The organism is Burkholderia sp. BCC1998, from assembly GCF_905339875.1.
GTDB lineage: Bacteria > Pseudomonadota > Gammaproteobacteria > Burkholderiales > Burkholderiaceae > Burkholderia.
Genome location: NZ_CAJPHE010000018.1, coordinates 1 through 175,277, shown reverse-complemented (window position 1 = coordinate 175,277; position 175,277 = coordinate 1). Strand labels below are relative to the sequence as shown.

Sequence of the window (175,277 nt, the reverse complement as noted above, 5' to 3'; positions counted from 1 at the left end):
GCCACCTCGTTCATCGTGCGCAGCAGGTCGCGCGACGTCGCGAAAATTTCGCGCGACGTCGCACCGATTTCAGTCGTCGTCGCCGCGGTTTCGTTCGCGGTCGCCTGCTGCTCGCGCGACGTCGCCGCGATTTCGGCGACCGACGTCGTCACCTGCAGCGACGACTGCTGCGCGCGCGCGACCAGTTCGGTCAGCTCGTCGGCCATCCGGTTGAAGCCCGTCTCGAGCGTGCCGAATTCATCGCGGCGGCGCAGGTCGAGGCGGCGCGTCAGGTTCCCGGTACGCATCACGTCGTGCACCTCGACGAGCCGCGTCATCGGCACGGTGACGGAACGGTACAGCCCGTAGCCCAGCCCCAGCGCGGACAGCAGCACGATCGCCAGCGCGGTCGCGAGCACGACCTCGGTGTCCTGCACGGATTCGCGGATCAGCTTCGCGGACTGGTCGGCGAACTTGCGGTTCTCCTGCACCAGGATATTCGCGTTGCGCACGACCTCGGCCCATGAAGGCTGCACCTTCGCATAGGCGGCGACGGCCTCTTCGCGCGACACGCGGCTCTTCTGCACCGCGTCGTTCAGCAGCGGCAGGTAGCGGTCGAAGGCCCCTCGAAACGTCGCGAAGCGCTGGCGGTCGTCATCGCGGAACGTCGTGTTCTGGTAGTCGACCGACAACGACTCGACCTCCTTGAGCGCCTCGCCGATCTTCGCGAAATCGCGCTGCACGAGTTCGGGATCGGTGTCGACGAACGTCGCCTGCTGCAGCGCCGTGAACGATTCGTTGACCGCGCCGCGCAGCGACGCCGCGAGATAGACGCCGGGCAGCGAATCGCGTTCGATGCTGACGGCTTCGCTGTTGATCGCGCGCAGGCGCTCGTAGGACACGCCGGCCATCACCAGCATCAGCACGAACAGCACGCCGAAGCTGATCAGGATACGGTTGCCGAGCGTCAGCCGGGCGGCGCCGCTCGTCGTGTGCAGGCTTTCATTGGTCGCGCGGGGCGTCACGGTGGCCATGTTCGTTATGGGCTTTCTAGAATCAGCGTTGAAAAAATCCGCGCCCGCCTGCGCGCCGGACGGCGCGCCACGAGCGCATCGGGGTCTGCGGGCAACGCGGCACCGGCGGGCCGCGCCGCGAAATCATCGCTCCGCTTGTGCCGGCAGCCGAAGCGCGACCATGAAGCCGCGCGCCGTATTGCGCATCAGGATCTGGCCGCGATGCCGCGCGGCCGTCGCGCGAACGAACGCAAGCCCGAGGCCGAAGCCGCCGCGCGCCGCGCCATGCGCGGATTCGAGCCGCACGAACGACTCGGTCGCGGCCGTGCGCTGCTCGGGCGCGATGCCGGAGCCGGCGTCCTCGACGCCGATCAGCCAGGCACCGTCGTCGTCGCTCAGCGTGCAATGCACGTCCGTACCGGCCGGGCCGTACTTCAGCGCGTTGTCGATCAGGTTGGCGACCGCGCGCGTGAGCATCATGCGGTCGCCCATCGTCACGCACTCGGTGCCGGGCACGTGGGCAACGACCCGGCTGCCGAATCCGGCCGCCTTCTCCCACAGCTGGTCGACCGCGTCGAGCACGATCTCGTTGAGGCTCAGGACCTCGTGCGCGCGGCGTTCCGACTGCGCGCGGGTCAGGTGGATGAAGCCGTCGGCGAGCGCGAGCGCGCGCCGGGCGTGGCCGGCAATGCGCTCCATGATCGCCGGCATGTCGCCGTGCTCGGTCCGGTAGACCTCGAGCAGCGCGAGAATCGAGGTCTGCGGCGAGCGCATGTCGTGCGACAGGAAATCCAGCGCTTCGTCGCGCTGCCGTGACATCAGGTACGAATTCGAGTGATAGCGGATGCGCGCGGTCAGCTCCATCGCGTCCGGGAGCTTCACGAGATAGTCGTTCGCGCCGGCGATGAACGCCTCGCGCTTGACGATCGGCTCTTCCTTCGCCGACAGCACGATGATCGGCACGCGTGCGGTGTCGGCGTTCGCGCGCCACGCGCGAACGAGGTCGAGGCCGTCGATGTCCGGCATCACGAGATCCTGCAGGATGACCGTCGGCTTCACGTCGCGCGCGACCGCCATCGCCCGGTGTGCGTCGGTGCACACATGCAGGTCGATATCGTGCTCGCTGCGCAGCGCGCGACGGATCACCTCGCCGACGAACGGCTGATCGTCGACGAGCAGAACCGATAGCCCCGATTCGAGACAATCCGGCGCATTTTCACCGCTGGATTCTTTCATAAATACCGTTTCAAACGCCAAATCTCCAATTGATTCTTTCATAGGAGTTGTTTATCCGACTTGGACGCCATCTTAAAACATGGCGGCAGAGAAATCCGCCTGTGTTGCCGATCTGGCCTGTCGGCATTGCCTCGCGGGGATCCGAACGCCGAATTCACCCCGACGACGGTCGCATTACCTCCGCGCGCTTTCTCTCAATAAAGATAACCGGCTGATTCTAAATGAAATTAGAACACAGCATCTATCTCCTTCCGGTTTAGTTTTGCCAAATATGGTGAGAGAGCGGAATTCAGATAAATCAGATCATTTCCTGGCGCGAAAGACGACAACGTTTGCGAAGCCGCCGCCATGAGGTTTGCATACGCTGCAAGGCCGCCCGTCGAACGGATCGGGACCGGATTTCGATGCGACAGAATGGGGAAGGTGGAGAGGAGAAAAGCGCGCGCCGCAACCGGATCGGCCGCGACGCGGCACGCATCGAACGCCGCCGGCCGGCGCCGGTGGCGCAGCAAGGCGGCCGTGCGCTCACGCCCGGCCGTGCGGCCGGTTACCCGCGCGCGTGCTGCGCGGACACTTCCTGCAGGTCGAGATCGCGCTCGACCATGTGCAGCATCTCGTCGTGAATGCGGCCCGTACGATGCAGGCGCAGCAGCTCCGCGCGCCCGGCCTTGATCGCGGCCAGCACGACGTCGTAGTGCGCGACGCGGACCTCCGCCGGATATTCGGGCTCGTTCTTCGCCCGCTCGGTCAGCTCCGCACGATACGTGTATTGCTCCAGCAGGCGCGGGTGAATCACGTTGCCGCTGTCGTCGCGCACCAGCGGCTGGATCGCCGCGAGCTGCGCTGCCTCGATATGCGCCCACGTCTGCGGCTCGGTCAGGTGATGCGCGGCGCGCTCTTCGCGTTGCGGCAGGCGCAGCAGCCGGATCAGCGGGCCGATGGTCGTGCCCTGCAGCAGCACGGTGACGAGGATCACCGCGAACGACGCGACCAGGATCACGTCGCGGCCCGGCAGCGCCTCCGGCAACGACAGCGCGATCGCCAGCGTCACGACCCCGCGCATGCCGGCCCAGCTCATGACCGTCGCGGCCTTCCAGTCGGGCGCGCCGCCGCGCCGCACGATCCCGCGCACCGGCCACTTCAGCACCTCGACGGCATAGATCCACACGAAGCGGGATACGATCACGGCCGCCAGCACCGCGAGCACGGCCGGCATCATCGTGGCGAGCACCTGCTCGAAGCCGCCGAGCCGGTGGATCGCGCCGCGCAGCGACAGCCCGATCAGCACGAACACCAGCGCTTCGAGCAGGAACACGATGACCTGCCAGAACGCGGTGCCGCGCGTGCGCACGGCCGCCGAGAACACCTCGTGCTGATGCCAGCCGACGATCATGCCGGTCGTGACCGTCGCGATCACGCCCGACACCTCGGCCATCTCGCCCGCGATGTATGCGATCCAGCCGGCGATCACCGCGACGGTGACCACCAGGTAGTCGTCGTCGAGCAGCTTCAGGAACCACACGACGAGCTTGCCGACCAGGAAGCCGACCACGACGCCGCCGAGCCCGAGTTCCGCGAAACGCACGACCGCGTGCTCGAGGCTGAACGCGCCCGTCAGCGCGGCGGCGACCGCGAAGCGGAACAGCACCAGGCCCGCCGCGTCGTTCAGCAGGCTCTCCCCTTCGAGCAGCACCATCAGACGGCGCGGCAGCGCGACGCGTTCGAGCACCGCCTTCGCGGCCACCGCATCGGGCGGCGACACGATCGCGCCAAGCGCAAAGCACGCGGCCCACGGCAGCGACGGCACGACCCAGTGCACGGCGAAGCCGACCGCGAACGTCGTGAACACCACCGCGCCGATCGCGAGCAGCAGGATGCCGCCCACATTGCGCTTGAACTCTTCCCACACGGTGAAATACGCGCCGTCCATCAGCAGCGGCGGCAGGAACACGAGCAGCACGAGCTCCGGATCGAGGTTGATCGGCGGCAGGCCGGGAATGAACGCGATGCCGATGCCGCCGATCAGCAGCGCGGCCGCTGGCGGTAATCGCAACCGCTTGGCGATGTATTCGAGCGCAACGATCGCGAGGAATGACAACAGAACCAGCTTGAATGCCGAGACGGGGGACATGAATCGACCTCGTGAGGAATGAATGCGCACGCCAGCCGGTGTCGTACCCCGGTTGGCCATTTCGCGCGATTACATCACGATGCGATGCGTGCAGTCGAGCGCGTTCGGCCGGCGCGGTACGCGCTGCCGCGACGATGGCGCACGGCGGACATCGCCGCGATCCGTCGGTGTGCGCCGAAACGAAAACGGCACGCGGGCCGGCGCGATGCGCCCGCCCGCGTGCCGTCATGCGGCGCCCGTCGCGGCTAGCGGCGCCGCACGACCATCAGGCGCGGCTCGGTCATGTCCTCGATCGCGTAGCGGATCCCTTCGCGGCCGAGCCCCGAATCCTTCACGCCGCCATACGGCATGTTGTCGACGCGGAACGACGGCACGTCGTTGATCACGACGCCGCCCACCTCCAGCTCGTCCCATGCGCGCTGCGCATGCGCGAGCGAATCGGTGAACACGCCCGCCTGCAACCCGAAGTCGCTGTCGTTGACGCGCGCGAGCGCATCGTCGAAGCGCTCGAACTTCTCGAGGATCGCGACCGGACCGAATGCCTCCTTCCGGTAGAGGTCCTGTTCGCGGCCGACGTTTTCCAGCAGCGTCGCCTCGAACATCGCGCCGTCGACCTTGCCGCCCGCGACGATCTTCGCGCCCGCCGCGACGGCCGCATCCATCCAGCCCGACAGGCGGCGCGATTCGGATTCCGAGATCATCGGGCCGACGAACGTCGACGGATCCTTAGGATCGCCCATCTTCAGCGAACGCGTCTTCGCGACCAGCTTGTCGCGCAGCGCGTCGTACAGGTCCGCATGCACGAGGATCCGCTGCACGCCGATACAGCTCTGGCCCGACTGGTAATACGCGCCGAACGCGAGACGCTCGACCACGTAGTCGAGCTGGTCGCGCTGGTCCGCGTCGACGATCGCCGCCGCGTTGCCGCCGAGCTCCAGCACGACTTTCTTCTTGCCGGCCTTCTCCTTCAGCGCCCAGCCCACGGCGGGCGAGCCCGTAAACGACAGCAGCCTGAAGCGCTCGTCGGTCGTGAACAGGTCCGCGCCGTCGCGATGCGCGGGCAACACCGAGAATGCGCCCTTCGGCAGGTCGGTTTCGGCGAGCACCTCGCCGATGATCAGCGCGCCGATCGGCGTGCGGCTCGCGGGTTTCAGCACGAACGGACAGCCAGCGGCCAGCGCCGGTGCGACCTTGTGCGCGGCGAGGTTCAACGGGAAGTTGAACGGCGAGATGAACGAGCACGGGCCGATCGGCACACGCCGCGTATAGCCGGTGTAGCCTTGCGCGCGGGCCGAGATCTCGAGGTTGATCACTTCGCCGTCGATGCGCACCGACTCCTCGGACGCGACGCGGAACGTATCGATCAGCCGCGTCACTTCGCCCTTCGAATCGTTGATCGGCTTGCCGGCCTCGATGCACAACGCCTCGGCCAGCTCGTCGAAGCGCTCGCGAAAGCGCGCGACACAGTGGTCGAGCACCGCCTGCCGCTTGTAGGCCGGCAACTCGCGCATCGGCTTCGTGGCGTCGACCGCCGCACCGATGGCCGCATCGATCGCCTTCGCGTCGGCCAGCGCGACGCGTGTCGCGACCTTGCCGCTGAACTTGTCGGTGACTTCGAGATCGGTGTTCGCGTAGACGGCCTCGTTGGCCAGATAGTACGGATAGGTATCCTTCAGCATGGAACGCTCCTTCCGGTGAACGGCGGATTCAGAGTTGCGCCGACAGGCGCTTGATTTCGCGGTTGAGCACGCGCTCGTTGTCCGAATAGTCGATCGGCACGTCGATCACGTGCACGCCCGGCGTCGCGAAGCAGTCGCGCAGCAGCGGCCCGAGATCGTCGGCCGCTTCGACGCGATGCCCGTGCGCGCCGTAGCTCTGCGCATACGACACGAAATCGGGGTTCTTCAGCGTCATCGCGAAATCGGGGAAGTTCATGTTTTCCTGCTTCCAGCGGATCATCCCGAACGCATCGTCGCGCAGGATCATCACGACGATGTCGAGCTTCAGCCGCACGGCCGTTTCGAGTTCCTGCGAATTCATCATGAAGCCGCCGTCGCCGCAGACGGCGATCACCTTGCGCTGCGGATGCACGATCTTCGTCGCGATCGCCGACGGCAGGCCGGCGCCCATCGACGCGAGCGCGTTGTCGAGCAGCAGCGAGTTCGGTTCGTGCGCGCGCCAGTAGCGCGCGAACCAGATCTTGTACATCCCGTTGTCGAGACAGACGATCCCGTCGACCGGCAGCGCGTTGTACAGGTCGTTCACGATCCGCACCGGGTACATCGGGAAGCGCGGATCGTGCTGGCCCTTCTCGAGGTGCGCGTCGAAATGCGCCTTGATCATCTTGAAGCGCTCGAAATCCCAGTGCGATTGCGGCGTCACCGCTTCCTTCATCTGCCACACCGCGTTCGCGATGTCGCCGACCACTTCGATCTGCGGGAAGTAGACGGGATCGACCTGCGCGCCGAGGAAGTTCACGTGGATCACGGTCTTGTCGTCCGTGCGCATGAAGAACGGCGGCTTCTCGATCACGTCGTGGCCGACGTTGATGATGCAGTCCGCATGCTCGATCGCGCGATGCACGAAGTCGCCGTCGGACAGCGTCGCGTTGCCGAGCCACAGCGGATGCGTTTCGTCGATCACGCCCTTGCCCATCTGCGTCGTGAAGAACGGGATGCCCGTCTTGTCGACGAATTCGAGCAGCATCTTGCAGGTCGTCTTGCGATTGCCGCCCGCGCCGATCATCAGCAGCGGGTGACGCGCGGCCTGGATCGCGTCGACCGCGTGCGCGACCGCCTTCTCCTCCGCCACCGGCCGCCGGCTGTAGCTGCGCGGAATCGGCTTGCCGTCGCCCTCCTCGTGCGCGATGTCTTCCGGCAGTTCGAGGTGCGCGGCGCCCGGACGCTCCTCCTCCGCGCGGCGGAACGCCTCGCGCACCGCCGACGGAATGTTGCCGATCGACACGATCTGCCGCGTGAACTTCGTGAGCGGCTGCATCATGTCGACGACGTCGACGATCTGGAAGTGGCCCTGCTTGCTGGACTTGATCGGCTTCTGCCCGGTGATCATCAGCATCGGCATGCCGCCGAGCTGCGCATACGCGGCGGCCGTCACGAAGTTGGTCGCGCCCGGCCCGAGCGTCGCGAGACACACGCCGGTGCGGCCCGTCAGGCGACCGTAGGTGGCGGCCATGAACCCGGCCGCCTGCTCGTGCCGGGTCAGCACGAGCTTGATCTTCGAGCGCCGCAGCGATTCGAGCAGATCGAGGTTTTCCTCGCCGGGAATGCCGAACACGTACTCGACGCCTTCGGCTTCCAGCGCCTTCACGAACAGATCCGATGCTTTCATGGGGGACTCTCGGTTGATGCCGCCTGCCCGGCCTACGGGCGCGCGACGTTCAGAACGCGCGCCGGCCTACGGCACGCGGACGCTTTACCTACTGGACACAAACCACGGCACTGCCCGCCGTGCGGAGCAACGTGTGCAACGCACGACGGCGCCTCCCTGGGCGGGAGGACAAACGGATTCACCCGCGCGCGGCAAGCACGCGCGGGCGGCAAGCACGCGCGGGCGGCAAGGACGTTTTTGATTGTAGACGGATTCGCGGAATTCCGACTTCGGCCGAATGGCCGGGTCCGGCCGCGCGAAAGGGTCGGCCTGACGGCCAATTCGACCTCAAGCGGCGCGCGCGGCCCTATCGTTGGGGGCAAGCCAATTTCATTCATCGAACCTGTGAACCATGGTTGACATACCGAAATCCATGCCCTACAGTGCCCCTACGTTCAGTATCCGGACCACCGATGTCTTCGACGCGTGGTTTGCCGGCCTGCAGGATCGCGTCGCCAGGCGGCGCATCCAGGCCCGCATCGACCGCCTGTCGATGGGCAATCCGGGCGACTGGAAATCCGCCGGCTCGCCCGTCGTCGAAATGCGTATCGACCACGGCCCCGGTTATCGCGTCTACTACGTCAGGCGCGGAACGATATGGGTGATCCTGCTCTGCGGCGGCGACAAGTCGACGCAACAGGCGGACATCCGCGCCGCCCACGCGATGCTCGAGCGGCTCGATCTGGAGTAACCGATGGACAAGATCAAGACCCGGCCGTGGGATTCGGCCGAACACCTGAAGACCGACGACGACATGGCCGACTACTTCGAGGCCTGCCTGCAGGAAGCCGGCGACGACCCGGCCTTCATCGCGCATGCGCTCGGCGTGATCGCCCGCGCGCGCGGCATGTCGCAGGTCGCGCGCGACGCGGGCCTGTCGCGCGAAGGGCTGTACAAGGCGCTGTCGCACGACGGCAATCCGAGCTTCGGCACGATCCTGAAGGTGATCAAGGCGCTCGGCCTGCAACTGCACGGTGCGAAGGCGCACGCGTGACGCGGCGGCACACGATGCCGCGCCACATGCTCGACGCTCGGGGCCGCATCAATGCAGCCACCCCGCCGCCCAGCGCGGCACCAGCGACACCAGATACAGCCCGAGCCCGATCAGCCCGCCGACCAGCGTACCGTTGATGCGGATGTACTGCAGGTCCTTGCCGATGTTCAGCTCGATCTGCCGCGACATCTCGCGCGCATCCCAGTTGCGCACCGTGTCGCGGATGTGACGCATCAGGAAATCCGCGAAATCCGGCGCCATCTCGTGCACGGCCTTCTCGATGTGCTCGTTCAGCGACGCGCGCAGCGCCGGGCTCTCCGCGAGCCGCGCGCCGAGCCAGCCGCCGAGCGTCGCGGCCTGCCGGTGCAGCGTCGAATCGGGCCGTGCGAGATCGGCCTTCAGCCATGCGCGCAACTGGTCCCACAGATCGCGCACGTAGTCGTTGAACGCATCACCATCGCGGATGTAGCGCTTGATCTCGTCGCCCTTCGCGATGAACGCCGGGTCGTGCTTCAGCCGCTCGGTCAGCCGCACGACCGTGCGGTCGAAGCGCTGCCGCAGCTCGTGTTCGGGATCGGCCGCCACGCCCTCGAGCACGCGGCTCACCGCGCTCGCGAGCATGCGCGCGCCGTTCTCGCCGAACCACTGCGTCGGCATGATCTTCTCGATCTTCGGGTATTGCGTCTTCAGCCATTCGACGATGAAGCCCGCGATCACCTCGCGGTTCTCCTCCTTGTCGAGCACGTCGACCACCTGTTCGATCGCATCGTCGAGCAGCGCCTGGTGGCGGCCGTCCTTCGTCAGCGTGTCGAGGATCGCGCCGGCCGACTGCGACAGGTCGATCCGGTCGATCACCGCACGGAACGCGTCGTGGACGAACGACTGGATCCGCGCGTCGTCGGTCATGTCGAGCGCGAAGCTCATCAGCTTCGTCACGTAGCCGCCGAGCGCGTCGGTGTTCGCGGGCTCGCCGAGCCATGCGCCGAGCTTCTGTGCGGGATCGTGCTGGCGGATCTGCGCGGCGAGCGCGTCGGGGCCGAGGAATTTCTCGCGCACGAACACCGCGAGGTTGTCGGCGATCTTGTCCTTGTTCTTCGGGATGATTTCGGTGTGGCGCGACACGAACGGGATCGGCACGCGGCGGAACAGCGCGACGACCGCGAACCAGTCGGCGAGCGCGCCGACCATCGCAGCCTCGGCCACCGCCTTGAAGCCGTCGACCCACGGGCCGCGCGGCAGCAGGATCGTCGTGACGAATACCGCGACGGCGGCCAGCAGCAGCCATAGCGCGCGGCGCTTGCTGCGTTTCAGTTCGAGGGCTTTGTCTGTCGTCATGGGCGACCGGTGCAACGGCAATGCCGCTAATATGCACCGATCGCCGGCCCGCGACAAACCCGTGCGCATCGCGCGCGCCGGGAATGTTGTCCCGAACGGGTTTCCTGCTGCGTTCAAGCGATCCGACGCGAACACGGCCGCCCCGGCCACGTTCGCGCGTTGCCTCAGAGAAACGTCTTCAGGTTCACCGCCGGATCGGCAAGCTTCTCCGGATCGGGCACGGCCCCCGCCGCAATCAACCGCCTCGACGCGCCGATGTCGCGCCCCAGGTTCGCCGCGGCCACCGCGACGATCTTCCCGTCGTCGCCCAGCCCGAACACCGTGAACGGCCCGCTCGCGGGATCGCCGCGCACGACGGTCGTCCGTTCGCTGCCGAACAGCCCGAGCATCTGCAGGTTGCAGTCGTACTGATCGGACCACAGCCACGGCAGCTCGGCATAGGTTTCGTCCGCGCCGAGCAGGTTCGCGGCCGCGACGGCCGGCTGGTTTTCCGCGACCTGCCACGACTCGATCCGCACGTGACGCCCGAGCAGCGGATTGAAATGCATCGTCACCTCGCCGGCGGCGAAGATCGCGCGATCGGCCGTCCGGCATCCCGCATCGACACGGATCCCGTTGTCGACCTCGAGGCCGGCCGCCTGCGCGAGCTCGACATTGGGCACGACGCCGATCCCGACGACCACGATATCGGCCGGCACGTCGCCGCGATCGGTCTCGACGATCGCACCGCCGCCCGGGGCGCGGCGAATCGCGCGCGGCAGCGTCGCCATCTGGAAAAGCACGCCGCGCGCGTCATGCAGTTGCCGCGCATACGCGCCGACGACTTCCGGCAACGCACGCTGCAGCAGGCGCGCAGCCGGGTCGATCACCGTCACGTCGCAACCGAGCTGGCGCGCCGCGGCCGCCACTTCGAGGCCGATGAAGCCGCCGCCGAGCACCGCCACGCGACGCCCCGGCGCGAGCTGCGCGCGCAACGCACGCGCGTCGGCCACGGTGCGCACGTAATGCGGGACGACGCCTTCGTCGACCGGCCCGCCGAACGCACGCACGCGCGAACCGGTCGCGAGCACGAGCCGCGTGTACGGCACCGTCGCATCGTTATCGAGCCGTACACGCTGCGCGGCGCGGTCGATCGCGTCGACGCGCGAGCCGAGCCGCAACTCGATGCGCTGCGTGTCGTACCACGCGGCGTCGCGGATGAACGCGCGCTGCTCGCCGCCGTCCGTCAGCAGCGCGTCCTTCGACAGCGCGGGCCGATCGTACGGCAGCTCGCGCTCCGCGCCGATCATCACGATGCGTGCGTCGGCGTCGCGCGCGCGCAGCGCCTCGGCCGTGCGCCGCGCGGCGTGGCCGGCGCCGACGATCACGAACGGGTCAGCCGACATTGACTTCCACCTGCCCGTCGACGATCCGGATCGGATAGGTCCGCACCGGCTCGGTGATCGGCGCGCATTTCGGCGCACCCGTGCGAATGTCGATCAGCCCCTGGTGCAGCGGGCATTCGACGCAGCCGTCTTCCACATAGCCTTCGGACAAGCGCGCGTGACCATGCGAACAGAGGTCATGCATCGCGAACAGTTCGTCGCCGATCCGGAACACCGCGATCGGCTTCTGGCCGGCGACGCGCGCCGCCGGTTCGTCTTCGGAGAATTCGTCGAATGTGCCCAGCGGGTGCCATTCGGCGAGCGTTGCTTCGGTCATGTCGTTTCCTTGGCTGTCGGATCGGTCAGATCGGGGTGGCGAGCAGCGTCTGCACGCGCGACGTGTCGTAGATCACGCGCTTGGTCTTGTAGCGCAGCCCGTCGGGCGTGCGCACGACCGTGTCGTAATACTTGCCGGCCTGGTACACGTTCGATTCGCCGTTGCTGCGCGTCTGCACGACCACGTAGTTGCTCTCGGTGTCGATCTCGCCGTCGCGTTCGGCGACGACCGTGAGGCCCGACGTCATGTGCCGGTACGTGTGCTCTTCGAAGATGTTCGCGTGCCGCAGCGACACCACGCGGTCGCGCAGCATCCGCTGGTTCGTGCAGTGGACGATCCCGACCGGCAGCCCGAGATCCGCGTTCTCCTTCGGCACGATCTCGTACGTGCAGTCCTCGGTGAACATTTCCGGCCAGCGTTCGAGCCGGTCGTTGTCGAGGTGGCCGATGTAGCGGTTCTGGAGCATGTAAATCTCGAACCACGTCTTCATGTCTTCCGTCAGGTTTTCCATCGTTCCGCGCTCCCGCTTCAATAGCCCATCAGCTTCTGATAACCGACCCAGAACTTGCGGATCAGGCTTTCGGTGATCACCGTGTCCTGCTGGTCCGGATTGCCGCGCGACATCTCGATCACCGACGTCGCATCGGCGTCGCGCACCGTGCCGCGCTGCACGAGTTCGGTCGCCTCCGTGTCCTCCATCGAGATGTAGCCGGCCGGCCCGACGAGGTTCGCCTGCTTGATGCGCAGCGCGCGCAGCTCGGGCGTGTCGTCCGCGTAGCCGAAGAAGTGGAAGATCAGCTCGAAGTTGTCCGGCCCCTTCGGCAGGATCTGGCGCGCGACCAGCGTATTGTGGATCTGCTGGATCACGAGCTGCGGGAAGATCGGCTGGATGTGGTTCGTGCAGTCCTCGTCGTATTCCGACACGAGATCGAGGATCGACTCGTCTTCGAGATGGAAACCCTCGTCGAACGAGCGGATGTTCTGCTGTTTGTATGCGGCCGACGTGTCGTCGCCCGTCTTCGTCACCGTGATGATGCTGTGCAGCCCGTGGTTCGCATCCGGAATCGAGCGCGCCTTCATCCCGACGCGGAAGATGTTGAAGGTCGTATGGAACAGGTGCAGCATGCTCGCGTGATACGGATCCTTCACGTTCTCCATGTACAGCTTCCAGTTCGACTTCGAATACTGGCGCGTGCAGCCGAGATACTCGATCGGCTTGTGGAAGATCCGGTCGATCCACGGACGCATCTGCTCGCCCAGGTATTCGGGCAGCGGCGCTACGTCGTCGCTGAAGGTCGCGAACACGAGCCCGCGATAGCTGTCGACGCGCAGCTTGCGCAGCCCGTGCTGCTTCGGGTCGAAGTCGGCCGGCATCCCGGTCATCCCCTTCTGGCCGCGCCGGAACGGCACGCCGAGCAGGTTGCCCTGGTTGTCGAAGCTCCACTGGTGGTAGACGCACGTGTGCGAGCTCGCGTTGCCGCGCGACTTGCGGCAGACCTGCGCGCCGCGGTGCGCGCAGCGGTTCACCCACGCGGACAGCGTGCCGTCCTCGGTGCGCGTGACGACGACCGGCGTATCGCCGACGAACGTGCTCTTGAAGTCGCCGGCGTTCGGGATTTCCGCTTCCAGCGCGACGAAATTCCAGGTCGGCCCGCGGAAGATGCGTTCCTGCTCGCGATCGTAGACCGCGCGCGAGCTGAACACCTTGTACGGCACGCGCGAACCGTCTTCGTGCGGAAAGCGCACATCGGACGCGTCGTCACGCGCGGCGAATACGACGGGCGATTCTGTCTGCTCCATGTCGGACTCCTTGTGGTTCCGGTTCGTTGATTCCATGGAGTCGATTTTTGAAAAGCTAATATTCGGCGTCTATCCGGAAAGTGCGATTGCGGCGGCGCAATATCCACTTTCGGCGGATTTCTGCGCTAGCATGGCGACACACGCGACCCGGCGCACGATCGCGACCCATTCGTCGGATCGAAGCGCGCGTCCACACCAAGGCCGATGCCCATGTCCCCAACGTCGTTCGAGCCGCTTGCGCTGCGCGCGCACCGGCTGTTCGAATCCCGCGATCTCGACGAGACCCGCGAGCGGATCTCGCGCGTGATGCAGCCGCACGCGCTGCTGCCGAGCGGGCGCGTGCAAGGCGCATCGCATATGGATTTCGTCCGGCTCGGCGGGCTCGGGATCGGCACCATCGCGTTCGGCGATGCGATGCGCGTGCAGGTCGACGCCGTCGACGGCTATTACCTGCTCATGTTCTGCCTGTCCGGGCAGGCGGAAGTCCATGCGATGGGGCGCCGGCTCGGCGTCGACGGGCAGACGGGCGTGCTGTGCGCGCCCGGCGAGCGCTTCGACGCGGTGCTCTCCGCCGACTGCGAGCAATTCGTGCTGCGCATCGATGCCGCGACCGTCGGCTCGCTGACCGGCGATCCGCGCGCGATGCTCGACCCCGTGCTGCACATCAGCGATGCCGCGCTCGCCGCATGGCGCCAGCAGCTGATGCTCGTCGCCCGCTCGCCCGAACTGCTCGAACGCGCGAATGCCAACCCGCGCGTCGCGTCGCAGCTCGAACACCTGCTGATCGATCTGCTGATAGAAGGCCACCCGCCGTCGGTACCGAGCGCGCGCCTCGATCCCGCGCCGGGCTTCGTGCGGCGCGCGCAGGAGTTCGTGAACGCGCATTACGCGCAGCCGCTGCAGCTCGCCGATATCGTCCAGGCCGCCAACGTGCCGGAGCGGACGCTGCGCGACGCCTTCCTGCAGTTCCGCGGGATGAGCCCGATGCAATACCTGCGCGCGACGCGGCTCGAACATGCGCGGGAATTGCTGCGCGGGTCGGCGTCCGAGCGACGGATCGCCGATATCGCACTCGATTGCGGATTCACGCACCTCGGGCGGTTCGCGATCGCGTACCGGGAGAAGTTCGGCGAATCGCCGTCGGAGACGCTCGACGGGAAGCGATAGGCGGGTGCCGGGCTTGTCGGGGTCGGTTGCCTTGCTGCCTTGGCCCTTGCTGTCCTGCGCCTTGCCTCCTTGCCTCCTTGCCTCCTTGCCTCCTTGCCTCCTTGCCTCCTTGCCTCCTTGCCTCCTTGCCTCCTTGCCGACTGCCGGCCTGATCGGGCTGATCGGGCTGATCGGGCTGATCGGGCTGATCGGGCTGATCGGGCTGATCGGGCTGATCGGGCTGATCGGCTCGCCGCGCGCCTGCATCTACGGCAAATGACATCGCATCGCGATGCCCTCTCCGCATTCGGCGTAGCGTGGCGAAATCGACCGTTAGTTGCAATTGATACGGAAACGATCGGCCCTACGCCGCCGGCGCGATCATCGCCCGCGCGATCGCGCAGAACGCGGTCGTCGCGGCGCTTTCGCCGTGCAGCCGGCGGCTCATGATGATCGGCGACGTCGCCGTGGGTTCCGGCAGCCGCCGGTAGACGACGCCCTTCACGCGCACGCCTTCCACGCTTTCCGGCACCAGCGACACGCCCACCTGCGCGGCGACGAGCCCGAGCGCCGTCTGCAGTTCGCGCACCTCGTGCACGGCCGTGGGCACGAGCGCGCCGTCGCGCAGCGCGGACAACTGCTGGTCCGCGAAGCTCGGCCGCGGCGTGCTCGGATAGACGATCAGCGTCTCGTTCGCGATGTCCGCGAGCGTCAGCGGCCGGTCCGGATCGGCGAGCGGATGCCCGACCGGCAGCGCCGCGATCAGCTTTTCCTCGATCAGCGCCTCGCGCACGAGCTGGTCGTCGTCGAAGCGCAGGCGGCCGAACCCGACATCGATCCGCCCGCCCTTCAGCGCGCCGAGTTGCTCGAGCGTGAACATTTCGATCAACGACAGCTCGACGTCCGGCTGCGCCTCGCGAAACGCGCGGATCACGTCCGGCAGCGCGCCATAGAGCGTCGACGGCACGAAGCCGATCACGATCCGCTCCGACAATTGCGCGAGCCGCCGCGTCAGCGGGCCGAGCTCGTCGGCCTGTTCGACGACCCGCGTCGCCTGCGCATAGAACACGCGGCCCGCGTCGGTCAGTTTCAGCGGCCGCGCGCCGCGCTCGAACAGCGGCAGCCCGACCTCGTCCTCGATCGCCTGGAGCTGGCGGCTCAGCGGCGGCTGCGTCATGTGCAGCCGCTCCGCGGCCCGCGTGATGTTCATTTCCTCCGCGACGGCGATGAAGTAGCGGAGCTGGCGCAATTCCATTTCATGCCTCAAAGGTATGGAAGTAGTCGGAAAGAGTGTTGGACGACGCCGGGCGGGAATTCCTACCATGTGCACCAACAGGAGGAATCGCATGATAGCAACTGCCGCCACCATCGAACGCATCGACACGCTGCTCGTCGACGTGCCGACGATTCGGCCCCACAAACTGTCGGTCGCGACGATGAATTGCCAGACCCTCGTGCTGGTCCGCGTTCGATGCACGGACGGTATCGAAGGCGTCGGCGAGGCGACCACGATCGGCGGGCTCGCGTATGGCGAGGAGAGCCCCGAGAGCATCAAGGTCAACATCGACACCTACTTCGCGCCGCTGCTGCAAGGCATGGACGCGACGCGTCCGGGCGCTGCGATGGCGCGTGCGCGCAAGCTGTTCCAGGGCAACCGGTTCGCGAAGTGCGCGCTCGAAACCGCGCTGTTCGATGCGCAGGCGCGCCGCCTCGGCGTGCCGCTGTCCGAGTTGTTCGGCGGCCGCACGACCGACGCGGTCGACGTCGCGTGGACGCTCGCGAGCGGCGACACGCAGCGCGACATCGCGGAAGCCGAGGCGATGCTCGACGCACGCCGCCATCGCGCATTCAAGCTGAAGATCGGCTCGAACGCGGTCGACGACGACGTCGCGCACGTGATCGCGATCAAGCGCGCGCTCGGCGAGCGCGGCGACGTGCGCGTCGACGTGAACCAGGCCTGGACCGAAACCGACGCGATCCGCGCCGGCGCACGACTCGCGGACGCCGGCGTGAGCCTCGTCGAGCAGCCGATCGCCGCAACCAATCGCGCGGGGCTGAAACGCCTCACGCAGCTCGCGCACATTCCGATCATGGCCGACGAAGCGCTGCACGGTCCCGTCGATGCGTTCGCGCTCGCGCAGGACCGCACGGCCGACGTGTTCGCGGTGAAGATCGCGCAGTCGGGCGGCCTGCTCGGCGCGGCGAGCGTCGCATCGATCGCGTCGGCGGCCGGCATCGACCTGTACGGCGGCACGATGCTCGAAGGCGCGGCCGGCACGATGGCGTCCGCGCAGCTGTTCAGCACGTTCGGCTCGCTGAAATGGGGCACCGAGCTGTTCGGCCCGCTGCTGCTCACCGAGGAAATCCTCGTCGAGCCGCTGCGCTACCAGGATTTCAAGCTGCACCTGCCGGCCGCGCCCGGCCTCGGCATCACCTTCGACTGGGCCCGCATCGAACGGATGCGACGCAACGCCCGCTGATCCCGCACGACACGACAACCGAAACCGGAGACACAGATGAACAAGCAAGCCATCGACGCCCTGCTGAAGACCTTCGACGACGCCGCGGAAAAGCCCGGCAATCCGCGCGTGCGCGCGATCGTCAACCGGATCGTGAAGGACCTCTGCTACACGATCGAGGATTTCGACGTGCAGCCGAGCGAGTTCTGGACCGCGCTCAACTACCTGAACGAAGCCGGCCGTGAATTCGGGCTGATCGCCGCGGGCCTCGGCCTCGAGCGCTTCCTCGACGTGCGGATGGACGAGGCCGAGGAGAAGGCCGGCTTCCACGGCGGCACGCCGCGCACGATCGAAGGGCCGCTGTATGTCGCGGGCGCACCGGAATCGGTCGGCCATGCGCGTCTCGACGACGGCACCGATCCGGGCCAGACGCTGATCATGCGCGGCCAGGTGCTCGGTCAGGACGGCACGCCGCTCGCGAATGCGCTCGTCGAGGTATGGCACGCGAACCATCTGGGCAACTACTCGTACTTCGATCAGTCGCAGCCGGCGTTCAACCTGCGCCGCTCGATCCGCACCGATGCCGAGGGCCGCTACAGCTTCCGCAGCGTGCTGCCGGTCGGCTACAGCGTGCCGCCGGGCAGCAAGACCGAGCAACTGCTCGACCAGCTCGGCCGCCACGGCCATCGTCCGGCGCACATCCACTTCTTCGTTTCCGCGGACGGATATCGTAAGCTGACGACGCAGATCAACATCGAAGGCGATCCGCATATCTGGGACGACTTCGCATTCGCGACCCGCGAAGGGCTGATCCCGAAGATCAGGCAGGCCGAGGGCGCGGAAGGCAAGCCGTATGGCGTCGACGGGCAGTTCGCGCTGATCGACTTCGATTTCTCGCTGCTCAAGGACAAGCAGGACGTGCCGGCGAGCGAAGTCGAACGGGTGCGGGCGCAGGCCTGAGCGGCCGTCCCGTTCGGCGAATCGACAACGCAAGGAGCGCAGGATGCTGTTTCATGTGGAAATGACCGTCCGCCTGCCGGCGGACATGGATCCGGTCAAGGCGGCCACGCTGAAGGCCGAAGAGAAGGCGATGTGCCAGCGGCTGATGAACGAAGGCGTCTGGCGGCATCTGTGGCGGATCGCGGGGAAGTATGCGAACGTCAGTATTTTCGACGTCGAGAGCGTGCAGCAGCTGCACGACCTGTTGAGTCAGCTGCCGTTGTTTCCGTATATGGAGATGGAAGTGCGGGCGCTGTGCCGGCATCCTTCTTCGGTGCGGGAGGATGATCGGTAAGCAGTGAATGTGAAGCGCGGCGTTATCGAACGGCCGCGCGAAGCACGCCCCGGGCGGCCGGCGATTTTCTCGCCGGCCGCCCGTGACGTTTTGCACAGCCGCCGGTTCAGGTGGCGCCCCGCGTCACGACGATACAGTGACGATCACCGCTCGCTCGCCAGATGCGCCGCGAACCCGACCGTCCCCGGCGCGATTTCCGCCTTCAGCGTCAGCGCCGGAATGTCGTAGTCGCCCGCGTTCTGTCGCCGGAACGGAATCGGCTGCGCGCTCCACAGTTCGTCGAGACGCTTGCCGAGCGCCGCACGCGTTTCGTCGAAGCGCCCGTCGTCCATCCGGTGCGTCTGGTAAATCACGAACGGCGGCAGCACGTCGAACCCCGGGTAATACAGAATCCCGTGCTGGATCGGGAACAGCACGTCGTCGATCGGCCCGTTGATGCCGCGTGCGCTGTAATGCGACTCCCAGCCGCCCGTCGTGACGATCACCATCGCCCGTTTGCCCGCCAGCGAACCTTCGCCGTAACGGTCGCCCCAGTGCAGGTCGGAATGCTCGCCGACGCCGTACGCGAAGCCGTACGCATACACCCGCTCGACCCAGCCCTTCATGATCGCCGGCATCGAGAACCACCACAGCGGAAACTGCAGGATCACCGCGTCGGCCCACTTCAGCTTGTCCTGCTCGCGCGCGATGTCGTCGCGCTGCGTGCCCGTCTCGAACGCGCGCTTCGAATCGCGTGCGGGATCGAAGCGCGCATCGGGCGCACGGTCGGTCACGTCATCCGCGTCGAACGCGGCCTTCCAGTTCATCGCATACAGATCGGTCACCTGCACGGCATGGCCTGCCGCTTCGAGATGCTCGACCGCGAAATCCCGCAACGCACCGTTCAGCGAGCGCGGTTCGGGATGGGCGTAGACGATCAGCACGTTCATGTTCACTGCTCCGTTGATGGAATGACTGCAGGATGCTGCCGCCAAAGGTATATTGGAAATGAATTCCTGATATTCCAGGTATAGCCATGAACAATCTCAGACGACTGGATCTGAACCTGCTGGTCACGCTCGACGTGCTGCTCGCCGAGCACAACGTCACGCGGGCGGCCGAGAAACTGAACATGTCGCAGCCGTCAGTCAGCGTGCAGCTGCAGAAACTGCGCGACCTGTTCGGTGATCCGCTGTTGCTGCCGGGGCCGCGCGGAATGCGGCCGACCGCGCGCGCGGAAACGCTGCGCGAGCCGCTGCGAGATGCGCTCGAAGCAGTCGAACGCGCGGTGCTGACGGCCACGCCGTTCGATCCGGCAACCGCGACGAACACGTGGCACGTGGCCGCAACCGACTACGGCGAATCGACGATCGTGCTGCCCGCGCTGAACACGCTGCGCTCGGCTGCGCCCGCGACGCGCGTCGCCGTCGTCGAACTCGTGCCGCCGCGCATCGAGCAGGACGCCGAGCGCAACGGTATCGACCTGGCCTTCCACACGACAGACGGTTCGCCGGAAGGGATGCGTCGCCTGCCGCTGTTCGTCGAACGTTACGTGCTCGTCGGCCGCGCCGGTCATCCGAAACTGAAGCGCCGCCCGACGCTCGCGCAGTTCGGCGCGCTGGAACACGTGATCGTGTCGCCCGACGGCGGCGGCTTCTTTGGCGTGACGGACGAAGCGCTCGCCAAAGCCGGCGCCACGCGGCGCGTGGTGCTGTCGGTGCCGCATTTCCTGTTCGTGATGACGGCCGTCGCCAGCACGGACCTCGTCGCGATGCTGCCCGAGCGGCTGGTGCGCAATACGCCCGCATTGCGCGTCGTGGAGGCGCCGGTCGAGGTGCCCGGCTACGAGATGTCGATGCTGTGGCACGAACGCGTGCATCGCGATCCGGCGCATCGATGGTTGCGGGAGACGATCGCCGCGTCGGTGTAGATCGCCAGACGGGCGGTCGGCGCAGTGAGGCCACCGCGAGGTTCCGAGACATGACGTGCGCAGCGCGATGCAGCGAAGAGCACGGAGCAGAAACGCGCTTCTGACTAATGCGGCTTCATGCGTCGGCCGCCTTCGCCGGTCGCTCACCCGAAGCCGGTCGCCGCACGAACACAATCATTCAGCACTTGAAACCGCCTCGAACACTGTATATATTTACAGTGCTTTTGTACCATTTGACCCTAATTCCGTCACCCATGACGGACGGACTTTTGTGAGGCGACCATGTTCCAGTCATCCGCATTCGATCCCGAGCAACCCGGCTTCAACCCCGTCCACTTCGAGCGTGCCGCGCGGCAAGCGGTCGTCGATCTTCAGCGTGTCGTCGGCGGCCCCGCACAGCGGGCGCTCGGCTTGCGGCGCCGCAGCCATCCGGCCGCCGTCCGCACGATGAGCTGGCAGGCGCTGCTGAATGTCGAGGAGCTGGCGTTCTCGAACACCGGCTTCCTGAACCGTAACGATCCGATGGTCGTCGACGCCTTCATTCGGCTGCGCGACAGCCGGATGGTCGCCGCGGACGTCGAGGAAGCCGTCGACTGGAAGCGCGACGACGACGATCTGCCCGCCGTCTATCTGATCGTCAAGGCGATGCTGGAAGCGGAAGAGCGCGAGACACAACGCGTCGAGATGGAGTGACGGCGGCGCCTCGCGGCCGTACCGTTACAGCCGCGCCGCGAGCCGCGAACCCTGATCGATCGCCCGCTTCGCATCGAGCTCGGCCGCCAGTTCCGCGCCGCCGATCAGATGCACGGAGCGTCCGGCCGCCTGCAGCGGCGCGAACAGCGCGCGCTGCGGCTCCTGCCCCGTGCACAGCACGATCGTGTCGGCTTCGATCAGTTCGTGATCGGTGCGCTGCTCGCCGTACGACACGTGCAGCCCGCGCGCATCGATCAGTTCGTAGTTCACGCCGCCGATCATCTTCACCTGCTTCATCTTCAGCGTCGCGCGGTGAATCCAGCCGGTCGTCTTGCCGAGCCCCTTGCCGAGCGGCGCGGCCTTGCGCTGCAGCAGCGTCACTTCGCGAGCGGGCGCCGCGACCTGCGCGCGCGTCACGCCGCCGCGCGTCGCGGCCGGATCGGTCACGCCCCACTCCGCTTTCCACTCTTCCAGATCGAGCGTCGGCGACTCGCCGTCCTGCACCAGATATTCGGCGACATCGAAGCCGATGCCGCCCGCGCCGACCACCGCGACACGCCGGCCGACCGGCTGCCTGCCGGCGAGCACGTCGATATAGCTGAGCACGTTCGGCCCGTCCTGGCCGGGAATCTTCGGGTCGCGCGGCGCCACGCCGGTCGCGAGCACGATCTCGTCGTAACCACCCGCGATCAGGTCGCTCGCGTCGACGCGGCGGTTCAGGTGCAGGTTCACGCCGGTCAGCTCGACCTGCCGGCCGAAATAACGCAGCGCTTCGTCGAACTCCTCCTTGCCCGGAATCCGCTTCGCCATGTTGAACTGGCCGCCGATCTCCGCTGCCGCGTCGAACAGGTCGACGTGGTGGCCGCGCTGCGCGAGCACGGTCGAGCATGCAAGCCCGGCCGGCCCGGCGCCGACCACCGCGATGCGCTTCGGCTGCTGCACGCGCGTATAGATCAGCTCGGTCTCGTGGCAGGCGCGCGGGTTCAGCAGGCACGACGCGATCTTGTTCCTGAACGCGTGGTCGAGACACGCCTGATTGCAGCCGATGCAGGTGTTGATCTCGTCGGCGCGGCCCTGCGCAGCCTTGACGACGAACTCGGCATCCGCGAGCAGCGGACGCGCCATCGACACCATGTCCGCGCACCCGTCCGCGAGAATCTGCTCGGCCACTTCGGGCCGGTTGATCCGGTTGGTCGTCACGAGCGGAATGCCGACCTCGCCCTTCATCTTCTTCGTCACCCACGCGAACGCGCCGCGCGGCACCGACGTCGCGATCGTCGGCACGCGTGCCTCGTGCCAGCCGATCCCGGTGTTGATGATGGTCGCGCCCGCGCGCTCGACGGCCTTCGCGAGCTGCACGGTCTCGCTCCAGTCGCTGCCGTCGGGAATCAGGTCGAGCATCGACAGCCGGTAGATCAGGATGAAGTCGCGCCCGACCGCTTCGCGCGTGCGCTCGATGATCTCGATCGGCAGGCGGATCCGGTTCTCGTACGAACCGCCCCACTGGTCGGTGCGCTTGTTCGTATGCATCGAGATGAACTGGTTGATCAGATAGCCCTCGGAGCCCATGATCTCGACGCCGTCGTAACCGGCCTCGCGCGCGAGCTGCGCGCAGCGGACGAATGCACGAATCTGCCGCTCGACGCCGCGCGCGCCGAGTTCACGCGGCGCGAACGGCGAAATCGGCGACTTGATCTTCGACGGCGCGACCGCGAACGGGTGGTAGCCGTAGCGGCCGGTATGCAGGATCTGCAGCGCGATCTTGCCGTCGTCCGCATGCACGGCGTCGGTGATCACGCGATGGCGCCGCGCGCCGGCCGACGTCATCAGCGTGCCGCCGAACGGCTTGGTCCAGCCGGCCACGTTCGGCGCGAAGCCGCCGGTCACGATCAGGCCGACGCCGCCGCGCGCGCGTTCGGCGAAATAGTCGGCGAGCCGCGGCAGCGTCTTGCGGCTGTCCTCGAGGCCCGTATGCATCGACCCCATCAGCACGCGATTCTTCAACGTGGTGAAGCCGAGGTCGAGCGGCGCGAGCAGATGGGGAAAGGAGGTCGTCATGATGATCCTGCCGGTAAGCGATGCGTGTCATCGTAGGCCGCGCGCCGCCTTGAACGTGAGGGGGCAAACAGCCATAATGCTTGTCATTTCCGGCCAAATCGACATGACCTCCCCGTCTCGCAAGGATCACCTCGGGCTACGCCGGCCGACGATTCCGGTCGCCTATACGCGCCTGCTGCTGCAGGCGCTGGCCGCACGCGGCGTCGACCTGGCCGCGGTGCGCGCGGGCACCGGCCTGCGCGATGCGGTGTTGGCCGAACCGGACGCGCGCGTCGCGCCGTCGCAATGGGGCCGCCTCGTGCTCAACGCGATCGAGATCGGCGGCGATCCGGGCATCGGGCTGGCGTTCGGGCTGCTGCTGAAGCCGACCGTGCACGGCTTCCTCGGCTATGCGACGCTGACCGCGCGGGACATCCGGGAAGCGCTGGTCGTCACGCAGCGCTACTTCCGGATGCGCAACCGCCAATATCGGCTGACCTACGCGGAGGACGCGCACGGCGCGACGCTCGAACTGCACGGCGTGCAGGCGAGCCCCGTGCTGCAGCATCACGTGATGTTCGAGTTCGTGCTGACGGGGCTCGCGCAGAACATCTCGCAGTGGTCCGGACGCGCGTCGCCGCCGATCGTGCTGCGCTTCACGTGGCCCGAGCCCGGTTATTTCGCGCGTTATCGCGACCAGTTGCCGCCGGTCGAATTCGGCTGCGCGGCGAACGCGCTGTGGATCGCGCACGACGTGCTCGACTGGCCGCTGCCGCTCGCCGACGAAGTCGCGCACCGGCAGGCGCTGGTGCAGGTCGAGCGCGAGTATGCGCAGGTACGCCAGGAGGAAGGCGATCTCGTCGAGCGCGTGCGCGCGGAACTGGCGCGAACGGCCGGCGACTATTCGAGCCCGGAGGCGCTCGCCGACGCGCTGCTCGTGTCGACGCGTACGTTGCGGCGCCGGCTCGAGGACGCCGGGTCGAGCTATCGGCAACTGCTCGACGAAGCGCGGTTTCGCGACGCGAAGCAATTGCTCTGCGCGTCGGACCTCGACCTGAAGACGATCGCCGAGCGGCTGCAGTTCACCGACCCGGCGAATTTCACGCGCGCATTCCGGCGCTGGGCCGGGCAGACGCCGAGTGCGTATCGGGAAGCTGCGGCGGGAACCGCGCACGAATAACGGGAAAACGTGGGTGGCACCATACCGCCATACGCGTGGCCCCCATTTCATTTTCATCGGTATGATGAATGCCACGCCAACGCGATACGGGCCGACGCCCGCTTCCACCCATGTCCAGTCACACCACCGTGATCGAGTCGACGATCGACCGTATCGATACGAACCTGGTCCGTATCGCGGTCGACAACAAGAAGGTGCCGATTTATCGCGTGACGATGCAGGACGCCTGCTACTTCCTTTGCGCCGACGATATCGACGCCGACGCGTTCAAGCAGGTCGATCTGTTGAAACCCGGGATGGCGGTGCGCGCGTGCGTTTTCGACGACCATGGTCGTCGCCGAATCGCGTGGATCACCAGCAACGATCTGACGATTCAGCCCTACGACGCGCTCGCGCAAAAGGAACGTAATCTGTCGCTGCTCACATGGGCGTCGTGCGTGTTCGCGCTGAGCCTGCTGGTCGGTAGCGCCGCGTTCAAATCCGGCTGGGCGCTCGTCCTCGCCCTGACCATGTTCGTCAGCATCATCAGCATGCTGGGCACGCTGCTCTCGATCGCCGGCTTGTCCGAACTGGTGTTCCGGCCGCAACGGCGCGAAGCCCAGGAAAAGTGGCAATGCCAGCCGCGCCGGGTCACATTCGAACGGAGCAACGTATGACCGATCGTTCCATGCGAATCGCGTCCGGCTGCGTGACGTCCGTCAGTCAGAAGACGATCAGTACGAAGGTCTGGAGCAACAACCTCGGCTGGACCACGCAAAGCATCGAGGAGATCGAGCTTCGACTCGACGCTTTCGATGCGCCGCTGACGCTCCGGACCGGCGCGACACGCGACCTGTTCGTCGTTGCGGGCGACCGGCTGGATGTCGCGTATGCCGCGTGGCGCGATAATCTCGCAATCTGCGGCATCCGCAACGTGACTGACGGTTCGATCTATCTCGTTCGTCTCGCACGCGTCGCCAGCGCCCGAACCGATGTCATCGTGACGATCGGCGTTCTGATCACCGTCGCGTTCGCCATCGGTATCATGTCCGCGCTACAAGGCAGCACGGACGGCATGCTCGACATCTTTGCGTGGTTTGGCGGAACCGCGCTCGGCTTCCTCGCGCTAAGCACCATCCTGCGTTCGGTGTTCGGCGTGATTGCCTGGCCCGAAATCCGACGGCTCAATCAGCCCGGCGGCAGACGCGAGATGAATGCGGCAAAAAACGCGCTGTCGCTCAAGGCGGCAGATGCGCCGCACATCCGCTTCCTCTGAGCCGACGAGCGCGCGATGCGTCAACCGTCGACGAAGATCCACGCGCCGCCGTCGCCCTCACCCGCCTCGATCCGCACGTCGCCCGTCGCGGCGACGATCGCGTCGTACACGTCGTCCGTCACGCACACCACCGGCACCGCGATCGCATACAGCTCGGCGGCGACGATCGCGCCGATCGAGATGATCAGGTCGCGCTCCTTCAGCACGATCCCGACCGGCCCCGTGCCGTTGCGCACCGCTTCCGCGAGCACGCTGCTGCTCGAACTCGAGCCCTTCGCGTGCGGCATCACCATGATCCGGCCGGCGAGGCTCGCGCCCGCCTGCGGATGCCCGCGATCGACGATCCGCCCCGCCCCCGAGTCGTAGCCGCCCCAGAAGCTGAGCGGCTTGTCGAGCACGATCGTCTTCGCGCATGCGCTGCCCGGCACGAGCGTGTCGCCCGTCAATTTCCCGATCGTTGCATCAGTCATCGAATCGCACCTTTCCTTCGAACGCGGAACGCACGCATTCGCGCATGCTGCCGTACGCCACCGTGACGCCGATGTTCGCGGGCGCATACGACGCCCACTTCCCCGAGTTGGTCATCACCAGGCCCGACAGCTGTTTCATGACCGGCGTGATGTACGTGCAGGTATCGACGACGATCTGGATGCCGCGCGCGTCGAACTTGCCGGCGAGCCCGAGCTCGCCCAGCTCCCACAGGATGAAGCGGCTCGTGTTCACGTAGAAATCGCACTTCGGCCGGCCGTCGAACTGATCGAGCAGCGCGTCGAGCGTGCGGAACTCGGCCAGCGAGAAGTGCGGCGTGCCGAGCGCGACCGCGACGAGCGCATCGCCGGCCGCGCCGTGGTTCAGCGTGCGGCGGATCTCGTCGAGATCGGCCATCGCGACATCGACCGTGCGCTGCGCCGCCCGCCCGTGCAACGCGGCGTCGAGCGTCGGCGCCTCGGGCGTGACGCCCACCGCATGGAACAGCGCAACCGCCCCGCTCGATGCGGCAGCCGCGCCGAGCGCCTTGAGTTCGTCTTCGGTGGTGTCCGCGGGTAGCCCGACGATCGCCGGCACGGTCGCGCCGGCGATCCGGCCGATCAGAAGCCCAAGCGCCGCGAAATAGATGTCGCGCGAGGGCCGGTTGCCGAAGTCCGGCGCGTTGAACACGATCCGCGCCGCGCGATTCGCTTCGACGTGCAGCCCCGCATACGGCGCGCGCCCGGTGATCGCGGCGGCCAGATCGAGAAAGTCGCCATAACGGCTGGTGCGCGCACCGAGCACCGAATTGGCGAACACGATCGCATTGGATTCCGCCCACGCGATCTGCTCGCCCAGGCGCGGACGATTCTTCAGCTGATACGGCGCACACGTGAAGCTCGATTCGCAGCCGAGCTGCAGATGCGCATCCATCAGGCGCTGCGCGTCGCGCTGGATCGCGCGGTCGCCGTGATACAGCTCGGGATGGATAAGGTCGAGCGACCCGACGTTCAAAGTGGTCGGCACCGCGACCCGCGCGCCGGTGTCGACGAAATACTCGACGAAGTCGAGGCTGGTCCGGCCGTGGTAAAGACAGCCGTCGATATGCGCGGACGTGATGTCGATCAGGTGCGGCGCCGACATGACCTCGGCCGTGCGCGCGACGATCCGCATCGCGCGCGCAACGCCGTCGCCGAATGCGCCGCGCAACATCGCGTCGTCGCGTTCGCTCAACTGCAGCATGGGGGGCTCCTCGTGTCTCGTCCGGTGGATCCGGATCGCTTTTGTCATACTACCGCGCGTCGCGCCTAGCGCTGCGCCGTCAGGCTGAACAACTCGTCGCGCAACGCCTGGGCGCGGCCCTGGCCGAATTGCGTCTCGAATTCGTCCTGCGCGGCTTGCCACGCGACCTTCGCCTGCGCGTAGGTGCGCTCGCCGAGCTTCGTCAGGCTGAGCGCATGCGCGCGAGCGTCATGCTCGGACGCGGCCGCGGCGACGAAGCCGTCGCGCTGCAGCGGCTTCAGCGCGCGCAACAGCGTCGTGCGGTCCATCACCAGCCGGTCGGCGAGTTCGCTCATCAACAGGCCGGGCCGGCGCGACAGGTTCGCCATGATCGAGAACTGCGCGGCCGTGACGCCGACCGGGGCCAGATGCCGCTCGTAGAGTTGCGTGACGAAGCGCGCCGCCTGACGCAGCGCGAGGCAATTGCAGGCCTGGGCCATCTGGATGTCGTTCATGACCGGCAATTTAAATGTGCATATGCATAAAGTCAATGTACACTCGGCCGTAACAAGGGCCGGCGCCGGCCGCGCGCATCCGGCGCCGCGCCATCGCTTCGAGGAGACGGACATGGACTACATCGACAAGCTGCGGATCTTCCGGTCGGTGGTGGAAATGCGCAGCTTCACGCGCGCGGCCGACATGCACGGCCTCGCGCGGCCGGTCGTGTCGCGGGCGGTCGCGGATCTGGAAGCGCGCTTCGGCAGCCGCCTGCTGCACCGGACCACGCGCCAGGTCTCGCTGACCGAAACCGCCGAGCGCATCTACGAGCGATGCGCGGCGGTGCTCGACGAACTCGACTCGCTGGAAGCGCAGGCGCAGTCGTACACGCGCGAGCCCGAGGGACTGCTGCGGCTCGTCGCGCACACGACGGCCGCGCTGAACCGGCTCGTACCGCTGATCGCCGGTTTCAAGGCCGCGCATCCGAAGGTGCGGCTCGACGTCACGCTGACCGAGCGTCCGGTCGACCTCGTCGGCGAAGGCTACGACATCGGCATCGTCGTGCCGTACATGCTGACGAGCGAGACGACCGTCGTGCGGCTGATCGAACGCATTCCGGTGGTGATCGTCGCGACGCCCGCCTACCTGCGCGCGCATCCGCGTCCCGAAACGCCGGCCGAGCTCGCCGGCCACATGTTCGTGCCGATGTCGCCGTCGCTGCGCCGGCCCGCGCTGTCGTTCCGCGTCGACGGCGACACGCTGACCGTGCCGTTGAGCTTCGACGTCTCGTCGAACAGCCCCGTCTTCAACCGCGAAATGGTGATGCACGACTTCGGCATCGGCGTGGTGCCGAGAGCGCTCGTCGAAGCCGAACTCGCGTCGGGCGCGCTCGTGCAGTTGCTCGAAGGCGCCGATCTCGTCGACGCGTTCGTGGAAATCAAGCTCGCCTACGCGAACCGCGCGCTGCTGCCCGCGAAGGTCAAGGCGTTCATCGACTACACGGCCGCGTACTACGACCGCGAAGGCTCGATTGTTCCGGCCGCGGCCTGATCCGGCGCGCAAACGCCCCTTTCCACCACCGATTGGTACAGCCACGGCACCAATCTGATCCTGTCTCGCCGCTCGCTTCGCATCGCGTGGGCACCTAATATGTGCACATGCACAAGTCCACGCTTATCGATGACGATTGCTTCGCGGTCCGGCAAGCCGCCCGGCGAATCTCGCAGTTCTACGAGCGCTACCTGTCGCGGGCGGGCGTCACGCCGTCGCAGTACAGCATTCTCGCGCTGCTGCGGGAGCGTCCGGGCTTGACGATGGCGACGCTGTCGGCCGTGCTGGTGATCGAGCGCACCGCGCTGTTGCGCGCGCTGAAGCCGCTGGTCGGCGCGGCGCTGGTCACGGGCCGGCTCGAGCCGCGTTGCCGGCGCCAGACGTTCGCGCTGACCGCGCACGGCGAAACGAAGATCGCCGACGCGCATGTGCACTGGCTCGCCGCGCAGGAAGCGTTCGAGCAGCGGTTCGGGCCGGCGCAGGCGGCCCGCCTCAGAGACGAATTGTTCCGGATCACGCACAACCTGCCGGAACGCTGACTTCCCCGATCGGCGACGCGTCGTCGGTCGTTTCAATAAGTGCATATACATAGGTGAATCGATGGAAACGACCCAAGCCGCTGCCTCCCGCGAGGCAGCCACAACCGACCGGCCGGCAAAGCAGCGCCGCGTGCCGTGGATGCGGATCGCGGTGGCCGCCGTCGTCGTCGCGGTCGCGGCCGCGGCGCTCGACTGGCTGTTCGTGCTGCGTTTCCAGGAGAGCACCGACGATGCGTATGTCGGCGGCGACGTGACGGTGCTCGCACCGAAGGTGAACGGTTTCGTCGACAAGATCCTCGTGACCGACAACCAGCGCGTGAAGGCCGGCGACGTGCTCGTGCAGCTCGATGCGCGCGACTACGATGCGAAGCTCGCGCAGGCGAGCGCGGAAGTCGACAGCGCGCGCTCCGCGGTGGCCGAACTCGAAGCGAAGCAGCAACTTCAATACGCGGTAATCGGCCAGCATGCGGCGGACCGGAATGCGTCGTCGGCCGAGCTCACGCGCGCGTCGTCCGATCGCGTGCGCTACCGCGAGCTCGTGAAATCCGATGCGGTATCGAACCAGATCGTCGAGCGCGCGGACGCCGATTACTCGAAGGCGGATGCGGCCGTCGCACGCAGCGACGCCGCGCTGCTCGCGTCGAAGCGGCAGCTCGACGTGCTCGGCGCGCAGCTCGCCGATGCGCGGGCCCGCGTGAACACGGCACTCGCCGCGCAACGCGTCGCGGCGCTGAACGTCGAGTACACGACGATCCGCTCGCCGGTCGACGGTTACGTCGGCAACCGCACGGGCCGCGTCGGGATGCTCGCGAACGTCGGCGTGCCGCTGCTGACGGTCGTGCCCGCGGCCGGGCTGTGGATCGACGCGAACTTCAAGGAAGACCAGCTGCGCAAGATGCGCTCAGGCGATCGCGTCGATGTCACGCTCGATGCGTCGAGCACGCGCCTCCACGGCCGCGTCGACAGCCTGGCGCCCGCGACCGGCGCGACCTTCAGCGTGCTGCCGCCCGAGAACGCGACCGGCAACTTCACGAAGATCGTCCAGCGCGTGCCGGTGCGCGTGCATCTCGATCCGCAGCCGGGCATCGAGCACGTGCTGCGCCCCGGTCTCTCCGCGGTCGTGACCGTGCATACCGACCACGCGAACTGAACGGGAGCCTGCGATGACCACTGCGATTTCCGGCGACCCCGCGTCGCAACCGACCAGGCAGCGCGTCTTCGCGTTCGCGCTGATGTGCGTCGGCTTCTTCATGGCGACGCTCGACATCCAGATCGTCGCGTCGTCGCTGCGCGACATCGGCGGCGGGCTCTCCGCGAGCCAGGACGAGCTGTCGTGGGTGCAGACGGCCTACCTGATCGCCGAGATCATCGTGATCCCGATGTCGGGCTGGCTGTCGAAGGTGATGTCGACGCGCTGGCTGTTCACCGCGTCGGCCGTCGGCTTCACGATCACGAGCATGCTGTGCGGGCTCGCGTGGGACATCAACTCGATGATCCTGTTCCGCGGAATGCAGGGTGCGCTCGGCGCCGCGATGATCCCGACCGTGTTCACGACCGCGTTCGTGCTGTTCCCGGGCAAGCAGCGGCTGATCGCGTCGACGACGATCGGCGCGCTCGCGTCGCTCGCGCCGGCGATCGGGCCGGTGATCGGCGGCTGGATCACCGATCAATGGTCGTGGCACTGGCTGTTCTACCTGAACCTCGTGCCGGGCATCGCGGTGGCCGCGCTCGTGCCGCGCTACGTGCACATCGACGCACCGGACCTGAGCCTCGTCAAGCGCGGCGACTATCTCGGCATCGTGCTGATGTCGGGCTTCCTCGGCTGCCTCGAATACGTGCTCGAGGAAGGCCCGCGCAAGAACTGGTTCGGCGATCACGTGATCGTGTTCTGCGCGTGGATCTCCGCCATCTGCGGCTTCCTGTTCATCGTGCACGCCCTGACCGCGGAAGACCCGATCGTCGACCTGCGCGCGCTCGCCGTGCGCAACTTCGGGATCGGCAGCCTGCTGTCGTTCGTGACCGGTATCGGGATCTTCGTCACCGTGTTCCTGACGCCGCTGTTTCTCGCGCAGGTGCGGGCGTTCAGTTCGCTGCAGATCGGCATCGCGCTGCTGTCGGTCGGCGCGTTCCAGCTGCTCGCGCTCTGCGCGTATGCATTCGCCGCGCGCTACTTCAGCATGCGCGCGCTGCTCGTGTTCGGGCTGATCTGCTTCGGCCTCGGCTGCTACCTGTACACGCCGATCACGCACGACTGGGGCTGGCGGGAACTGCTGCTGCCGCAGGCGCTGCGCGGCATCGGCCAGCAGTTCAGCGTGCCGCCGATCGTGACGATGGCGTTGGGTTCGCTGCCGCAGTCGCGGCTGAAATCGGCGAGCGGCCTGTTCAACCTGATGCGCAACCTCGGCGGCGCGATCGGCATCGCGGTGAGCGCGACGATGCTCAACGACCGGCTGAACTTCCACTACCTGCGCCTGAACGAGCATGTGAGCGCCGGCGAGCCGCAAGTCGCGTCGCTGCTCGACCGCCAGGCCGCGTACTGGACCTCGGTGGCCGGCAACACGCTGGATACCGCGCAGGCCGGCCTCGCGAACCTGCACCGCCTGATCTATCGGGAAGCGCTGACGCTCACCTACGCGGATGCGTACTACGCGCTGTCGCTGTGCTTCGTGGTCGCGCTGGTCGCCGTCGCGTTTTCCCGTCCCATCACCCTCAACGCGCCGCCGCCGGACGCGCACTGAAGCCAAGGTCGTCATCATGAAAAAGCTACTCGTCGCGCTGGCCGTCAGCGCCTTCGCCGCAGGGTGTGCGGTGCAGCCCGCGCAGCATCCCGCGCTGCACGATTCCGTCCAGTCGCTCGCGCCGGCCGCGTGGGACACCGACGTGCCGCGCGCCGACATCGACGCCGCCGCGTGGTGGGCGCAGTTCAACGACCCCGTGCTCGACCGGCTGATCGCGACCGTGCTCGACGGCAACCTCGATCTGCAGGCCGCCGCCGAACGCGTGAAGCAGGCGCAGGCGCTGACCGTGCAGAAGCGCGCGGTGCTGCTGCCGGAACTCGACGCGACCGCGCATGCGGCCGACGAGCGCAAGAACACGCCGCCGCCGCTCGGCTACGTGCGACAGGCCGGTGCGGGGCTCGCGCTGAGCTGGTCGCCGGACGTGTTCGGCGGCGAACGGCTCGACCTGCTGGCCGCGCAGGCCGAGCTGGTCGGGCAAAAGCATGCGGAAGACGCGATGCGGCTCGCGCTCGCGGCCGATGCGGCCTCGGCCTATGTCGACCTGCGCTGGGCGCAGCAGGAACTGAAGATCCTGCAGGACAACGCGGCGATCCGCCGGCATGCGCTCGAACTCACGCGCAAGCGGCAGGCGTTCGGGCTGTCGACGGAACTCGACGTCACGCGCGCGCAGAACCAGCTCGATGCGCTCGAAGCGCGGATTCCGCCGACGCAGGCGCAGATCGCGCATCAGCTCAACCTGATCGCCGTGTATTCGGGCCGCACGCCCGAATCGGTCGACCGGCTCGTGCTCGCGCAGGCCGGCGCGATTCCGGCGCCGCCGGCCGGGTCGCCCGCCACGCTGCCGTCGCAGGCGCTGCTGCGCCGGCCCGACGTGCTAACCGCCTACGCGCAGGTCGAGCGGCGCGCGGCACAGGTCGGTGTCGCGAAGGCCGAACGGTATCCGAAGTTCTCGCTGAACCTGACGGACGGGATTCTGGCCGCGTCGTATCTCGGCTTGCCGACGCTGACCGACAACCTGTTCAGCGCGGCGCTGAGCGCGACGAGCCCGATCTTCAACGCGGGACGGATTACCGCCGATATCTCGCAGAGCGAAAGCCGGATGCGCGAGTCTGAACTCGGGTTGCGGCAGACGATGCTGCAGGCGTTGCGCGAGGTCGAGGATGCGCGCGCGAACCTCGTCAGCAGCGATGAAGCGACGCAGCGGCTCGGCAGCGCGCTCGCGGCTTCGGACAAGGCGCTCGGGCTGGCGAACCAGCTCTACAAGGGCGGCGCGACGGATTTTCTGGACGTGCTGTCGGCGCAGGAGGTATATCTGCGGGATTCGGACGCGCTCAACCAGCTCAGGCGCGAGCATGCGCTGGCGGCGGTCGCGTTGTATCGCTCGCTCGGGGGCGGGTGGAGCAGGAATGATGCGGCCGGTGGGCCCGAGGTGGAAGCCGTGGCGAAGAACTAGGCGCGATCACGATACGGCGCCGGCCTCGACACGTGCCGGGGCCCCGCTCTTCAGCCGCACGATCCCGGGCATTCGACCGACAACGCGATCAAGCAAGCCGCCAACCACGCGATTGCGAATTCGCGTATGCCGGAGGACGAGGTCATCCCGCGTCGGGCCAACGGTAACCGATCACTTCGTTCAGCGGGTACGCAAGCTCGCGTACCTCTTCAAGCTGATTGCCGCCGAACAGATGCACGTGCTCGTCGTCATGGCTCAAGTAGAACCCGACATGCCCTTTCCAGCTCGCGGGATCGTCGCGCGTCAGGATCGCGATGCAGCCGTAGACCGGGCTGTCCAGCGGACGGCCCCATTCGAGCCACGAACGCGCGAGCGCCGACCCGGTGCCGCGAATGCCCGCGTGCGTCATGCACCAGTTGACGAACGAAGAGCACCAGGAAATCTTGTCGTCGTAGCCGACCAGATTCGTCCGGTTGTTGTACTCGACGATGCGCGGGTTCACGCTGCCGGGCGGATGGCGGCGGATGCCGAGTTCGGCCAGGGCGACGGCCATCCACGGCGGATCGGCGGCGTCCGGGTTGCGCTCAGGATTTGCTCGGGTCACGTCGTTCTCGGGCGAGTGTGATGTGCGTGCAATCTTCGCACGGATGCGGAGGTCGGCACCACCGTTCGGTCAGCCCAGGCCTCTCATGTACGCCACCCACTTCGACGCCGGGATAGCGTCATGCGCCACCGGCGTCGAAAAGAAAATCCGGTAACCCGAATCGAGCGCGCGGCTCCAGTCGGGAGGTACAGAATTGATCGCACGCGAGGTTCGGGCGCGCATTGTTGCGCGCCCGGGCGACTCATATGCGTCGGGTATCCGGTCCCACGGCGCTGCCTTTAACCGCGCGTATCGACCCAGTTGCGTGCCCAGCGTTCCGAGTGCCGCAATGCCTGCGCTTCACTCGCGAAGTAATCGAGCGAATAGAACCGGTAGCGGCCTTCGACAGACGCGCTATCGATGCGCTCGAGCAGCAGGTTGGCTGAAAAACTGCCATCGGGCAAACGATGCGCCGAGGGCCGGACGGCATAGCCGTTGTATTGATGATTTTGTGTGTTTTGCATTTTTAATTTTAATAATGTTCGACTGCGCGCGTGCCGTGCGAAATGTGCACGGATGCGCCGATCCAACGCCATTGCGAGCTGAACCCGAAGCAGTCGGAAAGCGAAAATACGGCGCTGCGGCCGGAGGGGGAACGAAGTGCAGCGAGGTGTATGGCGCCTGGTCGGCGGCTCAAGGAGCAGACGCAGCCGGGAACGAGCGCGCCAACTTTACGAGACCAAGCTCCGTGCTGATGTCGCTGCGGCCCGGCGCCCATTGTTGGAGGCCGGGCCCTTCAGACTTTACAGCGGCTTGATGTTGGCCGCTTGCAGACCCTTCGGGCCTTGCTTCGTCTCGAAGCTCACTTTCTGGTTTTCGGCCAGCGTCTTGAAGCCGTCGGCACGAATTTCCGAGAAATGAGCGAACAGGTCGTCGCCGCCGTTGTCCGGCGTGATGAAGCCAAAGCCTTTGCTGTCGTTGAACCACTTGACGATACCGGTATCCATGAAGATTCCTTGAGAAAAAATGAAGATCTGCCCTGCTGGAGAGCGCGTGAAGCATCAAGGAGGGAGAGGACAACGAATACCGCTGAGGAGAGCGAGCAATTGATGAACAGCAATCGGACTTCTTGGACTTCGACGCACACACTAACCGCCGGGCAGATGCGCGTCAACGGCTAACTTGTAACTGTTTAACCTCGCGACCCGCTGTTCGGGCGAAGCGATGCGGCCCTGACTGACGGCGCGCGTGGCCTGGCCGGGCGCGCGTTGCACATGAGTCTCCGCACGAACGGGCCGATCGGCAACGATTTTCCCGCCTTCCGGTTTCCGTTCGATCCGCCCGTATCGTGTCGACAGCCTCCTCCGATTCCCTGCGCCCATGACGTCGTCGTGCTCGCCGGAAATCCGCTCGACGATATCGGCCTCGTCGCGGGAGAAGGCGAACGTGTCGCGTACGTGCTGCAGCGGGGCAAGATCGTGAAGGCCCGGGCGTCGGCCTTGCGCTGACCGCCTGCGCGGGCCGGCCGGCAATCGTCGGCCGGTCCCGCCCGTCACTCGACCGTCACCGATTTCGCCAGGTTCCTCGGCTTGTCGATATCCGCGCCGCGCAGGCACGCGGCATGATACGCGAGCAACTGCAGCGGCACGACGTGCAAGATCGGCGACAGCAGGCCGTAGTAATCCGGCATCCTCATCACCGACACGCCTTCGCTGTCGTCGATCCGCGTATCGGCATCGGCGAACACGTACAGCTGACCGCCCCGCGCCCGCACTTCCTGCATGTTCGACTTGAGCTTCTCGAGCAGCGCGTCGTTCGGCGCGATCGTCGCGACCGGCATCGCGTGCGTCACCAGCGCGAGCGGGCCGTGCTTCAGCTCGCCGGCCGGATACGCTTCCGCGTGGATATACGAAATCTCCTTCAGCTTCAGCGCCCCTTCGAGCGCGATCGGGTAATGCAGCCCGCGCCCGAGAAACAGCGCATTCTCGTGCCGCGAGAATTCCGCGGCCCAGCGCTCGATCTGCGGCTCCAGCGCGAGCACGTCGTCGAGCGCGCCCGGCAGCCGCCGCAGCTGCGTCGCATAGCGCGCGAGCTGCGCATCGTCGACGTAGCCGCGCAACCGGCCGAGCGTCACCGCGAGAATGAACAGCGCGACGAGCTGGGTGGTAAACGCCTTGGTCGACGCGACGCCGATTTCCGGGCCGGCGCGCGTCAGGAACCGCAGGCTCGTCTGCCGCATCATCGCGCTGGTGGGCACGTTGCAGATCGCGAGCGTATCGATATGCCCGAGCGCCTGCGCATACTTGAGCGCGGCGAGCGTGTCGGCGGTCTCGCCGGATTGCGACACGCTGACCACGAGCGTATTCGGCAACGCGAGCGCGTCGCTGTAACGGTATTCGCTCGCGATCTCGACCTGCGCCGGCAGGCGCGCGATCGTCTCGAGCCAGCGGCGCGCGGTCAGGCCGGAATAGTGACTCGTGCCGCACGCGAGGATCAGCACGTTGTCGATCTGCTCGAACGCGCGCGCGGCATCCGGGCCGAACGCCGCCGGATCGAACAGCCCCGCATCGGGGATGGTCGCGGCCACGGCCCGTGGCTGCTCGAAGATCTCCTTCTGCATGAAATGCCGGTATGGCCCGAGCTCGACCGCGCCTTGCGTCGACGAGACGGTCTGGATCGGACGATCGACCGGCGTGCCGCCGCGTTCGAGAATGCGCACGCCGCCCGGCGTCAACTCGACGATGTCGCCTTCCTCGAGAAAGATGAAGCGGTCGGTGATGCCGGCGAGTGCGAGCGCGTCGGACGCGAGGAAACATTCGTCGTCCTTCAGGCCGACGACGAGCGGCGAGCCGACCCGCGCGCCGATCAGCCGCTGCGGCTCGTGCTTGCTGAACACCGCGATCGCGTATGCGCCGTGCAGCTGCGACGTCGCATCGCGTACCGCGGCGAGCAGGTCGCCGCGATACTTGCTGTGGATCAGGTGCGCGACGACCTCGGTGTCGGTCTGGCCGTCGAACTGGTAATGCTCGTCGGACAGTTGCCTGCGCAACGTCTCGTGATTCTCGATGATGCCGTTGTGCACGAGCGCGATTTCGTCGCGCGAGAAGATCGGATGCGCGTTGCAGGTGGCGGGCGCGCCGTGCGTTGCCCACCGGGTGTGCGCGATGCCGGTGCTGCCGGACAGCCCGGCGCTGCGCACGTGCGCGTCGAGATCGGCGACGCGCGACACACTGCGTTCGCGACGCGCCTGGCCGTCGACGACGGTCGCCACGCCGCATGAATCGTAGCCGCGATACTCGAGGCGGCGCAAACCTTCGATCAGAACCGGAACGATGTTCCGTTGCGCGACCGCGCCGACGATGCCACACATGACACGTCTCCTTCCCCGGTTTCCGTTGATCGACCGTGCGCTGCTGTATCAGCGCGATCCGGTCACCGTTGTCTTAGCCGTCGTGAACCCGCATGGGCGGGTGCGAGCGGGTCTGCATCGGCGTAATGGCCGGCACACTCCATCGCGTCGGCAAACGGCCGCGATGCGCGGTCAAGCGCGGCCTGCACGCCGCCCGCCCGGCACGTGTCGTCGCGCCTGGCGGGTTCGTCGTATCGGTATCCCCGCCCTTCCGTCGTCGCTCGAACTCGGACGGGCACGCCTGTCCTCCTGAACAAAGCAAGCGGTGAGCCATGGATCGCCTTGCCCCGTGATGCAATGGCCTGCGGGTACCCGATCGACGGGCTCGCGGCACGGATCGCGTGTTTTTGATTCACCGGTGAATCAGGGTTCACCTCCCCCCTAGCGGGATCTTCCGCCTTCAGTGAACCGAAACGTCGCGCGCCACCCTTTCTCGAAGTCGACCGCTGCAGGCTGTCGTTGCAGGGCTCTTGTCCGGCAACGCCCCGTGCGCGGCGCGGCACACGTCGACCAACCGCCTTGCGGATATGGCCGGCCGGCTCCGGACGGTCGTTACAGATACGCAACGTTTCGCATCGTCTGGTGCGGACGATGCACGCGCCGCGATGCGTGAGGGCCATCCTTCGCACGGAGGCAATGCGTGGCAGCCGACGACGTTCCCCACGTTGCCCGGACAAAACTCGCATGTCGAAACGCTCCGAGGCGCGTGACACGGCGCATGCGGTTCGATCGGCAGCCAGCGCGTGACGCAAGTCGCCATCCGTCGCATGACGTGACCGGCTCGATCGCGCGAACGGTCGGATTTTCACCCCCATCGCGGCACGGCGCCGCAATCGCGCTCGTAGCAATTGTGAAACGTTCCCTGGCATTCCACCGGTGCGGCGCGAAGCGGGGCCGGCCACAGGGCCACTGGTTTGAATATTGCTCTATCGGAAGGAGGAACGGGTGCGGGCGCGCAGCGACGTGGAAACGTACGCAGCCAGACCGGCAGACATGGCGATCGACACAGCGAGAAATGCTCATGACGTGATTGACGAGGTGCAACGGGACGGTCGTAGTTCAACGATTGCGTGGCGCAGACCACGCGGACAAAAACGGCGCGCTCGCCCCGCAATACCGCTGCATGTCGCGCGACTGGCGCCGATACATGCGGAGACGGGACGGGTGGCCTGCAACCATGCCTGGCGCCAGCCGCCGGATCTTCCGGCGCGAAGATGCTCAACGAGGACATCGATGAAAAAGATCTTGCTTGTGTTCGGAACTCGACCGGAAGCCATCAAGATGGCGCCGCTCGTCCGCGCGCTGAAGGCGCGCAAGGATGTCGATGCCCGCGTATGCGTGACCGCCCAGCATCGGGAAATGCTGGATCAGGTCCTCACGTTGTTCGACATCAAGCCCGACTACGATCTCAATCTGATGCGTCAGAGCCAGACGCTGACCGACGTGACGACCGGCATTCTTCAGGCGATCGGGACCGTCTTCGACGACTTGCGTCCGGACGTCGTGCTGGTGCACGGCGACACGACGACGACGCTGGCCGTCAGTATCGCGGCGTTCTACCGCTATCTGCCGGTCGGGCACGTGGAAGCGGGCCTGCGCAGCGGCGACATCTGGTCGCCGTGGCCGGAGGAATTGAATCGCCGCGTGACCGATGCGGTGTCGTCATGGCATTTCGCGCCGACCGGCCAGGCGCGCGACAACCTGTTCAGCGAAGGCGTGCCGGTGGGTGCGGTCGTGATGACGGGCAACACCGTGATCGATGCGCTGCACGACGTCAAGCGCATGCTCGACCACGATAGCGCGCTCCACGACAAGGTCGCCGCACACTTTCCGTTTCTCGAAGCGTCGCGCCGCGTCGTGCTGATCACCGGCCATCGCCGCGAGAGTTTCGGCGAACCGTTCCGGCATTTCTGCGAGGCGCTCTGCACGCTCGCGAAGCGCTATCCCGATGCGCAGTTCGTCTATCCGCTGCACTTGAATCCGAACGTGCGCGAGCCGGCGCGCGCGCTGCTCGGCAGCGTACCGAACATCTACCTGATCGAACCCCAGGAATATCTTTCGTTCATATTCCTGATGTCACGCTCGCACTTCATCATCACCGATTCGGGCGGCATCCAGGAGGAAGGGCCGGCACTCGGCAAGCCGGTGCTCGTCACGCGCGAGACGACCGAGCGTCCCGAAGCGATCCACGCCGGCACCGCGCGGCTCGTCGGCACGGACCAGGAGCGGATCGTCTGGGAGGCGTCGCGGCTGTTCGACAGCGACAGCGCGTATGAGGAAATGGCGCGCGCGAGCAATCCGTATGGCGACGGCCATGCGAGCGAGCGGATCGTTCATGCGCTGATGCACGCGCCCGGGGCGACCGCAAAGGCGACGAGCTTTTCGATGGGCGCCGCGGAGATGCCGTTCAACCCGCTCACCCTGGGGTTGCAGGCGTTGCGCTCGCGTTGAAGTCGCTCGCCGGACGGCATGCCGACGGTCGGCGACGCGTGACGTCGCCGACCGTCAATCGTCGCACGCGAACCTCCGTCCAGCGCCGTCGAATCGCGCCGTGCGATGGACGGCTGCGACCCGTCTCCGCCGCCCGCTATCCCGCTAGCGGACCACGGCATCGGCCATCGATTGCGCCTGCGCGACCAGCCGCGGATAAATCCGCTGGCCCCCCACCTGTTTGGCGAAACACGCCTGCCGCGCGTTCTCCGGCACGCGCGCCGCGTCGCACGCCGCGATCGGGCGCAGCGTCACGCCCCGCCACAGGATATAGACGCGTTGGCCCTGCCGGACCGACACGGCCAGCGTGTTCGGCCCGTCCGGCACGCCGTCCTGGCTTTCGCCCAGCAGCCACGCCTTCACCACGCCGTCGGCCGGCTGCCGCTTGACGGGCAACTCGGCGAAGCGAAACGCCGCGGCGTCGTCGCTGAATACGTGCGTGTAAAGCGTTTCGTTGCCGAACATCGCGGCGACGTCGTCGGTCGGCTTGATGCCGGCGTCCGCCGTGCTCGCCCAGGCTTTCAGCAGCGGAACGGTCGTCACGACGAGATGCGTCTTGCCGTCGTCCGACTTGAAGGACAACCCGTCCGGCCCCGGCGGCATCCCGTCGACGGGGCCGACGCTCTGCACCGTGCCCTCGGCCTGCGCGACGAACCCTCGCGCCCTGACCGTGCCAATTAGTTTGGCGAGCCGCGCGTTCACGTCGGCCGTGTACTGCCGGTCGAGGCCCGCCCGATCCTCCATCCGGGCCGCCACCACCGCCGCCGCGGCCTGCTTCCGATAGGCAAGATACGCATCCGCCGGCGATGCGATCACCTTCGCCCCGACCGCGGCGAACACCGCCGCGACCACCACCGCCCCCACCCCGATCTTCAGTCTTGAAATGCGCTTCATTTTTATGACGTCACCGATTCCCGCGCCGACAGCGAAAACGGCTACCGTATCCCCACGGCAGCCGTCCCCCAGAAACGCGTTCATTCTAACGTCGCGCGGACGCTATTCATCTACCTTGAACGCCGATACCAGGCGCGTCAGATCCGCCGCCTGCTGCTTCAGGCTCTCCGCGGCCGCCGCGCTCTCCTCGACCAGCGCCGCGTTCTGCTGTGTCATCTGATCGAGCGACTGCACCGCATCGCCGATCTGGTCGATGCCCGCGCTCTGCTCCAGGCTCGCCTCGGCGATCTCGCTCATCATCGCGCTGACGCCCTGCACCTGCGACACGACATCGCGCATCACCTTGCCGGCCTCGCCGACGAGCCGCGACCCGGTGCTCACCGTCCCCGCACTGTGCTCGATCAGCGCCTTGATCTCCTTCGCCGCCTGCGCGCTGCGCTGCGCGAGGTTCCGCACTTCCGCCGCGACGACCGCGAACCCGCGCCCCTGCTCGCCGGCGCGGGCGGCCTCGACCGCCGCATTCAGCGCGAGGATGTTGGTCTGGAACGAGATGCCGTCGATCATCACGATGATCTCGGCGATCCGCCGCGACGCATCGCTGATCTGCTCCATCGTCGTCACGACTTCGCCCACGACCTGCCCGCCGCGCGTCGCCGTGTCGGCGGCGCCGGTGATCAGCTGCGCGGCCGTCGTCGCGGTTTCGGTGTTGTTGCGCACGACCGCCGTGATCTCCTCCATCGACGAAGCCGTCCGCTCGAGGTTGCCCGACTGCCCTTCGGTGCGTTCGCTGAGGTCGGCATTGCCCGACGCGATCTGCGCGGACCCGGTCGCAATCGACGCGGACGCCGCGCGGATCCGGTGGACGAGCGTCGACAACGACGATACGAAACGGTTGAACGCGTCCGACAGCTGGCCGATCTCGTCCTGGCTTTCGACCGTCATCCGGCGCGTCAGGTCGCCCTGGCCGCTCGCGATGTCCGACAGCAGCGTCGCCGCGCGGCGGATCGGCGCGGCGATCGCGCGCCCGACCAGCCAGATCACGACCAGCGCGACACCGAGGCCCGCGATCGCGGCGACGAGCGCCGCGCTGCGAATCGCACGCGTAACCGGCCCGAGCAGTTCGGCCTGCGGCACTTCGACGACCACGTACGCATTCAGCTCCGGAACGAACGATGTCGCGATGAAGCGCGCACCGCCGTCGCCGTCGTAGCTCAGCGTCGCATACGGCTTGCCGGCCAGCAGCGTCGACGATGCGTCGCCAGGCAGGCCCGGTTCGTCCTTCAGGAAGTGCTTGCCGTCGATCAGCGACGCATCGCGATGCATCATGATCGCGCCGTCCGGCCGTACGAGGTACGCAAACCCGGTATTGCCGATCCGGTATGCGGCGATCCCCCTCGCGAGCGCGTCGACGGACAGGCTCATGCCGGTCGCACCGATCGGCGTGCCGTCCAGCTCCACCCGGCTGTTGATGAACATCATGTAGCCGCCGGCCGTGACCTCGCGGTCCATGTTCACCTCGTAGGCCTTGCCCGACGCGAGGAAATCCGTCAGCCATCGATCCTGGTCGGTGACCTTCCGCTGCAGGCCGGCTTCGTTGTAGTAGTTGCCGCTCTTCACCGACACCCACTGCACGGACGCCGCCTTCTGCTCGTCCTTCACGTTCTTCGCGAGCTGAATCCAGCTGCGCGTGCCGGCATCGGGCTCGCCGTCGGCCTCCCATTGCAGCAGGAACGCATCGCGCGCAAGGAGGCGCGACGCGGCAATCGGCCCGGCCATCTGCCGCTGCACGTCGGCGCGGATGCCGCTCACGGCCGTCGGCAGCTCCTCGCGGACGACGCGATCGCGCACGGCGTTGCCGATCAGACGGACGCTCAACCCGCTCGAAATCGCGACGAACACGAGCAGGCAACTCGTCATGCTGAGAATCAGCTTGTTCTGAATGGACAGCTTGCGCCAGAAATGCATGGGGAACCCTCGATAACCGCTCGGTCTGAGCCAGCCTGGGTTATCGGCAGGCACGCGCGGAATCGCATCGCCGGGTTCACATGTTCGTCATCCGAGATCCGATATGTCGTCGACGGGCGGCCGTCGCGTGCCCGTCGAGGTTCGCGCGCTCAATACGCGACGAAGATCGTCACCCGCCTGTTGCGCGCCCGCGCGGCCGCATCGTCGCCCGCGACGAGCGGCTGCGTATCGGCCCGCCCGATCGCGGCGAGCCGGTGCGGCGCGACGCCGCGATCGGCCAGATAGCGCACGACGCTGCCCGCCCGCGCGGACGACAGCTCCCAGTTCGACTCGTATTTCGCGTTCGCGATCGGCACGCTGTCGGTATGCCCTTCGACGAGGATGTCGCCGCTCGCATGCGCGCTCAGCGCCTGCGCGATCTGGCTCAGCACCGGTGTCGCGTCCGGCAGCAAGCGCGCATCGCCGACGTTGAACAGGATCTTCGCGTCGATGCCGATCTCGATGCCGTGCGGCGCGCGCACGAGCGAGATGCGGCCGGCCGTCTTCAGCGCGTCGAGCGATGCGAGCCACGCGGGCATGCGCCCGGTCGCTGCGTCGGGCGCGCTTGCCGTCCCGCCGTCATGCCGAGCTAGCGTCTGATAACGCGCATCGAGCGCGTTGTATTTCGCGAGCTGCAGCACGTACAGCGCGAGAAACAGCACCATCAGCGTCGTGACGAGATCCGCGTAGGAAATCAGCCAGCGCCCGGACTGCGTGCCTTCGGCCTCATCGTCGTCGCGCCCGGCCGCGGCCGAACCCACACGCGCGCCGTCAGTTCGAGCCGTCATGTCGAAGCTCCCGGTGCGTCATGCGAGCGACTCCGCCGCGCGGCCGCGCACGTCGCCGGTCAGCCGCGTCTCGATCGTGTGAGGCGACTCCTTGCGCGAGATCGCGAGCAAGCCGTCGAGATACAGCTTGCGGAACCGCAGCTCGCTGTCGATCTGCGCGCGCAGCTTGCCGTAGAGCGGCAGGAACACGAGGTTCGCGAATGCGAGGCCGTAGAGCGTCGCGATGAACGCGACCGCGATGCCCGGCCCGAGCTGCGCCGGTTCGAGAATATGGCTCGTCACCTGCACCAGGCCGAGCACCGAGCCGAGAATGCCGAACGTCGGCGCATAACCGCCGGCCTGGTGCCAGACGCGCGCGGCCGCGAGGCGGCTGCGCTCGTAGGCGTCGAGCTCGCGCTGCAGCGCGTCCTCGAGCACCGCGGTCGACACGCCGTTCGCGAGCAGTTCGAGCCCGCGCCGCGCGAACGGATGGATGCCGCTCACGTCCATCGATTCGAAGGCGAGCAGCCCGTCGAGCTTCGCGCGATCGCCCCACTCCAGCAGGTCGGTCAGGTGCTTGCGATCGACTTCCTGCGCGCGCACGAACGCGAGCCGCAGCTGCTTCACCGCATCGAAGAATCGTGCCCACGTATTCTGGATCATCACCGCGCCGAGCGTGCCGCCGAGCACGATCACGAGCGCTTCGAACTGGAACAACATCGAAAAATGTCCGCCTTCCAGCGCGAAGCCGAACACGATCGCCACGCCGCCGAGCAGCACGCCGGCCAGGGTCAACAGGTCCATGAATGTCTCCGTCGGGTGGGCGTCACGCGGCGGATGAAGCCGGCGGCGCGGAGGCCGCCGGCGCCTTGGCCGCGCGCACGGCATCGAGCACGCGCCGCTCGATCTCCTCGATCTCGATCGGGTCGAGCTTGAGCTCGCGGCGCATCACCCACGACACCTCGTTGCGCCGCGCTTCCGTCATCACCGAGAACAGCTTGTCGGCCACCGCGCGATCGTCGAGGCTTGCGATCAGCTTCGCGAGATCGTACGTGTCGAATGCGCTGATCACGTCGAACAGCGTGCGCTGGTCGACCCCCACGAGATCCTCGAGCGCGCGCACGTCGCCGCCGGCGCGCGGGCTGCGCCGCGAGAAATACGCGACGCCTTTCTGCCCGACGTAACCGAGCACCTTCGACTTGCGGAACGCGAACACCTCGTCGGCGATCTCGCCGTGCGACAGCTTGTTGAGCAGCAGCTTCCGGTCGACGCCGATCAGCGCTTCGAGATCGGCGAGCTCGATCAGCTCCAGCTCGCTGTTGATCGACACGTCGAGATCGTGATCGGCAACCTGCTGCGCGCGATCGACCACGCGCGCCGCATCGAACGTGACGGTCTGGCGCGCATCCGACGACGCGGGGTAATCGGCCGCGCCGCCGGCATGGTCGCCCTGCGCGGCTTCGATCGTGACGAGATTGAGCTTCTCCATGCGGCGCAGCATCGCAAGCACGTGCGGGCGCGAATGGCCGGCAATCGCACGGCACCGGCGGATCACCTCCGCGAGCGGCACCGACACCTCCGCATGTGCCTGCATCGGCCGCCGCGACCACGCGTCGTCGGAGCCGCGCGCGTCGGCGCCCGCCATCAGCGACAGCACGTGCGCATACGACAGCACGCCCGGCATGAAGTCGGCATGCGTATAGGTCGCGAGCTGGTCGTCCTTGCGCTTCACGCGCCGGATCATCGTGCGCACGATGTGGCGAAGCAGCGCCGACACGTGCTCGATTTCCTCGTCGATCGTCGCGGCCGGCACGACCGTGAGTTGGCAGAACGACAGTGCCTTCGCGGTATGCGCGCGCGGCTCGGCGGCGAGCAGCGCCGATTCGCCGAAGAACTCGCCGCGCCCGAGCGTCGCGACGACGACGCGCTTGTCGTCGCAGCGCGTCGACAGCTCGACCTTGCCGTCGGCGATCAGAAAGATGACGGGCTCGCCGGCGAAGCCCTCCGAGTAGATGATCTCGCCGGGCGCGGCCGTACGCGTCCACGATTGCTGACGATTCATGTTGGTTCCCCTGCAGCGCTGGTTGTTGCGGACTGCGCGTCGCATGTCACATGCATGCGATCGGCAGTCATCCCCGTGCCCGTTTAACGTCATCGGCGCCGGCATCCTTTAGCGAAATCCTGCGCGTTACCGACGAAAATCAACGTGAAACGTTTGCGGATTGCCGGCATCGTCAGCAGATTCTTCGATGCGTGCGCATTCGTGCGCGCCGGCCGCAAGCGGATCACCGCACGGCCATCGCGAACGCTGCGGTCGATCGTGAGCCCGGGGGTGTTGACGATGTCGATGTCGATGTCGATGTCGATGTCGATGTCGATGTCGATGTCGATGCCGAAGCCGAAGCCGAATCGCAGCGCGTATACCCGAATGCGCCGCCTACCCCGCTCGTCAGGAGATTCCCGTCGCGCCGGCCGTACCGACGCCCGCGTCCAAACGTTTCGGGATGCTGCATTTTTCGACCGCGGAGCAATTTCCATTCCGCGACATCCGCCCCTTTATTGCGCATATCATCCGATAATTACCTTTTATTTTCGTCTAAAATCGCGCTTCTTCTTACCTTAGGATGGATGCGAAGTTTTGATTAAACTGACGAAAACTATCTCGCGCACGGCCATTGCCGCATGCGTTGCCTATGCCGGGCTGATGCCCTTGTCCCAATCCGCCAACGCCCAGGTCGAACCGCTGAAGAATCCGGTCTACGGCGTCACGCTCGATGACCTGACGAAACTGGATGCGATCATCGCGTCGCTGCAGAACCTGCCGTACCGACCGACGGTGCGCGTCGTGTTCGATCCGGGCACGTCGGCCGCCGACTACTACGCACCGCTGCTGCGCCTGCACTCGGTCGCATACGTGATGGGCGAAGTCTACGATTCGTACTATTTCCCGACGGATATCGCGACGTACAAGGCGCGCACGCAGGAACTGGTGTCGCAGCTGAAGAACACGGTCGACGTATGGGAAATCGCCAACGAAATCAACGGCGAATGGCTGCGCAACGATCCGAGCGGCACGAACACCGTGGTCAATTCGGAAGAGCAGCAGATCGGCCAGATGGTCGCCGCGGCCAACACGATCGTCAAATCGAACGGCGGCAAGACCGCGATCACGCTGTACTACAACGACGACAGCAAGGGCACCAACTGCTGGGCGAAGCCGCAGGATTACTGGAAGACGTGGCCGACCGCGTTCCTGCCGGCGACGGTTCGCCAGCAGGCCGACTACGCGCTGTTCAGCTACTACCCGTACCAGGATTGCCCGGGGCTGAATCCGTCGTGGAAAAACGACTTCGCGGCGCTGGAAAGCATCTTCCCGAACGCGAAGGTCGGCTTCGGCGAAATCGGCGTGTCGGATATCTCGGCGCCGGCGTCGGTGCAGCAGAACCTGATCAAGACGTATTACCCGATGGTCAACAGCATGACCGATCCGCGCTTCATCGGCGGGTTCTTCTGGTGGACCTACGTCGAGCAGATGATCCCGTATTCGACGAGCTCCTACTTCCAGCTGCTGCGTCAAACGATCATCACGCTCAAATCGCCCAGCTGATCGGCCTCACCATCGAGTCGCCCAATCGTCAGCGCAGTCGCTCAGAACCACAATGTCGCGCGTACCACGAGACCACGTGCGCGTGCCGCTGACGTCAACCCGAACCGGTATTGCACCGTCACGTCGAGATAGCTCGCCGGCGCGCTATACCTGCCTTCGCGAAACCAGTACCTGAACTGGACCCCCGGCCCCGCACCGATTGCCGTCTTGTCCGGCTGACGGTTGTCGTGATCGCCCGCCACCGCGGCGTGCGGGTAGACGGTCAGCCGGTCGCTGATCATTGGCAAGCGCCACGTGTGCCCGTAACGCAACTCCGAATAGATGATGTAACGCCCGGCATTGATGAAGTACGCACCTTCTACATAGGCCTGCCAGCTGCGCCAGCTCGGTTCGGTGACCCGCAGGTCGGTGCCTGCCTCCGACGAGTAGCCGAGGCGCATCAGCCAGTCCGTCATCGACAGGCTGCCGATATGGAACAACCGCTCGGCGGTCACCACCACGTTCTGATCGGGTATCGGCTTGTAGCGCACGCCCACCGACCCCTGCACGGTCGGCATGCCGGTCACGTTGCCCGTGCCGTCATAGGCCGTGCCGTATCCGCGCACGAAGAACTGGAGAATGCGGCCGTTCCGATAGCCGATCTTCGGCGGCTGCCAGTATGCCTCGATACCCGGCTGCAGCACGCTGATCGTGCCTTGCGGGCCGAATGCGGCCGACTGGTATGGCGCGCTCAGCACGAAACCCCAGGTGCGCTCGAGTTGTTCGACTTCCCGCCGATAGCCGAACTTGCGCTGCGCGTCGAACGCATGTTCGTTTTCGTCGGCGTCGAGACTCTGCTCGAACATCTGGACGGACTGTTCGTTCAATCCGATCCGCTTGGCCGCATAACCGGCATCCGCGTAGTTCATCGCGTTGCCGGCGCCACCGGCGAAACCTTCCTGAAATGCGTCGAGCGCCTCGCGATCCTTGTGCTCGCGCAGGAGATCATAGGCGTGCTGCAAGGTCCGTTGCGCGGTATCGTCCACCGGCACCTCGGGCGGCTGATCGGCTTGCCGCGCCTGTGCCACGATCGACGCGGCCATGTTCCGCTCGGCATCGGTCGATGCGTCGCCGGCCGCCAGCTCGGCCACGCGCAGCGCGCTGTCGTGGTCGCCCGCCTGCAAGCTCATCTGCGCGATACGCAACCGAATCACGGCCGATTTTTCATCGGCCAGCGGCGCTAGTGCGACGCCGGCCTCGTGCGGACGCTTCGCCGCGAGCGCGCTGTCCGACCACGCGAGGCGCAAGTTGCGCTGCTGCTCCTTGCTCCAGTTTCCAGTCGCGACGGCCGCCGCGAAATCGCTGCACGCGACGTCGTAGCGCATCTGCCGCTGCGCCAGATAGCCATGCTGCGCCAGTACCGCCGCGCTTTTCGGAAAACGAACGCTCAGCGATTCCAGCAGCGCGTCCGCTTCGTCGACTTTCCCTTCGCGCCGGTACACATCCACGAGCAACAGCCCGAGTTGTTCGCTTCCCGGCTGAATCCTGAGGGCGCGCAACGCATACGCTTCCGCGCGGGGCAGGTCGCCTGCGTTGATCGCCTTGTAGGCGCCATCGGCGAGCCGATAGGCTTTGGGGTTGAGCTGCAGGGCGGCGGATGCCGGCGCCTGCCAGGCGAGCGACATGGCAACGGCCAGCGCGCTCAACCGTGCGCAGCGCTTGAGGCCGGCCGCGATCCGACGTGTCGAGCGCTTCATGCCTGTTCTCCCGACGGCTTTTTCACCGGCACAGCCTGCTGCGTCGCGTCGTCGCCATCGCGCAGCCGCGCGATTTCGACGAAGCGCGAATGCCGGCCGAGTTCGGCGGCGATCTCCGCATCACAGGCAATGAAATAGGCGACGTTCGTTCGGGCGCCGCGCCGCACGACGTCCTGTTCGTCCTGCGTGAGCGGCCGCCCGACCGCGACGTTCAGCGTCCCGTCGGCGGCGGTCGAAAACGGAACGGCACGATACGCGTACTGCAGCTCGAATGCCAGCGAGTCCGCGAAGTGGCCCACCGCGACGTTGCCCAGGCTCACCCGCGGCAGATCCGCCTGCTCGGCGATCGCATCCGCCAGCGATTCGGTGGACAACGCACTGCCTTCGAGCAACAGTTCACCCAGCCGCTTGCCGCATGTCAGTTGCCGCTCGAGGCCGTCCTCCAGTTGCGCCAGGGAAACCACGCCCCAGCCGACCAGGATCTCGCCGATCTTGCGGCGCGCCTTCCCGAGTTCCTCGTTGGACAGGTATGTGTGACTGGTCTTGTCCCATGCGATCGGCCTGCCGCTCACCAGGTGGCCGACATAGATGCGCCACGCGCGACTCACCGCGCAGAAATTGATCAGGTTGTTGACGAACATCCTCGGGATCGAGAGCAGCCCCTGAAGCAGGCCGTTCAGCTTGCTGACGAAGTAGAAGCGCTGTCCGGCACGGGCGAACAGCATGAGGGTGTTGACCCACAGCAGCGGCGTGACCCAGGCACCGGCCGTCACCAGTTGAGCGCTGGCGGGAATGACGTGACCGGCCTTCTGAAGCGCGGAAAGCAACACGAAGTTGAGCAGCACGCCATAGGCAATCACCGAAAACAGCGACGTCACGATGCCCTTGCGATCGTGGAAGAACATGTAGCGGGTGAGGAAGTCGCCCTTCCAGCCGAGTTGCTCCCAGCCTTGAAACGCGATGCCGAGAATCCAGCGCGCGCGCTGCCGGTAGGCGGTGCGGAATGTCTTGGGAAAGTATTCGCGCGTGGCCAGCAGGTTTCGACCGGCGGCACCGTCCTTCGCGCGCTTGCCGCCGGCATCGCGCACGATGTCCGAAAGCGGCGTGCGGGCAAAGGTTTCCTTCATGCCGAGGTCTCTCAACCGGAAGCTGAAGTCATAGTCCTCGGTCAGCGAACGCGTGTTGAACGGGCCGCCGTCGCGCGCCTTCATCGCGGCTTCGATCGCACGCCGGCTGTAGCACGACGCAACACCCGCGCCCGGCACGACTCCGGTCAAGCGTGCGCGCACCGGCACGTCCTTCTGATGCGTTTCGCTGAAATCGTCGAGATAGCAGCCGGCGACGAACTCGTTCCATTTCCGGGGCAACGACAGCACCGGAAGCTGGACCAGATCGCTCTCCGCCACCGCATGGTTGAGGTACTTGAGTTCGACCGGATGAATGACATCTTCGCAGTCGTGCATGACGACGCCCGCGAACTGAATATGATGGACAGCTTCGTAACGCAGGATCGCCTCGAGAATCCAGTTGAGGCAGTCCGCCTTGCAGGTCGGCCCGTCGTTCATGACCGTGGCACGCGTCACCCTGCCCGGATACCGGCGGACCATCCGTTCGACTTCCGCCGTGGTTTCGGCGTCGTTGTGATAGGTGCCGACGAAGATGACATACCGCTCGTACTCGATGGTCGCCAGCGTGTTTTCGATCATCTTGGCGATCACGTCGTACTCTTTCCATGCCGGCACCATGAGTGCCAGATGACGCTCTTCCAGCGCGCGCAGCATGCCGATGTCGACGGTCTGCGATTTCTCGCGACGCAGGATGCGCCCGATTTCGAATGACCAGTAACAGCCATCCAGCGTCAGGTCATCCAGCGTGCTGACCAGGATGACGAGGGCGGTCACAATGGCGACAAGGTTGAGTGCATATAAATACGCACTCCATATCATATTATCCATTACCTTTCCGCGATTTTCGTCCGTCTGTATTTCTTCCTTCGTACGAACGGAAGACGAAACCGCCCCGTCCCCGTCGACCCCGTCACGTCCACTCCTGCGGCTAACGCCACATCCGTTCTCGTCGTTCTCAAAAGACTCGAGGCTGCCTGGAGCGCTATTGATACGACCACGCAACATCACCAAAAATGCAACGTGTTCAGTAGATGACTTTTGACAGCCGGTTTCCCCGCTTGCTTGCGTTCGTCCCTGCGTGCGCCGGCGCTTGCAGCGGCCCCCGATCCAGCGCTACGCAGTGCGCCCCATACACCGTCTCTTTTCGATAACAGCGCTTCAAGCAAGTCGTGCGCCATCGTCCACCACCCTTGCGCCTTCCGGGTACCGGGCGTGTGCCGCGCACGATCGGCGAATCGAAACCAAGCCAAATGTTTCAGTGCTGAAACATGCGAACCGGCGTTCCGAATATGAGACGTTTGGCAGGTTCTCTACCCGCGCCCCCGATCATCGCGACTGGAGCGCGTCACGCGATTCCGTCGATCCTGGACGGACGGATCGACGATGAAACCGAAAATCCGGTGCTCCGGTCGCCGTTGGATGGATGCGCCGCCGGCTCGGTTGCCGCGTTGCCGTGGGCGAAACGAAGCACGCAACCGGTTTCACCTGAATCGCTCAAACAGACGTTACGCGTTCGTCGGACCCAATTTCCGAAACCAGTCGCGTTGCATGCGTGAAACGTTTATCGAGACAATTTCGGACCGTCTCGATGCGCCGATTTTGGCGTCCCGGCCCGGTGTCCATTTGCGGCGGATGGTACAGAACTAGCTTGAAAGCCAACTGTCCGGTTTCGTTTCATTAACCGGGGTATTAAACGAAAAAAAATAACGACATAACACCCGATTCTAAATCGGCAATGGGGCGTGCTCGTTTCGTTAACGAGAATCCAATTTGCATATCAAAGGATGAAAATCATGCCCTTGCATCGCAATCGATTTTTTCGAATCGGGTTGAGCACCGTTGGGCTACTCCTTGCATTGAGTCCCGCGCTCGTCATCACCAGCGCGGTTCAGCATGCGAGTGCGCAGCAGACGAACCAGTCGTCCGGCGGCAAGATCAAGCCGCCGCCATTGCCAAACGGTTCTGCCCAAGTCAACGTGAAACCCGGCATGTCCGATGAGGATTGGGAAAAGGCGTACAAGGAGACCGGACGCCCCAAGTTCGACCTGAAGTCCGTCAAGAAAGCCAATGGCAACGTGGAACGTGACTAGGGAGAAACGGCCATGAAAAAGATCTTGATCGTCATCGCCCTGCTTGCCGGACTCGCGCAAATGACCTTGCCGGGCACGGCGCACGCGCAGGCCACCACTGCACATACGCTCGTGCTGTACGACAACCCGCCCAACGTCCCGTATTCGAAGCTCGGCCTGATGTACAGCATCATGCTGAGGAACCTGCTCGGCCACTTCAATACGACGGTCGACATGGTGCCGATACAGAACTACACACCCGGGATGATCGGGAGCCACGACGCCACGTTCTATGTCGGCGATTACTACGACAATCCGATTCCGGCCGCTTTCATGAGCGACGTCATGACCGCCACGAAGACCGTGGTCTGGTTCAAGTACAACCTGTGGCAACTCGCCTGGAACACCGCCTACACGTTCAACCAGACCTACGGGTTCAGTTTCCTCGGCCTGGCCGGAATGAACGCGACGCCGTCGTCGAGCAATCCGAATCCCGGCTTCTACGATACGGTCACGTACAAGAACTTGTCGTTGGTCAAGTACTACACGTATGACGCATCGACCGGCACCGTCAACGCGGACCCGGATGTCGGCCTGACCCAGGTGCTCGACACCACGAAGGCGCAGGTGCTCGTCACCATCAAGAACAGCCAGAGCGGCGCGACCACGCCTTATATCGTTCGCTCCGGCAAGCTCTGGTACTTCGCGGACATGCCGTTCTCGTACATCGGGCCGACGGACCGCTACCTGGTGATCTGCGACATCCTGCACGACATCCTGCAGACCAATGCACCGGTGAATCATCGTGCGCTCGTCCGCCTCGAGGATCTTGACCCATTCACGACGACGAGTTCGATGAAACAGCTGTCGGATTATCTGTACTCGAAGAAGATCAAGTTCACGATGGCGACCATTCCGCTGTACACCGATCCGAACGGGTATTACAACGGCGGCGTGCCGCAGACGATTCACCTCGCGCAGGCGACGGGCCTCAAGAGCGGGTTGAACTACGCGCTCCTGCACGGCGGCTCGATCGTGATGCACGGCTACACCCACCAGTACAATTCGACACCGAATCTTCTGAACGCGGTCAGCGGCAGCGACTACGAGTTCTGGTATGCGGTGCAGAATCGTCCGGTCGACGAGGACTCCGTGCAATGGGCGAAAGGCAGAATGGCCGACGGATTGCTCGAGTTCACGCTCAATGGCTACAAGGTGGTCGGTTGGGCCGCGCCGCAGTACCAGGTGTCGCCGAAGGCAGCGACGGCCACCGCGCAGACGTTCCCGACCACATTCCAGCGGGCCGTCTACTACACCGCGACCAATCCGCAAATCGGGACCGGCGCGCCCAACCAGGACTTTTCGGCCGGGCAGTTTTTCCCGTACATCATCAACTCCGATTACTACGGTCAGCGAATCATTCCGGAGAACCTTGGCAGCCTTCAGTACAACATCTGCAATATCGACCCGTTCTCGTGCATCACGTACACGTGGCAGCAACTCGTCACCAACGCGCGATACGGTCTGGCGGTGCGAGACGGCTTTGCATCGTTCTTCTTCCATCCGTTCTGGCTCGAACCCGAGCTGGGCTTGCCGGCGTTCCAGGACTTCCAGAGTCTCATAACCGGCATCACGAATCTCGGCTACACATGGGCGGACGGCACGACGGCCAAGTGACGCGAGCCGGTGGAAGCCTCGTGCGACCCGCAGCAGCAAGGCGGGTCGCACGTTTGCATGTGATCGGCTACGATGTCGCGCAGGAATGCTTCCGGGGAGGCCGCGATGCTCACGTACGCCATCCCGGCCTTGCGCGGGATTCGACTGCGTCTGGGCCGGTTCCGACACGCAGGCCGGCGACGCCGGCACGCGCACGCGCCGGGTTCGTCCCGCGCGGCGATGCTCGCGGCCGTCGGTGCATCGCTCGCCGTGGCCGCGTGCAGCTGGACGGCGCATGACGTGCATGCCGACGGAATCGTCTGGCAGGTGGACAACGCGACGACGAATCCCGTCGGAAACTGGCAGATGCTCGGCGTACATGATCTGTTGATCCAGTGGAGCGTCGTCGACGATACCGCGTACGTGCCCGACGCCGGCATCCGTCCCGCGGCACACCTTCCCGACTGGGGGCGCATCGGCCGCGAACCCTGGGCCAGAAACGTCATCCTGGGCCTCGCCGGTTACCAGGATGAAAAGCGAGCACGCACCCATCTGTCGACACTCTCGGACCAGTCCCTGGCGGTAGCGCGCACGCACGTTCCGCTGAATGTCACCGGCTACTACTTCCCGGTCGAAATCGACCCGACCTGGCAGGACGCGCCAAAGCTGGCCGATATCCTGAAGCGACTGCCGCGCCCGCTGTGGGTGAGCGTCTACGACCAGACCAATATCGGCGGGAAGGCGCTGGCGGACTGGCTCGTGTCGTGGCTGCCGTCGGACGTCGGGGTGTTCTTCCAGGACGGCTGCGGCGTGTATGCGCGCGAACCCTACGTCGCGCGCGCCTATGTCGACGAGCTGACCTCGCGCCTCGGAAAGCAACGTGTGCGGGTAATCGCGGAGGCCTTCCGGCCCGCCGAGCACGGGGGATTCCGGTCGGCCAGCGCCGACGAATTGAGCAGGCAGCTGACAACCTACCGGGGCTATCAAGTCTATCTGTTCGATGGCCCGCACTATGTGTCGGACAACCTCACACGCGAACTCCTCACGCGTCCGGCCAAGCCACCCGCGGCCGAGCCGGCCAAAACGAGTCCCTGATCCTGCTGCGCCGTGCTGCAATGCGGGGAGCGAGCCTCAGAGTGCCCGGCAACAGGTAAGCAACGCCCCGCCGAAACGGCGGGGCGCGATGCCCGACAGATGCTGCGCGGGCAATGCACGAGCAGGACGCGCGCGGCCGCATCGACGATTCGTTTCGATGCACGTGCCGGTCATCCGGTTGAACGCGCGAAGGTGCGTTGCAGGTCAGAACTCCATGTCGAGTTCGTCGATGTCTTCGTGCTCCGCCTTCGCGGCATCGATCCACTCCGCCACGAACGGATGCGCGAGCATGCGCATGCAGTACTCGGCGATATCGGGTTCGAGTTTCACGTCGTACGTCAGGAATCGCGTGACGACCGGCGCGTACATCGCATCGGCGATGCCGATCTGCTCGCCGAACAGCCAGGGGCCGCCATACGCGGCCAGACACGCGCGCCAGATCGTCACGATGCGCTCGATGTCGTGCTGCGCACGCGACCAGATCCGGAAGCCGGGAAAATGCGCACGCAGGTTCATCGGCAGCGCGGAGCGCAGCGCACTGAAACCGGAATGCATCTCGCCGCAGATCGACCGGCAATGCGCGCGCGCATGCCGGTCGTCGGGCAGCAGCCGCGCCTGCGGCCGGATTTCGTTCAGGTATTCGGCGATCGCGAGCGTGTCCCATACCGTGCTGCCGTCGTGCGTCAGGCACGGCACGAGAATCGACGGCGACAGCAGCAGCAGTTCCGCGCGCGATGCCGCATCGATCGGCACGCTGATCGTCTCGAACGCGAGGCCGCTCAGCTTCGCGAGCAGCCAGCCGCGCATCGACCACGACGAGTAATTGCGGCTGCTGATGGTCAACGTCGTCTGTCCGGTAACGTCCATGTCGCTCCCCTGCTGATTGCCGTTCGTACCCCTGCACCGAAAGCACGCACCGCGCCGTGCGAAGCGCACCACGCCTGTGCGAAGCATTCGCCGAAGTGGCGCAGCGCGCTGCCCGGGGCAGCGACACATCGAGTACGCCGAGCCTCGTTGGCAACGGCGGCGCATCGCATTCGGTCGTCGGGCCCCACGCGCCGCATGCATCGCCGCATGAGGCGCCGCGCGCGTCGCCACGCGTATCGCCGCATTCGCAAACCCCGTGCAACGCGCGTGCCAGCCGCACGCTGGCATACGGCTTGCCTCGCTCGACGTAACGCGACGCAACGAACGACGGCCATGAACCTGCTTGCCTATCCCTTCTACCAATGGTCTGCCGAATGCCTGCGTCCGGCGCGCGCATGGGCGGCCGCCACGCGCGCGACGATGTCGCTGTGGCCGCCCGCCGCGTCGACCCCGACGGGCCGCATGGTCGACGCGCTGTGCGAACTGCTCGAATGCTGCGCGTTCTCGCACCGGCGTCCGGCGTTCGGCATCGCGTCGACCGTCGTCGACGGCGAAGTGGTGCCGATCGTCGAGGAAGCCGCGGCGGCCACGCCGTTCGGCACGCTGCTGCATTTCCGCAAGGCGCGGCCGGTGGCGCGCCAGCCTCGCGTGCTGATCGTCGCGCCGATGTCCGGGCATTTCGCGACGCTGCTGCGCGGCACGGTCAGCACGATGCTGCCCGATCACGACGTGTACATCACCGACTGGCACAACCCGCGCGACATCCCGCTCGCGGCCGGGCGCTTCGGCTTCGACGAATACGTCGGGCACGTGATCGATTTCATTCGCCAGATCGGCCCGGATGCGCACGTGCTCGCGATCTGCCAGCCGACCGTCGCCGCACTCTCGGCGGTCGCGCTGATGGCCGCCGCCGGCGATCCCGCCCAACCCGCGAGCCTGACGTTGATGGCGGGGCCGATCGACTGCCGCGTGAATCCGACGAAGGTCAACGCGCTCGCCACGAGCCGGCCGATCGAATGGTTCGCGCGCAACCTGATCAGCGTGGTGCCGGCCGGCTTCGTCGGGGCGCAGCGCTGCGTGTATCCGGGCTTCGTGCAGGTCGGCGCGTTCATGTCGATGAATCCCGACCGCCATGCGGCGTCGTTTGCCGACCTGTACTACGAACGCGCGAAAGGCGACCCCGCGAAGGCCGACACGCTGCGCCACTTCTACGACGAATACTTCGCGACGGCCGACCTCACCGCGGAGTTCTACCTGGAGACGGTCGAGAAAGTGTTCCAGCAATACGCGCTCGCGCGCGGCGAGCTGACGGTCGGCGACCGGCTGGTGGAACCGGCCGCGATCCATCGCACCGCGCTGTTGACGATCGAGGGGGAGAAGGACGACATCTGCGCCGTGGGCCAGACGGTAGCCGCGCAGGAGCTGTGTTCGGGTTTGCCGCCGTACCTGAAAACGCACCACGTGCAGACGGGCGCGGGCCATTACGGCGTGTTCAACGGCGGCCGCTGGGAAACGCAGATCTATCCGATCGTGCGCGCGACGATCCACGACAACGAGCCGTACGATCGCACCGCCGCTACGGACGGCAGCGCGAGCGGCGCGCACTACGTGACGCTGCGGGCGTTGCTCGACGCGCGCGCGGCCGGTCGCGACGCGACGGCGGCCGCGGCGCCATCCGATCACGTGCACTGAGCCCGCGCGGGATGGCAACGCTCGGTGCGGCACACCGGCGTTGCGCTCGAACCGCCCCGCCCTCACGGCGGGGCGCGGTGCCGGGCAGTGCGCGAGCGGCAACGCTCGCGCGTTCCGCCGGTGTTACGAACAGGCCTTGCCGTGCGACGCGTGGTAGCCCTTCGCCTTCGCATCGGCTTCCGACATGTAGCTGCCGTGCTTCGTCTTGCCGTAGTACTTGTCGGTCGAGCAATGGTAGACCTTCGTGCTGTCGTTGGCCCACACCTTGCCCGCGCCGCCGCCGGGTGCCGCCGCGGCGGTCGTCGCGGGCGCGCTCTTCGCCGGGGCGGCGCCGGATGCGGCGGAAGCGACAGCCGCGCTCGCGGGGGCCGCGGCCGGTGCGCTCGCCGCGGCTGCCGACGCTGCGCCATACCACGTCTTCACGCCCTTGTGGCCGGCGCACGCGCCCTTCTTCGACGCGCCCGAGTAGAACGAGCCGTCCTTGCACAGCCCGGTCGTACCGGCCGGCGCGCTGGCCGGAACCTGTGCGAACGCACCGATCGACACACCCATGCCCGCGACGAGCGCGGCGATCAACATCGTCTTTTTCATAATCCTCTCCTGATTTGCCTGAACGGGAAAAGCGTCCCGACGCTTTGCCGGGAATAACGCGTCGCGGGTCAACGGACCCAGCGGCACACGCGGTGATGGTGGTGATCGAAATGGCACACGCGGTGCGAATGGGCTTCGGCCAGCGCCGGCACGAGGGTGGCACAGGCGACGGCCGTCACGGTCAGGATCTTCGCGATGCGGGTCATGGACATTCTCCTGGGTAGGCCAGCCGGTGGTCCGGCTGTTACGTCCTTAACGCCGGTCGCCGACGCGCCGTGCACCGCACCTGCATCGAATTGACGATCTTTGACACGGTGTAACGAAACATCACGCGAAGCTGACAAATTGCTGCCTGTCTTTTCGATTTCCTTACGCGGCAAATGCTTCGGATATCGAATGACCCGGTCAGAACCCGAAGCCCGGACAGGATCCATAAAAAAACCGCCCGAAGGCGGTCTTTCTTGGTCACGCGGATGCCTCGCATCCGATGCGACGGACGGCTACGCGCCCGCGTCGCCCCACGGCGTCGGCGCCGGCACCGCGCATGGCCCTTCGACGTCGATCGACTTGAAATCGGCCGGCCCGACGATCTCCAGGTACTCCATGTCGGGCGAGTAGTCGAACAGGTAGTGCACGATTCCCGGCGCCTGGTGCACGCAGTCGCCGGCGCTCACCAGCGTCTCGCGCTCGCCGTACATGAAGCGCGCCCAGCCCTTCAGCATCATCACGATGTGGAACTCGGCCTCGTGACGGTGCCAGCCGGTGCCCGCCGCCGGTGCATGATTCGCCCTGACGAGTTGCGCGACGACCTTGCCGTTCGTCGCGGCCGCGATGCCGAGATCGCGATACAGGAAGAAGTCGCGCAGGCCTTCGCCTTGATATGCGGTGTCCTGCGGCTTCACGTGGGAAAACGCGGTAGGGGTCGGCGTGCTCATCGCGGCGCTCCTCGATCGAAAGAGTCGTCCGAAACAAGCATTTAGCGTTCCAGGCTGCGGCGGCCCCCGCTTATTTGAGCCGCCCCGACAGGAACTGCCCGAGCCGCTCGCTCTTCGGGTTCACGAGAATCTCCCGCGGATCGCCCTCTTCCTCGATCTTCCCCTGATGCAGGAAGATCACGTGGTTCGACACGTTGCGCGCGAAACCCATCTCGTGCGTGACGACGACCATCGTGCGGCCTTCCTCGGCGAGCTTCTGCATCACCTTCAGCACTTCGCCGACGAGTTCCGGATCGAGCGCCGACGTCGGCTCGTCGAACAGCATCACTTCGGGCTCCATCGCGAGCGCACGCGCGATCGCGACACGCTGCTGCTGGCCGCCCGACAGGTGCGACGGATACATGCCTTCGACGCGCGGCGCGAGCCCGACCTTCTCCAGATACTTGCGTGCCCGCGCAACGGCCTCTTCCTTGCCGATCCCCAGCACGGCCATCGGTGCCTCGATCACGTTCTCGAGCACCGTCATGTGCGACCACAGGTTGAAGTGCTGGAACACCATCGACAGCTTCGTGCGCATCCGCTGCAGCTGCTTCTGGTCGGCCACGCGCAGCGCGCCGTTACGGTCGCGCGCGGTCTGGATCGGCTCGCTGCCGATCGTGATCTGCCCCGAGCATGGCTGCTCGAGGAAGTTGATGCAGCGCAGGAACGTGCTCTTGCCGGAGCCGCTCGAGCCGATGATGCTGATCACGTCGCCGGCCTTCGCCTTCATCGATACGCCCTTCAACACCTCGTTGTCGCCGAACTTCTTGTGCAGGTTGTCAACGGTGAGCTTGTACATGCTTGGTCCTTCCTTGCGAATGCATTAGTGGCTGCGCGGCGAGAGGTACGCGAGCCAGCGCGTCTCGAGCTTGCGGAACGCCCAGATGAGCGTGAACACGACGATGGCGTACAGCACGGCGGCGATGCCGTAGGCCTGGAACGACATGTACGTCGCGGAGTTGACGTCGCGCGTGACCTTCAGGATGTCGGGCACGGTCGCGGTGAACGCGAGGGTCGTCGCGTGCAGCATCAGGATCACTTCGTTGCTGTAGCTCGGCAGCGAGCGGCGCAGCGCGGACGGCAGGATGATGCGCGTATAGAGCTTGAAGCGTGACATCCCGTAGGCCATCCCGGCCTCGATCTCGCCGGCCGACGTGGCCTTGATCGCACCCGCGAAGATCTCGGTCGCATACGCGCATTCGTTCAGCACGAACGCGAGCAGCGTGCAGTTCATCGCGTTGCGGAAGAACGTGTCGAGCAGCACGTGGTTGTGCACGACCTGCAGGCTGTAGATGCCGGTGTAGCACATCAGCAGCTGTACGTAGAGCGGCGTGCCGCGGAACACGTACGTATAGAGCCACACGGGGCCCGAGATCCAGCGGTTCGACGACGCGCGCGCGATCGCGAGCGGCACGGCGAGCGCGAAGCCGAACGCGATCGACACGACCAGCAGCCACAGCGTGATCGCGAGGCCGCTGAAGCGGTAACCGTCGGTATAGAGATAGCTTTGCCAGTACTGGCTGACGAGTTCGATCACAGTGCAAGCCTCCGGACGCCGACGGAATAACGCTTCTCCAGGTGGTGCAGCACGACGTTCGACATCGTCGTGATCGCGAGGTAGATCGCGCCGGCCGCGAGCGTGAAGAAGAAGAAATCGAGCGTGCTCTTGCCGGCGTCCTGCGACGCCTTCACGACATCGGCGAGGCCGATGATCGACACCAGCGCGGTGGCCTTCACGAGCACCTGCCAGTTGTTGCCGATGCCCGGCAGCGCGAAGCGCATCATCTGCGGGAACAGGATGCGGTGGAACACGCGCCAGCCGCTCATCCCGTATGCGAAGCCCGCTTCGAGCTGGCCGCGCGGCACCGCGAGGAATGCGCCGCGGAACGTCTCGGTGAAGTACGCGCCGTAGATGAAGCCGAGCGTCACGACGCCGGCCACGAACGGGTCGATGTCGATCTGGTCCCAGCCGAGCAGGTCGGTCGCGTCGTTCAGCAGGATCTGGATCCCGTAGAACAGCAGCAGCATCAGCACGAGATCGGGTACCGCGCGGATCAGCGTCGTGTAGAACGTGCCGACCGACTTGAGCACGCGGTTGGTCGAGAGTTTCGCTGCCGCGCCCGCGAGGCCCAGTATCAGCGACGCGGCAAGCGACAGCACCGCGAGCTTCACGGTCTCGACCGTGCCGGCCCACAACAGCGGGCCAAATCCTTGGAAGATCATATAAGGGATCCAGAACGATGTGGCTGGATTGTCAATAGCCATTAACCGCGCATCAAACGAGTTCTGCGCACTACCTGATGCCGTCTGCTCATCAAGCCAGAGGCATCACGCGAAGCGGGCGGCGCGCGCCACGGCCGGTGCGCGCCGCGAAGGCGTCAGCCGCCGTACACGTCGAATGCGAAGTACTTCTTCTCGAGCTTCTTGTAGGTGCCGTCCTTGATCATGTCGGCGATCGCATGGTCGATCTTCGCCTTCAGGTCGGCGTCGTCCTTGCGCAGGCCGATGCCGGCGCCGTTGCCGAGCGTCTTCGGATCGTCGATGTCCTTGCCGGCGAATTCGAAGCTCGCGCCGCGCGGTGTCTTCAGGAAGCCGATATCGGCCTGCACCGCGTCCTGCAGCGCGGCGTCGAGGCGGCCGGACATCAGGTCCTGGTACACGCCGTCCTGGTTCTGGTAAGGCACGACCTGCACGCCCTTCGGCGCCCAGTAGGCCTTCGCGTAGGTTTCCTGGATCGTGCCCTGCTCGACGCCGACCGACTTGCCCTTCAGCGATTCGGCCGTCGGCTGCAGGTTCGCGCCCTTCTTCGCGACGAGGCGCGTCGGCGTGTTGAACAGCTTGTCGGAGAACGCGATCTGCTCGGCACGCGCCGGCGTCATCGACATCGACGACAGCACGCCGTCGAACTTCTTCGCCTTCAGCGCCGGGATCATCCCGTCGAAGTCGTTCTCGATCCACACGCACTTCGCCTTCAGGCGCGCGCAGATCTCGTTGCCGAGATCGACGTCGAAGCCGACGACCTTGCCGCTTGCATCCTTCGATTCGAACGGCGGATAGCTGGCGTCGACGCCGAACCGGATCGTCGACCAATCCTTGGCGTGGGCACCGACCGCGAGGCAGGCAAGGGCAATACTGAGCGCGAGTTTCTTCATGGCGTTCCTGTCATAGGCGAACTGGGCACGGGTCCCGTCGGGCGTCGCCGCCGCGAACCCTTCCAACCGGGAGGTCATCCGTCAGACGACTCTCCAAGTTGTACATACAACTTTGCCTTTTTCAGGTCACTGCCAGCAATCCGTGTTTATCTCTAATTGTCGGCGGATTGTTTACATGAGCGAATTTTCCTTATATTTCAATTCGCTACACCTTACATGAAGCTGAACCCCTGGTTTCGGTGCGGATCCGGCCCATCGTCGCCGCCCATGCATTTGTCTATACTTTTCGTTTGCCGGGCTCGCCGGCGCGGCGGCCGCGGCCCGTACGGCCTCGCGGGCCCTTGGCCGGCGCGCCGGACGCGGGCCGGAATAACCCGAATCCCGGGCCCACAGTCGGGCCCGCGCGGCGTCGAACCCGGTACACTCCGCCCGGACACCGCACGAAGGCCCGCGCGCGACGGCACGCGGCCGCCGTCTCTCGAACAGCAATGCAATGACCACACCGATCTATCAGGAAATCAAGGACTTCATCCTCGCGCGCATTCATGCGGGCGAGTGGGCGGAAGGCGACCAGGTGCCGTCGGAAAACGAGCTCGCGCGCGAATTCAACGTCGCGCGAATGACGGTCAACCGCGCGCTGCGCGAACTGACGGCCGAGCAGGTGCTCACGCGCACGCGCGGCTCGGGCACGTATGTCGCGTCGCCGAAATACGAATCGACGCTGGTGGCGATCCGCAGCATCTCGGACGAAGTCGCCGCGCGCGGCCATGGGTATCGCGCGCAGGTGCTGGAGGTCGGCGCGGCCATCGCCGACGCGAAGCTTGCCGACGAGCTGCGGCTCGACGCCGGCAGCCCGATCTTCCATTCACGCGTGCTGCACTTCGAGAACGACACGCCGGTGCAGCTCGAGGAACGCTGGGTCAATCCGTCCTGCGCGCCCGAATACGCACTGCAGGACTTCACGACGACGACGCCGAACCAGTACCTCACGCGCGTCGCGCCGCTGCAGCGGGTCGAATACCGGATCGAGGCCGCGATGCCCGATGCGCAAACGCGCCGCCACCTGACGATGGACGAGCGCGAACCCTGCCTGCTGCTGCATCGGCGCACGTGGTCGCAGGGGATGGTCGCGTCGGTAGCCAACCTGTGGCACCCGGGCAGCCGCTACCGGTTCACCGGGCATTTCTGAAGCGGCGCCGGCGCGTTCACCGCATGCCGGGCCGCCCCCAGCGCTCGATCGCGCCGACCGCCCGCCGCACCCCGTCCTCCCGTGCGATCCGCGCACCGAGTCCGGCGGCGCGCGCCTGCGTGTCGGCACGCGCCGCGAACGCGATCGCGCGTGCGAGCGCGGCGGCGTCCACGCGCCGGCCCGCCACCGGCGCATCGGCCACACCGAGCCGTTGCAGCCGGTTCGCCCAGAAGAACTGATCGCCCGCGAACGGCACGACGACCGACGGAATGCCCGCCCGCGCGGCCGAATGCGTGGTACCCGATCCGCCGTGGTGGATCGCCATCGATACATGCGGAAACAACCGGTCGTGCGGCGTCTCGCCGATCACGCACACGTGCGCCGGCAGCATCGACGCATCGATGCCGCTCCAGCCCGGATGGAACAGCGCGCGCCGGCCGTCGAGCGCCTGCAGCAGCGCGCCGACCATCGCGGCGCGATCGAACCCGGCCATGCTGCCGAAGCCGATGTACACGGGCGGATCGCCCGCGCCGAGAAAGGTCGCCAGCGCGGGCGGCGGCGTCCACGCCGGCGCGTCGGCGTGCCACTGACCGCAGGCCTGCACGTGTGACGGCCAGTCGGCCGGATCGGACAGCAGCACGGGCGACACGCCGTACAGCATCGGATGATCGGTCCAGACGTGCCGGCGCGCCGGCAGGCCGCACACGCTGGCGCGCGCTGCATTGGTCGCGTTCCTGAACGCGTGCCACAGCAGCGCGTTCACGAGCCGGTGGCTCGCGCGATTCAGCCAGCGCGGCACCTTGCCGGGCGGCAGGAACGGCGACGCGAATGCCGCGGTCGGCGTGATCGGAATCATCCCCGTGCCGATCGCCGGCACGCCGCGATACTCGGCGACCGACAGCCCGACGAACGACGCCAGCCCCGACACCAGGATCGCATCGCAACCGGCCGACGCGGCCGCGACTTCGCGCATCCATGCCGCCGTGTTCGCATTCGCGATCGCCGCGAGCGCCTTCGACGTGTCGTTGAAGCCGCCGCGCCCGCGCACCGCGTCCGACAACGCGCCATCCGGCGCGATCGCCGCGCGGATATCGCCGGACAACGGCGCGCACGGCACCCCGAGCGCGGCGGCCGAACCGAGCGTCGCGGCGTCGGCCAGCAACCGGACCTCGTGGCCCGCATCCAGCAGCGCACGGCCGAGCGCCGCGAGCGGACGCGTGTCGCCTTCGGTGCCGTAAGTGACGATGACGAGCTTCATGCGTGGACTCCCCCTGCACGATGCAGGCGAGTGGATTCGTAAAAATGCACGTCGTATACTAATGCAATTCGTGCACTTTCATTCGACACCGAACCATGCCGACGACGACCGACGATCCGGGCCGCCGCGCACGCAAGCGCATCCAGATGCTCGCGCATCTCGCCGACACCGGCGCCCGCCTGTTCGACGTGCATGGCTACGATGCCGTGACGATGGAGCAGATCGCCGCGCAGGCCGATGTCGCGAAACGAACGCTGTACAACCACTTTCCGACGAAGGAAGCCGTGCTCGCGCACTGGCTCGAAGGCGAACTCGCGCGCGACCTCGCGCACCTGCAGCGCGACGTCGCACGACGGAAGACCTTCGCGTCGCGGATCGCCTGCGTGCTCGACGCGTCGGCCGCGTGGTGCGAGCAGCACCCGGTGTACCTGCTCGCGTACCTGCGGCATCGGTTCCTGAGCATCGGCGTGACGGAAGCGGAAAGCGGGAAGGACGACGGCAGCGACATCGCGCTCGTGTGGCAGCAGCTGATCGCGGCCGGACAGCAGGCGGGCGAACTGGACCCGGCGCTGGCGGCCGACCAGCTCGCCACGTGGTTCCATCATCTGTATCTCGCGGCGATGCTGCGCTGGCTGACCGTGCCGGGGTTATCGCTGAAGCGGGAATTCCGGTCGGTCGCGAAGCTGTTCGTCGAAGGCGCGCAAGCGAAAGGCTGAGCGGCCGCCGAGGCGACGCTCGGGCAGGAAGGTGCGTGCGCATCGAACGTGCACGGCGCGCCGACGCAATTCACGCGCACGCCGGGCGCGCCGCGCGCTGGGCTCCTAGCAGGAACACCATCCGGAATCGCTGCTGCCCGGCAACGCGGGCGACACGCAACCGGCCGACGCGTCGCGCTCCGCGAGCGAAGACCGCTGCACGCGTCGCGCGATGCGCCGGGATTTTTACAACGCATGCACGCACGGGATGCCAAATCTTCCGCGCAGCAGTATGCTGATGTCGTACGGCCCCGCACGATGCCTCGGGCAATCCCTTAGTCCGCACGTCGTCGCGCCGCCGTCGCGACCGCAATCATGCGTTTGCAAGGAGGGCTTCGTGATGGCTACCATGCATCAGCACTTCCACCTCGAACTACGGCACGCCACGGCGCCGACGTATTTCATCAGCTACCTGTTTCCCGCCTTGCTGTTCGTCTACGAACTGCTGCGCGTCGGCCAATGGATCCGCGATCACGGGATGCAATTCGCCGCGTTCAAGCAGATGGGTTACGAGTACCTGCTGATGCTGCTGTTCGTCGGGCTGCAGATCGTCGTCGAGGCGATCTTCCTGCTCGGCGCCGCGATGCGCCGCGACAATCGCGACTTCGAACACCGGTTGCCGAACGTGGTCCTCGGCATCGGCTGCTCGATCGCGATTCTCGCGCTCGATCTCGCGATCCAGCTGTCGTTCTGAGCGCCGGCGGGCTCGGCCCGCCGGTCGCATCGCGCGCCTGCGCCCGGCCGTTCAGGCGAGCGCGCCGCGCAGGAACGTCGCCACGGCCGCGAGTACGTCGCCGCTCCGCTCGCGATGCGGCATGTGTCCGCATCCGTCGAGCAGCAGGAACGACGACGGCCCGGCGACGCGCGCGGCGATCCGCTTCGGATGCACGTCCGACCCGTATTCGTCCTGCTCGCCGTGAATCGCGAGCGTCGCGCAGCGCACGCGCGGCAGCGCGTCGTCGAGACTCCAGTCGCGAAACGCCGGCGACAGCCACGTGCCGACCCACGCACGCAACACCCATTCGGCCTTGTCGCCGTGATAGCGCACGAGCCGCTCGAGCTGGCCGGGCGCGTCGAACTGCTGCCCCGCCTCGCGAATGCCGTCGAGCGTGCGATCCTCGACGAACGCCTGCGCGGCGACCGTCACCAGCGCGCGGCAACGCGCGGGATACGCGGCCGCGCATCCGACCGCCATGCCGCCGCCGACGCTGTGCCCGAACGCCACGAACGCATCGATGCCGAACCGCTCGAGCAGCGCGCGGAAGCCCTGATCGGCCTCGTCGCGCACGAACGTCGTGCCGAGCTGTCCCGGATGGCGGTCGGACCGACCGAAGCCCAGCCGGTCGTATGCAATCACGTCGCGTTGCGTGGCGCGCGCGAGTTGCGCGGGGAAGTCGCGCCAAAGTTCGACACAGCCGAGCGAATCGTGCAGCAGCACGATCGGCGCGGCCGGCATAGGCGCGGCCGGCATAGGCGCGGCCTGCACAGGCGCGGCCGGCCCGGTCGCGGCCGTCGCCTGCGCGGGCACACCGCGCCAGCGCTTCGCGAAGAGACGCCCTTGCGGCGTCTCGACCCAGGTCTCCTCGGTCTCGATTTCAGTCATGTGCATGTCATCGTCTGCATGAAGGCGGCCGCACGCGGGCGGACCGCAGAATGCCGACGATGGTGGCCCGCCGACGCGCGCGGCGTCAAGCAAGCCCCCACCGCCCGCGCGCTCATTCGGGCTGCGGCGGCAGATACTCCATCTGCGACTCGTCGTACAGCCGGTAGATCAGCGCCTGCATCGCGCGGATGTCCTCCGATTCGTCGAGCATCCGCATGCTCATGATGATCGGCGACACGAGTTTCGGATCGTCGAGCGGCTTGTAGCTGATGTCGTCGCGCTTCAGCCCGTACACGCTGTGCGGCACGACCGACACGCCCTCGCCCATCGCGACGAGCCCGAGCGCGATCTGCAGTTCGCGCGTCTCGTAGATCTTGCGCGGCTGCAGCGCGCGATCGTGGAATGCCGCGAGCACCTGGTCCGCATAGCTCGGCCGCGGCGCCTTCGGGAAGATGATCAGCGTGTCGTTCACGAGATCGTGCAGCGACAGCACGGGTTTCGCGCCGTCGAGCACGTGACCGACCGGCAGCGCGACGATCATCCGCTCCTCGCGCAGCACGACGCGCCGCACGCTCGGGTCCTCGTGACGGATGCGCCCGAAGCCCACGTCGATGCGCCCTTCCTTCAGCGCCTTGATCTGGTCCATCGTCGACATCTCGTGCAGGCTCAGCTCGACGGCCGGATACTCGCTGCGAAAGCGCCGGATGATCTTCGGCAGCATCCCGTACAGCGTCGAGCCGACGAAGCCGACCGACATGCTGCGCTCGATCTTGCCGACCCGCTTCGTCATCGATTCGAGCTCGGTCGTCTGCGCGAGCAGCTGCACCGCGTGCGAATAGAAGAACCGCCCCGCGTCGGTCAGCTTCAGCGGCCGCGCGTTGCGCTCGAACAGCGGCACGCCGAGCGCGTCCTCGAGCTGCTGGATCTGCCGGCTGAGCGGCGGCTGCGCGATGTGCAGGCGCTCGGCCGCGCGCGTGAAATTCCGCTCCTCGGCAACCGCGACGAAGTAGCGGAGGTGTCTCAACTCCATGTTCGAACCCTCCCGGACAGGCCACGGACGTTCATTCGGCCCCGCGCGCACACGTGCCGCGCCGGTCGCCTCGCGAGCACCTGCTCCCGATGCCATGACGATACCTCAGCCCGCGCCGATACCGGCGCGAGCCGCGCCGCGCCCGCCCTCGCGGGCGGCGCACCGCGCAAAGCCGCAAAGCAAAACGGGAAGCCGCCAGGCTTCCCGTTGCTTCATCGACGCCGCGTCGCGGCAGCGTCCCGACCGCGCGTCATGCCTCGGTCGCGTACAGCGCATCGCGCTGCGCGTCGCTCAGCGAGTCGAGCGGCACGTCCGGCAGCCGATAGCAGATCATCGTGCCGTACAGCTCGGCCAGGCAGTTGCTGCCGGCGTCGAGCGCGTAGCCGTCCTCGCCGTCCGGCGCCGGCGGATACACTTCGCGCCACGCATTGATCGCGGCTTCGATTCGCACGATGGAAACGGGTCCGGCCTTCCGCTCGGCGGGTGATGCGCTCATGGATTCCTCTGGATTGCGCGCTCCGCGGGCCGGGCCGGCCGCGGCGGAACGATGGAAACGCCGGGCGCCGCCGGCCGCCGCAACAGGCGCGCGCCGGATGCCCGATCCGCGCCGCGCTCGTCGCGCCGGCCGGGCCGTGGCCCGGTAGGGTCGGGAAATATAACCGGCTTTGACCCCGTGCAGCGCAAAGCCGACAAAAAAAGCGGGTTCGGCGCCGGCTGGAACGGTATCGGGAACGATGCACGCATCGGCTATTGACGTCGGCGGCACACCGCGTCGCCCCGGACGTCCCAACGAAAAACGGGAAGCCCGCGGGCTTCCCGTTTTCATCGCGCACCACGCGGCCGGTGGCCGCACCGGCATCAGCCGACGGTTTCGCGGTTCTCCACGCGCTGCAGCTGCGCGCTGCGGTTCGCGGCCGCCCACGGCGCGATCTCCATGTCCTCGTAGCGCACGAAGCGGCTCTTGTTCAGGAGCCGGTAGCCGAGCCACACGACGAGGAACAGCGGAATGCCGACGTAGGTCGCGGCCACGCCCGCCCAGTCGATCCGGTTCGCGAGAAACGCCTGGTAGTCCTGGCCGAGCGCGATCACGAGACACAGCACGAACGCGAACAGCGGGCCGAACGGAAACCACTTCGACTGGTACGGCAGCTGGTCGACCGCGTAGCCCTGCTTCACGTAGCCCTTGCGGAACCGGTAGTGGCTGATCGCGATGCCGAGCCACGCGATGAAACCCGTCATCCCCGACGTGTTCAGCAGCCACAGGTACACCGTCTTGTCGCCGTACAGCGACGTGAAGAAGCACAGCGCACCGACGGCGGTCGTCGCGTACAGCGCGTTGCGCGGCACGCCGCCCGGCGACAGCTTCGCGAACAGCTTCGGCGCACGGCCTTCCGTCGCGAGGTTGTAGAGCATCCGGGTCGACGCGTACATGCCCGAGTTGCCGGCCGACAGCACGGCCGTCAGGATCACCGCGTTCATCACGCCGGCCGCGAACGCGAGGCCCGCGTGGCGGAACACGAGCGTAAACGGGCTCACGCCGATGTCGGTCACGTCGCTCTTCAGCAGGTTCGGGTCGGTGTATGGAATCAGCACGCCGATCACGAAGATCGCCAGCACGTAGAACAGCAGGATCCGCCAGAACACCTGACGCACCGCGCGCGGGATCGTCGTGCGCGGGTTCTCCGATTCGCCGGCCGCGACGCCGATCAGCTCGGTGCCCTGGAACGAGAAGCCCGCGATCATCGCGACGCCCATCAGCGCCGGCAGGCCGCCCGCGAACGGCGCATCGCCGATCGTCAGGTTGCCCCAGCCGTTGCCCGGCGCGCCCTTCAGAATGCCGAAGATCATCAGCAGGCCGACGCCGATGAACGCGACCACGGTGACGACCTTGATCAGCGCGAACCAGTATTCGGCTTCCCCGAAGCCGCGCACGGTCAGCGCGTTGAGCAGGAACATCACGCCGAGGAACGCGGCGCTCCACCAGACGCCCGGCACGTCCGGGAACCAGTAGTGCATCACGAGCTGCGCGGCGACCAGCTCGACCGCGATCGTCACGGCCCAGTTGTACCAGTAGTTCCAGCCGAGCGCGAAGCCGAAGCCTTCGTCGACGTATTTCGCGCCGTAGGTCGCGAACGAGCCCGACACCGGCATGAACGCGGCCATTTCGCCGAGGCTCGTCATCAGGAAGTAGACCATCAGGCCGATCAGCATGTACGCGACCATCGCGCCGCCGGGGCCGGCCTGCGAGATCGACGCGCCGGACGCGACGAACAGGCCCGTGCCGATCGAGCCGCCGATGGCGATCATCGTCAGATGGCGCGCCTTCAGCGCGCGATGAAGCTTGGGTGGGTTCGCGGACGAACCGGGTTGGTCGGAATTCGGAATTGCGGACATAAACGAGACGAACGTTGAGCGGGCCGGCATCCGGGGCCGGCGCATGCGGGGTCGGGGCGCGTCGCGCCGCCTGCTGCGATGCACTTCGATGCGGCCCCGATACGCATTGCGCGCCGGGCGCCAGCGGCGAAGCGCGGATTCTACCTGATTCGCCGTCGGGACCGCTCGGGTCAGGACGCCCCGGCGCCGCATGCCGACGCGGGGTGAGCCTCGACGGTGCACCTCCCCGCCCGATACGCAATTGCGCCGGCGCAATAGCCCGATCCTGTATTAAAACGACAAAATCGATCGATATGCCCTAATAATCAGACAAAATACCGGCTACCCATAATCGCGATTCAAATCGAAACGAACGCCCGGATCACGGTAATGATGCGTAATCGTTCCGAATCGGATTGGCGCATGCATGTTTTGCATCCAGCGGCGAATTTCGGGAATTCGCGAGATAATGCCGACTAATGCGAATTAATCAGAGCGCGGAATCGTCGACGACGCACATATCCGCCGCCTGCCCCGAGGATGATGCCACCCACGCCGCTCGCTACGCTGCGCCGTCATACCGCGACGGCCGTGGCACGCATACTGTCGCCCCGCGGCGTGCTCGTCGCCGGCGTCGTGCTGCTGCTGTTCAGCTGGGGACTCTCGGCGTCGCTTTTAATCGAGGCACGCCACGACGCATACGACCATGCGGTCGAAAATGCGCGCAACCTGATGCTGCTGATCGAGCGCGATATTTCCCGCAATATCGAACTGTATGATCTTTCGCTGCAAAACGTCGTCGACGGGCTCGCCGATCCGGAACTGACGGCATTGCCGCCGCGCCAGCGTCACCGGCTGCTGTTCGACCGCGCCGCGACCGGCGCGTATCTCGGCGCCATTTTCGTAATGGATCCGCACGGCAATATCGTGATCGATTCGGCCGCATCGCCGCCGCGACAAGGCAATTTCGCCGACCGCGAGTATTTCACCGTGCATCGCGACCGGCTCGTGCAGGGCCTCTATATCAGCCGGCCCTATGCGTCCCGGCTGCGCGGCGGCGCGCTGACGATCGCGCTCAGCCGCCGGATCACGCTGGCCGACGGCCGCTTCGGCGGAATCGTCGTCGGCACGCTCAACATCGGCTACTTCCGCGCGCTGCTCGACGGGCTCGCGGTCGGCCAGCACGGCAGCGCGGCGATCGTCGAGGACAACGGCGCGCTCGTCTCGCGCCTGCCGTACGATCCGCGCGTGGTCGGCCTCGACCTCCACCACTCCCCGCTCTTCATCAAGGCGCAGCGCAGCAGCGAAGGCGTGTTGACGGGCGTGGGCGCGATCGACGACGTGCGGCGCATCTACGTCTACAAGCATCTCGCGCATCTGCCGCTGATCGTCGACGTCGCGCCCGCCGAGATCGACATCTACGCGCCGTGGCGCCATCGCGCGATCTGGACCGCCGTGCTGATGGGCCTGTTTACCGTGTTCATCCTGGGGGGCTCGCTCGCGCTGTCGCGCGAACTCGAGCGCCGGCAGGTCACCAAGTTGAATCTGTACCGGCTCGCGCATACCGATTCGCTGACCGGGCTCGACAACCGCGGCACGTTCGATGCCGTGCTCGCGAAGGAGGCGCAGCGCGCGTCGCGCAGCGGCCGGCCGCTGTCGGTGCTGTTCGTCGACGTCGATCATTTCAAGGCGTTCAACGACTACTACGGCCACCTCGCCGGCGACGACGTGCTGCGCCGCGTCGCGCAATCCGCGTCGCGCTGCCTGCGCCGCGACAGCGACCACGTCGCGCGCTACGGCGGCGAGGAATTCGTCGTCACGCTGCCCGACACCGACGCGCAGGGCGCGGCGACCGTCGCCGAAGCGATCCGCCGTGCGATCGCCGGGCTCGACATCGCGCACGTCCGCAGCCCGTACGGGCACGTCACGGCGAGCATCGGCGCCGCGACCAGCGCCGGCGGGCGCGTCAACGCCGCGACGCTGCTGCGGCAGGCCGACGCGGCGCTGTACCACGCGAAGTCCGGCGGCCGCAATCGCGTGTCGAACGCCGAGGTGAATACGGCCGACGCGTGACGCGGCGGCCGGCGGCACCCGCGCCGCGCTGCCGTGGACAGCCCGCGCGCGTTCCGCTAGCGTTACGTCAGCCGCACGTGCGGCGCCGGCCCGCCCGCGCCGCACGCGCATTCCGGCCATCCCGCCGGCCACCCCCGCTCCGTCATGACCGCCCAGCTCCCTGCCCGATTCCCGCCGCTCCTGCGCCACGCGCTCCGTCCCCTGCTGGACCCGTACCGCCGCTACCGGCACGCGAAGCTGATCCATGCGGCGCGCGTCGCGCTCGCGATCCTCGTGTCGATCGCCTTGTCCACCGGGCTGCGCGTGCCGCACGGCGAATGGTCGACGATCGCCGTGCTGATCGTCGTCGGCGGGCTGCAGCACCACGGCAACATCCGCAAGAAGGCGGCCGAGCGCGCGCTCGGCACGTCGATCGGCGCGCTCGCGGGGCTCGGGCTGATCCTGCTCTACTCCGTCCTGCACGCGCCGCTCGCGATCTACCTGCTGATGGCGATCGCGTGCGGGCTCTGCGCGTATCACGCGATCGGCAAGGCCGGCTACATCGCGCTGCTGTCGGCGATCACGATGGTGATCGTCGCCGGCCACGGCGACAACGAGATCGTCGACGGCCTGTGGCGTGCGGTGAACGTGCTGACCGGCATCGCGATCGCGCTGGCGTTCTCGTTCGCGCTGCCGCTCTATGCGACCTACTCGTGGCGCTACAAGCTCGCCGACGCGCTGCGCGCGTGCGCGGCCGTGCATGCGCGGCTCGCGGGCGACCGCCACGTGAGCGACGACGCGCACCTGAAGGAAATGGCCGCGCTGAGCGCGCTGCTGGTGCAGCTGCGCTCGCTGATGCCGTCGGTGTCGAAGGAATGCGACATCCCGGTCACGCAGCTCGAGGCGATCCAGCGCGGCCTGCGCCTGTGCATCGGCTACCTGGAGATCCTGTCGAGCACGGTGCCGGCCCGCGACGACCTCGCCGCGCGCGAATACATGCGCATCGAGATGAAGGCGATGAACCGGCGCATCCGCGACACGCTCGTCGGCGCGAGCCGCGCGCTCAAGTTCGGCACGCCGAGCCGGCTCGCACCGCGCCGCCGGCCGGCCGAGCCGCCGCACGACGCCCCGCCGGCGCAGTTGTCGGGCTACGTGTCGATCACGGCCAAGCTGGCCGGCGAAGTGGATCAGTTGCGCGAGAAACTGCTCGATACCGCGCAGGCGTGGAATATCTGAACCTGGAGCTTTGACGATTCGAAGGCCGGCGGACGCCGGGCGCCGGGCGCCTCAGGGAATCTTTCATTAGCCTGTCACAAAGGTCGCCCGGCATCCCTGAGCGCGGATGCCGCGCCGGCCGACCGATCTGGCCCCGCCGATCGGGCGTGCGCGCCGGCGCGCCTTCGCCAGTTTCGACCGCCGTCCGAGGCCGTTTCGCGCCGGATTCTCCGGCCGGTTAACCGCCCGTCAGGCCCGTCGCGACAGGCCCGAAGACGTATTGGCGCGAAAATCAGGTCTTGCCCCAACTTCCCGGACAGCCGATACTCGCATATTCCGCGAAATACGATCCCACCGGCTTCAATCCACGGTAATTCCTATGAGCACGATTCTCGAAAGCCTCCCGACCGGCCAGAAGGTCGGTATCGCCTTCTCCGGCGGCCTGGACACCAGCGCCGCGCTGCACTGGATGAAACTGAAGGGCGCCGTCCCGTACGCATACACGGCGAACCTCGGCCAGCCCGACGAAGACGATTACGACGCGATCCCGAAACGCGCGATCGAATACGGCGCAGCCGGCGCCCGCCTGATCGACTGCCGCGCGCAGCTCGTCGCCGAAGGCATCGCCGCGCTGCAAAGCGGCGCGTTCCACATCACGACCGCGGGCGTCACGTACTTCAACACGACGCCGATCGGCCGCGCCGTGACGGGCACGATGCTCGTCGCCGCGATGAAGGAAGACGGCGTCAACATCTGGGGCGACGGCAGCACGTACAAGGGCAACGACATCGAGCGTTTCTACCGCTACGGCCTGCTCGTGAACCCGGATCTGAAGATCTACAAGCCGTGGCTCGACCAGACGTTCATCGACGAACTCGGCGGCCGTGCCGAAATGTCCGAATTCATGAACCAGGCCGGCTTCGCATACAAGATGTCGGCCGAGAAGGCGTATTCGACCGACTCGAACCTGCTCGGCGCGACGCACGAAGCGAAGGACCTCGAAAGCCTCGAAAGCGGCATCAAGATCGTGAACCCGATCATGGGCGTCGCGTTCTGGCGTGACGACGTGAAGATCGCCGCCGAGGAAGTGACGGTGCGCTTCGAAGCCGGCCAGCCGGTCGCGCTGAACGGCGTCGAGTTCAAGGACCAGGTCGAGCTGCTGCTCGAAGCGAACCGCATCGGCGGCCGCCACGGCCTCGGCATGAGCGACCAGATCGAGAACCGCATCATCGAGGCGAAGAGCCGCGGCATCTACGAAGCCCCGGGCCTCGCGCTGCTGTACATCGCATACGAGCGTCTCGTCACCGGCATCCACAACGAAGACACGATCGAGCAGTACCGCGAGAACGGCCGCCGTCTCGGCCGCCTGCTGTACCAGGGCCGCTGGTTCGACCCGCAAGCGATCATGCTGCGCGAAACGGCGCAGCGCTGGGTCGCGCGCGCGATCACCGGCGAAGTGAAGATCGAACTGCGCCGCGGCAACGACTACTCGATCCTGAGCACGAAGTCGCCGAACCTCACGTATCAGCCGGAACGCCTGTCGATGGAGAAGGTGGCGTCGACGTTCTCGCCGCGCGACCGGATCGGCCAGCTGACGATGCGCAACCTCGACATCACCGATACGCGCGACAAGCTGCGCGTGTATTCGCAAGTCGGCCTGCTGACGCCGGGTGAAGCGTCGGCGCTGCCGCAGATCAAGGGCGACGACAAGTAAGTCGCTTCGTTCGACACCGGGGCGCGTAGCCGATACGCGCTTCGGCCGGGCAGGCCGCATGTGCATCGGTGCATGCGCGGCCTGCTGCTTTCCCCTCCGCTGCTCCGCTTCCTGCTTCCCCCTTCCTGCTTTCCTTCCGCTATCGCATCACGCCGCATCACGCCACGTAATGGGCGAATGCCTCGTTCACGCGACCGCCGGCACCGAAGCGGAATACCTCGACCGCACCGCGTCCGTTTGCGCCGCGATAGTAAATGGCGACGCTATCCACGCCCGCCAGCACCGCAATGAACTCGAACCGCAGGTCCGGAATGAGTTCCAGCGCCTTTGCCCAGTACGCGCGCACCGCGTCCTTGCCGCGCAGGCATCCGCTCGGCTCGCCCGCGATCCGCACGATCATCGGCGAATGCATGACGAAGGCATCGTCGTAGTGGGACAGGATGCGGTCGAGATCGTGCGCGTTCCATGCGTCGATCCAGTCCTGCGCGAAGTGCCGCGCGAATGCGTCGGTGATCGGTTCCATCCGGCTCGTCGTCTCCGTATCGGGCGCGGCGGGAATGCCGTCCCGTGCGCTCGAGTGTAGCAGCGGCCGCACGGCGCCCGTGCACGCGCCGCGTCCGGCAGGCCCCGCCGTCAATGATGATGCCGCACCCCCGCCACGACCTGCTCGCGCGCCCCCTTGCGGCTCAGCATGAGCGTGACGACCGCCGACACCGCGAGCGTGCCCGCCACCACGTACAGCCCGGCCGCATACCCGCCCGTCACGTGCTTGAGCCAGCCGATCGCGAACGGCCCGACGAAGCCGCCGAGGTTGCCGATCGAGTTGATCATCGCGATCCCCGCGGCCGCGCCGGCGCCGGACAGGAACGCGCTCGGCATCGCCCACAGCGGCGCCTTCGCGGCGCTGATCCCGATGTTGACGACGACCAGCGCGAGCACGGTCAGGAGCGCGGTGCTCGCCTGCCCCGCGAACACGAAGCCGATGCACGCGAGCACGCACGGAATCACGACGTGCCACGTGCGTTCGCCGGTGCGATCCGAATGCCGTGCCCAGCCGATCATCGCGACGACCGCGGCGATGCTCGGGATGCCGGTCAGCAGGCCCGTCTGCCACGCGGTGAAGCCGAACTGCCTGACCATCAGCGGCGCCCACAGGCCGAGCGTATAGAGCCCCGCCGACGTGCCGAAGTAGATCAGCGCGAGCGCCAGCACGCGCGGGTCGCGCAGCGCCTGCCACGCGCCGGCCGTGTGCCCGGCATGCGCGTGCCGCGCGTCGGCCTCGGACTTCAGCTTCGCGACCAGCCAGTCGCGCTCGTCCGGCCGCAGCCACGCGGCCTTCGACGGCGCATCGGTCAGGCACTTCAGCACGACGAAGCCGAGCAGGACCGCGGGCAGCGCCTCGACGATGTACAGCATCTGCCAGTCGGCGAGCCCGAACATCGGCGGCATCTGCATGATCGCGCCCGACAGCGGCGAGCCGATCGCGGTCGAGATCGGCGCGGCCGCCATGAACCACGCGGCCGCCACCGCGCGCTGCTTCGCGGGAAACCACAGGCTCAGGTACAGGATGATGCCGGGGAAGAAGCCGGCTTCCGCGATGCCGAGCAGGAAGCGCAGCACGTAGAAGCTCGTCGGCCCGGCTGCGAACGCGGACACCGCCGACACGATGCCCCACGTGATCATCACGCGCGCGATCCAGATGCGTGCGCCGACGCGATGGAGAATCAGGTTGCTCGGCACTTCGAACAGAAAGTAGCCGATGAAGAACAGGCCGCCGCCGAGTCCGAACGCGGTCGGCGACAGGCCGATCGCCTTGTTCATCGTCATCGCCGCGAAGCCGACGTTGACGCGATCGAGAAAGCTGACGAAGTAAAGCAGCATCACGAACGGAATGATGCGCCACATCAGTTTCCGCGCGACGCGGGTTTCCAGATCCGCTTGCATGTGTCTCCTCCTTCGAGGTCGAGTCGCGCGCTGTCCCCGCGGGCTCGGTGGGTACCGCCGGCATTACGACGAAGCGTGCGCGCCGGCACCCGGCTCGCGTCGAATGCGCGAGTCGCGGGCAAAAAATCCGGGGGGCGGCGAACGGAAGGCGACCGGCTGCGCTTGCGGCCGTCGCCGTTCTCGTCGCCGTTCTCGTTACTGTCAGGCGGCGACCGCCGCGTGCGCGACGCGCTCGCAGACGGCGGCCGTCACCTGCGCGGTCGTCGCGCTGCCGCCGAGGTCGCGCGTATGCAGCGACGGATCGGCCGTCACGGCCTCGATCGCCTGCATCACGCGCGCGGCCGCTGCCGTCTCGCCGAGATGCTCGAGCAGCATCACGACCGACCAGAACGTGCCGACCGGATTCGCGAGGCCCCGGCCCATGATGTCGAACGCGGAGCCGTGGATCGGCTCGAACATCGACGGATAGCGGCGCTCGGGATCGATGTTGCCGGTCGGCGCGATGCCGAGGCTGCCCGCGAGCGCGGCCGCGAGATCGCTGAGGATGTCCGCGTGCAGGTTGGTCGCGACGATCGTGTCGAGCGACGCCGGGCGGTTCACCATGCGCGCGGTCGCGGCGTCGACGAGTTCCTTGTCCCACGTGACGTCGGGGAATTCCTGCGCGACCTGCTTCGCGATCTCGTCCCACATCACCATCGCGTGACGCTGCGCGTTGCTCTTCGTGATGACGGTCAGCAGCTTGCGCGGACGCGACTGCGCGAGCCGGAACGCGAAGCGCATGATGCGTTCGACGCCGGCACGCGTGAGGATCGACACGTCGGTCGCCGCCTCGATCGGATGCCCCTGGTGCACGCGGCCGCCGACACCCGCGTATTCGCCCTCCGAGTTCTCGCGCACGATCACCCAGTTCAGGTCGGCCGGCCCGCAGCGCTTCAGCGGCGCGTCGATGCCGGGCAGGATGCGCGTCGGCCGCACGTTCGCATACTGGTCGAAGCCCTGGCAGATCTTCAGGCGCAGGCCCCACAGCGTCACGTGGTCGGGCACGTCGGGGTCGCCCGCCGAGCCGAACAGGATCGCGTCCTTGCCGCGCAGCGCGTCGAGGCCGTCGGCCGGCATCATCGCGCCGTGCTGGCGGTAGTAATCGGCGCCCCAGTCGAAATCCTCGAACTCGAAGGCAAAGCGGTCGCTGCCGCGGGCCAGCGCTTCCAGCACCTGCTTGGCCGCAGGCACCACTTCCTTGCCGATGCCGTCGCCGGGAATGGTCGCGATACGGTAGGTCTTCATGCTGACATCCTCGATTGATCGTGAGCGTGAATGCACTTTACCGAACTGGAAGTGCAGAAACCGGGGCTATACTCAAAGCATCTTTAACTTCAATTCATGAATTCCGTCATGGCGGATACCGTCCAGCCGGCCGATCTCGGCTTCTTCTCGACGCTGGCCGCGGCGGGCAGCCTGAGCGCGGCCGCGCGCGAGCTCGGGCTGACCGCGGCGGCCGTCAGCAAGCGGCTCACGCAGATGGAGCGGCGCGCGGGCGTGACGCTCGTCAACCGCACGACGCGGCGCATGATGCTGACGCCCGAGGGCGACGTGTATCTCGACTACGCGCGCCGGATCCTCGATCAGATGGACGAACTGGGCGAACTGCTCGGCAGCGCGCGGCAGCGGCCGAAGGGGCTGCTGCGCGTGAACGCGACGCTCGGTTTCGGGCGCAGCCACGTCGGCCCGGCGATCTCGCGCTTCGTCGCGCGTTTTCCGGAGGTGTCGGTGCAGTTGCAACTGTCGGTGATGCCGCCGCCGCTCACCGACGACGCGTTCGACGTGTGCATCCGCTTCGGCGAGCCGCCCGATACGCGCGTCGTCGCGCGACGGCTCGCGCCGAACCGCCGGCTGCTGTGCGCGGCGCCCGCGTATCTCGCGCGGCACGGCACGCCGGGCACGCCGCACGAGCTGACGCGGCACAACTGCATCGGCATCCGGCAAGGCGACGAAGGCTACGGGATCTGGCGGCTGGCGATCGGACGCGGCGCGGCGCGCAACACGGAAGCCGTGCGGATCAACGGCAATCTGACGACGAACGACGGCGAGATCGCGGTGAAGTGGGCGCTCGACGGGCACGGCATCCTGATGCGCGCCGAGTGGGATATCCGCGACTATCTGGCCGACGGGCGCCTCGTCGTCGTGCTGCCCGACTACGAAACGCCGGGCGCGGATATCTACGCGGTGTATGCGCAGCGGCATCAGATGTCCGCGCGGATACGGGCGTTCGTGGATTTTCTGGCGGGGGAGCTGGGTGGGTGACGGGAGGCGGGCGCCAATGCACGCGAACGTATCAGGATCGCGGCGCGACCGTTCGACTGATTGAGTCTGACGATGCACCGTCTGGCGGAATGCCAGTATTTTGGCGAACCGGCCCACAAATCGCCAGAATATTGGCACATCCGGACGCGCGCCCCGCTGTCACGCCGCGGCCGCCAGCCTCCCGTCTGGCTCGCACGCAGCGATCGCCGTCGCCGCCATCTGCCGCAGCGCTGCCCCAGGCACGCTCACACCGGCCCGCTCCTGCGCGGCATCCTCGAAACGCTCCGCGACCCAGTCGACGAACGCGCGCACGCCCGGCGACACGTGCCGGCGCTTCGCATAGACGGCCGACACGGAAACCGCGCCCGGCCGCCACCGCGGCAGCACTTCCTGCAACTGTCCCGCGTCGATCAGCGGCTGCGCGATGACGCGCGGCGGCTGGATCAACCCGAGGCCATGCACGCCGCAAGCCAGGTACGCCTGCTCGTCATCGACGCTGACGATGCCGTCGAGCCGGATCTTGCGCACCGCGCCGTCGATCGCGAATTCGAGTTCGGCGGTGCGCTGGGCCGACGCGAACGCGCCGTTGACCGTTCGATGCCCGGCGAGCGCATCGAGCGAACGCGGCACGCCGCAGCGCTCGAGATACGCGGGGCTCGCGCAGGTCACGCGCTCGAGTGCGCCGAGTGGGCGCGCAACCAGCGACGAATCGGGCAGCGCGCCCAGCCGGATGCTGCAGTCGACCGCATCGCCGATCAGGTCGGCCGCGCGTCCGGACACGCCCAGCATCAGCACGAGTTCCGGATGGCGCGCATGGAACGCGCCAAGCGCCGGCAGCACGATCGCGTCCGCCACCGCTCCCGGCAACTCGACGCGCAGCGGCCCGCTCGGATGCCGCGCCGCGTTGCGCAGGCTCGCTTCGAGTTCGTCGACGTCCGCGGTGATGCGCTGGCACCGCCGGTAATACGCGTCGCCTTCCGGCGTCGCCCGCAGCGCGCGCGTCGTGCGCACCAGCAACGGCATGCCGAGCGCCGCCTCGAGTTCCTGCACGGTGCGCGTCGCGGTCGCGCGCGAAATGCCGAGCGAGTGCGCCGCGCGCGTAAAGCTGTTCATCTCGACGATGCGCGTGAAGATGCGCATCGCGCGAATCGGATTGTCCACCGGAAACTCCCGCGGAATACGGCATCACGCCTCGCGCGCGAACGCGACGCGGCGCATGCCTGTCAGTGAGCGAGCCGCGCCGCCGGCGCGGCGACCGGTTCAGTCGCGCGTGGCCGCGGCCGCGCGGGCCGGCGCGGCCAGCAGCTGCCGTGCCAGCGCGAGCGCCTCGTCACGATTCGCCGCCGCGTTCAACGGATAACCCCAGACCTTCTCGAACGCGGCCGAGAACGCATCGAGCGCAGCGCGCCGCTGCGCGTCGGGCTCGACCGCGATCATCGCGGGAATCCATTCGCGCGATTGCGCGCGATTCGCCTTGCTCCATTTCGCGAGCTGCTTGCGCATCTCGTGATCCTGCGCATCGCGATCGTTGCCGGACGGGGCATCGTCGGTCAGGAACACGAAACGTTCGCGGCGCGCGAGCAACGCGTCGAGCTCGGCCAGCAAGTGCGCGGGATCGCTCGATGGCGAACGCGCGTAACGCAACCACACCAACGGGAATTCAGTCGTGACGATCTGCATGTCGGCCTCCAGATGAGAATGATTCTCATGTTAGAGATCGACGCCCGTCCCGTCATTTCTCGTGCCGGCCAACCGCTTGTTCGATCCGGCCAAGCGCGAGCGTGCCGACCTGGCACGGCACGGCTCAGCACGGCACGGTCAACGCTGCCGGTCGGTCAGGTATTGGGTCGGCGACTTGCCGGTCGCCTTGCGGAACATCGTCACGAAGCTGCTCGCGCTCTCGTAGCCGAGGTCGATCGCGATCTGGTGCACGCGGCGGCCCGCCGTCAGCATCCGCAGCGACAGCGCGACGTGCAGCCGCCGGCGCCAGTCGCCGAGGCTCATGCCGAGTTCCTTCGCGGCGAGCCGCGTGAGGCTGCGCTCGCTGACGCCCGCGCGGCGCGCGAGTTCGGGCAGCGGCGACTTGTCGGCCGGGTCGTCGAGCAGGTGATCGATCAGCCTGCGCAGCCGGCGGTCGGCCGGCATCGGCAGATACAGGTCCTCGACCGGCGCCGCGACGAGTTCGTCGAGCAGCGTCGCCATCAGCCGCCCCTGCGGACCGTCGACGTCGTACAGGCTCGGGAAGCTCGCGGCCTTCAGCAGCAGTTCGCGCAACAGCGGCGACATGCCCAGCGTGCAGCAGCGCGCCGGCAGGCCGGGCGCCGCATCGGGCTCGACCAGCACCGCGTAGAACGTCGCGCCGGCCGAACCGCGCGCCGAATGCGTGACGCCGCCCGGAATCCACACCGTGCATTGCGGCGGCGCACTCCACACGCCGCCGTCGATCTCGCAATAGATGACGCCGCTCAGCGTGTACAGCAGTTGCGCCTGCCGATGGCTGTGCCGTTCGAGCCGCCATTCGGGCTCGACGACCGAGCCGCCGAACACGACGAGCGGACGCGGCACGTGATAGACGTCGGCGTCGGCAGCGGGGTCGGTAACGGGTGGCAGGTCGCGCATGGAGCGATGGTGTCGAAAGCGGCCGGACGGCGTGCCCGCGCGGCCTTTCGTGCTTATACCAGAAAGGCGCCGGCGCGGCCGCGCGGTTCCCGGCCGGCATCGGCAGACGCGCACCGATCCGAATACAATGCGTCGATCCCCCGCCGCCTCGCCAACCTTGCCGGAGCCGCCATGTTCGACCTGACCACGCTGGCCACCTTCACCGCCGTCGTCCTGGGCCTGTTCCTGATCCCGGGCCCCGCCGTGCTGCTCGTGCTGAGCCGCACCGTGCAGGGCGGCCGCAAGACCGGCATCCTGACCGGCCTCGGCGTCGCGAGCGGCGACTTCGTGCATACGCTGTTTGCCGCCGTCGGGCTGTCGGCGCTGCTGATGACGTCGGCGCTCGCGTTCAACGTCGTGAAGCTGGTCGGCGCGGCTTACCTCATCTACCTCGGCGTGCGCGCGCTGCTCGACGGGCCGTCCGATCCGTCGCTGCCGAAGGTGCCGCCCGTCACGCCGCTGACGGCGTACCTGCAGGCGATTCCCGCCGAAGTGCTGAACCCGAAGACCGCGCTGTTCTTCCTCGCGTTCATGCCGCAGTTCGTGCATCCGGAACGCGGCTCGACGTTCGTGCAGTTCGCGGTGCTCGGCCTGATCTTCGTCGTGCTCAGCTCGCTCTATACGACGCTGATCGCATGCTCGATCCGTCCGCTCGGCCGCGTCGTGAAGCGGCTTGCGTGGCTCACGCGCTGGCAGGGAAAAATCATCGGCTCGATCTTCATCGCGCTCGGGCTGCGCGTCGCGGTGCAGCAGCGCTGACGCGGGTTTCGCGTGACGTCCGACGCGGCGGCTGCCGGCGAAATCCTCTATACCGATCCGCGTCTCGTCGCGGTCTACGACCGGTTCAACGCGGGGGACCGCGACTTCGCGTTCTACGCATCGCGCCTCGGCACCGCGCGGCAACGGATTCTCGATCTCGGCTGCGGCACCGGCACGTTCGCGCGTCGGCTTGCGGCGGCCGGACACGACGTCGTCGCGATCGACCCCGCACCCGCGATGATCGACCATGCGCGACGCCAGCCGGGCGCCGGCGCGGTGCGCTGGCTCGCGTGCGATCTCGGCGGCCTGCCGCCCGGCGCGCCGTTCGATGCCGTCGTGATGACCGGGCACGCGTTCCAGTGCCTGCTGACCGACGCGGAGATCGATGCGACGCTGTGCGGCGCGCGGCGCGTGCTGGCCGACGGCGGGCGCTTCCTGTTCGAGACCCGCAATCCGCGTGTCGAGCCGTGGCTCGGCTGGACTCCGGCGGCGTCGGCCACCCGCATCGATTCACCCGAATTCGGCAGCGTCGAACTCCACCATGCGGTGACCGCGGTCGACGGTCCGATCGTGTCGTTCGACACGGTCTACCGGTTTCATCGCGACGATACGCAAGTGAAGAACGCGAGCCGGCCGCGCTTCATCGCGCAACCCGACCTGCAGGCGCGTGTCGCGGCCGCCGGCTTCTCGTCCGCCGACTGGTGCGGAGACTGGAACGGTGCGCCGTTCGACGACGCGGCCAGTGCGGAGATCATCGCGATCTGCCGCGCATGAATGGTGAAACATCGTTCACGCGCGGCTACCGCGCAGCGAGCATCCGCGAATCGAGCCTGACCCGGTCGCGTCGTACCCCGATTCGGCCAACGCACGTCGGCCGGCAGCCAGTGAAGAAAACGACAAGAATAGACGGAAGCATCATGCTTTGAAGAGCTTGCGCCGCACGACTGAAGGGGCGATCGAAGGTGAAGCAAATGAGTAACGATGATTTTCAGGTGATGGAACTGGCGAACGGCAAGCCGGTGAAAATGTGGACACAAGGCGTCGCGGTCGAGGACGACGCGCGCACGCAATTGCGCAACACCGCGCAGATGCCGTTCATCTTCAAGCACGTCGCGGTGATGCCGGACGTCCACCTCGGCAAGGGCTCGACGATCGGCAGCGTGATCCCGACGAAGGGCGCGATCATCCCGGCCGCGGTCGGCGTCGACATCGGCTGCGGGATGATGGCCGCGCGCACGACGCTCACGGCAGCGGACCTGCCGGACGCACTCGGCGGGCTGCGCAGCGCGATCGAACGCGCGGTGCCGCACGGCCGCGCGCCGGGGCGCCGCGATCCCGGCGCATGGGGCGATCGCGCGCCGGCCGCCGTGACCGAGTCGTGGAAATCGCTGCTGCCGGGCTTTCAGCGGATCGTCGGCAAGTATCCGAAGCTGGAGAAGACGAACCACTACGCGCATCTGGGCACGCTCGGCACGGGCAACCACTTCATCGAGGTGTGCATCGACGAAGCGGATCGCGTGTGGTTCATGCTGCACAGCGGCTCGCGCGGCGTCGGCAACGCGATCGGCAGCCTGTTCATCGAACTCGCGCAGGCCGACATGCGGCAGCACATCGCGAACCTGCCGGATCGCAACCTCGCGTATTTCACCGAGGGCAGCCGGCACTTCGACGATTACGTCGAAGCGGTGGGCTGGGCGCAGGACTACGCGCGCCGCAACCGGCAGGCGATGATGGACGCGGTGATCGGCGCGGCGCGCGGCGTGATCGCGAAACCGTTCGCGGTCGACGAGCACGCGGTGAACTGCCACCACAACTACGTGCAGCGCGAACGCCACTTCGGCGAGGACGTGCTCGTCACGCGCAAGGGAGCCGTATCCGCGCAGAAGGGACAGCTCGGCATCATTCCGGGTTCGATGGGCGCGAAGAGCTTCATCGTGCGCGGGCTCGGCAATCCGGAGAGCTTCTGTTCGTGCAGCCACGGCGCCGGCCGCGCGATGAGCCGGACCGAAGCGAAGCGCCGCTTCACGGTCGACGACCAGGTCAAGGCGACGCGCGGCGTCGAATGCCGGAAGGACGCGGGTGTCGTCGACGAAATTCCGATGGCCTACAAGGACATCGATGCGGTGATGGCGGCGCAGCGCAGCCTCGTCGAAGTGGTGCACACGCTGCGTCAGGTGGTGTGCGTGAAAGGATAGCGCGGCGCGCGGCCGAAGGCCGGGCGGCCGCGCTCGATGAAAGATCCGTGGACGCGACCGTATCGCACGTCCGGTGCGGCCGACGACCGCGGTGATGCGCCACCTTCAAGTCACGCGCCGACGATCGAGATCGAAAACCCGTCCCAGCCCTTCAGCCCGACCGTCTGCAAGGCGGTCGTCGTGAGGTTCGGCTCGGCGACGATCCGCGCGAACCCGTCGCGCACGCCGACGACGTCCGGCTCACGGTTGTCCGGATCGGCCACGCGCCCGCCCCGCACGACGTTGTCGACGACGATCACCGTGCCGGGCCGCGACAGTTTCAGCGCGGCGTCCAGATAAGCGGCGTTGTTGTCCTTGTCCGCGTCGATGAAGATGAAGTCGAACGGCGCCTCGCCCGCATCGACGAGCCGCGCGAGGCTGTCCTTCGCGCTGCCGACCACCACCGACACGACATCCGCGAACCCGGCGCGCGCGATGTTCCGCGTCGCGACCTTCGCGTGATCGGGGTTCAGTTCGAGCGTCACGAGCCGGCCGTCCGGCGGCAACGCGCGCGCGAGCCAGATCGTGCTGTAGCCGCCGAGCGTGCCGACTTCGAGGATGCGCCGTGCGCCGCGAATCGTCGCGAGCAGCTGCAGCAGCTTGCCCTGGTTCGGCGCGACGTTGATCGCGGGCAACCCGGCCGCGTCGCTCGCCGCGAGCGCGGCGTCGAGCGCGTCGTCGGTCGGCACGAGCGTCGCGGAGAAATACGCATCCACCTTGTTCCACTGATCCTGGTCCATCGCGCACCCTTCATCCGAGGAAAAACCCATTCTATGCGCGGCGGCCCCATAAGCAACAAACCATTCGTTCTAAGGACGGCAGCACACCTGCTCCTATAATCGCTCGACCACGACAACAACAGATGGAGCACTCATGACCGATCAGGCCTCTTCGAACTGGCGCCTCGAAACCATCGCCGTGCACGGCGGCTATCGACCCGACCCGACCACGCGCGCGGTCGCGGTGCCGATCTACCAGACCGTTGCGTACGCATTCGACGACACGCAGCACGGCGCAGACCTGTTCGACCTGAAGGTCCAGGGCAACATCTACACGCGGATCATGAACCCGACGACCGACGTGCTCGAACAGCGGATCGCCGCGCTCGAGGGCGGCATCGGCGCGCTGGCGCTGGCGTCGGGCCAGGCGGCCATCACGTACGCGATCCAGACGATCGCGGAAGCCGGCGACAACATCGTGTCCGCCAGTTCGCTGTACGGCGGCACCTACAACCTGTTCGCGCATACGCTGCCGCAATACGGCATCACGACGCGCTTCGCCGATCCGCGCGACCCCGCGTCGTTCGAGCCGCTGATCGACGCGCGCACGAAGGCGATCTTCGCGGAATCGGTCGGCAATCCGCTCGGCAACGTGACCGACATCGCCGCGCTCGCGGAAGTCGCGCATCGCCACGGTATCCCGCTGATCGTCGACAACACTGTGCCGTCGCCGTACCTGCTGCGTCCGTTCGAACACGGCGCGGACATCGTCGTGCACTCGCTGACGAAGTATCTCGGCGGCCACGGCACGAGCCTCGGCGGCGCGATCGTCGATTCGGGCAAGTTCCCGTGGGCGCAGCACGCGGACCGCTTCAAGCGGCTCAACGAGCCCGACGTCAGCTATCACGGTGTCGTCTACACCGAAGCGTTCGGGCCGGCCGCGTATATTGGCCGCGCGCGCGTCGTGCCGCTGCGCAACATGGGCGCGGCGATCTCGCCGTTCAACGCGTTCCAGATCCTGCAAGGCATCGAGACGCTCGCGCTGCGCATCGAGCGCATCAGCGACAACGCGCTGAAGATCGCGCAGCATCTCGCGCGCCATGAACACGTCGAATGGGTGAACTACGCGGGGCTGCCCGATCACCCGGATCATGCGCTCGTCGCGCGCTACCTGTCGGGCCGCGCGCCCGGCATCCTGACGTTCGGCGTGAAGGGCGGACGCGACGGCGGCGCGAAGTTCCAGGATGCGCTGAAGCTGTTCACGCGGCTCGTCAACATCGGCGACACGAAGTCGCTCGCGACGCATCCGGCCTCGACGACGCACCGCCAGCTGTCGCCGGCCGAGCTCGCGAAGGCCGGCGTGAAGGAGGAAACGGTACGGCTGTCGATCGGCATCGAGCACATCGACGACCTGCTCGCCGACCTCGACCAGGCGCTCGCGCAGCTGTGAGCCGAAGCGGGCGTGCCGACACGCCCGCTTCAAGGTGTTCAATCCCCGGTCGATGCCTGGGGGTCGCAACACCCGCATCGGCGCCTACGGCTACGCGAGGGATCGTCAATCTCGGGCTGCGCCATTGCTTCTGATCGGAATATCGACCGCACACCGATACGCGCGTGACGAAAACTTCATCTTCCGATCAGGTTCGCGATGGATCGCGTCGCATACCATCGAATGCGTGACGGGTGATGCCCGTTGCGAACCACGCAAGCGTATCGCTGTCGCACGGCACGATCACGCGTTGGGCCCGGACACTGCGAGTGCCGGGCCTTTTTTCTTCTTTGCGGAATTCCGTGGACGTGGCTTACCGATCCGGTTCGGCCAACCGCACGTTCGCGAAGCAGCCATCTATCCGGTGCGGGATCGTTCAAAGCGATACGAACCGCGACGACCCCCGTGCATCCATTGGATTACTATGAGCGTCGCTTGGGGTTCCACGCCTTGTGTACGAACTCGAGACGGTTGCCGTCGAGGTCGGCGACGTTGGCGGCGTAGTAGCCGGGGGCGAAGTAGGTACGATCCGCCGGTCTTCCCTCATCGATGCCGCCGGCCTTGATTGCGGCTGCGTAGGCAGCGTCGACGAGTTCGTTCGTATCGCAGACGATCCCCAGGTAAAGCCCGGTCTCGCCTGGCTGACGTTTGCGTAGCCAGATGCTTGATCCAACCCCCTCTCGCTTGCCGTACACATCGTCGCCGATGCCGTAGAGATCGGGGACGCTCGCCGGGCCATTCGCGGAGTCGTAGTTGCCGAATACGCTCCAGCCGAGTGGCTTCAAGGCTTCGGAGTAGAAGATCAGCGACTTCTCGATGTCGGTGACTGAGATGTAAACGTGATCGATCATTTGCCCGCCTTCGACGTGGATGGGTGCTGTTCGTGCATAACTATAGTCGACAGCCGCGCATGTGGCGCGGGGATATGACTGCATCGAGGCGTGACGTTGCGCTTCGGGAACAGGCACGGATGCGTGTTCACGTAGAAGTTCGGATTGCCGCATCGATGCCCCGCATGGTCGATCTGTTCGCCGGGCATCAGGCCGGTGGGCACCGCATCGCGCACGGCCTTCGGCGCGGACGATCCGACGGTTCCGGCTTCGGCCGTCGGCAGGCGACATGCTCCGCTTCCCGCTCATCGCATGCATGACCCGAACATGACGATTGCATCACGTCGGCCGGGCCCGCACGTCACGCCCCTCGGCCCCGCAATCTGACGCATTTGTCATCTGCCGATCACGGTCACGCTCGGCGGCTTTCGCATACTGGGCTCATGGATCGCCACCCGGCGGCCTCATCAAGGAGAGCTCCATGAAAACGGCAAGACTCGCAGCCCTGTTCGTCACCGCCACGCTGTCGCTCGGCGTCGCCTCGCAAGCCGCCTTCGCGCAAACGCACACTCAAACGCAGGGCAAGACCCGCGCGGAAGTCATCGACGAACTCAAGCAGGCGCAGCACGACGGCGTGGTGCCGACGAGCAAGACGCAGTACCCGCCGACCAGCGAGATCATCGCGCGCAACAAGGAACTTCACGGGATCTCGGTGCATGCCGGCGAGAAGTCGCCCCAGGCCGACAATCACGACAGCCTCGCGACGCGTTGATGCGAGTCAGGCGTGGGTGCTGCCCGGCGATCGCCGGCGGCGTGCCGCGCGCCGCCGGATCGCGGCGAACGTGCGGCCGCGCCGTGCAGTGCGATCGCGGCACCGCAGAGGGTGAAGCTCGGGCAGACGACACTGCCGGCTCGACAGTGTCCGCAACGCAATTTTACAAGCTGCCCCGCTTCGCACGCCGGCGTTGCACCAGCCAGTCGAGCAACTGCCGTCCGTCGCGTTCGCCGAACCATCGCGCATGCCCGATCAGATAACCGTCGTACGCAACATCGACGATATCCGGTGCATTGACGATGCAGCCGAAATACGCGACTTCCGACAGCGCGAATTCGGTATGCACGATCGGCAGCATCGCAACCAGCGCCGCATACGCGTCGTCGCTCAGCGGTTCGAGCGATTCGTAGCCGTCGAGCAGCGCGCCGATCTGTTCATGCTCGACGCGACGTGCATCGGCCGGCGCCAACCAGTCGATCGCATTGCGTTCGATCGCGAGCGCGAGATCCATGACGGCACACGTGCGATCCGACAGGCCGAAATCGAGCACGGTCCGCACCTGCGCGCCGGGCGCGGCGTCCGTCCACAGCAGATTCGACGCATGCCAGTCGCCGTGTGTCCACAGCGGCGCCAGCGCGGGCAGCAGCGGCACGAGGCGCGCGTGATACGGACCGATCGCGTCCGCGACATCGCCGCGCCAGTCGCGCGTGCCGAGCGCGCGCACCAGCAGCGGCTGCGCATCGACCCAGCGTTCGAGCGCACCGGGAAGATCGGCGGACGACAGCACCCGGAAACTCGACAGCAGCGTGCGCACGGGCCGCGCCGGCGCATCGTAGCCGGCCGACGCGCGATGCAGTTCGGCCAGCGCGCGGCCTGCCGCGTACGCATGCGAAGGATGCGTGAACGGCTGCCACGACATCACGCCGCGATACGCGTCCACACCTGGCGCCACCACGTGCACTTCATAGGTCCAGTCGCCGGATGCGAACGCGGTCGCGCCGTCGCGACCGGCGAGCACGTCCGCGACCGGCACACCGCGATCGCGCAGATGCGCGATGAAGCGATGCTCCTCCTCGAGCCCGGCGACGTCGCGCAGGCTCGCGTGATGACGCTTGACGAACAGCGCGCGCGCGTCGGTCGTGTGCACCAGCACCGCCGCGGAGAACGGCCGCGGGCTGTGCCACGTAAGCCGCGCCGGCGCGCCGACGCCATCGATCCGCGCAAGCACGCCCGCGACTTCGTCGTGCGTCATCAGCGGCCAGTCGCGTTCGGCCTGCTCGCCGGCGACGCCGAATTGCGGCGGCGCGACGTCCCGCATGTCGGCGACGTCACGCGATGCAGGCGCGTCCGGCTCGAGTGGAAATGACATGAACGACGTCGCTCCGTAGTTGAATCAGCCCTTGAATCAGCCCGCCGGGCTCGCCGTCGCGCGCAGCGCGTTCGCCGTCCGGCTCCAGTCGCGCCAGCCGACGACGGCGAGCGCGATGAACAGCGCGTAAAGTCCGGCCGTCAGATACAGCGCCTTGAACACGAACATCCCGACGTACACGACGTTCACGACGATCCACAGCCCCCACGACGCGATGTAGCGCCGCGCGGTCCAGTATTGCGCGACGAGGCTGAACGCGGTCAGCGACGCATCGACGAACGGCAGCGCCGCATCGGTCCAGCGCGCCATCATCCCGCCGAGCAGCGCGCTGCCGACGACGGCCGCGATCAGGTCCGGCAGCATCTGCCGCGGCCGCACGCCGGTGACGGGCGCGACGTCGCCTTGCGGCGCAGCGCCGCCGCCCGCCTCGAGCGTACGCTGCGCGATCCAGCGGCGCCAGCCGTACACCTGCAGCACCGCGAACGCGCCCTGCAGCAGCATGTCGGAATACAGCTTCGCGTCGAAGAAGATCCAGCCGTACAGCGCGACCGACGCGAGCCCGACCGGCCAGCACAGCATGCGCCGCTTCGCGGTCAGCCAGATCGCGAGCGCGCTGACGATCACGCCGGCGATTTCGAGTGGGGACATCGTCTGTGCTCTCCTGGTTGGCTGCCGGGGCCGCGCATCACGCGGCCGGGTCCGGACGATCAGAAATCATAGGTCAACGACACGCGCGCGGTGCGCGGCGCGCCGGGGAACAGGTACGCGTCGCCCTGCTGCTCGCCCGCATCGCGCCAGTAGAACTTGTTGAACAGGTTGTCCACCGACACGCGCAGCACCGTGCGATGGCCCGCGATCTTCGTCGTATAGCGCGCGCCGAGATTGAACACGAACCACGACGGCACGCGCGCGGTGCCCTCTTCGTTCGCGTTGCGCGCCGCGCTGTACTCGACGCCGCCGAGCATGTTCAGGCCGGTGACGCCCGGCACCGCGTAATCCGCATACAGCGATGCGCGCAGCGCCGGCACGTTGATGATCTGGTGCCCCTCGTACGCCGGCGAACCCGAATCGTACGCGCGCGCGCGAATCGCCGCGACGCTGGCCGTCAGCCCGAGCCGCTCGGTCACGCGCCCGGCCGCGCCAAGCTCGATCCCCTGGTGGCGCTGCGTGCCGCGCTGCACGAACGTATAGCTCGTGCCCGACGCATCGGGGTCGGCGAACTGGAACGGCTTGCTGATCGAGAACACGGCGGCCGTGAGGCTCAGCCGGTCGAGCCAGTCGTATTTCGCGCCGAGCTCGAACTGGTGCGATTCGACCGGCGGCAGGAACGCATACGCGTTGGTCGCGCGCACCGGCGCCTGGTCGCCGAGCGACAGCGCCTTGCTGTACGACGCGTACAGCGACAGCACGTTCACCGGCTTGTAGACGAGCGCGACCTGCGGCAGGAACACCGAGCGGTCGGTGTGCGTCGCGTCGCCGTCGAGGCTGCTCCAACTGCGCTGGCGCAGCAGCACTTCCTTGCCGCCCGCGAGCACCTGCCAGTGCTCGCCGATGCTGATGCGGTCGAGCCCGAACACGCCGTACTGCCACGCGTCGAGCTGCGGATACGACGGCCCGGCCGTGTTCGGCGACGGTGCGAACGCGACGTCGGGCCCATAGATGTTCTCGCTGCCCACGTAGTCGTACACGGCATTCGCCATGTGCACGACGCGGCGCTGCACGCTCACGCCGAGCGTCAGCTCGTGCCGCAGCGGGCCTGTCGCGAACTTGCCGGTCGTGACCGCGCGCAGGTCGTCGTTGCGGCGGTATTCGCCCGGGCTGCGGAAGTCGTACACGTCGTAGTCGCCGTTCGCGCCGAAGAAGAACGGCGACGTCGTGCCGGCCGCGCAGCTCGCCGCGTAATAGCAGCCGTACGCGAACGCGCTGTTGTCGTCGATCATCGTGCGGCTGCGGCCGGCCGCGACGTAGGCCTTCCAGTCGTCGTTGAACTGGTAGTCGAAGCGCGCGTTCAGGTTCAGCGCATCGGTCGTCACCGGCTTCGCCCACGGCTGCGTGCCGAGCGCCTTCGACGTCGTCTTGACCGACGGCACGACGGTGCCGCCGAGCAGCTGGTAGCCGGGCGCGGAACGCTGGATCCACTGCTGGAATTCCGCGTTGAACTGCAGGCTCGCGCGCGGGCTGATGTCCCAGTCGGCGGCGATCGAGCCGAACGTGCGCCGTCCGTTGGTGCCGTCGATGTACGAGTGCATGTTCTCCTTCGCGGCGTTGATCCGGAAACCGAACTGATTGTCGGGGCCGAAGCGGCGGCCGAGATCGACGGCCGCCGACGTCGAGCCGCGGCTGTCGACGCCGCCCGTCACGCTCGCGACGTTCGCGGAGCGCTTCGTCACGAAGTTGATCACGCCGCCCGGCGCGACCACGCCGCTGTCGATGCCGGCCAGCCCCTTCAGGATCTCGACGCGCTCCTTGTTCTCGAGCGGCACGTTCTGCTCGCCGGATACCGTCAGCCCGTCGATCCGGATCGCGCTCGCGAGATCGACCGGAAAGCCGCGGATCGCGAAGCCTTCGAAGTAGCCGACCGGCGCGTAGTCGTTGACGACCGACGCATCGTTGCGCACGACGTCGCTCAGCCGCTTCGCCTGCTGGTCGTCGATCAGCGCCCGCGTGACGACGTTGACCGAGGCCGGCGTGTCGCGCAGCGGCGCATCGTCGAGCCCCGCGACCGACGCCGTGCGTGCGCGCAGCGTGTTGCCGCGCTCGCCGCTCACCGTGATCGCCGGCAGCGTCGCGCTGCCGGTCGCACCGGCGTCCGGCGCCGGCGCGTCGCCCTGCGCCACGGCGGCCTGCGCCGCGAAAAGCGTGATGCCGAGACCGACGCCAAGCCCGGCCTTCGCGCGCCGCCGCCGTGCGGGCGACGCTGTTGTTCTATTCACCGTCATTGTTCTGGATGGAAAACTCGCCACTCGACCCTGTCGAAACTTTCGAAACGCTTTGCGCGCTGCGAAGCGCGACCTCATGCAAGAACCCGCGACGGTCCCGGCGGACGCCGGGCACGAACGTCGACACGACATTCATCAGACGAATCTGACGATCGCGCAGCATGCGTGCCGATCGATCGGGAAAGCGCAGGATGGGACATCGGATGACGGTGACGCGCCGGACACCGACGCAGCCGTCGATCCTGGATCTCGAGCATGTCGGGCGGCCGGCTGCGTCGCGCGGTCTTGTCATGCGGGGGACGCTTCGAACGCCCCGGTTGCGGGCGCCGGGCAGTTGCGTACGCCGTTCGTCGGAACCGCGGCATGCCCGTCGCGCGCGACATCGCGGCGTGGCGCGCATTTTACCCCGGGCGGGAGGGGCGGCAGGGAAAACTGCCCGGCGGGCGGAGCGGACTGCCGTGCAGCCGCCCGTGCGGCACTACGCGGTGTCGGCGGCTTTCAGCCGCCATGCGTCGATCATCTGCTGACGCATCACGAACTTCTGCACCTTGCCCGTCACCGTCATCGGCAGTTCGTCGACGAAGCACACGTACTTCGGGATCTTGTAGTGCGCAATCTGGCCGTGGCAGAACGCGCGCAGGTCGTCCTCGGTCATCTGCTCGTCCGCGCGAAGCACGATCCACGCACACAGCTCCTCGCCGTATTTCGGATCGGGCACGCCGAACACCTGTGCGCTCTGGATCTTCGGATGCCGGAACAGGAATTCCTCGATTTCGCGCGGATAGATGTTCTCGCCGCCGCGAATCACCATGTCCTTCAGCCGGCCGACGATGTTGCAGTAGCCGTCCGCGTCGAGCGTCGCGAGGTCGCCCGTATGCATCCAGCCGTCGACGATGGTTTCCTGCGTCTTCGCGTCGTCGTCCCAGTAGCCGAGCATTACCGAATAGCCCTTCGTGCACAGCTCGCCGGTCGCACCGACCGGCACGACGTCGCCGTTCGGATCGACGATCTTCACGTCGAGATGCGGCTGCACACGTCCGACCGTCGTGGTGCGCTTCTCGAGCGGATCGTCGGTCGAGCTCTGGAACGACACGGGGCTCGTCTCCGTCATCCCGTACGCGATCGTGATTTCGGACAGATGCATCTGCGACACGACGCGCTTCATCGTCTCGATCGGGCATGGCGCGCCGGCCATGATGCCGGTGCGCAGCGTCGACAGGTCGAACTTCGCGAAGTCCGGATGATCGAGTTCCGCGATGAACATCGTCGGCACGCCGTGCAGCGCGGTACAGCGTTCGTCGGCCACGGTCGCGAGCGTCGCGACCGGCTCGAACGCCTCGCCGGGAAACACCATGGCCGCACCCGTCGACACGCACGCGAGCACGGCCAGCACCATCCCGAAGCAGTGATACAGCGGCACCGGAATGCACAGCGAGTCCCGCTCGGTAAAACGCATCGCCATCGCGATGAAGCGCGCGTTGTTGACGACGTTGCGGTGCGTGAGCGTCGCGCCCTTCGGACTGCCGGTCGTGCCGCTCGTGAACTGGATGTTGATCGGATCGGTGGCCGCGAGCGTCGCGCCGATCGCATCGAGCCGCGCGACGTCGAGCGTGTCGCGGCCGCGCGCCATCACGTCCGCGAAGCGGACCATGCCGGTCGGCGCGACCTCGCCCATCGACACGACCGTGCGCAGCGTGGGCAGCCTCGCGGCATGCAGCGCGCCCGGCGCGCAATGCGCGAGTTCCGGCGCGAGCGCCTGCAGCATCTCCGGGTACTTCGACGACTTGAACTGTTCGGCCGCGATCAGCATGCGGCAGCCGACCTTGTTCAGCGCGTAGTCGAGTTCCGCGAGCCGGTACGCCGGGTTGATGTTGACGAGAATGGCGCCGATGCGAGCGGTCGCGAACTGCGTGAGCAGCCATTCGCTGCGGTTCGGCGACCAGATGCCGACGCGGTCACCCTTCCCGATCCCGAGCGCGGCGAGGCCGGCCGCGAGCACGTCGATCTCGTGCGCGAACGTGTGCCAGTCCCAGCGAATGCCCTGCTCGCGGAACACGACGGCCGGACGTGCCGGAAAGCGCGACGCGGTGTCGCGCAGAAGCGCGGCAACGGTCGCATCCGACAGCGGCACGTCCGTGCGTCCCCGCACGATCGACAGGCCGTCGCGCGGCACGCCGTTGGCGATGGCGGTGGTCATGTTATCTCCTGATCAGGGGCGCCGGCCCGCAGGCCGGCGCGTACTTCATCGTGTGAACATCTGCGCGGTCGTAATCGCCATATCGCCGCCCGGTACGCGAATGTCCTTCAGCTTTTTAAGCGTGTCGGCGTCGTACACCGCAACCGTGTTGAAGGTACCCGCGAGGTAGAGCTTGCTGCCTGCGCGGTTGAACGACATGCAGTAATACGAATGATCGAGCGGCGCTGCCTCGACCAGCTTTTCATGCTTCACGTCGTACTTCGCGAGCCGGTTCAGCACGCCGTACATCGCATCCGGATCCTTCGGCGACAGCCCGCCCGTGAAGTACACCTCGGTGACCGGCCCGAAATCCTTGACCGTCGCATTGCCGGTCTTCAGGTCGATGTCGATGTAGCCGTACATCGTCTGCGCCGATGCCGGATCCTTCTTCTCGTCCTTGAAGCGGTCGGCCGTGTAGAGCAGGTTGAACGTATGCTGCGGACGCTGCTGCGGCCACACGTACAGCACGTCGGGCTGACCGTGCAGCGGCTGCTTCCAGTTGCGCAGCGGCACCGCGACGTCGTACTTGCCGGTCTGCACGTTCATCCGGTAGATGTCCGCGCCGACGATGAACAGCGACCCGTCGTCGGCGGCCTGCAGCATCGTCGTCTGGCGCGGTGCCGCGAACGTGCGCACCGGCTTCGCGTCGAGCCCGCCGTCGGTGCGGTACACCTGCAGGCGCGGCGCCTGCACTTCGTAGCTGTCGCGGTTCAGCTTCGTCGGGTTGACGACGCTGTAGATCTCCTTGCCGTCGGGGCTCAGCCCGATCGAGAACATCGCGCGCGCACGCTCGTTACCGGCGCCGGCAAGCTCCGCATGGAACACGGTCTTGCACGAATCGAGCTCGACGCCGTACAGGTCGCCGTAGTGATTGTTCAGCACGTACGCGCGCGTGCGGTCCGGGCTGATCTGGATCGTGCCGGGGCCGAACGCGTCGGGCAGCGTGCAGGTCTTGACGATGCTGTCGGTACCCGTGTCGATCACCGTCAGGTTGTTCGGGTAGTTCGTGACGGCGAGGTATTCGTGGCCGGCTTGCAGCGCGGCGTCTGCCGCGGCCGACAGCGACGCGGCCGAGGCGAGCGCGGCCGCGACGAGCGCGCGGCTCAGGGGTGTCGTGAATCGCATGGAGAATCCTTGGTCGGTGCCGGGTGGCTCACTTGTCTTTGGGGAACACGCTGCCGAGCTGGCGCCAGTCCGCGCCCGAATCGGCCGCGTGTTTGTTCCAGTCCGGATAGGTGCTCATCATGTCGGGCACCTGCGCGGGCCACCAGCACGGATCGGAGCAGCCGTACAGGTCGGCCTCCATCGGCTGGCACAACGACGCGACCCCGCCGAACACGTCCGTTTCCCAGCCGGGATCGGTCGTCGACGTGCAGCCCGCGACAGACGTCATCGCGACGACTTCCTCGAGGCGATCCTGCTGCACGGCCTCCTCGAGCGCTTTCGCCTTGTTGTTGAGCGGCTTCAGATGTTTCATGTCAGTTCGCCTTGCGCGGAGTGATGTGGTTGCCGATGAACGCCGGGTTGCCGGCGATGATCCGGCTGTAGACCTCGATGCCGAAATCGATCCAGTCGCGCATCAGTTCGCAGTAGTGGTAGGTCGGATGCGCGGGGTCGCCGTAGCGCGCGTAGCTCTCGTGATAGCAGCCGCCCGAGCACAGGTTGCGGATGCGGCAGGTTTCGCAGCCGGTGCCGCTGCGCTCGAGGCGCTGCGACAGGAAGTCGTTCAGCTGCGCCTGCGCGACGCCTTCGTGCACGTTGCCGAAGGTCGGCAGCGCCGAACCGGTGAAGCGATGGCACAGGTTGAGGTCGCCCTTGTGATCGACCGCGAGCATCTTGAGCCCCGCACCGCACGGCAGCGACTTCTTGTGCCCTTCGTGCAGGTCGGTGATCAGCTGGTGCAGGTTCGAGAAGCCGATGTTGCGGTTCTCGAGCGCGGCGGCCAAATAACGCCGGCCGAGCGCCTTCATGTTCGCGAACACCTGCGCGAGTTCGTCCGGCTGCAGGTTGAACGTGTCGAGCTGTCCCGACGTCACCGGCGCGAAACCGACTTCCGCGAAACCGAGCTCGTTGAACAGGTGATCCCAGATGCCTTCGATGTCGGTCACGCCGCTCGTCAGCGTCACGCGCGCGCCGACCGGGCGGCTGCGATAGCGCTTGAGCAGCATCTCGACCTTGCGGCGCACGACATCGTAGGTGCCCGCGCCGCCGACCGTGCGGCGGTTCAGGTCGTGGATCGAGCGCGGCCCGTCGATGCTGACCGACAGCCCGAAGCGGTGCGCGTCGAGCCAGTCGACGATCTCCTCGGTCAGGAGCGTCGCGTTGGTCGTCATCACGAACTCGACCTGCTTGCCGAGCGCGCCGAAGCGCAGCTCGCAATACTCGACCATGCACTCGATCAGCTTGCGGTTGCTGAGAGGTTCGCCGCCGAAAAACACGACCGTGTAGCGCGGCAGGTCGGGCGATTCCTTCAGCAGCATCTCGACCGACGCCTTCGCGGTGTCGATGTCCATCCGCCGCCCGGCGGACGGCGTGTCGAGGTCTTCCTTGTAGCAATACGTGCAGCTCAGGTTGCAGCCGGTGTTCACGTTCAGCACGACCGTGTCGATCGCGGTGCGTTCGACGCGCTTCACCGCGATCTCGGGCGTGAGCGGCGAGCCATCGCTGACGACCTCGAGGGCCATCAGCTCGCCGAGCGTCTCGGCGAGTTCGCCGTGCGGCGAGCGGCCGGCCAGCCGCGCGAACAATTCGTCGGCCGTGCAGCTGCTCGCGCGCAGCGCGTCGATTATGTCGGCCGTCACGCGATCGGCCGCGAACAGCGAGCTGCTCGGCACATGGAACATCAGGCGCTCGTCGTCGACGCGCACTTCGTGCACGTTGCGTTCGACCACATTCAGCAGGGCGCTCATCGGATTCTCCTTGCGTTCATCGGATTCGGACCGGGCCGCGTGGCGGACCGGCGCGCGGTCATGCGGACCGGTCAGGGCAGCGGCGGGATGTTCCAGCGCTGCACCGCGACGATCAGGTGCCCGGTGCCCGTCACCGTGCGTGCGCCGTCGGTCACCGTCGCGACGACGTTCAGGTTGCCCGTGTTGTTGGTACCCATCCTGCGCGCGGGGTTCGGGCCCGCGTCGCCCGGCGTGAAGATGCCGGTCGACGCCTGCATCGTGCCGGCGAACTGCGTGTCTCGATCGCCCTTCGACTGATCGTCGAACGGCGCGACCGACCATTGCGCTGGCACGACGCCGATGCGGAACGGCTTGCCCGCACCGTCGACGCCCCACGCGACCGCGTCGAACCGCCCCTCGACCTTCGGCGTCGCGCCGCCGTTGCCGCCGATGCGCGCGACCGCGAAGTCGGGTTCGACCTTCACATCGCGGATCTCGCGATAGACCGCGAAGCCGTCCGCATGCGCGGCGCCGACGCTCACGCGGCGCGTGCCGGGCGCGCTGCCGTCGGCGGCCTTCACGCGCACCCGCACGTATTCGGGCGTGCGTTCGAGCACCGATGCGACCGTCACGCCCGCGCCGAACGCCGGCGTGCCCTGCAGGTTCGCGCCGACGATCGTCACGTCGGTCTCGCCGCCCGCCTTCACATACGCGGGCTGTACGGCGACGATCCGTGCGCGGCCGAGCCTGGCGGCATTGAAGTCGAGGCCGCGCTCGTCGTGCGCGTCGTCGAACATCCGGCCGCGCAATGCGCCGTCGCTCGCCATCAGCACCTGACGCATCGTCGTGTCGCCGACCTTCACGCTCGCGCGCCATTCGTAGCCCGTATAGAGCGTCGCGGTGCCGGTGCCGACGAGCGGGCTGCCGTCGGCGAAGCGGCCCTTCAGCTCGACGTCGAAGCGGTCGCCCGCGCCGCCCTTCACGGTCATCGTGCCGTACGCGTCGCCCTTGCCCGGCATGTGGCCGCCGAAGCTCCACGTGCCGGCGAGCGCGGTCGCGGGCGGATGGTGCTGCTTCCACGCGGTCCACGCGTTGCTGTCGTACGGGTAGTTTTTCGCGAGCATCGGCGCGATGTCGGTGAGCGCGATCTTCAGCCAGTCGCGGTCGCGGCCCATCGCCGAATACTCGATCGACGGCCACTGCCCGAGGTGGAAGTTCACGAGCTTGTCCCATTCGGCAACCGGCCGGCGCTGCAGCAGCGGACGCGCGGCCGAATGGCAGCGCGCGCACATCTGCTTGAATTGCTCGTTGTCGACGGTCTCCTGCGTGTTCAGGCGACGCTCGGGCGCATAGCGGAAATCCTTCGTCTCCGACGGTGCGAGACCCTGCGTATCCGACAGGTATTTCACGAGAATGCGGCGTTCGTCGTCGCTGATCGTGAGGCCGTGCATCGTCTGCATCCGCGCGATCGTCATCAGCCAGCCTTCCGGCGTCTTGCGCTGATGGCTGATGCGGCTCCACGAATCCTTCGACTCGGCCGCGTGACAGGCCGCGCATGTCTGGCTCAGGATCGCACGTGCGTCGCGCGGCGCCTGGGCCTGGGCGTGCACGGCACCCGAGGCCAGCGCGAACGCGCCGGCGGCGGCGACCGCGGCCGCGCGGGGCGGCCTGCTGCGTCGAATGAAAGTCTTGAACAAGGCTCTGCTCCTTTACGTGGGGTCTCGAATCGTCCGGCATGCAGCGCTGCAGCGTTTGTCGCACGCTCTTCAAGCACAGGCCGTGCCAATGGCCGACGTCGGCTTCGCCACAAGGAAAACACGCGCTTTTCCCGCCGAACGCTCGGGAAAATCCCGATTCAAACCCGCGCGCCGAACCGGCATTCGCGCGCCTTTGCGGTGGGTGGCCGGCGTGCACGGCCGCGTACTTGCCGCATGTCGCGTCTCACGTTGCATCGCGATTCTCAAATTGAGACGCAGCACGGCCGATGCGATGCGCTGCCGATCATGCGTGCACGCGCGGCCCGTCACGCCGCGTGCCCCGCGCCGCATGGCGCGTGTGGCGCATACGCGGGCCACCGCGCCGTCGTTGGTATGGAAGCTGCTTTTTGCCTCGTCACCCGAACCCGATGAGCGAGGAGCTTCCATGCAGGCAACGTTGTCGTTACTTCCGCAAACCCAGTCGTTCATCGCACGCACGCCGTCGATGCTGATCGGCGATGCGTGGCGCAGCGCCGAAAGCGGCGCGACCCTGGCCGTCCACAATCCCGCGACCGGCGACGAACTGTGTCGCGTGCCGGCGTCCGGCGCGGCCGACGTCGATCGTGCGGTGCGGGCCGCGCGCGAGGCGTTCGACGATTCCGCGTGGAGCCGCATGCGGCCGCGCGAACGACAGAACCTGCTGTGGCGCCTCGCCGATCTGCTCGAACGCGACGCGCAGCAGCTCGCCGAGCTCGAATGCGTGAACAACGGCAAGGGCGCGCAGATCGCGCGCGTGATGGACGTGCAGCTCGCGATCGACTTCCTGCGCTACATGGCGGGCTGGGCGACCAAGATCGAGGGCGCGACCGTCGACGTGTCGATGCCGCTGATGCCCGACAGCCAGTTCCACGGCTTCATCCGGCGCGAGGCGGTCGGCGTGGTCGGCGCGATCGTCGCGTGGAATTTCCCGCTGCTGCTCGCGTGCTGGAAGCTCGGCCCCGCGCTCGCGACGGGCTGCACGATGGTGCTGAAACCGGCGGACGAAACGCCGCTCACCGCGCTGCGGCTCGCGGAACTCGTGCAGGAAGCCGGTTATCCGGCCGGCGTGCTGAACGTCGTCACTGGCACCGGCGTCGAAGCGGGCGCCGCGCTCGCGCACCACCCCGACGTCGACAAGCTGACCTTCACCGGCTCGACCGAAGTCGGCAAGCTGATCGGCAAGGCCGCGATGGAATCGATGACGCGCGTGACGCTCGAACTCGGCGGCAAGTCGCCGACGATCGTGTTCGACGATGCGGACCCGGCCGTCGCGGCGTCGGGCGCGGCCACCGCAATCTTCTTCAATCACGGCCAGGTATGCTGCGCGGGCTCGCGCCTCTACGTGCAGCGCAAGCACTTCGATCGCGTGGTCGGCGACATCGCGGGCATTGCGAGCAACATGAAGCTCGGCAACGCGCTCGACCCGTCGGTCGACATGGGTCCGCTGATCTCCGCGAAACAGCAGAAGCGCGTGGCCGGCTACATCGAGCGTGGCCGCGAACTGGGCGCGCAGCTCGCATGCGGCGGCGAAGCGTACGGTCCCGGCTATTTCGTGAAGCCGACCGTGCTCGTCGACGTCGACCAGAAAGGCCCGCTCGTGCAGGAGGAAATCTTCGGGCCGGTGCTGGTCGCGATGCCGTTCGACACGATCGACGATGCGATCCGTCTCGCGAACGACACGCGCTACGGGCTTGGCGCGAGCATCTGGACCAACAACCTGTCGGCCGCGCACCGGATGATCCCGAAGATCCGTTCGGGCTCGGTCTGGGTCAATTGCCACAGTGCGCTCGATCCCGCGCTGCCGTTCGGCGGTTATCGCATGTCGGGCTTCGGCCGCGAGATGGGCGCGGCCGCGATCGAGCATTACACGGAACTGAAATCGGTGTTGATGAACGTGTGATCACGTCGCCGATGCGAGCGACGCCCGTGCCGCGCGGCGATGTCGCGCGGCGCGCGTGTTCCGCCCGCGTTCGCATGCTGCTGCGCTGTTCCCCGCCTGAAACGACGACGAGACACCCGATGCCCCGCCTCCCCGCTTCCCGCCGCACCTTCATGATCGCTGCCGCCGGCCTGTTTTCGGCCGCCGCGCTGCCGCGCACCGCATGCGCCGCGTCGCCGCTGCTCGATGAAGCCGACCCTGCCGCGAAGGCGCTCGGCTACCGTGCCGATGCCGCGCACATCGATCGCGCCGCGTTCGCGCGCTACGCCCCCGGCCAGGCGTGCGGCCGCTGCAGCCTGTACCAGGGCAACGCCGCCGACCCAAACGCACCATGTCCGCTGTTCGCCGGAAAACGGGTCGCGAACGGGGGCTGGTGCAACGCGTACAACGCGCGGACGTAAGCGCCGCCGTCACGCGAATTCCGCACGTCCTATCCGTCATGCACGCCGCCCCGACACGCTTGCCGAACACGGTCGCTCCGCAAGCGCGAATCGCCCGCACCGCCGTGCCCCGCCTGGGTCTTAGGTTTTTGACCGGATGGATTTATGCCGGGGCTTATGCCAGACTCGGCGGGCCTTTTTGCGTGCGGCCGCGCCGGATCGGACGGCCCGACATTCTCCTGAGGAGGGGCGACGTGCAAGACTACTTCCCTTCCGGCCAGCGCCTTCCGGACCGGCTGCAGGCAACCCGCCTGATTCGCGAACGCCTCAGTTCCGACGGCGTACTGCCGCAAGGTTGCCTGCGCATCGAAATCGACCAGTCGTGGCGCCGCAGCCTCGATCACGGCGTACGCTGGGACGACGACGCGCGGCTGAACCTGCATGAATTCTGCAACCTCGACGAGCTGCGCGACGCGAACCGCCTGCTGCTCGACGCGGCCGCGCCCGAGCTTGCATTCCTCGCCGAGCGCTGCGGACGCGACGGGATGATCCTGCTGGCCGATGCGCGCGCAACGATCCTGTCGGTCGACGGCGACGCGAGCCAGCTCGCCGCGCTCGGCATCGGCGACATCCGCGCCGGCGCGAGCTGGTGCGAATCGCTGCGCGGCACGAACGCGCTCGGCACCGCGCTCGTCGAAGGCTGCGCGGTCGCGATCGACAGCGGCGAGCATTTCCTCGGCCGGCTGAGCCGCTTCTCGTGCCGCTCGCTGCCGCTGTGCGATCCGCACGGCAAGCCGATCGGCGTGCTCGACCTCACGCGCGAAGGCGAGCTGCCGCTCACGCTCGACGGCATGTCGATGCTGATGAGCGCGGCGGCCACGCACATCGAGACCCGCCTGTTCGACGCGTATTTCCCCGAGCATGTCGTGCTCGTGTTCCATCCGCGTCACGCATATCTCGGTTCGAGCTGGAGCGGCGTGCTTGCCGTCTCGGAAGACGGCCGCATCGTCGCCGCGAACGCGCATGCGTGCGAACTGCTCGGCGCGACGCGCGACGCGCTCGTCGGCCGCCTCTGCGAAAGCGCGGTGCTCGCGCGCACGTCGTCGTTCATCGCGTTCGCCGAACGCGGCGGAATGCTGCGCATCGAAGGCGTCGACGCCACGTTTCACAGCAAGGCGCTGCGCCTGCCGCGCGCGACCGTCGTGCCGGCCTTGCGCGAACGCGCGCCGGCACCGGCCACTGCTACGCGCAACGACGCGGGCGCCCAGGCGCTCGCGGCCCTTGCCGGCCGCCAGCCGCGCCTGCTGCGCGCGCTGACGATGGCGCGGCAGGGGCTCAACAACGGACTGCCCGTGCTCGTGCAGGGCGAAACCGGCACCGGCAAGGAAGTCGTCGCACGCGCGCTGCACGACGCGAGCGCGCGCGCCGGCAAGCCGTTCGTCGCGGTGAACTGCGCGTCGATCCCCGAAGGGCTGATCGAGTCGGAGCTGTTCGGCTATCGCGACGGCGCGTTCACGGGTGCACGCAAGGGCGGCATGACGGGCCGGCTGATGCAGGCGCACGGCGGCACGCTGTTTCTCGACGAGATCGGCGACATGCCGCTGCACCTCCAGGCGCGCCTGCTGCGCGTGCTGCAGGAACGCAAGATCGCGCCGCTCGGCGCGGGCGACGAGCAGGCGATCGACATCGCGGTGATCTGCGCGACGCACCGCAACCTGCAATCGATGGTGCGCGACAAGAGCTTCCGCGAAGACCTCTACTACCGGATTCACGGCGTGAACGTGCTGCTGCCCGCGCTGCGCGAACGCGACGACGTCGACCTGATCGTCGCCGCGCTGCTCGCGCGGCTCGGCGCGCCGCACGTGAGCATGAACGCCGAACTCGCCGACGTGTTCCGCCAGCATCGCTGGCCCGGCAACATCCGCCAGCTCGAGATGGTGCTGCGTACCGCGCTCGCCGTGCGCGACGAGCACGACGACGTGCTCGGCCTCGACCATCTGTGCGATGGCTTCATCGACGGCGTGTGTCCGGCACCCGACACCTCGTTCGGGCTGATCCGCCGCCATGAGGACGACCTGATCCGCGAATCGCTCGCGCGTCACGACGGCAACGTCGCGGCCGCCGCGCAAACGCTCGGCATCAGCCGCGCGACGCTGTACCGCCGGCTCAAGCGGCTGCAGTCATGATGCCGCGCGCGCGTTCGTCCGAGCCCTTCGATACCGGCCGATCGGGCCGAGCGCGCCGATGCTGAAACTCGTCCTGCGCTTCGTGAAGACCGACGACCGCGCGCAGCTCGCGCGCGCGCTCGGCTGGCTGTACGGTTTCGTGCGCCCGCACCGGCTCGCGATCGCCGGCCTGCTCGCGCTGTCGGGCTGCGCATCGCTGCTCGCGCTCGCGCAACCGTGGCTCACGAAGGAGCTGATCGATCGCGGGCTCGTCGGCAAGGATTTCCGCATGCTCGTCGCGATCGCGTTCGCGATGGTGTTCGCCGGTTTCGTCGGCACGCTGCTCGGCGGCATCAATCGCTACCTGCATACGCGCCTGTCCGGCCGCGTGCTGTTCTCGCTGCGCAGCGCCGTCTATGCGCACCTGCAGCGGCTGTCGCCGTCGTTCTACGGACAGCGGCGCCTCGGCGACCTGCTGTCGCGCCTCGACGGCGACGTCGCCGAGATCCAGCGCTTCGCGCTCGACGCGCTGTTCTCCGCCGTATCGAACGTGATCGGGCTGGTCGGCACGCTGGCGCTGCTCGTCACGCTGTCGTGGAAGCTGTCGCTGCTCGCGCTGCTGCTGATTCCGTTCGAGATCCTGTGGCTGCGCACGATGCGCCGCAAGGTCGAGCGCGATGCACGCTCGGTGCGCGAAGGCGCGGCCGACGTGTCGTCGTTCCTAGTCGAAACGCTGCCCGCGATGAAGTTCATCCAGGCCGCCGGCCGCCAGCGCGCGGAACAGGCGCGGCTCGACGGCCTCGGCGATCGCTACATGGAACGGCTGCTGAAGCTGCAGGTCACCGAGTTCGTCACGCAGTCGGTGCCCGGCACGCTGACGTCGCTGTCGCGCGCGGGCGCCTTCATCGTCGGCGGTTACTGGGTGATCCGCGGCGACTGGCCGCTCGGCTCGCTGATCGCGTTCTCGAGCTATCTCGGGATGGCGATCGGCCCGGTGAAGAGCCTGCTCGGGCTCTACGTCGCGCTGCAGCGGATGACGGTCAGCCTCGGCCGCGTGATGGAGCTGCAGCGCGCGCCGGTGGCCGTGCAGCCGCCGGCCGACGCGCGCGAACTGCCGCCGCGCGGCGATCTCGAATTCGTCGACGTGTGGTTCGCACACGACGCGCGCGCGCAGCCGGTGCTGCGCGGCGCCGATGCGCGCGTGCCGGCCGGCAGCAAGGTCGCGCTGTCCGGACTGTCGGGCAGCGGGAAATCGACGCTGATCGACCTGATGCAGCGCTTCTACGACCCACAGCGCGGCAGCGTGCGAATCGACGGCATCGACCTGCGCGACGTCGACCTCGACGCGCTGCGCCGCCACGTTGCGGTCGTGAGCCAGGACATCGTGCTGTTTCGCGGCAGCCTCGCCGACAACCTCCGCTACGCGGCGCCGCTCGCGACGCATGACGACATCGTGCATGCGTCACGCGCCGCGCAGCTCGACGAGCTGATCGCGACGCTGCCGGGCGGGCTCGACGGACCCATCGGCGAACGCGGGCAGCAACTGTCCGGCGGGCAGAAGCAGCGCATCGCGATCGCGCGCGCGCTGCTGCAGGCGCCGGCGATCCTCGTGCTCGACGAGGCGACGTCGGCCGTCGACGAAGCGACCGAGCGGCAGGTCATCGCACAGATCGACACGCTGTTCGGCGATCGCACGCGCATCCTCGTCAGCCACCGCGCATCGACGCTCGCCGGCGTCGACCTGCATTTCGAACTCGCGGACGGACGGCTCGCGCGGCGCACGCACCGGGACGTCGCACATGCGTGACGACGGAAGCGTGCGCGTGGGTGTGGTCGACAGCGGCTATCCGCCGTCGCTGAGCGCGCGCGTGGTCGACGCGCGGCGCTTCTCGCTCGACGATGCTTTGGTACTGCGGACCGGCGCCGCCGAGCCCGACCGGCTCGGCCACGGCAGCGCAATCTGCGCGACGCTCGCAACCGCCGCGCCGGATGCGACGCTGGTCGTCGCGCAGGTATTCGACGCGCGTGGCGTGACGAGTGCCGCGCAAATCGCGCATGCGCTCGACTGGTTGCTCACGCAACAGGTTCGCGTGATCAACCTGAGCCTCGGCGTGCGCGCCGATCGCGACGCGCTGCGCGACGCGTGCGCAGCCGCCGTCGCGCAACGTGTGACCGTCTTCGCGTCGAGCCCCGCGCAGGGCGCGCCGGTGTTTCCGGCGCGCTATCCGGGCGTCGTGCGCGTCACGGGCGATGCACGCTGCGCGCCGGGCCAGTGGTCGTGGCTCGACAGCGCGCAGGCCGACTTCGGCGCGGTCGTGTCGAGTGGCGCACTGCGTGCACCGGCCGGCGCGAGCATCGCGTGCGCGGCGCTCAGCGGCCACGCGGCGCGCTGGTTCGCCCGGCATCCCGAGGCCGATACGCAGACACTGCTCGCGCATCTGCGCGAAAACGCGACCTACCTCGGCGTCGAGCGGCGCACGCACGCGTCATGAGCCGCGCATCGATCGTCGTGCTCGGCGCGGGGCCGGCGGGCGCTGCCGCCGCGCTCGGGCTCGCGCGGCTCGGCTATCCGGTCACGGTCGTCAGCGAATGGCGGCGTTTCGATGCGGTCGAAGGCGTGTCCGATCGCGTGCTGCAGGGGCTGCATCATGCCGGGCTCGTGCAGGCCGCCGCATGCGCGTTGCCGCCCTGTGCGCGCACGACGCGCTGGAACGGCGACACGCGCACGCTCAATCACGAACACCTGATCGAGCGCCCCCGGTTCGACGCGGCGCTGCGCCGCGATCTCGCCGATGCGGGCGTGGCGGTGCGCGAAGCGACGATCCGCGCGGTACAGGCTGCCGGCGACGGGCATGCGATCCGCACCGACACGCCCGACGGTGAGGAAACGCTGCACGCGGCGTTCGTCATCGAGGCGCGCGGCCGGCTCGCGCCGCTCGCGCGCGATGCGATCCGCGGGCCGCAGACGCTGAGCCTGCTGAACGTATGGCAGGGTGCGCCCGGCGACGCGGCCTCGGCGATCGAGAGTTTGCCGGACGGCTGGGCGTGGATGGCGCGCCTGCCCGACGGCCGTCGCTACTGGCAGGCGACACTCGACGTCGCGACCACGACGCTGCCGCCGCGCGACACGCTGCCCGCCTGGTGCGCGACGCTGCGGCACACGCCGCTCGCGCGTGACTTCTTCGGGGCGGATAGCCCGGCTACTGCCGCCGATGCGCGCGTGTTCGCACGCACCAGCAGCGCGACGCTGTGCGGCGATACCGGCGGCGCGAACTGGCTGCGCGTCGGCGACGCCGCGATGGCCGTCGATCCGCTGTCCGGCAACGGCATCTTCCAGTCGCTGTCGTCGGCGCTGCAGGCGCCGGCCGTCATCCATACGCTGCTCGCGCATCCCGAGCGCGCGGCCCTCGCGCTGCGCTTTCACGAGCGAAGGATTACCGCGCTGTTCATGCGTTTCGCGCGAATCGGCCGCGATTTCTACGCGCTCGACACGCAGTGGCCGGACCGGCCGTTCTGGCATGCGCGCCGCGCGTGGCCCGACGATGCTCCAGCGCATCGCGCGCCCGATTTTGACGCGCTCGCGATCGAGCGGGCGCCGGTGATCGACGGCGACACGATCGCCGAAGCCGACGTCGTCACGAGCCCCGACCAGCCGCTCGGGATCTGGCATCTGCAAGGCATTCCGCTCGCGCCGATCGTCTCTGCGCTGCGCAAGCGGCCGGCCGCGCAGGTGCTGGCGTCGTTCACGCCGCAACAGGCCGCCCTCGTGCGGCGCTGGCTCGAAACGCAGGGGTATCCGTTCGAGCGCGCTTGACGGGCGCTTTCCCGCTTCTTTCCCGCTTCTTTCCCGCTTCCGTCCCTCTTCCCGCTCGCATCATCCCGCTTCGCCAACCCGCGACTCACGCGCCTCTTCGCCTGCCCGATCCCGCACGACCCGTGCGTCTCAACTTGAGACGCCGCGTGCGACACACGATGCGAATTGCTACGCGATGTGCGCGCGATCAAGTCCGGTTCGACGACCGAATCACGATGAAACGGAACGCCGCCGGCGCACCGCGGTCTTGAAACGGGTGATGGCATGCCATCTGCTTATCGAAGGTCACGCGCGGCACACACCGCGCGCCGGACCATCGACCGTTTCATCTTTCGAGCCCGCATCCCACATGAAAAAAGCACGCTTCATCCTGTCGGCAGGATTCCTGATCGGTTGCGCGAACGCGCATGCACAAAGCTCCGTGCTGCTGTTCGGCGTACTCGACGAAGGCATCAACTACACGAGCAATGTCGGCGGCAAGTCGTCCTGGCAGATGGCGAGCGGCGATCTCGCGACGAGCCGCTGGGGCATCAAGGGCAACGAGGATCTCGGCGGCGGACTGCACGCGATCTTCGATCTGGAGAGCGGCTTCGCCGTCGAAAGCGGCCAGCTCGGTTACGGCGGCCGCCTGTTCGGCTTCCAGTCGTATGTCGGTCTGCAGTCGGACCGGCTCGGCACGCTGACGCTCGGCCGCCAGTTCGATACCGTCGCCGACACCATCGGACCGCTGACCGCCAACGGCAGCTGGGCCGGCTTCCTGTTCTCGCATCCGCTCGACAACGACAACACCGATGCGTCGTTCCATGCGAACAATGCGGTGAAATACACGAGCCCGGCGTTCGGCGGCTTCGCGGGTACGGTGATGTATGGACTCAGCAACCTCGCCGGCGGCTTCGCGCAGAACCGGATGCTCGGCGTCGGCCTGAACTACACGTATCAGACGCTGTCGATCGCCGCCGTCTACGAAAACATGTCGAACCCCGGCACCACGACGGGCGGCGCGCTGACGCCGGACGACACGGATTTCGTCGCAGGCAACCAGAAGATCTACGGAATCGGCGTGAACTACGGGATCGGGGCCGCGACGCTCGGCGCCGTCTATTCGCACGTGAACGTCGGCCAGCCCGATGCGTCGCTGTATGCGGGCAGCCTCGGCCTCGCGAACGCGCGGCTCACGTTCGACAACTTCGAAGTCAACGCGAAGTACAACGTGACACCGGCCTTTCTCGTCGGCGGCATGTACACGTATACGCGCGGCGGGCTCGATCGGGCCGGCGCGAAATCGTCGCTGCACTGGAACCAGGTCGGCGCGATGGCGCAGTACCTGCTGTCGAAGCGCACGTCGGTCTATACGCAGGTCGCGTATCAACTCGTCGGCGGCAGCGCAACCGGCACGCCCCTCGACGGCGGGCTCGTGCCCGGCTCGCCGGGCGCGTCGTCGAATGGGCACCAGCTCGTCGCGCGCGTCGCGCTGAATCACACGTTCTGATCACGTGCGGCGCGTGCCGCATCGGGAACGCATGCGGCGCGCGCGGCGCTCAGAACCCCTGCATCGTCACGGTCGGATCGACGACCAGATGGACGACGCCGTAGATCACCGCGCCGACCAGCAGCGCGAGCAAGATCGCGACGAACGGCAGCAGCGTGAAGTTGACGTTCGCGAGATCCGACGCGTGCGCCTTGCTGTTGCGCACGCCGAAGAAACTCCACAGAACCAGGCGGATCATGCTGAACAGTTTCATGACGTTGCTCCTTTCCTCTATCGGTTGACGCTATCGTCGATCCGACCGGCCTCCGGAAAAAGAAGCAGTTGCACGCGGTTTTTGCGCAGCACGCGTCATGCGACCGCGTGTCGCAGGGTCGTCGCCTCTATGTCGCCTGTGCATCAGCAGTCGAGCACGAGCGGCTCCGCGGCCCCTTCGGCGGGCCGTGCGACGCATAGCAGCGCGCAGCCGGGTTCGATCGCCGCATCGTGCGACTGCACGTAATCGACCGCACCGGACAGCACGCGCGTCGCACATGTGCCGCACGACCCCGACCGGCATTCGGACGGCACCGCGACGCTCCGGCCTTCGGCGAATTCGAGCAGCGTGCCGTCGGCGGGCGTCCATGCGGCGTCGCGTGCCGAGCGGCGGAACACGACCGGCACGCTTGCCGCCGGCGGCGCCCCGGCCGCGCGGGTCGCGCTGCGCACGACGCTCGACGGCCCGAACGCCTCGAAGCGGATACGCTCGTCCGGCACGTTCAGCGCGCGCAATCCGTCGTACATATCGCGCATGAACGCGGCGGGTCCGCACAGGTAGAAATCGTAGTCGTCGAACGGCAGGATGCGCTTCAGTTGCGCGATGTCGACACGGCCCGGTCGCGCCGCGCCGTCGCGCTGCGGCCGGCTGTCGAACCAGTGCAGCGATACGCGCGGGTCCGCGTCCGCGATGCGCGTCAGTTCCGCTGCAAACGGCCGGTCGGCCGTATCGCGCGCGCCGTGCACGAACACCACGCGGCGCGACGGTGCGTCGGCGGCCAGCGCGCGGCGCAGCATCGCGATCATCGGCGTGATGCCGATGCCGGCCGACACCAGCACCGCCGGACGCGGGCTCGCGACGTCGAACGTGAAGCGGCCGCGCGGCATCTGCGCATCGAGCGTCATGCCGGCACGCGCGTGGTCGTGCAGCCAGGCCGATACGCGTCCTTCGCGCTTCACGGTGATCCGGTAATGCGATGCGCCGGGTGCATCGGACAGCGTGTAGCTGCGGATCGTCGGCGAAGCTTCGTCCGGCAGCGCGACGCGCAGCGTCAGATGCTGCCCGGCTTCGTAGGCCGGCAACGCGTCGCCGTCCGCCGCTTCGAAATGAAACGAGCGGATCGCGCGCGCTTCGTCGACGATCTTCGCGATGCGCAGCGGGCGCCAGCTGGAGGGGGATGAGGACGCAGGTGCAGGTGCAGGTGCGGATACCGCCGGCACACCAGCCCTCGCCCTCCCCGCAAACTGCGGCGCCCGCTCAACCGCCGACCACCGAAACGGCAGCACACCCCGCGTGCGCCGCACTTCGCGCACGTGAAACCGCACGACCCGCTGCGCGCCGTCGAACGACGCGACGAGCGGCCCGTCCCACACGATCTCCGCGTGCGCAGCGACATACAGCAGGTCACCGCTGTCGAAATCGACGAACAGCAGCCCCGCGCGCGGATCGTGCTGCAAGTTGCCGAGCGTATTGAAGAAGCGGTTGCCGCTGAAATCCGGCGTCGTCAGCGTGTGCGCGTCGTCGACGCGCACGAAGCCGGGCATGCCGCCGCGATGCGACACATCCGCACCGCGCGCGGCACCCGCACCGGCCGACGTGTTCGCACTCGCGACGAAGAACGTATCGGCCTGCGCGAGCAGCGCGCGATCCGCGTCGCTCAGCCGGTCCGACACGTCGGCCGCGATGGACGCATCGCCTTCGCGCGGCACGAACGTCGGCGTGCGGCCCTGAATGTACTTCGCACAGTTGCCGAAGCTCTGCTCGACCGCGATCGTCAGCGCGCCGCCGTCGACCGCGCGCACGACGCCGTTCACGCGATTGCGCCGGCGCGTGTCGAACTCGATCCCGAGCCCGCCGAGCGGCACGCCGGGCTGCCATGCACCGGCCAGCGGATCGCCGGGCAGCGCGTCGCCGTCGATGCGCAGCGTGCGCGCGTCCGGCGTCGTCACGAAGCCAGGCATCCCGACCCGCAGCGTCGCCCACGGCTGGCCGTCCGGATCGACGCCGCCGAGCACGAAGAACGGCAACTGCGCGAAGAACGTGCGGTGCTGGTCCGGCATGAAGCGCCGGATGCCGCGCCGGCCGGCCGCGTCCGCGGCCTGCGTCACGCCCGCGCGCTGCTGCATGGCCAGCTCGCCCGCATGAAACGGCGCAACATCCAGTTCCCAGCCCGGTACGGCGGCAGTCGGCGCGGTCATCGTGTTCTCCCGGTGAAATCGCGGCTTCGCCGTCAGGCGGCGAGCAGGCCGGCGCGGGTCGGCGGCATCGCGACGAAGCCCGGCAGCGCCTCGACGCGCGCGAGCCACGCGCGCACATGCGGATACGGTTCGAGCGACACGCCGCCTTCCGGCGCGTGCGCGATGTACGTGTAGGCAGCGATGTCGGCGATCGTCGGTTGCGCGCCCGCGGCGAACGGCTTGCCGGCGAGTTCCTGGTCGATCACGGCGAGCACCTTCGCGGCCGTGCGCTTGGCCGCGTCATGATCGAGCGGCGCGCCGAACACGGTGACGAGCCGCGCGGCCGCCGGCCCCGTTGCGATGGGCCCGGCCGCGTACGACAGCCAGCGCTGCACGGTCGCCGCGCCGGCGGTATCGTCGGGCAGCCAGTGCGCGTCGCCGTAGCGCTTCGCGAGATACACGAGGATCGCGTTCGAATCGGCGAGCACGGTGCCGTCGTCGTCGATCACCGGCACCTGGCCGAGCGGATTGAGCGCGAGGAACGCAGGTTCGCGCTGCGCGCCGGCCGCGAGGTCGACGTCGACGGTCTCGAACGGCAGCCGGAGGAGCGACAGGAACAGCCGGACGCGATGCGCGTGCCCGGACAGCGGGAACGAATAGACACGAACCGGACGGGCGGGCTTGCTGGCGGCTGGCATGGGAAAGCTCCTGGATCTCGCGCCGCCGGGAATCGGCGACGAACGGCCCCAGCGTAGCGCTCGCCGTTCGAGGCCAGAAGACGGATAATCGCTGAAACATTATCCGCTTCCATAGGACAATCGACGATGGCCGATCTGCGCGACGTGAACCTGAACCGGCTGGCGATCTTCGTCGCGGTGGTCGATGCCGGCTCGCTGACGGCCGCGGCCGAGCGGCTCGGCCTCGCGAAGACGGTCGTCAGCACGCACATGCAGCGCCTCGAATCCGAGGTCGGCGCGAACCTGCTGGTGCGCACCACGCGACGGCTGAGCGTGACCGATGCGGGGCGCGCGTTCTACGACGCGTGCCGCGACATCGTGCGCGCGACCGAAAGCGCGCTCGACGCGGTGTCGTCCGACGCCGGGCCGCTGCGCGGCACGCTGCGCGTGAGCGTGCCGATCGACTACGGCGCGCTGGTCGTCGCGCCGGCGGTCGTCGCGCTGCGCGACGCGCATCCGCGGCTCGACGTCGAGCTGATCGCGAACGACCGCATCGCCGATCTCGTCGCGGACAATCTCGACGTCGCGATCCGCATCGGCCGCCTCGCGGATTCGAACTATCGCGCGGTGCAACTCGGCGAGTACGAAAAATGGCTGGTCGCGAGCCCCGCGTTCGTCGCGCGGCACGGGCTGCCGCGCGACCCGGACGCGCTCGCCGCGCTGCCGTTCGTGATGCTGTCGACGCTGTCGCGCCCGCATACGCTCGAACTCGACCACGCGCGCGGCGGCCATGCGTCGGTGCGTTGCGTTGCGCCGGTCGTGTCGAACACCGCGACGGCCTGTCGCGCGATCGCGCTCGCGGGCGGAGGCTTCGGGCTCCTGACGGATTTCTCGATCGCGGAGGATGTCGCGGCCGGCCGGCTCGTGCGGCTGCTGCCCGCGTGGTGCTCGGCGCGGGCCGGGATCCATGCGGTGTATCCGTCGACGCGGTTGCCGTCGCCGAAGGTGCGCGCGTTCATCGACGCGATGAAAGCAAGGATCGCGGCAACGGCCGCCGTGCCGCGTGCGCGCGCGACACGGGTGCGACGCGCCGACGATTGAAAAGGCAACCGTCTGTCACATGAACTTCACGTAGCGTCGCCTTTTGGCGGCCGCTTCGCGTTTCGAGTCTCTTCGGGTTCGTACACAACGCGAGTTCGTATTCCTGCGCGAAGGCCTTGCAGCTACGCACGGCGTTCGCGCGACGGCACGCGACATACACACGCCCGACCGCCTACCCCGCTTCCCGCAACGTCCCCAGCAGCACCTTCCTGCAACTCGCGACCATCTGCGCCTCCGGGTCGCGATACCCGGTGAGCAGCCACGCCGCGCCGACGTTCGTCATCGCGCCGACCAGCGCGAGCCCGACGAGCCGCTGCTCGGTGCGCTCGGCGGGTGTCGTGGCCTCGCGGGCCGCGCCGATCGCCATGATCAGCTTGCCGAAGTCGAGCAGCATCCGCTGGTACGTCATGTCGGTATCGGCGCTCACGCCCATCACCTCGAGCAGCAGCACGCGCGCCGCGCATGGATCGCGCAGGAAGTCGAAGAACGCGGCGAGCCCCGCGTCGACGCTTTCGCGCAGATCGCCGCCGCGCTCGGCCACCGCGCGTGCGACCGCGTCGTGCAGCTGCTGCGCGTGATGCAGGTAGGTGCAGCGCAGCAGATCCTCGGTGCTGTCGAACGCCGCATAGAAATAACGGTCGTTGAGCTTCGCTTCCTGGCAGATCGACCGCACGGTCGCCTTGCGGAAGCCGACCGTGCCGAACACGCGCGTCGCCGCGCGGATCAACGCATCGCGCCGCTCGGCGGCCCGCACCTCGGGCGCCACGCCGCCGTACGCCCGGCCCCGTTTTTCCGTTTCGAGTGCTTTCTCCATTTCGCTATTTGACATCAGGACACCCGAAAACTAAAGTGGTGACGAATAACACCACAATAGGCACGCCGCCGATGCAGCGCAAGCGGAACGGGAGGAACGACGCATGAAGGGGTTTTCCGGCAAGGTCGCCGCGATCACGGGTGCCGGTTCGGGCATGGGCCGCAGCCTCGCGGTCGAACTCGCGCGGCGCGGCTGCGAGGTGGCGCTCGCCGACGTCAACGATGTCGGGCTCGCCGCCACCGCGGCCGCGTGCGCGAAGCACGGCGTGCGCACGAGCACGCGGCGGCTCGACGTCGCCGACCGCGACGCGGTGTTCGCGTGGGCCGATTTCGTGCGCGCCGAACACGGCAAGGTCAACCTGGTCTTCAACAACGCGGGCGTGTCGCTGGCCGCGAGCGCCGAGACTGCGCGCATCGCCGATCTCGAATGGATCGTCGGCATCAACTTCTGGGGCGTCGTGCATGGCACGCAGGCGTTCCTGCCGCACCTGCGCGCGTCGGGCGACGGGCACGTGATCAACACGTCGAGCCTGTTCGGGCTCGTCGCGATGCCGACGCAGAGCGCGTACAACGCGACCAAGTTCGCGGTGCGCGGCTTCACCGAGGCGCTGCGGATGGAACTCGAACTCGACGGCGCGCCGGTCAGCGCGACCTGCGTGCATCCGGGCGGCGTCGCGACCAGCATCGTCGACGCGAGCCGCGTCGACACCAGCATCCACGCGCTCACGGGCCAGGACGAAGCGACCCACCGCCGCCAGGCGAACCGCCTGATCAACGCGACGACGGCCGACGACGCCGCGCGGCAGATTCTCGCCGGCGTCGAGCGCAATGCGCGCCGCGTGCTGATCGGCGCCGACGCGCGCCGCCTCGACAAGCTCGCGCGCCTGCTCGGCGCCGGCTACCAGCGGCTGGTGCTGCGCCACGTGCGCCGCGCCCGCGCACGCAATCTCGACCGCGCGTCGGCGCCCGCCGCGCTCTCGCCCCACCCGACCAAGGATCCCGCATGACCTCGACGACGACGACCGACCGGCGCGACGCGCCGTCCGCCTCGGGCGACGCCCGTGACCTCGACGTGCTGATCGTCGGCGCCGGCCTGTCCGGCATCGGCGCCGCCTATCACCTGAAAAAGCGCTGCCCGCATGCGAGCGTCGCGATCGTCGAGGCGCGCGACGCGATCGGCGGCACCTGGGACCTGTTCCGCTATCCTGGCGTCCGTTCGGATTCCGACATGTTCACGCTCGGCTACAGCTTCCGCCCGTGGCACAGCGACAAGGCGATCTCGGACGGCCAGACGATCCTCGACTACATCCGCGACACCGCGCGCGCGCACGGCATCGACAAGACGATCCGCTACGGCCAGAAAGTGGTCGCGGCCGACTGGGATTCGAACCGCGCGCGCTGGACGGTGCGCATCGAGCGCACGCGGGACGGCGCGCTCAACACGCTGGTCTACACGTGCCGCTTCCTCTACATGTGCAGCGGCTATTACGACTACGACGGCGGCTACCTGCCCGACTGGGCCGGCATGGAATCGTTCGAAGGCCGGATCGTGCATCCGCAGCAATGGCCGAAGGACCTGTCGTACGCGAACCGGCGCGTCGTCGTGATCGGCAGCGGCGCGACGGCCGTCACGCTGGTGCCGTCGATGGCGGCCGATGCGAAGCACGTGACGATGCTGCAGCGCTCGCCGACCTACATCGTGTCGCTGCCCGCCCGCGACAGGATCGCGAACGCGTTGCGCCGCGTGCTGCCGTCGCGGCTCGCGCACCGGCTCGTGCGCATGAAGAACGTACTGCTGACGATGTACCTGTACAACGTGTCGCGCCGCAAGCCCGAGCGGACGAAGCGGTTCATCATCCGCGCGGCCGGCAGGCAGCTCGGCCCCGATTTCGACGTCGCGAAGCACCTGACGCCGCGCTACATGCCGTGGGACCAGCGCGTGTGCCTCGTGCCGAACGGCGACCTGTTCAAGTCGATCCGCGCGGGCCGCGCATCGATCGTCACCGACGAGATCGAGCGCTTCACGCCGACCGGCCTGAAGCTGAAAAGCGGCCAGCAGCTCGACGCGGACGTGATCGTCACCGCGACCGGGCTGAAGGTGAAGCTGCTCGGCGGCGCGCGCGTCACGGTGGACGGCCACGCGGTCGATTTGCCGCAGACCGTGTCCTATAAAGGAATGATGTACAGCGACGTGCCGAACCTCGCGTCGTCGTTCGGTTACACGAACGCGTCGTGGACGCTGAAGGCCGAGCTGATCGCGCGCTACGTGTGCCGGCTGCTCAACCACATGCGCGCGAACGGCTACGACACCTGCGTGCCGCGGCTCGGCGCCGGTGACCTCGGCGACGTGCCGGCGGTGAACCTGAGCTCGGGCTACATCCAGCGCGCGGCCGGCATCCTGCCGAAGCAGGGGCACCGCAAGCCGTGGAAGTTCCACCAGAACTACGTGCTCGATCTCGCGTCGCTGAAGTTCAGCGGGCTCGCCGATTCGGCCATGCAGTTCGAACGCCGCGCGAAAGCCGGCCCGGCCGCCGCGCCGGTCGCCGAACCCGTACTCGAAACCCGTTGAGGCCGACATGAGCCATACGCTTCACCTGATCCAGAACGTGCTGCTCGGCGTCGTCGCGATGCTCGCCGCGCTCGCGCTGTTTTCCGGCTACGTCGCGCGTCGCGTGACGCGCGCGTTTCCGCCCGAAGGCCGCTTCGTCGACATCGGCGGCGACCACATCCACTACGTCGAGTACGGCAGCGGGCCGCCGCTCGTGTTCGTGCACGGGCTCGCCGGGCAGATGCGCAACTTCGCGTACCTGCCGCTCACGCGCCTCGCGCAGCACCATCGCGTGATCCTCGTCGACCGGCCCGGCGCCGGCCGCTCGCTGCGCGGCGCCGGCTCGCAGGCGAACGTGTTCGCGCAGGCCCGCACGATCGCCGCGTTCATCGACGCGCTGAAGCTCGACCGGCCCGTGCTCGTCGGCCATTCGCTCGGCGGCGCGATCGCGCTCGCGGTCGGGCTCGACCATCCGGAGCGCGTGAGCCGGCTCGCGCTGATCGCGCCGCTGTCGCACGAGCAGACCGAGCCGCCGGCACCGTTCAAGCCGCTGATGCTGCCGTCGCCGCTGGTGCGCCGCTTCGTGTCGTGGACGTTCGCGATCCCGCTGACGATCCTGACCGGCCGCAAGGCAGTCGATCAGGTGTTCGCGCCGGAAGCCGTGCCGCGCGACTTCCCGGTGAAGGGCGGCGGGCTGCTCGGGCTGCGGCCGCACGTGTTCTACGCGACGGCGACCGACCTGCTGTCGGCCCCCGTCGACCTGCCCGCGATGGTGCGCCGCTACGCGGACCTCGCGCTGCCGGTCGACGTGCTGTACGGCCGCGCCGATCCGATCCTGAACTGGCGCACGCACGGCGAAGCGCTCGCGCAGAAGTCGGCGCGCGTGCGGTTGAAGGTCGTCGAAGGCGGGCACATGCTGCCGGTCACGATTCCCGACGCAACGGCGGACTGGCTGCTCGAAGTCGCCGCCGCGCCGGTCGACGCGCCGGTGCAGGGCGCGCACGTCGAGCATTGAGCGTCGGCGGGCCTGCCGGCCGCGCCGCGGCGCGCGCCGGTCAGGCTTCGTCGTCGGGCAGCGGCAGCCCGAGCTCCGCGATGACCTCGCGCGCGCTGCGGAACGCCTCGACCGCCGCCGGCGCGCCCGCGTACAGCGCGCTGTGCAGCAGCACCTCGCGGATCTCGACGAGGCTCGCGCCGTTGTTGAGCGCGCCACGCACGTGGCCCTTCAGTTCCGTACCGCGGCCGAGCGCCGCCAGCATCGCGCACGTGCAGAGGCTGCGCGTCTTCAGGTCGATGCCGCCGCGCTGCCACGTGCTGCCCCACGCGTGCTCGTTCAGCCAGTTCTGCAGCGGACGCGAAAAACCGTCGAGGTCGCGCATCGCGCGCTCGACGAATGCCTCGCCCATGACTTCGGTGCGGCGCGCCTTGCCCTGTTCCCTGTCCTGTTCGCTCATGTCGTGTCCTGTCTGAAGTCGTGGCCGCTTCGGCGTCGCCCGCGGCCGGGTGGGTTCGCGTCATGTTCGCGGCGCGCGGGCGTTTCGTCAAAGACCGTGCCCTCGGGGCGCGGCCGGCTGCGTCACACGCGGAACACCGGGCCGAACGCTACGTAACATCCAGCCCGGCGTTACGGCACCTTACGGGAACATCACGGCGCGCACAGCGGCGCAACCGGCGCGCCCGTCCCGCGAAAGCCCCATTCCTCCGTTTAAATCGCGCCGATATTCCCGATTCCCGCAACAAAGCGCCGGCGCATTGCGCGGAAGATGTCATGGCGCGGAATTTGCAGTAATGGCCCGGACACAACTTCCAATGTCGAGGCCACCATGCACCATTACTTAAAGAAGACGACGGTATCGCTGGCCGTCCTGTCGCTGCTCTCGCTGTACGGCTGCGGCTCGGTCGACGGGCCGGTCACGCCGTCGATCAAGCCGAGCACGTCGGGGACTTCCGGGACTTCGGGGACTTCCGGAACGTCCGGCGGCGGCTCGTCGGGTACGTCCGGCGGCGGTAGTTCGGGGACGTCGGGTTCGTCGGGGACTTCGGGTACGTCGGGCACCTCCGGTACTTCGGGTACTTCCGGTACTTCGGGCACCTCCGGCACGTCGGGCACTTCCGGCACGTCGGGCACCTCCGGCACGTCGGGCACCTCCGGTACGTCGGGCACCTCCGGCACCTCGGGCACTTCCGGCACTTCCGGCACTTCCGGCACTTCCGGCACTTCCGGCACGTCGGGCACCTCCGGCACTTCCGGCACCTCGGGCACCTCGGGCACCTCGGGCACCTCCGGCACCTCGGGCACTTCCGGCACGTCGGGCACTTCCGGTACGTCAGGCACTTCCGGCACGTCGGGCACCTCCGGCACCTCGGGCACTTCCGGCACGTCGGGCACTTCCGGTACGTCGGGCACTTCCGGCACCTCGGGAACGTCCGGCACGTCGGGCACTTCCGGTACTTCAGGCACCTCCGGCACCAGCGCCACCCCGCTGGGCAACGTCCTCCAGCAAACCGGCACGCTCGTCACGGGACTGGGCACGACGATCGCGAACGGCGGGTCGCAGGTCGGCGGCGTACAGGTCCCCGGCACGAACCCGACGACGGCCACCAGCATCGGCAATGCGGTCACCAGCCTCGGCAGCGGCGTGCAGTCGCTCGGCAACGGCGTCGCGGCCGGCCTTGGCTCGATCGGCGTGTCGCCGAACCCGCTCGGCCCGACGCTCACGTCGACCACCGGCCTGCTGACCGGCGCCGGCGGCGCCGTCAACAACCTCGGCAACGCGGTGACGAGCCTCGGCACCGGTCCGCTGGCGCCGCTCGCGCCGGCGACGACCCTGGTCGGCAGTCTCGTCAACACGGTCGGCACCGCGGTCAACTCCACCGCATCGGCGCTCAACACGGCGCTGAACAGCGCGCCGGTCCAGCAACTCGAGACGCAACTCGGCAGCGTGATCAACCCGATCACCAACACGCTGACCGGCGGCGTCACGACGCCTGGCGCCACGCAGACGCTCGGCAACGCGACCCTGCTCGGCGCGCCGCTCAGCGGCCTGCTGAACACGCTCGGCAGCGGCCTCGGCCTCGCCGGTACGCAGGTCGGCAACGCGACCGGCAACCCGGTCGGCACGAGCGCGGGCGGCAGCGTGTCCCAGCTCGGCAACACGGTGTCGTCGACCGGCGGCCTGCTGTCCAGCGGCAGTTCCAGCAGCGGCACTAATCCGCTCGCCCCGATCACGGGCGTGCTCGGTTCGCTGACGGGCGCCCTCGGCGGCGGCAGCAGTTCGAGCGGCTCCGGCGGCACCAGCGGGACGAGCGGCACCAGCGGCGGCCCGCTCGCGCCGATCACGGGCCTGCTCGGCACGGTGACGGGCGCCCTCGGCGGCCTCGGTTCGAGCGGTACGGGCGGCACCAGCGGCACGAGCGGTACCAGCAGCTCGGGCGCCGGCAGCCTGCTGGCACCGGTCACCGGCCTCGTCAACTCGCTGACGCCGCTTGGCGCGAGCCTCACCGGCACGGTCACGACGCCGGGCGGCAACCTGACCGGCAACCTCGGCGGTGCGCTGACGAGCGGCCCGGTCGGCACGCTGACGGGCTCGCTGACGTCGGCGGCCGGCACGCTCGGCGCAGTCGGCACGGCCAGCCCGGGCGGCGCGGCCGGCACGGTGACGACGCCGTCCGGCAGCGGCACCGTCACGGCCGGCCTGACCGGCAGTTCGAACGGCGGCACCGCGGCTGGCGCGACCAACCTGCTGGCACCGGTGACGAACCTGCTCGGCGGCCTGCTCGGCACCGCCCCGAAGAAGTAACGCGTCACGTATCAGAACCACAGGCCAATGGCCGGGCACATACCAATCCAAAGCCCGGCCGATGGCCGGCGCCACCCGCCAAGCGGGGGCGCCGGCCGTCATCCCGACGAGGATCCGATCATGAATTCCACGCTCGACGGCATCGCCGCGGTCCAGGACCGCCCGCCCCGTTCCGCCACGCCGTTCCGCGCCGGCCTGCTCGGCATCGCGGCCGGTCTCTTCGCGCTGTGGATCACGCGCGACCAGCCGAGCCTCGATGCGGCCACGCGCGCGGTCGTCGCCAGCCTCGCGATCATCGGCACGATCGCGCTGCACGAAATCTTCATCTCGCGCGTCTATCTGCGCCCGAGCGCGGGACTGTCGCGCCAGGCCGTGCGCCCGCTCGGGCTCGCCCGCGTCGCGACGCGGCTCGGCGCGCTGACGTCGATCTACGCCGGCATCGCCGCGATCTACTGGCTGCTGCCCGAATATCACGGCGCGTTCTACCTGCCGTTCTGGTCGCTGCTGCGCTCGCTCGCGCCGTACGTGATCGTCGCCGCGCCGTTCTACTTCGCGTGGATGGATCGCCACCAGCGCGAGACCGACGACGCGTACCTGCTGTGGGGCCGCTACCTGTTCCGCCGCGAGCCGCCAGCGAGCTGGCAGCCCGTGCGCGAGATGCTCGCCGGCTGGGGCGTGAAGGCGTTCTTCCTGCCGCTGATGACGGTCTACCTGTCGAAGGACGCCGATCACCTGAGCGCATCGCTTGCGCACGCAGTGAACGCGCCGATGACGATCGCGACCTTCGTGTTCCTGTACGACCTGTCGTTCACGATGGACCTGATGTTCGGCACCGTCGGCTACCTGTGCACGTTCCGCATCCTCGACAGCCACGTGCGCACCGTCGAGCCGACCACGCTCGGCTGGGTCGCCGCGCTGATGTGCTACCAGCCGTTCTGGTCGCTGATCTCGAACAACTACATCCGCTACGAAGGCTCGCTGTTCTGGGACAACTGGCTGCTGTCCGCGCCGACGCTGCGCGTGATCTGGGGCGCGGTGATCATCCTGCTGCTGATGACCTATGCGCTGTCGACGATCTCGTTCGGGCTGCGTTTCTCGAACCTCACGAACCGCGGGATCATCACGTCGGGTCCGTATCGTTTCACGAAGCATCCGGCGTACATCACGAAGAACCTGTCGTACTGGATGGTGTCGGTGCCGTTCGTCGAGCCGCTCGGCTGGCAGGTCGGGCTGATGCACGGCGCGGGGCTCGTCGCGGTCAATCTGATCTACTACACGCGGGCGAAGACGGAGGAACGTCATTTGATGCGTGATCCTGACTATCGCGCGTATGCGGAATGGATCGCGCAGCATGGGTTGTTCGCGCGGATCAGGCAGGCGTTCGGGGTGCGGAAGGCGGGGTGAGGCGGCAACACCAGGAGATCGCCGCAACCACCGGGTGAAGAAGGTCGTTGCGGCTCGGCGATCCGTGGACGGGCCCGCTCCCGTGGTCCGATCCTGGTGAAATCCGTTTGCCATGAAGCGGACGTGATTTCGAGACAAACGCCGGCACGCGACGTCGACACGCCCGCCCCTTGCGACCGATTGTCGCGAAACACCCTCGATTCCCCGCGTTTCGTCGCTTTTCTCCCGCCGTCCGGTTGCCCGCCCCGTTCCCGTCGCGTATGGTGCTGACCGTCCGCGCGCCTGCCGCCCGGACCTTCGACCGTCGTCCCGCACGACGGCCGCGCGGGCCGTGCCCGCCATCACCGTCTCCGCGGCACCGCCGTTCGGCGCCGCGCGTTCATGAGGAGAGAGGCGTGATCCACAAAGTCCTGATCCTGTTCGCACTCTGCATCGCGGGCCTCGCCGCGATCGCCGCCGGTTTCCAGCACATCCCCAGCTGATTCGCGGCCCCGGCTCGCTCGTCGAGCCCGGGGGCCGCTGCCATTTCCTTTCCCGTTTGCGATGAACCCCTTTCTCGATGCGCCCGGGACGGGCGCCTTTTGCCATGCGTATCGACGTACAGCATTCCCAGCACGACATCGACGATGAACTCGACATGCTCCATGCGCGTCTGAACCAGCCGGGCCATCGCCTGCACGGCCTGCCGGCCGTCGCGCTCGGCGACTCGGGCCTGATCGTCCGCCACCGCGAGGCCGACGGCGAATATTTCCTTTACGTCGAGGATCCGTCGGCCCGTCAGCTCGCCGGCTACACGATCTTCAACCGCCTTCCCGAACTGCCGCGCCGCGCGGACCGCTACCTGCGCGCGCCGCATACGCGGCTGCGCGGGTCCGCGCAACGCAAAGGGCTTGCGACGACGCTGTACCGATGGGGACTCGACGCAGGTCTCTGCCTGATCAGCGGCGCGCGTCAGTCGGTCGGCGCGGCACAGCTGTGGACCGCGCTCGCGCACGACTACCGGCACGGTTTCGTCGACGTCGACGGCCGCGCGCTGCGCTATCTCGGCGAAATCGTCGCGGACGACGTGTACGGTGCGCTGCATACGCGCCGCCTGTTGCTCGGCAACGGATGGACACTCGATGACCTGGGACGGGCAACCGGGATGCGCGACACGGTTGCCACCCGGCGTCAGGACCCGCAGTTGCCGCGGGACGGACGCGAATCGCATCACCTGCGCCGCGTCGCCGACGCGCGGCACGTCGCTCACGCGCCGATGCGATAATCCCGCGGATCCGCGCGCCGTCGCCGCGCAAGACTCCCACCCCTACGCTCCTCGATGGCTACCGAACCCCGAACCGATTCCGAGCGCCGCGTCGACATCGTCGCGCTGTGCGGCAGCCTGCGTGCGCAGTCGTACAACGCGGCGCTGCTGGACGCAGCCGCCCGCGTTGCGCCGCGCGGGATGCGCATCACGCGTTTCGATCGTCTCGGCGAGTTTCCGCTGTTCAACCCCGATATCGAAGATCCGTCGCCGGCCGCGGTGCGCGACCTGATCGAGCGGCTGAACGCCGCGGACGGCGTGCTGATCGCGAGCCCGGAATACGCGCACGGCGTGACGGGCGTGATGAAGAACGCGCTGGACTGGATCGTGGGATGCGAGGCCGTCGTGTACAAGCCGGTCGCGGTATTGAACGCGTCGCCGCGCGCGACGCATGCGGACGCGGCGCTGCGGGAAACGCTGTCGGTGATGTCGGCGTGCATCGTCGAGCGCGCGTCGATCGCGCTGCCGATCCTCGGCAGCCGGCTCGACGCGGCGGGCATCGCCGCGCATCCGCCGTTCGCATCGGCGCTGACCGACGCGTTGCACGCGCTGCGCGCGGCGATCGACGAGCAGGCGACCGCTCGCTAGACAACGATCGGCGCGACGCAATCGCGTGCGTTATCGCGCCTTGGTGCGCGTGGTCTTCTTCGCCGGTTTCAGCGTCTTCGCGGCTTTCGCGCGCGGCGCCTCCTTCTCCGGCTGCGCGCCGCCGCCGGCCAGATCCTCGAGCCATGCCAGCGCATCGATGTACGACAGGAACTGCTGCAGGTATTCCGGCGACAGCTCGCGCATCGTCGCGAGCGACCGGTGCACGAGGCTGTTCGAATTGAGCGGTCCCGCGTTGCGCGGCACCTGGTCGAGCGACTGGCGGTACTGCTGTTCGGTGCGAACCTTCGACCACATCGCGCGGAAGTAGTCGATCAGCGCGGGATCGATCCCGCGCCGGTCAGCCTGTGCATCGCGCGCGAGGCGCTCGACGAGCCCGCCGATCGCACCACGCGCAGGCGCCTGCGCGTTCGCTTGCGCCGCTGAGCCGGCGGCTGCCGCTTCACCGGCTCGCGCGACGATCTGCGCAAACCCTTCCAGCAGCATCGCGAGCCGCGCATCGAGCAACGCGCGCGCATCGCCGTCGAGCGCGGCCGCGCGCTTCTCGAGCGCGTCGAGCCGATGGAAGCGCACCGGATCGAGCCGGTCGGCGCCCTGCTCGCGCCACGCGTCGAGCGTCGCGCGCACGTGCGTCGCGTCGTCCGTCACTTCGCCTTCCCTCCGCTCGACGCGGTCTTGCGCGGCACCGGCGCGATCTCCACGCGACGGTTCTTCGCGCGGCCTTCATCGTCCGCATTCGAGCTGACCGGCTGCTCGGAGCCGAACGCGGCCGCGAACACCGACTTCGCCGGCACGCCGGCGTCGATCAACGCACGCGTGACCGTCAGCGCGCGCTTGGCCGACAGTTCCCAGTTGTCCGCGAACTGGCGATTGCCGGCACGCACCTGCTGGTCGTCGGCGAAGCCGCTGATCATCAGGATCTCGTCGCGCGTCGTCAGGTAGGCGGCCAGCGGCGCAGCCAGCGTCTTCAACAGATCGCGGCCCTCGGGCTGCAACTGGTCGGAGTTCAGCGCGAACAGCACGTTGCCGCTGATGCCGATGCGGCCGTTTACGAGCGTCACGCGGCCGGCCGCGAGCGGCCCGGCCAGCGCCTCCTCGAGCGACTTGCGCTGCTGCGCTTCCTGCTGGCGCGCGCGCACGGCTTCCTCGAGTTTCGACGTGAGCTGCAACTGCATGCCGATCACGCCGACGAGGATCAGCACGAATGCGCCGAGCAGCACCGACATCAGGTCGGCGAACGCGGGCCATACCGGCGCGGAAGGCGCGCCGTCGTCGATTTCGTCGTGCATGCGTTACGCTCCGACCGATGCCCGCCGACCGGCGATCTGCTGCAGGTCCTCGACGATCTGCTTCTGCGACATCATGCTCAGGTCGATCACCTCGCGCGCCTGCGCGACGTAGTACTCGAGCTGCTCGTCGCTGCGCGCGAGCGATTTCTCGAGCGCGGCCTCGACGCGTTGCAGGTGGTTCAGCAGCTTGTCGTTCGACTCGCCGAACGCCTGCACGGCCGCACCGAACGCATCGCCGAGGCTCGCGACCTCGACGGCGCCCGCCGTGACCTGCGCGGCAACCGAATCGAGCTTGCGCGTTTCGGCATCGACGGTGTCGTTGAAGCGCGCGCCGACGCGCTCGAGCAGGTCGGCCGACGTGCTGACGAGCGCGTCGATCGCGGTGCGCTGTTCGGTCGACGCGTGATTGACCGCGCCGAGCAGCGTCTCGAGCGTCGCGAGCAGGCGGCTGCGCTCCTCGAGCATCGCGGTGTCGCGCACCATGCTGTCGGACAGGCGCTGGCGCAATTCGGCGACGACGTCGGCCGCGGCCTTCGGCGCTTCCGATGCGGCCTGCACGAGGCGCGAGATTTCGTTGATCGTGTCGCTTGCATGCACCTGCGCCTGCGCGGTGATGTCGTTCGCGGTGCGGGTCAGCGTGTCGCAGATGTCCTGCTGGCGCGTCGCGGCCTGCGCGCTCGTCTGCGCCCATTCGTCGCGCAGCGCGGCGGCCATCGCGGCGAGCGAGTCGTTCCATGCGGACAGGCGTTCTTCGTCGCGCGCGGCCAGTTGCGTTTGCAGGCCGGCGTGCGAATCGCGGATCGTCGACAGCAGGTCGTTCGAGCGTTGTTCGAACGTAGACGCTTGTGCCGCGAGATCGCGCGTCGTTTGTGCGAGTGCGTCGCAGATTTCCTGCTGACGGCCCGCGCTGTGCACGCCCGCGCGCTGCCACTCGTCGCCGAGCTTCGTCGCCATCGCGGCCAGCGAGTCGTTCCATGCGGACAGACGTTCCTCGTCGCGTGCCGCGAGTTGCGTCTGCAAGCCCGTATGCGAATCGCGGATCGTCGACAACAGGTCGTTCGAACGTTGCTCGAACGTCGCTGCTTGTGCGGTCAGATCGCGCGTCGTTTGTGCGAGTGCGTCGCAGATTTCCTGCTGACGGCCCGCACTGTGGACGCCCGCGCGCTGCCACTCGTCGCCGAGCTTTGCAGCCATCGCGGCGAGCGAGTCGTTCCATGCGGACAGACGTTCCTCGTCGCGCGCGGCCAGTTGCGTTTGCAGCCCCGTGTGCGAATCGCGGATCGTCGACAGCAGATCGTTCGAACGTTGTTCGAACGTAGACGCCTGTGCCGCGAGATCGCGCGTCGTTTGCGCCAGCGCATCGCAGATTTCCTGCTGACGGCCCGCGCTGTGCACGCCGGCACGCTGCCATTCGTCGCCGAGCTTCGTCGCCATTGCGACGAGCGAGTCGTTCCATGCGGACAGACGTTCCTCGTCGCGTGCCGCGAGTTGCGTTTGCAGCCCCGTGTGCGAGTCGCGGATCGTCGACAGCAAATCGTTCGAACGTTGTTCGAACGTAGACGCCTGTGCCGCGAGATCGCGCGTCGTTTGCGCCAGCGCATCGCAGATTTCCTGCTGACGGCCCGCGCTGTGCGCGCCCGCGCGCTGCCATTCGTCGCCGAGCTTCGCGGCCATCGCCGTCAGCGACGCATTCCACGCCGCCAGGCGTTCCTCGTCGCGCGCGGCCAGTTGCGTCTGCAGCCCCGCATGCGACTCGCGCATCGCGGCGAGCGCCGCGCCGGAATGCCGCTCGAAGGTCGCGGCAGCTTCGCCGAGCGCCTGCGCATGCTGGCCGGCCAGCGTCGCGCCGACCTGCTCCTGGCGCGCGAGCGCATCGCGCCACGCGTCGGACAGCCGGCTTTCGGTCGATTCGAGGCGCGTCGCGACGCCGTCGAGCAGGTCCGTCGACCGCTGCGCGAAGGTGTCGGTGAACTGGCCGAGCGTCGTCTGCAATTGCTGCGCGACGGCGTCGCCCGCGCGGCGCTGCTCGTCGAGCGCGCGGTTCCAGACGGCCGTCACGTTCCCGGTGGTCTTCTCGAAACCGTCGGTCAGCCCGTCGAGCTGACGCTGCACGGCGCCCGTCACGGTGTCGCGCAGCGCGGCCATCTCCTGCGCGAGCCCCGTCATCGTCGCCGCGACGACCGGCTGCAGCGCGGCACCGGCCACCCGTGCGCTTTCGGCGGCGCTTTCCTTCAGCGCATCGCCGACGTTCGACGCCAGGCCCGCATACGCGCGCTCGGTCCGATCGAAGAACGCCTGCTGGCTTTCGATCTGGCGATCGTGCAGCGCGACGCTGCGCGCCTCGAGCGTCGTCATCATCGTCTGCAGCCGGTCGACCAGGGCCGGCATCACGTCGGCCTGGCGCTGCAGCAGCCGGAAGGATTCGTCGCGCTGGTGTGCGGACGAATGCACGCGCAGCGTCGTCGCGATCTTCGCGTCGAGTTGCTGGCCCGCGTCGAGCCGTTCGCGGCGCACGAGCGCGGACAGGAGGCCGAGCATCGCCGACGTCGCGACGCCCGCGATCGACGTGCCGAACGCGAAGCCGAGGCCCTTCACCGGCGCGATCAGCGACGCGCGGATCGCGTCGAGGTCGGTCGCACTTTCGAGCGCGGCGCCCGTGCCCTTCAGCGTGACGACCATCCCGAGCAGCGTGCCGAGCATGCCGAGCAGCACGAGCAGGCCGACGAGATACGGCGTCAGCGACGGGCCCGGCAGCGCGACGCGCGCGCCTTCGACGCGCGCCCGCACGGCGCCGCGCAGGCCCGCGGGCAGCGTGTCGAGCCAGGTGTCGAGCTGCGCCGGCGGTTCGGTGAGCCCGGCCACCGCGCGCGACAGCGTGGTGGTCGCCTGCCGGTAGCGCCACAGTTCCCACGCGCCGGCGACGTAGCATGCGCCGATCAGCAGCGTGACGGCCGTCGCGAGCGGGTTCGACGCGACATAGCCAACGCCGATCCAGCACACTGCGAGCAGGCCGGCGATGAAGACAACGAGATCAAGACGAATTCTGGACATAGCGTAGGGATTAGCAGGTACGAAGGGCCGCGAGCAGCCCGTCTACCGTTTGAAACCGGACTTCGAGTTCGGCGAGCAGGATGCTTTGCATCTCGTTGCGGAACGTGTCGAGCCACGTGCCGGGCACGATCGCCGCGACGGGCGGAGCGTCGCCGTCGGGATCGGCAGCGGCCGCCGCTTGCGCGTCGGCCAGCGCCTGCCGTTCCGCGTCGCGCAGCCGCTCGAAGCGCGTGCCGAGCAGCGCGGGCACGGCGGACAGCAGGCTGCGCTCGCGCGCGCCGAGCACGCGCTCCATGATCGCGTCGAGCGCCGCGAGCCGCGCCATCCCGGACGCGCGCGCGGCCAGCGCGACCCGCAGGCGGCCGCGCAACTGGCCGATCGCCGTTTCCATTTCCTGCTGCAGGGACAGACAGCTCTGGCGGAAATCCGCGAAGTCCGCCGTGTCGGCGGGCGGCGGCGGCATTTCGCCGGGGCGCCGCCGCGTACGCGGACGGTGGGCGGCCGTGATCGCCTGCGCGAGGTCGTGACGCACGCGCGCGCAGTCGCGCTCGGCGTCGTAACCGCGCACGCCGGCCGCGACGCCGGGCGGGCTCGCATTCAGCGCGGACGACAGCGTGATCGCGTCGGTCCAGCCGAGCCACTGGCTCAGGCGGTCCGACAGCGTCTGCCGGGATTCCGCGACGTCGGCATCGGTCAGGCGCGCGAGCAGCCGGACGAGCGTCGGGCCGCTCAGTGCCGGGCGCGGGGGTGCTTGCACCATGCTGCAAACCGTCAAAAAAGGCAGCAGTTTACACGTCGTCGGGAGGTCGGCCGCCAGAATCGGGGAAGCGGCCCGGCACGGCACGCCGCGCAACCGGCGCGAACGCCCGCCGTACAAGGCTCGCGGGGCGGTTGTCGGGGTTTTCGCCAGAGCCGGCGTGGGTCAGGCGACGAGTCGGGCCGCGTTCCAGAGCCGGAGCGGGCCGGCGCGGGCCGGTTCGGGGTTCGGGGCTCGGTGCTCTCGCCTGTGCATCAACAAACGTTCACCCACACGCGTTTCCATCACGGACGTGCGGTACCATCGCGACACCCGCCACGCGAATCGCGTCCGACGCGGGCCCGCGCCGCCATGCAGCCGGCGCGCGGGCCGCCACCGGCCGCATTCCGGGTATCCGGCCGATATCGGCGGGTCGCAGCGCGCGCCCCCGGGAGACGGGTGGCGCCGCCCATGACAACGAGAGATCAATAACAGACGGGCCCGCCCGACCGCATACGATGATTTCCGACTTCGTCGCGCGCCTGCGCGAGCGCTTCAGCAAACCGCCCAGCCGGCAGGACTTCGCCGAACGCCTGATCGCCGCGCTGCGCGCGACCGGCGACACGCGCGAGTGGCTTCACGAGCACGACAAGGGCCGTCTCGTGCAAGCCGATGCCCCGTCGAACATCATCAACCTCCACAACCTGTTCCGCGATTACGCGGACGCGAAGCCCACCGAGCGCGAAGCGACGCTGCTGCGCCAGGCGAACGCGATGATGCAGCACGAGATTCCGGCGAACTTCGCGGACGTGCGCGCGCGGCTGCGCCCCGTGATCCGCAGCGCGACCGAGCGCGGCACGGTCGCACTGCAGCTCGCCGGACAGCCCGAAGCGTCGGAGGTGGCGTTCCGGCCACTGTGCGAGAACCTCGAGATCGGCATCGCGTACGACGGCGAATTCAGCGTCGCGCGGCTGACGAGCGCGCGGCTCGCCGAATGGGGCGTCAGCTTCGACGCCGCCTGCGACATCGCGATCGACAACCTGCGCGGCGCGTCGTCGGCACCGTGGGTCGCGTTGCGCGACGGCGTGTTCCTGTCGCAGTTCGGCGACTACTACGACGCGTCGCGGCTGCTGCTGACCGACCTGCTGCATCGCCAGCCGATCTCCGGCGCGCCGGTGGTGATGGCGCCGAACCGGGCCGTGCTGCTGCTCACCGGCGACCGCAACACGGCCGGGCTCGCGACGATGGTCGAACTCGCCGAACACGCGCGCGCGCAGCCGCGTCCGCTGCCGCCGCTGATGCTGCGCTGGGACGGCGCCGCATGGCGGAACTTCATCCCGGCAGGACTGGAGGCGAAGCTGCACGCGCTGCGCGTGGACGAACTCGCCGGCGACTACCAGGATCAGCGCACGCAGCTGGACGACCTGCACAAGCGGGACGGCACCGACATCTTCGTGGCGACCTACACCGTGTATCGGCGGCAGAACGGCGAGCTGTTCAGTGTCAGCGTGTGGAGCGACGGCGTGCCGACGCTGCTGCCCGAGACCGACATCGTCGTGCTCTACCGGGAAGCGACGCGGCAGTCGGCGCACGTGCCGATGGCCGCGCTGCGGGACGCGTGCGGCGACCTGATGACGGCCACCGCGCACCGGCCGGTGCGGTATGAAGTGAAGGCGTTTCCGGACGAGGCGCGGTTCGCGGCACTGCTGGAGCGGTTTCCGGCGGTGTGACGCGCGCTCGCGCTGGCGGATTGGGCGGATGGGCGGATGGGCGGATGGGCGGATGGGGCGGATGGGCTGATGGACGGGGCGGACGGGGCGGATGGGCCCAAAAGAATCGCCCGACTTGGACCGTCCCGCCACCGGACGGACTGACCGGCCGCACCGGCATGCCCGTCGGGAATGAAACGGCGGTGCGCGCGAGTGGCACCGCCTGCCGTCAGATCCCCGCTTTCGGCGCGTTCAGGATCAGCCGCAGGCCGAGCAGCGTGATCGCGCCGGCCGCGACGCGGTCGACCCACTTCTTCGCGCGCAGGTAGAGTTCGCGCGGCCGGCGAGTCGAGAAGCACAGCGCGACGATCGTGTACCAGCCGAATTCGACGCCGAACACGAGCGGCGGCAGCGCCAGGTAGCACCACAGCGGCGGATGCTGCGGCAACAGCGCCGCGAAGATGCTGCCGTACCAGATCGCCGTCTTCGGATTGCTCAGCTGGGTCGTGAGGCCGGTCCAGAACGACTTGCGCGCGCTGCCGGCGACGACGGCCTGCGAGTCGTCCATCGCGATCGGCCGATCGGCGCCGCGCCAGATCTTCGACGCCATGTAGATCAGGTATGCGCCGCCGGCCACCTTGAGCCCGACGTACAGCCATTCGACCGCCTGCAGCAGCGTGTAGAGCCCGGCCAGCGCGACGCCGCCGAACGCGATCCCGCCGACGCCCATGCCGAGCGCGGTCGCGAGCCCGTCGCGGCGCGACAGCCCGATCGAATTGCGCGCGACCAGCACGAAACTCGGTCCCGGAATCATTGCGCCAAGCCACAGCGCGGCCAGAATGGCGAGTACGGCAGCCGATGCAGTCATCGAAGTCTCCTTGGTCGACGGCGCCGAAACACCGGTGCCTGCGTGTCGCGTCGAGAATCGAGTCGCATCGCATCGATCAGCCGACGCTGAAGCCGACGATTCTGGCACGCTTCGCCGCCCGCCGAAAGCGCCCGCGCGCTGCTATGCTGGCTGCCGTTCCCGCCCTCGCGCCCCGCCCCATGATCGAGATCCGCGCCGCCCGCTATCCCGACGATGCCGCCGTCGTCGAAGCGATCTTCCGCGAATACATCGCAAGCCCCACCGTCAGCCTCGCGTTCCAGGACTACGAGCCGGAGCTCGCCGCGCTGCCGGGCAAATACGCCGCCCCGCGCGGGCAACTGCTGCTCGCATGGCACGGCGCGCGCGCGGTCGGCTGCGCGGCGTTTCGCGAAATCGACGCGACGACGTGCGAGATGAAGCGCGTGTACGTGCGCCCAGACGCGCGCGGGCTGAACGCCGGCCGCCAGCTCGTCGAACGGCTGCTGCGCGACGCGAAGGCGGCCGGCTATGCGCGGATGTGCCTCGACGTGCTGCCCGAGTTCGTCGCCGCAAGGCAACTGTATGGTTCGCTCGGCTTCACGCCCGCGCCACCGGTCGCGTTCAATCCGGTGCCGGGCACCGAGTTCCTCGGGCGGGATCTGTGATGAGCGCCACCGCACGCTGCGCCCTGGTTGCGCTGCTCGCCGCGCTGTCGTCCGGCGCACGCGCCGGCGGCCTGCCGCCATCGGTCGCGACGCAACTGCCGTCCGGCTACCGGCCGCTCGTCGCGCAGGAAGGGCCGGACCTCGGCAACGGACGGCGCAGCTTGCTCGTCGTCGTGCATCGCGAAGCCGATACGCGCGCGCAGCCGTCGCCGCGCCCGCTGCTGATCTTCGAGGAGCAGGCCGATCGCGCATACCGGCTCGCCGCGCGCAACGACCACATCGTCCTGCGCGCGAACGAAGGCGGCCAGTGCGATCCGTTCGATCCTGAAGACACCGCCGACAGCGGCCTCGCGGTGAAAGGCCGCTATTTCACCGTGCAGAACTTCGTCGCCTGCGGGCAACACTGGAGCGACTTCGTGACGTTCCGCTACGACCCGCGCACCCGCGGCTGGCTGTTCTCCAGCGAGATCTACACCGAATCGTTTCCGCTCGACGACCAGCCCGACCAAGTCACCGTCACGCGCGCCGATGCGCACCGGCCGGTGTCGTTCGGCCAATGGCGGCGCAAGGACTGAACTCTCGTGCAAGGCACGCCTGCACGGGCGAGGCCGCACCGCGGCCGGGCGTGAGGCGGCCCCGCCGGCCATCCTGAACCGGGTTGCGCCGCGCGCGCATCCGTACGACTCGCCTCCCCCCGCCAACCGGTCTACCATAGGCGCTCGTCGTCGTTCGGGCGCGCGCCGGCGCGGCATGCGGCTTGCGCGTGGTCCCTTCCCACGTTGCACCAGCGCAGGAGGACGTCATGACGCAACACTTCGATGCGATCGTCATCGGCACGGGCCAGGCCGGGCCGCCGCTCGCCGCGCGGCTCGCTGGCGCCGGCATGAAAGTCGCGATCGTCGAACGCGGCCGCTTCGGCGGCACCTGCGTGAACACCGGCTGCATCCCGACCAAGACGCTGATCGCAAGCGCGTATGCGGCGCAACTCGCGCGGCGCGCGGAAGAATACGGCGTGTCGGTCGGCCCCGTCAGCGTCGACATGAAGGCCGTGAAGGCGCGCAAGGACCGGATCTCCGGCCGCTCGAACCACAACGTCGAGCAATGGGTGCGCGGGCTCGACCACACGACGGTGTTTCAGGGTCATGCCCGATTCGAGCGGCCCGATGCGGTGCGCGTGGGCGACGACGTGCTCGAGGCCGAACGCATCTTCATCAACGTCGGCGGACGCGCGCAGATCCCGCCGATGCCGGGCCTCGACTCGGTGCCCTATCTGACCAACTCGACGATGATGGACGTCGACTTCCTGCCGGAGCATCTCGTGATCATCGGCGGCAGCTACGTCGGGCTCGAATTCGGCCAGATGTATCGCCGCTTCGGCTCGAAGGTCACGATCGTCGAGAAAGGCGCGCGCCTGATCCATCGCGAGGACGAGGACGTGTCGCAGGCCGTGCGCGAGATTCTCGAGAACGAAGGCATCGACGTGCAGCTCGACGCGAACTGCCTGAGCGCACGGCGCGACGGCGACGGCGTCGCGGTCGGCCTCGACTGCACCGACGGCCGCCGCGAGGTCGCGGGCTCGCACCTGCTGCTCGCGGTCGGCCGGGTGCCGAACACCGACGATCTCGGGCTCGAGCGGGCCGGCGTCGCGACCGACGCGCGCGGCTACATCACGGTCGACGACCAGCTGCGCACCAGCGTGCCCGGCATCTGGGCGCTCGGCGACTGCAACGGGCGCGGCGCATTCACGCATACCGCGTACAACGACTACGAGATCGTCGCGGCCAACCTGCTCGACAACGATCCGCGCAAGGTGTCCGACCGCATCAACGCGTACGCGATGTACATCGATCCGCCGCTCGCCCGCATCGGCATGACGCTCGCGGAAGCAAAGCAGACCGGCCGCCGGCTGCTGGTCGGCACGCGGCCGATGACGCGCGTCGGCCGTGCGGTGGAAAAAGGCGAGAGCCTGGGTTACATGAAGGTGATCGTCGACGCGGACAGCCATGCGATTCTCGGCGCGTCGATCCTCGGCGTGACCGGCGACGAGGTCGTGCACGGCATGCTCGACGTGATGGCCGCCGGCGCGCCGTACACGACGATCAGCCGCACGATGCACATCCACCCGACCGTGTCGGAGCTCGTGCCGACCTTGCTGCAGGATCTGCATCCGGTCGAATGAAGGATCGCGGAAACGGGCGTGCATCCTGCGCGCCCGTCATGCACGCGCGCTGCACATTGCCCATCCGGCCCCGTCACGCGGCGCCGCGCCATCGCAAACCGCACTGATTGCCAGTCGAATATTTAATTTTCACCTGGACGAGCGCGCCTTTACCCTTTCGGCATCGCATCACAGGGCCACCGGCCCCCTCTGGAGCATTCCGATGACCGACCCCGGCACCGCGCAAGCCGTTTCCCGCCCGCATGCGGCTTCCGTGTCCTATGGCGCGCTCGCGCTGCTGGTGCTGGCCGGGCTCAACCTGCGTCCGTTCCTGACCGCGTTCGGCCCCGTGCTCGACCTCGTGCGTGCCGACACGGGCCTCGGTTTCCGCGCGGCGGCGCTGCTGACCACGCTGCCGTTCGTGCTGATGGGTGTCGTCGCCGGCATCGGCGTCGGGCTCGCGCGGCGCGTCGGCGAGCAGCGCGCGCTGCTCGCCGCGCTGGCGTTGATCGCCGCGGGTTGTACCGCGCGCCTGTGGAGCGACGGCAGCACCGGACTGGCCGTCACGGCAATCGTCGCGGGTGCGGGCGTCGCCGTGGTGCAGTCGCTCGCGCCGGGCCTCGCCAAGCGCTGGTTCGTCGACCGGCTGCCGCTCGCGATGGGCCTCTATTCGGCCGCGCTGGTCGGCGGCGGTGCGTTCGGCGCGGTCGCGAGTCCGTGGCTCGCCGCGCACGGCGGCTGGCATCTGTCGCTCGCCGTGTGGGCCGTGCCCGCGCTCGTCACGCTCGCGCTGTGGCGCGCGAAGGCGCCGCGCGACGCGCTGCATGCGGCGGCCGCATCGGCGCCCGTCGCCGCGTTCGTACGCATTCCGCGCGCATGGCAACTCGCGCTGTTCTTCGGCCTCAGCAACAGCGGCTATGCGAGCCTCGTCGCGTGGCTGCCCGCGTTTTATCGCAGCGTCGGCATGAACCCGCAGGCGAGCGGCAACCTGCTCGCGTGGATGGCGCTGTTCCAGGCGGCCGGCGCGCTCGCGATGCCGATGTTCGCGAAACGTTCGCACGATCGCCGCCCGGTGCTGTGGCTCACGCTCGCGCTGCAGACGGCCGGCTTCGCCGGCTTCGCGACGATGCCCGCGCTCGCGCCGTGGGTGTGGGTCGCGAGCGTCGGCATCGGGCTCGGCGGCTTCTTCTCGATGAGCCTGATCGTCACGCTCGATCACCTGCCCGATGCGCGGCTCGCGGGTGCGCTCGCCGCGTTCGTGCAGGGCGTCGGCTTCCTGACGGTCGCCGCGAGCCCGTGGTTGATCGGCTGGCTGCGCGACGCCGGCGGCGGCTTCGCGATCGCGTGGTGGATGCATCTCGGCGTGATCGCGTCGATGGCCGCGCTGAACGCCACGTTCTCGCCCGCCGGCTACCGGCGCAGCATGGCGCGCGTCACCGGCGCCGCGCGCTGACACCGCACCACCGGATTCCCTGATCCGGACGATCGCCGGCCGCTTGCGGCGCTCGTCCAGCCGCCCGCGCATGGCCGGGCGCGGGCCGTCACGCCCATCGGCCGCCATTCGCTTCACCCCAGAACGACATCAATCGGTAAGGAGACAATCATGAAAAAGCTCGTCATCGCCGTCGCGCTCGCGCTGACGGCCGGCGCCGCCGCCGCGAAAGACCCGGCCGTCCTGCGCCTCGGCGTCGATCCCAGCTACGCGCCGTTCGAATCGCTCGCACCCGACGGCACGCTCGTCGGCTTCGACATCGATCTCGGCAACGCGATCTGCGAACGCATGAAGGTGCGCTGCGTGTGGGTCGAGAACGCCTTCGACGGGATGATCCCGGCGCTGAAGGCGCGCAAGTTCGACGGCGTGCTGTCGTCGATGAGCGTGACCGAGAAGCGCCTCGCGCAGATCGCGTTCACCGACAAGATCAACAACGTGCCGCCGCGCCTCGTCGCGCGACGCGGCGCGAACCTGCAGCCGACGGCCGAGTCGCTGGCCGGCAAGAGCGTCGGCGTCGAACAGGGGTCGACGCAGGAGACCTATGCGCGCACGTACTGGGAACCGAAGGGCGTGATCGTGCGCACGTACCAGACGCAGGACCTCGTCTATCAGGATTTGATTTCCGGTCGTCTCGACGCGTCGCTGCAATCATCGGTACAGGCCGATCTCGGCTTCCTGAAGACCGCGAAGGGCGCGAACTTCGCGTTCGCGGGGCCGCCGCTGCATGATCCGAAGACGCTCGGCGTCGGTTCGGCGATCGGCGTGCGCAAGGACGACGACGCGCTGCGCACGCAGATCAACCAGGCGCTCGCCAGCCTGATCCAGGACGGCACGTATCAACGGATCGCGAAGAAGTATTTCTCGTTCGATATCTACAACTGACAGACTCGGCCGGTTGCGGCCGGTGGCCGAAAGGGGCGGCGCATGCGAGTGCGACGCCCCTTTCTTCTTTTCCGGAACCGGTTCGTCGACTCCTTTCGACCCACGCCCGGTGCAATGGCATCGACCCATCGTCTGACGACGGCTTCGCTATTCGCAATCACCGACGAAGTGCCATCTGTTCAGCGACAGGCACGAAGCTTGCGCCTTGCGCCCGCTCGCCTGTTCGAACGGCGAGCGCGCGTCGCTTCGCGGCTGCCGCGATGCGCGATCGGCTGGCCAGCGCCGCATTCAATAACGAAGGAGACGTTGTCATGGACGAGACGAATGCATATCGCCGCTACGATCGCCGCCGCTTTCTCGCCGGCGTTGCCGCGGTGGCCGGCAGTGTCGCACTGCCGGGTTGCGGCGGCGGAGGGGACGGCATATCGGCCGTGGACGGCAATGCGCGCGCCCCATCGATCGGCGACACGCCGTCGCCGAACGGCGGCAATCGCTACAGCCTGCCGCGTCCGGCGTTGCCCGATCCGGCGAGTTCCGGCATCGATCACATCGTGCTGGTCACGATGGAAAATCGATCGTTCGACCATTTCATGAGCTGGGTGCCGGGTGCCGAGGGGATGCCCGCCAATCGGCAGTTCAGGGACGCGTTCGGCGGGACCAACGCACCGTTTCCGCTGTCGGCCAATCCCGCCTACGGCTATCAGGCATGCGCGTACCACGACCCGAACCACACCTACCAGGGCGCGCGCACGCAACTGGCTGCGGGCGAGATGAACGGCTGGCTCCTGACGCCTGGAACGAGCCTGACCCAGGGCGACCTGCTGCCCATCGGCTATTACACGTCGGCCGACCTGCCGTTCTTCAGCGCGGCGGCAAGCAGCTACACCATCGGCGACTTCTACTTCAGCGGCGTGCTGACCAATACGTTTCCGAATCGCCTCTACCTGCACAGCGGCGCCACCGACCGCCTCACCGATACCCCCGACAATTCGTCGCTGCGCACGATCTGGGACAACCTGAGCGACGCCAGCATCGGTTGCAGTTACTACTACCACGACGTGCCGTTCACCGCGCTGTATGGCACGCGCTATCTCGGCATCTCGCATGTGTTCGCGGATTTCCTGTCGAGCGCGGCGGCGGGAACGCTGCCGCCGTTCTGCATGGTCGACCCGGTTTTCGCGGGCGAGTTGCAAGGTGCGTCCGCGGACGACCATCCGCATGCGGACATCCGCGACGGGCAGGCGTTTCTCAACCAGGTGTACGACGCGCTGCGCACGAGTCCCACCTGGAACCGCACGCTGATGATCGTCGTCTATGACGAGTGGGGCGGTTTTCTCGAGCACGTGGTGCCGCCGATCCGGCCGATCAGCAACAACGAGCTCGCGCTCGGCAACGACGGCAAGCTCGGCTTTCGCGTGCCGCTCGCCCTGCTCGGCCCGCGCGTGCGGGCAGGCGCGGTGACGCGCTACCCGTTCGACCCGAGCTCGATTCACGCGCTGCTGCAATGGCGTTTCGGGTTGAAACCGCTCGGCGTGCGCGGCAGCGATCCGGCGACCTTCAATCTCGCTTACGCGCTCGATTTCAACGACGCGCCGCGCACGGACGCTCCGGCGTTCACGGTCCCGCAAGGTCCGTTCGGCGGAACGTGTCCGGGGACGACCGCGCCGTCGTCGCCCGGTTCGGTTACCGGCGTGGATCCGTCTCAAATGGCGGCCAATCCGGCGGCCAATCCCGCAACCAATCCGGCGGTCGACCGCTTCGCCGAGTTGCGCGCGAAGGCCGCGGCACTGGGGTTCAGGACCGGAGGCTGACGGCCGCATGGAGGCGGCGGTCGACACACGATACGGCGACAGGCGAGCGATGGCCGGGGATCCGTAGGGCAACACCCGGCAGTTCGCCACGCATCAGCGCGATCGGTCGATCGCCGAGATCCGGTCGCGACTGGGTGATGGCAACTAGCAGATGGCCGGGGCCACGGACGATTCGGGTGCATCCCGAGCGGCGCATGCGACGTGGCCTCGACGATCGGCATGGCGTGCTTCACGAGCGCGCATCCTCTTCCGCCCCCGCTGTCGCAATCATTCAGATTCGCGTCGCGTGCAGATAAAACCCCCTCGCCCGGCCCGCCGTTAACCCGTTCGCAGTCCCGGCGCCCCGCCTTGCAACGCGGCGCCCGTCGTCGTTCGTGATCCGGAATCCATATCCGCCGTCGGCCGCCCGTCGGGCCGCCGGCAAGGGAACGTCATGCGAAAACTCACCATCCGCGGCGGCCTCGTCGCGACCGTCGCCGGTTATACGGCGCTGCTCGTACTCGTCGTCGGCGCGTGCATCGCCGCGCTCTACGCCGGCAACGGCTCGCTCGAAGCGATGTACCGCGACGACACCGCGTCGCTGCTGCACCTGAAAACCAGCTCGGAGCGCATGCTCGTGCTGCGCGAACGCGTCAGCGACGTCGCGCAGATCATCAGCGCCGGCCAGCCCGCGAAGGCGGAAATCGCGCAGCTCCACACGCTCCTCAAGCAGAGCGACGACGAACTGGACGCGTACTCGCGGCTGCATGCGCGCGATGCCGACGAGCAGGCCTTGTTCGATACGCTGCAGCAGCGCCGTCGCACCTTGCTCGATCAGGTTTTCCTGAAAGCGATGTCGCAACTCGACCACGACAACGCCTTCGACTTCCTCGACACGCACCGCACCGCGCCGCCGGCCCTCTTCACTGCCTACCAGGAAGCGATCGATGCGCTCGAATCGTTCCAGGTCGCGCGCCAGAAGGCGCGCTACGACGCGGCCGGGGAACGCTTCCACCGGATCGTGTGGGCCATGGCGGCGGTCGCCGCCTTCGCGCTGGTCGTCGGCTTCCTGGCGCAGCGCGTGCTCGCGAAGGCGATCATCGCGCCGATCCATCTCGCCGTCGCGCATTTCGACAGGATCTCGAAAGGCGACCTGACCGGCGCGGTCGTCATTCCGGGCGAAAACGAAATGGCGTATCTGTTGAGTGCATTGAAGCGCATGCAGGACGGCCTCGTCGAAACCGTGAGCCAGGTGCGCGCGAGCACCGAGACGATCGTCGGCGACGTGCGCACGATCGCGAGCGGCAACGTCGACCTGTCCGCGCGCACCGAGCAGCAGTCCGTCTCGCTGCAGCAAGCCGCGGCGAGCGTGGAGCAGCTGACGGCAACCGTACGCCAGAACGCGGACAACGCACGCGATGCGCGCACTTACGCCGAGGGTGCGGCCGGCATCGCGGCAAAAGGCGGAGACGCGATGCAGCGCGTCGTCGAGACGATGTCGGCGATCTCGCACAGCTCCGCGCGGATTTCCGGCATCGTCGGCGTGATCGAAAGCATCGCATTCCAGACCAACATCCTCGCGTTGAACGCCGCCGTCGAAGCGGCGCGCGCGGGCGAACAGGGGCGCGGTTTCGCCGTCGTCGCGACCGAGGTGCGCGGGCTCGCACAGCGCTGCGCATCGGCGGCGAAGGAGATTCGCGAACTCATCGGCAATTCCGCGCAGCGCGTCGAAGACGGCAGCGGCCTCGTCGCACTCGCCGGGTCGGCGATGACCGAGCTCGTCGTCGCGGTCGAGCGCGTGAACGCGATCATGGGCGAAACGAGCATCGCCTTCGACGAGCAGTCCGCCGGCATCGAGCAGGTGAATGCCGCGGTCATCCAGATGGAGCAGACGATGCAGCGCAATGCTGCGCTGGTCGAGGAAGCGGCCGCCGCGGCGTTGTCGCTCGAGGATCAGGGCGCGCGGCTCAGCGATGCCGTCGCGCAATTCCGTCTGCGAGAAGCGGCGGCGGCGTGATGTAACGGCCCGTGGCGGGCTGGCCGGCCCGTCACGCCACCCGGGCCGCAGCCCGGTGTCGTGACGGGAAACAGGTGGATCGCCGGTGTGCGGTGTGCTGTGTGTGACTAGACCGCCCGCTCCAGCAGGTCGGTTGCGAACGACTTCGCATGCTCGACAGCCTCCTGCGCATCGGGGAATACACCGAGCTGCTCCCAGTGCTCTTCGGCCGCGTAGGTTCCCCTCACCGCCAGCGCCCGCTGAACGCGCAACTGCGCCGCGTATTTACCGTCGTCCAGTGGCCGGGCCGTCGCGACGACCTTGTGCGGCGGGCTCGCTCGCTCCGGCTGAACCAGTTCGACGGAGCCACCGGCCGTGCCGATCGCCATCAACTCGTTCCTGGCCTTGCAGTCCGGGCAGTAGAAGCACCATCCCGCATCATCCTGGCGAGACTTGACCTGCCCGCGCGCCAGCACGGCACGACATTCAACGTTTTCGCAGATGAACGGCATAGCTGTCTCCGAAGTTGTTTGAGAGAAATCCTAGCATGTCCGTCGGCGGCGAAACCAGAAAAAAAGCCGGCCCCGAAAGGACCGGCCTCGCCGACATCGCACCGCGCAAATGCCTGCCCGCGCGGCCTCGCTCAGTAGTGACTGCGCCCCCACAGCGTCTTCGGTTCGTCGAGCAGGCGACGCAACCCGCTGCGCTCGATCATCGTCTCCGCGACTTCCATCACGCGCTCGAGAATCGCGTTCTCGTCGACCGACAGCACGCGCCGATCCTCCATCAGCACGCGGCCGCCGACCATCGTCATGCACACGTCGGCCGCGTTCGCGAAACACGTAACGCGATACACCGGCATGTTCATCGGCATCATGTGCGGGCGAAACAGGTCGACGAGGATGAGGTCGGCGAGCTTGCCGGCTTCGAGCGAGCCGATCTCGTGATCGAGCGACAGCGCCTTCGCCGCGTCGATCGTCACCATCTCCAGCACCTTGCCGTGCGGCAGCACGTCGGGGTCGCGGAAGTGGCGGCGATGGTAGTGCATGCACTGCCACATGTGACGGAACATGTCGTAGCCGCGATCGGGCGCCGCGCCGTCCGACGCGATCGCGACCGTCACGCCCGCATCGATCAGCTCGGGCACCGGGCAGCGGCCGATGATCGACATGATCGCGCTCGGGTTGTGGACGATCGCGGTGCCGGTTTCCACGCACGCGGCGATGTCGGCGTCGGTCAGGTCGATGCTGTGCGACATGAACGACGTCGGGCCGAGCAGCCCGAGCTCGCGATGCGCGAACGCGAGCGTGCCGGCGCGGTGCCCGTCCTGCGTGAACGTCAGGCCGCGCTCGCGCGCAAGCGCGCCGTAGCGTGCGGCCTGATCGCGGAAATCCCGCTCGTACTGCGCGAGTTCCGGGTCATGCTCGGGACCGTATACCGGCAGCGTGATCGCGATCCGGATCCGCCCGTCGGCGTCGCCGTGGCATTCGTCGACGATGCGTTCGCACACGTCGTACATCGTGTCGAAATCGATGTCGCGCGTGTCGCCGCCGTCCGGCGCGTGGCGCGTGTATGCACGCGGCGCGGGCGGGCGCGACGGGCCGACGGCCACGATCGAGCGCGTGCCGGTGCGCACGACGGCATCGCAATGACGCCGCGCGTAGACGGGATCGTCGACGCGCATGATCGAGTTGCCGCCGCCGAGCAGCGACACGCCCGTCGTCACGCCGGCCTTCAGCCGTTCGAGCGCCGCGAGATGCGATTCGGTTTCCCAGAACGCCTCGTCCGACGCGCGCGTATAGATCGTCTCGGCCGCGGCCGACCACGCATCGCCGTCCGCGCCGCCGATCGTGCGCAGCATCGCGTGGCCCGCGTGCGCATGCGCATCGATCAGGCCCGGCAGCACGGCCTTGCGGCGTGCGTCGATCGTGCGCGCGGCACGGAAGCGCGCCTGCAATTCGGCGGTATCGCCGACGGCGACGATGCGATCGCCCGTCACGGCAACCGCGCCGTTCTCGATCACGCGCCGCTGCGGGTCCATCGTGATCACGCAGCCGTTCGCGATCAGGGTGTCGATCGCTTCACGCCGGTCGTCGGCCTGGTCGTCGGCCTTGTTCTCGGTCGTCATCGTTTCGGTGTCCTGTTGTAGTTAGAAGGGGCCAGGCGCCGCCGCACGGAAAAACCGCCGGGCAGTCGCCCGGCGGTTCGGCGGCGGCACGCCGATCGGGTCGTCACGCGGAGCGGGCCGGCGCGGCCATGCGCGCCTTCAGCTTGCGCTGCGCCGCGCTGATCGCGATGAACACCACCGCGTTCACCGCGAGTGCGACGAGCCCGGGGTTGATCGACGTCAGCGTGCTGGATGCGCCGGGGAACAGCGACGCGAGCGTCACGCCGTAGTAGTTCGTCAGCGCGATCACGATCGCACCGGCGACGATCCCCGCGAACGCGCCTTCCCGCGTGCCGAACGGCCGCTTCAGGAAGCTCGACGCGAGCATCGGCACGAGCTGCGTGAGCAGGCTCGACGAGAAGATCGCGAGCGTGACGAAGGTCGCGCCGCCGCGCAGCACGAAGTAGACGACCACCAGCGTGAAGATCGGCAGCGCGATCCGCGCGACGCGCGTCACCTCGCGGTCGGTCGCGTTCGGCGCGAAGCCTTCGCGGTAGATGTTGCGCGCGATCGTCGTCGAGGCATTCAGCATGATCAGCGAGCCCGGCACCAGCGCGGTCAGGAGGCCCGTGCCGCCGACGATGCCGACGAACCACGCGGGGAACGTCTGCTTCACGAGACGCAGCAGCGCGAGATCGGTCTGCGCGCCTTCGAGCCCGTGCACCGTCATCACGGCCGCGAAGCCGACGAGGAACAGGAACGCGATCAGCACCTGGTACAGCGGCATCAGGATCACGTTGCGGCGCAGCGCGCGTTCGTCCTTCGCGACGTAGATCGCGGTGAAGCCGTGCGGATACAGGTAATAGCCGAGCGACGTGAGCAGGATCGTCGAGTTGTACCAGCTCAGGTTGAAGCCGTGCTCGGGCATGCGCAGCAGTTCGGGATGCGCGGCGTCGATCTTCGCGAACATCTCGCCGAGGCCACCGTAGTAGTGCATCGGCAGGTACAGGCCGAGGAAGATCGCGATCGCGAGGATCAGCACGTCCTTGAAGATCGCGATGCTCGCCGAACCGTGGATGCCCGACACGACCATGTACACGGCCATCAGCGTCGCGGCGATCCAGATCGCGGCCGCTTGCGGAATCAGCCCGTACGACATCTCGGACACGATCACGCCGAGGCCGCGCAGCTGGATCATCAGCAGCGACACCATCGCGAACACGGCCACGACCGACACAAGCACGCCGATTGCGCGGCTGTCGTACTTCGACGCGAAGTAGTCGGCGAACGACACGAGCCCGCGCTCCTTTGCGTAGCGCCACACCGCGGGCAGCATCCAGTAGCCGATCACGAACGCGAGGCAGCCGTACGACAGGATGTAGAACGCGGGCACGCCCTTGCTGTAGGTCCAGCCGCTCGCGCCGAGGAACGAGAACGTCGAGAACGCCTCGCCGGCCATCAGCAGGAACGTGAGCAGCGAGCCGAAGCCGCGCCCGCCGACCGCCCACTGTTCGAGCGTGAGCTTGCGGCCGCGCCGCGCCATCACGCCGATCGCGAGCGCGAACACGGCGAACGCCGCGATGATGATGATCGAGGCGTTCATCGCGCGTCTCCCGTGCGGCCGTCGCGGGCCGCGTCGCGCTCGTCGAGGTGGAACAGGATCGCGAGGATCGCGGCGGTCGCCGCCATCCAGATCAGGTTCCACACGAGCAGGAACGGCAGGCCGAACAGCAGCGGCCGCACCTCGGCGATCGAGCCGCCGATGTACATCCCGACGAACGGCAGCGCCGCCAGCAACAGTCTGAATTTCATCTATGTCTCCTCCGGAAGACGCGCGAACGCGTCAGCGCATCAGAACTTCTGGCGGATGCCGACCACCACCGCCACCTGCGACGTCGTCGACGACGGCCCGTCGGTCCCGTCGATCCACGCGTGGCCCACGCCCGACGACGCCTTCTGGTAGAAGCCGTTCACGTACACGTCGGTGCGCTTCGACAGCAGGTACTGCAGGCCGGCCGACACCTGCTGGTAGTGACCGTCGTCGGCGCCGCGCGCGACCTTCGTATAGGTGTAGCCGGCCGCGGCCATCAGCGCGGGCGTGATCAGGTAGCGCACGCTGCCTTCGTAGTTGTTGAAGCGCAGCGCACCGCCCGTCGCCTGGCCGAAGTTCGAGCCCGTGTACAGCAGCCCGAGCGTCGCCGCGCCGATCGTGTAATTGCCGCCCGCGCCCCAGATCTGCTGGCGCACCGCGCTCGACAGGCCGGCGCCGAACACCGACGCCGAGCCCGGGTAGTAGTTGTCGGACGCAACGGCGCCCGTCGCGCTGGCCGCCGGATGGTTCACGCGCGCATAGGCGGCGCCTGCATTGAGCGGCCCGTGCGTATAGGTGATGCCGGCGCTCCACGAGTTGTCGTTCGAGAAGCCCGTCGAATTCGAGAACCCGTACATCAGGTTCGCCTGCAGGCCCGCGATCGTCGGCGACACGTACTTGACCGCGTTGTTGGTGCGGAAACTATTGTTGATGTCGTCGTTGTCGAACGGGTGCGTCGAGTACTGCGCGAGGAAGCTGCTCATCTGCAGCGAGCCGAGAATGTCCTGCGTCGAGTTGTACTGGCGGCCGAGCGTCACCGCGCCCCAGCTCGCGCCGCTCAGGCCGACCCACGCGGAGCGGCCGAACATCCGGCCGCCCTGCCCGAGCGCGCCGTTCGCGACGTTGAAGCCGTTCTCGAGCCGGAAGTTCGCCTTCAGGCCGCCGCCGAGATCCTCGCTGCCGATCAAGCCCCAGCGCGGGCCCGATTCGTTGCCGCCCGTGAACTGCCACAGCGCATGGCCCTTCGAATTGTTCGTGTAGGTCACGCCGGCGTCGACGATCCCGTACAGCGTTACCGTCGACTGCGCGTGCGCGGCGCCGGCGACCATCATCGCCATGGCCGCGCTCATGTACGCGACGCCCGTCTTCCTGCTCATCGTTCGCACCATCTCCGTCATCTCCTCTCCAAACCGTCTTGTCGATGTTGTGTTTTGTTGATGCTGGCCATACGCGCCGGTCGGCTTGTATAGACAGTGGCTGGATGGTATCCAGCCGCAGTCGCATCAAGAAATGAAATGTTCAACTGGGCGGCAGTTGAAAATCGAATGGAGACGAACGAAGGGGAAATGGGCGGCGACTGCGCGTGTCTGCAAGCCGATAGAAAGCATGGAAGCCCGCCGGACGCGGCGCATTCTGCTCAGACATGAATGGCTCGCGTAAGCAAGCTGACGAAACGGTAACGCGCGACGCGCCTATGCGGTTTTCCCGGATAGACCGTGCATCGGCCGCCGCAACGCGGCGTCGAACGGATTCGTGCGCGGGCCGATCGCATCGGCCTGGCGCCGGAGCAGCTCGACGACCATCGGCATCCGGTCGTCGCCGAGCCGCGACGCCAGCGTGCCAACGCTCAGCGCGCCGACCGGGTAGCCGGTGCGATCGAGGATCGGCACCGCGACGCCGGCCATCCCGTCGAGCACGCCGCTGTTGCGGCCCGCGTAGCCGAGCTCGCGCACGCGCTCGATCTCGGTGCGCAGGTAGACCTCGTCGAGCACGCCGTAACCGCGAATGCGCGGCACGTTGAAGCGGATCACTTCCTCGCGCTCGGCTTCCGGCAGGAACGCGAGGATCGCGAGGCTGCCCTGCCCGACGCCGAGCGCAATGCGCCCGCCGATGTCCCCGGTGAACGAACGGATCGGGAACGGGCCTTCGCACAGATCGAGACACACTGCGTCGAAGCCGCTCTTCACGAGCAGGAAGATCGTCTCGCCGAGGCTCGCGCACAGCCGCAGCAGCGCAGGCCGGCACAGCGTGCGCATGCTGCTCGGGTTGCCGGCCAGCGCGGCGAGCGCGAAGAAGTCGACGCTCAGCCGGTACAGCTTCGACTGTTCGTCCTGCTCGACCATCCCTTCGGCGATCAGCGATTGCAGGATCCGGTGCGCGGTGCCCTGCGTAAGGCCGACGGCCTTCGCGAGGTGCGTGACGCGCACGCCGTCCTGCTGCATGCCGGCCAGCGCGCGCAGGATCGCGAACGCACGCTGCAGCATGCCGGTGCCCGGCGCGCCGGCCGCATCGACGGCGGCGTCGTCGTCCGCGGCCGGCATGCGTACGGCACGCGACGTTCCGGGCGAATGCGGTTCCTGCATGCGGATTCTCCTCGATGATTTCATTGAACGGAATACATCAGCTGCCATTGTCGTGTCGCCAAAATGCGCGCGGCATCCGGGTGTGCACGGGATTGACGCGCGTCTTTCACCACCTGCCCGCCCTTCATTCAACGGAACGATTTGCCGGCGACTCGGCAAAGCATTCCGTTCACTGGAATTTTTCTGAAATTCATCTCGTTGAGCAGAATTCCAAATTGACGCTCCGAAATATGGCTGGCTAGAGTCCGCGTCAATGACGCACCGGCCATGCGGTGTGCGAACCCGGAGTGCTCCATGTCGTTTCTCACGCTTACGGATCTGACGAAATCGTTCGGCGCGCTCACCGCCGTCGCCGACGTCAACCTGTCGGTCGAACAAGGCGAATTCGTGTCGCTGCTCGGGCCGTCGGGCTGCGGCAAGACCACGACGCTGCAGATGATCGCCGGCTTCGTCGACGTCACCCGCGGCCGCATCGCGCTCGACGGGCAGGACATCACGCACATGAAGCCGAACCGCCGCGGGCTCGGCATCGTGTTCCAGAGCTATGCGCTGTTTCCGCACATGAGCGTCGCGGAGAACGTCGGCTTCGGGCTCGACATGCGCGGCGTCGACAAGGCGGAGCGCGCCGAGCGCATCCGCGCGGCGCTCGCGCTCGTGCGGCTCGATGCGCTCGCGCACCGCTTTCCGCGTGAATTGTCCGGCGGGCAGCGGCAGCGCGTCGCGATCGCGCGCGCGGTGGTGATCGAGCCGCCGGTGCTGCTGCTCGACGAGCCGATGTCGAACCTCGACGCGAAGCTGCGCGAAGAGATGCAGTTCGAACTGCGCGCGATCCAGCGCAAGATCGGCACGACGACGATCATGGTCACGCATGATCAATCGGAAGCGCTGTCGATCAGCGATCGCGTGGTCGTGATGGAAGCCGGCCGCATCACGCAGACGGACACGCCGTACCGCGCGTACGAACGCCCGGAGAACCACTTCGTGTCGCAGTTCATCGGCAAGGCGAACCTGCTGCCCGGCACGATCGTCGCGCACGACGGCGACGCGATCCGCATCGATCTCGGCCACGATCTCGCGGAGACCGGCCGCACCGTGCACCTGCCGGCGCGCGAGCGCGACGTGCGCATCGGCGATGCCGTGTCGGTGTGCATCCGTCCTGAGAAGCTACGACTGTGCGCACCCGGCGCGGGCCGCTTCGCCGCGACCGTCACGAGCCGCTTCTTCCTCGGCAGCCAGTGGCTGTACCGCGTCGACAGCGCGCTCGGCGAAGTGCTCGTGTGCTGCCAGAACGAAGGCGCGGAGCCGCTCGCGGAAGGCGCGCCGGTCGGCGTCGACTGGCACAGCGACGCGGTGCGCGTGATGCGCCGGGAGGCCTGAATGCGACAGCCTACCCGTCCGCTTTCGACCGACGGCGCGCCGGCCGGGCTCGCGCCATCGGGCGCGGCCGACGCCGTTCCGCTTCGCACCGGCGGCGTTGCGCTGCGCGCGACGTGGCGTGCGCACGCGCCGCTGTGGCTGATGTGTGCGCCCGCGTTCGCGCTGTTCGCCGCGCTCGTGCTCGTGCCGCTCGCGATGACCTTCGCGCTCACGTTCTACCGTTACGACCAGGCCACCGGCCCGATCGCCGCCTTCCAGCTCGGCAATTACGCGGAGGTGCTCGGCTCGTCGTACTTCCACACGATCTTCGCGCGCACGTTCGGCATCGCCGCGCTGACCACCGCGATCTGCGTCGCGATCGGCACACCCGAAGCGTACGTGCTGTCGAAGATGCGCGATCCGTGGCGCTCGCTGTTCCTGCTCGTCATCCTTGCTCCGCTGCTCGTGTCGGTCGTCGTGCGCGCGTTCGGCTGGAGCATGCTGCTGAACACGAGCGGGCTCGTGAACCAGGCACTCGGGCTCGTCGGCCTCGGGCCGTACAAGCTCGAGTACACGACGTTCGCGATCGTGATCGCGCTCGTCCACGTGATGCTGCCGTTCATGGTGATTCCCGTCTGGACGGCACTGCAGCGGCTCGATCCGCAAACCGAGCACGCGGCGCTGTCGCTCGGCGCGTCGCCGTTCACGACGCTGCGCCGCATCGTCGTGCCGCAGCTGATGCCGGGCGTGCTGTCGGGCAGCCTGATGGTGTTCGGGCTGTCGGCGAGCGCCTTCGCGATCCCCGGCCTGCTCGGCGGACGCCGCCTGAAGGTCGCGGCGACCGCCGTCTACGACGAATTCCTCGGCTCGCTGAACTGGCCGCTCGGCGCGACGATCGCGGTGCTGTTGCTGGTCGCGAACCTCGTCGTGATGCTCACCTACTACCGCGTGCTCGAACGCCGCTACGCGCGCAGCCTCGGAGGCGCTTCCCGATGAGAAAGAACGGCCCCATTGCGCTGGCGTTCCATACGCTCGTGATCCTGTTCGTGCTCGCGCCGCTCGCGATCGTCGTGCTGGTCGCGTTCACGCCCGACGAAACGCTGACGCTGCCGACGCACGGCCTGTCGCTGCGCTGGTTCCGCGCGATCCTCGACTATCCGGACTTCGTCACCGCGTTCGTCAACAGCGTGAAGCTCGCGTTCGCGTCGGCGACGCTGTCGCTCGCGATCGCGTTGCCCGCCGGGCTCGCGATCGGCCGCGCGACCTTTCCCGGCCGCGCGTTCCTGAACGGCCTGTTGCTGTCGCCGCTCGTGATTCCCGGCCTCGTGCTCGGCATCGCGCTGCTGCGCTTCTTCGCGCTGATCGGCGCGACCGGCTCATTCGCGTGGCTGGTGCTCGCACACATGATCGTCATCACGCCGTTCGTGATGCGGCTCGTGCTCGCGTCCGTCGCGGGCCTCGACCGCAGCATCGAGCAGGCCGCGTGCTCGCTCGGCGCCGACCCGTGGACGACGTTCCGCCGCATCACGCTGCCGATGATCCTGCCTGGCATCACCGGCGGCTGGCTGCTCGCGTTCATCAACAGCTTCGACGAGCTGACGATGTCGATCTTCGTCACGTCGCCGCAGACAGTCACGCTGCCGGTGCGCATGTACATGTATGCGACCGAATCGATCGATCCGATGATGGCGTCGGTATCGGCGCTGGTCATCTTCATCACCGCCGCCGCGATGCTGCTGCTCGATCGCGTGTACGGCCTGAACCGCATCCTGATCGGCCAACACTGATGACGACATTCGTTTCCCGCTCCACCGACAACGCGGACGACGGTGCGCAATTCGTGCGCGTCGCCGAACGCGAGCGCGCCGCCGTCGCGTTCACGCTCGACGGCCGGCCCGCGCAGGCGCTCGCCGGCGACACCGTGCTCACCGCGATCCTCGTCGCGCAGCGCCGCGTGCGCGTGAGCGAATTCAGCGGCAAGCCGCGCGCGGGCTTCTGCCTGATCGGCGCGTGCCAGGACTGCTGGGTCCGCACCGAGGCCGGCGCCCGCGTGCGCGCATGCTCGACGCCGATCGCCGATGGCATGCGGATTCTCACCGGCGCGCAGCCCGCCACGGCCGGAGACGCATCATGAGCGACGCACTGCGACCGGTGATCGTCGGCGCGGGGCCGGCCGGCGTGCGCGCGGCCGAGGCGCTGGTCGACGCGGGGCTGCGCCCCGTCGTGATCGACGAGAACGCGCGCTGGGGCGGGCAGATCTATCGCCAGCCGCCGACCGACGGCGCGTTCGCGCGCGGCAAGCGCGTGCTGTACGGCTTCGAGGCCGCGAAGGCCGATGCCGTGCACCGCACGATGGCCGCGTTGCTGCCGCACGTCGACTATCGGCCAAACACGCTCGCCTGGGCGTGCGGCGCGGGCCGCGTCGACACGCTGCAGGACGGCCGCGAAACGACCGTGCCGTTCTCGCACCTGATCGTCGCGAGCGGCGCGACCGATCGCATGCTGCCGGTACCGGGGTGGACGCTCGCGGGCGTCTATACGCTCGGCGGCGCGCAGGTCGCGCTGAAGGCGCAGGGCTGCGCGATCGGCAGCCGCATCGTGTTCGCGGGCACGGGGCCGTTGCTGTATCTCGTCGCCTATCAGTACGCGAAGGCCGGCGCGCAGGTCGCGGCCGTGCTCGACACGAGCCCGCTGCGCCGGCAGGCTGCCGCGACGCCCGCCCTGCTGCGCATGCCGTCCACATTCGCGAAGGGGCTGTACTACATCGGCTGGCTGCGCGCGCACGGCGTCGCGATCGAAACCGGCGTCACGCTCGAGCGCGTGCTCGGCGAGCGGCACGTAACGGGCCTCGCATGGCGCGCGGCCGGCGGCGACGCGCCGCCGCGGATGCTCGACTGCGATGCGCTCGGCCTCGGCTTCGGGCTGCGTTCCGAGACCCAGCTCGCGGATCTCGCCGGCTGCCGGTTCCGTTTCGATCCGCTCAACCGCGCATGGCTGCCCGAACGCGATGCGGCCGGCCGCACGTCGGTGCGCGGCATCTACGTGGCGGGCGACGGTGCCGGCATCGCAGGCGCCGACGCGGCCGAGGCGTCCGGGCGACGCGCGGCGCTCGCGCTGCTCGCGGATGCGGGAATCGCGATTCCGTCGTCGTCGCCGTCGCTGGCCGGCAAGCCCGATGTAGCGACGCTCGATCGCACGCTCGCCCGGCTCGGCGCGTTCCGTGCCGGCCTCGAAGCGGCGTTCGCGCCGCCCGCCGCACTCGCCGCGCGCTGCCCGGACGACACGATCGTGTGCCGCTGCGAGGAAATCGACGCGGGTACGCTGCGACGCTGCATCCGCGGTGGCGAAGCGACCGAGCTGAACCGGCTGAAGGCGCTGACACGCGCCGGGATGGGCCGCTGCCAGGGCCGGATGTGCGGCGACGCGACCGCACTCGTGCTCGCCGCGGAAACCGGCCGCGCGCTCGCGGACGTCGGCCGGTTGCGCGCGCAACCGCCGGTGAAGCCCTTCCCGATCTCGGCCGCGCTCGCGGGCGACAATGTCACGGCGATTCCCGACGAGGCACGCGATGAGTGAACGCCGTCACTACGACGTCGCGATCGTCGGCGGCGGGCTCGTCGGCGCTTCGGCTGCGCTGGCGCTCACGCGGCACGGCTTGCGCGTCGCGCTGTTCGAGCGCCGCGACTGCGGCGCACAGGCAAGCGGCGTGAACTACGGCGGCGTGCGCTGCCAGGGCCGCCCCGCCGAACAGCTGCCGCTCGCGCTGCGCGCGCGGCGCATCTGGGATCGCCTGCCCGAGCTGATCGGCATCGACGGCGAATTCGTCGTGTCGGGTCATTTGCGGCTCGCGCGCAGCGACGCCGATCTCGAGGCGCTCGATGCCTACGCGACGCTTGCCGGCGAGCACGGCTTGCCGTTGCAGGTGATGCGCGGCGACGCGTTCCGCCGCCGCTACCCGTGGCTCGGCCGCGCGGCGGTCGGCGGCTCGCTGTGCGCGACCGACGGGCACGCGAACCCGCGCGTCGTGTCGCCCGCGTTCGCGCGCGCGGCCCGCGCAGCGGGTGCCGACGTGTTCGAGCACACGCCGGTCGACGACGCCCGGCACGACGGCACGCGTTTTCATGTCGTTGCGGGCGGTCGTGCGTTCAGTTCGACGTGGCTGATCAACTCGGCCGGCGCATGGGCGAACACGATCGCCGAGCGCTTCGGCGAAGCCGTGCCGATGGAGCCGATCTACCCGAACATGTGGGTGACCGAACCGCTGCCGCCGTTCATCACGCACAACCTCGGCGTGTACGGCGGCGGCGTGTACGCGCGGCAGGTCGCGCGCGGCAACTGCGTGATCGGCGGCGGGCGCGGCCGCGGCGACGGCGAGTTCGGCCAGCCGTCGGTCGACACGACGCGCGCGGTGATGCGCGATGCGTGCGCGCTGCTGCCCGCATTGCGCGACGCGCTGCTGATCCGCACGTGGAGCGGCGTCGAAGGCTGCACGCCCGACCACAACCCGATCATCGGCGCTAGCCGTACCACGCCGAACCTGCTGCATGCGTTCGGCTTTTCCGGCGGTGGCTTCCTGCTCGCGCCGGGCGTCGGCGAAGTGCTCGCCGCGCTCGTCACGACCGGCGAGACCGCCACGCCGCTCGATGCATTCTCGATCGGCCGCTTTGCACAGCAAACCGCGCCGACCGCCCCTTTCCGTCAAGAGGAGACCCAACGATGAAACTGCTCGGAACGATCGCGGCGGCTGCCGCCCTCTGCATCGCAGGCGCCGGCGTGCCCGCGCCCGCCTTCGCGCAAACGAAGACGATCTACGTCGGCATGAACGGCGGCCCGATGGAAAAAGCCTATACGAGCCAGGTGCTGCCCGACTTCGAGAAGGCGAACAACGTGAAGGTCGTCGTCGTGCCCGGCACGTCGTCGGACGTGCTCGCGAAGCTGCTCGCGAACCGCAACAAGCCGCAAATCCACGTCGCGTTCCTCGACGACGGCGTGATGGCGCGCGCGGTCAGCCTCGGCGTGTGCCAGAAGCTCGACGATTCGCCGGTGCTGAAGGAGCTGTATCCGTTCGCGCGGATGAAGGACGACATCGGCGCCGGCGTGCAGCTCGGCATGACCGGCATCGCCTACAACAAGAAACTGTTCGCGGAGAAGGGCTGGGCGCCGCCGACGTCGTGGATGGATTTCGCCGACCCGAAATACAAGGGCAAGGTCGTGTTCCAGTCCGCGTCGAGCAGCACGTTCGGGCTGCACGGATTTCTCGCGATCAACCGGCTGCTCGGCGGCAGCGAACAGAACGTCGAGCCCGGCTTCAGCAAGTGGGCGAGCACGGTCGGGCCGAACGTCGTCGAGTACATCCCGAACTCGGCGAAGATCTCCGAGATGGTGCAGACCGGCGAAGCCGGCCTGTTCCCGTTGACGCCGACCGGTGTCGGCGACCTGCAGGACAAGGGCATTCCGGTCGCGTATGCGAACCCGAAGGAAGGCCCGGTGCTGCTGCTCGTCGACCTGTGCGTGGTCGCGAACAACCCGGATCCGCAACTGGCCCAGAAGCTCGCGCAGTTCCTGCTGTCCGCACCCGCGCAGACGAAGGCGGCCGAAGCCGGCAAGCAGATCCCGACCAATCGCCTCGCGAAGATGCCCGCCGCGATGCAGCAAAGCCTCGGCAACGTCGACGATCTGGTGCGCAAGTTGACGGTGGTCGACTGGACGGCGATCAACGCCCGCCGCGCGCAGTGGGACACGCGCTGGAACCGGCAGATCGAGCGGTGACGGGCACCGGCGCGCGCGGGTACGGCCGTGCGCGCCGCGACCATCATTTGCGGGAGTGATGACACTCCCCTTTTTCTGCGGATTTGACCGGGGCGGCGGTGCCGACAACACTAGCCCGCAGTGCCGCATGCGGTCGAGAGACGGCACGCACCCGCCCCCTTCAGAGTCCGCCATGTACCCGACCGACACCGTGCAATCCCCGAGCGCCGCCCGGCCGCTCGCCGACCGGCAGCTTCGCCGCATCGTCATCGCCTCCGTCGCCGGCAACGCGATGGAGTGGTACGACTTCTTCGTCTACGGCACGGCCGCCGCGCTCGTGTTCGGCCACGTGTTCTTTCCGCCCGGCGCGTCGCCGCTCGCGGGCAGCCTCGCGGCGTTCGCCGCGTTCGCACTCGGCTTCGTCGCGCGGCCGCTCGGCGGGATCGTGTTCGGGCATGTCGGCGACCGCTACGGCCGCAAGGCGTCGCTCGTGTGGACGCTGCTGATCATGGGCGCGTCGACGTTCGCGATCGGCCTGCTGCCGACCTACGCGCAGGTCGGCCTGTGGGCGCCGGCGGCGCTCGTCGTGCTGCGGCTGCTGCAAGGCATCGCGTCCGGCGGCGAATGGGGCGGCGGCGTGCTGATGATCAGCGAGAACGCGCCGCCCGAGCAGCGCGGCTACTACGCGGCGTGGAGCCAGCTCGGCGTCGGCGGCGGCTTCGTGCTGTCGTCGGCCGCGTTTCTCGCCGCCCAGGCGCTGCCCGACGACGCGTTCCGCACCTGGGGCTGGCGGCTGCCGTTCCTCGCGAGCATCGCGATCTTCGCGATCGGCATCTACATCCGCCGCCACCTGCCGGAAAGCCGCGACTACGAGCAGGCCGGCAAGCGCGGCGCGCACACGCACTTGCCGATCGTCGAGTGCATCCGCCGCCATCCGAAGGAAATCCTGCTTGCGATGGGGCTGCGCGTCGCCGAAAACGGCGGTGCGTACATCTTCCTCGCGTTCTCGCTCGTCTACGGCAAATACGTCGGCATCCCGAACGGCGTGATGCTGACCGGCGTGATGATCGCGATGATCGTCGAAATGGGCGCGATGCTCGCGTGGGGCCGGCTGTCCGACCGGATCGGCCGCAAGCCCGTGTACCTGATCGGCGCGCTGAGCCTCGTCGCGTGCGCGTTTCCGTTCTTCTGGCTGCTCGACACGCGCGCGACGCCGCTCGTGTGGCTCGCGCTGACGGTCGGCACCGCGGTGAGCCACGGCGCGATGATCGGCACGCTGCCCGCGCTGGTCGGCGAGCTGTTCAGCACCGAGGTGCGCTATTCGGGCGTCGCGCTCGGCCATGAAGTCGCGTCGATCTTCGCGGGCGGCATGTCGCCGCTGATCGCGACCGCACTGCTCGCGCGCTATCACGCGTCGTGGCCCGTGTCGCTGTTCCTCGTGGCGCTCGGCCTCGTGACCGTCGCGACGCTGTGCGTGATGCGCGAGACGCGCGGCGCGCCTGCTGCCGACACGCGCGGCGACGCGGCATGAGCGTGGCCGCCGCGCACGCGACGCTTCCGGCCGGCGAACGACACACCGGTTTGCGGTACCGCATGCACGCGTGCGCTGCACGACGATCGCACCGGGCCGCGACGACCGTCCTATGCGTCCGTGCTGCGCCGCGCGCCGTCGAACGCCGGCGCCAGTCCCAGGTGGTCGAGCAGCCGTGCGAATTCGCCGAGCCGCTGCCGCATGTAGGCCGGCACGTCGACCTGCGCATAGTCGTGGAACCCGGCGCCGCTACGCACGCCGTCGCGCCCGGCCGCCATGTTGCGCACGACGCTGTCGGCCGGCGCGAAGCGCGGGCCGATCTCGCCGGCGAGATACGTCGACGCGTAGTACAGGATGTCGCAGCCGCCCCAGTCGATGAACTCGAGCAGCCCGAGCACCGCGAAGCGCGGGCCGAAGCCGGTGCGGATCGCCATGTCGATGTCCTCGGCGCTCGCGACGCCCTCTTCCACCATGCGTGCGGCTTCATTCATCGCGAGCGCCTGGATGCGCGGCACGATGTAGCCGGGCGCCGGCCCGCAGATCACCGGCTTCTTGCCGACGCGTTCGAGCAGCGCGGCCAGCGCGTCGACGACCCGCTGATCGGTCGCGTCGCTGCGGCTGATCTCGACGAGCGGCATCAGCAGCGCCGGGTTCAGCCAGTGCGCATTCAGCATCCGTTCCGGATGCGCGACATGACGCTGCAACTCGGTGACGACGAACGTCGACGTCGTCGACGCGATCGTTGCGCGCGCATCGACATGTGCGCCGAGCCAGCGCAGCGCGTCGGCCTTCGCGTCGAGCACTTCGGGCAGCGCTTCGAACACGATGCCGGCGTCGCACAGCGCGGACGCCGCGCCATCACGCGCGACCAGCGCGATGCGGGCGATGACGGCCGCGGCCTGGTCGCCATCGATCCGGCCGAGCGCCACCTGCGCATGCAGCGGCCGCGCGATCTCGCCGCGCGTGCGATCCTCGAATACGCGCCAGCCTTGCGCGTCGCGCGGCTTGAAGTCGATCAGCGTCACGTCGAGGCCCGCGAACGCAAAGACGAGCGCGATCCCCTGCCCCATGCGTCCCGCGCCGAGCACGTGCACGCGCGTCACGTCGGCGGCGGGCGTCATGCGGCGTACCCCGCATCGAGCAGCGCGCGCATCGCGTCGCGCGACAGCGCGGCGAGGCCGAGCGCCTCCAGCGTGCGCCCTTGCGCATACAGGTCGCGGCCGGTCACCGCCGACGCGACGCTCAGCAGCCCCTGCGCAACGGGCGTCGGCACGTCGGCCCGGCGCCCGCACGACACGATGAAGGACAGCCCGAGCCGGGTGTCCTCGAGCATGTAGCGATGCGTGCGCAAATCGATCTTCTCGCGCCAGTCGCCGCTGTCGGTCAGCTTGCCGTGCGCGCCACGCCCGTACATCCATTCGTCGCCGTCGGTCGCGTAGTGGTCCGCCAGCGGGAAATGCGGCGCGCGGTAGCCCAGTGCCTCGCGTACGGCGATGCGTTCGGCATCGAGCGCATTCGTCACGCGGCGGATCGACGGCTGCGTGCCTTCGTTGTGGATGTCCCACGCGTCGAAGTGTTCGAGCGGCCCGGCGTTCATCAGGATCAGCGGCGGATGAATCACCGGGCCCGCGTTCATCAGCGCGCCGGACAGCGCATCCTCGACCGGCTCGACCGACGGGTAGCCCGCGCGCAGCACGTCGAACGCCCAGGTCGCCGCGTTCGCGGGAAACACGCCGGTCGGCAGGCGCGTCGCATACGCGCTGATCACGACCGCGTCGTCGCCATGCTTGCGTACCAGGTACGGCAGCGTGCCGGTCTCGGCAAAAGCGACGCGCGCGCGGTTGCCGGCATCGGCCGCCGCACGCGCGAACACGACGCTGCCGAACGTGCCGGGCGGCAGGAACACGACCTGGTCGTCCTCCAGCAGGGGCGCGACCTGCGCGGCGAGCGCATCGTGCGAGACGGCCGGCAGCGGCACCACGACGAGCCGCGCGCCGCGCAGCGCGGCCGCGAGATCGTCGCTCAGGCGGATCGCGCCGGGTGCGTCGCCGAGCGGCACGGCACGCCTGCCGCGATAGTCGATCACCTGCAACGCGCCGAGCTCGCGCAGCCGCGCATGCGGTTCGCGGTCGCGCCGCCACCACGTCACGTCGTGGCCCTTCTCGAACAGGTCGATCGCGGCCGCATGGCAGCCGTGGCCGCCGCCCAGTACACATACCTTCATCGTCGTCTCCCGGTGAGTGAGTGTTGCCGAGACTACGCGGCGGCGCACGTCGCGTCGCTTCAAAACGCGCAACGGCGCGCCCGTTCGCGCAACGCAATCGCGGCGATGCGCACGACGTCGCATCCATCCATCCGACACGAGGCCACCGCATGGATATCGCCCTTTCCCGACATGCGCCGAACCGGCTCGGCACGCTGCATGCGCCCGACGAAGTCGAACGCGCGGTCGCGCACCGGCTCGGGCCGCACCGGATGGCCGCGCACGGCCGCGATCCGTTTCATGCGGAGCTGTACGAGGTGCCGCTGTATCACGGCGCACTGCTCGAGCTCTGCTACGGCCGCGAGACGCGCATCGAGTTCGGCGACGATGCCGGGCATTTCCTGTTCCGGCTGACGCTGTCGGGCGCATGTGAGCTGCAGGCCGGCGACGTGGTCGCACGCGCCGGGCCGGGCCAGCTGACGGTGTCGTCGCCGGCGCTCGCGAGCCGCCTGAGCACGAGCCCCGATTGCCGCAACCTGGTGCTGCGGCTCGAACGCGGCGCACTCGAGCGCAAGCTGCAGGACATGCTGCACACGACGCTCACGCGGCCGCTGCAGTTCGATCTCGCGGCCGGCGGCAACGGTGCGGGCGCGGCGCTCGTGCTGCCGACCTTCGAATACCTGTGCCGGCTCGGCGCGCAGCCGGGGATCGGCACGTCGATCACGACGTTCGGCGCCGATCTCAGCGCGTGGCTGATGGCGCTGCTGCTCACGCACCTGCCGCATTCGTACAGCGCCGCGCTCGCGCGCGGCACGCCGCCGCTGCCGGCGCACGTGCGCCGCGCGTGCGACCACGTCGACGCGCACCTGGGCGACCCGCTCGCGCTCGCGGCGCTGGCGGCCGTCGCGGGCGTCGCGCCGCGCACGCTCCAGCATGCGTTCCGCGCGTTCCTGAACACCACGCCGGCCGCCTACGTGCGCGAGCGCCGGCTGGCCGCGGTGCACGCCGCGCTGCAGCGCGGCGACGCGCGCAGCGTGACCGACGTGCTGATCGCGCACGGCATTCACGGCTTCGGCCATTTCGCGAAGGCGTATGCGCGGCGTTACGGCCACCTGCCTTCCGTCACCGCGAGGCAAGCACCATGACGCACTCCGCCACCGGCCGGCCGCCGGCCCGCCCCGAACCCGCGGCGCACGACGCGGACGCGCCCGACGGCCTGCGCGTGCAGGACCTCGACCTGAACCTGTTGAAGACGTTTCGCGCGGTGTACGAAGAACGGCACGTCGGCCGCGCAGGGTTGCGGCTCGGCGTCACGCAGCCGTCGGTGAGCTACGCGCTCGGCCGGCTGCGCCTGATGTTTCGTGACGCGCTGTTCGTGCGCACCGGCACCGGCGTCGAGCCGACGCCGCGCGCGCAACGGCTCGCACTATCGGTCGACAAGGCGCTCGCGATCCTGCAGGACGTGCTCGACGAAGGCTCGCGCTTCGCGCCGGACAGCACCCAGCGCGTGTTCCGGCTGCACATGAGCGACTTCGCGGCGAGCGCGTTCCTGCCGACGTTGCTCGCGGCATTCGACCGGCGCGCGCCGGGCGCGGTGATCGAGACGCTGCATGTCGACGAATGCCAGCTCAACGTCGCGCTCGAATCGGGCCGCATCGACTTCGCGCTCGGTCATTTCGCGGATGCATCGAGCCATTTCCAGCGGACCGCGCTGCTGCACGAACGCTGCGTGCTGCTGATGCCGCGCCGCACCGCGCAGCGCCTCGCGCTGCCCGGCGGTTTCGTGCTCGACGGCGACGCGCCTGACGCGCTGCGCTTCGTCGCGGTGACCGCGCATCCGCAATCGATGCAGCTGCTGGAACGACACGGCCTGATGCCGCGCGTGCGGGCGGCGCTGCCCGACTTCCTGGTGGTGCCGGCGCTGCTCGAACACGGCGATTACGCGCTGATCCTGCCGGAGACCGTCGCGCTCACGTTCGCGGCGCGCCAGCCGTGCACGCTGTACGAGATCGCGGGCGCCGGCGAATGGGCCGTCAACGCGTACTGGCACCGGCGCTTCGATGCGGACCCGGGCCATCGGTGGCTGCGCGCGCTGCTGCTGGAGCTGTTCGATATCGGCCGGCAGGCGCCGTTCGACGCATGGCTCGCGCCGCAACCGCCCGCCTGCGCATAGCGGCGCGGGCGGGCGCAGACCGACCTCGGCGGTCAGAACGCCGTGAGGATGCCCGCGACGATCGAACTGGCGGTCGCGCCGGGTTTCGCGACCGCGACGCCGCCGCCCGCCGCGCCATTGACGACGAAGCGCGCGTGCGCGCCGTTGCGCACCATCGCGGCCCCCGTGTACAGCACCGTGCGCTTCGACAGCGGATAGTCGAAGCGGATGCCGTACGAATCGGCGTTGCCGTCGCTGTCGGCGACCTTCCGGTAGTGGCCGATGCTCAGCAGCAGCGACGCGCGCCCGATCGGCACCGTCGCGCTGAGTTCCATCGTGTCGCTGTGCGGATACGCGCTCTGGCTGTCGATCGCGGCCGCGACGTCGGGGCCGCCGCGATGCCGCATGTACAGCGCGGCGACCTTCACGACGTTGAAGTCGTACGAGATCGCGCCGACCGTGTAGTTGCCGTTCGCGGCCGAACTGGTGACGCCGAGCGCGGATGCCGCCACCGGGCTGAACTTCTGCTGCATGTAGTCGACGTCGACCGACAACCCGCCGCGCACGTAGTTGAGGCCCGCGCCGTACGTGTCGCCGAGCGTCGCCGGCTGGCCGGCCGCGCCGTTGTTGCCGCGCGCGGCCATCGCGCGCAGCATGAAGCCCGCGTAACGCGGCGACGTGTAGCGCAGCGAGTTGCGCACGCGCAGGAACGCGGGGCCGACGAAGTTGTTCGTCGCGTTGCCCCATGCGAGGCCCGCGCCGAGCCCGGGCAGGCTGTACGTGACGAGCGTCGTGTGCACGATCGTGTAGAGCTCGCCGAACTGCACGCCGCCGAACGGCCCGGTGATGCCGACCCACGCCTCGCGGCCGAACAGCGCGCTGCCGTTCGACAGCGCGCCGCTCGCCGCGTTGAAGCCGTCCTCGAGCTTGAAGATCGTCGCGTAGCCGCCGCCGAGATCCTCGACACCCTTCAGCCCCCACTGCGACGCCCACAGATTGCCGCTGCCCATGCGCGTCACGTGGTTCGGCCCGGCGTTCGCATATTCGATCGCGGTGTCGATGCGGCCGTAGAGCGTCACGCTCGATTGCGCGACAGCCGGCAGCGATGCGCACGCAAGGAGTGCGGCCGCCAGCGTGGCAAGCGGTACGGCAAGCCGGTCGGCCCGCCCGTTCGAATGGTTCATCTTGGTCGTCCCGTGGAAATGCCGGCGCGTGTCGGCAACGCGCCGTTTGACATGAAGCGCGTTCGCATTCGGATGCGAACGCTGCCGATCAAAAACGGGCCGAGTCTAGGAACGACAATTTCGGACGTCGACGCAATGCGCTCTATAACGCTTATAGACGCGCTGCATGATGCGCGCACGCGCCGCCGCACGTGCGCCGCGCGGCGGCCCGCGCGCACGGCCTCGGTGTTTTCTTTATCCGCGTCGGTAAATGTCCGTGTGGCGCGGCTGTCACTCCGGCTATGGCGGCCGAATTTGGCCGACTACGCTGCGTCTCCGATCGTGTCACCCGCACGCTTTCGCACCGCGACGGCGCCCGGCCCGCGAGGCCCGCGCCGCGCTTTTCCACCGCCCGCTCCTGGAGAATCCGCATGTCCGCATCCACGGCCCGCGCTGCCGACGGCAAGCGCTATACGTACGAATGGTATGTCGTCGTCATCTGCATGCTCGCGTATGTCTTTTCGTTCGTCGATCGCCAGGTGCTCGTCCTGATGATCGAACCGATCAAGCGCGACCTGCACCTGACCGATACGCAGTTCAGCCTGCTCAACGGCTTCGCGTTCTCGCTGTTCTACGCGGTGATGGGCCTGCCCGTCGCGTATCTCGCCGATCGCTACGCGCGCCCGCGTATCATCGCGCTCGGCATCGCGCTGTGGAGCGTCGCGACCGCCACGTGCGGGCTCAGCCAGCAATTCGTGCAGATGTTCGTCGCGCGGATGGGCGTCGGCGTCGGCGAGGCCGCGCTGTCGCCCGGCGCGTATTCGATGCTCGCCGACTACTTCCCGAAGGAGAAGCTCGGCCGCGCGATCGCCGTGTATTCGCTCGGCTCGTTCATCGGCGGCGGCGTCGCGTTCCTGATCGGCGGCTACGTGATCGCGCTGCTCAAGCATGCGAGCGCGTTCACGCTGCCGGTCGTCGGGCAGGTGCACGCGTGGCAGGTCACGTTCCTGATCGTCGGGCTGCCGGGGATCCTCGTCGCGCTGCTGTTCGCCGCGACCGTGCGCGACCCGCAGCGCAAGGGGCTCGCGCAGGACCGCTCGGGCGCCGTGCGGCGCGTGTCGATGCGCGATTCGCTGCGCTTCGTCGGCACGCATCGCGCGACCTTCGCGTGCCACTATCTCGGCTTCTCGTTCTACGCGATGACGCTGTACTGCCTGCTGAGCTGGACGCCCGCGTTCTATATCCGCCGCTTCGGGATGACCGCCGTCGAAGCCGGCTACACGCTCGGCATCGTGCTGCTCGTCGCGAATACCGCCGGCGTGTTCTGCGGCGGCTGGCTCAACGACTGGCTGCTGCGCCGCGGCCGCATTGATGCGCCGATGCGCGCCGGCGCGATCGGCGCCGCGTGCATGGTAATCCCCGCGACGCTGTTCACGCAGCTCGACAGCCTGCCGGCATCGCTCACGATGCTCGTCGTCGCGATGTTCTTCGCGTCGTTCCCGATGCCGACGTCGACCGCCGCGATGCAGACGCTCGCGCCGAACCAGATGCGCGCGCAGATCTCCGCGCTGTTCCTGCTCGTGTCGAACCTGATCGCGCTCGGGATCGGCACGACCGTCGTCGCGCTGTTCACCGATCGCGTGTTCGGCGCGCCGGCGGCGGTCGGCCATTCGATGTCGATCGTGAACGTCGTGGCGGCCACGCTCGCCGCGTTGTTGCTGGCCGTCGGCTGCCGGCAGTATCGACGCAGCCTCGAGCGCGAACGCGGCCATGCGTCGGCGTCGGCTTCGGCCGATGCGGCCGTCGACGGCGGCAGCGCCGTTGCCGCACGCTGAAGTCGCGCTGGTCGGCGTCGGCGTCGGCGTCGGCTTCGGCTGACGCGGCCGTCGACGGCGGCAGCGCCGTTGCCGCACGCTGAAGTCGCGCTGTTCAGCGATCGCGTGTTCGGCGCACCGCCTGCGCGATCGTCGACGCTGCGGCCGCCATGCTGGTCGCCGACCATCATCCATCTCACTGATTCTGGCATCGCTTTTTTATCGATTTGATTTATGCGATGCCCGTCCTTATTCTCGGTTGCATGACGGCGCGGTATCCGCCGCGCCGGTTTGCCCTACCCCACGGAACACACCATGCAAGCGAACCGCCACCAGGTCCGGATCGACGCGCTGATCGACGCGGCGCAGGACATCCGCTGTTTCCGGGTCTCGCGCGTCGACGGCCAGCCGTTCGACGCGTACGAGCCGGGCGCCCATATCGACGTCACCGCGCCGTCCGGCGTCACACGGCAATACTCGCTGTGCGGGCGCCCCGACGAGCGCGGCAGCTACCTGTTCGCGGTGAAGAAGGAAGCGCAGTCGCGCGGCGGCTCGCGCTCGCTGCACGACGACGTGCGCGTCGGTGCCGAGTTGTCGATCGGCGCGCCGCGCAACCTGTTTCGTCTGGCGGACGACGCGAGCGAGCATGTGCTGGTCGCGGCCGGGATCGGCATCACGCCGCTGCTGTCGATGGCGTACGCGCTCGCGCAGCGCGGCGCGCGTTACCGGTTGCACTACTTCGCGCGCAGTCGTGAACACGCGGCCTTCGTCGACGAACTGTCGGCCGAACCGTTTGCGTCGCATGTGACGTTTCACTACGGGATCGAGCCCGCCGTACTCGCGGCCGAACTGGGCCGCTGCGTCGAGTCGATCGACGCGAAAGCGCACGTCTATACGTGCGGGCCCGCGCCGTTCATGGATGCCGTCGTCGCGGCGGCGGCCACACGGCTTCCGGAAGACGCGATTCATCTCGAACGCTTCGCGGCGGAACCCGTCGCGGCCGACGCCGCTGTCGACGCCGCCCCGGCGGAAGGCTTCGAAGTGCGCCTGCAGCGCAGCGGCCAAGCGGTGCGCGTCGCGCCCGGCACGTCGATCGTCGACGCGCTCGCACGCATCGGCATCGAGGTCGATACGTCATGTGGCGAAGGCGTGTGCGGCACCTGCATGGTGCCGGTGCTCGACGGCGAGCCCGATCATCGCGACCACTGCCTCAGCAAGGCCGAGCGCGCGAGCAACACGGTGATCTGCTGCTGCGTGTCGCGGGCGCGCTCGGCGGTGCTGGTGCTCGATTTGTGATGCATCCGGCAATGACTTACGGCCAACATGACTGTCTGATGCGAAACGCGTACGGGCAGTCATACGGAATTGAACCTTGAGTTTCTCAGACCAGCCGCGGCACCCTCCCTCTTGTCACGTCAGTCTTCACGGTCAGTCCCGATTCTCTTCGATGATCCGCGCAAGCGCATCGGCATCGTCCGTGGGCTCCTCCGTGCCGCGAAAGACGCAAACCTCCGTGTGCCCGTCCCGGAACACATCCACTTCCACCCGCATCCCGACTACCGTGACCGAAACCAAGACCGTATCCGGGCGATTGCGGCTCAGGGTGTAGTGAATCTTCGCGGAATCGAGTTGGTCGAGCAGGTCAAACAACGTGTTTGTGGTCATGTCGGGCACCTATTTCTTGAAACGATTATCGTTGAGCAGCTTGAGCGCCTTGCGGGCCTCTTTGATGCCATCGCTCGCATCGCCCTGAATCTCATCGAGCGTCGAATTCAGATACTGTCCAGGGAACTCGCGCAGCACGGAGCCTTTGCACTCAGCCTTGATGGTGTCGCAAGCCATCATATCGCCCCGGTCGATTCCTGCGACTTGAGCCGCATCACCCAATGCGTCCGGCGAAAAATCGAATGGCGCGGCGTCACTGAGCGAAGTCGAATGCGCCGACACGGCGACGCACCCTACCAGCACGCCGCCCCGCCGTCACGCGTCAAACCGCTCGACGATCTCAGCGAGCAGCGCGCGCATCCACGCGATCCCCTCGTCCTCGTGAAAATGCTCGTGCCAGTGCATCGTGACCGGCGCGGGCGGCAGCGTGACCGGCAGCTCGTAGAGCCGGAACGCGTTGTCGCGGTTCAGGATCCGCGCGAGCCGCTTCGGCAGCGTCGCATAGAGATCGGTCACCGACAGCACGCTCGGCAGCGCGACGAAGTGCGGCACTTCGAGCGCGATGTTGCGGCCCACGCCCTGCGCGCGCAACGCGTCGTCGAGCGCGTGGTGGCTGTGCTCGACCGATTTCACGTTGACGTGCGCGGCGCGCACGAACTGCTCGAGGCTCAGCGCCGCACCGGCCGGCAGCCCGCGCCGGCGCCCCGTCATGCACACGTAGCTTTCCTCGAACAGCAGCTGGTGGCGCGTGCGCGGCATCAGCTCCGGCAGGTTGCCGATCGCGAAGTCCAGCCGGCTCGCGCGCAGCGCCTCCTCGATCTCCTCCACCGGCAGCGGCTGCACGCTGAGCGTCACGCGCGGCGCGCGCTCGCGCAGCGCCTGGCAGATCGCCGGCAGGTACGCCATCTCGCCCGCATCCGACAGCGACAGCCGGAACGTGCGCGTGCTCGACGCCGGATCGAAACGCTCCGCATAGCGCAGCGCGACGCGCACCATGTCGAGTGCCTTGCCGACGATCCCCGCGAGTTCGAGCGCGACCGGCGTCGGCTGCATCCCCGCGCGCGTGCGCACGAACAGCGGATCGTCGAACAGCGTGCGCAGCCGCCCGAGCGAGTAGCTGACGGCCGGCTGCGACAGCGCGAGCCGCTCGCCGGCCTTGGTCAGGCTGCGCTCCTCGACGATCGCCTGGAACACCCGCAACAGGTTCAGATCGAGATGATCGACCGATGTCATCGTGACCTCCATCATTTGCCGTATTTATTTGATTGGCAATTTTAGATCAATTTGACGGATATGTAGCGGAAGACGAGACTGGGTACCCGATGCCGCGTGCAACGCGGCCCGATTTCGCGACTCTTTCCCCACGACGACGATGAGCGACATTCCCACCCAGACGATCGACACCCGCGCGTTGCACGGCTTCGCGCAGCCCGACCGCATCGCGCCCGCGATGTATCACGACCCCGCGCTGTTCGAGGCCGAGCTCGACCGCATCTTCTACCGCACCTGGATCTGGGTCGCGCACGAGAGCGAGCTGCCGAACCCGGGCGACTTCGTCACGACGACGATCGGCCGCCAGCCGGTGATCGTCGTGCGCGACAGGACCGGCGAGATCAACGTGCTGCAGAACCGCTGCCGCCATCGCGGCGCGACCGTGTGCGAATCGCACAAGGGCAACGCGAAGGGCTTCACGTGCCCGTATCACAGCTGGTCGTACGCGCTCGACGGCACGCTGCGCGCGCTGCCGTACGGCGACGGCTACGAAGGCGTGTGCGAGAAAGGCGACCTGCCGCTCGTGAAGCTGCGCGTGGGTGTGTACCAGGGGTTGATCTTCGCGAGCTTCAACGACGCGATCGAACCGCTCGAGGATTTCCTCGGCGGCGCGAAGCCGTGGATCGACCTGTTCATGAAGCAGGGTGCCGGCTACCCGATCAAGGCGAACGGCGAGCACAAGTTCAAGTTCAAGGGCAACTGGAAGATCCAGCTCGAGAACACGACCGACCTCTATCACTTCCCCGTCGTGCACAAGTCGTGGATGAAGTCGATCGACGACGAAACGGCGGCCGCGATCACGAGCTTCATGACGAGCGAGGACGCCTTCTGTCGCGGGCTCGGCAACGGTCACAGCCTCGCGGTGCTGATGCCCGAGCTGATCGATCTCGACCAGGACGACGGCGCGCCGCTGCCCGAACGCTTCGCGCCGCTCGCGGCGAAGCTCGCCGAGCGCCATACGCCGGACGAAGTGCGCCGCATCGTGCGCTCGCTGATGGGCGTCGGCTTCAACCTGAACCTGTTTCCGAACCTCGCGCTGTCGATGGCGTTCTTCCGCGTGCTGCGGCCGATCTCCGCGAACGAAACCGAGATTCGTCACGTCGCGCTCGCGATGGATGGCGGCCCGGACGAAGCGAATCGCGAGCGGCTGCGGATTCACGAGCATTTCCAGGGCCCGTTCGGCTTCGGCAGCCCCGACGACGCGGAAGCGTGGGAGCGCGTGCAGCGCGGCGCGCATGCGGGGCCGGACGTGCCGATCCTCGTGAACCGCGGGCTGAACCGCGAGACGACCGCCGCGAACGGCGAAAAGACCGCGCATGCGACCGACGAGACGGGCATGCGCGAGGCCTACCAGCAATGGCGCAAGATGATGGAGCAACAGTAATGGACGACCGCAACGCCCTCTTTTCCGAGCAGACCTTCGCCCGCGCGGTCGAATTCGTGTGGCGCGAAGCCGAGCTGCTCGACCGCCGCGACTATCGCGCATGGCTCGACCTGTGGGATCCGGCCGGTCACTACGTGGTGCCGATCGATCCCGACACCACCGACTTCGCGGCGACGCTCAACTACGTGTTCGACGACCAGGACATGCGCGAGAAGCGCGTGCAGCGGATGCTGTCCGGTTACTCGGCGTCGGCGACCGACGCGGCGCGCACGGTGCGCACCGTGTCGCGCTTCACGCTGGAGAGCAGCAGCGCCGGCATGGTCGAGCTGAAATCCGCGCAGGTTGTCGTCGCGTACAAGCGCGGCGTCGCGACGCTGTTCGCGGCCGACGTCACGCACAAGCTGCACATCGACGCGGACGGCGAAATGCGGATCGCGGAGAAGGTCGTGCGGCTGATCGACTCGACCGAGACACTCAGCGCGATCGGCTTCCTGCTGTAAGCGGCCGCCGGTTCGCTGTCGCCAGCGCAACGGTGAACCGGCCACCTTCACCTTTCCGGACGATCATGCTCGCACGCGAATGCGGAAACGGTCGTCCGTCCGATCGGTTCGGCCGAATCACTCGGCGCGAGCGGAACGGTGAGGCGGCCACCTTCACCTTTCCGGACGACCCACCCCACACTCGAATGCGGAAACGGTCGTCCGCCTGATCGGCTCGACCCATGCGCGCAGCGAGATCGGCTTCCTGCTGCAAGCGGCCACCGGTTCGCCATCGCCAGCGCAACGGTGAGCCGGCCACCTTCACCTTTCCGGACGACCATGCCCACACTCGAAGTTTTCCTGCCGGCCGGCCACGACGACGCGCGCAAGGCCGAGCTGATCGCGCGGCTCAGCGGCGCGACCGTCGACGCGATCGGCGCACCGCTCGAATCGGTGCGCGTCCTGCTCACCGAATTGCCCGCCACGCACATCGGCCTTGGCGGCCGCACGGCCGCCGATGGCGCACCGCCGTCGCTGCCGGTGATCGTCGCGATCCTGATCGCCGGCCGCACCGACGAGCAGAAACGCGCGTTGATCGCGGCGCTGTCGGACGCCGGCGCGAACGTGCTCGATGCGCCGTTGCAGGCGACGCGCGTGATCATCAAGGACATCCCGAACACCGACTTCGGGATCGGTGGTCAAACCGCGCGGGCGCTGGGGCGCTGATCGTGTGCCGCGCGTCGCTGCCTGGCTGCGATGTGCGTGACGTGCGTGATGCGCGCGACGTGCATGGCGCCCGTTACGCTTGCGCCGCGACGCACCGCTTACGCCTGCGTACCGACAAGCGGCAGCGTCACGCGACAGTCGAGCCCGCCGCCTTCGGCCGGGCTCGCGCCGATGCGCCCGCCATGACGCGTGACGATGCTCTTGCACAGCGACAGCCCGATCCCGTTGCCGCCGGCCTTCGACGACGAGAAACCGTCGAACAGCCGGTCGTGCGCCCCTTCGGCGATACCGGGCCCGTTGTCGATCGCCCGCAGCTCCGCGTGGCCGCCGACGTCGGCGGTGCCGAGCGTCAGCGTGCACGGCGCGCGCGCGCAGCCGGCGAACGCCTCGATCGCGTTGAAGGCGAGATTCAGGATCACCTGCCCGATCAGCACACGCTCGCAGCGAATCGGCAGCGGCTTGTCGGCCTGCACGATTGCGACCGTCACGCCCGCTTCCTTCGCACGCAGCTCGATGAAATACGCGACGTCGGCGAGGATCTCGCGCAGGTCGGCGAGCGCGACGACCGGCTCGCGCTTCACGATGAACTCGCGCACGCTCTTGATGATCAGCGCCGCATGCTCGGCCTGCCGGTCCGCGCTGCGCAGCCCCCAGATCGCATCGTCGACGGCGCCGCGCGTGTTCAGCCGCTGCACCGCACCCTCGATGAAGTTGCGCACGGCCGCGAGCGGCTGGCTCAGCTCGTGCGCGATCACCGTCGCCATCTCGCCCATCGCGTTGTAGCGGCCCGCGTATTCGAGCATGCGCGCTTCGGCGCGGCGTGCGTCCTCGATCGCGACTTCGTCGCTGACGTCGCGGAAATGCACGAGCAAACCGTCGAGGTCGCCTTCGATCTCGACTTGCCGGCACGTGATGCGCAGCCAGCACGCCGAGCCGTCGCGCCGCACGAAGCGGTAGCGCTGCGGCTCGGACGGGCACGTCGACGGCGCATCGCGCAGCTGCGCGACGAGCCGGTCGCGATCGGCCGCGGTGCAGTAGTCGAGCACGCCGCCGAGCGCATCGTCGGGCGCGAGCCCGAGCACGCGGCGCCCCGACTCGCTGATGAACTGCGCGCCGCCGTTCGGCGTCACGACCGCGATGCCTTCGTCGAGGTCCTGCATGAATTCGCGCAGCCGCGCCTCGTAGCGGCGCAACTGCTGACGGATCGCCTCCTCCGCGCTGATGTCGCGGAACTGCACCATCACGACGTCGCGCCCGCGCAGCGGCACGTGCGTCGCGATCGCCTCCGACAGCATGTCGACGCCGGTGCGCGACCGATAGCACCACTCGTACACCTGCGGCCGCCCTTCGGCGATCGCGCGATCCATCGCGCCCACGCCGATCTCGCGCCGGTATTTCGGTTCGGGGCGCGTCATGTCCGGCGCCTTCAGCGGCAGCAGCTCCTCGACGGAAAAGCCGAGCGCGATGCACGCGGCGCGGTTCGCCCACACGATCGCCTTGGTCTGCGCGTCATGCAGCAGCACGCAGGTCGTCAATGCGTCGAGCAGCCGGTGGAAATCGTCTTCGTCGGGGAAGCTCATGAGCGGATTCGGTTCAAGGCGCGCGGCGTCGCGCGGCCGGATGTCCAACATAGCACCGGCGTGCACGGCCCGCATCTGAAGATTTCTTTAGTCCGGCACGGAGCCACACCAGTCGCGCGGCCTTACGCACCAATTGCTGCGTGTTTTCGGCGTTTCTAGACTGATTGCATCGTCTTTCGAACCCCATTCCCAGGAGCCACTCATGCCCAACGCCGCCCTCGCCATCGACGCCGCGTCCCCCTCGCCGCATGCGGTCCGCGAAGCGGCCGCGCGGGTGTCGCCGCTCGACGCGGTGATCGAGACCGTCGCCGCGCGCCGCGACGAATTCGACCGCCTGTCGCACGTGCCGCGCGACGTGATCGCGCTGTTCAAGGAGGCCGGCATCTATCGCGCGGGCACGCCGCGCCGCTTCGGCGGCGATGCGCTCGCGCCCGCCGCGTTCCTCGACATGATCGAGCGGATCGCGACCGCCGACGGGTCGGCCGCGTGGGTCGCGAGCTTCGGCTCGGCCAACGTCTATCTCGCCGCGCTGCCGCTCGCCACGCAGGCCGAGCTGTACGCGGGTGGCCCCGACCAGGTATTCGCGGGCGGGCTGTTCCCGGTCCAGCCGGCGCAGGCGGCACCCGGCGGCTGGCGCGTGAACGGCACGTGGAAATTCGCGAGCGGCTGCAAGGGCGCCGACTGGCTCGGCGTCGGCATCGCGGTGCCCGGCGCGCAGGACGCCGCACCGAACAAGCCGCGCACGGCCGTGTTCCGTGCCGCCGACGTCGAGATCGTCGAGAACTGGAGCGTGGTCGGCATGCAGGGCACCGGCAGCCACGACCTGCGCGTCGACGACCGCTTCGTGCCCGACGCGTGGACCTTCGTGCGCGGCGGCGAGCCGACCGTCGACGAGCCGCTGTACCGCTATCCGACCGTCGCGTATGCGGCGCAGGTGCTCGCCGTGGTCAACCTCGGGCTGGCCCGCGCGGCGCTCGACGTCGCGAACCGGATGTCGGGTGGCCGCCAGACGACCACCGGCGCCCCGCGCCTCGCCGATCGCGCGTATTTCCGCATCGAGCTCGCGAAGGCCGAAGCGCAGCTGCGCTCGGCGCGCGCGTTCTTCTACGACGCGACCGACTCGGTCTGGCAATCGATCCTGGCCGGCGACCCGGTCACGCCCGAGCAGGTCAGCCTGCTGCGGCTCGCGGCCACGCATATCGCCCGCGAAGGCGCGAGCGTCGTCGAGCGCGCGTACCGCCTCGGCGGCACGGCCGCGATCTATCGCACGCATCCGCTGCAGCGCCTGCTGCGCGACGCGATGGTCGTCACGCAGCACGCGTTTCTCGGCGAAGGCAACTTCGACGGCGCGGGTGCGGTGTTCACCGGCGTCACGCCGTTTCCCGGCTATCTGTAATCCGCGTCGATTCGCTTCGATGCCGCACAACGCATTCTTCAGGAGAACCTTTCATGTCCGATTCGAATCCGCTGCCGCTGCGCGTGCTGTTCTGCTGCGGCGTGTCGCAAAACTTCTTCGACCTGCCGCGCGAGAAGATCGGCGAAGTGTGGCAAGCGTACGGCGCGATGCTCGCCGCCGTCGAGGCGATGCCCGGCGTGCGCGTGCTCGGCGTGATGGATGACGACCGCCTCGTCGTCGGCCAGGCCGACGGCGCGCCGTGGACGTTCTACATCATGGCCGACGTCGCCGACTTCGACACGACGGTCGCGGTATGCAACCTGTATCGCACGACGCCCGTCGGCGAATACAACCTGTGGCGCTACGGCAAGATCGAGGCGCGGGTCGGCCGTGCGCTGACCGTGCCGCCGGCCGCGAAGCCCGCGGCGTGAGGCGCGCGATGACCGGACCCGATTCGACGCGCGCGCTCGAAGCGCTCGAAGCGCCCGACGCACGCGAAGCCGTCAAAGCGCTCGACGCGCTCGCGCGGCGCGTGGCGATGCTCGACGCCGAACGCGCGGTGCGCGCGACGATCACGCGCTACATGGCGCTGTGCGACGTGCCGGAGGATGCCGGCGACGGGCCGGCGCTCGCCGCGCTGTTCACGGCCGACGCGGTGTGGGAAGGCATCGGCCCGCAGTACGCGCGCAAGTTCGGCCGCCTCGAAGGCACGGACGCGATCGTCGCGATGCTGCGCCGCTACCTGCCGCCCGAACCGCATTTCTCGGCGAACCTGCACTTCCTGACGTCGGAGTCGATCGACGTCGGCGCCGACCATGCAAGCGCGCGCGGCCGCTGGATCATGCTGCAGGCATCGCGCTACGCGGACGGCACGGCCGAGCTGATCGCCGCGCGGCTGACCATCGATTTCGCGCCGGCCGCCGACGGCGCGACCTGGCTGATCCGTCATTTCCGCACCGAGCGCGTGCTCGACGGCCCGTGGCCGCTCGCCGCCGCGCCGCACGCCTGAACCCCTTCACCGCACTCGCACGCCATCGACCATGACAGGCTTCATCGACACCTTCACGCTGGGCGGCCCGGGCCCGACGATCGCGATCAAGGACACGATCGACATCGCCGGCCATCCGACCCGCGCGGGCAGCCGCGCGCTCGCCGACGCAGCGCCCGCCGCGCAGCACGCGGACGTGGTCCGCCTGCTGCTCGACGCCAGCTGGCAGATCGCCGGCAAGGCGAACATGCACGAGCTCGCGTTCGGCATGACCGGCATCAACGACTACACGGGCACGCCGGTCAATCCGCAGGACCCGACGCGCATCCCGGGTGGCTCGTCGAGCGGGTCGGCATCGCTCGTCGGGCTCGGCGCCGTCGACGCCGCGCTCGGCACCGATACCGGCGGCTCGATCCGCGGGCCGGCCGCCTGCTGCGGCGTGGCCGGGCTCAAGCCGACGTTCGGCCGCGTGTCGCGACGCGGCGTCGCGCCGGCCGTCACCACGCTCGACTGTGTCGGGCCGTTCGCGCGCGACGTTCGCACGCTCGCAGCCGTGATGGCCGCCATCGCGCCGGGCTTCGACCGGGCGCGCACTGCGGCACCCGTGGCCGGCTGCACGATCGCACGCGTGATCGTCGAGGCCGAGCCGGCCATCGCGGCCGCGCTCGACGCGGCGATTGGCGCGTCGGGCCTGCGTACGCACGACGTCGTGCTCGATGCGATGCAGGATGCGTTCACCGCTGGGCTTGCCGTCATCAATGCGGAAACGTCGCGTGCATTCGGTCATCTCGTCGAAACCGGCAAGCTCGGCGCGGATCTCGAAGCGCGGCTGCGCACGGCCGCGACAACGACACCAGCCGCGCTCGCGCAAGCCGAAGCCGTGCGCGCGCGCTTCACGGCGCAGGTCGATGCCGCGCTCGAGCGCGCGGAGGTGCTGGTGCTGCCGACCTTGCCCGCGCTGCCGATCACGCTTCGGCAGGCACGCGACGGCGTATCGGTCATCGCGATGTCGTCGCTGATCCGGCCGTTCAACCTGAGCGGCCATCCGGCGCTCAGCCTGCCGCTGCCGCTCGCGGAAACGCCGCTGAAGGCCGGGCTGCAGATCGTCGGACGCAAGGGCGCGGACGAACAGGTGTGCGCGGTCGCCGCGCACTTCGAAGCGGCGCTCGCCGCATGAACCACGATGCGGGCGCGGCTGTGGCCACGTTCCGCGAACCAACGGAATCACGCACCATGTCAGACCGAGTCGTCCTCGTCACCGGCGCCGCGCGCGGGCTTGGCACCGTCATCGCCGAACGCTTTCATGCGGCCGGCTATCGCGTCGCGCTGGCCGACATCGCCGTCGACGCCATTCACGCGCATGCGCGCGACCTCGACCCGAGCGGCGCACGCGCGATCGCGCTGCCGCTCGACGTCACGTCGAAACGCGATTTCGAAGCCGCGCGCGATGCGCTCGTCGCGCGCTGGGGCGCGATCGACGTGCTCGTCAACAATGCCGGCGCATCGAAGGTCGTGCCCGCGATGGAGATCACGGCCGAGCAGTTCGACCAGGTGATCGACGTGAACCTGCGCAGCGTGCTGTTCGGCTGCCAGGTGTTCGGCCAGTACTTCGCGACGCGCGGCGCGGGCCGCATCGTCAACATCGCGTCGCTCGCCGGGCAGAACGGCGGCTCGGCGACGGGCGCGCACTACGCGGCCGCGAAAGGCGGCACGCTGACGCTGACCAAGGTGTTCGCGCGCGACCTCGCCGCGCAGGGCGTGACCGTCAACGCGATCTCGCCGGGGCCGCTCGACCTGCCGATCGTGTACGAGAGCGTCGCGCCGGACAAGCTGCGGCAGGTGCTCGCGAACCTGCCGGGCGGCAAGCTCGGGTCGGCCGGCTTCGTCGCCGATGCGGCCGTGCTGCTCGCGTCGGGCGACGCGCATTTCGCGAACGGCGCGTGCTGGGACATCAACGGCGGGTTGTACATGCGTTGAACGGCGGCATGCGTCGAGCGTGCGGTGCAGACTGATGCCGGCCGGTGCTGGCCGGTACCGCGCGCGGTGTGTGCGGTGTGTGCGGTGTGTGCGGTGTGTGCGGTGTGTGCGGCGTGTGCGGTGTGTGCGGTGTATGCGGTGTATGCGGTGTATGCGGTGTATGCGGTGTATGCGGTGTATGCGG

The 175,277-nt window shown here is 68.0% G+C and carries 159 protein-coding genes; 78 read left to right on the top strand and 81 right to left on the bottom strand.

Going from position 1 to position 175,277, the window contains the following annotated elements; genetic code table 11:
• From U5A56_RS27200 to U5A56_RS27180, 5 genes are all read right to left on the bottom strand, one after another.
• A partial coding sequence (locus tag U5A56_RS27200) for a methyl-accepting chemotaxis protein (RefSeq protein ID WP_321803173.1) occupies positions 1-1,013 on the bottom strand: 1,013 nt, incomplete at its 3' end.
• 123 nt (positions 1,014-1,136) lie between these two features.
• The gene (locus U5A56_RS27195; protein WP_044847544.1) at positions 1,137-2,270 is read right to left on the bottom strand and encodes a hybrid sensor histidine kinase/response regulator; all 1,134 of its coding nucleotides are present in this window, start codon (positions 2,268-2,270) and stop codon (positions 1,137-1,139) included.
• Between the two features lie 505 nt (positions 2,271-2,775).
• Positions 2,776-4,359 carry a Na+/H+ antiporter gene (locus tag U5A56_RS27190; protein ID WP_044847545.1) on the bottom strand — a complete coding sequence of 528 codons (1,584 nt, stop codon included), beginning with the start codon at positions 4,357-4,359 and terminating at the stop codon, positions 2,776-2,778.
• A 245-nt stretch (positions 4,360-4,604) separates the two neighbouring features.
• Positions 4,605-6,038: an aldehyde dehydrogenase family protein gene (locus U5A56_RS27185; protein WP_321925513.1), complete on the bottom strand. Its 1,434-nt coding sequence runs from the start codon at positions 6,036-6,038 to the stop codon at positions 4,605-4,607.
• A 28-nt stretch (positions 6,039-6,066) separates the two neighbouring features.
• A complete protein-coding gene (locus tag U5A56_RS27180; RefSeq protein ID WP_044847547.1) occupies positions 6,067-7,707 on the bottom strand; it encodes an acetolactate synthase large subunit in 1,641 nt (546 codons plus the stop codon).
• Between the two features lie 412 nt (positions 7,708-8,119).
• Between U5A56_RS27180 and U5A56_RS27175 the strand changes: the two genes are divergently transcribed.
• Positions 8,120-8,437, top strand: a complete 318-nt coding sequence (locus tag U5A56_RS27175) for a type II toxin-antitoxin system RelE/ParE family toxin (protein ID WP_121858857.1) — start codon at positions 8,120-8,122, stop codon at positions 8,435-8,437.
• 3 nt (positions 8,438-8,440) lie between these two features.
• Positions 8,441-8,740: an addiction module antidote protein gene (locus U5A56_RS27170; RefSeq protein WP_006750245.1), complete on the top strand. Its 300-nt coding sequence runs from the start codon at positions 8,441-8,443 to the stop codon at positions 8,738-8,740.
• Between the two features lie 48 nt (positions 8,741-8,788).
• Here U5A56_RS27170 and U5A56_RS27165 read toward each other — a convergent pair whose 3' ends face one another.
• The 5 genes from U5A56_RS27165 to andAc all read right to left on the bottom strand — a co-directional run bounded on the left by U5A56_RS27165 (position 8,789) and on the right by andAc (position 13,576).
• Positions 8,789-10,075 carry a DUF445 domain-containing protein gene (locus tag U5A56_RS27165; RefSeq protein WP_044847549.1) on the bottom strand — a complete coding sequence of 429 codons (1,287 nt, stop codon included), beginning with the start codon at positions 10,073-10,075 and terminating at the stop codon, positions 8,789-8,791.
• Between the two features lie 164 nt (positions 10,076-10,239).
• Entirely contained in the window at positions 10,240-11,460 is a 1,221-nt protein-coding gene (gene andAa, locus U5A56_RS27160) for an anthranilate 1,2-dioxygenase system ferredoxin--NAD(+) reductase (protein WP_321925511.1), read from the bottom strand.
• Positions 11,450-11,776 (bottom strand): anthranilate 1,2-dioxygenase ferredoxin subunit AndAb, encoded by a 327-nt coding sequence (gene andAb, locus U5A56_RS27155; RefSeq protein ID WP_044847551.1) that lies wholly within the window; start codon positions 11,774-11,776, stop codon positions 11,450-11,452. The genes andAa and andAb overlap by 11 nt, the downstream gene beginning before the upstream one ends.
• A gap of 25 nt (positions 11,777-11,801) precedes the next feature.
• Entirely contained in the window at positions 11,802-12,287 is a 486-nt protein-coding gene (gene andAd, locus U5A56_RS27150) for an anthranilate 1,2-dioxygenase small subunit AndAd (RefSeq protein WP_321812216.1), read from the bottom strand.
• 17 nt (positions 12,288-12,304) lie between these two features.
• Positions 12,305-13,576, bottom strand: coding sequence for an anthranilate 1,2-dioxygenase large subunit AndAc (gene andAc / locus U5A56_RS27145; protein WP_321925509.1), 1,272 nt, complete (start codon positions 13,574-13,576; stop codon positions 12,305-12,307).
• 210 nt (positions 13,577-13,786) lie between these two features.
• Between andAc and andR the strand changes: the two genes are divergently transcribed.
• Together andR and U5A56_RS27135 are read left to right on the top strand one after the other, a co-directional pair.
• Positions 13,787-14,743 (top strand): anthranilate 1,2-dioxygenase regulatory protein AndR, encoded by a 957-nt coding sequence (gene andR, locus U5A56_RS27140; RefSeq protein ID WP_044847553.1) that lies wholly within the window; start codon positions 13,787-13,789, stop codon positions 14,741-14,743.
• 133 nt (positions 14,744-14,876) lie between these two features.
• Positions 14,877-15,002, top strand: coding sequence for a hypothetical protein (locus tag U5A56_RS27135; protein ID WP_321925508.1), 126 nt, complete (start codon positions 14,877-14,879; stop codon positions 15,000-15,002).
• Between the two features lie 84 nt (positions 15,003-15,086).
• Here U5A56_RS27135 and U5A56_RS27130 read toward each other — a convergent pair whose 3' ends face one another.
• Positions 15,087-15,977, bottom strand: coding sequence for a LysR family transcriptional regulator (locus tag U5A56_RS27130; protein ID WP_321925506.1), 891 nt, complete (start codon positions 15,975-15,977; stop codon positions 15,087-15,089).
• 91 nt (positions 15,978-16,068) lie between these two features.
• On the opposite strand from U5A56_RS27130, the gene U5A56_RS27125 reads away from it, so the two are divergent.
• From U5A56_RS27125 to catC, 3 genes are read left to right on the top strand one after another with little or no spacing between them, the layout of a single operon-like run.
• A complete protein-coding gene (locus U5A56_RS27125) occupies positions 16,069-17,202 on the top strand; it encodes a muconate/chloromuconate family cycloisomerase (RefSeq protein WP_321925503.1) in 1,134 nt (377 codons plus the stop codon).
• Between the two features lie 36 nt (positions 17,203-17,238).
• Positions 17,239-18,141: a catechol 1,2-dioxygenase gene (gene catA, locus U5A56_RS27120; protein WP_044847556.1), complete on the top strand. Its 903-nt coding sequence runs from the start codon at positions 17,239-17,241 to the stop codon at positions 18,139-18,141.
• A gap of 43 nt (positions 18,142-18,184) precedes the next feature.
• Positions 18,185-18,475, top strand: coding sequence for a muconolactone Delta-isomerase (gene catC, locus U5A56_RS27115; RefSeq protein ID WP_044847557.1), 291 nt, complete (start codon positions 18,185-18,187; stop codon positions 18,473-18,475).
• A gap of 143 nt (positions 18,476-18,618) precedes the next feature.
• On the opposite strand, the gene U5A56_RS27110 is transcribed toward catC, so the two are convergent.
• Positions 18,619-19,404, bottom strand: a complete 786-nt coding sequence (locus U5A56_RS27110) for an NAD(P)H-dependent oxidoreductase (protein WP_321812213.1) — start codon at positions 19,402-19,404, stop codon at positions 18,619-18,621.
• An 86-nt stretch (positions 19,405-19,490) separates the two neighbouring features.
• Here U5A56_RS27110 and U5A56_RS27105 point away from each other — a divergent pair, with 86 nt between their 5' ends.
• Both U5A56_RS27105 and U5A56_RS27100 read left to right on the top strand, forming a co-directional pair.
• The gene (locus U5A56_RS27105; RefSeq protein WP_321925501.1) at positions 19,491-20,384 is read left to right on the top strand and encodes a LysR family transcriptional regulator; all 894 of its coding nucleotides are present in this window, start codon (positions 19,491-19,493) and stop codon (positions 20,382-20,384) included.
• Positions 20,385-20,666: 282 nt separating this feature from the next.
• On the top strand, positions 20,667-21,077 hold the full coding sequence (locus tag U5A56_RS27100) for a DUF2471 family protein (protein WP_044847560.1): 411 nt from the start codon (positions 20,667-20,669) through the stop codon (positions 21,075-21,077).
• Positions 21,078-21,101: 24 nt separating this feature from the next.
• On the opposite strand, the gene U5A56_RS27095 is transcribed toward U5A56_RS27100, so the two are convergent.
• On the bottom strand, positions 21,102-23,135 hold the full coding sequence (locus U5A56_RS27095; RefSeq protein WP_321925499.1) for an NADPH-dependent 2,4-dienoyl-CoA reductase: 2,034 nt from the start codon (positions 23,133-23,135) through the stop codon (positions 21,102-21,104).
• Positions 23,136-23,211: 76 nt separating this feature from the next.
• Between U5A56_RS27095 and U5A56_RS27090 the strand changes: the two genes are divergently transcribed.
• From U5A56_RS27090 to U5A56_RS27080, 3 genes are all read left to right on the top strand, one after another.
• Positions 23,212-24,294 carry an AraC family transcriptional regulator gene (locus U5A56_RS27090; RefSeq protein ID WP_044847562.1) on the top strand — a complete coding sequence of 361 codons (1,083 nt, stop codon included), beginning with the start codon at positions 23,212-23,214 and terminating at the stop codon, positions 24,292-24,294.
• Between the two features lie 68 nt (positions 24,295-24,362).
• A complete protein-coding gene (locus U5A56_RS27085; RefSeq protein WP_321925498.1) occupies positions 24,363-24,950 on the top strand; it encodes a hypothetical protein in 588 nt (195 codons plus the stop codon).
• Positions 24,947-25,549, top strand: coding sequence for a hypothetical protein (locus U5A56_RS27080; RefSeq protein ID WP_063927861.1), 603 nt, complete (start codon positions 24,947-24,949; stop codon positions 25,547-25,549). Before U5A56_RS27085 ends, U5A56_RS27080 begins: the two co-directional genes overlap by 4 nt.
• 20 nt (positions 25,550-25,569) lie before the next feature.
• Here U5A56_RS27080 and U5A56_RS27075 read toward each other — a convergent pair whose 3' ends face one another.
• The 3 genes from U5A56_RS27075 to U5A56_RS27065 form a co-directional block, all read right to left on the bottom strand.
• A complete protein-coding gene (locus U5A56_RS27075; RefSeq protein ID WP_321925496.1) occupies positions 25,570-26,019 on the bottom strand; it encodes an aconitase X swivel domain-containing protein in 450 nt (149 codons plus the stop codon).
• The gene (locus U5A56_RS27070; protein WP_321925495.1) at positions 26,012-27,259 is read right to left on the bottom strand and encodes an aconitase X; all 1,248 of its coding nucleotides are present in this window, start codon (positions 27,257-27,259) and stop codon (positions 26,012-26,014) included. Before U5A56_RS27070 ends, U5A56_RS27075 begins: the two co-directional genes overlap by 8 nt.
• Positions 27,260-27,324: 65 nt before the next feature.
• The gene (locus U5A56_RS27065; RefSeq protein WP_044847566.1) at positions 27,325-27,753 is read right to left on the bottom strand and encodes a MarR family winged helix-turn-helix transcriptional regulator; all 429 of its coding nucleotides are present in this window, start codon (positions 27,751-27,753) and stop codon (positions 27,325-27,327) included.
• Positions 27,754-27,865: 112 nt separating this feature from the next.
• Between U5A56_RS27065 and U5A56_RS27060 the strand changes: the two genes are divergently transcribed.
• The 5 genes from U5A56_RS27060 (at position 27,866) to U5A56_RS27040 (ending at position 33,516) form a co-directional block, all read left to right on the top strand.
• On the top strand, positions 27,866-28,786 hold the full coding sequence (locus tag U5A56_RS27060) for a LysR family transcriptional regulator (protein ID WP_044847567.1): 921 nt from the start codon (positions 27,866-27,868) through the stop codon (positions 28,784-28,786).
• Between the two features lie 107 nt (positions 28,787-28,893).
• Positions 28,894-29,325 carry a MarR family winged helix-turn-helix transcriptional regulator gene (locus U5A56_RS27055; RefSeq protein WP_044847568.1) on the top strand — a complete coding sequence of 144 codons (432 nt, stop codon included), beginning with the start codon at positions 28,894-28,896 and terminating at the stop codon, positions 29,323-29,325.
• A gap of 61 nt (positions 29,326-29,386) precedes the next feature.
• Complete coding sequence (locus U5A56_RS27050) at positions 29,387-30,475, top strand: HlyD family secretion protein (RefSeq protein ID WP_124523777.1); 1,089 nt, start codon at positions 29,387-29,389, stop codon at positions 30,473-30,475.
• Positions 30,476-30,488: 13 nt separating this feature from the next.
• Positions 30,489-32,063 carry a DHA2 family efflux MFS transporter permease subunit gene (locus U5A56_RS27045; protein WP_044847570.1) on the top strand — a complete coding sequence of 525 codons (1,575 nt, stop codon included), beginning with the start codon at positions 30,489-30,491 and terminating at the stop codon, positions 32,061-32,063.
• Positions 32,064-32,079: 16 nt separating this feature from the next.
• Positions 32,080-33,516 carry an efflux transporter outer membrane subunit gene (locus tag U5A56_RS27040; protein WP_321925492.1) on the top strand — a complete coding sequence of 479 codons (1,437 nt, stop codon included), beginning with the start codon at positions 32,080-32,082 and terminating at the stop codon, positions 33,514-33,516.
• Positions 33,517-33,658: 142 nt separating this feature from the next.
• Here U5A56_RS27040 and U5A56_RS27035 read toward each other — a convergent pair whose 3' ends face one another.
• From U5A56_RS27035 to glmS, 4 genes are all read right to left on the bottom strand, one after another.
• On the bottom strand, positions 33,659-34,069 hold the full coding sequence (locus U5A56_RS27035) for a TIGR02594 family protein (RefSeq protein ID WP_044847572.1): 411 nt from the start codon (positions 34,067-34,069) through the stop codon (positions 33,659-33,661).
• Between the two features lie 329 nt (positions 34,070-34,398).
• The gene (locus U5A56_RS27030) at positions 34,399-34,623 is read right to left on the bottom strand and encodes a hypothetical protein (protein ID WP_044847573.1); all 225 of its coding nucleotides are present in this window, start codon (positions 34,621-34,623) and stop codon (positions 34,399-34,401) included.
• Positions 34,624-34,902: 279 nt separating this feature from the next.
• Positions 34,903-35,106 (bottom strand): cold-shock protein, encoded by a 204-nt coding sequence (locus U5A56_RS27025; RefSeq protein WP_006485974.1) that lies wholly within the window; start codon positions 35,104-35,106, stop codon positions 34,903-34,905.
• 545 nt (positions 35,107-35,651) lie between these two features.
• Positions 35,652-37,469: a glutamine--fructose-6-phosphate transaminase (isomerizing) gene (gene glmS, locus U5A56_RS27020; protein WP_321925491.1), complete on the bottom strand. Its 1,818-nt coding sequence runs from the start codon at positions 37,467-37,469 to the stop codon at positions 35,652-35,654.
• A gap of 1,272 nt (positions 37,470-38,741) precedes the next feature.
• On the opposite strand from glmS, the gene wecB reads away from it, so the two are divergent.
• Positions 38,742-39,959, top strand: a complete 1,218-nt coding sequence (wecB, locus tag U5A56_RS27015) for a non-hydrolyzing UDP-N-acetylglucosamine 2-epimerase (protein WP_321925489.1) — start codon at positions 38,742-38,744, stop codon at positions 39,957-39,959.
• Between the two features lie 144 nt (positions 39,960-40,103).
• On the opposite strand, the gene U5A56_RS27010 is transcribed toward wecB, so the two are convergent.
• The 6 genes from U5A56_RS27010 to U5A56_RS26985 form a co-directional block, all read right to left on the bottom strand.
• Entirely contained in the window at positions 40,104-40,892 is a 789-nt protein-coding gene (locus tag U5A56_RS27010; RefSeq protein ID WP_321812223.1) for a hypothetical protein, read from the bottom strand.
• A gap of 102 nt (positions 40,893-40,994) precedes the next feature.
• Positions 40,995-42,857 carry a methyl-accepting chemotaxis protein gene (locus tag U5A56_RS27005; RefSeq protein ID WP_321925487.1) on the bottom strand — a complete coding sequence of 621 codons (1,863 nt, stop codon included), beginning with the start codon at positions 42,855-42,857 and terminating at the stop codon, positions 40,995-40,997.
• Between the two features lie 149 nt (positions 42,858-43,006).
• A complete protein-coding gene (locus U5A56_RS27000; RefSeq protein ID WP_044847578.1) occupies positions 43,007-43,684 on the bottom strand; it encodes a flagellar motor protein MotB in 678 nt (225 codons plus the stop codon).
• Between the two features lie 18 nt (positions 43,685-43,702).
• The gene (locus U5A56_RS26995) at positions 43,703-44,467 is read right to left on the bottom strand and encodes a flagellar motor protein (protein ID WP_044847579.1); all 765 of its coding nucleotides are present in this window, start codon (positions 44,465-44,467) and stop codon (positions 43,703-43,705) included.
• 22 nt (positions 44,468-44,489) lie between these two features.
• Complete coding sequence (locus U5A56_RS26990; RefSeq protein WP_321803114.1) at positions 44,490-45,725, bottom strand: cyclic nucleotide-binding domain-containing protein; 1,236 nt, start codon at positions 45,723-45,725, stop codon at positions 44,490-44,492.
• A gap of 89 nt (positions 45,726-45,814) precedes the next feature.
• Complete coding sequence (locus U5A56_RS26985) at positions 45,815-46,201, bottom strand: hypothetical protein (protein ID WP_321925485.1); 387 nt, start codon at positions 46,199-46,201, stop codon at positions 45,815-45,817.
• Positions 46,202-46,367: 166 nt separating this feature from the next.
• Here U5A56_RS26985 and U5A56_RS26980 point away from each other — a divergent pair, with 166 nt between their 5' ends.
• Positions 46,368-47,270 carry a hypothetical protein gene (locus tag U5A56_RS26980; protein WP_321925484.1) on the top strand — a complete coding sequence of 301 codons (903 nt, stop codon included), beginning with the start codon at positions 46,368-46,370 and terminating at the stop codon, positions 47,268-47,270.
• Between the two features lie 41 nt (positions 47,271-47,311).
• Here U5A56_RS26980 and U5A56_RS26975 read toward each other — a convergent pair whose 3' ends face one another.
• On the bottom strand, positions 47,312-49,006 hold the full coding sequence (locus U5A56_RS26975) for an NfrA family protein (protein WP_321925483.1): 1,695 nt from the start codon (positions 49,004-49,006) through the stop codon (positions 47,312-47,314).
• A complete protein-coding gene (locus U5A56_RS26970; protein WP_321925482.1) occupies positions 49,003-50,961 on the bottom strand; it encodes a glycosyl transferase family protein in 1,959 nt (652 codons plus the stop codon). The genes U5A56_RS26975 and U5A56_RS26970 overlap by 4 nt, the downstream gene beginning before the upstream one ends.
• Positions 50,962-51,917: 956 nt before the next feature.
• Between U5A56_RS26970 and U5A56_RS26965 the strand changes: the two genes are divergently transcribed.
• The 3 genes from U5A56_RS26965 to U5A56_RS26955 all read left to right on the top strand — a co-directional run bounded on the left by U5A56_RS26965 (position 51,918) and on the right by U5A56_RS26955 (position 54,953).
• On the top strand, positions 51,918-52,223 hold the full coding sequence (locus U5A56_RS26965) for a hypothetical protein (protein ID WP_321925480.1): 306 nt from the start codon (positions 51,918-51,920) through the stop codon (positions 52,221-52,223).
• A 12-nt stretch (positions 52,224-52,235) separates the two neighbouring features.
• The gene (locus U5A56_RS26960) at positions 52,236-53,879 is read left to right on the top strand and encodes a DUF2334 domain-containing protein (protein WP_321925478.1); all 1,644 of its coding nucleotides are present in this window, start codon (positions 52,236-52,238) and stop codon (positions 53,877-53,879) included.
• 105 nt (positions 53,880-53,984) lie between these two features.
• The gene (locus U5A56_RS26955) at positions 53,985-54,953 is read left to right on the top strand and encodes a hypothetical protein (protein WP_321925476.1); all 969 of its coding nucleotides are present in this window, start codon (positions 53,985-53,987) and stop codon (positions 54,951-54,953) included.
• A 204-nt stretch (positions 54,954-55,157) separates the two neighbouring features.
• Here the strand turns inward: U5A56_RS26955 and U5A56_RS26950 are convergent, their stop codons facing one another.
• Positions 55,158-55,820: a glutathione S-transferase family protein gene (locus U5A56_RS26950; RefSeq protein ID WP_044848071.1), complete on the bottom strand. Its 663-nt coding sequence runs from the start codon at positions 55,818-55,820 to the stop codon at positions 55,158-55,160.
• A 333-nt stretch (positions 55,821-56,153) separates the two neighbouring features.
• Here U5A56_RS26950 and U5A56_RS26945 point away from each other — a divergent pair, with 333 nt between their 5' ends.
• Entirely contained in the window at positions 56,154-57,512 is a 1,359-nt protein-coding gene (locus tag U5A56_RS26945; RefSeq protein ID WP_321925474.1) for a polyhydroxyalkanoate depolymerase, read from the top strand.
• 123 nt (positions 57,513-57,635) lie between these two features.
• Here U5A56_RS26945 and U5A56_RS26940 read toward each other — a convergent pair whose 3' ends face one another.
• From U5A56_RS26940 to U5A56_RS26910, 7 genes are all read right to left on the bottom strand, one after another.
• The gene (locus U5A56_RS26940; protein ID WP_044848073.1) at positions 57,636-58,103 is read right to left on the bottom strand and encodes a DUF3761 domain-containing protein; all 468 of its coding nucleotides are present in this window, start codon (positions 58,101-58,103) and stop codon (positions 57,636-57,638) included.
• A gap of 68 nt (positions 58,104-58,171) precedes the next feature.
• Positions 58,172-58,309: an HHHH-motif protein gene (locus U5A56_RS26935; protein ID WP_185500349.1), complete on the bottom strand. Its 138-nt coding sequence runs from the start codon at positions 58,307-58,309 to the stop codon at positions 58,172-58,174.
• 294 nt (positions 58,310-58,603) lie between these two features.
• Positions 58,604-59,038 (bottom strand): cupin domain-containing protein, encoded by a 435-nt coding sequence (locus U5A56_RS26930; protein WP_321819258.1) that lies wholly within the window; start codon positions 59,036-59,038, stop codon positions 58,604-58,606.
• Positions 59,039-59,108: 70 nt separating this feature from the next.
• Positions 59,109-59,876, bottom strand: coding sequence for an ABC transporter ATP-binding protein (locus tag U5A56_RS26925; protein ID WP_044848075.1), 768 nt, complete (start codon positions 59,874-59,876; stop codon positions 59,109-59,111).
• 24 nt (positions 59,877-59,900) lie between these two features.
• The gene (locus tag U5A56_RS26920) at positions 59,901-60,614 is read right to left on the bottom strand and encodes an ABC transporter permease (RefSeq protein WP_044848076.1); all 714 of its coding nucleotides are present in this window, start codon (positions 60,612-60,614) and stop codon (positions 59,901-59,903) included.
• Positions 60,611-61,300, bottom strand: a complete 690-nt coding sequence (locus tag U5A56_RS26915; protein WP_321925471.1) for an ABC transporter permease — start codon at positions 61,298-61,300, stop codon at positions 60,611-60,613. The genes U5A56_RS26920 and U5A56_RS26915 overlap by 4 nt, the downstream gene beginning before the upstream one ends.
• A gap of 155 nt (positions 61,301-61,455) precedes the next feature.
• A complete protein-coding gene (locus U5A56_RS26910; protein WP_044848078.1) occupies positions 61,456-62,229 on the bottom strand; it encodes an ABC transporter substrate-binding protein in 774 nt (257 codons plus the stop codon).
• 493 nt (positions 62,230-62,722) lie between these two features.
• Here U5A56_RS26910 and hutC point away from each other — a divergent pair, with 493 nt between their 5' ends.
• Complete coding sequence (gene hutC, locus U5A56_RS26905; protein ID WP_257770787.1) at positions 62,723-63,418, top strand: histidine utilization repressor; 696 nt, start codon at positions 62,723-62,725, stop codon at positions 63,416-63,418.
• A gap of 16 nt (positions 63,419-63,434) precedes the next feature.
• Here the strand turns inward: hutC and U5A56_RS26900 are convergent, their stop codons facing one another.
• A complete protein-coding gene (locus U5A56_RS26900) occupies positions 63,435-64,676 on the bottom strand; it encodes a glycosyltransferase (RefSeq protein WP_321925468.1) in 1,242 nt (413 codons plus the stop codon).
• A gap of 95 nt (positions 64,677-64,771) precedes the next feature.
• Here U5A56_RS26900 and U5A56_RS26895 point away from each other — a divergent pair, with 95 nt between their 5' ends.
• On the top strand, positions 64,772-65,392 hold the full coding sequence (locus tag U5A56_RS26895; RefSeq protein ID WP_321925466.1) for a TetR/AcrR family transcriptional regulator: 621 nt from the start codon (positions 64,772-64,774) through the stop codon (positions 65,390-65,392).
• A gap of 379 nt (positions 65,393-65,771) precedes the next feature.
• A complete protein-coding gene (locus U5A56_RS26890) occupies positions 65,772-66,125 on the top strand; it encodes a hypothetical protein (protein ID WP_044848115.1) in 354 nt (117 codons plus the stop codon).
• Positions 66,126-66,176: 51 nt separating this feature from the next.
• Here U5A56_RS26890 and U5A56_RS26885 read toward each other — a convergent pair whose 3' ends face one another.
• The 4 genes from U5A56_RS26885 to U5A56_RS26870 all read right to left on the bottom strand — a co-directional run bounded on the left by U5A56_RS26885 (position 66,177) and on the right by U5A56_RS26870 (position 70,458).
• Positions 66,177-67,034, bottom strand: a complete 858-nt coding sequence (locus U5A56_RS26885; protein ID WP_321925465.1) for an alpha/beta hydrolase — start codon at positions 67,032-67,034, stop codon at positions 66,177-66,179.
• 112 nt (positions 67,035-67,146) lie between these two features.
• Positions 67,147-68,064 (bottom strand): LysR family transcriptional regulator, encoded by a 918-nt coding sequence (locus U5A56_RS26880; protein ID WP_044848082.1) that lies wholly within the window; start codon positions 68,062-68,064, stop codon positions 67,147-67,149.
• 250 nt (positions 68,065-68,314) lie between these two features.
• Positions 68,315-68,560: a DUF3717 domain-containing protein gene (locus tag U5A56_RS26875; RefSeq protein ID WP_044848083.1), complete on the bottom strand. Its 246-nt coding sequence runs from the start codon at positions 68,558-68,560 to the stop codon at positions 68,315-68,317.
• Positions 68,561-68,922: 362 nt separating this feature from the next.
• Complete coding sequence (locus tag U5A56_RS26870) at positions 68,923-70,458, bottom strand: amino acid permease (protein WP_044848084.1); 1,536 nt, start codon at positions 70,456-70,458, stop codon at positions 68,923-68,925.
• A 519-nt stretch (positions 70,459-70,977) separates the two neighbouring features.
• Here U5A56_RS26870 and U5A56_RS26865 point away from each other — a divergent pair.
• The 3 genes from U5A56_RS26865 (at position 70,978) to argG (ending at position 75,418) form a co-directional block, all read left to right on the top strand.
• Positions 70,978-72,510, top strand: a complete 1,533-nt coding sequence (locus U5A56_RS26865; RefSeq protein WP_415749236.1) for a diguanylate cyclase — start codon at positions 70,978-70,980, stop codon at positions 72,508-72,510.
• Between the two features lie 144 nt (positions 72,511-72,654).
• Positions 72,655-73,725 (top strand): FUSC family protein, encoded by a 1,071-nt coding sequence (locus U5A56_RS26860; RefSeq protein WP_321925462.1) that lies wholly within the window; start codon positions 72,655-72,657, stop codon positions 73,723-73,725.
• A 358-nt stretch (positions 73,726-74,083) separates the two neighbouring features.
• Entirely contained in the window at positions 74,084-75,418 is a 1,335-nt protein-coding gene (gene argG, locus U5A56_RS26855; RefSeq protein WP_044848086.1) for an argininosuccinate synthase, read from the top strand.
• 157 nt (positions 75,419-75,575) lie between these two features.
• Here the strand turns inward: argG and U5A56_RS26850 are convergent, their stop codons facing one another.
• From U5A56_RS26850 to U5A56_RS26840, 3 genes are all read right to left on the bottom strand, one after another.
• The gene (locus tag U5A56_RS26850; RefSeq protein ID WP_321925460.1) at positions 75,576-75,941 is read right to left on the bottom strand and encodes a nuclear transport factor 2 family protein; all 366 of its coding nucleotides are present in this window, start codon (positions 75,939-75,941) and stop codon (positions 75,576-75,578) included.
• A 110-nt stretch (positions 75,942-76,051) separates the two neighbouring features.
• Entirely contained in the window at positions 76,052-77,362 is a 1,311-nt protein-coding gene (locus tag U5A56_RS26845; RefSeq protein WP_321925459.1) for an MFS transporter, read from the bottom strand.
• A gap of 201 nt (positions 77,363-77,563) precedes the next feature.
• The gene (locus U5A56_RS26840) at positions 77,564-78,646 is read right to left on the bottom strand and encodes a tartrate dehydrogenase (RefSeq protein ID WP_321802456.1); all 1,083 of its coding nucleotides are present in this window, start codon (positions 78,644-78,646) and stop codon (positions 77,564-77,566) included.
• 108 nt (positions 78,647-78,754) lie between these two features.
• Here U5A56_RS26840 and U5A56_RS26835 point away from each other — a divergent pair, with 108 nt between their 5' ends.
• Complete coding sequence (locus U5A56_RS26835) at positions 78,755-79,663, top strand: LysR substrate-binding domain-containing protein (RefSeq protein ID WP_321925457.1); 909 nt, start codon at positions 78,755-78,757, stop codon at positions 79,661-79,663.
• Positions 79,664-79,822: 159 nt separating this feature from the next.
• Here the strand turns inward: U5A56_RS26835 and U5A56_RS26830 are convergent, their stop codons facing one another.
• From U5A56_RS26830 to U5A56_RS26820, 3 genes are all read right to left on the bottom strand, one after another.
• The gene (locus tag U5A56_RS26830) at positions 79,823-80,824 is read right to left on the bottom strand and encodes a LysR family transcriptional regulator (RefSeq protein WP_321925456.1); all 1,002 of its coding nucleotides are present in this window, start codon (positions 80,822-80,824) and stop codon (positions 79,823-79,825) included.
• Positions 80,825-80,923: 99 nt separating this feature from the next.
• A complete protein-coding gene (locus U5A56_RS26825; protein ID WP_321925455.1) occupies positions 80,924-81,343 on the bottom strand; it encodes an ATP--cob(I)alamin adenosyltransferase in 420 nt (139 codons plus the stop codon).
• Positions 81,344-81,481: 138 nt separating this feature from the next.
• Positions 81,482-82,282 (bottom strand): helix-turn-helix transcriptional regulator, encoded by an 801-nt coding sequence (locus U5A56_RS26820; protein WP_321925454.1) that lies wholly within the window; start codon positions 82,280-82,282, stop codon positions 81,482-81,484.
• A 171-nt stretch (positions 82,283-82,453) separates the two neighbouring features.
• Here U5A56_RS26820 and U5A56_RS26815 point away from each other — a divergent pair, with 171 nt between their 5' ends.
• The 3 genes from U5A56_RS26815 to U5A56_RS26805 all read left to right on the top strand — a co-directional run bounded on the left by U5A56_RS26815 (position 82,454) and on the right by U5A56_RS26805 (position 85,275).
• Entirely contained in the window at positions 82,454-83,080 is a 627-nt protein-coding gene (locus U5A56_RS26815) for a LysE family translocator (RefSeq protein ID WP_044848096.1), read from the top strand.
• 12 nt (positions 83,081-83,092) lie between these two features.
• Positions 83,093-83,854, top strand: a complete 762-nt coding sequence (locus U5A56_RS26810) for a class I SAM-dependent methyltransferase (protein WP_321925453.1) — start codon at positions 83,093-83,095, stop codon at positions 83,852-83,854.
• A gap of 197 nt (positions 83,855-84,051) precedes the next feature.
• Positions 84,052-85,275: an RtcB family protein gene (locus tag U5A56_RS26805; RefSeq protein ID WP_321925452.1), complete on the top strand. Its 1,224-nt coding sequence runs from the start codon at positions 84,052-84,054 to the stop codon at positions 85,273-85,275.
• Positions 85,276-85,385: 110 nt separating this feature from the next.
• Here U5A56_RS26805 and U5A56_RS26800 read toward each other — a convergent pair whose 3' ends face one another.
• Entirely contained in the window at positions 85,386-86,054 is a 669-nt protein-coding gene (locus tag U5A56_RS26800) for an O-methyltransferase (protein ID WP_044848099.1), read from the bottom strand.
• Positions 86,055-86,187: 133 nt separating this feature from the next.
• Here U5A56_RS26800 and U5A56_RS26795 point away from each other — a divergent pair, with 133 nt between their 5' ends.
• Positions 86,188-87,483, top strand: coding sequence for an O-acetylhomoserine aminocarboxypropyltransferase/cysteine synthase family protein (locus U5A56_RS26795; protein WP_321925449.1), 1,296 nt, complete (start codon positions 86,188-86,190; stop codon positions 87,481-87,483).
• A 461-nt stretch (positions 87,484-87,944) separates the two neighbouring features.
• Here U5A56_RS26795 and U5A56_RS26790 read toward each other — a convergent pair whose 3' ends face one another.
• A complete protein-coding gene (locus U5A56_RS26790) occupies positions 87,945-88,373 on the bottom strand; it encodes a VOC family protein (protein WP_321925447.1) in 429 nt (142 codons plus the stop codon).
• Between the two features lie 460 nt (positions 88,374-88,833).
• Between U5A56_RS26790 and U5A56_RS26785 the strand changes: the two genes are divergently transcribed.
• Positions 88,834-89,124, top strand: coding sequence for a DUF4148 domain-containing protein (locus U5A56_RS26785; RefSeq protein ID WP_124520340.1), 291 nt, complete (start codon positions 88,834-88,836; stop codon positions 89,122-89,124).
• 163 nt (positions 89,125-89,287) lie between these two features.
• Here the strand turns inward: U5A56_RS26785 and U5A56_RS26780 are convergent, their stop codons facing one another.
• From U5A56_RS26780 to U5A56_RS26740, 9 genes are all read right to left on the bottom strand, one after another.
• Positions 89,288-90,496 (bottom strand): phosphotransferase enzyme family protein, encoded by a 1,209-nt coding sequence (locus tag U5A56_RS26780; protein WP_321925444.1) that lies wholly within the window; start codon positions 90,494-90,496, stop codon positions 89,288-89,290.
• Between the two features lie 36 nt (positions 90,497-90,532).
• A complete protein-coding gene (gene pnuC / locus U5A56_RS26775; RefSeq protein WP_044848104.1) occupies positions 90,533-91,144 on the bottom strand; it encodes a nicotinamide riboside transporter PnuC in 612 nt (203 codons plus the stop codon).
• Between the two features lie 59 nt (positions 91,145-91,203).
• Entirely contained in the window at positions 91,204-93,435 is a 2,232-nt protein-coding gene (locus tag U5A56_RS26770; RefSeq protein ID WP_321925441.1) for a TonB-dependent siderophore receptor, read from the bottom strand.
• Between the two features lie 478 nt (positions 93,436-93,913).
• Positions 93,914-95,632 carry an AMP-binding protein gene (locus tag U5A56_RS26765; protein ID WP_321925440.1) on the bottom strand — a complete coding sequence of 573 codons (1,719 nt, stop codon included), beginning with the start codon at positions 95,630-95,632 and terminating at the stop codon, positions 93,914-93,916.
• Between the two features lie 45 nt (positions 95,633-95,677).
• On the bottom strand, positions 95,678-96,796 hold the full coding sequence (gene peaD / locus U5A56_RS26760; RefSeq protein WP_321796626.1) for a quinohemoprotein amine dehydrogenase subunit beta: 1,119 nt from the start codon (positions 96,794-96,796) through the stop codon (positions 95,678-95,680).
• 28 nt (positions 96,797-96,824) lie between these two features.
• Positions 96,825-97,148, bottom strand: a complete 324-nt coding sequence (gene qhpC, locus U5A56_RS26755) for a quinohemoprotein amine dehydrogenase subunit gamma (RefSeq protein WP_321796624.1) — start codon at positions 97,146-97,148, stop codon at positions 96,825-96,827.
• Between the two features lies 1 nt (position 97,149).
• Complete coding sequence (gene peaB / locus U5A56_RS26750; RefSeq protein WP_321796621.1) at positions 97,150-98,580, bottom strand: quinohemoprotein amine dehydrogenase maturation protein; 1,431 nt, start codon at positions 98,578-98,580, stop codon at positions 97,150-97,152.
• A 71-nt stretch (positions 98,581-98,651) separates the two neighbouring features.
• On the bottom strand, positions 98,652-100,256 hold the full coding sequence (gene peaA, locus U5A56_RS26745) for a quinohemoprotein amine dehydrogenase subunit alpha (protein ID WP_321925437.1): 1,605 nt from the start codon (positions 100,254-100,256) through the stop codon (positions 98,652-98,654).
• Between the two features lie 69 nt (positions 100,257-100,325).
• Positions 100,326-100,703, bottom strand: coding sequence for a hypothetical protein (locus tag U5A56_RS26740; RefSeq protein ID WP_321925435.1), 378 nt, complete (start codon positions 100,701-100,703; stop codon positions 100,326-100,328).
• On the opposite strand from U5A56_RS26740, the gene U5A56_RS26735 reads away from it, so the two are divergent.
• The 7 genes from U5A56_RS26735 to U5A56_RS26705 all read left to right on the top strand — a co-directional run bounded on the left by U5A56_RS26735 (position 100,702) and on the right by U5A56_RS26705 (position 110,082).
• Positions 100,702-102,195 carry an aldehyde dehydrogenase family protein gene (locus U5A56_RS26735; RefSeq protein WP_321796617.1) on the top strand — a complete coding sequence of 498 codons (1,494 nt, stop codon included), beginning with the start codon at positions 100,702-100,704 and terminating at the stop codon, positions 102,193-102,195. The two genes, U5A56_RS26740 and U5A56_RS26735, sit on opposite strands and share 2 nt — an antisense overlap.
• Positions 102,196-102,314: 119 nt before the next feature.
• A complete protein-coding gene (locus tag U5A56_RS26730) occupies positions 102,315-102,635 on the top strand; it encodes a high-potential iron-sulfur protein (RefSeq protein ID WP_321925434.1) in 321 nt (106 codons plus the stop codon).
• Positions 102,636-102,868: 233 nt separating this feature from the next.
• Positions 102,869-104,800, top strand: a complete 1,932-nt coding sequence (locus tag U5A56_RS26725) for a sigma-54-dependent Fis family transcriptional regulator (protein ID WP_321925432.1) — start codon at positions 102,869-102,871, stop codon at positions 104,798-104,800.
• A gap of 58 nt (positions 104,801-104,858) precedes the next feature.
• The gene (locus U5A56_RS26720; protein ID WP_321925431.1) at positions 104,859-106,586 is read left to right on the top strand and encodes an ABC transporter ATP-binding protein; all 1,728 of its coding nucleotides are present in this window, start codon (positions 104,859-104,861) and stop codon (positions 106,584-106,586) included.
• Positions 106,579-107,271, top strand: coding sequence for a S8 family serine peptidase (locus U5A56_RS26715; protein ID WP_321925430.1), 693 nt, complete (start codon positions 106,579-106,581; stop codon positions 107,269-107,271). The genes U5A56_RS26720 and U5A56_RS26715 overlap by 8 nt, the downstream gene beginning before the upstream one ends.
• Positions 107,268-108,593: an NAD(P)/FAD-dependent oxidoreductase gene (locus U5A56_RS26710; protein ID WP_321925429.1), complete on the top strand. Its 1,326-nt coding sequence runs from the start codon at positions 107,268-107,270 to the stop codon at positions 108,591-108,593. Before U5A56_RS26715 ends, U5A56_RS26710 begins: the two co-directional genes overlap by 4 nt.
• A 349-nt stretch (positions 108,594-108,942) precedes the next feature.
• A complete protein-coding gene (locus U5A56_RS26705; protein WP_321925427.1) occupies positions 108,943-110,082 on the top strand; it encodes a porin in 1,140 nt (379 codons plus the stop codon).
• Between the two features lie 49 nt (positions 110,083-110,131).
• On the opposite strand, the gene U5A56_RS26700 is transcribed toward U5A56_RS26705, so the two are convergent.
• The 3 genes from U5A56_RS26700 to U5A56_RS26690 all read right to left on the bottom strand — a co-directional run bounded on the left by U5A56_RS26700 (position 110,132) and on the right by U5A56_RS26690 (position 113,210).
• Positions 110,132-110,335: a DUF2970 domain-containing protein gene (locus U5A56_RS26700; RefSeq protein WP_059680655.1), complete on the bottom strand. Its 204-nt coding sequence runs from the start codon at positions 110,333-110,335 to the stop codon at positions 110,132-110,134.
• A 143-nt stretch (positions 110,336-110,478) separates the two neighbouring features.
• Positions 110,479-112,533: a pyridoxamine 5'-phosphate oxidase family protein gene (locus tag U5A56_RS26695; protein WP_321925425.1), complete on the bottom strand. Its 2,055-nt coding sequence runs from the start codon at positions 112,531-112,533 to the stop codon at positions 110,479-110,481.
• Positions 112,534-112,565: 32 nt separating this feature from the next.
• Positions 112,566-113,210, bottom strand: coding sequence for a glutathione S-transferase (locus tag U5A56_RS26690; RefSeq protein WP_321925423.1), 645 nt, complete (start codon positions 113,208-113,210; stop codon positions 112,566-112,568).
• A gap of 126 nt (positions 113,211-113,336) precedes the next feature.
• Here U5A56_RS26690 and U5A56_RS26685 point away from each other — a divergent pair, with 126 nt between their 5' ends.
• On the top strand, positions 113,337-114,290 hold the full coding sequence (locus tag U5A56_RS26685) for a LysR family transcriptional regulator (protein WP_321925422.1): 954 nt from the start codon (positions 113,337-113,339) through the stop codon (positions 114,288-114,290).
• A gap of 172 nt (positions 114,291-114,462) precedes the next feature.
• On the opposite strand, the gene U5A56_RS26680 is transcribed toward U5A56_RS26685, so the two are convergent.
• Positions 114,463-115,119: a TetR/AcrR family transcriptional regulator gene (locus tag U5A56_RS26680; protein ID WP_321925420.1), complete on the bottom strand. Its 657-nt coding sequence runs from the start codon at positions 115,117-115,119 to the stop codon at positions 114,463-114,465.
• 88 nt (positions 115,120-115,207) lie between these two features.
• On the opposite strand from U5A56_RS26680, the gene U5A56_RS26675 reads away from it, so the two are divergent.
• Genes U5A56_RS26675 through U5A56_RS26665 form a run of 3 tightly spaced genes read left to right on the top strand, consistent with a single transcriptional unit; the run spans position 115,208 to position 118,666 of the window.
• Positions 115,208-116,110, top strand: a complete 903-nt coding sequence (locus tag U5A56_RS26675; RefSeq protein ID WP_321812648.1) for an SDR family NAD(P)-dependent oxidoreductase — start codon at positions 115,208-115,210, stop codon at positions 116,108-116,110.
• Positions 116,107-117,672, top strand: a complete 1,566-nt coding sequence (locus U5A56_RS26670) for an NAD(P)/FAD-dependent oxidoreductase (protein WP_321925418.1) — start codon at positions 116,107-116,109, stop codon at positions 117,670-117,672. The genes U5A56_RS26675 and U5A56_RS26670 overlap by 4 nt, the downstream gene beginning before the upstream one ends.
• A gap of 7 nt (positions 117,673-117,679) precedes the next feature.
• Positions 117,680-118,666, top strand: coding sequence for an alpha/beta fold hydrolase (locus U5A56_RS26665; protein WP_321925416.1), 987 nt, complete (start codon positions 117,680-117,682; stop codon positions 118,664-118,666).
• Between the two features lie 40 nt (positions 118,667-118,706).
• Here the strand turns inward: U5A56_RS26665 and U5A56_RS26660 are convergent, their stop codons facing one another.
• The gene (locus tag U5A56_RS26660; protein ID WP_321812651.1) at positions 118,707-119,105 is read right to left on the bottom strand and encodes a carboxymuconolactone decarboxylase family protein; all 399 of its coding nucleotides are present in this window, start codon (positions 119,103-119,105) and stop codon (positions 118,707-118,709) included.
• Positions 119,106-119,474: 369 nt separating this feature from the next.
• Here U5A56_RS26660 and U5A56_RS26655 point away from each other — a divergent pair, with 369 nt between their 5' ends.
• The 4 genes from U5A56_RS26655 to U5A56_RS26640 all read left to right on the top strand — a co-directional run bounded on the left by U5A56_RS26655 (position 119,475) and on the right by U5A56_RS26640 (position 124,746).
• Positions 119,475-121,451, top strand: coding sequence for a collagen-like triple helix repeat-containing protein (locus tag U5A56_RS26655; protein ID WP_321925414.1), 1,977 nt, complete (start codon positions 119,475-119,477; stop codon positions 121,449-121,451).
• Positions 121,452-121,571: 120 nt separating this feature from the next.
• A complete protein-coding gene (locus tag U5A56_RS26650; RefSeq protein WP_044845323.1) occupies positions 121,572-122,855 on the top strand; it encodes an isoprenylcysteine carboxylmethyltransferase family protein in 1,284 nt (427 codons plus the stop codon).
• A 586-nt stretch (positions 122,856-123,441) separates the two neighbouring features.
• Positions 123,442-124,119: a histone acetyltransferase gene (locus tag U5A56_RS26645; protein ID WP_321925411.1), complete on the top strand. Its 678-nt coding sequence runs from the start codon at positions 123,442-123,444 to the stop codon at positions 124,117-124,119.
• Between the two features lie 54 nt (positions 124,120-124,173).
• Complete coding sequence (locus tag U5A56_RS26640) at positions 124,174-124,746, top strand: NADPH-dependent FMN reductase (RefSeq protein WP_321925409.1); 573 nt, start codon at positions 124,174-124,176, stop codon at positions 124,744-124,746.
• Positions 124,747-124,776: 30 nt separating this feature from the next.
• On the opposite strand, the gene U5A56_RS26635 is transcribed toward U5A56_RS26640, so the two are convergent.
• From U5A56_RS26635 to U5A56_RS26620, 4 genes are read right to left on the bottom strand one after another with little or no spacing between them, the layout of a single operon-like run.
• Entirely contained in the window at positions 124,777-125,412 is a 636-nt protein-coding gene (locus U5A56_RS26635) for a DUF2894 domain-containing protein (RefSeq protein WP_044845326.1), read from the bottom strand.
• Positions 125,409-126,053, bottom strand: coding sequence for an OmpA family protein (locus U5A56_RS26630; protein ID WP_321925407.1), 645 nt, complete (start codon positions 126,051-126,053; stop codon positions 125,409-125,411). The genes U5A56_RS26635 and U5A56_RS26630 overlap by 4 nt, the downstream gene beginning before the upstream one ends.
• Positions 126,054-126,056: 3 nt before the next feature.
• Positions 126,057-129,104, bottom strand: coding sequence for a DUF802 domain-containing protein (locus tag U5A56_RS26625; protein WP_321925405.1), 3,048 nt, complete (start codon positions 129,102-129,104; stop codon positions 126,057-126,059).
• 10 nt (positions 129,105-129,114) lie between these two features.
• Entirely contained in the window at positions 129,115-129,864 is a 750-nt protein-coding gene (locus U5A56_RS26620) for a DUF3348 domain-containing protein (RefSeq protein ID WP_321925403.1), read from the bottom strand.
• A gap of 494 nt (positions 129,865-130,358) precedes the next feature.
• Here U5A56_RS26620 and U5A56_RS26615 point away from each other — a divergent pair, with 494 nt between their 5' ends.
• Positions 130,359-131,570 (top strand): hypothetical protein, encoded by a 1,212-nt coding sequence (locus U5A56_RS26615; protein WP_124522063.1) that lies wholly within the window; start codon positions 130,359-130,361, stop codon positions 131,568-131,570.
• 208 nt (positions 131,571-131,778) lie between these two features.
• On the opposite strand, the gene U5A56_RS26610 is transcribed toward U5A56_RS26615, so the two are convergent.
• On the bottom strand, positions 131,779-132,417 hold the full coding sequence (locus U5A56_RS26610; RefSeq protein ID WP_321796578.1) for a LysE family translocator: 639 nt from the start codon (positions 132,415-132,417) through the stop codon (positions 131,779-131,781).
• Between the two features lie 179 nt (positions 132,418-132,596).
• Here U5A56_RS26610 and U5A56_RS26605 point away from each other — a divergent pair, with 179 nt between their 5' ends.
• The 7 genes from U5A56_RS26605 (at position 132,597) to U5A56_RS26575 (ending at position 141,400) form a co-directional block, all read left to right on the top strand.
• Complete coding sequence (locus U5A56_RS26605; RefSeq protein ID WP_321925400.1) at positions 132,597-133,061, top strand: GNAT family N-acetyltransferase; 465 nt, start codon at positions 132,597-132,599, stop codon at positions 133,059-133,061.
• Positions 133,061-133,636 (top strand): hypothetical protein, encoded by a 576-nt coding sequence (locus U5A56_RS26600; protein ID WP_321925398.1) that lies wholly within the window; start codon positions 133,061-133,063, stop codon positions 133,634-133,636. The genes U5A56_RS26605 and U5A56_RS26600 overlap by 1 nt, the downstream gene beginning before the upstream one ends.
• Positions 133,637-133,863: 227 nt before the next feature.
• Positions 133,864-135,240 (top strand): FAD-containing oxidoreductase, encoded by a 1,377-nt coding sequence (locus U5A56_RS26595; protein WP_321925396.1) that lies wholly within the window; start codon positions 133,864-133,866, stop codon positions 135,238-135,240.
• A gap of 202 nt (positions 135,241-135,442) precedes the next feature.
• Entirely contained in the window at positions 135,443-136,672 is a 1,230-nt protein-coding gene (locus tag U5A56_RS26590) for a cyanate transporter (protein WP_321925394.1), read from the top strand.
• Positions 136,673-136,822: 150 nt separating this feature from the next.
• Positions 136,823-137,593 carry an ABC transporter substrate-binding protein gene (locus tag U5A56_RS26585; protein ID WP_257770880.1) on the top strand — a complete coding sequence of 257 codons (771 nt, stop codon included), beginning with the start codon at positions 136,823-136,825 and terminating at the stop codon, positions 137,591-137,593.
• A gap of 311 nt (positions 137,594-137,904) precedes the next feature.
• Positions 137,905-139,404: an alkaline phosphatase family protein gene (locus U5A56_RS26580; RefSeq protein WP_321925392.1), complete on the top strand. Its 1,500-nt coding sequence runs from the start codon at positions 137,905-137,907 to the stop codon at positions 139,402-139,404.
• A gap of 433 nt (positions 139,405-139,837) precedes the next feature.
• The gene (locus U5A56_RS26575) at positions 139,838-141,400 is read left to right on the top strand and encodes a methyl-accepting chemotaxis protein (protein WP_044845338.1); all 1,563 of its coding nucleotides are present in this window, start codon (positions 139,838-139,840) and stop codon (positions 141,398-141,400) included.
• A 107-nt stretch (positions 141,401-141,507) separates the two neighbouring features.
• Here the strand turns inward: U5A56_RS26575 and U5A56_RS26570 are convergent, their stop codons facing one another.
• From U5A56_RS26570 to U5A56_RS26545, 6 genes are all read right to left on the bottom strand, one after another.
• Positions 141,508-141,891, bottom strand: coding sequence for a hypothetical protein (locus U5A56_RS26570; RefSeq protein ID WP_124522053.1), 384 nt, complete (start codon positions 141,889-141,891; stop codon positions 141,508-141,510).
• A gap of 131 nt (positions 141,892-142,022) precedes the next feature.
• Positions 142,023-143,507, bottom strand: a complete 1,485-nt coding sequence (locus U5A56_RS26565; protein WP_321925388.1) for an amidohydrolase family protein — start codon at positions 143,505-143,507, stop codon at positions 142,023-142,025.
• Between the two features lie 103 nt (positions 143,508-143,610).
• Positions 143,611-145,089: a sodium:solute symporter gene (locus tag U5A56_RS26560; RefSeq protein WP_321925386.1), complete on the bottom strand. Its 1,479-nt coding sequence runs from the start codon at positions 145,087-145,089 to the stop codon at positions 143,611-143,613.
• On the bottom strand, positions 145,086-145,298 hold the full coding sequence (locus U5A56_RS26555) for a DUF3311 domain-containing protein (RefSeq protein WP_044845342.1): 213 nt from the start codon (positions 145,296-145,298) through the stop codon (positions 145,086-145,088). Before U5A56_RS26555 ends, U5A56_RS26560 begins: the two co-directional genes overlap by 4 nt.
• Before the next feature lie 39 nt (positions 145,299-145,337).
• Positions 145,338-146,426 (bottom strand): porin, encoded by a 1,089-nt coding sequence (locus U5A56_RS26550; RefSeq protein WP_415749237.1) that lies wholly within the window; start codon positions 146,424-146,426, stop codon positions 145,338-145,340.
• Between the two features lie 342 nt (positions 146,427-146,768).
• Positions 146,769-147,659 carry an IclR family transcriptional regulator gene (locus tag U5A56_RS26545; RefSeq protein WP_321925384.1) on the bottom strand — a complete coding sequence of 297 codons (891 nt, stop codon included), beginning with the start codon at positions 147,657-147,659 and terminating at the stop codon, positions 146,769-146,771.
• A 294-nt stretch (positions 147,660-147,953) separates the two neighbouring features.
• Between U5A56_RS26545 and U5A56_RS26540 the strand changes: the two genes are divergently transcribed.
• From U5A56_RS26540 to U5A56_RS26505, 8 genes are all read left to right on the top strand, one after another.
• Positions 147,954-149,036, top strand: a complete 1,083-nt coding sequence (locus U5A56_RS26540) for an ABC transporter ATP-binding protein (protein WP_044845344.1) — start codon at positions 147,954-147,956, stop codon at positions 149,034-149,036.
• Positions 149,037-150,011 (top strand): ABC transporter permease, encoded by a 975-nt coding sequence (locus U5A56_RS26535; RefSeq protein ID WP_321925382.1) that lies wholly within the window; start codon positions 149,037-149,039, stop codon positions 150,009-150,011.
• Complete coding sequence (locus U5A56_RS26530; RefSeq protein WP_321925381.1) at positions 150,008-150,802, top strand: ABC transporter permease; 795 nt, start codon at positions 150,008-150,010, stop codon at positions 150,800-150,802. Before U5A56_RS26535 ends, U5A56_RS26530 begins: the two co-directional genes overlap by 4 nt.
• The gene (locus U5A56_RS26525; protein ID WP_257770904.1) at positions 150,802-151,149 is read left to right on the top strand and encodes a (2Fe-2S)-binding protein; all 348 of its coding nucleotides are present in this window, start codon (positions 150,802-150,804) and stop codon (positions 151,147-151,149) included. The genes U5A56_RS26530 and U5A56_RS26525 overlap by 1 nt, the downstream gene beginning before the upstream one ends.
• Complete coding sequence (locus U5A56_RS26520) at positions 151,146-152,591, top strand: NAD(P)/FAD-dependent oxidoreductase (protein WP_321925379.1); 1,446 nt, start codon at positions 151,146-151,148, stop codon at positions 152,589-152,591. Before U5A56_RS26525 ends, U5A56_RS26520 begins: the two co-directional genes overlap by 4 nt.
• Positions 152,584-153,735 carry an FAD-binding oxidoreductase gene (locus U5A56_RS26515; protein ID WP_321925377.1) on the top strand — a complete coding sequence of 384 codons (1,152 nt, stop codon included), beginning with the start codon at positions 152,584-152,586 and terminating at the stop codon, positions 153,733-153,735. Before U5A56_RS26520 ends, U5A56_RS26515 begins: the two co-directional genes overlap by 8 nt.
• A complete protein-coding gene (locus U5A56_RS26510) occupies positions 153,732-154,784 on the top strand; it encodes an ABC transporter substrate-binding protein (RefSeq protein WP_321925375.1) in 1,053 nt (350 codons plus the stop codon). Before U5A56_RS26515 ends, U5A56_RS26510 begins: the two co-directional genes overlap by 4 nt.
• 172 nt (positions 154,785-154,956) lie before the next feature.
• On the top strand, positions 154,957-156,294 hold the full coding sequence (locus U5A56_RS26505) for an MFS transporter (RefSeq protein WP_321925373.1): 1,338 nt from the start codon (positions 154,957-154,959) through the stop codon (positions 156,292-156,294).
• A 110-nt stretch (positions 156,295-156,404) separates the two neighbouring features.
• On the opposite strand, the gene U5A56_RS26500 is transcribed toward U5A56_RS26505, so the two are convergent.
• On the bottom strand, positions 156,405-157,415 hold the full coding sequence (locus tag U5A56_RS26500; RefSeq protein WP_321925371.1) for a 3-hydroxybutyryl-CoA dehydrogenase: 1,011 nt from the start codon (positions 157,413-157,415) through the stop codon (positions 156,405-156,407).
• Entirely contained in the window at positions 157,412-158,518 is a 1,107-nt protein-coding gene (locus tag U5A56_RS26495; RefSeq protein WP_321925369.1) for an NAD/NADP-dependent octopine/nopaline dehydrogenase family protein, read from the bottom strand. The genes U5A56_RS26500 and U5A56_RS26495 overlap by 4 nt, the downstream gene beginning before the upstream one ends.
• A 149-nt stretch (positions 158,519-158,667) precedes the next feature.
• On the opposite strand from U5A56_RS26495, the gene U5A56_RS26490 reads away from it, so the two are divergent.
• Together U5A56_RS26490 and U5A56_RS26485 are read left to right on the top strand one after the other, a co-directional pair.
• Positions 158,668-159,642: an AraC family transcriptional regulator gene (locus tag U5A56_RS26490; protein ID WP_321925367.1), complete on the top strand. Its 975-nt coding sequence runs from the start codon at positions 158,668-158,670 to the stop codon at positions 159,640-159,642.
• Positions 159,639-160,670 carry a LysR family transcriptional regulator gene (locus tag U5A56_RS26485; RefSeq protein ID WP_044845355.1) on the top strand — a complete coding sequence of 344 codons (1,032 nt, stop codon included), beginning with the start codon at positions 159,639-159,641 and terminating at the stop codon, positions 160,668-160,670. Before U5A56_RS26490 ends, U5A56_RS26485 begins: the two co-directional genes overlap by 4 nt.
• Positions 160,671-160,702: 32 nt before the next feature.
• Here the strand turns inward: U5A56_RS26485 and U5A56_RS26480 are convergent, their stop codons facing one another.
• A complete protein-coding gene (locus U5A56_RS26480) occupies positions 160,703-161,833 on the bottom strand; it encodes a porin (protein ID WP_321925365.1) in 1,131 nt (376 codons plus the stop codon).
• 410 nt (positions 161,834-162,243) lie between these two features.
• Here U5A56_RS26480 and U5A56_RS26475 point away from each other — a divergent pair, with 410 nt between their 5' ends.
• Both U5A56_RS26475 and U5A56_RS26470 read left to right on the top strand, forming a co-directional pair.
• The gene (locus tag U5A56_RS26475) at positions 162,244-163,647 is read left to right on the top strand and encodes an MFS transporter (RefSeq protein ID WP_321925363.1); all 1,404 of its coding nucleotides are present in this window, start codon (positions 162,244-162,246) and stop codon (positions 163,645-163,647) included.
• Between the two features lie 294 nt (positions 163,648-163,941).
• Entirely contained in the window at positions 163,942-164,922 is a 981-nt protein-coding gene (locus tag U5A56_RS26470) for a PDR/VanB family oxidoreductase (RefSeq protein WP_321925361.1), read from the top strand.
• 132 nt (positions 164,923-165,054) lie between these two features.
• On the opposite strand, the gene U5A56_RS26465 is transcribed toward U5A56_RS26470, so the two are convergent.
• Genes U5A56_RS26465 through U5A56_RS26455 form a run of 3 tightly spaced genes read right to left on the bottom strand, consistent with a single transcriptional unit; the run spans position 165,055 to position 166,524 of the window.
• Positions 165,055-165,291, bottom strand: a complete 237-nt coding sequence (locus tag U5A56_RS26465; protein ID WP_321925358.1) for a hypothetical protein — start codon at positions 165,289-165,291, stop codon at positions 165,055-165,057.
• Positions 165,292-165,300: 9 nt separating this feature from the next.
• The gene (locus U5A56_RS26460) at positions 165,301-165,573 is read right to left on the bottom strand and encodes a hypothetical protein (RefSeq protein WP_321925356.1); all 273 of its coding nucleotides are present in this window, start codon (positions 165,571-165,573) and stop codon (positions 165,301-165,303) included.
• Between the two features lie 33 nt (positions 165,574-165,606).
• Positions 165,607-166,524 (bottom strand): LysR family transcriptional regulator, encoded by a 918-nt coding sequence (locus U5A56_RS26455; protein WP_321925354.1) that lies wholly within the window; start codon positions 166,522-166,524, stop codon positions 165,607-165,609.
• Between the two features lie 139 nt (positions 166,525-166,663).
• Between U5A56_RS26455 and U5A56_RS26450 the strand changes: the two genes are divergently transcribed.
• The 3 genes from U5A56_RS26450 (at position 166,664) to U5A56_RS26440 (ending at position 169,152) form a co-directional block, all read left to right on the top strand.
• Positions 166,664-167,947, top strand: a complete 1,284-nt coding sequence (locus U5A56_RS26450) for an aromatic ring-hydroxylating oxygenase subunit alpha (RefSeq protein ID WP_044845359.1) — start codon at positions 166,664-166,666, stop codon at positions 167,945-167,947.
• Positions 167,947-168,447, top strand: coding sequence for an aromatic-ring-hydroxylating dioxygenase subunit beta (locus U5A56_RS26445; RefSeq protein ID WP_321925352.1), 501 nt, complete (start codon positions 167,947-167,949; stop codon positions 168,445-168,447). The genes U5A56_RS26450 and U5A56_RS26445 overlap by 1 nt, the downstream gene beginning before the upstream one ends.
• A gap of 318 nt (positions 168,448-168,765) precedes the next feature.
• The gene (locus U5A56_RS26440) at positions 168,766-169,152 is read left to right on the top strand and encodes a 2-hydroxymuconate tautomerase family protein (RefSeq protein WP_044845361.1); all 387 of its coding nucleotides are present in this window, start codon (positions 168,766-168,768) and stop codon (positions 169,150-169,152) included.
• Between the two features lie 98 nt (positions 169,153-169,250).
• Here U5A56_RS26440 and U5A56_RS26435 read toward each other — a convergent pair whose 3' ends face one another.
• Complete coding sequence (locus U5A56_RS26435) at positions 169,251-170,807, bottom strand: ATP-binding protein (protein ID WP_321925350.1); 1,557 nt, start codon at positions 170,805-170,807, stop codon at positions 169,251-169,253.
• Positions 170,808-170,934: 127 nt separating this feature from the next.
• Here U5A56_RS26435 and U5A56_RS26430 point away from each other — a divergent pair, with 127 nt between their 5' ends.
• Genes U5A56_RS26430 through U5A56_RS26410 form a run of 5 tightly spaced genes read left to right on the top strand, consistent with a single transcriptional unit; the run spans position 170,935 to position 175,093 of the window.
• Positions 170,935-172,128, top strand: coding sequence for an acyl-CoA dehydrogenase family protein (locus U5A56_RS26430; RefSeq protein ID WP_321925348.1), 1,194 nt, complete (start codon positions 170,935-170,937; stop codon positions 172,126-172,128).
• A 53-nt stretch (positions 172,129-172,181) separates the two neighbouring features.
• On the top strand, positions 172,182-172,559 hold the full coding sequence (locus U5A56_RS26425) for a hypothetical protein (protein WP_011356094.1): 378 nt from the start codon (positions 172,182-172,184) through the stop codon (positions 172,557-172,559).
• Positions 172,560-172,567: 8 nt separating this feature from the next.
• The gene (locus tag U5A56_RS26420; protein ID WP_321925346.1) at positions 172,568-173,137 is read left to right on the top strand and encodes a nuclear transport factor 2 family protein; all 570 of its coding nucleotides are present in this window, start codon (positions 172,568-172,570) and stop codon (positions 173,135-173,137) included.
• Between the two features lie 31 nt (positions 173,138-173,168).
• Complete coding sequence (locus U5A56_RS26415; protein ID WP_321925345.1) at positions 173,169-174,293, top strand: amidase; 1,125 nt, start codon at positions 173,169-173,171, stop codon at positions 174,291-174,293.
• Between the two features lie 56 nt (positions 174,294-174,349).
• Positions 174,350-175,093, top strand: a complete 744-nt coding sequence (locus U5A56_RS26410; RefSeq protein ID WP_321925343.1) for an SDR family NAD(P)-dependent oxidoreductase — start codon at positions 174,350-174,352, stop codon at positions 175,091-175,093.
• The last annotated feature ends 184 nt before the right edge of the window (positions 175,094-175,277 follow it).

Bases quoted from the DNA above. Each gene is read 5' to 3' on its own strand.
- U5A56_RS27195 (WP_044847544.1), bottom strand. From the start codon at position 2,270: ATGAAAGAATCAATTGGAGATTTGGCGTTTGAAACGGTATTTATGAAA.
- U5A56_RS27190 (WP_044847545.1), bottom strand. From the start codon at position 4,359: ATGTCCCCCGTCTCGGCATTCAAGCTGGTTCTGTTGTCATTCCTCGCG.
- U5A56_RS27185 (WP_321925513.1), bottom strand. From the start codon at position 6,038: ATGCTGAAGGATACCTATCCGTACTATCTGGCCAACGAGGCCGTCTAC.
- U5A56_RS27180 (WP_044847547.1), bottom strand. From the start codon at position 7,707: ATGAAAGCATCGGATCTGTTCGTGAAGGCGCTGGAAGCCGAAGGCGTC.
- U5A56_RS27175 (WP_121858857.1), top strand. From the start codon at position 8,120: ATGCCCTACAGTGCCCCTACGTTCAGTATCCGGACCACCGATGTCTTC.
- U5A56_RS27170 (WP_006750245.1), top strand. From the start codon at position 8,441: ATGGACAAGATCAAGACCCGGCCGTGGGATTCGGCCGAACACCTGAAG.
- U5A56_RS27165 (WP_044847549.1), bottom strand. From the start codon at position 10,075: ATGACGACAGACAAAGCCCTCGAACTGAAACGCAGCAAGCGCCGCGCG.
- andAa (WP_321925511.1), bottom strand. From the start codon at position 11,460: ATGTCGGCTGACCCGTTCGTGATCGTCGGCGCCGGCCACGCCGCGCGG.
- andAb (WP_044847551.1), bottom strand. From the start codon at position 11,776: ATGACCGAAGCAACGCTCGCCGAATGGCACCCGCTGGGCACATTCGAC.
- andAd (WP_321812216.1), bottom strand. From the start codon at position 12,287: ATGGAAAACCTGACGGAAGACATGAAGACGTGGTTCGAGATTTACATG.
- andAc (WP_321925509.1), bottom strand. From the start codon at position 13,576: ATGGAGCAGACAGAATCGCCCGTCGTATTCGCCGCGCGTGACGACGCG.
- andR (WP_044847553.1), top strand. From the start codon at position 13,787: ATGTCCCCAACGTCGTTCGAGCCGCTTGCGCTGCGCGCGCACCGGCTG.
- U5A56_RS27130 (WP_321925506.1), bottom strand. From the start codon at position 15,977: ATGGAATTGCGCCAGCTCCGCTACTTCATCGCCGTCGCGGAGGAAATG.
- U5A56_RS27125 (WP_321925503.1), top strand. From the start codon at position 16,069: ATGATAGCAACTGCCGCCACCATCGAACGCATCGACACGCTGCTCGTC.
- catA (WP_044847556.1), top strand. From the start codon at position 17,239: ATGAACAAGCAAGCCATCGACGCCCTGCTGAAGACCTTCGACGACGCC.
- catC (WP_044847557.1), top strand. From the start codon at position 18,185: ATGCTGTTTCATGTGGAAATGACCGTCCGCCTGCCGGCGGACATGGAT.
- U5A56_RS27110 (WP_321812213.1), bottom strand. From the start codon at position 19,404: ATGAACGTGCTGATCGTCTACGCCCATCCCGAACCGCGCTCGCTGAAC.
- U5A56_RS27105 (WP_321925501.1), top strand. From the start codon at position 19,491: ATGAACAATCTCAGACGACTGGATCTGAACCTGCTGGTCACGCTCGAC.
- U5A56_RS27100 (WP_044847560.1), top strand. From the start codon at position 20,667: ATGTTCCAGTCATCCGCATTCGATCCCGAGCAACCCGGCTTCAACCCC.
- U5A56_RS27095 (WP_321925499.1), bottom strand. From the start codon at position 23,135: ATGACGACCTCCTTTCCCCATCTGCTCGCGCCGCTCGACCTCGGCTTC.
- U5A56_RS27090 (WP_044847562.1), top strand. From the start codon at position 23,212: ATGCTTGTCATTTCCGGCCAAATCGACATGACCTCCCCGTCTCGCAAG.
- U5A56_RS27085 (WP_321925498.1), top strand. From the start codon at position 24,363: ATGCCACGCCAACGCGATACGGGCCGACGCCCGCTTCCACCCATGTCC.
- U5A56_RS27080 (WP_063927861.1), top strand. From the start codon at position 24,947: ATGACCGATCGTTCCATGCGAATCGCGTCCGGCTGCGTGACGTCCGTC.
- U5A56_RS27075 (WP_321925496.1), bottom strand. From the start codon at position 26,019: ATGACTGATGCAACGATCGGGAAATTGACGGGCGACACGCTCGTGCCG.
- U5A56_RS27070 (WP_321925495.1), bottom strand. From the start codon at position 27,259: ATGCTGCAGTTGAGCGAACGCGACGACGCGATGTTGCGCGGCGCATTC.
- U5A56_RS27065 (WP_044847566.1), bottom strand. From the start codon at position 27,753: ATGAACGACATCCAGATGGCCCAGGCCTGCAATTGCCTCGCGCTGCGT.
- U5A56_RS27060 (WP_044847567.1), top strand. From the start codon at position 27,866: ATGGACTACATCGACAAGCTGCGGATCTTCCGGTCGGTGGTGGAAATG.
- U5A56_RS27055 (WP_044847568.1), top strand. From the start codon at position 28,894: ATGCACAAGTCCACGCTTATCGATGACGATTGCTTCGCGGTCCGGCAA.
- U5A56_RS27050 (WP_124523777.1), top strand. From the start codon at position 29,387: ATGGAAACGACCCAAGCCGCTGCCTCCCGCGAGGCAGCCACAACCGAC.
- U5A56_RS27045 (WP_044847570.1), top strand. From the start codon at position 30,489: ATGACCACTGCGATTTCCGGCGACCCCGCGTCGCAACCGACCAGGCAG.
- U5A56_RS27040 (WP_321925492.1), top strand. From the start codon at position 32,080: ATGAAAAAGCTACTCGTCGCGCTGGCCGTCAGCGCCTTCGCCGCAGGG.
- U5A56_RS27035 (WP_044847572.1), bottom strand. From the start codon at position 34,069: ATGGCCGTCGCCCTGGCCGAACTCGGCATCCGCCGCCATCCGCCCGGC.
- U5A56_RS27030 (WP_044847573.1), bottom strand. From the start codon at position 34,623: ATGCAAAACACACAAAATCATCAATACAACGGCTATGCCGTCCGGCCC.
- U5A56_RS27025 (WP_006485974.1), bottom strand. From the start codon at position 35,106: ATGGATACCGGTATCGTCAAGTGGTTCAACGACAGCAAAGGCTTTGGC.
- glmS (WP_321925491.1), bottom strand. From the start codon at position 37,469: ATGTGTGGCATCGTCGGCGCGGTCGCGCAACGGAACATCGTTCCGGTT.
- wecB (WP_321925489.1), top strand. From the start codon at position 38,742: ATGAAAAAGATCTTGCTTGTGTTCGGAACTCGACCGGAAGCCATCAAG.
- U5A56_RS27010 (WP_321812223.1), bottom strand. From the start codon at position 40,892: ATGAAGCGCATTTCAAGACTGAAGATCGGGGTGGGGGCGGTGGTGGTC.
- U5A56_RS27005 (WP_321925487.1), bottom strand. From the start codon at position 42,857: ATGCATTTCTGGCGCAAGCTGTCCATTCAGAACAAGCTGATTCTCAGC.
- U5A56_RS27000 (WP_044847578.1), bottom strand. From the start codon at position 43,684: ATGACGGCTCGAACTGACGGCGCGCGTGTGGGTTCGGCCGCGGCCGGG.
- U5A56_RS26995 (WP_044847579.1), bottom strand. From the start codon at position 44,467: ATGGACCTGTTGACCCTGGCCGGCGTGCTGCTCGGCGGCGTGGCGATC.
- U5A56_RS26990 (WP_321803114.1), bottom strand. From the start codon at position 45,725: ATGAATCGTCAGCAATCGTGGACGCGTACGGCCGCGCCCGGCGAGATC.
- U5A56_RS26985 (WP_321925485.1), bottom strand. From the start codon at position 46,201: ATGGAAATTGCTCCGCGGTCGAAAAATGCAGCATCCCGAAACGTTTGG.
- U5A56_RS26980 (WP_321925484.1), top strand. From the start codon at position 46,368: ATGCCCTTGTCCCAATCCGCCAACGCCCAGGTCGAACCGCTGAAGAAT.
- U5A56_RS26975 (WP_321925483.1), bottom strand. From the start codon at position 49,006: ATGAAGCGCTCGACACGTCGGATCGCGGCCGGCCTCAAGCGCTGCGCA.
- U5A56_RS26970 (WP_321925482.1), bottom strand. From the start codon at position 50,961: ATGGATAATATGATATGGAGTGCGTATTTATATGCACTCAACCTTGTC.
- U5A56_RS26965 (WP_321925480.1), top strand. From the start codon at position 51,918: ATGAAAATCATGCCCTTGCATCGCAATCGATTTTTTCGAATCGGGTTG.
- U5A56_RS26960 (WP_321925478.1), top strand. From the start codon at position 52,236: ATGAAAAAGATCTTGATCGTCATCGCCCTGCTTGCCGGACTCGCGCAA.
- U5A56_RS26955 (WP_321925476.1), top strand. From the start codon at position 53,985: ATGCTCACGTACGCCATCCCGGCCTTGCGCGGGATTCGACTGCGTCTG.
- U5A56_RS26950 (WP_044848071.1), bottom strand. From the start codon at position 55,820: ATGGACGTTACCGGACAGACGACGTTGACCATCAGCAGCCGCAATTAC.
- U5A56_RS26945 (WP_321925474.1), top strand. From the start codon at position 56,154: ATGAACCTGCTTGCCTATCCCTTCTACCAATGGTCTGCCGAATGCCTG.
- U5A56_RS26940 (WP_044848073.1), bottom strand. From the start codon at position 58,103: ATGAAAAAGACGATGTTGATCGCCGCGCTCGTCGCGGGCATGGGTGTG.
- U5A56_RS26935 (WP_185500349.1), bottom strand. From the start codon at position 58,309: ATGACCCGCATCGCGAAGATCCTGACCGTGACGGCCGTCGCCTGTGCC.
- U5A56_RS26930 (WP_321819258.1), bottom strand. From the start codon at position 59,038: ATGAGCACGCCGACCCCTACCGCGTTTTCCCACGTGAAGCCGCAGGAC.
- U5A56_RS26925 (WP_044848075.1), bottom strand. From the start codon at position 59,876: ATGTACAAGCTCACCGTTGACAACCTGCACAAGAAGTTCGGCGACAAC.
- U5A56_RS26915 (WP_321925471.1), bottom strand. From the start codon at position 61,300: ATGATCTTCCAAGGATTTGGCCCGCTGTTGTGGGCCGGCACGGTCGAG.
- U5A56_RS26910 (WP_044848078.1), bottom strand. From the start codon at position 62,229: ATGAAGAAACTCGCGCTCAGTATTGCCCTTGCCTGCCTCGCGGTCGGT.
- hutC (WP_257770787.1), top strand. From the start codon at position 62,723: ATGACCACACCGATCTATCAGGAAATCAAGGACTTCATCCTCGCGCGC.
- U5A56_RS26900 (WP_321925468.1), bottom strand. From the start codon at position 64,676: ATGAAGCTCGTCATCGTCACTTACGGCACCGAAGGCGACACGCGTCCG.
- U5A56_RS26895 (WP_321925466.1), top strand. From the start codon at position 64,772: ATGCCGACGACGACCGACGATCCGGGCCGCCGCGCACGCAAGCGCATC.
- U5A56_RS26890 (WP_044848115.1), top strand. From the start codon at position 65,772: ATGGCTACCATGCATCAGCACTTCCACCTCGAACTACGGCACGCCACG.
- U5A56_RS26885 (WP_321925465.1), bottom strand. From the start codon at position 67,034: ATGACTGAAATCGAGACCGAGGAGACCTGGGTCGAGACGCCGCAAGGG.
- U5A56_RS26880 (WP_044848082.1), bottom strand. From the start codon at position 68,064: ATGGAGTTGAGACACCTCCGCTACTTCGTCGCGGTTGCCGAGGAGCGG.
- U5A56_RS26875 (WP_044848083.1), bottom strand. From the start codon at position 68,560: ATGAGCGCATCACCCGCCGAGCGGAAGGCCGGACCCGTTTCCATCGTG.
- U5A56_RS26870 (WP_044848084.1), bottom strand. From the start codon at position 70,458: ATGTCCGCAATTCCGAATTCCGACCAACCCGGTTCGTCCGCGAACCCA.
- U5A56_RS26865 (WP_415749236.1), top strand. From the start codon at position 70,978: ATGATGCCACCCACGCCGCTCGCTACGCTGCGCCGTCATACCGCGACG.
- U5A56_RS26860 (WP_321925462.1), top strand. From the start codon at position 72,655: ATGACCGCCCAGCTCCCTGCCCGATTCCCGCCGCTCCTGCGCCACGCG.
- argG (WP_044848086.1), top strand. From the start codon at position 74,084: ATGAGCACGATTCTCGAAAGCCTCCCGACCGGCCAGAAGGTCGGTATC.
- U5A56_RS26850 (WP_321925460.1), bottom strand. From the start codon at position 75,941: ATGGAACCGATCACCGACGCATTCGCGCGGCACTTCGCGCAGGACTGG.
- U5A56_RS26845 (WP_321925459.1), bottom strand. From the start codon at position 77,362: ATGCAAGCGGATCTGGAAACCCGCGTCGCGCGGAAACTGATGTGGCGC.
- U5A56_RS26840 (WP_321802456.1), bottom strand. From the start codon at position 78,646: ATGAAGACCTACCGTATCGCGACCATTCCCGGCGACGGCATCGGCAAG.
- U5A56_RS26835 (WP_321925457.1), top strand. From the start codon at position 78,755: ATGGCGGATACCGTCCAGCCGGCCGATCTCGGCTTCTTCTCGACGCTG.
- U5A56_RS26825 (WP_321925455.1), bottom strand. From the start codon at position 81,343: ATGCAGATCGTCACGACTGAATTCCCGTTGGTGTGGTTGCGTTACGCG.
- U5A56_RS26820 (WP_321925454.1), bottom strand. From the start codon at position 82,282: ATGCGCGACCTGCCACCCGTTACCGACCCCGCTGCCGACGCCGACGTC.
- U5A56_RS26815 (WP_044848096.1), top strand. From the start codon at position 82,454: ATGTTCGACCTGACCACGCTGGCCACCTTCACCGCCGTCGTCCTGGGC.
- U5A56_RS26805 (WP_321925452.1), top strand. From the start codon at position 84,052: ATGAGTAACGATGATTTTCAGGTGATGGAACTGGCGAACGGCAAGCCG.
- U5A56_RS26800 (WP_044848099.1), bottom strand. From the start codon at position 86,054: ATGGACCAGGATCAGTGGAACAAGGTGGATGCGTATTTCTCCGCGACG.
- U5A56_RS26795 (WP_321925449.1), top strand. From the start codon at position 86,188: ATGACCGATCAGGCCTCTTCGAACTGGCGCCTCGAAACCATCGCCGTG.
- U5A56_RS26790 (WP_321925447.1), bottom strand. From the start codon at position 88,373: ATGATCGATCACGTTTACATCTCAGTCACCGACATCGAGAAGTCGCTG.
- U5A56_RS26785 (WP_124520340.1), top strand. From the start codon at position 88,834: ATGAAAACGGCAAGACTCGCAGCCCTGTTCGTCACCGCCACGCTGTCG.
- U5A56_RS26780 (WP_321925444.1), bottom strand. From the start codon at position 90,496: ATGTCATTTCCACTCGAGCCGGACGCGCCTGCATCGCGTGACGTCGCC.
- pnuC (WP_044848104.1), bottom strand. From the start codon at position 91,144: ATGTCCCCACTCGAAATCGCCGGCGTGATCGTCAGCGCGCTCGCGATC.
- U5A56_RS26770 (WP_321925441.1), bottom strand. From the start codon at position 93,435: ATGACGGTGAATAGAACAACAGCGTCGCCCGCACGGCGGCGGCGCGCG.
- U5A56_RS26765 (WP_321925440.1), bottom strand. From the start codon at position 95,632: ATGACCACCGCCATCGCCAACGGCGTGCCGCGCGACGGCCTGTCGATC.
- peaD (WP_321796626.1), bottom strand. From the start codon at position 96,796: ATGCGATTCACGACACCCCTGAGCCGCGCGCTCGTCGCGGCCGCGCTC.
- qhpC (WP_321796624.1), bottom strand. From the start codon at position 97,148: ATGAAACATCTGAAGCCGCTCAACAACAAGGCGAAAGCGCTCGAGGAG.
- peaB (WP_321796621.1), bottom strand. From the start codon at position 98,580: ATGAGCGCCCTGCTGAATGTGGTCGAACGCAACGTGCACGAAGTGCGC.
- U5A56_RS26735 (WP_321796617.1), top strand. From the start codon at position 100,702: ATGCAGGCAACGTTGTCGTTACTTCCGCAAACCCAGTCGTTCATCGCA.
- U5A56_RS26740 (WP_321925435.1), bottom strand. From the start codon at position 100,703: ATGGAAGCTCCTCGCTCATCGGGTTCGGGTGACGAGGCAAAAAGCAGC.
- U5A56_RS26730 (WP_321925434.1), top strand. From the start codon at position 102,315: ATGCCCCGCCTCCCCGCTTCCCGCCGCACCTTCATGATCGCTGCCGCC.
- U5A56_RS26720 (WP_321925431.1), top strand. From the start codon at position 104,859: ATGCTGAAACTCGTCCTGCGCTTCGTGAAGACCGACGACCGCGCGCAG.
- U5A56_RS26715 (WP_321925430.1), top strand. From the start codon at position 106,579: ATGCGTGACGACGGAAGCGTGCGCGTGGGTGTGGTCGACAGCGGCTAT.
- U5A56_RS26710 (WP_321925429.1), top strand. From the start codon at position 107,268: ATGAGCCGCGCATCGATCGTCGTGCTCGGCGCGGGGCCGGCGGGCGCT.
- U5A56_RS26705 (WP_321925427.1), top strand. From the start codon at position 108,943: ATGAAAAAAGCACGCTTCATCCTGTCGGCAGGATTCCTGATCGGTTGC.
- U5A56_RS26700 (WP_059680655.1), bottom strand. From the start codon at position 110,335: ATGAAACTGTTCAGCATGATCCGCCTGGTTCTGTGGAGTTTCTTCGGC.
- U5A56_RS26695 (WP_321925425.1), bottom strand. From the start codon at position 112,533: ATGACCGCGCCGACTGCCGCCGTACCGGGCTGGGAACTGGATGTTGCG.
- U5A56_RS26690 (WP_321925423.1), bottom strand. From the start codon at position 113,210: ATGCCAGCCGCCAGCAAGCCCGCCCGTCCGGTTCGTGTCTATTCGTTC.
- U5A56_RS26685 (WP_321925422.1), top strand. From the start codon at position 113,337: ATGGCCGATCTGCGCGACGTGAACCTGAACCGGCTGGCGATCTTCGTC.
- U5A56_RS26680 (WP_321925420.1), bottom strand. From the start codon at position 115,119: ATGTCAAATAGCGAAATGGAGAAAGCACTCGAAACGGAAAAACGGGGC.
- U5A56_RS26675 (WP_321812648.1), top strand. From the start codon at position 115,208: ATGAAGGGGTTTTCCGGCAAGGTCGCCGCGATCACGGGTGCCGGTTCG.
- U5A56_RS26670 (WP_321925418.1), top strand. From the start codon at position 116,107: ATGACCTCGACGACGACGACCGACCGGCGCGACGCGCCGTCCGCCTCG.
- U5A56_RS26665 (WP_321925416.1), top strand. From the start codon at position 117,680: ATGAGCCATACGCTTCACCTGATCCAGAACGTGCTGCTCGGCGTCGTC.
- U5A56_RS26660 (WP_321812651.1), bottom strand. From the start codon at position 119,105: ATGAGCGAACAGGACAGGGAACAGGGCAAGGCGCGCCGCACCGAAGTC.
- U5A56_RS26655 (WP_321925414.1), top strand. From the start codon at position 119,475: ATGCACCATTACTTAAAGAAGACGACGGTATCGCTGGCCGTCCTGTCG.
- U5A56_RS26650 (WP_044845323.1), top strand. From the start codon at position 121,572: ATGAATTCCACGCTCGACGGCATCGCCGCGGTCCAGGACCGCCCGCCC.
- U5A56_RS26645 (WP_321925411.1), top strand. From the start codon at position 123,442: ATGCGTATCGACGTACAGCATTCCCAGCACGACATCGACGATGAACTC.
- U5A56_RS26640 (WP_321925409.1), top strand. From the start codon at position 124,174: ATGGCTACCGAACCCCGAACCGATTCCGAGCGCCGCGTCGACATCGTC.
- U5A56_RS26630 (WP_321925407.1), bottom strand. From the start codon at position 126,053: ATGCACGACGAAATCGACGACGGCGCGCCTTCCGCGCCGGTATGGCCC.
- U5A56_RS26625 (WP_321925405.1), bottom strand. From the start codon at position 129,104: ATGTCCAGAATTCGTCTTGATCTCGTTGTCTTCATCGCCGGCCTGCTC.
- U5A56_RS26620 (WP_321925403.1), bottom strand. From the start codon at position 129,864: ATGGTGCAAGCACCCCCGCGCCCGGCACTGAGCGGCCCGACGCTCGTC.
- U5A56_RS26615 (WP_124522063.1), top strand. From the start codon at position 130,359: ATGATTTCCGACTTCGTCGCGCGCCTGCGCGAGCGCTTCAGCAAACCG.
- U5A56_RS26610 (WP_321796578.1), bottom strand. From the start codon at position 132,417: ATGACTGCATCGGCTGCCGTACTCGCCATTCTGGCCGCGCTGTGGCTT.
- U5A56_RS26605 (WP_321925400.1), top strand. From the start codon at position 132,597: ATGATCGAGATCCGCGCCGCCCGCTATCCCGACGATGCCGCCGTCGTC.
- U5A56_RS26600 (WP_321925398.1), top strand. From the start codon at position 133,061: ATGAGCGCCACCGCACGCTGCGCCCTGGTTGCGCTGCTCGCCGCGCTG.
- U5A56_RS26595 (WP_321925396.1), top strand. From the start codon at position 133,864: ATGACGCAACACTTCGATGCGATCGTCATCGGCACGGGCCAGGCCGGG.
- U5A56_RS26590 (WP_321925394.1), top strand. From the start codon at position 135,443: ATGACCGACCCCGGCACCGCGCAAGCCGTTTCCCGCCCGCATGCGGCT.
- U5A56_RS26585 (WP_257770880.1), top strand. From the start codon at position 136,823: ATGAAAAAGCTCGTCATCGCCGTCGCGCTCGCGCTGACGGCCGGCGCC.
- U5A56_RS26580 (WP_321925392.1), top strand. From the start codon at position 137,905: ATGGACGAGACGAATGCATATCGCCGCTACGATCGCCGCCGCTTTCTC.
- U5A56_RS26575 (WP_044845338.1), top strand. From the start codon at position 139,838: ATGCGAAAACTCACCATCCGCGGCGGCCTCGTCGCGACCGTCGCCGGT.
- U5A56_RS26570 (WP_124522053.1), bottom strand. From the start codon at position 141,891: ATGCCGTTCATCTGCGAAAACGTTGAATGTCGTGCCGTGCTGGCGCGC.
- U5A56_RS26565 (WP_321925388.1), bottom strand. From the start codon at position 143,507: ATGACGACCGAGAACAAGGCCGACGACCAGGCCGACGACCGGCGTGAA.
- U5A56_RS26560 (WP_321925386.1), bottom strand. From the start codon at position 145,089: ATGAACGCCTCGATCATCATCATCGCGGCGTTCGCCGTGTTCGCGCTC.
- U5A56_RS26555 (WP_044845342.1), bottom strand. From the start codon at position 145,298: ATGAAATTCAGACTGTTGCTGGCGGCGCTGCCGTTCGTCGGGATGTAC.
- U5A56_RS26550 (WP_415749237.1), bottom strand. From the start codon at position 146,426: ATGAGCGCGGCCATGGCGATGATGGTCGCCGGCGCCGCGCACGCGCAG.
- U5A56_RS26545 (WP_321925384.1), bottom strand. From the start codon at position 147,659: ATGCAGGAACCGCATTCGCCCGGAACGTCGCGTGCCGTACGCATGCCG.
- U5A56_RS26540 (WP_044845344.1), top strand. From the start codon at position 147,954: ATGTCGTTTCTCACGCTTACGGATCTGACGAAATCGTTCGGCGCGCTC.
- U5A56_RS26535 (WP_321925382.1), top strand. From the start codon at position 149,037: ATGCGACAGCCTACCCGTCCGCTTTCGACCGACGGCGCGCCGGCCGGG.
- U5A56_RS26530 (WP_321925381.1), top strand. From the start codon at position 150,008: ATGAGAAAGAACGGCCCCATTGCGCTGGCGTTCCATACGCTCGTGATC.
- U5A56_RS26525 (WP_257770904.1), top strand. From the start codon at position 150,802: ATGACGACATTCGTTTCCCGCTCCACCGACAACGCGGACGACGGTGCG.
- U5A56_RS26520 (WP_321925379.1), top strand. From the start codon at position 151,146: ATGAGCGACGCACTGCGACCGGTGATCGTCGGCGCGGGGCCGGCCGGC.
- U5A56_RS26515 (WP_321925377.1), top strand. From the start codon at position 152,584: ATGAGTGAACGCCGTCACTACGACGTCGCGATCGTCGGCGGCGGGCTC.
- U5A56_RS26510 (WP_321925375.1), top strand. From the start codon at position 153,732: ATGAAACTGCTCGGAACGATCGCGGCGGCTGCCGCCCTCTGCATCGCA.
- U5A56_RS26505 (WP_321925373.1), top strand. From the start codon at position 154,957: ATGTACCCGACCGACACCGTGCAATCCCCGAGCGCCGCCCGGCCGCTC.
- U5A56_RS26500 (WP_321925371.1), bottom strand. From the start codon at position 157,415: ATGACGCCCGCCGCCGACGTGACGCGCGTGCACGTGCTCGGCGCGGGA.
- U5A56_RS26495 (WP_321925369.1), bottom strand. From the start codon at position 158,518: ATGAAGGTATGTGTACTGGGCGGCGGCCACGGCTGCCATGCGGCCGCG.
- U5A56_RS26490 (WP_321925367.1), top strand. From the start codon at position 158,668: ATGGATATCGCCCTTTCCCGACATGCGCCGAACCGGCTCGGCACGCTG.
- U5A56_RS26485 (WP_044845355.1), top strand. From the start codon at position 159,639: ATGACGCACTCCGCCACCGGCCGGCCGCCGGCCCGCCCCGAACCCGCG.
- U5A56_RS26480 (WP_321925365.1), bottom strand. From the start codon at position 161,833: ATGAACCATTCGAACGGGCGGGCCGACCGGCTTGCCGTACCGCTTGCC.
- U5A56_RS26475 (WP_321925363.1), top strand. From the start codon at position 162,244: ATGTCCGCATCCACGGCCCGCGCTGCCGACGGCAAGCGCTATACGTAC.
- U5A56_RS26470 (WP_321925361.1), top strand. From the start codon at position 163,942: ATGCAAGCGAACCGCCACCAGGTCCGGATCGACGCGCTGATCGACGCG.
- U5A56_RS26465 (WP_321925358.1), bottom strand. From the start codon at position 165,291: ATGACCACAAACACGTTGTTTGACCTGCTCGACCAACTCGATTCCGCG.
- U5A56_RS26455 (WP_321925354.1), bottom strand. From the start codon at position 166,524: ATGACATCGGTCGATCATCTCGATCTGAACCTGTTGCGGGTGTTCCAG.
- U5A56_RS26450 (WP_044845359.1), top strand. From the start codon at position 166,664: ATGAGCGACATTCCCACCCAGACGATCGACACCCGCGCGTTGCACGGC.
- U5A56_RS26445 (WP_321925352.1), top strand. From the start codon at position 167,947: ATGGACGACCGCAACGCCCTCTTTTCCGAGCAGACCTTCGCCCGCGCG.
- U5A56_RS26440 (WP_044845361.1), top strand. From the start codon at position 168,766: ATGCCCACACTCGAAGTTTTCCTGCCGGCCGGCCACGACGACGCGCGC.
- U5A56_RS26435 (WP_321925350.1), bottom strand. From the start codon at position 170,807: ATGCGGGCCGTGCACGCCGGTGCTATGTTGGACATCCGGCCGCGCGAC.
- U5A56_RS26430 (WP_321925348.1), top strand. From the start codon at position 170,935: ATGCCCAACGCCGCCCTCGCCATCGACGCCGCGTCCCCCTCGCCGCAT.
- U5A56_RS26425 (WP_011356094.1), top strand. From the start codon at position 172,182: ATGTCCGATTCGAATCCGCTGCCGCTGCGCGTGCTGTTCTGCTGCGGC.
- U5A56_RS26420 (WP_321925346.1), top strand. From the start codon at position 172,568: ATGACCGGACCCGATTCGACGCGCGCGCTCGAAGCGCTCGAAGCGCCC.
- U5A56_RS26415 (WP_321925345.1), top strand. From the start codon at position 173,169: ATGACAGGCTTCATCGACACCTTCACGCTGGGCGGCCCGGGCCCGACG.
- U5A56_RS26410 (WP_321925343.1), top strand. From the start codon at position 174,350: ATGTCAGACCGAGTCGTCCTCGTCACCGGCGCCGCGCGCGGGCTTGGC.